Genomic DNA, 230,686 nt, shown 5'->3' with positions numbered 1-230,686 from the left:
GGTTCTAGAAGAGGAAACCATGAGATAATGATGAGAGGAACATTTGCCAATATCCGTCTAAGAAATAAAATAGCTCCAGGCACAGAAGGAGGTTATTCCAGACATATGCCAGATGGAGAAAACGGCACCATGTTTGAAATATCTCAGAAATACATTTCAGAGAATACCCCACTGATTGTAATTGCTGGAAAAGAATATGGTACTGGAAGCTCAAGAGACTGGGCTGCAAAGGGGCCATTCATGCTTGGGATAAAAGCCGTAATTGCAGAGTCTTTTGAAAGAATTCATCGTTCAAATCTCATCGGCATGGGTATCATTCCTCTGCAGTTCATAGAAGGAGAAAATGCAGAAAGTCTTGGTCTTGATGGGACAGAAACTTTTGATATTGAGTTAGAGAATATGACGCCTAAATCAATCGTGACGGTTACTGCCTCCAAAAATGGAAAAAAGAAGCAGTTTAAAGCAATGTCAAGAGTAGATGTTCCTGCAGAATTAGAATACATCAAAAACGGTGGCATTCTCCAGACTGTACTGAGAAAAATGATTTCTGAATAAAATATCTAGGCTGTGTCATAACAGCCTTTTTCTTATTTTTACAATTTTAATTATAAACTTTTAAAGAAACAAATTGATTCAATAGCTATTGATTATATTGAGTGCATATCTCCATAAAACTACAAGTGGTTTGTAGTTAACAAATCTCCAGCTAATTTTCCATGAGCTGCATTGGAAACTAGTATTGAGAAAAACATAGGTTATTTCTTTTTAGATTTAGGAGCTGGAAGTTCAGGGTAAATGGATTCAAGTAGTTCAGTCAAATTATCTTTATCATCAATATTTTCAACATACAACATCTCTTTTGCTCCATCATATGGCAAGACATAGGAAGCTGCAGGCATAAGAAATTTTGCAGACGCAGTGGGTTTTATCAATAATCGATCATCGTATATCCCACCTACAATCTTTCCACGATAGTAAATGATATACTCACCCATCATTGACCGATATGTAATTTCATCTAGTCCTGATAGGCCATTTAATACACGATCGAGATAAGTTTTACTTGACACCATATAGATTCATTGTCTTGAATTGTTCCTGTGATATAGCTTTTTTCAATATCTCTGCAAAGATTCAGAAGATTGATTTTTTTGAGAGGATTGGAGATTCCTTAAATGAATGAAGATTTACTTTAAAAATACGTGTGTCATAAAAAAGCAGATTATAATAAGAAAAAATTAAAAAAAGGATAGGCTCTTAACCAGAGCCATTACCCTTGTGTTTCTCAGATTTTTGAAGTTTCTTTTCCATTCTCTTTGCTAACTCTTCTTCGTGAAGACGCTCTGCTTCGAGATTAAGCTGCTCATATTCCTCATCTGTTTTGAGAGGTACACGCTTTACCAGAAGGCAGGCGATGAGTGTACACAGCACAATCACGGAACATATTACAAAGGCGTAGGAAAGACTTTGCCCATACGAGTATATGATATCAACTGGTAGCGTAGGATATTGTGGGAACGCTCCTGCTAAATCATTAATCTTATCCAATATTCCTGTTGTATGCGGAGCTACAGCAAATACATCTGAGGGAAGATTCTGCTGGAGTTCTATTACAATACGGTTGTTAATCAGTGTTCCAATTATTGCTGCACCTACTGTTCCACCTATGCTTCTGAATAAGCTCATAGTGGAAGTCATCACACCCATATCTCTCTTAGGCGTAATGTTCTGAGCTGCAACGATGAAATTAGACATCACACAACCCATACCAATACCAGCTATGATCAGATATAGTGAAGCTTCCCACTGTGGACTTCCCATTCCAAGAGTGGAGATCATGTAAAGACCTGCTGCCGCAATCGGTGGACCAATTATCAGCCAAGGCATATATCCAGTCTTTTTGAGCAGGAAACCGCTTCCTATAGACGTAATAGACATACCAATTGTAAGCGGAATGAGCGTTGCTCCGCTATTGGTAGCACTTAATCCTACATACTCCTGCAAGTAGATTGCAATGTATGAAAGTATACCGAACAGACCTAAAGCCATGATCAACAGGCCTATGCTTCCAGCTGTAAAAGTACGATTGCGGAACAAATGTAACGGAACTAATGGTTCTTCCACTTTGGTCTCTATGTAAATGAACAGACCTAAGAAGATAATTGCTGCTATGGACATTCCAATTATCTCAAAACTATCCCACGCATAGGTTCCGCCTCCAAAGGTTACTACCATAATTAACAGAGCTAAAAATGCAGATAATGATCCCATTCCAAGATAATCGATCTTTGCATTTGGATCTGCCTCGGCTTTCGGGAACTTGATCAGAGTAAATGCTATAGCTAAGATTCCTATAGGAATATTTACAAAGAACACCCAATGCCAGCTTGCATTATCAACAATCACACCGCCGACAAATGGCCCTATCGCACTTGCAATAGCAAAAATTGCACCGAGAATACCCTGCATTTTTCCTCTTTCTTGAGGAGAGTATAAATCAGCTACAACGGCCATAGCAACTGGGATAAGCATACCGCCACCCAGACCTTGAACTGCACGTCCAACGATAAGCCATTCCATACTTTGTGAGAAACCTGCAAATATTGAACCGCCTAAGAATAAAATCATACCTAGCAAAAATACAGGCTTTCTTCCATAGATATCAGACATTTTACCTGCTATCGGAGTGGTAATAGTTTCAGCAAGTAAATAACCAGTAATTAACCAGGTATATAAATCGGAACCACCAAGATCCTCCAATATGGTTGGAATGCTTGTACCAACTACCGTACCGTCAATACAAGCAAGCAACATACCAAGGATCAAACCGATCATAATCGGCGTTCTTACCTTTCTAACGTCGATTTCTGGTTTACTTGGAGCATTTATAACGTTCGCGTTTTCCATCTCAACACCTCAACCCAACGCGATACGCAACTATCCGCTGGGGTTTTGATTGTAATACACCGGCGGTCATACTGACTGTCGGTCAGTCAATAGAGATTCCTCAAAGACGATGGGGTATAAATAACTACACATCACGATGCAAGATGCAATATCCAACAAAAATAGCGCAATGTGAAATCTTTATCTGCAAACATAGCATTCTCTGCAATTATTGTGGTAGCATGAATACATACATAAAGATGATAGCTGTGGCTATCTCAGCAATGTTCATAGTAAGTCTGCTGCCTGCGATTTGCACATCCCCCGAAAACATTCAAATAAATGATATTCAGAATGAGCAAACTGTTGCAGAAGAAGCTAGAGATTATAGCAAAGTTACCTTTACAGACAGATCTACAATCATATTTTCCAATGCAGGAGATTGTACATATGCTGACAATTTGAAGGGCAGCACCTCGAAAATTGCAATTAGCAATGATCTAAGTCTTTGCACGTCAAATCAAATCGCAGTGATAGATGGAGATTGGATATCTGCACAAAATAAAGAGATTGTCACAAACCAAACACATGATCTGATCTTTCAAGGAACTCCAGTAATTACAGTTGCAAATTCACCGGAACTACTTATAGACTCAAATAAAAATGGTTTTTCAAGCTATGCTGCTGATGCTAAAGTCTATGGAATCTACACAGATCCATCTACAGGAGATCAATATTGCATGAGTGTTGTGTGCGAAGACATTGATGAAGCATTATTACGTGCCTACAATTGGGCAGATAATATGATCTCAGAAAATAGTACAAGTTCCAGTTATGATGATGAAACTAATATATCGTGGAGCGTTAAATATGGATGTGAAACTTTTTATCAATGCATAAATAAAGATAATAAAGATTTTGGATGGGCAAACATACGTACACACCACTACAAATTATTAGATGTTAGTGACGATTATGAGTACTACTATACTCAGTTTAAGCTAGATATTATTCCCAATGAAAACAGGCTCACTGGAAGTCATCCCATAGCCATCGCGGATAGCACAATACGCAGTGATGTTAGAGCTGATCCAACATATGGAGAGTATCAAGAAATGATGCGTTATAGTCCAGTGAGAGACAGTGGAATTTCATCTGCGCATATATATCCGTTATATACAGCAGAGTTTAAACCGGATGCGGGTGTGAGCACAGGTGGAAATGTCAACGATGTATGGAGCTACTCAGTGAGTGATATAGTAGTGCATGATAAATCATTAATAGGGGAAAAATTAGAGATGTGGTACGATATCAATGAAAATGCGGCTGTAGGAAAAACCACATGTGTTATTGAACCAGAACATGTAGTTAGATGCAAAAACATAGATGGTGGTGATGGAAAATATCATGCTACGGATAAATATGAGATAGTATTCATCACGTTTGCATTTTGGCATGATTTTTTTGATACATTTACATTCGATTTAAATACAATTGTACCACCCTCTTTGTATCCAAGTACATAAACATAAACATGCGTATAAGCAATAAGTATGCTTATGCGCATAAATATATTTTCAAAGTCCTAATGACTTGTATACCACATCTAATCCAGGAACACATTGGTAAGATACAGTTTCATCCACACAGACCCATTTGTATTCTGTATGCTCCCAGTCGATTTGGATTGAGCAGTTTTTTTCTTCAAACAAGAAAGGATGAATTGTCCATACGATATCCTTATCCCTAACTTTGAATGGTTCTCCGGCCTTAATAGGCTTAGAAACGATAGTGGTTTCTTCCCTGACTTCTTTTATCGCCGTTTCTAAAGGTGTTTCATCAGCTTCTATAAAACCGCTCACTGCAGACCAATATCCTTGAAAAGTCCCAACTTTAGAAGAGCGTCTCAGAAATAGAATTCTTTCACCGTCTTTAATCACGCAGCTTACAACATTTATCTCTTTAACATCAGGAAGTTCTATCGTCCCTGATGATCCATCGACAATGCATTCGTCTCCTTCCCTGAGAAGAGATAAGTCAATAGAATCAACCATTGGCACTGATGCCATAACAGCACCGGTAGCAACAATCGGTTCAGCAGATTCATTGATAATTGCAGCTGGAAGAGTCCCATGCTCTTTCATATCATAGATTACGTAAGATCCGACTGTGCTTCCTTTACCGCGGGGAAATGCAAATACACGATCTTTAGCGGACTGACCATTAGTTGATGCATCCGCTACCTTTCCATCTGCAGGATTCACGCCTCCCAAAAAGCTTACTGGATTGGGACAAAGCAATATTCTGCCATGAGATTTTCCTTGAGAAATTTTTCTGCCAGTCAAGATCATTGTATCATCTCCAATAGATCATCAGTGTCACGGAAAACTACTTTCTGAGAACACAGTGTGGGAAGATAGTTACAAGCCTTTCCAGAGTCCACGGCAGTGCATTTAAACCGTTCTTCAATGGGAGTTACAATCATGCATGTGTCACATATAACATTACCAAATTTAGAAAGAACATCGAGATCTTTTTTACACTTAGCGGCAGTACATCTGGATGTGCAGAACCATACTTCAGTGTCTCCCTTTTTACTTTTTCCTTTCAGCTTAGATGCCAAAGAGTGAATCTCTTCACAAGATAAATGCGGACAGCCTAGAGCTATCAATTCTGGATCATCGCCGGAGCTCATTTTATCTCGTACAGTCTGCAGATCCTTATCATCAATTGAAATCTTTTCAGTTTCAGATATGTCAGCAGGAACTGGCGTTACGCCATCTACATAGAATAATGCTACAGAGCCTGCAGCTGCCATGGCTGCCGCCAGGGTCTTCAGCTGATCATTAGTAGGTTTAATTCCTTTAAAATAAGGAATTCTGCCTCCACCTAGCTGCCCTACAGCCTGCCCTAAAACAGAATAATTGATATCCGAAGCTTTCACATCGATCAAGATTGAAGGATTGCGGTTCTCGCTTAGATGCAAACCATACTCTGGTGTTTTTCCCAGGATAGCAGCAGCAAGTGCACCGGGGCCCCCTTCCCTGTTTGTTTTAGCACCGATTACAGAATTAACGTAAGAAAGAGCACTTGACTCGGCCCATGAAACATGCTCACCGATTTTAGGGATGTTTATATCCAGATATGGAGTGCAGGAGCAATTAGAAGTTACTCCCAGCTTTTCATAGCAGGATATGATTTTGTGCTGCCTGTCAGCAAAATGTTCCGAAATACCCATTCCTTTCCATTTTTCACGATCCATCCCCGGAGGATTCAGTGTTGTCGGTACACACACTTTAGAATCTTTAGACATCTCCTCCAGAAAAGAAATTCCTCCTTCGCCGATTGTTTTGTATGATACTCCTGAAAGATGGGCTGAGGTTATAGGAATGAGCTTCTCCGCTTTGTATATGTCACCCAGAGCCACCAGCAGCTCCATTGCTTTCTTTTTACCCTCTCCAAACTCACCTGCAAGGATCTGTTCTTCGTCTCTGGTTAAAAACATCTTTATCTTGTATGTATATTTGCATGAAATAGTTTGTGCCAGGTGAATACACACCACTGATTAGTTTTATATAGGTAAATGATGTTTACTGACTGACAGTCAGTCAATTTAGCAGTTGAAGGATTGTTACACATAGGTGAAAAATATGTATGAGCCAGTTACTTATGAGGAGCTGCGCATTGCGATTGAGAGAAAATCAAAGATCGATGCAGAAACCTCTGGGCAGCTAGCAGAAAGAGTATTAAACTACTTTGGATACAACAGTGAAATGATCGACAACGCCCTAACGCCTGAGGATAGGGGAATGTTCTATTTCCTCGAAGAATTTCAGATAATTTCCTCCAGGTATGAAGAAGAAACACTATTCACAGGGAGGCCCTGGAGAGTGTTTTACTGGACGCTTGATAAAGATAAAATCCTAAAAATCATAGGCGCTCCAGTAGAGAAGGCAGATTCGGAATATGGAGTATATGAAGGACTCCCAGATAATGTCTGGGTACGACAATCAGCATAACCCATTAATAAGAAAGATAGATAGTGAATTTACAAAACCTTGGTGATCAAACGACTAAAAAAGAATGTATGTCTGCTGAAAGAAAGGCCGAATTAATAAATGCGGCTGAAGAGTTATTTAATGAGAAAGGTTTCGAAAATACATCTGTAGACGACATAATAAAAAGAGTCGGTGTTGCCAAGGGATTATTTTATTATTATTTTAGTTCAAAAGAAGATTTGATCGATATTTTAACTCAAAGAATGCTGAACGAAATTGAATCTTCCGTTGTGGCAGTTCTGGAGATGAAAAATTTATCAGCGACTGACAGGTTCATAGGATTGCTAAAATCACAAAAAGATGTTTGTTTAAGATCAGAAATAGTAATTAAATATTTTTCAGTTTCAAGAAATAAAAGTTTACACCTTGAGTTAGAGAGATTGGCACATGAGATACTGGTACCAGCTTTCGAAGAAATCATCAAACAAGGAATAGAAGAAGGAACATTTGATACAAAATATCCTTTTGAAACTTCACACATGCTTAACATGATGATCCAATCTGCAATGTATAATATGAGAAATGACCCACGGATTGAGGTCATTGAACGCACATTAGAAGTGGTGCAATATATGACAGAAAAACTATTGGGTATGGATGCTGGGACATTTCAAGCATACAATACTTTTATTAGAACTGCATATCCAGATTTAGATATTATTTTAAGTAAAAAGAAAAAGATGTGAGACGAATCTCACTTATAGAATTCTGCTACAGCTAAGTAGGTCATGTAAACATCAAGTTTAGACACTACTTCAAAAGGAGCATGCATTGACAGAACAGGAACTCCCAAGTCCACAGTATCTACATTATGTGTTGATACGTACTTGGCAACTGTTCCGCCTCCACCAATGTCAATTCTTCCCAGTTCTCCAGTCTGCCATGCGATTCCAGCATTATTCAGAAGAGTTCTGATGAATCCCATCATCTCTGCTGAGGCATCATTTGTATTGTATTTTCCGCCGCCCCCGCCATATTTTTCAACTACAGCTCCGTGATTGATATATGAAGCATTGCGGCGTTCAAAAACCTCGGCAAATGCAGGATCTACCGCAGCACTTACATCACAAGACAGGCACTTCGACTTCTCAAGAATGTGGCGTACTTCTGCTCCATATGATGAGACTAGATCTTCTAAGAAATCTTTGAGGAAATATGAGTTCATACCAGTATTTCCATCAGAGCCTGTTTCCTCTTTGTCTGCAAAGACTGTTACAGTTGTGTGTTCAGGAGCTTTTGTATCTATTTCTGCCATCAGCGCAGTGTATGAACAGACACGGTCATCATGTCCATAGGCTCCGATCATTGCTCTGTCGAAACCTAAGTCCTTGGGTTCAAAAGCAGGCACTGCACACAGCTCTGCAGAATTAAAATCACTCTCAGTTATGCCATATTTCTCAAAGAGAATATTGGCAATATTCAGTTTAACTTTCTCGGAAACTTCTTCATCCTGAAAAGGCTGGCAGCCGATCAGAAGATTTAGAGCTTCTCCAGAGAATGCTTCGGCTACAGGTTTTTTTACCTGGGCTTTGTCAAGGTGCGGGAGAAGATCAGTAACACAGAAAATGGGATCTTCAGGTTCATCACCTATGCGGACTTTTACTGCAGTGCCATCTTTGAGAATTACTGTACCGCGTATTGATAATGGTATTGCAAACCACTGATACTTCTTAATCCCGCCATAGTAGTGAGTCTTGAAGTATGCCATTTCAGTATCCTCAAAAAGAGGGTTTGGTTTAAAATCAAGTCTCGGACTGTCAATATGGCTGACGCCGATTCTCAGACCTTCGGAAATATCTTTTTTTCCTATAGTAACCATGATCAGCGCTTTTCCGCGGTTTGTTTTGTATACTTTGTCTCCTGGAGAATATTTTACTCCACGCTTAAACTCAGTATATCCATTCTGCTTGAGAAGTTCTATAGTATAATCTACAACTTCTCTTTCAGTTTTATTGCGCAGGAATTCTTTATAGCCCTCGCAGAATTTGTTCGCCTTCTCGATTTCTTCTGCCGATCTCTGCCCGATATTTTCCGGTTTCATCAGCAGTTTTTCTGTTAGAAGCTGCCCAGGCGTTTTTTCCGACATATTTATCGTTATACGCATTCCATAGAATATACATTAATGCTTTCCCTCTTTGTAGGATTCTTACGTTTTAGATAAATATGCTACGGTTGAATTATTAGGTCATGAGTCTCTACAAAAAGATTTTGATAGCGACAGATGGAAGCGACTACACCAAGAAGGCAGTAGAGCATGGATTAGAGCTGGCTAAAGCTTTCGGAGCAGAAGTTACAGCTATGAATATCATGGATTTAGGAAGTATAACCAGCAGCTCTCAGGGCTATGGGCTTCCAGACATAAATGCATACATGCAGAAAAGCAGTGATGAGGCTTTGCAGTACGTCTTAGAAAAAGGTAAGGAAATGGGTTTAACTGTAAAATTAGTCTCAAAAATGGGCTCCCCAGCCAATGATATTGTCGAAGCTTCAAAGAATTATGACTTGATTGTAATGGGTACTATCGGCAGAACCGGCGTTTCAAAGCTCCTCTTAGGAAGCGTTGCTGAAAAAGTAGTGAGATTTGCAGAATGTCCTGTGCTCGTTATAAGAAATCACCCACCTAAAAAAGAATAAGACTGCTGCACTCCAGTAATCTGGAGTGTGCATCTCTTTATTCATTATTTTTAACATTTAGAACGGTTGCAATCTGCTCCGGATTCACATGAGGATCTGTTGTAGCATCTAACGAACCATTCAAACTGCGCTTTGCAATTCCAGTAACAGGTCTGAAGTCAAAGACTTTGGATACAGCCTTAGATATGAGCGCTACCAGTGTTCCAGTGAAAACTGCACTTATAACCGTTCCAATACCAATATCTCTGATCGCACCTGCAAAGATTAGAGAAACTGCAATGGCAAATGTCAGACAGGAGACGTCAAATATTGTTTTTATCCGACCCAGCGGAAGATGACGTTCCAGAACGATATTTCTCACAAAGATATCACATGGCATAAGCGGCATCTGGCATTTCATGAAACACGTGATTCCAAATGATATGATGAGCATTGATGCTATCACATAGACTGGCACAAGCCAGGTGTCATCTGGCAGAGAGAAGATTATCGGCTTCACCACATCAAGGAGAATTCCAAAGACTACACCTACTCCTAAAGATACGATGTAACTTAGTTTAACCTTTTTCAATATGATTATTAGAAGCAAAAGCACTCCTATCTGAAAGATTATATTCCAGGTACCAAAAGATAGTGCTGGTGCAGAATAGTATAAAGAAAGCGCAACGGAAGAAATGACTGAAACTCCAAGCCCGCTTTTTAAAAGAAGACAGACAGCTATTGAAGCACAGACAAGTCCTACAATTAGCGCTAATTCGCAAGGAAATAATATTTTTTTCGTTAAGACTCGCCTCGTATGTTTTGATTATCCATTCAAGTATACCATTCGTAAGAGAGTAGATGTATTAAAGATTATTCTTGTTGGCGCCCTATGTCAAGGTGTATATGTGGGTTATAAAACGTTTAGATAGTATATAGCGCAGTTGGATTGCACCTCATAAGACATCCAGCACAACTAGATTCTAGTTATTGGTTTTTCACTCACTTAGAAGCTGCCCAAGTGTCCACATCTGCTACAGTTTTGCAGCTGCTGTCCCTGTTCTGTGCAAGATATACCTGGTACTCAACGATAGACTTTACAAAATCATCTGTAATGCCCATATCAATTATAGACTGAGCGATCATTGCACAGAGGTCAAACTGTTCAGCTCTTCTTAAGATATCTAATAAGATCACAGCTAGATTTTCATCATAACATTCCTGCAGTTGTGCTCGTATTGAAATTACTGCACCCAATCTAGCACCCATGGAACTATTCACATCCCCTAGATCGTCAAATACCCATGCTGCATGCAGAGACTCAATTGCTGATCTGTGAAGATTTCCCATCTTGTGCAGAAGATGAGCTGAAGCCAGGTATTTCCTTGCTGCTTCTGGCAAATCATTGTCATTAATTATGCTTTTATATTCTTCTGTTTCCAAAAGACTCTTATCATCTATAACTGCCTCGGAAATGTCACTGTTGCAGTACCCACAGAAAGAACATTGCTGAATTAAGTAAGGCAATGCAGATCTTAGATTCTCTGCAGGTCTGGTATCAAGATCCATAGGACCAAAAGGTACAGCGTCTATTACTTCCTGAACATCCTCATTTTCATTCCCGCATACTGCACATTTTTTAGGAATAAACGCTACCATCGACATTACTGTTCCATAAACAATACTGGTTAATGATCTTTCCCAAAAATCTAAGCAAGATAGTTACTGATAGAATTTATCAAATCTGACGAAGGGGCGATAATGCAAGTTCTTTGTATTTATTTCCAGACCAAACACACAACGTACACTGTTGGAAATTATAAGTATATATAGGGATGAAACACGTTATAATGCTCATACTACCTCATCAGATACCATTGGAGGAAGATTCATGAGCAAAGAACTGCCCAAAGAGCTGCCGCAATGCCCCGTAGAGATTACACTTTCCCTGATAAGCAATCGCTGGAAAGTCCTTATTTTAAGAGATTTAATGGATGGAGCTAAGCGTTTTGGAGAATTGAGGAAATCACTAGGCAACATAACTCAAAAAGTCCTGACTTCAAATTTAAGAGAGATGGAGGAAGACCACTTGATCATTCGCACAGTATATGCAGAAGTCCCTCCTAGAGTAGATTACCAGCTTACCGACCTTGGATATAGCCTCAAACCGATACTCGAATCGATGAAAAACTGGGGCAGCAGATACAGGGATTCTGCAGAAGAGGAAGTAGAAGGGTATGCTTAACTATGCATGATGAGTTTCATTTGAATGATTAAGTTCTAAAACTTGAGGATCAAATGATTTAGAGTAAATGTTTGCTTAAAGAATAAATGATAGATTTATAAAAAAATAAGATGTGGGAACTAATCCCACACCTCTTAAGCTAAGGGATTTGAGGAGATTGTATCTGGGTTAAGTTTTTTGTTTTTCCATGGAGAGGAATGCACAAATGGTGGCAACTACCATGCAAATGAACATTATCATCCATAGAGTCTGGAATTGTTCTGGTGTTTTATCAGCAACTATGTATCCAGAGATACTTTGAAGAATTGCTCCGCCAAGGAAGGGGAATAAGTTTAAGGCAGCTGTTGAAACTCCTACGATCGATACCGGATAGAGTTCTTTTACTTGAGCATAAGATACTACGAAGAATCCTCCAAAGAATCCGAAACAGAAGTTGATGATACCCTGAGCGACTAATGAATCCAGCTTTCCAGACATCAGCCAGATTACAGCCCAGATTATGGTGTAGACTAAGGTACCAAGGACCAATACTTTCTTTCTAGAGTGCAAAATTTTATCAGAGATAAATCCAGCCAAAGGACATCCTATGATCATACCCACACCGACAAGCGTCAGCAGGATACCCCAAGTTCCTTTGTCCCAGTCATATACATTCGTGTAATATGCACCTGCCTGAAGCCCCTGGTACACCATTATTGATCCGTACATGAAGAAGAACCATATTGCAAGAGTCCAGAATTTTCTTCCACTTCCAAATGTAAGTTTGAGGGATTGGACCATCGGAATCTTTTCAGATGTGGATTCTTCAATTGGTTTTCCAGTCTCTTCCGATTCAATTTCTTCAATGCTTGGAAATCCTTTGTCTTTTGGATGGTCTTTAACAATTACCCAGCACATCAGACCGATTATGAATGTAATAACTGCCAGGATAATGAATACATTCTGCCAGCCGAGTGCTTCAGTCATCAGAACCAATGGTGTTGCAGCTGCGATAGCTCCAACGTTACCTACCATCAACAAAATTCCGCTTAAAGAAGCAAATTCATCTTTTCTAAACCATAAGGCTAATACCCTCATGATTGGGATGTAAATGACTGCTACACCTACACCAATGATGACTCTGCCGGCTATCAGCATTTCATAGCTTGTCGAAAGACCGCATACGAGTGACCCGATTGCCGTTATAATAATGAATACAGTTGCTGATCTTTTTGGCCCCCACTTATCTGTGAAGATACCGCTTGGCAACTGCATAGCAGTGTACGCATAGAAGTACGCCGATGCCAAAAGACCTGTAGCCGCGGCACCAATACCGAATGCCTCCTCAATATCTGGAGCCATTGCAGTGGTTGATACCCTGTGGAAGTACACGAAAAAGTAAGCTACCGCTAAAACTATGAATATAGCCCACCGGTACTTCATCATTTTTGCTTTTAATTCAGGATTTACTGTCATCTAATTCCTCCATCGGGCAAAGACGTCAGAATCAAGCTGCAGGAGGGATATCAACAACTAGCTGCATAATCAAAATCGCGAACATGTTCGCAAAATAATAATACACCTAAATCGATATGGAATTGGTGAGATCATCCAGTACACTAGGTTATTAGTAGATCGAAAAATAAACGGGTGCATACCGGACGGCCACCCTTGTCACAACCTTCTGCCAATTGATATAAATGAAGAAAACTTGAAGGTAGAAATTACACAATGTTCTGCACTCAGCAAAGGTGCTGGCTATTCTATGATCCGCATCACAGATGTAGACGGAAAGCATACGGATGAACTAAAAGAAGGAATGACAAGCAGTTTATATGGAGAATGTGAAATACTAAAAATTTCCCCTAAACAGTACTTAGCAATGGTATCAAATAATAACTGCATGCTTGCCACAATACTCATAGAATCTGGATGTTTTCTTACATCTGCCATACCATTTACAGACGAGATAATCGAGTGGGGAGTGCTCAGTTTAAACAGTACCTATGTAGACAAAATGATAGAACGCATGAAACATGAAGGCTACAAAGTCAAAATGATCTCTACAAACAAGATGAATAAAGAGACCATACTTACTGAAAAACAAGAAGATGCGTTAGTGATGGCATACAAACTTGGGTACTATTCTGTTCCAAGAAAGATAAGTATTGACGAACTTGCCAGTAACCTTAATTGTTCTAAATCAACACTCAGTGTGATGCTGAGAGAAGCAGAGAGGAAGCTAGTGTTCAATTATCTCAGTCTAGGAATGAATACATTTAAAAATAAATAATTAAAAATTATAAAAGATAAGAGTGCGCGCTTAGCGCACAGTTTAAGCCCTGTAGTTTTTGGTAGCGTTGACCATCGCCCAGATATTTTCCTTTTTGATTAATGCAGACATTCCGCATCCTGCAGATATGATGTTAAATCCTGCATCTATGCTGGTCTGAGCAGATTTTATGACAGTTTCTGGTGTACCCTGAAGAAGGTCTCTGACCACACCAACATTCCCTACCAATGCAACTTTATCTCCTACTGCCTTGACAGCATCATATGGATTGGCTTTTTCTTCAATGCTGAGTGCATCAGCACCTGAAGCGGCCATATGTGACAATATCGGCACAGTATCTCCGCAGATGTGAAGAACTTTCATTGTTTCCTTGAGCGGCTTGTATACCCTCTGCAGATTAGGCAGAACGTATGTATCAAACATATCTTCTGAGATCATGTCGTATGATGCGGTTGGTTCGCTCATCTGAATGCTGTCGATTCCAAGTGTTTCAACAAATTCAAGCCACATTTTCACATAGTCGCCTGTAAACTCTGTATACTTCGATACAACATCTGGATCAGTTAATGTCCATAAGATCAGACTTTCTGTTCCTGCTAGGTGACCAGCTATTGTAAAAGGGCCTGTAACACCCAATAATGTCGGAAGATCCACTGTTCTTTCTTTTATGATTATTTCTGCTGCATCAGCCACAGCTTTATTTCTGGCAAGTTTCATCATCTCTTCTGGACCCATCAATTCAAAATTTGGATCCAATTCTCCTTTGAACGGGCTGTTTTTAACCATGGGCGTGCTGTTCTTTTTACCTAGGTCAATGGTGCATCCCAATGCTTCCGCTTCATATGTCAGACAGTAAGGAACTCTTACTGACTCTAATCCAAGGTAGTCATAAACTCCTAATGCGATCTTTGCCATTTTTCTGGCATCGGTGTGCGCATCTGGCCATGCAGCTCCTACGTGATCCATGAGCTCCACGGTTGCAGTGGTTGTCATGCCACAAACAGGCGGTCTGTCTACAGGCTCCCTATGCATGGCTTTAAAGAATCTCTCCCTTGGCGTCATATCATCCATAATATCACTCCCTCGCAGTTCTTCACCTGTCTTTGCCCAAAGATATAATGCATTTTTGATGATTAATCTGTTTACGAACGTGTTCGTAATACATGATTAATTTATCAACAGCAGAATAAAGTCATAATTAATCTTAAACAAATTTTTTATAAAAGAAAGGGCAGCCGTTTTCTGTACGAAAATGGTTGCCCTCAGTAGATCGGTTATTCAGTTGTTAGGGGACTGCGGTCTGTGCAAACAGCAGTAATTTGCTTCCTGATCACTCTATATTGGTTTGGACATCTTGATACAAATTATTGGTGGATAGTTCCCCGTCAATTGCAAACGCTTTCCCTGCTTCATTATCGCCTTGCAAATAATACATAAACCACGCTGTCATATAACCATCAAACTGTTTGTATGAATCCCCGTGGTCTGTATTTGTCTTTCTTGCAATGACTTTATCTATTGTTTCCGGCAGGAGATCATAGTTTTCCTGCAACGACCATAACGGACAAATGCCCTGCGCTATGCCGTTCTTATCGTCAGTTACCTGTTCTTTGCTTGTAGCATTGCCAGCGTCCCAATAACCTGTTCCTGCTGTTAAAAATACTGGTATTTTCACCTTTGAAATATCATATTCCCAGTGGTCACCCATAACCGCTGTATGATAAGACGATGTCGCGCTTGCAGCATACAAAGTTTTTATCATATAGCCATGCTCTTGATTGGTTACCATGTTAAACACTGCTGGTCCACCTTGAGAGTGTCCGCCAATTCCAATATTATCTAAATCTATTTTCTGATAAAAGACGCTACTCTTATTCTCATTTTCTTCAATTAGAAACTTAACGGTTTCTTCCAACGAAGCACCTGTCCTGGTGTTTTTATCATCATTTCCAACTGCAATAAATCCCCACGAGGATAAGTGTTTTAAGAATGACGTATAGGTAGACGAAGTGCTTCCTGTTCCGTTTGCAAATATCACAACAGGATACTTATTATCGTTGCTTTCCAGTTCACTTGGATACCAGATTGCATATTTCACAATTACATCATCGTTTGCGTCATATTCCTTGTAGGATACCTCGCTATCGCCTGAGCCAGTATATATCACTTCAATCTCACCAGTAGTTTCTGTATATTTGCTGTAATTGGTGTCTCTGTCCTTTGCAACAAGCACAAAAACGATGGTACAAACTATAAGCAATATAACAATTACTAGTGTGACCTTTAAAAACATTTTCGCGATTTTTTTCATTTGCTTTACAACCTTTCCGTAATGACAAGCACACACTTTTTCTTTGACATTACATTTCTTATGCCTTATACTATATCAAGTATATATGTCTGTATAATACAACAGTTCAAGAGCACCTGTCGTTAGATTAAGGCCGAAATACATAATATAACTTTGATGAAGAACAGCAATCTCCTCATTGCCGTCCCCGTCAAAGTCACCAACGGCATAATTCAAAATATTTTTTGATTGAAGAGTAGGTACCAGATTAACATCAGCTGCAGTATAGCCTGAAGGAGTGCCGCTTTCTTCATTATAAATAAAAGGATCATCAAAAGTATATTCATTCTGCGAATCATCCGTGGACAATATTATCTCCACAGTTGCAGAATTGTTTGAATCCGAAGTCAATATAGTAGTGCTGGACACTACAATCATCATCAAAACAATGAGCAGTGAGAATGATTTTTACCATTTGTCTCTAAAAAATGATGAATCTAGTCCTTTACCTGCTTTATATCTCAAAATCAAGGTTAAGTGGGGATGTTCAATACTTTTATTTTTTCAAGTGATGATTCTGCATTAGAATTGGCAATTGAAAAAAAGATAAAATAAGTACACTTCCTAGGATCTTGAAAGTGTACGATCCAATGTTTAAAACTCATAGCTGTAGATACACATACTCAGGGATGCATCAATTAAAGGTTGCAGATCCTTTGTTTTTTCACCAATCTTTATGAATCCATTTTCCTCATAGAATGTAGAATTGTATGTAGAATCAGTAAAAACATAGAGTGTGTGAGCTCCCTCAGAAACCAGATAGCTAATGAAAGTCTGCAGCAGATTTTTACCTATATCTAATCCACGAAAATCTGGGTCTACTGCAAAGAAAGCCAGTTCACCGTCAAATATCTGACGGCACTGCGCCAATAATTCTTCACTCAGTTCTTCAAAATCCTTGAATAATTCACAGACTTGCCGTCCAGATTTGGATAGTCTCAACTTAGCAGCATCGCCGACCCATGACAATGCTTCATTAAGCGAAGGTTTCTTTGCAGAACTATTGTTTCTGCCCATGATTGCTCCGACTACAGTACCCTCGCTGACTGCCACTTTAGCGTATGTGTTGTTTTGAAGACAATTTTTCAAATAGAGCTTGGCGAGGTAAGAAGTATCAGTCGGATTATTGAATAGTTTATCGAACCTCCATGTATCGATGATAAGCTTTTCTAATGCAGGATAATCTTCTTCCATTAATTCGCGATATAAAATTTCTGATTGATTTGCCATAATAACGTTTTTAGATAGCTCCAGGCTTTATATGAAGATATCTTGAAAATCATCAAAATATATTACACTGTCAAAAAAATGCAGATTTTCACTGTATAGATTATGCAATGGCTAATCAAATGAATAGATATAAAGCGGGCATGCCGGGATTCGAACCCGGGTCTGAGGCTTTCTCCAGGACAAGTTCCTGCCGGAGGCCTCGGTGATATCCAAGCTACACCACAAGCCCTTTGATTGCAGATATTGATTTGTTAGATAAACCTTCTCAAAATATCAATGCATGTGTTCATACATCTTCTTGACGGTTGAAGGGAGCTCATCGTCCATGACCTGAAGACCTTTTTCTGTTATTCCCCCTTTGGTAGCAACTTTTTCAATCAGGTCATTAAGTGAAAGTTTACCTTCATCCAGTAATAAAGCTGTAGCAATAAGTGTCTCTTTTGCCATTTTTAAAGATTCTTCGGATGAAAAATTTGAAGACTCTGCAAGCATTTCTGCGAATCTGGCAAAAAATGCAGGGGCACAACCAGTTATATTCTCTGCATCAGGAAATTTATCTTCCGGCAGGATCTCTACACTACATACTTTAGAAAACAGTTCCTCAATTATTTTAGATGTAGAGCAGATCTGATTGTGGCACAGAAGTACAATTCCTCTGCCGACCTCTGCAGTCAAAGGAGGCATGGCTTTGGTTACAGGACCAGAGTATATTGATGAGAGATCATTTAATGAGATTCCTCCATTGATTGAAACTAAATGACCCTTGAACGAAGTTAATTGTTTCAAAACATCCAGTGCATCACTGCTTCTTACACAAAGAAAAAGGATATCTGCAGACTGCACTTCATTCATGCTGCCTACTGAGACGCTGTACTCATCCAAAAGAGATTTGAGTTTTTCAGGAGATCGTGTGGAGATTACAATTTCATCAGCCGGGATCCCATGAGAAAGAAATGCCCGTACAAGAGCTCCTCCCATGTTCCCATAGCCGATGAAACCGATCATTCAACCACTAAAATAGAAAAGATAGGTGGAAAAACCACGCATCAGTTTTTGTTTTTGAATTCTGTATATCCACATTTACCGCAGGACACACGATCTTTGTGTTCAGCAAGGAATACACCTGGTCCGCATTTGGGACAGTTACGTTTTACACGTTCCAATTTGTCTCCGTTGACAGAGTAATAGTTTTTCTTTGCTGAAGCTTCTTTTTTAGGTGCTGCGGATTTTTTCTTATCGGCCATTTATATCACACTCACTTTTTCCTCTTCTTTGATGCTCTGACTTTCTTCTCAGCAAGGCCGTTTCTTACGAGAAGATAGTTTCTCTCGTGAGTTTTTGCGATGTCTGCTGAATCGTAGATTTTGGCGTAGCCATCTGTAGAGCACTTTCCATACTCAGAATTCATGCGAGTAACAATTATGTTGTCTTTTGGTGCTGAAAAGTTACTGGCTAATGCCTCCTTGATAGCATCGCGGTTAGGTGTTGATTCTCCAACATGTATCGCCTTGAATTTTACTTCAACACGATGCATGAGCTTATTTTCAGTTTTATCGATTATCTCTAACTTCAATTTAATTCCTCCATGGAATATAGTAAAGATTTTGCTCGGTCTGAAGAGGCTGCATCTACCTTCAGTAATGCCATACCAACACCTGGTACACCATACATCAGGCATGAGCCCGTAGGAGCCGCAGCTGCACAGACCAATGCAGCAAGGTCTTCTTCACCATCGACTCTGATTTTTGTAGGGGCATCTCTGCCAAGAGCTGAACTGATTTCAGTTACAAGCTCTGGAGTTATGTACCCTGCAGGGTTTTTAACAACTACTTCCTCGCCGCACAATAGACTGAGCTTAGAGGAGAGGGGAGAGAAGGGTCTCCGCTCAGTCTTGAGGTCGTAGATGATCAAATCTGGTTTGAAACCGTTGTCTAACAGAGTATATGATACAAAATCACCGACAGACAACAACTTCACACAACCTTCTAATTGAATCTTCAAATCTTCTAATTTTACCAATTCGCCAAAACCTGTACTTAGTTCGTTTCTCATATATTCTGGAAGAGCCCATCCCTTAGCAGGGCACTGTAACTCAGCGCACCTTGAGGGCGAACTTTCCATTGACATTTATTCCCATCCGTTCTGCGATCATTGAATTGGTGTGGTCTAGAATTACCACATATCCCTGCCATTCCTTGGAAGTGGCATTGCCACACAAAGGGCAGTTATCTTCTTCAGTCATATAACTGCAGTGTTTACATGCACGCTGAACCTTCATTCTTCATCACCTGTTGCATCTGGAGTGTTATGGTCTTCTTCCAACCATTCGATCTTTCCGAGTCCAGGCTGCCTCATTGTGAGACCGATTTTTGATTCGCGCGGATTCCTTTCATTTATGCTGAGTGCTACGATTCTTGCACGCACACTGTCTCCGACTTTAAGATCACGTTTGGTATCCTTACCGATGAGTCTACCATTGTCTTGATCTATGTCGATACGATCGTCCATTATCTGACTGACATGCAGTAAGCCGTCTAGAGGGCCAAATCTTACAAATGCACCGAACTTTAAAACTTCTACAACTGTACCTTCGATAACCTCTTGAAGAAGTGGACGAAACATAAGAGCATCATATTTGACATTCTGGTAAACTGCTCCATCTCCGTGGACTATACGTCCTGGACCCACTTGCTCCACGTTGGTAATCAGTATGGTGTACGAGTTACCACTTTCCATACTTCCCTCAAATGTTGCGCGGGTACTCCGATTAACGACCTCGTCGAGGTCTTCTCCCAACATTTCTGGGGGAATCCGTACTACCTTTTCCTTCGTAGTCAGCAAATACATAGCATATCCTCTGAACGATATGGTCGTCATGAATCAACTGTTATTTAAAGACATCTGATTTTAAAAACTTCCATGGCTCAGCTGATAGCTGATGGATGACATAAGAAGTATAAAAATAGATTTTAAGATGGTAAAGCAAGCAGCAAAAACTGAAGATATATAAAAAAAAGGAAGGGGTTTTGAGTCGCGCTTATAACGGGAATGTTCCAGTTACAAACACTACTGCAAAGACCAGCGAGATCGTAGACAGCAGCTTGACTAACACGTGAAGTGATGGTCCGGCTGTATCTTTGAATGGATCTCCTACTGTATCTCCAACGACTGCTGCGGCATGAGCTGGTGAGCCTTTTCCACCATGATGTCCATCTTCGATGAACTTCTTGGCGTTGTCCCAAGCTCCTCCTCCGTTGTTTAAGAGGATAGCCATCAGGATACCGGCAATTGTTGCAACCATCAAGAATGCACCGACTGCCTGAACTGCGATTACTCCACCGTTGTCTGTACCGTAATCATAAGCGTAGAACATTAACAGTCCTAGGATGATTGGTGTCAGTACTGGCAGGATACCAGGCAGAACCATTGTCTTGAGAGCAGCTTTTGTAGAGATATCCACACAGCTTGCGTAATCAGGCTTGGAAGTTCCTTCCATGATACCGGGGTCTTCTTTGAATTGTCTGCGGACCTCGGTAATCATACCCCCTGCAGCTTTTCCTACAGCACGAATAGCTAGTGATGCAAATATGAACACTAACATGGCACCGAGCAGAGCAGCTACAAAGATCTGAGGTTGAGCGATATCTACATGGAATACTTCTTCGAGTGAAGTGTTGAGTCCCATGTCATTTCTGGCAATTACTACTTGTTCGAAGAATGCTGAGAACAAGAGGAATGCAGCCAACGCAGCAGAACCCATTGCATATCCCTTTGTGAGGGCTTTTGTGGTGTTTCCTACTGAGTCGAGTTTATCGGTTCTGTTACGAATTTCTTCAGGCTGATTGGACATTTCTACAATACCACCTGCATTGTCGGTGATAGGTCCGAAAGTATCCATAGCCAAAACAAATGTTGCTGTCACTAGCATACCAATGGTAGCAGCTGCAGTTCCATACAGACCAAATATGAATGACTGATCTGGGTGGCCGAGAAGGGTAGCGGCATCCTGTCCTAATGCATAAGATGCAAGGAGAGAAAGGGCAATCGCAATAATCGGCAGGACGGTTGTTTCTAAACCGATTGAGAAACCAGTAATGATATTTGTAGCCGGTCCGGTTTCAGAAGCATCAGCAATCTCACGGACTGGACGGTAACTTCCAGCTGTGTAATATTGAGTAATATATACGATTGCTATGGAAAGCAGGATACCAATAATGGCGCATACGAAGTACTGCCATGCTCCCAGCATGTAATCGGTAATGAAATACAAACCTACTGCAGAGATTATAGCGGTAATGAAATAACCGCGGTTCAGAGCTTTCATGGGCTCTTCGTTTTCGTTTCTCAGCTTGACTGTAGCGATACCAACTAGAGAAGCCAGCATACCAAATGCACATACGACCAATGGGAAGAATACCCACAGAGGGTCATTTGTGTAAAGATAAATGGCTGAACCCATAATCATTGCACCAATATTTTCAGCAGCCGTGCTTTCGAATAGATCAGCACCACGACCAGCACAATCTCCGACATTGTCTCCTACAAGATCAGCAATTACTGCAGGGTTACGTGGATCATCTTCAGGAATACCAGCTTCGACTTTTCCTACAAGGTCGGCACCGACATCTGCGGCTTTGGTGTAAATACCTCCACCAAGCTGAGCAAACAATGCAGCAAATGAAGCACCGAAAGCATAACCAGCGACTAAGTTAAGTGTGTTGGAAAACCAAAGAGAATTGGATTCAAAGTCAGTGTCGTTGTTAAGTACAAACAGATACAGGAAGAAAATACCTGTAACACCAAGTAAACTTAGAACAACTACAGCAAGACCAGAGACGGCTCCAGCACGGAAAGACGTCAAAAGTGATTCGTTCAATGATCTTCTAGCAGCGCTAGCGGTCCTGATGTTGGAGCTTACAGATACTCTCATTCCTATATAACCAGACAAGGATGAGAAAAATGCTCCAATCAGGAATGCGATGCTGATTCTCCAGTCCAATGCGACTAGAAGCACCGCTACGATAACGCTGATTATGGCGATTGTCTTGTACTGACGGGCCAGATAGGCCATGGCGCCCTCGCGTATGGCATCTCCAATTACTTTCATTTCTGGAGTGCCTGTATCCTTACGCATAACCCATTTGGTAAGGACACCCGCGACGATGAGGCCGATTATACCCGCAATTGGTACAAGATATACCAATGTGTCAATATCAACATTCATAATCAGAACCTTCTTCAGGGGTTTGAGGTCGTATTATAGTTTTTATATATATTGGTTGCTGACAGTAATTTTAGGACATTCAGCAGCAATTTTCTCTAAAATGATACAATCAATGATTAAACAACGAATATCGTAACCAGAATGATTTGGCATTAACATCAATACTAAATTAATATATAAATAATCCAATTAATATACATATTTATATACTATAAAAGCGTAGTGAATGTCTGGATCGCGAGATCTGATGGTATCAGGACCAGGGTGAATATGGAAGAGGCCGTTCTGCTTGTAAATCTAACATACTTACTTTTGATAGCTGGTGTCTGCTCAATAATCTTCTCTAAGCTGAAGATGCCTGCAATCATTGGGTATTTAGCAGCAGGTATAATCCTGGCGAACTACTGGGGTGGAGCTTCAGAATCAACTGAGATCCTCGTTTCAATACTTTCCGATATGGGCCTCGTTCTCCTGATGTTTTTCATCGGGCTTGAATTGAATCTACAAAAACTTAAGAAAAGCGGAATGTTTGTCGTAATGGTTGCTGTAATTCAGCTTCCACTGATGCTTATTGCAGGTTACACTGTCGGAATACTAATGGGCTGGGACATGGTGCAATCTGTATTTCTGGGTGCTGTGATCTCAGGATCCAGTACAGCAGTGATAACTGCCGTACTCAAAGAACAGGAATATATGGACAAAGACGCGGCTGAGACAATCATTTTGATTACAGTCATGGAAGATATCGGCCAGGTTTTGATATTGACTATGGCTGCTCCGCTTCTGGTGGGAGACACCCCTGCGGTAGGGTCCATCATCGGAATGGTCGTTGCCATTGTAGTGTTCATTGCCGCAAGCATAGGAATTGGTCTAATATTCATACCAAAGATATTAGACTGGATAGGAAAAAAGATCTCTTCAGAGGTCCTGCTTATAGTCAGCATAGGCCTGTGTTTTGCAATGGCTCTGCTGTCTACAAAAATAGGACTGTCCATGGCAATCGGTGCATTCATCATGGGCGTCATCGTGTCCCAGTGCAAATTCTCTCATGACATTATGGCAAAAACAGAGCCGATGAAAGAATTGTTCATGGCAATATTCTTCATATCAATCGGACTGGAAATAGTTCCGTCTGAGCTTTTGGATAATATTCCGCTGATACTGATAATCTTCGGAGTGTTTGTAATTGCGAAGATATTAACCGTCCTGCTGGGATATCTTTTAGGAAATAAGACTCTGAGAATCAGCTTCATGTCGGCTGTGAGCCTTGCAGCAATGGGTGAGTTTTCATTTATCATCGCTAAGACTGCACTTGATGCAGGCGTAGTCGGTCAAAACTTCTATTCAGCAGTCATAGGAGCTGCATTAGTATCAATGGTAGTGCTGCCACTGCTTTCTAAAAGTTCATCCAAGATATATGACAAAGTAGCGGCAAAAACACCAGAATCCGTGCACAATGCAGTAATGAAAATGTCCAGTGCCAGGAGTGATGCTTACGATCGAGCAAAGTCGTCTAAACGGTCTGCCATGCTTGTCCGATCCAAGCTGATAATGGTATATATCGATCTCATTGTGATTGCAGTAATCGAAATTGCATTCTACTTCGTTTCACCATACATCTATGAAAATTTAGATCCGATGCTTCCTGGAACGATACATATAGCAAATTCAATTCTAATGGTGATTAACTTCCTGGTACTTCTTCCACCGATAATAAATCTAGTTCACAACTTGAAACTTATAGATGGAGTCATGGTTGAAGGCGGCAACAAACGGCGTCACCGGACTGAGAATCAAGATTCCAACATGTATGAAAAATTTATGAAACTGAGCAGCATTCTGCTAATACTTACAATAGACTTCCTTGTGCTGCTGATAGTACCAAATCCACTGGTACTTTGGGAACAGATTGCTGTGATACTGATATGCCTATCTGTTTTCGTAGCCCTGCTGTTCAGAGGGATTCCAAGAGGAAAATATGCTGCAGCCAATGAAAGGATCTCAAATAAATTCAAGAAAAAGAAGTGATTATTTGAGACCCAGCTCTTTTTCAGTTACATCAATGATGATCTTCTGAGACTGCAGCCTTGCACTCTGTTTGTCATTGGAATCCACAATGTACCATGGAGCATAAGGCTGAGAGGTTCTCGCAATCATTTCATCGATTGCCGCCGTGTATTCATCCCATTTTTCTCTTGCCCGCCAGTCATCATTGGATATTTTCCAGTTCTTTAATGGGTTGTCCACCCGTTCAATAAATCTCTGCAGCTGCTCCTCTTTTGTAATTTCCAGCCACATCTTGATCAGGATGGCATTGTCATCAACCATTGCTTTTTCAAATTCATTTATCTCACGGTAAGCTCTACGCCAATCCTGTTCAGGAGTAATGTTATCCACTCTCTCTACGAGAACTCTTCCATACCAAGAACGGTCAAAAATAGAAATGTGTCCTTTTTCAGGCAGACCAAGATAAAATCTCCAGAGATAGTGGTGAGAGATTTCCACATCATTGGGGGCACCTGTGGGAACAACCTGGTATGTTCTGGGATTCAGAGACTGAGTTATCCTAAGGATGTTTCCTCCTTTCCCAGCAGCATCTCTTCCTTCAAACACTAGTACCAATGGTCTTCTCTGACGATACAGCTCCATCTGAACTTTTTTCAGCTTTTGCTGATACTTTTCCAACTTCGTGTGGTATGTATCAGAGTTTAACTTCGGATATGCTGGCGTGCTCTGAATTGTAGGATATTCTAACTTGCAGTATCCGCCGTCTGATGCCGTACCGTTTGTTTCCAATGCTGACTCCATCCGGCTGGCTACAGTCTTGAGGACCTTCAAGATTGCAAACTCTTCATCTGCAGATTCAACAATCGTCCACGGAGCCAGCGGGGTCTCTGTAGCAGTGATCATTTTATCGATAATCGGTATGTACTGCTTCTGTCTCTTTATCAGTTCCAGATCATCTTTTACAAGGCCACAGACTTCCTCATCGGTAGGAGTTCTATCTTCATCCTGAACATGCAGAAATAGTTTGATTATCATTACTCCGCTGTCAGCAAGCTGCCGTTCAAACGTATTTATCTCTTTTACATCTTTCACAATGACGGTATCCATACCTGCATCCATTGACCTAGCCGCTGATGAAGAGTACCAAGAACGGTCAAAGATTGTTATCCTGCCTTTTGCAGGTGTTTTTACCCAAAACCTCCAAAGAAAAGAATGCTTAGACTCTTCTGGACTTGAAGGTCCAATATTATAATAGTCAAATCCTCGCGGATCCAAAGGAACAAGAAGCTGATTGATTACTTTAGACATCAGAGCTGGTTCCCAACCCTCAAAAAGGATGATCACGGGAATCTGAGCCCGCCTAAGCTTGCGCTGCAGCTCACCAAGCTGTGTTCTGAGATCTGGGAGCTGTTTCGTGAATTCTCCTTTTTTAAGCTTTTTATTTAAATCTAGGTTCTGCAGCATTGTATATGATGATTGCACTCTTCATTAATATCTTTGACTGAAGAATGAATATTGTCAAGAATTAGTAAACAGACACGTGACACGCAATGTTAGAAATAAGGTCCCCATAGCAGGAGATGTGATTCAAAAGTATTACGAATTATGCATTACTTGAGGCAACAACGGGTTATTAAACACTCTAAAAATCAATTGTAAGATTATCTATAGAGAGAATTGTCAAAATAAATTCCGACTAATTCCCACAATGCATCATGATTGATTCGGTCTAATTTGGAGATTTACGGATGCATTTTTGATTCAATGTATAAAATATAATAAAATCAATAGTTTAACGTTAAATTTGAGATACATTTAAATATCTAAACTGGAAAATCATTAAATATGAGTTTTTTCAAGAATTGCTTTCTTAAAGGTTGCTTATAATGTGCGCGCGCGTGCGCGTACGCATAGTCCCTGCCCGACTTTTTAAGTCAAGTTTGCCCCCTTTTCGATCTTCGAGATTTTTCGAAAATTTCGAAAATTTTGATGGGAATTTTCTAAATTTTAAAAGGTATTTTGCCCTATAATCTGCTTCAAAAAATGCCTCGAACATTACCAATACATTCTATGTTCTGATAAAAAACGGATGTGCTATTCTAAAAATAGTTCTCTGAAATTTAAAAAATATGTTGTTGAGGCAACTGCAGAATATAACTGTTAATTATCAAGAGCGTATTACCGTTCTTGTTTAAGGATTTGAATGAAGTGGATAGTCATAGAAGGCACAGACGGTTCCGGAAAGAATACAATTGCCGAATGGATTAGAGATCAATATACATCAAAAGGTAGCACCGTAGCGATGTTTATTCACCCTTCAGAAAGACTTATGGGAAAATGTATGAAATCCTGTCTGCAGGGAAAGGGGGTAAAATATCACCTCTCAGTATTTTTCTTTATATTGGATCTCCTGACATCTCTGTCAAAAATGAAAAGATGCAAAGCAGATGTCATTATTTTCATCAGATATTTCATGAGCGCGGCATACCTGCCACCAAAATTAGTAAAACCCTGCTATAGATTCTTAACAAAGCTGTTTCCAATACCAGATAAGCTGCTGTTTATAGACGTTGACCCAAAAACTGCAATGGACAGGATCCATAAAAGGAATGAAGAGTGGGAAATGTTTGAAACAGAAGAAAGCATTTCGGATATAAGGAAAAAAATGATGTCCATTTCAGAAGGCTGGGACATTGTTGACAACGGTTTAGACATGGAAACCACATATAAACAGCTGGAAAAGCTGATGGACATGTGGGAATTTCAAAGAATTCTAGTGAAGCGATAGGTAACTTTTTAGCAACCCTAGTGCTTGATGGTTTCTGATGAATACAAAAAAGCCTGTAGTTGATATTAAAATCGGCGGGGCAATGACTGTTAACGACCTCATAAGCCAAATGAGCAATTGCGGAGGATTTACAGCAAAGAAACTGTCTGATGCTGTAGATATCACTGAAAGAATGCTTAAAAAGAAAGACTGCACAGTTTTCCTTTCATTCCCTGCCTGCATAATGGCCACCGGAACAAGAGGAGTCATAATTGAGCTGGTAAAGCGCGGTCTTGTTGATGTAATCATTACCACCTGTGGAACACTGGATCACGACTTAGCAAGAACATGGAAAAAATACTATCACGGCGAATTTATCATGGATGATGCTAAACTGTATGATGAGGGAATCAACAGACTGGGAAATGTCTTGGTTCCTAACTCAAGCTACGGGCTCATCCTTGAAAAGAAAATGCAGCCTATGCTGAAGAAGATCCTCAAAGACCGCGATTCTATCTCCACAAGAGAACTGATAGATCAAGTAGGTGCAATGGTCAACGATGAAAGTTCGCTTCTGTACTGGTGTCATAAAAACAATGTACCGATATTCGTACCTGGAATTACTGATGGATCATTCGGAAGCCAAGTTTGGATGTATTGGCAGGAACACCGCAATCTTCACATGGATCTATTCCAGGATGAACAGGATCTTATGGACATGGTATTTGATGCTAAAGAATCTGGAGCCATCATGATAGGTGGAGGAATTTCAAAGCATCATACGATCTGGTGGAATCAATTCAGAGGAGGACTGGATCATGCCGTGTATCTTACCACAGCTGAGGAATATGATGGTTCACTTTCAGGAGCTAGGGTAAGAGAAGCAGTTTCATGGGGAAAAGTCAAAGCCGCAGCAGACTACATGACAGTGGAGGGCGATGCTACCATTACTCTTCCAATCATAGTATCCGCTGTTCTGGAAAGGATGGATTCTGAGTAATCCCTTCTTTCTAAACCTTTTCACAGAATTCTCTTAAATAGGCTGTGCTCTCATAATTCACAGAGTGGATAGATTAATCGTAATCTCCAACAGAGAACCTTATGTCCATGAGTACAATGGAGAGAGCATAGACTGCTCAGTCCCAACCGGGGGAGTTGTCGCTGCTATAGACCCAGTGATGCAGAATGCAAAAGGTACCTGGATTGCCTGGGGAAGCGGAGATGCCGATAAAGACTGCAGTGACACTAAAGGATGCGTTAAAGTTCCACCAGAGGATCCTAAATACACACTTCGCAGGATCTGGCTTACGCAGAAAGAGGTTAATGATTACTATCTAGGATTTAGCAATAGAGTCATCTGGCCAGTTTGTCATTTATTTCAAGAGAATGCCCAGTTTAGAAAAAATTACTGGGAAACTTACAAAAGCGTGAATATGAGATTTGCTGAGGCTGCAGCAGAAGAGCTGGAAAAAGGCGGGAAAGTGTTCATCCAAGATGTGCATTTTTCATTAGTTCCGGATATGCTTCGGAATAAAGTACCCGAAGCTGCAATAGCACTATTTTGGCACATTCCATTCCCGGCAGCTGAGACTTTTTCCTGTATACCCTGGAGAAGTGACATTTTGAAAGGGCTTCTAAGTGCTGACATGATAGGTTTTCACACAAAGGCCCATGCAGATAATTTTATAGCAACAGTGTGCAGAGAATTCCCCCAAGCCAAAGTAAACAACAACATAATCAGCTACAATGGAAGAAGAACAAAAATAGCAGCCATACCCATTGGAATTGATTATACATCATATGCTAAGAATGGCAGCATGCCCAGCATAATAAAAGGTGCAGAAACAACAAGAAAGTCCATCAATGCTGAGCGCATAATTTTAGGAGTAGACCGCTTGGATTACACTAAAGGAATTTTAAACAGATTCCTGGCATTTGAAAGGTATCTAGAGTCAAGCCCGCGTGCAAGAGAAAAAGTATCATTCATACAAATCGCTTCTCCAACCAGAGTCAATATTAACGAATACAGAGAGATGAAAAGAAAAATAGAAGAAAATATAGGCAGGATAAACGGCAGATTTCAGACACCATCTTGGACTCCGATTATTTACATAAACAGGAAAGTCGATGAAGACAAACTGCTGATGCTCTACAGAATAGCTGACGTTGCTATGGTTACGCCTGTAATCGATGGAATGAATTTAGTAGCCAAAGAATACGTTGCAGTGAATGATAAAGGCGTTCTTATTCTCAGTGAATTCGCAGGCGCCAGCGAAGGAATGAAGGATGCAATTGTAGTAAATCCGTATGATATTGAATCAATGGCAAAAGCCATTCAAAAAGCTCTGAAAATGAAACAGAAAGATAAAATCAACCACTGCACCAAACTTAGAAAGGAAGTTAAAGATCATGACATATTCTGGTGGCTGGATGAATTTTTCAGACAATGGGAATCTGATTGCTGAGCTGAGCATATTAGCGAAGTCACCTCAGCTTTTGGTTATGCTCGATTTTGATGGTACAATTTCCCCCATTGTATCGACACCCGAAGAAGCAGAAATAGACAGAGAAATAGAAGAGATTCTGACTGAACTGGAAAAACTTCCATCAACGGATATATGGATAGTCAGCGGAAGAAGCCTGAGTGATTTGAAGAATAAAGTTACTTTCAAAAATTTGATAGGCAGCCACGGCATAGAATGTCCGTTTTTTGATGAGGAGAAAATAGACTGTGATGATCTGATACGATTAAAGAACAATATGGAATGCTTGCTAATGAATTATCGCGGAGTTCACATTGAACAGAAAGCATACTCCGTGAGCGTTCATTACAGAAATGCAGACTCCATTGATGAAGAGACAATCAAGAAGATTGTCAAAGACAACTCTGGGGACTTTAATATAACAGAAGGCAAGAAGGTCATAGAACTGAAAGCAAACGGCAGGAATAAGGGAGACGCCTGCCAAATGCTTCTGGATCATTGTAAATGCAGATCCTCCATCTATGTTGGTGATGACATTACGGATGAAGATGCATTCAGAGCCTTAAAGGAAAAATCTGTGACTGTGAAGATAGGCGAAGGTAAAACCAACGCGAAGTATATGTTAAGAAACATAGACGACCTAAGGCTGCTTTTAAAAAAACTGCTTGATGAAAGACGTTACTTTAATTAGTGTCTTGCTGAAAAGTAATAACTGCTCCATGAAACACAGCAGCCAGAATTCAAAGAAAAAACTCAGCATTCCGCCTTTGGCTTATGCAGCAGCGGCAGTGGCTGCCATTGGCGGTATTTTATTTGGGTTTGATACTGGAATCATTTCTGGTGCAATACTGTTCGTACAACATGATTTTTCTATGACGATTTCTGAAAGATCATGGGCAGTATCCATGGTGCTGGTTGGAGCCATAATCGGATCAGCCTCTGGAGGATATCTGTCAGATAAGCTGGGACGAAGAAAATCTATAATCAGCTCTGCTGCTCTGGTAGTCATAGGAACTATAATTATCACAGCGTCACCAGACGTCTATCTTTTCTTTGCTGGCCGGTTTATTATAGGAACGGGAATAGGAGTGGCTTCATTCATAAGCCCCATGTATATTTCAGAAGTAGCACCTAAAAGCATCAGAGGAGCCATGGTATCGCTTAACCAGCTGATGGTTACTGTTGGGATACTCGTGGCTTACATGGTTTCTCTCTATTTCTCTCCTTCTGGAAACTGGAGAGCTATGTTCTTCGCTGCAGTTATTCCAGCAGTTGCTCTCATAATAGGAATGATTGTTCTTCCCTCTAGTCCCAGATGGCTGGTATTCAAAGGAAATGTTGATAAAGCGATGAATGTAGCTGAAAGGTTTACATACGATAAAGAAAAAGCAGATGATGCAATTCGCCAGATGGAAATTGAGAATAAAGAGCAGAAAAATGCTAAAATTAGTGAATTGTGGTCTCCATCTGTTCGTTATGTAACTATTATCGGCGTAATGATGGCTGTACTGCAGCAGGCTACTGGAATTAATACAGTCATTTACTTCGCACCTACGATTTTTGAGTTCGCAGGATATGCAGATGCTACAGCTTCGATAGCAGCTAGTGTAGGAGTCGGAATAGTAAATGTTATTCTGACTATAGTATCGATATTTCTTGTAGACAGGGTGGGAAGAAGACCGCTGCTGCTAGTGAGCCTGAGCGGAATGATACTGTCGCTTCTTGGTCTGAGCGCAGTATTCAGCATCGGCGCTGCATCTCTGGGTGTTTACACAGCCGTATTTCTCATGACATACATTGCTTCATTTGCCATAGGCCTGGGACCAATATTCTGGCTTCTCATAGCAGAGATTTATCCACTCAGGGTAAGAGGCAAAGCAATGAGCGTAGCTACAGTAGCTAACTGGACCTCTAACTTTGTAATCTCTCTGACATTTCTGGGTCTTGTAAGCCTGCTCGGAACTAACACAGTATTTTTCATGTATGCAATCGTAGGAGTTATCTCACTAATTTTTGTCTTAAAACTTGTACCTGAAACCAAAGGTCTCTCGTTAGAAGAAATCACTAAAAAATGATGTGAACTGATCATAATTTAGATACAGATATTGTTAAACTAAACTGCCGACTACCACACTCATGACGAGAGTTGCCAGCACATGGCCGACAGTCCCTCAATCGTCATGAACAATAAGCAAGAATCGTATGCAATGTTATTGCTAAGCACCTAGTCTTCTTCTATTGCGCTAAGCAATGTATTCAAGTCTACAGAAAGCTGTATCACATCAGACACTTTTTCAATCTTATCAACTGGAATTGAAACACGTGTCTTCCTTACTCTGGGATGTTTTACATCTGCATCAGAAAGAATTGATGAATCAAAGTCTGTCAAGATGCTGCTTACCATCCACTGCTCAGTGTCAACTTCAGCCCCGTACACTTTTCCTACAACCTTTGCGTCAGAGGTCATGACCGGTCTCTTGTTCCCAAAACCAACATTTAGAGTTTTATCAATCTCTATAGTCTGCATAAACTAACAATTTGAATGCTGAGTAAATTAAGCATTTCTGAGATCAGAGCGATTACTCAGCGAAATATCACATAAATTATAGCTGATGCACAAGAAGCTTCCATATCGCAAAGAAAAGGCTTTCAAAATCAATAAATACCTCCTGATTCTAAAGGTCTCTCAATTAGTTATCTCAAAAATGTATGATCTTTTGAGTCGTATATGAATCACTAAAAATATCTATTTTCTTAGATGCTGGCTAAAATAAGATAAATATTTACATAGCTTAATTAATTAATCTTATGTATGATTTGAATAATATATTTATAAAATATATTAGAAACACTTATACGCATTCTTAAAAATGCATCAGAACAGGAGATTGATATCATGGATTCAGCATCTATGAGTAAGAATACCCCGTACATATGGGGCATTATCGGAATTATCGGAGCCTTAATTGGAATAGTCGCTATTGCAGTTAACTGGTTCACAGGCAATGGAACTGATTATACTGGAATCGACCTAATTGACTACGATGGTGATTTTCAGATATACATTCCAGTGATTATTGCAGTTCTGGGAGTACTGTCTTTAATACTATTTGCCGTGGGCATGACTGGTAATGGCTCAAGAAAGAATGTCGGATACATCTCTGCAATCTTTGGCATCATTGCAATCATACTTGCAGTTGTAAGCTACATGTGGGCAGGAGATGAATTTGCAGACCTCAGCTACGGAGTCGGATTTTACCTTGCGGTAATCTCTGGTGTAATAACATTCATATTTGGTATTATCCAGTCAAGACTCTAAACAATTAATGCAGGGCTGTCTGCCCTGCATATTATTTCTGAATTTATCTGATTAATGAATTTAACACGCCATCAAGCAGACGGAGTGTTCCATTCAAACCTAACACAGGCTCATCTCGTATCTCGATCTGCCTGATTCCCGGAGATTCTACTACTATTCCGCTTCTGACAATATCTCTGAAAAGCAGAGATGACAGTGTGTTTCCATCCCCTATGAAAATATCAGCCACAGTGTTAGATACATTTTCTGAAGCAGTGAGACCTTTGTTTGAAAGGTACTCACCAATCACACGGTTCCATTCCTGATCTTCCACATTCACAGCTACCGGCACCATTCCAAGATATTCATACAAAAATCTAAGGATTGGAAATGCAAGAGAACCGTCTGCTGCAATCGAAAATGTCCTGCCTTTCGGCAGAGCTTTTCTTTCATCCATTGCCAAAAGTTCCCTATACACCTTTTTACGTTTAGATCTTATAACTTCAAGTGCGGGAGCAGCATCTTTTCCCAATATGCTGCATATTTCCTTAAGCCAGCTTTCCAAAGCGTCAAAACCTATCGGAACCTCTGGTGATATGAAAGGAATGTTGCAATTTTCTTTATACCAGTTTCCAACCTTGCTGCCAAATTCATCATGAATGATGACATTGAGTTCAGCTTCACCCGATGATAGTATATCATCAACAGACCAGCCGGCGCCTGCTGAAGATATAACTTCAATTCCGCACAAGTTTAACAGCGCAGAAAGATCGTTAATACTGTCTTCCCAGTTCAAATGCCACACAGAAATTCCAAGCAGATTTATGCAGCCTTTTCTTTTTGTACCACTTGGTTTAATTTTTTCCAGAATGGACATTAATCCTTCCTGAAATCCTTCTCCCATTGACCTAGAATATGCGGGAGTCTCTATTTTCACAACCGGAATAGACGTTTCACTAACATTCAAGGACTCGCCAATCAATGATGCACCTGGAGAATTCACTATACCGATGAGACGCGGATTAGAACTGCTTATCTCCTCAAAAAGTCTGTTCAGCCTGTCTTTAGATCCGGTTATGTAATCATAACCTCCAAGATAAGTGCAAGGGATACGAGGCTGGCAGAAATGGAACTCACCAGAAAATACCATGGGGTTAAATGATCCTTTTCTTCTATACACGGATTCAGATACAGAAGACGGGTGAAACTTACACCCGGTAGGGCCATTGAGGATTGTCTCTGCATCTTTCACTCCCTCAAAGGCAAGCAGTATGCCCATTAAACCTTCAGGCTCATCATAATTAATTTCCATCGTTTCTCCACCCTTCTTCAGCTGGTGCTTTCATAAAACTCACCCATGAATCTGCCAGTTCCAATGCCCCAAAGGGCCCGATATCTGGTACCAGCGGAATGTACATCTGCATAATTTCAGAATTTACATCCATCGGATAGGCAGAAATTAACAAATCTGGTTTCTTTAAATTTATGTCGCTGATAAGGTCGTTTATTTCAAATTTTTCAATAATATCAACGAATGGATAATTAGCTTTAATGTCGTAATCCATCGTATAATCAGGTCTGTCGATAACAACCGCTCTTATGATCTTCATTCCGGTTCCTTCAAGCATCTCCAGAATCCAATCAATGTCTTTGTTCATGCTTGCTATGTATACAGTTCTGCCTTGCAGATGATTTTTCAAAAATTCCAGATGTGCATTGTATTCAGAGCAGATGTCCTGAATGATGTGTTCAGCAGTTTCCTCTTTGCTAAAGTATTTTCCCACTTCTCTGATCCATTCTACAGTCGCCCTCAATCCAGGTCTGGCAATATAGCTAGAGAAACTCATACCGTAGTTATCCTCAAGAAACTGTTTCAACATCATAGCAAAACGGTCTGGATTCAGAAGAAGATTGAATTTAGCTTCTGTAAGGTTTTTGAGATTCTCAATATCATCGTTTCCAAGATATTTGCAGTTTATTTTGATTCCTAATTTAGAAAGAATACTCTCTATAAAATCTGAATTTTTTATGCAGTTCGTTGAAATGGTCTTAACGCCTATCAAATTTACAGAGTCTGTCTTACATGATGAAGCATTTACGAAAGCTTTTGTCAGCGCGATAGATGCATCGATTACACCCTGTGTAAAATCACCGTTAACGTTTCCATCTTCAATCAACGGTACAATAGTTGCATCTGGATATTGCGATGATAAATCACTGATTATATTTTCTACGTCGTCACCGATAATTCCAGAAGGACACGATGTTATCACAGCGATGTTTTTCCGGCCACTGTCAAGAACTGATTTTAAAGAAGACCTGAGTTCGTCATTGCCACCGAAGATCATTGTTGATTCGGTCATACCAGTGCATGCAACATTTGGATGCGAAAAACCATGAATCGCTGTACCCTCACAAATGTATGAGCGCTTGACTGCATTGGATGCGAGCTGATATGCAAATTGTGCACAGTTGCGCGGAGAATGCATCAGTGTGGTTAGAGATGTCATAGACATCGTAATCGAAGCTGCACCGGCAAATGCACAGCCATGCAGCACTTCATTTTTCTGCACATTGCGGGATGTATAATACCTGGGTTCAGATATCATATCCGCTTCTCTTAACGGAGAACTATGGCGCATAGTGTTTTTAGAGGTTGCTGCACCCAAGACTGTTTTTTCCAGTTCCGCCTCGTCAAGATATTTTGCAGTGTATTTTTTACCGTCTAAAACCATTTTGGCAAGATCTCTGAATGATTTTACGAGGGGTGAGTCTGGGTAAGCCTCCACTACAGTTTTTCCGAGCTTTTCTGCATCTAAAAATTCTCTTGAACGCTTGAATGATGCTACGATAGGAATAGAAACTGCTTCAGAGAATCTCTTTACCCGCTCATATTCTTCATCATCCCCACGACTGTTGAATATTATGCCTCCAATCCTATCCGGATTGTAATTTGCCGTTCCTTTCAGGATGTTATTTGCGGCATATATTGACATGAACTCCCCGGAAGTCACAATATATACTGTATCTGCATAGCCGTCACGCAGAGGGACGGCGAATCCTCCGCAGACTACATCCCCTAAAACATCGTATATTGTAATGTCAATTGGAATTGAGTTAATATTGAGATCACGAAGCAGCTCAAAGGCTGAGATTATGCCTCTGCCCGCACAGCCTATACCTGGTTCAGGACCTCCTGCTTCTACACATAAACAGCCCTTGTATCCAGTATGAACGATATCTCCCAGAGATCTCTCATCAGGGTATGTATCTCTCAGATACTCAAGTACAGTAATGTCATTAAAACCACTATACAGCAGCCGTGTGGAGTCGTGTTTAGGGTCGCATCCGATCTGCAGGACTTTTGTGCCCATGTCAGAAAGAGCTGCAGTCAGATTAGAAGAAATTGTAGATTTTCCAATTCCCCCTTTGCCATATACTGCAATCCGCTTCATAGTCGATTGGATATATGTGTCAATCTATTTTAAGGGTATGAAGCAGGCGGAGCATGAGATACGGTGCACAAAGTCATCAGATCAAATCAAGTGAAGCCATTACAGCTGCATTTGCTGCAGCACATTCATCAACAGAATAGCTGAGTATGAGAACATCACCTTCAGCCAGGCACAGTGAGCGTTCTATTTTTTTAAGGCTATCTGAGTACTCCTCATCCAAATTACGCCCAGGAGGGATTGTTAGCTTTCCGTCTTTTAATATGAAGGTTATACAGCCGTTAGCACCAGATTTGATGCATATATCCCGCTGCCTGATACCATCCTGAATTTTAGAAGACTGCTTAAAAACTATAATTCCACAGCAACATTGATTCGGGATACCAACATAATCTGATAGATTTGACTCTACAATTTCAATAGGTATACTGTGAAGGAATAATCGTCCATCATCAGAGATGATTATGCCATGACTTTCAATCATGATAAGATTCCACTCTTTCAGTATCTTAAGGACATTGCGCATGCTTCCTTCGCCTATACCTACTTTAGAAGCAAGATTACGACGCCCCAATGATTTATTTTTAGAAAGGTGGTATAGTGTCCAATAAAGATTAGCATCGCTGAATCTGTAGATCGGCCCGTATTTTTTGATATCTAATATTTTCATGTGCGCGCTTCCATCCTGGGACGATTACTGAATAATGCACATTCGACATCCTGAACTACATTGATAGTTATCTCAAATGGAAGATCGCAGGCTATCGACACAGATACCAGATCTAAACCTTCCAGATACATCAAGTATACTTCTGATTCTTTTAGATCAATGTTCAGAAGTTTTGAGATTGATTCCACTTTCTCATGCTTACTGCATTCAGCGTTCATGATCCCAAACAATTCCCTTCTATAGGGAGTCATCAGCCATTTTCTGGAATCATTGCTGAAAACCAACGATGGATTGTTTAGAATAGATGCAGTATTCGGAATATTCCAGTAATAGGATTTGCAAAGCGGGCATTTCTTAGGCGTACCGCTCTTTTTCTTTTCCCAGACATGCCCACATTTCTTACACATGCATCTTGTCGATTTTGTATTCCACCTTGAAGAGTGACAGACTGGACATTTTGTCGGTTCTTTTCCGTTGCTTATCCAGGTGTGGCCACATCTCACACATCGGTTATTAACTGGCATGTCCATATTCCAGCGTGTGCTTCTGCATTTAGGACATCTTTGCGGAGAGGCATTAGAATTTTTAGGTTTCCATGTATGAGAGCAGATTCTGCAGGTCAATACAGTTTCAGAAGAATCCTGCTCAACACTAAGTGTGCTTTCACCGTCAGAAACAAAATTGTCAGTGTGGTCTACACAACTGTATTCCGTCATACTTATCCTAAATCCTCCTCTTGGAACTACATATCCCAAATGACTTAAAGTCAGGTGATTTTAAATTATTGGATGAATAGTCCAAGTATTGAATGTTATAGGTATATATGTATCTTATTTGGAAAATGGTAGTATTATACGTAAGAAATATCACAATAATATGTAATTTCATAGTGAGAAAAGAATGATTGACTCAAGAAGCCAATATACATATATGAAATATCAGGTAGAAAAATTACATGCACGATTAATCCTTATAATACATTAACATGTAATACATAACAATAAATTATACTACATTACAATACAATAATAATACATATGGTCCTGATAAGTTACACTACAAGACACTTTAGGTCCATATATTCAGAATTACAGCAAAATTTCTCCATTTAATAATAATCAAATGGATTCTCAGTGAAAACTGAATCGTCTACGGCAATCCCGGAATCTGCAAATGCATCCATTATACGATCAAAAGACTCTTTCACGCGGTCATACGGAAGGTTGAATTTTACCGCTATCGCTTCTGGACCCATTCCAATAAAATGAATTGAGAGTATTTTAGCATCAGTCTCGCTTAGATTCAGACGCTTTTTGAAATAAGGAATGTATTGTTTATAATCATCCCGATGCTCATATAGATAATCTGCAAGTTCTCTGAATGTGTCATTCATTGTATGGTTGCCGACTGCATCAATAAATTTTTCTGCATTGATGTTAAGCTTCCTGCAGGCCTCATGAAAATACATAGTGGTTACTGGTTCCAGTCCTATCCATAAGTAAATGAAACCAAACCCGTTGCTGGAAGTATATCGAAGAATCTTATTATCACTCGACCAGATATCTAATGTGTGAGAGACAAGTGCTGCATCGTCAGTAATGGTAGTTTTGCACCTCGGACACATGTCTCCGCCTTCCTCATCAGCATTCCACATATATCCACAAAAATGACACTTCAATTCACATGTCTGCTGATCAGATTTACAATACGGGCATACTACAATTTTTTGGTTCGATTTGAGAATATGTGTTTTGCCACAGCTCTTGCATAAAAACACTTTAGGTGCTTCATTCCATTTGGTAGACTTACATTTTGGGCAGATCTTGACATCTTCCAGTCTGCGTCTACCTTTTAGCGTCCATTTATGACCACAGCGTCTGCATTGAAGCGTAGGCCTGGGCACATTCCATAAAGTAGACTGACATTTAGGGCATTTTTTCGGAGTACTGGATTGATTTTTCCAAACATGACCACATCTGCTACATACAAGCCTGTGTGCTTTCGGTTTATTCCATTCAGAAGATCTGCAGAGTGGACATTTTTTAGGAATTTCATCTTTTCGTTGAATCCAGGTGTGATCACATTGATTGCAGTATAAAGAACGCTGCCTAGTACTGATTGTTTGCAACTGTCCGCAGGATGGACATTTTTCATTAATTGAAGTAAGCCGCCATTCATATCCGCAGAATTTACATTTCGTTTCCTTTTTTAGTGGATGGTCCCATCTGGAAGACCTGCATCTCGGACACCTCTTAGGAAGTTTTTCATCCCTTGGATACCATGCATGGCCACAGCTGTAACAATAAAGCATATACGCTTCTGGAGCAGCGGAAGTTTCGCTGATCTCAGATGCTTCGTCAGCCATCAATACTCCTCTACATCAATGTACTTTTTAGGAAGAACATATATCTCTCCGTCTTCATCCAATCCAATCCTTGAATCAACTTCATAAACATCACGGATAAGATCTTCTGTAATTACAACCTTGGGATCACCTATTGTCTGTATTTCCCCTTTTTTCATAATTACACATATATCACAATAACGAGCCATCAGGCTGATATCATGTTCTGCCACAATTACAGTCATATCAGTATGGGACATTTTTTTGAGATATTCCATGACCTGCAGCTTATATTTCATATCTAAGTGGCTGGTCGGTTCATCTACAAGCATTACTTTCGGCTCCTGCACGTATGCTTTAGCAATCATTGCACGCTGCCGTTCTCCCGATGACAGCATAGAAACCTGTTTCTTGCGGAGATGATAAATGCCAAATGTTTTCAGTGCATTTCTGACCACGACTTCATCTTCAGGATTTTCCCACCAGATTCTATTGACGAATGGATACCTTCCCAGCATAACCATGTCTGTAACTGTAAGGCCGAATGTCGGTCCGGATTCAGCAGGTACTGTCGCTACCAGTTTTGATACTTCTGCCGGCTTTTTTCTGCTGATATCTTCCCCATCGATATGAATTGATCCAGAAGACATGTCGTGAATCTTACAGATACATTTCATCATCGTTGATTTGCCGCATCCGTTCGGGCCGATAAGGCCGATCATCAATCCCTTGTCCAATTCCAGATTAATATCCTTAAGAGCCTGAAAATCTCCAAATTTCTTATTCAATCCGCGTATTTCCAGTAAAGGATCAGCCATCGTACTCACGCCCCTTTTTAATGAGCATATATGCAAACACAGGCGTACCGATTATAGCTGTGATGGCACCGACAGGCAATTCCATTGGGATCATTGCCATTCTTGCTACAATATCCGCAAACAGCATCAGCATGGCTCCAATAATTATGCTAGCAGGCATTATCAGACGGTGATCACCGCCTAAAGCCATTCTGCAAGCATGAGGCACCACCAGACCCACGAACCCTATGATTCCGACAAAAGCAACACAGAGTGCAGTAAGAATTGAAGCAAGGATCATCATGCTCCTTTTGAATAATTTTACATTCAATCCTAATTGTTTTGCCTGCTCTTCACCCATCATAAACAAATTGAATTCCCTTGCCCAAAGCATGGACACGAGAGATAAAAGCAGAACAGGAATAAATACCAACCAGGCATTTTCCCAAGTGACCTGCGCGAATGAACCGTAGAGCCACCACATAACGTCACTGAAGTTATCTTTAGCCATTGAGATGAATATTGTCTGTATTGAAGAAAATGCGAATCCTACAATCACACCTGCCAAAATATAATTGGTCGCTGAACCTCCAGAGCATTCTGCTACCAGCATAGTAATGCCGAATGCTATAAGACCTCCGACAATTGCTGCGATGGGAACTAGATACAAATTATCTGCACCCATAAATGGTATGGATGCACCTATTGCCCCTACAGCAACTGCCAGACAGCCCGCTCCAGAAGATACACCAGTGATGTATGGATCAACAAGGGGATTTCTAATGATGGCCTGATACATGCAGCCTGCTATAGACAAACCAGCACCTACTGCGATTGCCGCTAAAGCTCTAGGAAGCCTTGATTCAAAAATATACAGCTCTTCTTCATTCAGATTCACCCCATGTTTTCCAATAGAAGAAACCAAAGATGAAATAGCATCACTTATTGGAATTACTCCTCCAGCGGCGATTGAGATAGAAATGAAGAAGGCAATGACTGCCATGATTATTCCAAATACAGAAATAATTACGAATCTCTTCTTCTTCAAAGCTATGTCACTTTCATCACCAGGATCCATATCATCTTTCATTCTCCCAAAGGCTCTGCTGAAAACTCTGCGGGTCTTGATAATCCATGAATCGGAGTTATCATCCAATTGAGATGATGAAGTGTCTGTCTTACTTCTGCTGTCAGTTGTCATTCAAGCTCCCCTGTATAATATGACGAACAATGCCATGGTCGCAACAATCGCTGCTATCAAAACATACCAAGACCAGTGATGAAATCCAGCGGTCTGTAATGAGTTTATTTCTGATTCCACAGAACTGGGACCTGCCACATCTGACAGACAGTATACAGCCCCGTAGTCATTTCCAACATAGATCTTTCCGTCAATTACTGTTGCCTGCCCCATAGAATATGAATCAGAGGTGCAGGGTTCGAGGAATACTCTCCAGAGAAGAGTACCATCTTCTGCATTTACAGCTGCAAGATGACCCGCTTCTCCATATTTATTCTCAATTCCTCCAGCAGAGTATTCCATAGCATAAAGCACTCCGTCTGCAAGTGTCAGCGGTGCCTTGACGAATTTATTATACTCACACATCCAAACAAGATTGCCGTCCCAGTCAAATTTACAAATTGAGTCTACAATCTCCACTTCAGTACCGTCAGACTTCTTTATCGTAGAATCTCCCGGATTAGACGGGCTCAGATATGTATAGAATCCATCTGATGCTACAACAGGAGCTGTAAAAAGTGCGTTTATTTTCCAGATGTGATCTTCTACGTTGTAACCTTCTCCTGTTTTCGGATCCAATGCTAAGATGTAACCAAGAGATACTGACATTCCTCCATCAGTACATGTCACCAGCAGCATTGTACCTTCCCTGTTTACAGATACGACTGCAGCAGAACCCGGCATGTGTGGTTTAGCGGCATTTATATCTGATACATTTATGACCTGCTTAACCCACATGGCTTTTCCAGTAGCAGCATCCAATGCATGCAGATAACCTCCATAGTTGCCAATGAACAGCATTCTTTTGCCGTCAATCTCAGCAATAGTCGGAGCATGGAAATAGAATGTTCCTTTGGATCCCATATAGCCTGTGGAACTGCTGTAGTCATCTGGAGGATTGTAGCACCAGAGCTCTTTGAATCCTTCATTATAATTAATGCTGTAACAGTAAACTTTACCGTCTGCGGAACCGAAGTATAGAGCTCCAGAATCATAGACTGGCGTTGTAGCCCCAGTCACAAATATCTCTGCATCCCAGAGAATAGTTCCTTCATCATCCATTGGCGGTTTGTAATCGATATATAAAGTGTGGAGCAGAGTTCCATCATACCGATCAAAACAGTAGATGTCTCCGCATGTGGCAGACAGGATCAGCATGTCTCCCACGATTATCGGTGTGGTGACTTCATATCCCGCACCATATTTCCCATGATATTCCCAGACCATATCACCTGTGAATCTGTTGAGGCAATACACCCAGAGGTCTTTGGTATCAGTAGTAGATCCCCAGCTTCCTCCAGTAGTATGATAGAGAAGATCTCCTGCAACTACCAGACCTGAATCCACATATCCAGTATTGTACGTCCTGTGCCATTCTACAGGCAGAGCAGGATTTTCTACACCATATGAATCTGATGTATTATATGACGATGAAGACCCCCCAAATTGGGTCCATACAGATTTGTAATCGGGAGTAGACTGCGGGCAGATTACGTTCTCTGCAGAATCATCTGCATAATATCCAACTGCTGCTATACCTCCAGAATAATGTGAAGCAGTATTGATGCCGGACTCGTATTTCCAGTTACTTCCATCCCAAGAATATATTTTCCAATTAGTATGAACGGTATTCAATCCGCTTATTTCTACAGAAGCTAGTCCATTTATGGAAATATCGGATTTATTAGATATGTCTACATTTAATCCCAGCTCATCGGCAGAACCTGCAATAATGTCTGCATAAGTTCCGCTCTCCTCTGGTTCACACCAATATGTCTGCCCGTTTCCAAGGTCAATGAGAAGAAGATTACTGTCTCCCTCTGCGCTGGATACCGGTAGAGCCGGAAGCAGCATGAGTATGGTCACAGCGGCAATTACTATCCATGATTTATTCATTACAAATCCCTCTGGTGTTTCAAGTACTGCTGATAATCATTGTCAAAATATTTCGGCATCAGATCCAGAGGATCCCTGTTTAGGAACGGTTCAGGATGCAGAATCTTACCTATCAATTCAGCCGCTTCTGCCAATCTTGGACCAGGCCTGGAAAGCAGATCTGCCGCACTTCCTGAGAAGATATACACTTCTCCGTTGCGATATGCTGGTGTTTCTCTCCACATTCTGTCAATGGAATCCATTACCCTTTGGTAGTCTTCATCTGTAGAGATCTGCCTTGAATCTAGGATAATGATGATTACGTCCGGCTGTTTGAGACTGATCTGCTCTTTAGAAACCATGAACCATGAGGAAGCTTGACTCTGGAAGATATTCTTGCCAGAGACTGTAGTTATTAAGTCGTTCATGTAAGTTTCAGATCCAGCTGTCCAAGGAGACGGATCCGCAGACAAAGCTACAAATACCCTTTTATTTGCTTGAACGCCGATTATTCCTTTTACATCATTAATTGTGCCTCTGAGAGAATTTATTATTGAATTAGCATTTTCTTCAATACCCAATGAAGCTGCCACGATCCAGATATTGTCATATAGGGTGTTTATGTCAGTACCGTCATAAAGTACAACACAGTTGATTCCAGACTTGCGTAGCTTATTTGCCATATTCAAATGCTCTCCGACTCCGCCATCGCAGAAAACAATGTCCGGATTCAGTTTGATGATCCATTCATAACTGGGATCGGTGTAACCGCCCACCACAGAAATATCTCCGCTGTCCCTTCCATCCACGATTTCCTGGGGATAATTACTGTACAAGTCAGTTCCTATAATATACTGAGACCCTCCGACTGAAGCGATCATTTCAGTAATTGAAGGTGCCAGCGATACTACTCTTAAATCTTCTCCTGAAGATAGTGACTTTCCATTAAATGCATAACTATAGTAATTAAATCCAGAATAATCAGTTCCTGGAATCAAATCATCTGCACCTGAAGCCCGGGCCCAGCATACAAGATCATAATCTGAAACTTTCACATCTCTGGGAGTTTCTACAAACTTCCATTCACTGGATTCTTGAACATACATTCCCCATTGTTTCCCGTCAAGATTTATCTGCCCGTTTATAGAGTAGACTGTGCCGGCATCCTGATCAAGATAGACTATTTCATACGAATTTATATGACACGCAGCTTCCAGAGCGTCAACACCATCCATATCCTCACTGAATGTCATTTCCGTCCAGTTCACATCCCAGTATCCAAAATCAATCATTACGCCTTCTCTTGTGTCCTGGGCTGCTGTAGTAAGCCCCATTAAAGGGGTTATAGCCAAAATCAAGATTATGCATGCGAATGATGCTAAGAGCTTGATTTTGACTGCTTTCATTTTTTTCACCTCACAGGCCCGCGGGTATGTCTGCCGGAGTTGTTGGTATTGGAATGTTTACGGTTTCCACAGTAGTCGTCTGAAGAATCAGGGCAAAGTAATGATCTTCTGTGATGTCATACTGTCCAATCGACAGTTGATTATAGTTCCATTCACTTGCATCATCCAGAGTTTTTGCATCGTGGTCATACGTGTATTGAGACCAATATGTCCATGTACCATATTCTCCGCCTGATGTGCTGACTCTTTTGTCTTCCCACCCTAGGAATTTATTCAGCCACCCATATGATTCTCTGCGCTCATCATACGAAAGAATCTCTTTTTTCTCTTCATCCGTATAATCACCGTGCAGAAGATAAGTATAGACAGCGTCACTCAAGCATTCTATTACATCCTCTCCGGTGCCTTCAATCCAGAACCCATCTTTGCGTTCCTGCTCCGTAAGAATGTTCAGGATAATGTCGTTAGCATCGTATCCTTCTTTGAACTGAAGGAAGAAATATACTTTGTACTCCACATCAATATCTGGTGCTGTGTAAACTATCTTACCCTGATCATTTTTTGTTTTTTCAGCATAGTGCAGTGCAAGTGATACTCCGTCTGGAAGTTTTATTTTAGAATTGGCTGAAGATGAAAGTACTTCCCATCCATCAGGAGATGCCCATTTGAATATGGCCCAGGTATTTTTATCTGTATTGGCCACACCATCAACAGAAGCTATGCTGCCATTGCTACTGTATTTAATATCACGATTTGGGAATGCTGATGCAAGGAGTGATGCAATGGTATTTCCAAATCCTGTTGATGATTCTTCTGCACCCAGAGAATCAATGTATATTGTAGCATTCACTTCTTTCATACCATCACCGTCAGAGCCACTGCTATCTTGTAAAGCAAAGACTGCAACAGCAACTGCTGCAACAGCAAGGATGATGACTACAATGGCAATTATTGATTTTTTATTCATTTTTTCACCTTAAGTATAATCCGGAAGATCTGAGCCTGACGGTATTCCAAGTACCATATCAATTCCTGAACTTGTTGTGTTTCCCTTGAGCGTAACGTTCAATATTCCATCCGTGATGGTACCACTTACAGTCTTTACAGAATTAGACGAGTTATCATAATAATAAACTGTAGTGGAATTATACGATTTACCAACTGGCAAACCAATTGAAATTGGTAAGTCACCAGATACTCCGTCACCACTTATCGTAATTTGAATGAAATCTAAAGATACACCTGCAGATTGCTTGATTTTAAGGACTGTGGATCCAAATTCATAAGGTACTACAGTGCTTATTTTAACATTACCAGGGAACACACCTGTAGCAGTCACTCCCTTTGAAGTAGAGATTGTTGATGAACTATTTTCTCCCCATTTAGCTTTCAGCGTGATGTCTTTATCCACAGAGTAAGTCATTCCGTCAGTGTATTTTGTGTCTCCAGAGTACCAGCCTAAGAAGGTGTAACCAGATCTGCTCGTAGTTGGCAGTTTGCCGATCTCCATGCCGGTAGTCACCTGCATTTTTGTATCTACCTTTGAACCACCGTTTGAATCAAATGAAATCGTGTGGTTGCCAAGCCATTTGGCTTTCAGCGTGACATCTGACGAGATTTTGGTATGCTGCGGGACATATTCTGTATCTCCTGAGAACCAGCCAGCAAAGGTGTATCCAGCACGTTGAGGTTCGAATACGTACCCCATTACCTCACCTTTTCCAACGTAGATCGGATTTACTGATGAACCGCCGTTTGAATCGAATGATACTTTGACTGTTTGTTCATACTTAGCAATTAATGTAATGTCTTCAGTAACTGCATCTTCCCAGATATTCCAAACTCCAGAAGATTTTGTTTCCCATCTAGTAAATGATTTATCATCTGAAATTTTAAAGAATGGTTCATGTGCAATTGAACCCCTTGGAACTTTGATATCGATTACTTCTGAATCACTGATGACGAAAGAAACTGTGCAGTAAATATCTTGAAGTTCTTTGTAATTATTCACTTTGTTCTTTTCGCTTTCACTCAGAGAAGCATATCTATACTCAATCATGCCGACTTCTTTGAAATTGACGTAATTTCCCTTTGAAATCTGAGTTACTACCCTGTCAATCGCATTCTCCACATCTTCTGCTGTATACTTTGCAGATGATGCGTCCTTCGGCCCATAACAGAACAGAGTGGAATCATTACGTATCAGAAGATATCCATCTGGAGAGATGGTGAAGCTTTGAAAAGCAAACTGCTCTACCGAGGGAGTTAAAGTACCCACAACTTCAAGTTCAGTCTGTCCTTTGGAATCTCTTAGAATCTTTATATCTGCTGAACCAATGAGACCTGTATTGTCTCCGCTTTTTACAGTTCCGTATTCAATGATATAGATGTAAACTGAGTAATTGTTTTCTTCAGTTGCATATGCTGTAGTGATGGAAGCTGAACTCTTTGTTAAAACGCCGTTGCTTCTGTCAGTATATGCTGAAGACATTGTTCCATCAGCAGCGATATTGAGAACAGTAAACGGTTCGTTTGTTCCCATCGTACTTCCTCCGCCACCTATGTATAATCTGTCATTGTAAAAGAGCGGAGTAGCCTGTGTACCGCCGTCTTCAATGTCTGATTTCCATTTTTTTTCAGAAGAAATATTAAGAGTTCCGTTTGAGTTTATTTCATATGAATGAATTACAAGGTTCTTTCCTCTGTTGTCCTCAGATGTAGCATAGGATGAGTCTGAAGTAGCATTTGCAGCCACATATACACGTCCCTTGTACATTGTGAGACCGGAGACACAATATTCATGTGAAATTTTATGAGTGTCTAGCACAGCCCCGGTCTTTGAGTCTAGAACATATATCACCAGACCGCCGATATCATAGCCCTTCTCAGCAATTATGCAGTAATTTCCTGCAAATGCTGGTGTTGCATTATACCATCCGCTTCCTTCCAGGATCCACAGTGGCTGAACTTCTTCATTATTTATGGAAGGATCGACATCCTCCGAGCTGAAACAGGCATAGTCTCCATTATATGTTCCAAAATAAACTGCCCCTTCATGATATACTATTGATCCCTGTACTTCACCCCCGCTGACCGGCTGAGACAGGTAAAGCTGCTTTAAAGAATCAGCATCAAAGACTCTGAGGATTGTATATCCCTCAGATCTGCAGGGTACGAAAATCTTACCGTCTCCATATGCTATTGCCATATTATATACTGAATCAGAGACACATTCTGCCTTGGCGATGACTTTTCCTGTTGCAGTTGTTACACAATACAATGCATCCTCAGAGCCTCGGAAAAAGTACGTTTTATCGCCTATACATATTGCAGATCCAGGCACATCCCATACCATGGATCCTCCGTCTACAATATCGGCAATCTTCCATAACTCTACCAGATCACCAGATTTGACAGGAGTCTTTGAATCAGACACTCCTGGAAGATCGAGGTTTCCAAACCAATAGTTCCAATTGGATGAATTTATCTGTTCCCCGACATACTCATAATTCTTTGACGGGACATACTGCGTACTCCCATTTCTATCATTAGGTTTATCCGCTTCACCGCTGGGCAATACATATACTGCACATACGATAAGAGCTGCAACGACAATAACTGCCACGATTGCCAGAATGCCAGACTTCTTCAACTACATCCCCCAAAGTGATATAGAGACTCAGCAACCCGTACAGCATACAGTATGCCGATTTTCAGAGTTCACTGCATATCTCAACACGTTTTTCCATATCTGACATTTTCATATAAATACCGGAATGACCAAAAATGATTAAAGATGAATCCATCCAATTCAACTTTAAATAAGTTGTACGAGTATAAATTTACAGCATGTCTGATTATTTTACAGCACCGCATTTATTTCTATCTACATACATATTCATATCATTATCGTGACTATTCATCACAATCGATTTTCTCGATCAAAAACACCCCGATCCCTTTGATGTCTTTGTCATAACCGATCTTAGCACGCATATGAAAGATATTTTCAATATTTGCAGTTGTGATGGTATCTTCTGCAGGCCCAGCATCAACAATCTTACCCTCCTTCATGATGATGATTTTATCACAGTATCTAGCAGCCAAAGGCAGATCATGGGTTACAATAACAATCAGAATATTTCTTTCAGAGACGATACTTCTGAGAAGATCCATTAGTTCGAACTGGTGATTTATATCTAAATGGAGAGTTGGCTCATCAAGCAGGAGTATCTCCGGCTCTTGTGCTAACGCCTGAGCAATCATGACTCGCCTCCATTCTCCACCGCTGAGTTCATTTACAGACCGGTCAGCAAACTTAAGAATGCCTGTGGATTTCATTACTTCATATATTTTCTCAATTTCTTCTTCATCATCATCAAACATTCCTGTATGAGAATACCTTCCCATGCGCACAGTTTCCATAACTGAAAATGGAAAAGACATGAATGAGCTCTGCTCCACAGTCGCAATTATCCTAGACCGTTCTGAGTTAGAAAGATTTTGAACATCTGCAGAAGAGCTCTGTGATTCACTATGTTCCAATGCTTCCGGTGAGAAATCTCTGATGACGACTGTGCCGTGTTTCGGCCTGTACTCAGAATTAATACAGTTCAGAAGAGTAGTTTTTCCTGATCCGTTCTGACCCAGTATACCAACTATTTCCCCGTTGGTTATAGAAAATGACACATCATCTAGAACTTTTTTAGAACCATAACTGAATATAACTCCATTCACGTCCAGATGAACCATTTTAAGAACTCCAGATTTCTTTCTTTTTTGTTCTCATGATGTAAATAAAGAACGGCGCCCCTATCAGTGAAGTTATCACTCCGACCGGCAGCTCATGAGGCGGCATGATTGATCTAGCTACAGTATCCACGATTATCATGAACAATGCTCCTCCCAGAATACACATCGGCGCCAGGTACTTATGGTCCGGCCCTCCCAGGGTTCTGAAGATGTGCGGAATGATCAATCCTACAAAACTTATAACGCCGCATATCGACACGGAAGACGCTACGAGTATTGATGATCCGATCAGCAGCATAATTCTGACATTTTTGACATTTACACCGAGAGCACGGGCTTTTCCTTCTCCAGACGAGATGATATTCAATTCTCTTGCATTGATAAGAATTAGAATCATTCCGATGATCGCCGGTATCAAGATAACTTTTACATCAATCCAGTTTGATCCTTCGAAGCTTCCCAACATCCAGAAGACGATGCTGTTCACCGTGTCAGCATCTGAAAAGAATTCGATAGTAGACGTTAGTCCGCTGAACAATGCACTTATTGCCATTCCTGCCAGCAGAAGCATCAACGTGTTGACGCCTCTTTTCTGATAGGCTAAAGCATACACGAGAAACATTGTCAGAGCGGCCATCAAAAATGCGCACAGCGAGGCTCCGTATGCCATTTGAAACATACCATATCCAACGGCAATGTATAAGGCCGCGCCGAATGAAGCGCCTGAGGATATTCCCAATACTGATGGAGACGCCATTGGATTCTTGAAGAGAGCCTGCATGGCCATTCCCGCCACTGAAAGCGAAGCTCCTACCGCGGCGGCGCAGATCAATCTCGGTGTTCTTATATCCCTCACGATCTGATTCTGACTCCAAGAGGCTTTTCCCATCAGAGCATCAATTGCTGTTTTGAAATCAAGATCCACAGAACCGACAAATATGCAGGCTGTGAAACATATGATCAGAAGAATCAAAAGTGCTGCTACCATCAGCTGCAGTTTTCTTTTGTTTGCTTTATGCAGATTAAGCAGCATCTTCAGTTCTTCGTTTGTCATGATATCACAAAATAAAAAAAAGACCTGGATATGAATCCAGATTTAAATTCCGCTTATGCAGGAACCCTCATCTTTTCATCCATTGTTCTTGAGTCGTTAGAATAAAAGATGATCACATCAGGCTGTGAGTTGATAATCTGCTCATCAGACAGTTTTGATTCCATCAGAGTAAGGCTGTCTGCAATATTGTCCATATCTAAGATCTCAGTAAGCAGATTGGTTATCAAGTTCCCGGATCCAGCTGCTTTGCCTGATGCTGTCTCCACATATACAGTGTATTTTTCCTGCAGAGCCATATTTTTTATTTCTGATTTAATAGTATATATGTCAACAAGAGCATCACTGATAAATTCTTCAGTGTAATCTATTCCTAATATGGAACCGATCATCTCTGTGTTGCTCAGCACCATGCTCAAAGAGTTTGAGAGCAGGAAAACAAACTTGACTTTTCCATTGGTGTTATTCTCAATTGAATTGACAGTTTCTTCTGTGATTTTTGCATTGGTGGAACGTATGTTATATTCGGTCATAAAAATTACAATATTCTCATCCTCTGCACACTCATTTGCCAGTTGTTCTGAGTAGGTAACAAGCTTTTCACCCAAATCAAAAATCAATACACTGCTGGGAACTTTTATGTTGAAATCTGATTCCAAAGCTGATTTGCAGTCTGATGATACTCCTACCACAATTTCCCAAAGCCTGGCATCAGCTTTCGGGCTGTTTCCCATATCCTCTTCATAATATGAAAGGAGAATATTGTAAATTGTATCTACATAAGCTGCAGTGTAACAGACCACTTTTTCTGCTGTGCTTTCTATTGAAGTAACTGCATTGGGAGCGGTCTTTCCAGTACTTGAAGAATTATATGTTCTCACCGAGAGGGTTCTGTCATCATTCACTGTCACATATTTTTCATACGGCCAAAGGTCTTCGGACGGTATCGAATTTATATCAATGCTATCAGTAGAAGGAAGATTTCCATAGATTCCTTCATACAAATCATCAAGCATGGTCAGCAAGCTTGGTGTAGAGTTTGAGTAAGCCCCATTGACTTCTAGGACTGTAGGGTCCCAGGAATAGAAACCTCCTTTTTGAGTGTCATCATCGCCGCTGGTAGTAACATAGATGCCTATCCCAGCTACTACTAATATAGCAACGGCTGCAACTGCAATGACTTTGGCATTTACCATGAAATCATAAGAAAGAAGACAATTGAGTATTTAATTTATCGGATGTATCATCCATCAAATTATATGGACATAAATATCATCCAATCAATTGATCTGAAATCGTACGTATAAATGCAGTTGATGTTGTGTAAAATAAAAAATAAAAATGCTCTTTGTGTCTGGCACAAAGAGCGTGTTGGGGTGTTCAGAGTTTATTTTTCTTACGCAGTATCACAAGCGCCACTGCAATAACTGCGATTATTGCAATCACAGCTGCTGCGTAGTATATCGTGTTGCTGCCATCACCTTTCTCATCATCCTTTGGTGGAACTACCGGGTCTGGATCACTGGCGTCTTCCTTGACGAAATAAAGTGAATAATAGTCAGTCTCAAATGTGATTGTGTTTGTTTTTTCATTGTAGACAGAATTCTTTTTCACAATATTTCCCAATTCATCAATATACCAGACAGCGATCTTTGCAGGATCTTCCCCTTCCTTGAGCTCATAAGGCACAGTGATTTTTACAGTTCCTCCGAGTTCATGAATCTCGTTTTCATCAGATTTAGCGGAAAGATTGAAGATCGGAGAATCTCCTACAGCATCCTGCTGCTTGTTGTTGAGTTCTTCTTTATCTGCTTTAGAGATCGCCAATGAAACCTTTTCTCCTTCCACAGATGCTAAGTTCTTAGCAACCTCTGGAGGTATCTCGATTTCTCCCATATCAGTTTTCAGTTTTAGTTTAACTTCTGATTCTGCAATTTTAGATAACGACTCTGCAGGCACTTCAACGGTAGCTGACTCCGCAGTTTGATTTGCTTTGGTTTCAACTTCTAAGACGTGTTCTATGTCTGCATTCTTTTCCGCTGCAACGTCTTTAACTTTTTCAGCCTGTTTGAGAGCAGTTTCAATTACAGAGGAATCCAATTTTGCTACTCCGCCGGTGTTTTCCAGTTTCACCTGTGATGTTGAAGAAGTCTGTACGTTCCCTGCTGAGTCTTTCTTGATTTCAGCAGATGTGGAGACGCCGGTTGTTTTATCTGTCATCTCCAAAGCCGTCGTCTCTTCAAGGTTGTTGCCTTCTGCGTCTTTCACTACCTTCTCGATTTGTTTATCAACAGAACCGTCAGCATCAACAGTTTCATTGCTTTTTTCTTCGATTGTAGATTGAACAGTACCTTCGGAGGTTTTGACAGTCTCTGTTTTTTCAACCGATGTATTCTTAGATCCGTCTTCATTTTCTTTGACAGTTGTTACTTGTGTGATTGAAGACTTAGTGCCATCCTCATTCTGCTTTTCGTATTTTATCGTTGTAGTCTCTGATCCATCAGGATTTTTTGTTGTGGTGACTTCGGCAGACGCTGAAATCCATATTGCGTACAGTGTCTTATCTGAATCTGCTTTAAGAGATGATAAAGCAGATAAGGCAGAGGAGTTTGTATTCCACCCCACAAACCTGTATCCTTCTTTAGTTCCAGCAGATTTTGAAAGATCTACAGAATCGCCTTTCTTCACTTTTTCTGTGAAGTTCTTAACTGAACCTCCGTTTGTGTCATAAGTAATTGTAACCGAATCAGAATCGTGCCGGAGCCCCTCGGGCACGTCTGAAGCTTTTACATTAATGCCGGCTGAGGCTCCATCTACAGAAGTAATCTGTCTTATAAGCGCAAATGTTCCTCCGGCGTCATAATAGCCCAATGAAGAATTATTATAAAACCATGAACCACTGGAAGAAAAGTCTGCCCCAGTCCATTTATACTGTGACCAATACTTCCAATCTCCATTAGACTGTTGTTCATCTTTAAGTCCAAAGAATGTTCCTAACCAACCCCTGAGAGATCCTTTTGTAACTAACATGATGTCTATGCTATTTTCACCACATACATTTTCCAAAGCATTTGCGGCATTTGTTCCATAACCTGCTAACCAGAACCCTTTTTCAGCATCGGATGAAAATTTTGTTCCGCTTGCCGCACTTGAATCTTCTTTAAATTGTATATAGAAATAATACCACTCATTAGAGGTATCAGCCGGTTTATCCTTAACAGTAACAGTACACTCGGCATATGAGCCGTTGGCAGCCAAAACAGTGATCTTCGTTGTACCTATACTTAAACCGGTTATCACTACCTGAGTTTTACCTAATACTTCATTAGTTGTATTGTTACCATTACGAAATGCAACACAGTCTACATTATCGGTTTTCCATATCAAATCAGATGCATTAATTCCAGATAAGCTTGCAGAAAGTGTAACACCCTCCCCATCATTGAATATTGAAATTGTGGTCGCAGATAGTGTTATTCCAGATGATGATTGGGCAGATGTTACGTTAACATTGCATGTATCAGTAAAATTGCCATCTTCTGTTTTAACAGTAATATTTGCAGTTCCTACTTTTATAGCTGATACAACTCCATCTTGAGTTACAGTTGCTATTGATACATTGTCTGATGACCAACTAACACGTTTAACAGTAGCATTTGACGGCTGAATGCTAGCAATTAACTGCTTTGAACTTCCTTCAGCTAGTGATATGCTGCTCTCAGATATGGATATACCGGTGACTTTAACAGTGGCTGCATCAGTTATGTTAAACCTAACTTCTTGATAAGACAGTGGACTCATATTCAAGGAATAGGTCAGATATGCTGTATACTCTCCATTTGGCAAGACTCCAGTATTAAATGAACCATCGAAATTAACACTGCGTAACTGGATATACGAATCCAATATTTTGCTATTTTCTGAATTTTTAATGATAATACCTAATTTAGACCCGTCATCATATCTATTCATTGTTCCATTTATATATATATACCCGTCACCATATGTTATCTCGATATCGTCAGTCAAGTTGTCATTAAGGCCTTGTACTGCAGGAAACACACTGAGAATTAACAGCATGCTCACAGCAAAGATAGATGCAACTTTTAGAGCAGTTTTCATATTACATCACATCATAAGTCCCTAAATATCTGATTCAAACAAACTGCATTGGAATCAAACTCTAACCAACCGTCATAGATCGAAATTGAATAGCTAACTGGTTTGGAAGATGAGCCTAATTCAGATATGTACTCTATCGTATTTGAATTACTAAATTCCAATTCTGCATATGTGTATGCAGTTGTACTATCGTCAAATTTTACGTGCAAACCAATGACTATCGAATCATACCCAGTAAGACCAGGTAATGATTTTTCAATTTCGATTTCTAGCTTGATTGAATTTATATCTTGAGTGTGTAGAGCGTCTATTGGAAATGGATCTAGTGACAATTTAGTGTTAATTAAATTCTTATTGCTAAGAATATCACTACATTTGCATTTTAACAATATACCTCCAGATTCATAATACCAATATGCATCAGAGTCAATATTTGTTGAGGAAAGTATGTAATAGTGATATTTTGTGAAACCACCTAGATCCAATTTAGGCAATGAAAACCATTGGTCACCAATGCAGCATTGTATGGTGTAATTATTACCGTCTTTAGACACAGAACCATCATCTCCAACAGTATAGCCAAGCTTCTTAACTGCCTCAACTGGATTTTGACCTGATGATGATCTCCACATCGAGCCGTTACCTCCGTCATCAACCATGAAGAAATAATCATTCATCTCTGAATTTCCATAGCAGTATATGGTTCCTGAATCATTATACCAGATAAACTGTCCATCCATTCCAATTCTAACAGCTTGAGAACAATATGCAGATCCTATTTTAGGACTTTTATAATATTTATTCGGAGCTGTCTTAATTTGAGAATCTTCAAAGATATATATTGCTTGTTCACCTGCTTCATAGGGTATGAGATAGATGTAAACTTTGCCAGTTTCATTATAGTATGCTGTACTTACTACAATTGAACCGTGACTTTTTACACTGTCTTCTTGATAAATCAGAAAGTTGTTTGTATCCTGTTCAAATGTTGCGTCTTTCCATTGTTCCAACGGTGTATCCAACATTGAATTTACATCATAAACATAAAATTGAGCAGAAGCATTTGAGGAATTTGTTGTACCTGTAACATTTACATATCCTCTACCATCATATACAACAAATGCAGATGCCGTGCCATTAACACCTTTATCGGTGTATATCCATCTTTCAGATTCTTCAACGAATGATCCATCTGAACTTAAGGGGACGCAGTCAATTATTGCACTGCTATTAGATGAAGAGTCAAAAAGATTGTCTCCATAACCTGTAACAAACAGATAATTAGTTCCTTTATAGTTATAACATGTTAACCAACCATCGTCAAGCAGTTTTCCATTTAGTTTATTAAGTGTAGTTGTGCTTCTATCACCTGTCTTTAAATCAACAGATCCTATATATCTACCATCCTCGCTCCCAATAGCTTCTATGAAATAAATATGATCCTGTACAAATACCGGAGTTGATATGGTACCATATATACCATGCCAGTGAGTTTTAACCCCATATTCCCAAAATCCATCTTTGCATAATTTACCAGTGCTCGCTTCAAATTTCCAAAGCGTATTAGTATTATCCAGTCCATAGAAATATTGATCATGATATGAAACACTGGATATATCTACACCAACACACCCAGAATCATGAACATTATAGATTTTATCTAACTTTAAATTATATGCATTGCCTGTAGCATAGTCAAAGATTGTTCCATTTCCATATCCAAGATAATGGTAGTAAGCAGATATTGTTTTAGATTCTGCAGATGTAGATTTTACTTTGCCGTCTCCATAAAGATCGATCATATATAATTTATCATCAACTCTTATGTAGACATTATCGTCTACAATTAATGGTACACTTGGAAATCCTGTCCATACATTCATGCTAGTATCTACATTTTCCAGATGTTCCCATATTTCAGTAAATGTATCTCCAGGTATCGAAGTTTTCAGATCAGTGATATTTATTAGTGAGCTTGATGATGAATAGTATCTGAGTTTTGGCTTTATAATCGAATCACCAGACACAACAAGTGTAAATTCTAAATTGTCAGATGTAGATGTAACTCCATTTACTGCAACATCCCATCCCATCAATTCAAACCCATCGTATGGATCAAAAGAAAATGTAATACTTGTTCCATCTGCCACTATATCACCACTGGTTAGGCTGTTACCTGCATTTTCAACAATAGCCTGTACGTTCCCATGAGATGTATCAAACACAATTTTTGAACCATATTTTAAATTCCATTTTGCATATAGTGTTGTATCTTTCAAGATTGGTGCCTGAAGATACTTTGCTGTATAGTTTTCATCTGTATACCATCCAACAAATGTGTAATTATCACTTAGCGGATTTGGCAGATCACTGGGTAAAATAGTTCGGCCTACGCCCATAGTTTTTTGAGTGTCAGTCAGTTCATCTAACATCATGTCAAATGTTACTGTCACAGTGGTCTCGGGGTTCCGCTCTTTAACGGTAAATGTTACATCACTTAATAATTTATATTCATACAATCCTTGATTAGATGTTACAATTGAATTATCCACAGATACATTTAGATCATTATATGTATAACCTGCAGAAGAGACCAATGAAAACACGATCAGCCCATCATACCGTATGGATTCAATATTTGCACTAAAATCTCCAGACAGATCGTTGAATTTAAAGGATACGTTGTAATTCAGTATGGAATTCAATGTGTTTTTTTGAGTATCGTTTAGAGTGTATTCAAAATTTTTGAATGTTCCATACAGGTGATTTATTAAACTCAAACTCGCCGCATTTTTGCATGAAACTTCAAGTTTATTTATACCATTACAATTATTAAAAACATATCCAGACAGACTCAAAGAATCTGTACAGCTAAGATTTACATCCAGATCATAGTATCCACAATTAGTAAATGAATCTGTTAAATTTAGATTGCTGCATGATATGACTATCGACTCCAGATTTCTACACCCTACGAAAGCACCATTTATGGAGATATCACCTGAAGCAACTAGAGTTATAGAATTCAATGTAGAAAGATTGCTGAATACATTTGAACTAAGGGATAATGATCCCCCATTCCAAGTGATATTTTTCAATGATTTAACATATTCAAATGGATTGCCGCCATCAATTGATATTGTTTGGATGCTGCTTGGAATAGTTAGATCTTCTAAACCTCCTGGAACTACGATAATTTTAGTTTTATCGAGGTTAAACAAAACAATGCCATCAGAACAATAATTCGAATTATTAGTATCTACGCTTATTGATTTTAAATTATTATTATAAAATGCGTCTGAAGAGATAGATGTGATATTTGCTGGAATCTTAATTGATTCACTAGTTGGTAAAACATACACTATTTCCGTACCCTTTGATAATATTCCATCTGAAAAGTCGAATGAAGAATTATATTCATTCACACTAAGTGTATTAAGAAGCGCACAATCCATAAAGATGTTGGAACCTATGGAAGACAAATATTTTGGAATTTCAAAACTGCGAAGGTTGTTACACCCCTTGAATGCATAATCTCCGATACTTGTCAATTTTGATTCTTCATTAAATTTAACAGTGGTCAGCGATAAACATCCTTCAAATGCGTTTGAACCTATTGAGTTAATAGTATTAGGAAATACCAGATCATATACCCCAGTACCCTTAAATGCATTTTTACCAATAGATGTCGGACTCGAACTGTCGCCAAACGTCACTGATGTTAAAGAGATACATCCTGAAAATTCATTATCTTTTATAATTGAAGTAAATCCATCTGAAAATATTATGCTCTGTATTGTTCTGTTGTTCGTTAATCTTCCATTAAAATCTACATTTCCAGACGGAGTTATGATGTTTGTTTTAGAGCTTGGGCAGATTAATAATTTAAGAGTATTATTGCTAGATTTTTCAAATAACAGCCCATCAACGCTTTCATATTTTGTACAGCCGGGTTGCAAATTTATAGATTCGAGTGAACTACAGCCATTAAAGGTGCCTATAGCAATGGCAGACAGTCCCGATGGCAGATTGATATTTTTTAATGAGTTACAACTAGCAAAAGCATTGGCACCCATAGTCAACGCAGAATTCAGGTTGGTAAATGTAACAGAATCTAAAGAGCTACAGTATGCAAATGGATCTCCAATCAGACTCAGGGTTGTCCCATTGAATGTTACAGACTTTAGAGAGTGACATAGGTTAAATGCTTTAGCGTTGATGGTTGATATTGAGGATGGAAGATCAATCGTCGATATGGCAGTATTTGAAAAACAAGACACGGGGATTGTATTGATGCTGACACTCTCATCAAATGTTATTAATGATAAGTTTGTACATCCTGAAAATTCACTATCTGAAAATGAAGCAAGAGTAGAAGGTATTTTAATGGAAGTTATATTTGAATTAGTAAATAGACCATTGAGTGATCTTACATTACTCAATGACGTTATATTGCCATGTGGAACACCAAACGAGTATACTAGATCTAACAGATTACCATCATGACTAACTAAAAAGTCATTTCCATCAATCGTAAGTTTTTCTACTACATCACTCTCGCCAGTAATGTTGAGGGTCATGCTAGAATTACAGTATCTAAACGGATCCGCACCAAATTTCATAATATTTGTGATGTTCATATTTACAATAGACAAAGATGTACAACTTTGGAATACATAATCTCCAATAGTGGTAAGACTACCTGGCAGAGTTACTGTTGTCAACGATGTACAACCATAGAATGCACTATCTCCAATAGTAGTAAGACTACCTGGCAGGTCTATTGTTGTCAACGATGTGCAACTAGAGAATGCACTATCTCCAATAGTAGTAAGAGCTGAGTTTCCCTCAAAATGGATTTCAGTTAAACTGCGGCTAGCGTCATTATTAAATGCATTAGATCCGATCGACATTACACTAGAAGGAATTGTTACAGTTGTTGCTGAGGATCCGGTTCCAACATATTTTATGAGTTTAGATGAATCAGTAGAATCGTAAACAAATCCATCTGCTGAGGTAAGAGTAGCTTGGACCTTTGGGAGTTTAGATCCAAGTTCTTCAACCATCGTATAATTAATATATTCATTTAATGATATATGAATATAAAATTTATTAAAATTATTCTTGGTAGGAACTGTTGGTAATTCAGTATTGCATGCATACATGTGAAGATTAAGGGTATTTGCCACTGTGCCGCTAATTGTGGTCTGTGAAGATAAATAAACATTGACAATGGATGATGGTTTAGAACTAGAAAAAAGGTAAGCATTAAGAGTGATATTACTAGGAAGATAAATTGATTTTAAAGATGTACAGTCATTAAATAAACTCTTTCCAAGAGATAATACTCCACTAGGAATTGTGATAGATTCTAGAGCAGAACAAGATGAAAAACAATAATCTGGAATCGTGGATATTTTAGTTGTATTGAATTCGATTTCTTTGAGAGAAGCCATGTTAGCAAATGCATAATTAGATAGGGTTTTAACATTAGATGGTAAGCATAGTTTCGATATGATAGTACGTTCAAAAGCATAGCCATCGATTTCTAATAAATTAATTCCTAATGATAGCTCATTCAATGAAGTGCAGCCAGAGAATTGTTTTGAAGATAATAAAGAGATATTATTAGATAATAAGATCTTAGACAGTTTGGCATTGTTAGTGAAAACAGAATTATCAATTGAAATTACATTATAAGTAGTAGAATTTAATACAATTGAATCCTCCATGAGAATTACCAAATCATCACTTTCTGAATCTAAACCAGATATGGCTGCCTCACCATTATTCAAAGTGTAAGTTAAAGTATAGGTACAGACAACAGTATTGTTAGTACTTAATCCCACAGAATATGTAATTGATCTTTGATCTTCACCCATAGATTTGGACATTATACTATAATCTGATAGAATATGAGCATTAGCGTCTGTCTCGCCGTCAATTGAATCATTCACTGGTTCAGAATCATCTGACAATACTGTCAGGTCGTCATATGATGCATCTTGATCTGGTACAATGCCGCCTACAGACATTATAAGAAAACAAGACGCAATGAGAATAGAGATAATCTTGATATGCAAAACAACACCCCAAAAAAAATAGAAAGGGGGGCAGATGCCCCATTAATACATTCCAACCTCGGCATAGACCATTGAAAATTCATTTGCCCCAGTTAATGGACTGTATGCACCTAAGACAAAACCGCTGAGTTGTCCAGAACCTTCGCCAGAATAATTACCATCATACTGGCTCCAATATACATATACATCATCAGTCCAGTCAGATGGTGTGTCTAAGCCCTGTGTTTGTACAGTTCCTAGTCCAAAGATTGTATCAATCCAGCTATAGTTATTGTAACCATTCACAGGAATTGTTTCTTCACCAACTACATTATCCAGAGGTGCAACATTCAAAGCATTTTTTAATGCTAAATATGCGTCAGATCCATATCCGGTGATTGTTACTCCACTAGCTAGATTTGTTGCGTTTAATGTTTGTCCATTATCTAGTGTAATAACCCCGTTAATGGTTGGAACTGATGAGTACATATTTTTCAAGTGGAATGTCACCGCAAAGTCTTCTGAATCAACTGCTGTGATATTGCTTTTTGTTTGAGAAGCAGTTATTAATGATGTAGGTACTGATGTTGCATCGGCACCATATTGTAATGCGATGTTTGCAGTTTGCCAGTTTGAAGCGTAATCATCAAAGCATCTGTAGAATCCAATTGCATCATTGCCAATAGTCCATGCTCCATCTACATATACAAATACATTCCATACATTAGTAGAATCCTCTGTTTTTCCGTTGAATGTTGTTATATCTCCATATGTTGCATTAAGACTTGGGTATGCACCAGTTGTTGCACGATCAACCATGCTGTCTCCGGTTTTCCAGAAACTTGTTGCCTGAACAGCCTGAGCTCCGTCATATGCATGTACTACCTCACTTTCCCAGACATTTCCATCATATACAAATATAGTATAAGTTCCGTTCGCAGCACTTGCATCTCCTAAAATAGGAGCGTCTGCATTATCTGATCCTCCGATGAAAGCCAGCGGCGATGCAATCATCACCACGCCCACAATCAGAGCTAATGCAGTTATCATTTTACTATTGTTTGAAATCATATATTTCACCTATGTGAACTTTGCAAACTTTGACATTTGCAATTACCTCACCAGACTTTAGAAGTCTGGATGAGGTTAGCTTCATGTTATGTTGACGTTTTGATCAGAGGTGGAGAGTGAAGGTCTCCACCCTTTTCGTTCGGATGTGTGATTTTTCTACGTCTGTTTCCTCTCACGTTGGAGATTGTATCCAAGATCGGTTAGAGTAGTATTTATAAGCAAATGACCAAAAAGAAAAAAAGATGAATCCACCCAATTAAAATTCATTCTATATTTTGATAAATATTAACTTAGAACGCTGTATATCATTTATCCACATAATCCAAAATTGACAAACATACAGATCTAGTTGGATCAGATATCCCAATTTTTCACATGTCAGCTATATGCTACAGATAGAAGATACTCTTTTAAAACAGTAAGGCATCCCAGGAACGGTGGCGGGGGATCCGGGAATGTCTCAAAAATTCCATTATAATAATACAATACATAATTTTGAGGCGCATAGAGTGTATTTACTCTGCGGAGATTTGAGGCATTTGATACCCTCAGCAGCATTGACAAGAAGGTGCTGAATTGGAACCTACCAAAGTCAAACTGACCGCCTCAATAATCATTGCTGTTCTGATTATTGCCGCTCTGCCGTTTATAGGAACAACATCAATGGCTGAAGATGATAAGGAAGGATTGGTCATTGATTTTGGTTACTGGGACATCACATGGACAGAGACTCCGCTACAGGACGGGATGAACGGAATAGAACTCTTAGAAGAAGTTTGCAGCATCAACAATTATGAGCTCATCCTCAGCAGCGATAGAAGCAAAGTCATTTCAATAAATGGACAGGAATCACTGCCTGACAGGCCTTGGACCCTTTTTTCGCTGCAGGAAAAACAGTGGGTAAAGGTTGAGGCTTCACCATTGGAGGTAAATGTCTCAGACTACACTCTACTGGCATGGGGCAGAGCTTCAGATTCAGAAGATTTGATCCCTGGGGTAGATGCCACAGGCTTTGAGTACTACGGTTACGGAAGAAACGGAGCTTCCACAGTTACAGGAAACCAGCTTAGGATCGTAAGCCTCTCTCCAACAATCACAGAAATGATAGTTGCCGCAGGAGGGGCAGAGCTGCTGGTAGGAACTGATCTGTACAGCAATTATCCTGATGAAATCGTAGAAGGGCAGAACAGCGGAGACATTGAGATCGTCGGCGGTTATACCGATCCGAATTATGAAAAAATAGTCGGCTTGGCACCGGACTTAGTATTCTGCGATAAGGGAGTGGGATCCCATACACACATGGCTGACAAGCTGAGAAAATCCGGCATAAACTGCGTAGTGCTCTATGACACCACAGGCATGGATATGGTCTACAATAATCTGTGGATTGTGTCTTCAGCCTTGGGGTATAATGAAACTGGAAATAAAGTAATCAGCTACATCAACAATACAATAGATACTGTCACAGGCATTGTAGGAAATGAACCTGACAGAAAGACGTTTATCAGTTTGTCAACAAACAACGCTCCCTATACCTCAGGAAAATCAACTTACATTTCTGATATAATCTCGATGGTCGGAGGAAAGAACGTTTTCGATGATCAAAGCCAGACCTGGGTTCAGGTAGGGATCGAGGCAATGCATTCCAAGCAGCCTGAGGTTATAATCCTCATTTCCGAAACATACGTTGGAACGCAGGAAGAGTATGACAAGATAATCAGCGGATTAAATGATATTTGGAAGGATACTCCGGCCTATAAAAATGGAGAGATCTATATTTTCAGCGGTAAAGCAGGAGACCTTCTTTCAAGATCGGGACCGAGGCTTGGAGAAGCTACGGAACTGATAGCAAAGATAATTCATCCAGATCAGTTTATTAAGAAAAACTCACAGGATGTAGTCCCCAAATTCTTCGGCGATGACTACAAACAGTTTTTGAAATATCAATATGAGGTGTTTATTTGAATAGCCGGCGGATTTTGTCGGTTCTGATCGTAGCAGTGATCATATCTGCAGCGATCGTTCCATCGATAGGCAGTGCGAGTGCATCCAGTGAAAACACGCCGCAGATTCTCATAGACTACGGCAACGGTGAGACGCAGTGGATAGATGCAGCATCTGAAGGATCATACTTAGACGTTACAAAAGAATCAGCGTCTGCAGCAGGTATAAGCCTCGAAGCAAATAGTTCTGTAACTAAGATAAATGAGTTTTCAAATACTGTAATTAAAGGCAGTTCAGGAAACAGCATCACTACTTCATGGAAACTTTACGTGTTGGATGAAGCTGGAAACTGGAAATATGATGAAAAGGTAACAGCATCTTCCTCATATGACGGAAAAACTTTCGCCTGGGGATTTTACCCTGATGCGGATGAAGTCATCTGTCCTGTGGTGACACCTCAATATCCTGACGCATGGACAACAATTGGAGGGTCTTCTTCATCAGAAAATGTCTCTGATTCTTATGGTCCTGAAAATCTCACAACTCCCCCCGGATGGTATTTCCCGACAAACAACGGCTTCATTGATTCGGGAATAGTCTGCGCCGGTGATTATCTATACTTCACATCTTCAGGAAGTAAAACTCCGAGTACCAGTCCTGCTCTCCACTGCCTAAACAAAGACAGCGGAGAAGAAATCTGGAAATTTGAATATGACATAGGAAGCGGAGATGAACTTACAACTCCACTGATCACCGGAGATTTGATAATTCTCTGCGCCAGCAATGAAAACATCTACTGTTTAGACAGATTCAACGGTGAATTATATTGGAACGAAGAAATCCCCTTTGAGCCTCCGAGAGATGAGAACGGAGCGATAGACTGGTCTGGAAGAACATTCCGTTCAGGCCCTTCCACCCCGGCTTATGATTCTGGAGCTCTGTACTTCGGTTCCGCAGACGGCAAAGTCTACTGTTATTCCATATCAAAGGAAAAAGCTGAACGCATCTGGATGTACCAGACTAACGGTTCGATCTATTATGTTAAACCGACATTTGCTACCATAAACGGAGAGCGCATCCTATACATTGGGAATTATGAAGGCAATGTGTATGCTATAAACGCCCACACCGGCAGCCTGATCTGGAATGAACAGGTAGTTAATTATCTGCCTGAAGGTAAAATGTATCTCGGATCTGTAGACAGCATATCGATTGCACCTGAAAATATAATCGTGTGCTGCAGCGATGGAAGTATGTCAAAAACAGACGGATACATGCTCATGCTTGACCCGTTGACAGGAGAAGAGATTTGGAAGCATGAATATCTTACAAGCAATCCCGTGATACAGGAAGACGGTTTCATATTTTATCATAATCTCAGCGTTTACAAGCTTGACTGGGAAGGAAATGAGATCTGGAAAAGTAATGATGTAAATTATATTAAGGGAGATATGACAGAGGCTGGCGGAATAATTTATGCAATGGAATTTTCTGCAGGCGGATCTCTGATAACTCTAAACGCAGATTCAGGTAAAATCATACAGAAAATTGTTGTTGAACCATATACCACGACTTCATACTCAATGGTGCAGCCGACAGTTATTGATGGAAAAGTCTACATAGCAAACGATGGAGGATTCGTTTACTGCATTGATGCTTCAGGATCTCCTCCGCCAGCGGCAGATGATGATTCACCGACATATGGGTTTAACCATTGGTCCTGGTATCTCATATTCGCAATTATAGCCGCAATGATCATTCTTTTAGTATATCTGCTAAAATACCACGATGACAGCGGCCTCAGCGAAGTGAAGAGGAAAAAGAGGAGATTCGTATATATCGCGGTTTTCGGCACCGTGATGTCGATCATAGCGTTCTTCATCTCACTTTCAATTTCTTCCGGCGGAATCATGCCGATAAGTGACGCTGCTGTATCCTTGGTATCATCGATACAGAAGACATTGAACGGGGATCCGCTTAACACTATGGAGCTTTATATCTACAATGCCAGACTTCCAAGGGCTATCGGCGCGATAGCTGTCGGAGTAGGATTATCGATAGCCGGATGCATGTATCAGGCAATCATCAGAAATCCTCTTGTCGATCCATATATCACTGGTGTATCCTCTGGAGCAGGATGCATAGCCGTAGCTGCTATGGCATTCAACATCACACTCCCATTCCTCTCACCTGATTCTAATTATATCATACCAGTAGCTGCCATTGCAGGCGGGCTTCTGGCATTTGCAGCCACAATGTTCATCGCAGAGAAGTCAGGAGGAAATTCCGTAAATTACATTTTAGGCGGTGTAATCGTAGGATTCGCATTCTCCTCAATACAAACAATCTTTGTTTCTCTGGCAGGCAACAAGCTTCAGGATGTAATGTACTGGCTGTTCGGAAGTTTTTCAACTGTCAGCTGGGAAAATGCCTGGCTGATTTTTATTCCAGCAATGGGCATTTCATTGATATCCCTGCTGTGGGCCAGAGAGTTTAATCTTGTAGTCTTAGGAGAAGAGCAGGCCAAGCAGATGGGTCTGAATGTAAGAACATTCAACAGAATAATGCTGATTATCGCTTCAGTACTCACTGCCATTTGTGTTGCTTTTGTCGGTATCATTGGATTCGTAGGACTGGTTGTGCCTCATGCCTGCCGCCTGCTGATGGGCGGGGACAATCGTCTTGTCATGCCAGCCAGTATCATCCTTGGCGCCATGCTGATGCTTTCATCAGATATCATAGCAAGAATGGCCCTTATGCCGTTAGAACTGCCTGTCGGTGCTATCACAGCCATAATCGGCACTCCTGTGTTTGCATACATGCTGATTAAGAAAGGAGGGAACTACGATGGATAATGTTCCTCTTTTAGAAGTTAAAAATCTAAAGAAGTGTTACGGTGACTTTGAAGCCCTTAAAGGAGTTAGTTACTCTATAGGCAGTGGGCAGATGGTCGGTCTTATCGGCCCGAATGGCTGCGGCAAGTCCACGATGATGAAGTGCATCTGTAAAATTCATGAACCTACATCTGGAGAAATATTCATTGATGGAGAGAGCACGAAAGGAAAGAAAGCCTCAGCCCTTGCAAAGCTTGTAGCGAATGTGCCTGCAGAGAGCAGAGGAACTTTCGGCATGTCTGTTATGGATTTAGTGATGTTGGGCAGACATCCATATGTTGACAGCATCTGGTGGGAAAGCGATGATGATGAGAATGTCGCAATGGATGCCATGAAACGATTCGGTTTAGACCACCTCAAAGACAAACAGCTTTCGATGCTCAGCAGCGGAGAGTATCAGCGTGCAATGATCGCTAAAGCATATGTTCAATCTCCCCGCCTGATGCTGGTCGATGAACCTACCAGCCACTTAGATATGAAATACAAACTGGAAGTAATGGAATATCTGCAGGCGATGGTAAAAACAGACATGACCATTCTAGTTGCTGAGCACGACATCAGCCTTATGGCCCGTTATTGTGATCTGTGCATAATCATGAAGAAAGGAGAGATCAAAACCATCGGAGATCCTAAGAAAGTGATTACCGAGGAGCTCATAGAGGAAGTATATGAAGTAGATGCAAGGGTCGGTACAGATCCAGATGGTGAGATATACATTCTGCCAAAGAGATTCAGAGCATCTAATGCTAATAAGTTCTAGAGATCATTCATGAGGATATTATGAGACTAGAGGATAAAGTAGTAGTCATAACTGGAGGTGGTACCGGAATTGGACGCGGTACTGCCATTCTTTTTGCCAAGGAAGGCGCGAAAGTAATGATTGCTGGTAGAAGAGAAGAGACTCTCAGAGAAACAGTTGAAATCATCAGATCAAACAATGGATCTGCTGACTATGTTGTTACAGATATTTCCAAATCAGAACAAGTGAAACGTCTATTCGAAACGACTGCGGATAAGTATGGCAAGATAGATATTTTATTCAATAATGCAGCCATATTCACAGGAAACGGCAATGACATTTCAGAATTAAAAGAAGAAGACTGGGATACTCTGATGGATATCAATCTGAAGGCGCAGTTCCTATGTTCAAAGTATGTTATTCCTTACCTGAGAAAAAACAATGGAGGGAGCATCATATTCACATCTTCAATTTCTGCATATATAGCACAGAAAAAACATGTCTTATATAATACAGCTAAAGGCGGGATTGAAATGATGATGAAATGCATGGCACTCGATTTTTCTAAAGAGAATATCCGTGTGAATAGTGTTTGTCCAGCCTGGGTAGAACCAGATATGGAGTTATTTAGAAAGAATCATGGAGACAAAGAAGCTGAAGAGATCGTAAATCTCCACCCCATAGGCAGATTGGGCACTCCGGAAGACGTGGCATATGCTGTTCTATACTTAGCATCGGATGAGTCTTCCTGGGTAACTGGTACATCGCTGATCATTGATGGTGGTTATACACTGCAATGAGTTTTTATTCCCATACATTTTTGGATATGGCAAGAGGCATCCTGACTGTTGCCTTTCTACAATACTAACTAATCAGAAATCATCAAGAAAGAATTTTTACGGCACATTAGAAAAAGATAGAGTATTCCTCAACTTGCACAATGGAATGTACCTCAACTTGCACAATGGAATGTACCTCAACTTGCACAATGGAATGTACCTCAACTTGCACAATGAGCTTTAAATCTTGCAGTTTATCTCTAAATAATGCGGCATCGGGATAGGTTATAATCCGACTTTATATTATAAAAAAATCAGGGACTGCGTCCCTTTTTCTTTTTGAATAAAATTAAAACAGAGACAATGAGTACTATCAATACAGCAATTGCTGCGATTAATATCATCATTGAATTGTTGATACCTGAATTGTCATTAGGCAGAGATCCGTCCCATACTGCAGAGTTGTATGCATCGAAGCCTGACCAAGATGCCGAATTACTCTTTAGATAATGAACTGCAAAGTCTTCGTCTGCATTTTTAAAAGCATTGTCGCCTATTACCGGCATAGGACCTTCAAAGTATGCATCAGACATTGAAGTGCACCCGCGGAAAGAGTCTTCACCAAGATATCTTAAACTTTCTGAAAATACGACATAATCCCAAGAAGTGCATTTTCCAAAAGCCCTGTAACTGATGGATTCGATCTCATCAAAAGATACATACTTTAATGAAGTGCAGTCGTAGAATGCCTCGTTGCCTATTGTTCTTACTTCATCTGCATCAACGAATCTCAGGTTAGTACAGCCATAGAATGCTTCCCTTTCAATCGTCTCGATCTCGTTGAGATCAAGAGACGTTAAACCGCATTTATAAAAGGCTGAACTTCCAACTGCAGTTATTCTGTCAGAAAAATCAATGGATGTTAGAAGTGCACAGTAACCAAACATTCTTTCAGGAATTTCAGTCATGCTCCGGCTTAATTTTGCAGATTTCAGATCATAACAGCAGTAGAATGCTCCTCCCCCTACATAACTCACCGAATCAGGAATGTATGCAGAGACTAATGAGGAATCTCTGAATGCTTCGAATCCTATATATCTTAGAGATTCTGGAAGGTTTACAGATCTTAATGATTTACAGTTTCTGAAAGCCTCATCACCTATCGATTTGAGAGTATTTGAAAAGGTTATAGAATCTAATGCTGAACCTTCATCGTGCTCCCATGAAAACGCCCTGTCTTCAATCCTTTCGATTCCATCAGCAATCGTGACTGTTTTAACATTGCACTTATAGAAAGATTCCGGACCGATTGAGATTACTGGATAGTTCCTACCATTGTTTTCAATAGACGATGGAATGGAGATATTCTCACCGGAAATGTGTCTGAAAATCGTAATTTCATCATTAAGAATATAATAAGAATAACTACCCCCGGTGCTGTCTGTGTATACATAGGGCGACCAGACATCGGTCTTGTAATCATTATATCCATTCCAGACTTCGTTCAGACAATAGATGGTAAATCCGCTGGCAGCATTATCAAACACACCATTTCCCATGTCTGGCATTTCTCCGATAAAATATGCAGCTTTCAGAGATGAACAGCCTGCAAAGGCATAATCCCCGATACTGTCGACTCTTTCTGGAATTATAACTGCTTCCAGCAATGTAGAGTTCTGAAATGCATTAGGGCCTATTGCTTTCACAGGATATCCTTCGATTCCTGTTTGAATCGCCAAGAACTCTTCGCTTCCTTCTGTATATCCTGTAATTGTAGCTCTGTATGTTTCAGCACTTATGCCTTCAGTCTTATATTCATACATGCCACCATCGGGAGCAAAAGATGACGAGGCAGATGAAGACGGCATAACAGCAACAGTGGCCACCGATAGAACTGAAATAAGCATGACAACAATGGCTACCTTAATGATTTTATTTGACGACATCGGAAATCACAGCAGATTTTAGAGACGCATAACAAAGAGCAGTATAATAACATCTGATGATGAAATATACAAATGTAGAATTATATGGAGAACATTATCTGAAGAGTGTATATCAGTGCCATAGAGGTGCTAATTTGAGTTCTGAAACCAAGATAGACAGATCAAGGATTTTCGGAGTCATCGGAATAATTGTGGCACTTGTCGGAATCATTTCAATTGCTCTGGGCTGGATAAGCGCAGACGCTACATTCCTAGGTACAAGCCAGAGTAATGATTGGAGTGGAATTGACATATTCGATTGGGACACCGATGACTTTCAGCAGTACATACCAGTTATAATCGCAGTCGTTTCTGCACTAAGTTTGATCTTCTTTGCCATAGGCATGGTTAAACCTAAGAGCAAGATTGGCTACATTCCAGCAATTCTCGGAATCGTTGTCATAATCCTAGCAATCGTAGAGTACATGTGGATTACTGGAGATGTTGCAAGCATAGTACCAGACTTTGATCTCGGCAGCATTGCTAAGTTAAGCATTAGTGTAGGAGCCGGATTATATCTTGCAATAGCTTCTGGAGTGCTTTCGTTGATCTTTGGAATACTAAGTGAGAAAGCATAAATTAATTAAAAAAAAAGATGACGCGGTCAAGCGTCATCTTTTAAATTATTTATTCTCAGCTTTTATTATCAGTATTCTCAGGTTTGATCTGATTCTTCTTCACTTTAGAGACAATATCAGAAGCATTGGCCATATTGGAATTCCAGCTAGAGATGTCAGATGAAGTGAATATATCTATACTGCCTCCTTGATATTCTCCATCTCCAGAAAGATCTTCCAAAACAGATTCCAGATCTAAATATACATTTTGAAGATCCTGTAAAGTATCTTTATCTGTATTCCACAATCCCCTACTGTTAGCTTCCAAAAGTCTTCTGGCAATTTCCTCAAGCGCATATGGATTGTTATCTTTGAAAAACTGCCTCATTTCTGGGTCTGAAACGAATGTTGCTGTTACTTCATCAAATATCCAGTCGTCTACCTCTTTTGTAGAAGCTTCCCAACCATATAGCCTACTGATCTTTTTCATTATATCTCCAGCACCCTTGTAACCGTGCTGTTTCATTCCTTCAATCCAAGCTGGATTCAAAACTTTTGTTCTCATGACTCGGCGGATTTCGTCAGCTAAGGTGTTTACAGAAATGTCCCTGGGATCTCTGGTATCACCGTAGTATGCTTTTACATCAGTTCCGGAAAGATATCTTGCAGCTACGGTAAGTCCACCTACATTGCTGAAATGACCTCCGCATGCAAGAATATCACCTTCATCTGATGAAACTTTATCAAATGTCACATTTACCCTTGAAAGGCTAGATGCGAACTGTTCAAACATGGGCTTGCCGTTGCGGCTGTTGCCGTAACCATATCCTTTAGCCTTCACAAAAATCTCTGCCAGATCTTTATCTTCTTTCCAAGAACTAGCGAATACAGCCAGATTTACACCTGAGATATATGAGCCTGGAGGCGCTCCAAACATACGTGTTAGAGCATCATCAGCATCCATGCCGCTGGTTATTGACTCTAAAGTGTGCTTTCTTACAAAGTTCTTATCAAGAGGTTCATCTAGCTCAGCCACAGCCCTGACTGCCGAATCGATCAGATCGATGCAGTTCATGAGATTGTCTCTCAAAATACACGAAACGTTTACTGTTATGTCTATTCGTGGCCACTTTAATTCTTCTAAAGGAATTATCTCAATGTCCTTGACACGCCCGTCCAAACCCCACTTTGGTTTTACACCTAACAGATAAAGGAGCTGGGACATCATTTCCCCGCCTGTCGATATTATTTCTCCCATTGTCCAAAAGAAAGCTATGCTTTCTGGAATTTCACCGGATTCATGGAGGTACTTTTCAATTATTCCATCAGCAAGCCTCATCCCAACTTTCCAAGCAGTAGTAGACGGAACACTGAAAGGATCCATAGAGTAAAAGTTTCTTCCTGTAGGGAGGATGTCATACCTTCCACGGGTTATAGGACCTGCGGGCCCCTGAGAAATACGTCTTCCGTTCAGACCCCTCAGAAGCGCATCCATTTCACAAGAATCATTGAGGCGTTCATCAATATCTTTTATCTCATCGATAAATTTGCCAAATGCTGATACTTGAATATTGTTGGCTTTAGTCATTACAGAAGTAACAGCAGATGAGGTATCGAAACCTGCTAAAATCAATTTTACGATATCACGAGTTTTGATGCCGATTTCTTCAATCAAAGCCCCGTTTGAAGTTTGATACTTTTCATTAATTTCTCCTTGGTCAGCATAGAGTATTGATAAATCAAGTCCCATTATATCAGCTACGCAGTCCCTTATAGAATCGTGTTCTTCGCCGTAGCGTACAATGGAGTTTATGACTTCACAACGTTCGTCACCAATTGGAATTCTGCCGAATGTGTGAAGACCTAGATTCATCTGCGAATTACGAATGCGAGACAGAGCATCATGACAGATTTTTACACAGTCTTTTAAAGAGATATCGTCATTAAATTCCAGCTCTTTAAATATATTTGAAGCTAGAGCAATTATCTGTTCCTTTAATTGCTCGCTGTGAACTGGATTCGTACAGGCTGTATTATACTCAGACAATAAATTTTCCAGATCTGAATATTCATCATAAAGTTCCACTCTGGTCATAGTCATCTGCAGATGATCTATAAGTGTGGCATATGACCGTCTTTTTGCTACAATGCCCTCTGGAGGATTGTTTGAATTATAGATGTACAGATGTGGCGATGTGCCAATACATATGTCAGGATAACAAGTTTCGGTCATACCTACACCCTTTCCCGGCGTCCACTCCATACTGCCGTGCGTGCCTGTATGGATAATGACATCAGCACCCCAGATCTCTTCAAAATAATGATAAGTCGCAAGAAACTGGTGAGTTGGAGGACAAAGAGGATCGTGAAGTATTTTACAGACCTCACCATCGCAGCGGGACCCGTAGCATCCGCGCTTAGGCTGCACTGCAACAATTACATTGCCAAAAGAAACGCCGGTAATTACAATTTCATTCTCAAAAACCATGCCCATGCCGGGAGGTTCACCCCAGAAATTTATGACATCGGCCTGCGTTGATTCTGGAAGTGTTTTAAAATAATTATTATACTCTTCAACAGGCATCCTGTGGATTGCACCGCCGCATTTTATTATCTCCTGGATTGTAGTCCATCTGAACTCTGAATAAGCTTTCCTTTCAAGAATTAATTCTATCAGTTCTTTACCATTTTCAGGTGCATCAACTGCATAGCCTTCTTCTTTCATACGCTTTAGTATATCAGAAACACTCTCTAAAGAGTCCAAACCAGCCGCAGCACCGATGTTTGCTTCCACTCCAGCACAGGGAAAATTATTTAAAAAGATTAAAACCTTTTTTTCACTGTTTGATTTACGCTGCAGATTTATCTGTTTTGCCACCCTCTGAGCAATTTTTCTGCTTCTTTCCTCTAAGACTATTCTCAGATCTGAATCGATTGTTGAATATCCCTTGTCTGATCCAATTACTAATGGTTCAATGATCCCTTCAAATTCAGGAAAAACAATCTGCCAGGTTATGTCGCTTGTCAAACCTGGTGAATTCCGCCACTCTTCAACGGACATCCGAGATAATACAACTGGCTGATACACTGGAACATCCAGTAAGGATAATATTTCTTCTCCTCCTATTGATGCCTGAGCATCATCCCCATATGTATTCCCGCCAACGAAGGCAGTGGTAAATTTTACAACAGCATTCACTAAGGGAATGTTATCAAGCATAAAATATTTCTCAGCGGCTTCACTTACACTTAAGGCTCCTTTTGAAATATCTTTAGAAAATGTAGTAAATATTAATATTACATTAATCCCTAAATTCTCTAAATCTCTCAGAAGGTTGCATTCTACAGCACATCCGTCCATAGCCCATACAGGTCTAGAAGCAATAATGCCCACCCAAGGTTGTGTGCGATCCTTTCCATACCACTGCATATAATCGATGGTTCTAGAAAATACAGTTCCTGGGCAGTCTGGATGAATTATACCCTGCCAAGGAAGCTCCACCGGAGGAAGTACTTCAACCTGCATACCACAAAGATTGTTTCCTAAAAAATTGAAAAGTCGGATAAAGTTCTCCTCTCCGCTGTTAGATACATATTGAAAAGCAGTTATAGCAATTTCGTGATCTACAGAAGTTAATGACCAATGGGTAGGGTCAGAACCGAAACACACAATTTTTTTATTATTTTTTATTAAATTTATTCTGTCCTCTAATTTATCCCAGAAATCAGTCGAAGAACGGTACAGCAGAATTATATCAGAATCATTCATTTCTGAAATCAGTTTATCTAAACAGTCATCATCTGATGATAGATCTTTAGAGGAATAATATGTGATATCCATATCTACATGTTTTGATGCCCTCTCCAGGATTGGCCCGTGGCTGTCCCACATTATTGCCATCAATTTAATTTTATTGAAACTCATAATAACTACCTTGCAGTCTACATATCTTTGATTACTGTTCGTATGGACATCTGAAGATTTTCAGCATTGAGGGATTCCAACCTCACATACGCACAGTTAAGAACTCTAGCTAATTGTAAAGCCAGATTAAATTTCATAAAACTTATTTCTGTATCAACAACTACAAACCTAATACCGCAATCCACGAGTGACTCTGCAACAGATATCAATTCCGATCTGGGATCTGGGGATGCATATGATACATTATTCCTGCCGTCTGTCAAGATTACTAAAACAGGCTTTGAATCTGAAGAGATATACGGTTTCAGGATTTCATAGCTTTTTATAAGCCCATGTGTAAGCGGCGTCCTACCTCCTGTAGGGAGTTCGCTAAGCAACTGGTAGGCTTTTGAGACACTTCTGGTAAGTGGAAGGATTTCTTCCGCGGTATCCTTTCTGAATACAACTAATCCAACATCATTGCGTCTCTGATAAGCATCCTTGAGCATTGAGATGATCGCACCCTTTACAGCGATCATTCTGTTATTAGCACCCATGGAGCCGCTACCATCCACTAAAAACAAAATCTTAGTGCTCTGCCTTTTTTCTCTTATTTTTTCCCTAAAGTCACTTTTTTCCAATACAACTGCCAAATCCCGGTGGTCTCTCTGAATCTGATATGGTGCGGCTGCCCGTATCGTAGCACACAGCGCTATATCGAAAATTTTCTCCTTGGGTATCGTATAACCTATACATCTTCCAGTGTGGTCTGATGATATGGTTTTATCCTGTCTACCACTCCGGCCTTTCAAATTGATTTTATTAAGATCAGGAATGTACTCAGTTGGTTTAAATTCGTTACCAATAACAAATACATTCTCAGACGGTTCAGATGTTGGCTGAGACTCAGAATTTTCCAAAGGTTCGTCATTATTTTCAGACTGATTAGTCTCTGAAGAACTTTCTGTATTCTCCTGAGAATTGCTTTCATTCTCCTGAGAATTATTAGATTCCTCATTTTCACTGTCTTGAGTATCCTCTGACATGGGAGGAGGCTCATTATCTGCATCATCAGTTCTTCGATGCTGGAGACAGACTGCAACACTTTTTTTAAGGTCGCTAAGATCTGCACAATCTCTACCAGCAAGAGCCGCAAAACCACATGAAGCATGAATTACAGACAAATCTCCTCTGTGTCCTTTTACACCCAGCTCATTACAGATGTCAGCTATAGCATCAAAATACCCTTCCGGGATAGTTACGTTGCTGCATTCTGAACGGCACTTTATAAGATGAGCGGATAGATCATCATCACAATAAGTATCACAGAAAGTATGAGGAGACTTTTCAAATTCCAGCCTACGCTTCACAATTTCTTTTCTTTGAGTCTCATCCTCTACACGAGGCATAAAAACACAGATATCAAACCTATCCAGAATATGTTCGGACAGCTTACCTTCCTCAGCATCCATTGTAGCAATGACCATGAATTTACAGCTGCGCGTCTGTGATACTCCATCACGTTCCACAAAGTACTTTTCATCCATTGAGCAGTTCAATACCTGATTGACCACATTTTCAGATAAAAGGTGTATATTTTCTATGAGAACAATATTGTTCTCGGCTCGTTCAAGAATACTTTTAGATGATTGCAATTTCCCAGAGCAGATGGTATTTTCAAAATCAATACTCCCGAATATCTGATCCTCTGTGGCATTTATAGGCAGCGAGATTATGTGAATCCCCGGGATGATTCCATCTAGCGATCTGACAATAGTAGTCTTGCCGCTTCCAGCCGGGCCGCAAATCAGAACCGAGTATATTTTATCAGAGACCAAAGCACACTTTAGCGCTTCTTTTACCTCTTCGCATCCGACTACGGCTGAAAACGGATACCGGCAGACTACTGGGTGCTGAAAGTCGAATGTATCCATTTATCCAGCTCCGCAATGTCAAGGTTAGCGTCTTGGAATGGATTCCGTCTCATACGATGAGGTAACACGAGAGTTGATACGGCTGTTACATCTGAAGGCTGCAGTTTATCCCGTTTATTCAATGCAGCATAGGCCATAGCTGCCTTGATTAATGTTAAATCAGTACGATGCCCGTCTACACCCAGATGGATTGAGATTTTCACAGCCATGTCCATTACTGCATCATCAGGATCCAGATCTTTTACAATAGTTCTAGCTTCCAGGATGTTTTCTCTGAGAAGCCGTTGAGCTTCAGAATATTCATTTATAAAGCTCTCTGGATCTTTCTCAAAAGCTATCCGCCGTTTAATCACTTCCTTGCGATTGTTTTCATCGCATTCGCCTTTGACGTCAGCCATGAGGCCGAATCTGTCTAAAAGCTGGGGACGAAGATCCCCCTCTTCCGGATTCATTGTGCCAACTAAAATGAATTTTGAAGGATGAGAATAAGATACTCCCTCTCTTTCAATAAAGTTAGTTCCCATGGCCGCGGCATCCAGAAGCAGATCTACAAGATGATCATCAAGAAGATTTACTTCATCCACATAGAGAATGTTTCCATTGGCTTTTGCCAATATTCCAGGTTCGAATTTTTTTCTTCCTGTTGTAATTGCATGTTCGATATCTAATGTGCCTGCCACGCGATCTTCTGTAGAACTCAGCGGCAGTTCTACAACTTTCATTGGGGATTTGTCTTTAACTAACGAATTAGAAGCATAACGCTCAGCACAATCTGGACAGAGATCATTCCAGTTTCCCCATTCACAGCCGCATGCACATCCCTGAACAACCTCTCGTTCTGGAAGCAGAGCTGCCAGTGCACGGACTGCCGTTGATTTAGCAGTGCCTTTTTCACCCTTAATCAGAACTCCCCCGATAGACGGGTAAATTGTATTCAATATCAGAGCCTCTTTCATACTCTGCTGACCAACAATTGCAGTAAATGGATATGTTAGTTTTTCCTTCATAGTATCACATAATTTAATAAATATCTATAAATCACTAATATCATCGCACGGAGAGATTGGAAGTATATATCGTCCTCCGGTTTTGTTTGTTATTATTTCTGATTCTACACCATATACATCACGTATGGTATCTTCAGTAATCGTTGTCTGCGGTGGACCATATGCATAAATCTCTTTGTCTTTGATCATTAAAACTTTATCAGAATAATTTAAAGCCAGATTGATGTCATGCAATGCAATGATCATGCCGGCATTATGATTATGAACGATGTCATCCATGGCAATCATTGTATTCATCTGATATTTTAGATCTAGAGCGCTGGTCGGTTCATCAAATAAAAAGAAAGACGGACATTGTGCTAAAGAACGGGCCAGATAAACTCTCTGCTTCTGTCCACCCGAAAGCTCTGAAACATTATTGTCAGAAAGGCTTTCAATTTTCATTTTACGCATTGAATCAATGGCAATATCGATATCTTTCTCACGGTAAGACCATGTAACATACGGTCTTCTTCCCAACAGAACTGTATCAATTACCTTAGTAAAAACAGAATTAGGGGAAGACTGCGGCACATATGAGATTAACTTTGCCACATCGGTAAGATCCATATCCATCAGATTCTGACCATCTATCATCAAACGTCCAGATTTTGGAGGCAGAATATTACACATGGTTTTTATTAGAGTGGACTTTCCAGAGCCATTTGGTCCCAACAGTGCCAGTACTTCTCCGCTTTCGGCAACAAAACTGATATCTTTGAGGACCTCATAGGATCCGTAGCCCTGGCATAAAGATTCTACGGAGAACTTCATGACTCATAACCTCCACTCATTTTTTTAACAAGCAGCAGGAAGAAAACTCCCCCTATCGCATACATGATAATTCCCACAGGAAGGTCGTTAGGAGCTAAAATCACCCTGGCAATAGCATCTGAACTTATGAGAATTAAAGCACCTAACAGAGCTGAAGCTGGAATCAGATACCGATTGTCATTGCCGATTATCATTCTGCAGATGTGAGGAGCCATTAAACCTATGAAACCGATAATTCCTGTAAACGCCATACAGGCAGATGTTACCAAAGCAGAGATTATTAGAATCTTAGTTCTTAATTTTTTAACATTTACACCTAAATTTTTTGCTACATCATCACCGCTGGATAGTGTGTTCAGATCTACAGCATATGATTCAAGAAACAATACTCCTACAATTACAATGGGTATCAGGATAATTACTGCACTCCAAGAGGCTCCCCACATACCTCCCAGAAGCCATAGTGTTATGTCCTTAAGGGCTGTTTCATCAGAAGCATATTTGAGATATGACAGAAGTGCTGAAAAGAGATATCCAATCACTACACCGGTAAGAATTAGTGTCGACTGACCGACCATCCTTTTACTGGTCAGCGACAGTAAAATAGCAACGCTGATTAAACCAAAGGCAAAGGCTACAATCACCATAAAGATCCAGCCAATGGTTATGCTTGTTCCCCACAGGTTGATGTATGTATAATATACAGAGCCAAAAATTGTAGGGCCGAGTACAATGGCAACTGCTGCACCGCATGAAGCTGCAGATGATAGACCAAGCGTAAACGGGCACACAAGAGGATTTCTTAAAATGCTCTGCATGGCTGCTCCTGCAACCGCAAGACTGACACCAGCGAGTATACCTACAATTACTCTAGGAGCACGGTAAGTGTAAATTATAGGTGTATAATAGTTAACACTCGGACCATCAATATAATTTGGAAATAAAGAATGTCCAAAGATCTTTAATGTTTCAGAAAACGGTACATATACAGCACCGACTCCCAATACAAATATTGCTACAACTGCAAGCAATACAACTAACAGCAAAATGAAGATTACTTTTTTCCTCTTGGATGATTCAAATTTACCTTTTGTAGAGTCGTCACAATTTGCCCCTTTGAGTAGATTTGTAAGATTTGCTAGACGACTGCTAGATTTGCTGCTGCCGTTCATATTTTCACCAGCAATTAATTAAAAAAATTAAAAAATGGTTATTCATCAAGAATACACCATTTGATTGTTGAATGAAGTATTACCTAGCTGGTTGTACTCATCCACAAGCTCGGATACAGAAATATCTCCATAATTTTCAGGATCCATCAAGGAGATCATAAACAGACCGCCAATAACGGATCTGATTCCACCAATTATGTCATTGGATACCATGTAGACCTTTTCATTTTGTATTGCAGAGATATTTTCCCATCCGCTACGTTCATAAACTGAATTCAGGTAAGGTGCTAATTTTTCTTCACTCCAGTTAGCATTATATGTTACGACTAGTATAATATCGGGATTCAGTTCGATTAACGTAGATCCTTCTGGGTATACGTAGCTGGTTTTCGAGTCTTCGAATATATTTTTACCTTTAACTTCATTAAGGGTTACACCAGGTGTGCTGGTGGGGGCCATGAAGGTCAGCTTAGTGGATGAGTAACTTTCAAGAGCAAATTTTGGAGATACTCCATTGAAACTATCCATTATCTTCAATTTTTCAGAATACCAATCAACTATCCTTTTAGCTTCACTAGTACGTCCAGTGAGTATTCCCAAAGAAGTTATATCATTGACTACTTCAGTCATCTTACTTGCTCCTAGTTCGATAACTGGTATGCCTGTGGCTTTGAGTGCTGTATTATCAGTAGTATTCTGGACAATAATGGCATCAGCATTCAAAGTTAAGACTACGTCTAAACCATCAGTAGTGCTTGTACCGATGTCGGTAGCATTTTGATAATATTGGCTATAATTTGTATCCTTGAGAACTGTACTAGTCGTTCCGACAACCAGATCCGTAGCGCCCATCATGATCAAGGCTTCAGCGATATATTTACTGTACACGACCAAACGACTACAGGTTGAATCGAGAGTGACTGTTTCACCATTGGAATCTGTCAATACTATCTTCCCATCGGTATCATCATCCCCTAAACTGACCCCTACGCCGATACCAATAGCTGCAATAATTAGTATAACAGCTGCAATAATTGTAACTGTCTTCATGTTCTTCATTTCATACCTCTTAAGAAACTTTTAACTTTATTTGGATATATGCGGTCATTTAAGCAATTATTGGATATATCATCCCAGAAAGAGTATTGAAGTATACTATTTAAAGGTATCTAATAGGGAAATATGAGTGATTAAAAAAGAGATTTTTAGTCCCTGGATATATCAAATAAAGATTACAATGACTGGTTTCTAAGTTATCATATGACGATTAAATCATATGATCAAAACGATAGCCATTAGTTATATGAGCTAGAACTACATGCAGATCTTGGTGGATGATATTTCCAACTCTGACATACTACAAGCCGATCACCTTATTAAAAAATTTGACAACTTCACCGCTGTCAATGATGTCAGCATCTCTGTTAAAAAGGGAGAAATCTTCGGATTTCTAGGCCCCAATGGAGCCGGAAAAACTACAACCATACGTATGCTGACTACAATCACTACCCCAACATTCGGAAATATCACCATCGCCGGATACAACATTCAAAAAGATCGTATCAACGCTAGAAAATACCTTGGAATAACACAGCAGCATATCAGCTTGGACAAAGATATCACGGTTCGAGAGAATATAAAACACCATGCTTTGCTGCAAAAAATACCGCGAGCAGAAATTGAAGAACGGATTAAAGAAGTTTCATCACTACTGGGTCTGGAGGAATATATGGACAGGACTATTTCTTCTCTATCAGGAGGGTGGAAAAGAAAAACTGCCATTGTCTGTTCCATAATCCACAGACCCAAAATCCTTTTTTTAGATGAACCCACTGCAGGACTTGACACACGCTCAAGACACATGCTGTGGGACCTCATTAGAATGCTGAACAGCAACGGAACTACAATATTTCTGACAACTCACTACATAGAAGAAGCAGAATCACTCTGCGACAGAGTAGGAATAATGAATTATGGCAGAATAATTGCATTAGGAACACCCAAAGAGCTCTGTCAGAAGATTGGCTCAATGACTGTAGAATTAATAGGTGACGATGGAAAAATATACAATCGATATTTTCCAGATCGATCCAGTGCAAAAGAATTCGTGCAGGCTACAACTGAAAATTATAACATTATACGAAAGACCAATTTAGAGGATGTATTTTTAGAAATAACTGGAGAGGATACTGCAGCAGATAAGCTGGTGAGATGCTGATATTCACCATACTTGACGAATCTGTACGCGTAGCATGGGCGGATCTGTGCTATTTCAAAAAGAATTTCTTAGTAGTGGTAATCTCCTGCCTGATAGGGCCTTTGCTGTATCTTCTGGCATTTGGTTATGGTCTGGGCAGCGGCATGTCAGGTGGAAGCGGAAACTACATAGCATTCATAATTCCAGGTATTGTGTCACTGACGACACTGTCATCCAGTTTCGGTTCGACTTCTTCGAAGATTCTAATTCAAAGGCTGTTTTACATGAGTTTTGATGAACTTGTTCTCTGTCCGATTCATGTTTCTTCGATAGTAATTGGAAAAGCGCTAATGGGGACTTTGAGAAGCGTGCTGAGCTGCATGATTATTCTCATAATAGGAATGATTATCTCACCAGCAGTTTCAATAACGCCACTTGTAATTTTATTCATAATCATATCAAGTTTCACATTCGCTCTGCTGGGAGTTTTAGCCGGCATGCTAGCTAAATCAAATCAGGCATTGAACCTTTTCAACAGCGTTGTTATAATTCCAATGACATTTCTATGCGGGACATTGTTTAATGTTTCATCGCTGCCAAGCATATTCAGTTATATCATCTACGCACTTCCGCTTACTCATTCTACAGAATGCATCAGATCAGCATCTCTGGGCTGGGATGTTCCATATGCTTCGATAGCAATCATGCTGATATACTGTGCTGTATTTTTTATTGCAGACTATCACTTAATTAAAAAAGGAAGTTCCTGACCTCAGCGGTCTGTGATTTCTTCCAGTCTTTCTTCAGTCTGCATATACAGCTGCTTTAATTTCTCCAAGGTATCTTGATCTGCATTCCACATCTCCCGGGATATTGCTTCGTGCAGCCTGTTCAAGATATTCATCAAAGCGTGGGGATTTTCATCCATCATCCACTCCTTCGTGTCATTATCAAATAAAAATTTATCAGCCAGCTGCTCATACATCCAGTCATCAACAATATCTGAAGTTGCGTCCCATGCAAACAAATATTCTGTAACATTCGCCAGCTCTGCAGCTCCACGATAACCGTGCTCTTTCAAGCCTTCAACATATTTGGGATTGAGGATTTTACTTCTGAATACGAATTTACACTCTTCTGCGGCATTTCTAAGTTTCAGGTGCTCAGGATTTGAACCATCCCCCATAACAGAAATTGCATCTGGATTACCATAAGCCCTTACAAAAGAATTCATTCCGCCAAGATATGTGTATACGTCATCGCAGTCAAGCAGATCTATCTCCCGATCGGGCATATTCTTGACTGTAACACCGACTTTGCTGAAGCGTTTGACAAATTGATCCTTCATACTTTCTCCGTGAACTCCTCTTCCATATGCATAGCTCGACCATGAAATGTAAACATCTGCCAGATCTTCCACGGTTTTCCATTCACTGGTTTCTATGGCATGGTTGACACCGGCACCATACGCTCCAGGAGGTGCACCGAATATGCGCATGGAAGACTTCCTGCGGGCTTCATCAACTGTAAGGCCTGCTTTCATTCCTTCAAGGATTTCTTTTCTCAAGTTATCAGCAAGATAATTTTCATCACTTGATTCGTCAAGCCCAGACACAAGTTTAACAGCATCATCAATCATATCGATAAGATTGGGAAATGTATCCCTGAAAAGTCCTGTGATGTTTACAGTCACATCAATTCTAGGACGCTTCAACTCAGACAAAGGAACGACTTCCAGGTCTATCACCTGGCCACCGGCTTTGGACCACACAGGTTTTACACCCATGAGCCAGAGGATATATGCTAAATCATCTCCTCCTGTTTTCATAGTGTCTGTAGCCCAGATGATGAATCCTACCTCCCTCGGGTAGGTTCCTTTTTCTTCCACATACTTGTTGATCATCTGGTCAGCCATTTTCTTTCCTATGACCCATGAAGAAGGATTAGGAACGCTATCAGGATCGATGCCGTAGTAGTTCCTGCCCATCGGCAGTATGCGGGCATTTCCACGTGTAGGAGCTCCAGATGGTCCTGGGAGCACATATTTCCCTTCAAATGCATTCATCATATTGTTGATTTCATCACCCATATTTTTTAGATTAGGTACTAAAAAAGTACAAATGAATGAGACACATTCTATAAGTGAATTTGAAACTGAACTATAACGTCCATTGACATAATCAAGGCATTTAGAATAATTATAATCGAGTGCCCTCATTTCAACCAAGAGAGTCTGGACTTCCGAATCGGCATAATCAATTATTTCGCTGTTAGGTCTTCCGTCCTCACTCAGTTCATTCGGAAAATCTACAGCATGGTTGAGATCATATCCCATAGTGTCACCTACAGCTTCCCTCAGTGGCGAAATTGAACCATTTCTAACTTTCATTATTGAATAAATGTTCTCATCCAGATGACGTCCTTCAGGAATTCGTCCCAGGACATGAAGCCCATCACGGATCAAAGCATCTTTAACTTCTGTAATATATTCATGGAGTTTATCCAGATATGGCTCGAATCCATCTACCCCTGGATCTGCAGATATCCCTAAATCACTAAATAAGTCAAGTTTCTTAGCAGCTTCGTAAATTTCAGAAATTAAAATAGTTCTCCTCTCGCCAGCAGCCATGTTCTTAAACTTAAAGTACTGCTGAAGAGGGACCTCCACCTCTGATAATTCATCATAACTGCCTGCTCTAGCCATAGTGGGATTCATATGCCCGATAACTACAGCTTCAGACCTTCTCTTGGTTTGTATTCCTTCGCCTGGATCATCAATGATATATGGATACACATGAGGAGTGGCATCAAGCACAAAATCAGGATTGCAACTGGAAGACAAACCTACATTCTTGCCGGGAAGCCACTCCAGCGTTCCATGAGTTCCCATATGTACAATTACATTGGCCTTGAATTCATGCTGAATCCATCTGTAATATTCCAGATACTGATGAGGAGACATCAGCAGAGGGTCATGATAAATTCTCTCAATCTGTTCTCCCCATCCCCTTAGAGGCTGGTAGCCAATGAGGATATTTCCTTTGATCAGACCAGGGATTATTATCTTTCCTTTTTCAACAGCAATCTCTCCTGGTGGTTTTCCCCAATGCTCAATTGTTGAATTTTTATCGAACTCAGAAAGTTTATCGAAATGCTGCAGGTAATCCTTTTTATCCACCAGATCCAAAGCTTTTTCGCAGACTACTTCGGAAGGGGTCCATTCCAAATCGTTTGTAACGTTTTCTAATATTTCAGTAATTAATTCTTTTCCCGTTTCTGGAATATTATCTACAGAGTATCCAAGAAGTTTCAGCCTTTTCAGCATTGAACATACGCTTTCAATTACATCAAGACCTGCAGCATTGCCTATCCTTCCAGAATCAGGCCTGGACTGGTACATCAGAATAGCAATTCTTCTTTCAGACGGCGGGATTCTGCTCAGCATGGCCCAATTCTTAGCCAATCTTGCAAGATGATTTATTCTATCCGGCAGAGGGGCGTTTCTGCGGATTTTCCTATATTCTGGAGGCGAGTGGGCAATCGGCACAGTAATTATCTGTCCGTCCACCTCCGGCCAGGCTACAGATGCAGAAATTTCGTTCTTGTCCAACCCAACCGCACTGCTCCCATAATCAGAATATTCAGAGGCAACTATCAGAGCCTGCAGAACTGGAACGTTTGTAAGATGTTTGTAAAAATTTTCCTCATCTGGTGTGCTCATTCCGGTAGTGCTTCTGGAATTAACAAGTTGTGAAAATGACGAACACATCACAACCACATCTACACGAGATTTTTCACCATCCATCAGATACTTCTTGAATATGGTAGAACTACCGTACGTTCCATGAACGCTCATGGATGAAGCTGAAAAGAATACGGGAATTACATTCATTCCTGCATCTTCCAAACCATGGATCATTGCATCAATATGTTCCAGATTATTATATATCCATAAATTACTCGTAAACATGAATCCTGCAGTAGGAAGGTTAGGATCAAGGTTGGAAATATAATCTTCAAAAGAAATGTCCTTTGAGTAATCTGGATGATATATGCCGTCAGTTCTCTGTTTCACAGGTTCAGGGACTGAATCCACCAGACCAAGTTTGTTAGCTAACCAGAGAAGGATTCCTACATCATTTTCTGGCCCCTTGTATAAAGCAAAGGACCTCAAAAGTGAGAATTCATCATCAGACCCTTTGAAAAGGTGGCGGAATAATAGCATTAAGTCTAAACTCCCAGAATAGATGAATACATATCCAGCATAGTTTTTCAGGACCTCTTCATATTTTTCAAACTTCTTAAATCTGAAAATATCCCCCATGCATCTGATGAATACCATATCTGCATCTGCAGTCTCCTTGACAAGGCGGTGGTATACTTCAGGATTGTCATCGATTACGTCACAGTTTTCACAAAAACATTCTACATTGATTCCTTGATCACGAAGTGTTTTTGCGGCTTTCTCCATAACTCTAGCATCGGAACTTTGAACTGAAATGTGAATTAATTTCATAGAGTCACAATCACTTTTTTTCTGTTTAAAAAGGAAATAGAGGAACAACGGACTGCCTATCATCGCTGTAACCACACCTGCCGGTAAACCAGTGGTGCCGATTACCCTTGCCAGGCAGTCAGAAGAGATCAGCATGAGTGCACCCAGGGAAGCAGAACAGGGAATGAGATAACGGTTATTGGAACCAACAAAAATTCTGCCAAGGTGCGGAGCTACCAGACCTACAAATCCAATAGTGCCTGTAAAACAAACTGCTGCAGCAGTTGTAAGTGAGATTACAATTAAACAGAACAGGCGAAGTCTCAAAGGATTTACTCCAAGACTTACGGCACTATTGTCTCCGCTGGATAAAACGTTTAAACTTTTAGAAACTATCATCATTGCAATAAATATTGAAATCGCAGAAACTATCAATATGGGGACACTTTCCCATCCGGCTTTCCCCACGGTTCCTATGGACCATTCGTAGATATCTGAAAGAGCGTCCGGATCTGCAATATATTTTAAGAGTGATGAAGACGCAGAAAATACATACATCACTGCAATACCAATGAGTATCATTGCAGTAGATGTAATTTTTTTAAATGTAGTAATAATAACTATGACCAAAGAGGGGATCATAGCAAAAATGAATGCATTGAGTATCTGAGAGTATGTACCAGCAGCTGGCACTACGCTGATTCCCATAACAAGCCAGACGGTTACACCAAACAGAGCTCCCGATGAAATACCTGTTGTATATGAATCTGCAAGAGGATTTTTCATCATGCTCTGCATCACTGCTCCCCCGATAGCTAAAATAGCTCCAACAGTAAGACCAGCAACAGCACGGGGAAGATTTCTATCCCACACAATAAAATCCTTGAGCTCTGCAACATAGCCCACTGGATCAATTCCCTGAAGATGATTAAAGATTATTTCATATGATTCCAATATGCCAATAGGATATTTTCCAACAGATGTGGAAGCAACTGCCAAGAGTATAGAGGATATCGCGAAGATTATAGTAAAAATTCTTCCGCGGCGTATGTGTCTGTGATATTCATTGACGCAGTGTTTCGATAGTGATCCGAACATTACCACAGACTCCGTTTATTTTTAACAACTAAATACAGAAAAATGGGTGCACCGATAAAAGATATCATTATACCCACGGGAACTGCATTTATATCAGAAACTATGCGTGAGACTATGTCAGCTATTATCAGAAATGTAGCACCAAATGCTGCGGCTGCAGGAATCAAATAACGGTTGTCTGAACCTATGATCAGGCGAACAATGTGAGGAGATATCAAACCAATAAAACCTATAACTCCTGCATAGCTTATCACAGCAGCAGTCATCAAAGAAAGTATCAGTAAACAGACAATTCTCAGAGAATTAGCATCCAAGCCTAAACTTTTAGCACTGTCATCGCCGAGCAGGAGAAGATTTAGTTTTTTAGATACTGCTAGTGCGCAGATTGTTCCAGCAACTGTAATAAGTGTAACTAATAAAAGATCATCCCATGAAAGATCTGCAAGTGATCCGATCTGCCATTGATAGACAGAGGCCAATGTTTCAGAATCTGTAGATATAAGAACAATAGTGTTGAGTGCATTGAATAAATATGAAACCGCTACACCTGCCAATATTAATGTTGCTGGAGAACGGCTTCTTGGAGATAGTAAAATAATTATTGCAACTGGTATCAAAGCAAAAATGAATGCGTTGATTATTACACCATATTGATCCATTTGTGAGCCTGATGTGGCAACAATACCCAAAGCTAATGCGACTGCTACTCCAAAACATGCACCGGATGAGACTCCGGTGGTATATGGATCGGCAAGGGGGTTTTTCATTACACTCTGCATCACTGCTCCCCCTACTGCTAATGCTGCTCCGGCAATTAAGGCGAATATGCTTCGCGGAAGCCTCAGATTCCACACTATTTGATCGTCCATCCATTCTGAAGAGCCTACTGGATAATCTACGCCAATCAAATGATTATACAATATGTGATAGACTTCAGTAAAACTAATGTCTCTTCCACCGATTGTTATGGAAACTCCAATGGCGATAACTGCAGTAATTATACAAAATATGATGAATAAAATTCTCTTGTGTGTATATTTCTTATAGGTATCACTTAGATCTGTGTCTGATATTATTCTGCTGGTATCAGTTTCCAAGATATGCCCTCTCAGAAGTCAACGTAGGATTCTAGATTTTTTTCAGATTTGTCAATATGGCTACCGCAATCTCCCAATAAAGACTCAGAATGGAGCATGGTGTTGTTTTCAATGATGCCATTGACGAAAATTACACCGCGACCAGCAAATAACATAGTAACCACAACTAGCTCAATAATACATTACCCACAATATTACTTGGATATATCATCCACTGCATGATATCATATTCGTTATATATTGATTTCGCGGCTGGATGATAATTTCAATAAGCTGCGATGAACAGAACCAAGGTAAGTTTAAGAGATACAGACCCGATCAGGAGTCTGGTTACAAACATGAGATATTCATATGTAAACAAGGACGATTCCGTAGAGAGTGTAATTAATCATCCTGCCTTCAAAAAGTTTGGCCAGTATTTATTCCCTTTAGAAAAAATCACATTAGATGAAAGTATAAAATTAAACGACATTAATGATCTTTTACCATATCATCACAACATCAATGCAGATACAACTGTAAATTCAATTAATTACATGATAGATAAAATCGAAAATGGCGAGACCATTTTTTATGACTACTATACGAAACTGCAAAAGAAAGAGGATCAAGATAAAGAATCAACAGGACTCTTCTTTTTCAGAGGAAATAAGTGTGCACCTTTTGCAGTTATCTGCGCAGGAGGTGCATTTTCATACATCGGTTCAATTCATGAAGGCTTTCCATATGCAATTGAACTGAATAAATTTGGATATAATGCATTTGTCATACAATACAGGATAGGAAATGGACAGCGCGCTACTGAAGATCTGGCTGCAGCAATAACATATATTTTCAATAATGCAAAAATGCTTCAAGTAGACATTGATAATTATTCATTATGGGGGAGTTCAGCTGGAGCCATAATGGCTGCTAAAATTGGTTCCTATGGGACTGAAAGGTTCGGTGGAGACGTGCTGCCTAAACCAATCGCTGTGATAATGGCATATTCAAGCTATTCCGACTATTCAGAAAATGAGCCGGCTACATTCGCAGTGGTTGGTGAGGAGGATAAAATCGCCAGATCAATGTCTATGGAACACCGCATATTAGAATTAAAAAACAAAGGCGTACCCGCTGAATTTCACAAATACCCTTCAGTAGGACATGGTTTTGGCCTGGGCATCAATACAAGCGCAGAAGGCTGGGTTGAAAAAGCTGTTCGATTCTGGGAAAGCCAGATATATTGTCAGAAAAAGTAAAGGCTTCAAAAAAATAAAAAAAAGCTGGCATATTAGCCAGCAATTAGGCATTATGATTTAATATCATCAATTGTGACCAAGAATGTTCCTTTTGAAACATCATAGTCATCATTGAAAAACTTGTCAATGAATTCTTGATGAACTTTATCACCGTATCCTTCACCAAACAAATCTGGATGTAGTATTTCAGCACAATATGCCAATCTTGCAGGAACGGGCATGTCTCCGCTGATGAGCACACAGTTTCCATTCTTATAAGCTTCAGTCATATCGAAATTAACTGCGCGCTCCCATTCTTTATTAATGTCCACATCTGTTCCGTATCCCATAGTGTTAAACACGATGATATAATCTATTTTATAATTATACAGCCAGTTATCAGTTTCTTTGTTGAAAGAGATTACAGCCGAACCACCGCTATCAACACCATCTAGAGCGTATTTGGATCCAGCGAGCTCTACAAGCTTAGTATAATCTGAAGTTTCCGAACCGACTGCATTGTTGCTTGAAGAAGCAACAGACAAAGGTAGATCTCCAGAGATGCCTGCCAGTTTATCTTCTAAAGTTTCAGTGAATGAGATAAACCAATCTGTAAGTTCAAAACTCCGTTCCTCCGCTCCCATTAAAAAGCCGATCATAAGTGCCGCTGAAGCCCAATCATCAGCTACAACCGAGGCTGCCTTGACTCTGATGACATCGACATTTAAGATATTTTCAAAGTCACTTTCATTCTTGATGTATGAACGGTTATCAGCTGTAAACAGAGCTGTACAATTATTCTCTGTTATCACACTTGAAGCTTTATCCAGATCAATATTTAACGCATTTGATCCTAAGGAGGTCATTCCTGAAAAGTACGGGAATAATGTTGCATCTGGCGGTGAGGATTTCGAATAACTGATTCCCTTTATATTATCCTCTACATCCAGTAATTTATAGAACATAAGCAAGTTAGCTGCTCCAGTACTGATTGCTGAAACTATTGGGAACTTTGTAGAAGCTACATATGTTTCACCATTCAAATGATTTAAATGGTGGACCGTGGTGTCCTCTCTGTTAATTATTTTTCTTATTTGATTGACATCATCTTCATTCACTGCTCCATCACAATTAGCATCAGCGAATGGATAATCCTCAAATAATTTGTTTCCACTGATAATATCTTGTACTATTGATATATCATTTTCATCTATTTTTGCATCATTGTTTGCATTGCCATATACTTCTAACAAAGCATCTAATGATTCAGAAGAGTTGTCATCATCTCCTTTCAAAAAAACATAGCTCAGACTAGCTACTAAAAGAACGATAACAACCGCAATCACTGCAATAATCTTCTTATTCACAATATCACTTGGATGTAACATCCATTTCAAGATTATCAACTATGTATATATTCATTTCGAAATAAAGTAAATACAAGGGATTGTAGTGCATTCATAAGTACATAATTCAAAATGAAATTTTACTAAATTCCAATAACCCAGGCATCAATTAAATTAAAGAATCTCAGAAAGAATGTCAAAAAGGATGAGTATATAATATATCATAACATGGTTGATAATCATGGAGCAGATGAGTGTAGCTGCAGTTCAGATGAATTCCATTGTTGGAGACATAGAACATAACCTAAACTCCATGAAAAAATGGGTAGAGACTGCATCTGAACAAAATATTGACCTCATATGTTTTCCAGAAATGTGCATAACTGGTTACGCCATGCCTCAGAGTATTGAGTTTTCTGAAACCATGTGCGGTGATTCCGTAAGATACATTCTTGAGATGTCTAGAGATTTTAATATAGCAATATCTGCCGGCATATCCGAAAAATATGACGATAGAGCATACATAACTCAATTCATTGCTGAAGATGGTGTTCTCAAAGGGAAATATAGAAAAACGCATTTGGGCGAGAAGGAAAAATTGTATTATGCAGCAGGAAACAGCATAGAAACAATAAAATGCAAAAACGCAAACATTGGCTTTCAAATTTGTTGGGAGTCTCACTTTCCAGAGATCTCATCCGTACTGGCATTGAACAATGCAGACATTATTCTCATGCCTCATTCTTCAGGGTTGCCGCCCAATAGAAGGAAAGATGTCTGGGACAAGTGCCTCAGAGCCCGAGCGTATGACAATACGGTGTATGTAGTAGCATGCAATCAACTTGGAGACAATGGGTTAGGAACTGTTTTCGGCGGAGGATGTACAGCAATAGATCCCCGGGGCGATATACTAGCCGAAGACTATAATTCAAAAGATTCGATGATTGCAGTTAATATCACTCCTGAAATCTTAGACAAGCTAAGGAGAAAAGAATATACATCTATGAAGGATTTGTACTATCTGAACAGAAGACGTCCCGAATTGTATAAAAAGCTCACAGAAAATGAATTTCAATGAATTTTTGACATTCCTTCACACGCATTGATTATCCTATTTATTGACTTGGGATCTGCAAGACTGTAATAGACTTCTTTCCCGATCTTTTCAGAAATGACTATGTTTGAGTCCTTGAGAATTCGTAAACTATGAGACACGTTTGACTGTGGATACCCTGTTGCAAGGCATATCTGAGATACGTTTAGATCTGAAGATCTTAGAGCTAAAACAATATCCATACGCATTTTATCACTGAGAGACTTTAGTATACTGCAAAGATCTTTACATTCATAGTCATTGGATAGCTTTCTGGAAATTTCTGCAAGGTCTGCATCTTTAATCTTATGTATATTAATCAGAGAACGATTCGCAGAAATGTCTGTTTTTTTAGTAAGTATCATGAACTTGGAGATCAGTTTCATTGGGCCGTCATATGCATTTATTGTAAAATCATCATCATCCAGAGATCCTATGTTTATTTCCTTTACACCTAAACTCAATAATGTGGAAACATCCCATGAAGGCCTGCGCATTTTACTAAGCGGGAGATCCCTAGCAATGTCCCGAATTATTTCAAAGTCTACGTTATCAACATTGGTCTTGGCATGAAGGCTATTGTTTTTCCCATTTTTAAGATCCTTGTATAGTTTTTTCTGTTTATAGTCGCTGTCGTATAGATCTAGATAATAGTTGCCGTCAATGATTAACAGATACCCATTTGGTTTTAAAACTCTCAAAAGCTCAGTGTACGCAATTACGGGATTATTCAGGGACCATAAAAGGTCTTTTGATACTACCATATCAAACTCACAATTCCCAAATGGAAGTTTTTGAGCGTCAGATTTTATAAGAATTACCTCAACATTACGATTTTTAGCATTGGATTCCGCATAGTCCAGCATAGCTTCAGACAAATCCACCGCAAAAACTTCATGCCCCATCAAAGCAAAAGAGGTGGCCATCAGACCCGCTCCAGTACCTACATCGAGCACTTTCATCTTTTTGTTGATGTTTACATTTGATTCAAGCATTGATTTTATTGAGCTGAATTCTTCATCCAGTATGTGGTTTGTTGCCAGATTGAACCCATTGGCCCTAGAATCCCAATAACTAATTACTCTGCTCTGCAGATTATTCTGATCTCTATATGTAGGTTTATTGTCAGGCAACATATTTTTCCATCCATAGTGCAGATTAGATAATTAGTTGAGACTATATTTTAAATAACACTATACTTTATTTAATATTCTATTACATATAAATAGGTTGCATAAACATATGAACAAATATACATATGAAAAATGGGCAAAAAAATAGTAACCTTTATATTATTAATTCATTCTTCAACTAATCTGGAATATATATCCAACGTGATATTATGGCATCTCAAAAGTTAGCAGCAGTGGCAATTGCAGCCATTGTTATAATCGCAGGGGTTGCAGCGGTTTTTTACCTATATAATAACAACAGCGCTGACACTCCAGATAATAATTTAAGCAGCAATACTGAAGGCCGTTTGGCGATATTTGGTAATGCCAACAATGATGACTACATTGACGAAAAAGATATAGAATTTGTAAAAGAGATAATTGCAGGTGAAAAGAAAGCCACCTATTTCAGTTGTTACAAAACATACAATGGAAATGCAGTAGAAATGACATTTGCAGATGCAAACTGCGATGGAAAGGTGGACCAAAGCGATGTTGAATGGATCCAAGACATGGTCGACCGCAAGGACGATATGAAAGTATATTTCTATGATGTCGATGGAGTGATTGCTTCGTGCATGTATCCGATAACAAACATGTGTATAGGATACAAAAGCAATTATGAAGCTGTATTAATCTGCGGAGCTGCAGACAGATGTGTGGGTGCATGCGATCAAGTTTCAAACAATGGCACATACGCAAAATGGTATCAAGCATTCAAGGATGCAGCTGCAATCGGAAGCAGATTCTCATTTGACTACGAATCTCTTGTAGATCTCAATGCCGATGCGATTATAACTGGAACAAGAGCATGGTTTGACGCAAACATGGAAACTACCTGTGCACCACTTGGAATGGATATCATACGATTACCGTTCTGGGAAGATGGAATAACAGTTTCTGGAATTATAACATTGGGCTATCTTCTTGACTGCGAAGAAATGGCATACAACTATGCTAAAATTGCAGACAGCGTATTAAATGAGATCAATGATAAGATTAAAGATATTTCTGAAGAAGATAAGCCTGTTGTATTTGCATCATACAATGGAACCAAAATAGCCAAACCTCACAATGGCATATCAGAGACTGTTGAGGCTGCCGGAGGCCGATATGTTACATCCTTGGGATACTCACCAGGAAACATAGACGGAGAAGGAATTTTAACTATCAATCCAGAATACATAGTGTTTGATGTTTACTACGGATTCTTAGAAACATTTGATTCATCTAACCCTGCATCAACACTGGATTATGTATATGACATGGTAAAAAATACAGACAATGCATACTTCAAAACAATAGAAAAACTGAAGCATATTCAAATAAAAATGTATGTGTAATCGGACAGGGAACCTACATGGGGCCAGCAAGCTATATCGGTGTAGCATACATTGCAAATATGATTTATCCAGATCTGTTTGATTTTGATGTAGACAAACTATTCGAAGAGTATGTTAATAATTACCATCCGGATTACACTGCAGAAGAATTTGCTGGAATACAGTACTTTTCGCTAGAGGATGTGGAGAAATACTATTCAAAATGATTGGGTGAATCCCATTCATTTTTTATTTTTTGATTATTTATCCTAAATTGTAATGCACATGAGGATCCGCACATGAACATACAAAAATCAGAAGAGATGAGGGAGGCATATCACAAGTATGTCATCAAAAAAATCGCATTCATAGCTGCATGCGTAGTTGCAATGTTTGCTATTACTGGCTATGCTGCTACAATAGGTTCATACAACCTAACTGCATTAGATGTTTACAAGGATATTTGGTATCATCTGTTTAATCCAGAAATGTGCAATGATACAATAGACTGGATTGTATTTACCGTACGTCTCCCGCGGATAATGACTGGTCTGGTAGCAGGAATGTCCCTTGGAATTGCAGGCGCTGCTATGCAGAGTATGATGAAAAATCCCCTGGCGGATCCATACACAACGGGGATATCATCAGGAGCATCATTCGGAGCCACAATAGCAATTGTCTTAGGAGTTTCGATTATAGGCAGCGGATCATATGGCATGATAATCACTGCATTCATATTCTCATTGATTCCAGCAGCAGTCATTATTCTGATTTCTTCATTCAAAAATACATCTGCCGCCACGATGATACTTGCAGGAATAGCAGTGATGTATCTGTTCAATGCTTGTACGACATTAATAAAACTCGGTGCATCCGATGCAAGTCTTGCAGCAGTGTTTCAGTGGTCTGTAGGAGATTTGAGCGGTTCTACTTGGGAGTCGTTTTACATTATTTCAGCATTCACATTAGCAGGCGGATTTCTGTTAATGGCAATGTCTAAAAAACTGAATATCCTTATAACTGGAGATAAGAATGCAACAACACTGGGTCTGAATGCTCATCGCCTGAGAATAGTGCTGCTGATAGTTATCTCGCTAATGACTGCATCTGTTGTATGCTTTACAGGGATTATTGGTTTTATAGGACTCGTTGCTCCGCATATTGTCAGGATCTTTTTAGGATCAGACAACAGATATCTGATTCCTGCATCTGCGGCTTTCGGGGCAGTGTTGTTGATGGTAGCAGATCTTGTATCAAGAGTCATAATCGCTCCTACGTTCCTTCCAGTAGGTGTTATAACTGCATTCATCGGCTGTCCGTTATTCATATACTTGTTGATAAAACAAAGAAAAAGCATGTGGTGATCATTTGAGAATAGACCTTAGAGATCTAGAATTTGGATATGATTCTAATACGCTGGTACTAAAAAATATATCACATGTGCTCGAAAAACCAGAATTTATCTGCATAATGGGACCAAATGGTGTCGGAAAATCAACTTTGATTCACTGCATAAATAAAATCCTGAAAACTACAAAAGGAACAGTACTGATTGACGATGTAGATATCAAAGATATTAAACTTAAATCATTAGCTAAACGAATGGGCTATGTGCCAAATTCATCTGAAGACTCTTTTCCGTTAACAGTGATTGATACAATATTGATCGGAGCGCAGAGTGATGCTAAATTTGGAGCATCAAATGAAGATCTGGAAAATGTTTACAAAGTTTTAGAATTACTCGATGCTGAAGATCTTGCCATGAGAAATTTTAATGAATTATCCGCTGGTCAGCATCAAAAAGTAATGCTGGCTAGAGGACTTGTCAGGAATCCAGAAGTAGTACTGCTGGATGAGCCTACATCCAATCTCGATATAAAACACCAGCTTGAAGTGACTGAGATATTAAGCAGACTTCCAAAAGAAAAAGGGATGATGATCATCATGATAAGTCATGATATCAACATAACTGCAAAGTTTGCAGACAAGATAATTTTGCTTCATGAAGGGCAGATATACTCTGTTGGCACACCATCAGAAGTTCTTACAAAAGATAACCTGCGGACAGTATACGGTGTTGATGCAGACATAATTGAGATAGATGGAAGACCTCATATAATATTGAATGATTCGATTAAAATAAAAAAGCAGTAAACAGATTACATCACCAGAAAACATATAAAAAAATAAAGATGGATTATAAGGCTTCCTGAAGATCTCCAGATAAATCTGATGATGCTTCAAGACCTGATAACCCTAAGAAATTTGCCGCTCTGAGCTCTGCATTTGCCCGTATGTCATAATAATAAAAGGGATAGTCCTGAGAATGATATACGCCAGAAGGAAACAGCCCGTTATTGGATGAGAATTTTTCGATGTCGGCTGTAGAACATACTAAAACACCGCGCTCAAGATCAATAGTCGCATCTGCAAAATGCTCAGTATACACTCCGTCTATCGATGAGCCCATACTTTCAGAAGCAGGAGCTGTGGTTTCATCCCTAACCCATGAGATGGGATTGATAACATTGGCATTTTCAAGCAATACGGGATTGTCTGCCTGAATTCCTGGAGCTTCTGTGTTATATGAGATAATAACTCCAGTATCCCCTGCGCCTTCAGCAAATCTCAGATGAGGATTATCTGAAAGATATTCATCCGTAACAGAATACCCTATGACATACGCTGCAATCATCCTTTCATACAGATCTGGGTGAGAATCCATGTACTCCGATAAAACAAAGAGCAGCATGTTTGATCCCTGGGAATGTCCAGCAAGAATGAAAGGCCTTCCTTCGTTGTAGTTTTCAAAGTAGTAATCAAGCGCATCAAACAGATCCTGTTTTGGCGCCCCGGAAAGCATTGCATTTTGATCTTCCAGACTCAAAGATAAACATACAGCAGCATCTGCCTGACGATAATAAGGAGCGAATATATTTCCTACAGTCTCAAAAGCTGTAGCCTGTGTTTCAAATACTCGAGAAGCTCCCTCCAGCATCGTTATATTATCTATTCTGCAGATATCCGGCTCGTTTTGATTGATCTTATGCCATGCTGTCGGGTATACGTAAAAAACATCCACTGGCTTGTCTATGCTTTCAGGTAGAGAGAGCCAATGCGATTCGTCTGAGTAATCTATATTGGTTTCCTCTGACTGTGAAAAACCCAAGGATACAACAGATCCTAAAGCTGCCACAACCACGAGTGCTACCAAAATAGAAGAAGCGACTCTTTTCATGATGAGCGGAAAATGCTGTTCATCAATATCATAGTAATTGTATGATTCTGCAAACTCCAGAACTCAGTTGTCTAAATCTAGTTCCTCACCTTTTTTACACATGGAATCGGCAGCCCGAGATTTCTCAAAGCATCAATAGCAGTTTGATTTCCTTTCTCAGCAGCTTTTGTGTATAGAGACTCAGCATAGACACGGTCTTCGTTTATGATCAATGAAGCCAAGAACGTCATCGCTTTTGCATATCCTCCATCTGATGAAGATTTTAAAAATTCTATTGCTTTATCTCTGCTTTGCGGAACTCCATCTCCAGCCAGATACAATTCTGCAAGGTGAAACAACGCCCTGTTGGAACCTGAAGCTTCAAACCACTTTGCAGCTTCTGCAGCATCTTTTTTCACCCCTCGGCCATACATCAGATATTCGCCGTAGTTTGTCTGTCCGCGGCTGTAACCGTTTTCTGCAGACATTTTATACCATTTTGCAGCTTCTTCATCATTCTGAGAAACTCCGTTTCCGTAACTGTAAAGAACTCCAAGATTGCACTGGGCTTTAGCATGTCCAGCTTCAGCTGCACGTTTGTACCACTCTGCAGCAGCAGTCTTGTTTTTACTGCATCCAATACCCAGCGCTAGTGCGTATCCAGAATTCCTCAGACCATGGATATTTCCCGCATTGCCGGCTTCCGTAAACAACTTGAAAGATTCTTTTTTCTGTTCATCAGTTCCTGTGCTGAGGATATTGCCTAAAGCTACCATTGAATCAGTACAGCCTTTGCTGATGCATACCCTGAGTATCTTTTCAGATTCCGATGGATTTTCTTCTTTTAATTTGATTGCTTTGTCGAAAGCATCTTTTACATCTGGATCAGGATTTCTGCACTCTGTAACAATATCCATCATAAATTCCTGAAACATATTTGGATATATAATCCATACACTTCATTCAGATCAATAACTATGATGCTGTTTACAAGGTGTTTTTCAATGAATATGTGCACATCTGTTGTGCTGATATTCTGATAAGTGATTACTCAATTTCAAGTACTAAATTTTTAGAATGAGTACCTAATATGACACTCTTTGGTAACTTTTTTGGCATTGAAAGGTTATTATTGTACCGCCTATGCGACATTAGGCTCATTACCGGCATTCGACAGAATGCCAAAAATCACATGAGGAAGGAATATGAGCGATGATGAAGAATGCGAGCTGGTGTTTTACACTGATGAAGACACCTATGAAAAAGCTGAAAAAATGGCTAAAGAACTGGGATTGAAAACGATTGGCGAATTTGCAGTATATGCCATGCGCTATTATATGGAAAAATCAAAAGAAAGTTAAACAATTTACATAATAACTATCAATAGCCAGCATACAAGAGTAAACTGTTAGATCAAAGATTATGCTGCAGGGAAAACTAGTATGCTAGATAATAAAAAATCAGACAGCTGGTAATTGTAAAATGGTCTGAACCAATAACAAAAATCATAAGATGAAAAGAGCAGGATGATAAAATGGTGCAAGGGAAGGGATTTGAACCCTCGGACCACTAAGGACAAGGCCCTCAACCTTGCGCCGTTGGCCAAGCTTGGCTACCCTTGCACTGCCTTTCTGCATATAGCCATTTCCTTTATGAAGCTTTGCATAGAATTGACTTATTATATTACAAAATCACATCGTGAACGAGACTGAGAATAAACAATAATCTGAGATAAAGTATTGAAAAAGAGTGTTGATTCTTGCCAAATAGGGTTGTTAATAAAAAGAGACTAGATTGTGTAATGAGATTGACTTGCCTATAAATACTAATTATTCATTGGAGATTTTGTCAGGAGGAAGAGGACGGCCGACGGTAGGGCTTAGACCCAGCTGAGGAAATTCTCCTCTCCATGAGAAAAGTGGACCGAATAATAGGTACGGCGAGAGCCGTGGCAAGGGCACAGAAACGACACAGTTCCATTTAAGGATGAACTGCTAGGCAGGGACGTTTGTGGAAATTTGGTGAAACGGCGACCCCCCACTGGAGCAAGTCCAAACAGACCAGGATGACAATCTCAGGACTGGCGGGTAGGATGCGTAGTTGAATGCCGTCTGAAACAGAAAGGAGATTACTACTTCGACCTGACACCTTTTTTATAAATGAATTTTACAGCAGGACGCTTTTTACAGCAATAAGTTATAATTATGATGTCGATTCACGGCTATGAATCAGCAATTCAGCAGGATCACAGAATATGTAGCTGGAGACATTCACTCTGGAGCAGCAGAAATGGCTGTAAAGACTCTTCGCGACATACTGTCAATCGATTCGCTGGACACTGTTTCTCAAGAAGACTGGAAAGAGTTTGCAATTAATCTTCACCATGGAAAGCCGTGCATGGCTCCCATATTCAATATTGCTAATGCAATAATGATCTACGTTCCCGAGGGAAATTCAGCAGTAATTAAGGTTCTGAAAAGGATACTGAGACAGGAAGAAGAAAGCACTGAATCGCTGAGAAAGTCTGCTAGAAACATTTCCGGAGATGTATTTTTAACTACGACATATTCTTCTACAGTCCTGAAGGCGCTGGCTGAAATTTCAAAAACAAGAGATATAAAGGTCATTGCAACGGAGTCTGCACCCGGTAAAGAAGGCCGGCTGTTTGCTAATCTGGTAGGGGAATTTGCAGACTGCAAGCTGATTCATGATTCTACAATATTTTCTGTAGCATCCGAAGCTGACTGCTTCATAAGCGGTGCTGATTCGATAATTCCCAAAGGAGTTGTCAATAAAGTAGGTACAAGAACTGCCGCGGAAGCAGCCAGAGTCTGTGGTCTTGACTCATGTGTTATCTGCAGTTCATTAAAACTGTGTCCAGTTAATCTTTCAGATCTGCATGTCACAAGAAAACTGAACGGGCGCGTTGAAGAATATAACCAGATTTTTGATGTAACTTCACTGAACTTATTCCAGAAAGTCATAACAGATCTGGGAGATTACACGCCTAATGATATTCTTAAAAATATGAGCAGCAACGTCTCCAAAGAGCTTTACGGCAACTAATGGAGTAATTATTGTACTAATATGTACATCATTCATCATTAATGTTATATACTACTACAATATATGCAGGAATATGGCAATTCACAAAGATGATGTGATAAGGCTTGATATTGACGATATTCCAACTAAGTGGTACAACATTGCTGCAGACTTACCCGTACCTCTCCCGCCGCCGTTACATCCTGGCACAATGCAGCCAGCTACGGCAGAAGATCTGTCAGCAATTTTTCCTCCTTCAATTGTCAGGCAGGAAATGTCAACTGACAGATATATCGACATACCTGAAGAGGTAAGAGATGCATATGTTGCATTGAACAGGCCTGCACCACTGTGCAGGGCAAGGAGGCTTGAGCAGTATCTTAAGACTCCAGCAAAGATCTACTTCAAAAGAGAAGATCTGAGTCCGGGCGGATCCCACAAACCGAACAGCGCCATACCGCAGACATACTTCAACATGATCGATGGCACAGAGCACTTGACCACTGAAACAGGAGCCGGACAATGGGGAAGCGCGTTGAGTCTCAGCTGCGCACATTTTGGTTTAGACTGCAAGGTATTCATGGTCAGAGTTTCCTATGATCAAAAGCCGTTCCGCAGACTCATCATGGAAACATATGGCGGAAAAGTCTACGCTTCGCCTTCAAAAGAAACAGAATACGGAAGAAAGCTGCTTGCTGAAGACCCGGACAATCCAGGATCACTTGGTATTGCAATTTCTGAAGCTATTGAAACCTGTGTGCACCAGGAGAACACTAAGTATGCACTCGGAAGTGTAGCAAATCATGTGATGATACATCAGACAATAATCGGAGAAGAGGTAATCAAACAGCTGGAGTTCATTGATGAAGTTCCTGACTACATGATTGCCTGCGCCGGAGGCGGATCAAACCTGGCTGGATTCTCTTTCCCTATGCTGAGGAAGAAGATCAAAGGCGAGATTGATACCGAATTCATTGCCGTTGAACCAAGTTCAGTTCCAAGTCTTACAAAAGGAGAATACAGGTACGACTTCGGTGACACTGCAGGAATGACTCCTCTGTTCAAGATGTATACTCTAGGACATGATTTCATACCTTCATCAATTCACGCCGGCGGACTCCGTTACCACGGTATGGCTCCTGCAGTATCTCTGGCTAAGAATCTGGGATATATAAACGCCGTATCATACGATCAGCACGAAACTTTCAATGCCGCAGTTACATTCGCCAGAACTGAAGGTATCATTCCCGCCCCAGAATCATCCCATGCCATCAAAGCCGCCATGGATAAGGCTCTTGAGGCTAAGAAAACTGGAGAAGAGAAAGTTATCGTATTCAATCTGTCTGGACACGGACTTCTGGACATGGGCGGGTATTCCAAATACCTTCACAATGAGATTTAATCTCATTAAACCCTTTTTTTATTTTCATCATACAAAGCAATTTTGTTTTATAGTACCGATGTTGTGAGAGAATCTCCGTTGGTGCAGCGAATGATAAAAGCCGTAGTTTTCGATCTTGATGGCACATTGATTTACAACCATACCAATTTTATGAAGATGAGAAAATGTGTGGTTGATGAACTGATCAGCGAAGGAATTCCAGAAGAGATCCTGGATGAAGATGACATCATCGTTAACAACATGGCTCAGGCAGAAAAGTATGCCAAAGAAAACGGCATTAATGTTTCTAAACTGTACTCTGCAACAGGCAGGATCATGAGCCAGGTGGAGCTGGAGACTGTTGACCTGACCACGCCGGTTGAAGGCGCGCTTGACACGATAATCAGTCTGCAGAACGAATGTTACAAAACCGGCATACTGACAAGAGGTTCAAGACAGTACGCAGAAAGCGCCCTCAAGGCCGCTAATTTAGACATTGAATTTGATGTGTTCATCTGCAGAGATGATTATCCTGAAGAAGAGGCTAAACCTTCTCCGATCGCTATGCAGAGAGCTGCCGAGAAGATGAGAGTGGAAGTTTCAGAATGTCTTTATCTCGGCGATCATGCTATTGATATGAGATGCGCCACGGCAGCAGGAGCAAAATTCCTGGGCGTTCTCACTGGAGCCTACACGGCAGACGACTGGAAGAAAATTAATGTTGAGTATGTAGAAAACATAACTTCACTGAACAGTCTTCTTTCCCTCGAATAATAAAGCAGAATCCTGATGGACTATCGCCCTGCATTCTTCTTTCATAGTGTCGGTAACAGTAGCCATTTCGCAACTTATGATCTGAGACAAAGAAGAAATAAAAAAACTAAAGGAATTCATAGAGGATAAGCCTGTGAATGTACACAGGATGAGAATTTTGCCGTTGCTCAAGCGGAATATCTGCCTGACAGCCGGATTCTTGCTCAGCTCTTCAGACACGAGATCGGCTTCGGACGGTCTTACCACTATTTCTGCAACAGCGCTGAACTCTCCAAGATTTTCAGGTGCCAAATCAGCTTTGTAGCCTCTGATTATGCCTGCCTGCTCCATATCATTTATTCTGCTGCTTACTGTAGGAACACTCAAACCAGTAATCTCTGAAATCTGACGAAACGAAAGCCTCCCGTTCTCCTGTAGGATATTTAGGATCTCAAAGTCTCGTCCGTCTAATTTCATTGTGTGAGTATTTGCAGTCGGGAGGTTATTAATCTTCTGGAAAAACAGATATAAAATTACCGCAGAAAATTGCGAAAATACAAGATCAGGAGTAACATTTTTACGAATATTTTAAAGATTCAGGCAAAATGTTTAGGCAAGGCTAAAACATTTAATATCTGCACATAAGTCTGTTAAACATGGAGAGTGTTCCTGCCGGAAAAAGCATAATTCTAAAGGTCAAGGGGATGCAGTGTTCCTCCTGCTCTCGGGCAATAGAGACATCGCTGAATTCTTCTAACGGGGTTTATTCATCAGCCGCCAATGCTACGACAGGAAATGTCAGCGTAACGTATGATCCTGCCGTCATCACCGTTAAAGAAATTGTTTCAGCGATCGAAAAGGCAGGATTTTCTGTCGCATTGTCTGCTGTTACATACACAGTCAAAGGAATGACCTGCGCCTCATGCGTTGCCAGCATCGAGAAGTCCCTCAATGCCATAGAAGGCGTGTATTCTGTAAATGTTAACTTGGGCACCTCAAAAGTAGCGGTATCATTCGATGAAGACAGAGTATCGCCTAAAAGAATTGTGGAAACTATCGAAAATGCAGGATTTGAAGTTGCCAGTGAGGTTGAAAAGAAAGGCAGTGAAGACAGGGCGCAGTTGAATACTCTGATATTTGCTGTTGTTTTCAGCGTGCCGGCCATTCTGCTGATGATTGGCTTTGACTATCTGGGTCTGGATGCTCACGGGTATGAAGGCTACATCCTGATGATTCTCACCGCTCCGGTTCAATTCATCGCCGGATACCAGTTCTACAGGGGCACCTATTATTCTCTGAAGAACCGCACTCTGGGAATGGATGTGCTGATTGCAGTCGGCTCTTCTGCCGCATACTTCTATTCTGCAGCCGCAGTTTTACTGCCCGGATACTTCCACGGCCATCTGTACTTTGATGCCTCAGCAATGATCATCACACTCATCCTTTTCGGTAAATATCTGGAGCATATTGCAAAGGGAAGAGCCTCCGATGCAGTGAAGAAACTGATTGAACTCAGGCCTGATACTGCTACAGTCATCCGTGACGGCAGAGAAGTCACGATTTCTCCATCTGAGATGGTTATCGGAGACTTGTTTGTAGTAAAGCCGGGAGAACGCATTGCTGCGGATGGAATCATTGAGGAAGGCGTCTCAGCAGTCGATGAAAGCATGATCACCGGTGAAAGCGTTCCTATTGACAAGAAAAAAGGAAGCGAAGTGATCGGAGGCACGATAAATCAGAACGGCAGGCTGGTGGTCAAGGCTGAAAAAGTCGGCAATGAAACCACGCTTGCGCAGATTATCCGTCTGGTGGAGGATGCCCAGTCATCTAAAGCGCCGATCCAACGTTATGCTGACAAAGTTGCTTCTTATTTCGTTCCAGCGGTCATTTCTATTGCAGTGATTTCCTTTTTAATCTGGTATCTCTGGGGATACGGCCACTATGTCGGCGGAGACGGAACATTCTCATTCTCACTGTCCATTTTGATCGCAGTTCTCGTCATCTCATGCCCATGTGCTTTGGGCTTAGCTACCCCTACGGCAGTAATTGTCGGTTCTGGAAAGGGAGCGGAAAATGGAATATTAATCAAAAGCGGAGCAGCTCTTGAGACTGCCGGCAAAATTAAGACTGTGGTGCTTGACAAAACAGGAACCATCACCGAAGGAAAGCTTTCTGTTACCGAGTCTACCGTGCCTTCAGAACTTATTCCGTACATCATCGCTGCCGAAAGAGGCTCTGAACATCCTCTGAGCAGAGCGGTTACCGCATACGCTGATGAGAACACTCCAATCATGCCTGTTGAATCGTTTGAAGCCGTTCCGGGAAAGGGCGTAAAAGCTCAAGTCGGCGGCAAAAACGTGATTGTCGGGAACAGGTCGCTGATGGATGATTACAATCTGTCATATTCATCAGTCGAAGATGATGTTATCAAGCTGGAAGAACAGGGACAGACTGTTGTCATTGCTGCTGTTGATGATCAAATTGCAGGCATCATCGGCATCGCTGACACGATCAAAGAGACTTCAAAGATGGCTGTGTCTGAAATGAAAAACATAGGCATCGATGTAGTGATGATAACTGGCGACAATAAGAGAGCAGCTGCAGTTACGGCAGAAAAGGTAGGCATCGAGAGATTTGTTGCTGAAGCTCTGCCTTCCACTAAATCCGAACAGATTTCCCTTCTTAAGAAAGAAGGTCCTGTAGCTATGATCGGCGATGGAATAAATGACGCTCCTGCGCTGGCATTAGCAGATGTGGGAATTGCCATCGGCAGCGGAACTGATGTAGCTCTTGAAACAGGGGATATCGTGCTGATCAAGAATGATCTCATTGACGCGGTAGCTTCAATACAACTGTCAAGAAAGACAGTGTCAAAGATCCGCCAGAACCTGTTTTGGGCTTTATGCTACAATACTGCAGCCATACCAATAGCCGCCGGAATTCTATTCCCTGCATTTGGGATACTTCTCAATCCTATCGTTGCAGCTGCAGCAATGTCGGTAAGTTCAATAACAGTAGTGGCAAATGCGGCTCTGCTGAAAAGATACACTCCTGAAATCAAAAGGAAAAAGAATAGTCTTTGAAATTCTTCTGAAACTTACGTATTCGGATACATAAGTTTCAGTTATTCTATTTTTAGTTACTGAAAGCCATATTTTCATTATACTGAAAATACTGTAAAAGGATAACTTTAGATGAGATGATGTAAGGAATAAATAAGCGTTAAATAAAGCTCTGAGGATGTCTCTCTCACCATGATACCGCCATTTCATAAATTTTTCATACCAACTTTAGAGATATTACAAGATGAGGAGATTAGAAGATCTTCTGAAATAGCTGAACTTCTAAAGAAGTCCTACCCGCTTCCTGAAGAAGATTATAAAGAAGTTCTAAAGAGCGGAGAAACACGATATAATAATCGTGTTCACTGGTGTCTGTCTCATCTCAAACATGGCGGCCTGATTGAATCTGTCTCCAGAGGATGTTATGGAATAACAAGTGTTGGATTAGATGAATTAAATGATCATTCTGAACAAAAGGACATGAAATACTTTTTAGAGAAATATCCAGCACTGGATGAGTTTATTCATAGCAAATCAAATGAGAAAAAACAGCCGATGTCTGAGATTACACCAATGGAACTGATAGAATCTGCTGTAGAAGCAAATGAGCAGACGTTGAAATCAGACTTAATGAAAATGATTTACCAAAATGTGAATTGGTCATTCTTTGAACATTTAGTATTAGAGCTGCTGAGTGCAATGGGATATGGTACAGATAGATCTTCACTAAAATGCACAGGTAAACCTGGAGATCAAGGTATTGATGGTGAAATATCTGAAGACGCTTTGGGATTCGACAAGATCTTCATTCAGGCAAAACACTACAGCAAAGATAATAAAGTCACAGACAAAGAAATTAGAAACTTCATTGGATCGATCTCAATAAAAGGTGGAAATAAAGGAGTATTTATCACAACATCTTCATTTACTGATAAGGCAATTGAAGCTGCAAGATCGTGCAATTCCTCAAAAATAATTTTGATTGACGGAGAACTGCTTGCTCAATACATGATAAATAACAATGTGGGAGTTGCAATCAGCAATACATATCATATCAAAAAGGTTGATTTAGACTTTTTCGAAGAGGATTGAATGAAAATCTTTTAAATAAGTAAAAAAATAAAGAAAAGGTTTGCTGACAGTATGTGTTCAGCTTATCAGTTCTGATTCTTTTTGTAGTAATAGTAAGCAGCAGCAATTATGATCAGAATTATGATGATTATAATCCACCACCAGCTGTGACTGCTGCTTGATGAAGACTTTTCCCATACTGCATATACTGAAGTGTCTTCGTTTACTATTGAATCTGCTGTAAATGCTGTTCCTGAAGCATCCTCTTTTGTATTCCATTCTTTGAAATTACTGTCGCTGTCAGAAGATTCAGGATTTACAGGGAACTTGTCTTTCAGTGATGAGTCTTTGTTTACTTCTACTACTTTGTATACATCATTTCCAATGTAGAATGTAACTGTTACCTTCTGCACTACAGGCGGAGTTGATACTTCTTCCCATTGCGCATATAATGTTACATTAGAATTGATTGAGAATCTGTCTCCTGCAGAATATGAAGTTCCTGAACCATCTGCTTTAGTGTTCCAGTTCTTGAATATATGATCTTTATATTCCCATCCCAATGTGTCTACTTGAGGCAGTGTGATATATGTTCCGTATGATCCGGAATATTCTTTATACAAGTTACTGGAATTATTTGACTGCAATTTCAATGAATATGACGGTGGGTAATATGGTTCATTATATCTCCAATGAGCTACAAGATTCATATCTTTAGTTACAGGAGTATTGAAATCCCATATAGACTCATTATAGTACCATCCTAAAAATGAGTATCCAGGCCTTGTAGGATCTGTAGGCTCTTTAATAGGATCGTCAGCTGTTAATACCTGTTGTGGTACGGAACTTCCGCCATTGGAATCAAATGTTATTAATTTTTGATTCTCAGATAGTTCTTTTATTGTAATTGTTAATGAAGTATATGTGTATCCAGAAGATTGTTCACCGAGAATTGGATTATTTTTCATATAAGACATATTGACTGGATTTTTTGTGTATGTGACTTTAACATAATACGTCCCAGGAACGTTTTCAGCTAAATTTAATTCAAAATTACTCTCATTTGGAATTAGTTCAAACGTATTAGTTTTAGCAGATAATTTGTACCATTCATAGGATATTACATAACCACTTACATCTAGCGCATGAGCTTTCAGGCTGCATGTACCATTATATTTTATAATGATAGTTTCTAAGTAGTTATCAGTTTGAGAATCGTCGGCTATTGGTGTTATATATACTGTCGATTTTGGAGGCTGGGTTTCAGAGTGCTCTGGATTCACCTGAACCGGTGTTTTAGATAAGACCGGTAAACCGTTGTTAGAGTTATATATATCTGGAGACCAGTTTGAACCACCAGTATCATTGAGATTGTGATTGTTGTCTCCTAAAAGACCTGTATATTTCATATTCTCAAGTTCTAATGGAGTTCCAGCAGCAGTATTGATGTATTCTGTAGATGAACTAACACATTCAGAAGAATAGTATAGATTTACTGCAGATGAAGTAGCAGGTGTAGCACCATAGCCATAAATTCCTCCAGCATATGTATCGAATTTTACTGAGAGTGAATCGTTACTAGTTGATGTGGATGTGATCATTCCAATATTATAACAATACGTAACATAGTTGCCTGTGTAATCTCCACAAATTCCACCAGAATAAGTGTACACATCAGCGGCGGCTAGATTAGAAGGATTAGCATTGGAAGTAGATGTTGAGTCAATGGCACCAATATTATAGCAGTTATTTATAGTGCCATTTGAACTGCTACCTGCTACACCTCCAGAGTATGCTTTGAACGTTAAATTTGGTTTTGGTTTATTATATCCATCATCATCAAAGTTTTGTGATAATATGATATTTGAAGATATCTTACCTGCATTATAACAACAGCTTAATTTTGAACTAGGCACTGCATAGCCTACAATACCGCCAGCATATACATCAATGCTAAATGATGATATAGCGATGGGTTCATTGGGTGAATTGTATTGTGAAGTCACTGAGCCAGTATTATATGATGAGGATACAGCCCCATAATCAAATCCTACAATTCCGCCTGCACAGATCTTTTTATCACCTGGGTAATTGCTCGTACTACTTGTACTTGCAGGGACAGATGATGATGTGACTTCAACTTCACCAGTATTGTAGCAATAAGATAGTATAGATCCATTATATCCTGCAATACCACCAGTGCAGATATTTATCAAGTTAGATGAATTAGATAAGGAGACTATTTTCCCAGAATTGTAACAATTCATCAAATTGCCACTACTATTGTGTCCTGCAATACCACCAATATGCATTACACTGCCATTGGAAGATTTATCTGAAGACACAAATATATTTCCAAGATTATAACAATTAGAGATCGTTTCATTATTGTATCCAGAAATTCCGCCTACGTATAACGTATTTCCTACATTACCATTCACCGGACCAGCATAGATGTTTCCAGAATAGTAACAATTTATAATTGTTCCTGTTCTAAGATTACATCCAAGGATTCCACCAACATACGCAGTAGCATACTTTGCAATATCCACATCAATATCAAATGAAGATGCACAATTAGTTATTAACAAATCTCCAGAGATATATCCACAGATTCCTCCAGCATACGCATCAGAATGTGAAGACTTTGACGTCAATTTTCCACTGCAAGAGTAATTTTCAATTGAGATCACTCCTTCAATGTATCCACATATTCCACCGATATAAGTAGTGCCGTAAAAAATAGCATATATATCACCGTTAAATGAGTATATTTCACTGATTGAGATTGATCCTTTAGTGTATCCACATATTCCACCCATATACAACTTAGAGGTAGATTCGAATGTACCAATAGATTCAGAATTTATTGATCCATAATTGAAGCATTCTTCAAGATTCCCAACGTTTGAACCTGTAATACCTCCAATGTATGAATATGAGGAAATATTATCACAATTCAATGTTAAGGATATATCTGCAAGATTAATACAGTTTAGGATACTTGCAGAATTATATGAATCTCCAGATATCCCACCTACATATGAACTTGAATTATTTACAGTTACTGATATGTTTCCACTGAAATTACAATTTGATATTGACCCATAGGATTTGGCACCAACTATGCCACCTACACTTACATTATTTGAAGATTCTATATCGATTAATGAATTACATATTGTCAAGTTTTCAATTGCCTTAGTAGTTTTAATAATTCCGAAAAACCCAATGTGATTGGAATTTGATGGAAGGTTATCAGTATTTATATACATTGAAAATAATTTATGATTTTGACCATTGAATGATCCATTAAAGGTATTAGGACCATTAATCCCAATTGGCGTCCAGTAATGTTTTGAAAGATCGATGTCACTGCCAAGCTCGATTGTTTTATTAGTGAAATCATTTCCCTCATTCACAAGTTTAGCAAAACCTGCTAATGCTTCTGCGGTTGAAATTGTAAAAGAAGTGTTAGATGCTACATACCATGTTGTATCGGAAAAATTAATCCAATTTCCTGTCGGATTTGAAGTCGGTTCTGTGCTTTCTTCAGATAGGATAGGCGTGTAGTTTCCTACACCCCCCCCCCGCTCCGGTTTTAGTATCCAAACCAGACGAGGAAGAGTCTCCTGCAGCCACTGTAAACACAGAAGCCACCATTACGAGTACCATAAGTACTGCTAAAATCTTAGTTTTCATAAGAGTCTCCTCTTTTAGTGTAATTTGGAGGATATACCAGAGATATATTTATACGATACTCCTAAAGTATATGCCAGTCAGTAAAAAAATGATAAAATCTAAAAATAGAAAAAGAAAAGAAAAAGGAGTTTAGTCCTTTTCTTGTTTGAGTGGGTCAACTTTGTACTGCTCAAACTTTGCTTTCTCGAGTTCTTCAAGATCGTAAGCTTCAGCTTTCTTCTCAAAGTTCTTGTCTTTTCCCATTATCTTTTTGAAAGCGGATAATGCAGACATGCCGAAGCCAAGCATTTCAGGAGTTACAGAAAGTCCGAACCTTGTCTCCATTCCAAGGAGTTTTCCAGGGTTCATGATTTCTTCTGGATCGATTGCGTTCTTGATTCCGACTTCGATCTTGTATCCCTCGCCACGAACTTGTGATAATGTGGATCCAAAGAAGAGACCAAATCCACCGAGCATACGGCCGCCGTTTGCTTTGGCAAGTTCTCCGCACTGATAGTCGAAGGAAAGTGAAGATACACTCTTGCTCATGGATTCAGAATTATAGACATAGTATGGCATGAACATTACAGTGTTACGGTCTGCCATAATTCCGATGATTGCACCTTCCATTTTCATGGAGTCCATAAGTTCGTAGACATCCTTGGTCATTTTTGCAAATGAGTGGACAGGAACTATAACTTCACCAGGAACTGAACCGAGACCGACTTTGCGGCATCTGAATTCATAGCAGCGCTCTTCCCACTCATGTTCTCCGACTTCAGGAGCTTCTTTCTTACCGCCGTTTCTCTCCATGATTTCATCAAGGACAGTCTCTTCATAATCAACGACGGTTTTGTAACCTTCCAATGCAACCAGAATGATAGAACCGAATTCGTGGTCTACAATACCGGCCCTGTTCTGCATCTTGAAGTGGTTAGCGTCAGAGAAACCAATGTGAAGTACAGTAAGCCTGCTGTGGGAAATCTCACAGAGAGCTCCTTCTGCTTTATCCAGGCTTTCAAATGAGTATGCAATAGGCCTGAGAACTTCTGGTCTTGGTGTAAGCTTGAAAGTAATTTCACAAATGACACCGAGGGTACCTTCTGCTCCCACAAAGAGATGGTTTAAGTTATATCCAGACATGTTGTCGGATACTCTCTCAAATCCTGTTGTAACAATGCTTCCGTCTGGGATTACAACTTTCATGCTTCTGATGTTGTCCCTGGCAGAGCCGTATTTGTAATTTGCAATACCGATTCCAGATGTTGAAGTCCAGCCGCCGATTGTAGCGGACGGGAAACTGCTTGGATATGATCCCAGAAGGAAACCTGCCTCCCAGGCTGCATCATACACTTGTTTCCATGAGCAGCCGGCCTGAGCGGTAATGGTCATGTTTGTTTCGTCAATAGAAACAATTTTACTCATACCTCCCAGCATATCGATGAGAATTCCACCAAAAGCAGGTGTAGATCCAGCTAATCCCCAGGTAGATGCACCGCGAGGAGTGATTGGAACACCTTCTTCAGCAGCAATCTTAACGACTGCAGATACGTCCTCGATAGATTTCGGGCGTACAACTATGTCTGGAATCACTTTAAAAGCTACCTGTGCTTCTTTAGGTAAAGGTGCCATATCATGGCTGTACAGCAATCTTTCCATCTTGCTGATTGTTACGTTGTCCTTCCCTATAGCTTCATTCAATTTTTCAAGTACAGAACTGTTCTCATATGAATCCTCGGTGGCGCTCATTCTTTGCCTCCATGATAAGTAATGCTAAGCAGACATTCATTTAAAATATAAGAAGTCTACCATCAAAAAAGACTGTCTGAATAGACTAAAGATAATTATAAACAGATACACATAATTATATCCTACTATATAAAATTGGGCCCGGGAGTTCCTCCATGACTTTCGATGTTTACCCGACAACCACCCCGCAACGGGTTCATCGAATTTCACTATTGCATCACACGGCCGTCAACACGGATTGTCGGCTGAGCAATAGCGATGTCTGGAACGCTTGATTAAGTCTATGACAGAATCTTACAGTCCAGTGCAAGGGCTCACTTCCCAGGCAATAATATGTTTGGCAGCAGCATATACTTAATGATTTTCCAATCCAGCCATTTCGTACTGGTCAATCGTTCTGCAGGTGAGTACTTCGGATTTGCAGCAGTTCTTAAGATCAATATTCAAAAGTTCATGATACGATGTCTCTGGAATTAAATAAATGTGAGAATAACAGCTGCAGTCAGAGCTCCCAAAACCACGCACTGGATTTTCAGCCCCGGGAATGTCCCTAACAAGGCTGCTGAGAATGCATTCCATTTCTCTGCTGTCTGTCAGGTAGATCACTGCCTTTTTGTCTACAGCATTTTCGATGAGATAATCAATATGCCATCTTTTAGACTGGCAGCCACAGAGATGACGCCGTACTCTGGCAGATACTCCTCCCATCCCGGAGCCTACATATACATATCTGCCTGGAAGAAATGAGTATCTCCCCAGTTTCCCGATCTCAACCTCAGTTTCAAAGGGGATCGTGAAAATGAAGAGATATACTCCTTTGGATTTTGACATTACTTTAGTTTAGCGGCTAAATCTGCTACCCGCTCTCCAAGAGCTTTAGCGGCATTCATAGCTTTCTCTTCCGTTGCTGCAGCTCCCAGCTCTCTCGACATAGATTCAGCAAAAGCATTTGGAGGCAGATACATGCCATAGAGGGTTAAGGCTTCCATCATGGCCACAGCAGTAAAATCATGGCCTGAACGTCCTCCTACAGTGATTACGCCGCCTACTTTGCCAGCCAGCTTGCCGCCTGACTTTAACAGATAGTAATTACGGTCTAAGAACGCTTTAGTCTGCGCATTATACATTCCGAAATATACAGGCGATGCAACTATGATCGCATCAGCGCTTTCCAGAATGGGATAAATCTCCTGCATGTCATCGTTGATTGCGCATTTTCCAGCGGCTCCGCATTTTGGACACGCATTACAGCCTTTGATGTTCTTTCCAGCTAAGCTAATAAAAACAGTCTCAGCACCCTTTGCCTCAGCACCTTTTAATGCTTCGGACACGAGGATTTCTGAATTTCCCCCTTTTCTAGGGCTACAGCTAACACCCACGACTTTCATAACATGTAATTGATTTTACTAGAGAAATAACCTTGCACAAAGAAAAAATGATTAGGAAGACGAAGACTGCCTGTCTTCATCATTCACTTCAGAAGTCGTTTTGATCTTTATGAGTATGCTGCCGCCGAGGCTGGATTCAGAGATCTCGGCTACATCACCAAGGCGGTGGCCGTAAACTTCTATGTCTGCGATCGTATCCTTCCATTCTTCATATGGAATCTTCACCCGCAGACCATCGAGATGCAGTACAACTGGAGCCGGACGCAGACATTCCTTAATCGGTTCAAGTTCATCCAGTCTGCCTTTAATTTCAGCAGGATGAATAAACAACGGATCTTCATCAAGTTCAGCACGCTTGTTGTGGATGATTGTCTCAATTGCTTCGGATGCTTCCTGCAGCTTGAGAATTTCTTCCTCGCGCCTCATTCTTTCAACTTTGCGGCCCACTCCGCAGACTATTGCCTCGCAGGGTAGATCCTGCACCTCCGGACCACAGACGACCGCCACTGGAATCTCCAAGTCCTCAAAGAGTTTCGTTTTATGATTGACGATGCAGTCTTTGAAGTTTCCCAGAACAAACACGGCGGCATCGTACTCTTCAATGATGCGGCGTTCGTCCGCCAGGATCTGCGATGATCTTCTTCCTCTTCCCCTGGCGAGTCCCATTACAACGGTAATTGCTCCCAGCCTTCTCAGCTGCTCCGCAATATCACATGTCGGATGTGGCATGTGATGTCTGCCAAGTGTTGGAGCTACCACAGCTATTTCAGTTCCTGCAAGAGGAACAGATGAAAGTTTTCCTCCCAGTTCAGCGGTTTTTTCCTCGATGACTGCGTGTTCTTCTTCCGGAACAGCCATAGTGACAACAATCTGAACCTGGATCTTCGTTTTCTGAATGACGAAACCGCCTACATCTTCAATCAGCTCATACAGCTCATTGATTCTGTAGACTCCGCCATCATACATGAGAACCTCATACATTTCACTCGGCCTCCGCATTTCTGGTAAGTTCGTGTACTTTGCGGGCAGTCTCAAGCCATGCATCTTCCATATCATGCTCTGTACCGACCACAGTCATGACTTCATCATCCACAATGTTATAGCGGACTTTGAAGCCCTCTGGGAATACACGCCAGATGGCATCGAGAAGCAGTGTTTTCAGCTCCTCTCCGGGATCAAGCTGCATAGACGCGACATCAGAAGCCTGTGCACCATGGATTGTTATCTCAAACCTTGTCAGCTGTTTGACTCTTTCTTTACTGTAAACCTGCCACAGTTTTGTCAGCAGGGCTGGTGCCCATTCTTCATCTGTAATTGTTATCTGCACACCCTGCGGGCTGTCGTCTACCTGAGCCATATCAGAGATATGAATTGCAGATCTAGCTTTTCCCATCTTAAGTGATATTATGAAGTAAGGCTCATCAATCTTAGAGATTATATTGAATGATTTGACTGCCCGGCTTATGCCTAGATCTTTCAATGTCTGACGAAAGATCGTGTCAAAGTTGTTGAATGCAAAATCTTCGCCTTCTGCCATCAGATACCCTCTAAGAAACCAGAAGCAAGAAGCCCTGCACCGGCTGCCCCGATGTACTGGGAATTCGGCGGGATAATCGGATGGCTTCCGACCATATCGCCTACAGCTTTCACAAGGCCGCTGATCAATGATGTTCCTCCCACCTGAATGATGGGCTGCCTTACATCTATTTCCTGCAGCTGCTGTTCGTAAACTTGTTCAGCTACAGAATGGCATGCGGCTGCTGCTACATCTTCTACAGTATTGCCTGCCGCCAGAGAAGTGACTAAGTCCTGAATACCAAAAATAGAGCAATATGAATTCATATTGACTTTTGTCCAGTCGCCTTTATCAGCCAGAGCTCCCAGGTCATTGATGTCTACTTTCAGACGTTTGGACACCATTTCCATGAATCTGCCTGATGCTCCAGCACAGATTCCACCCATGGTAAAGTTATCAGGAATTCCATCCCTTACAGTAATGGCTTTGTTATCCATTCCACCAATGTCGATGATGGTTGCTTCACCTTTCTGATGATCTGCAAGCCATACTGCACCTTTGGAATTGACTGTGAGTTCTTCCTGGATCAGATTTGCATCCAGTTTCCTACCTATAAGGAAACGCCCATAGCCGGTAACGCCTATCCCCTCAAGCTGATCCTGTTTGACTCCAGCTTCATCCATAGCTTTATTGAGGACTTCCATTGCTGTGCCAAAAACTTCTCCGGTAGGCATCCATGCCTTGCCGAGAATTTCATTATCTCTAATGATCATTGCTTTAGTGGTGGATGATCCTGAGTCGATACCGGCTGTCAATCCAACCTGTCTTTCCCTGGCCAGCAGCTCCTTCTTTTCTACAATGGTAACTAGAGCTTCCATTCTTGTCAGGAGCTGGGCTGATTTCATCCTCTCAGTAAATGAATAAGTGACTACCGGCAGCTTGGTATGTTCCTGGATATATTTTCGGACTTCATTTCTTACCAAGGCGCCTTCAGCACATCTGAAACATGATGAAATGAATACAGCGTCCGCATCATAATGGCCGTCTGCCAACGCTTTGGCCCTGGCGATCATTAACTTCAGCTGAGGTGATGCGGGATTGAATCCAAATTCATCCACAGCAGTGGCAATATCATCGTATGCTACATCCGGATACACCATCTTTCCGCCGACTGTCTCAGCAGCATGTTCGATCTCAGACTGTACTCCAGAGTATTCTGTCCCACATGACAGCTGTGCTATTTTAATTGCCATTTAATCCCTCCAGGAATGCTTTGACGCGGGCAACAAGTATCTTAGCCTCATCGTCATCGTTAGGGTAGTGTACTTCCAGCAGTGGAATGTCTTTTTTTCTTACTAAATGATTTAACAATAAGTTTGATCTGTGGCAGCCGACACAGCCGTATGTATAGGGCATATCATGCATGATTATTGCTGCCTCAGCTTTCTCCAGAAGCGGCCCCCAGATGGACATACGCCCGCGGATACCAGACGGAATTTCAATTCCAGCATAATTAAGTCCAACTTTAACATCATCAGGTGTAAGATTCAGCGGCGGAGCTTCAATCTCCGCATTGACTACTCTATCTCTCATTTCAGACATCAGTGACAATGGCTCATGGCCAAAGCGCTCTATCAAATCGTACAGTATCAAGCTGTTTAATGGTACCATGAAGACTTTCATTGGGACACCTCATCTATGATTTCTTTGAAACGTTCTATTGAAATTGGCTGCGGTTTTTTCTTATCGGGTACTGGTTCCCCAGCCTCCATGGCTGTCAGGGCACGGTCCATTTTGGGGAGGTCGCTCCACTCTTTTTCAAGCTGCGGATAACCAGGTCTTGAGCCGTGGTGGGCCCTGCATCTGCGCTCATCTCCGATGGGAAAAGCACGGACTTTTGAAAAAATCCTGTTAGGGTCAAGATTTCTGATATCCTTGAAAGCCTTTCTTACATCTTCCACAGGTCCCTGGATATTAATACCGTAGCATGTTTCCTTGACACCCAGCCCTAGTCCCAGACCGTGAACAAACCGAACCAGCTGGTCTGGTGTGATATCGGATGTCGGAGAGATCATAATCATTCTTGTCTCGGTTTTATAGCTCATAAATCTACACCTCAAACAAACGGACCTGCGGGAGGCTTGTGGGATACGAAGTTAAACTCCTCCTCATCAACCTTCAAGTCCCCGGCTTTGTGTTCTGCCTTTTCATCTCCAGACTCGAATTCTCTGATGTACACCAGATCACCGTCTCTGAGATCTTTAAGGAATGTTTCCAGATCAGACATCATAATGCCGGCGTTATTGGTACCATATTTCTCTTCACCAGTGGGACCAAATTCGCTGCTCGGTTCAAGCCTGATGCCGATTGTTCCCTTTCCAGGTCTGGACATATTTGTGACTCCGATCTCTCCCTTATTGCTCATCCTTTCGAATGTAGCCTCGGGAAGGAGCGTGGATGCCTGAGAAACATTTCCTTCAAATGTAACCATGGGCATTCCAGGGTATGTAAAAAACACCTTGAGAGTACCGACTTTTTTATAATCCAGCCCAGTCAGCCTTCTGATATAATTAGTCGTCTTTGGAGATTCTTTATCATTAAGCTCCCAGACGGCAATGAGTTCCTTCTGCCGCCCGAAAGTTTCTACTTCTTCTGAAATTTCCATAGTAAGCTCAGGTTCTTGTTCCACTACGATTGAATCATCACTTTCCAAGCCGGTTCGTGACTGTGCAATACCAAGATTTTTGAGAAATTCGGCTGCATCCCTCTGTGTCATGCCGATAGTCATTATACGCTGCGGAGTAGACCGTATTGTCACTTTTGAACCCTTGGGAGACAAGCGCAGAAGCTCTGAGCCTGTAGTAATAGTTCCAATCACTGTGTGATTGGGAGATACCTGCCTTTTAGAATTGTAAAAATAAATTCTGCCAGCACCGTTTCCTTCATTGCGGACAGTTACTATGCCTTCATTCCTGACTGCTGTTTCTTCCTTAACCAAGGAGACATTGAGCCTTGATGAATTAGCGGCATATGTCGAAGTTTTATCAGTTATCTCAATCGTTCCATTTTCAGCTACAACCAGAAATTGTTCGCATGATACCGGCGAGTTTTTGTTGAGTTTCACGTGAATATATGTTTCAATAGCCATACCATTTTCTAAAATAATATCGACATCTGAAGTAACAAATGAATTCTTTTCAATGGTATTAACAACGACCGGATTTATAGCCATGATCGAGTCGTCTTCATCGAGACTGTTTAGAATATGTCTGCCTTTAGTAACTTTACCAAAAATTCCATCATTGACACCATACCCAGCGGTATGATTTATTCTTGCAATCATCATGTAAGTGGAACGGTTGTCAAATCCACCCAGCGAAAAAAAGCAGTCATAACGCATATAATCGTGTCTTTCCCTATCCACAGGCAGATCTGAAGGGAATGATCCTACAGCCAGTATCTTATTGGTTCCCCACCTGATGCCGACTCCGACTATGTCATCTTTTAATTTTTTCCACTTCTCTGCAAATATAGTACCGTTCAGGCGGATATTAAACGATCCTTTCTGAGTGACGATTTCATACTCGTCAGTCTCGCTGAGAATTTCTTCTCCAGCTCTCGATACTGCCAATATGGAGCCTTCTGAATAGGGTTCACCATTGAGAATATCGCGGATCCTGCTGCCTTCGGGCACTTCCTTTTTTACTCCGTTCACGCTGACTATCATCTGGTCAGGGAGGTTAACGGTCGAAACTGTAATTAGCCTTTTGCCTGATTTCTAAGAACTTCAAGAGCAAAAACTGATTAGAAACGTACAATTCCTTAATAGCCTTGTTTAACAATGTGGGAGCATGTCTCGCGAGGAGATCCTGAGCAAAGTGAGAGAGAAGCTTCAATCCATTTCAGGAGTGGTTGAAGTCCTGATTATGGATGAAAATGTGAGAAGTGAAGTATTCAGACTAGAAACAATCGCTGACAGCAACGGAGCATGCGGAGGACTTCTGGAATGCACGAATAACGGTGTCTGGGCATCTCTCAAGCGGGATATCACAGTAGTATTGATAGGAGACCAGCATCTGCTGCTTTCTGATGAAGGCCTTGTAGTGATGGTTGATGATTCCGGTACGATTGTAGGGGAATATGTCACACCACTTAGAAAAGAGCAGATTCTGAGAAAAAATCCTGATGCGAGCTTCCTTTCTGATGATTTTGTAATCTATGACGGAGTAAAACTTACCAGCGAAGTGCATTTCGAGATTAACGAAGTTGGATTTGATTACATAGATGATATTGCAGGCATCAAAAACATTACCTCAGGAAGCATATCCACATTGTCTGATGATTATCTAAGAGATATCACAAAACACAGTGATAAAAAATACTGGACTCATCTGGTAGGCTTTGATTTCGCCTGATCACAGATGAGTTCTTACTTTTGATACTATTTCGTCAAGCTTACTCTGAGGACAGGTTGTGCCTCTTACAACACCGCTCACGATATCGACTATTTTTCCTTTAGTATCAATTCTATCTTCCGGAGGCATTACCAGTCTTGTCTGCACTCCGATTGACGCAAAGTCTTCAAAATCAATAGGCGCCTGGCAAACCACAATGGCCGGAATATTTACATTTCTCAGGATAAGCCTGGCCTTATAGATCAGGTGATTCCTGACATTTCCCAGATGGATGATAGCAAGCTTAAACTGCTGGATTCTCTGAACTTCAATAGGATCCAGACCGAAGATAGAACTGGTGGTGACATCAGGGGCATCGGCCGGAACACCAGAGCCGGCATTAACCACAAGCACGCTGGTATCGATACCTTCTTCTCTTAACGCGAATGTGATTTCACAGACCGGTTTTGTAATGTGACGCTTTCCAGGTCCCATTGCTATTGCAACAACATCTCTTCCGCTTTCAGAAATTGTTGCTTTCTGGGCCATCCCGCCGCCTACGCCAAGCCCGCGGGATTCCCTGCATTCAACGAAACTAAGCTTTCTACCAATAGTATCCTTCAATTCTCAGCACCGCCGTTCTCATTCTCCTTCAGCTCGATCTCTTCTAAGTATTCCACGATATCACTAGGAGCACCCATTGCGACGATCTTTCCATCTTTCATGATAGCAGCACGGTCGCAACAGTTCATCACGAAATCCATATCGTGAGAGACTATTAGAAATGTTTCGCCCAGCTCTTTACGTGCTGTGAGAACAGATTTAGCTACAGAATTCTTCGTAATCGGATCCATTGTTCCCGTAGGTTCATCGAGAATGACCAGGCTAGGTTCCCTGATCAGAACCTGTGCGAGGGCAACTCTCTGTTTTTCACCTACGCTGAGGTTGTCAGGATAAGCATATAATATCTTTTCCACATCCGCACGGTCAAATCCAGATCCTAAAAGAACTTGAATTGCCTTCATCTTTGCCAGCTCTGCGGGAAGCTTAATTCCTATGCATACAGTCAGATTCTGAAGGATCGTATCGAATGGATATAGTGAAAATTCCTGATGCAGTATTCCAATGTACTGAGTGGCTCTTCCTTTCCCTGTAGGTCCTGGCTCAGCCATATTTACCCAGTCGTCTCCAATCCTTACTTCCACTTTACCCTCGGAAGGCTCGCGGAGACCGCAGATCATTTTTGAGAGCGTTGTTTTGCCTGCACCGGAAAGACCCACTAAACCTACAATTTCTTTTTCGTTGACTTCCAGGGATACTCCGTCTACAGCTTTTACAACACCTCTAGTGTATGAATAATAGTAACGTTTTACATCACTGATTTTAATGAGCGGCTGTCCGACCTGTACATGACTTTCTTCATGCATTTCGTGTCCACGCATGAATTCTGCTGAAACTTCCTTTGGAGAACCTTCCATTTTAACTTCGCCGTGGTCCAGCCACATAGCGCGGTCTGAGAGAACCTCAATTGCTTTCGGCCAGTGGGAAGTTACCACCATCGTCATGCCTGTATCTTTAACAGCATCAGTCAGAACCTTGTGAACCATGTCTGCAGTAGACGGGTCAAGGGTTCCAGTCGGTTCATCTGCCAGAAACAGTATTGGATCTTTGGCAAGCTGTCTTGCTAAAACGCATCTCTGCTTTTCACCGCCGGACAGGTCACGTGCTATGTGAGTGATACGATGATCTAATCTTACAGATTTTAACAGCTTGAGGGCTTTGTCGACTTTCAGGTTTTCATCCATATCCTGAGGCAGAGCTTCAAAGACATTTTCTATAACAGTCATATCGCCAAAAAGAGAGAATGTTCTCTGGAGCATGATTGCAATACGGCTTCTGAGCTGTTTTTTGATAGGATCGAGATCGTCAGTATTCCAAAAGTCTATGTCCCTGTGTTCTACAGAGCCTCCACATATCGTACATTTTCCAGTGCCGGGAAGTTCTACCCAACCACACTTTTCACAGTAATCAACATGATATACCACGTTTCCAGAATCCGGATGATATTCTGGAGTTCCTCGTAGCATGTTGATCAGTACAGACTTTCCAGCACCGCTTCTCCCAATGAGTCCAAAAACTTCTCCTGTGCTTATTTCTTCATTGATATTTTTTAGCACATATGAACCATTGAATGATTTGCTGATATCTTTTAGAGTTATGAACACATGTGAATCGGACATGATACAGTGAAAAAGAAATTAACGCTATATAGTCTTTGGCTGATTTTACTCACTGGAACAATTGTTAGGACAGCGGTTTTCTGAATATTTTTTACCAATGAGATCTCAATTTAATATTGCTGGACAAAGACTGCTTCCACATATTCTATAAACTTAGAATAAAATTGCAAAAAAATTGCAGACTGACCGACAGAGGAGCGAGAATTTGCATTTAATTTACTCAGAGATGTGTGAAAAACAAAAATATTTTCAAAACACAGATCCGGCAGTTATGCAACATCCCAATCAAATTATGATATTTTAGCGATGTGTCTCATTTTATTAGATGATCATCTATGAATAAACGATTTGGTGTACATATAGATCATAAAAAGGCAAAATATAGCCATCTAGAAACGTTTTCATCCACAAACTTTATTCTATGGTTGTACTATCCATCGCTCAATGGGGCTCAATTATAAGCTTTACACGGGAGCAGGTCCAACCCCCAAATATTCATTATATCACGTATGGAAAACCTATGATACCATCTTCAAAGAAGGCCCTGTCGGAAGAAAGGCCCTTTCACAGATAGTCGGAATCGGAGAAGGAAGCATCAGGACGATCCTCAACAAAATGATTGGAGAAGGTTTTGTAACTGTAGGAAAAAATGGAGTAAGTCTTACAGACCGAGGCATCAGAGAATATCTAGACTGCGGGATGAGCGTTGCGCAGGTTGATTTGAAAGGAGTTACCATTTCCAGCCAGGACTGTGCTGTTCTTGTCAAGGGGATGGCAGCACATATGAGCAATGGCAATGAACAGCGGGATGAAGCTGTGTATTCAGGAGCTGAAGGAGCCACTTCATTTGTTGCTAAAAACGGTAAATTATACTATCCATGCAGCAACATGAGTCCGGACGAAGAAACTACTGCCTGTCTGAAAACTGCATTCAATATCCGTGACGGGGATGTAATCATCATCGGCACTGCGAAAAAGTACCGCCTGGCAGAACAAGGTGCAGTGACTGCTGCACTGGCACTTGAAAATCAGGTTAATCTTTCCTGGGTTGAGAAAAATGTATGGGAATCGTTCGGGCCGGATACTGAGGCAGAGGCTCTTCAGTCGATTGCCCTGGCAGTTCACGAACTGACTGGAAGACTTCCCACAACAATGAGAAGCAAGAACTGCAGCGGTGTCAGATGTGAAGATGGATTGGTCATAGACAATAATTATACTGGACCTGTTTTAGAAGAAGTCCTGGAAACGGCTAAGATAACGCATAAAATCTCACCTTCCGGGCCGTACATGGGGGTTCCTGTTGTTGCTGTGCCTGTTATGAAGAAGAATAAGGCTGTGGCTGTGTTTGGAATTGTAGACATCACAAAAGGCGGCATGTTTGAATTAGTTTCAAAAACACATAAAGGCAGAAGATGAGAAAAATCAGGTAGAAGTAATAAAGCATCATAATGTAATGATGAAAGTATGTCAGACAAAACATGCGTAGAAGTCAATCCCGGCGTATGCAGACTGAATACTAAAATTCAGGCAGTTTATGGTGATGACGGAGTCGTCAGATTCGAGATAGAAAGCGAGTGCCCACATGTTTCCAAAATTGTTGATGTGCTTAACGATGAGGAAATGGGAGCATTTGATGTCATGAAAATGCCTTTTGGAGAGAATCCCATATATGTAGCATGCGGAAAAGTACTGGGCCACGCCGCCTGCATAGTTCCATGTGCATTGATGAAAGCTGCCGAGGTAGCTACTGGAATGGGGCTGAAAAGGGCATCAGAAATAAAATTTGAGGATTGAGAGCTCCTCAGTCCATATTTTTCATATTATCATTATCCAATATTCCCAGCGGAATTAAAATAGTTCAAATAAAATTTCGCATATAGCGTGTAAATATGGGGATCGGAAGAGTAATCGGAACTAACGTAATGGAAACAAGATTCAGGATTGATTTTGAAGAAAACCTGCAGGTGGGAGAACTGCTCGTTGTAGAATCTCAGAACAAGGAAGGAAAGTACCTTGTCAGAGTCATGGACATAGAGCATGCCGCCGACAAAGAAGACAGCAGCTGGATGAGCAGAACAGCCGGCATGATTATGAAAAAGGACAATCCCGACATGTCTCCATATGAGCAGTATCTTTTCTGCATCGGTGTCTCTTCTCCCCTCGGCTACATTGATGAGGCGAGCTTCAAGAAAACCAAGACTCTTCCGACCCATTTCTCTGAAGTACGATACACCCAGGCTGATGATTATGAATTTTTAAAGTCATATCTGGGTGAGATCGAGATAGGAAACTTAAGGTCTGGAGACAAGGTCCTTGATTTCCCGGTCGGAATTTCTGAAAGGGCTATCCCGTACCATGTAGGAATTTTTGCTACCACAGGAATGGGAAAAAGCAATCTGATGAAGAATCTGGCGCTTTCATGCATGAGCAGAGGAAACTGCGGTTTCCTGATTTTTGATCCCCACGGAGAATATTTTGACGGCGGAGAGGTCAGCAAAAAGGGCCTGAAGGATGCTCCCTACAAAGAGTCGTTTGCCGTTTATTCTTCAAGAGATTTGTCGAGCAGCGGAGGATATAGCAAACTTGTCATCTCTTCAGCTGAGATCGAGATCTCCGATCTGGAAGCAATCTATGAGTTCACCGAGGCTCAGAAAGAATGCTTACAAACAGCCCAGTATAAATACAAAGATGACTGGCTGAACAAGCTGGATGAGCTTGAAGTCGATGAGATAGTTGCCAATCTTCCCGGCTATCAAAGCGGCACAATCAGTGTCATTAAGAGAAGACTGAGCAACTTATTCAGGCTGAACCTTGTTTCTAAAGACAAAAATTACAGCGTTACTGCCAGGATTATAAATCAGCTGCATGAAGGAAAGACAATCCTTGTTGATACTTCGAATGCCCATGAGACTGAAGAGCTCCTGATTTCTACGGTAATTTCAAGAGCAGTCTTTGAAAAGAACAAGGCTCTCTACTCAGACGGGGAAGAGTTCAGCAAGCTGCCGAACACCCTGATAGCAATTGAAGAGGCACAGAGAGTTCTGAAAGAAGCAGAGGACAGTGTCTTTGCGCAGATTGCCAGAGAAGGCCGTAAGTTCAAAACCGGCCTCTGTGCAGTGTCTCAGCAGCCCAAGCTGATTGCAAATGAAGTCATTTCTCAATTCAACACATTGTTTATTCTAGGTCTGTCAGACAAAAAGGACAGGGAAATTCTCAAAAACTCTGCCAAGCAGGACATATCACAAGTTGATAATGAAATTCAGATGCTGATGCCCGGCGAGGCGATTGTGGCATCTCCATTCACACCTTTTGCCGTGCCTGTGAAGGTCCACCTTTATGAAGAGAGACTGAAGAACATTAAAGTTCCAGAAAACAACAAACCAAAGGCTGCAGATGAGGGATTTTTCTGAGGTAGTCTGATGAAATTCATACATGTTTCGGACACCCACCTGGGATTCAGCGCATATCGTACTCTCTGTGCAGATCCCGGACCTTACAAAGGACTTAATCAGAGAGAAGTTGACACGTACAGATCATTCGAGAGGTTTGTGGATGATGCGATAGAACTCAGGCCTGATGTGATCCTGCACAGCGGAGATCTGTTTGATTCAATCAGACCATCGAACAGAACCCTCGGGTTTGCCATGGAACAGTTTTTACGTCTTTCCAAAGAAGGCATCCCGATCGTCATAATTGCCGGAAATCACTCCATGCCAAGAATCCGCGAGACCGGCAGTGTTTTCAGGCTGTTTGACCACATAGAGGGAGTGCACTGCATATACCGCGGAGGATATGAAAAAGTCAGAATCGGCGATATGACAATTCATGGTCTGCCTTATGCCGAAGGAGAAGAATATCTTACCAGACTTGATTCTATCAGTCCCGCAGACAGCAGATACAATGTGATGATGCTGCACACCGGTGTAGCCAGTTTAAAAGCATTCCAGAATTCCAGTACAAATGATCAGGTGATAGAGGATTCACATCTGCAGAAAAACATGGATTATGTGGCACTGGGACACTATCACGGATATCAGAAAATTTTAGACAACGCTTATTATTCAGGCTCGACAGAAAGATTTTCATTTTCAGAAGCAAGGCAGGATAAGGGATACTTAGTAATTGATTTAGATAAAGGAACAAAAGAATTTGTTTCACTGCCTGCAAGAAAAATGATTGATCTGCCATATATTGACGCTCTGCATCTGGACGCTGAAAGCCTCATCAACGAGATTGAAAATTCGATACCAGACAACATTGATGGTGCGATTGTGAGAATGACCGTAAACCGTGTTTTGAGCTCTGTCAGAAATTCAATAAATGCCAAAAAGATCAAAGAGCAGTTTTCTACAGCAGCTCATTTCGAACTGAGAATAGTAAGTTCTCAGGACAAAATGTCAGTGCAGTCCACTTCTGCAGTATTCGGCCACATTGAAGATGAGTTCATATCATTCGTGAATGCCAGACCGATTGAGAATATCGACAAGCAGCGCATTAAGGAGCTGGGACTCAGCTATCTGAAAAAGGAGGCGGGACAATCAGACTGATCAGAATTGAACTGACAAACTACCGCCGCTTCAGAGATGTGCGTTTAAACATTCCAGACGGAGTTGTGGGAATCCTCGGAGCCAACGGTGCCGGTAAAAGCACACTTATCGAAGCCATTGCCTGGGCGCTTTACGGAAGCGGGGGCAGAAACAGCGACATCATCAGGGATGGAAAGGACGGTATCAAAAATTATAACGCATCTCCCAAAGAAGAGTGTTCTGTTAAGATAGTATTTGACCTAAATGGAACAAATTACGAACTTGTCAGATCTCTCAAGGGAAAAAACAATACTCCCAATGCATACTTGCTCGCAGACGGAATACAAACAGCAAACTCCGATTCAGCAGTAACTGAAAAAATCGAGAAACTGCTGGGTATGGAAAGCAAGGAATTCTTTATATCGGTATTTTCACGGCAGAAAGACCTGTCTGCACTTTCAGAATTGAATGCATCCAAGAGAAAGGAGCATATCGTAAAACTGCTTGACATCGACATACTGCAGGATGTGGTTAAGAATGTCAGTATTGATCTGAATTTTGAAAAACATATGAAAGACGATCTGGAATCAAATCTGAAAAATCCAGATGGAAAACTGAAAAAGGATTGTCTGATCAAAGATAGAGATTCATTAATCATTTCTAAAAATGAAATAATTAGAGAGCTGTCGGTTCTCAAAGAAAAAGAAACAGAGCTGCAAAATAAGAAGAATGAGGCTTCAGAAGAGCTGGAAAAACTAGATGCAGTGTATAGAAAATACATTGCAGCCAAAAATGCCGCTGATTCAAAGAAAAAAGAGATTGAGATTGAAACTGGCCATCTGCAGTCGCTTGATATGAAAATATCTGATCTCAATAAAAAGTTAGAAAAACTTCCAGAACTGGAATTAAAATACAGATCATATGAAGAGATGAGTCATAAAAAAGAAGTTCTTGATGAAGACAGAATGCTGTTCCAAAGGAGAAACGATATAATTTTAAAATTAGACCGTTTGGATCAGAATATAAAATCACACCAGGCCAAAGAAGCAGAGATTCTTACCGAACTGGAAAAGTACAGCGGAGTTTCATCTGAGATAGATAAGAACACTGAGCAGATTTCAGAAATTGAAGAAAAGATCAATGAGATCAATATTAAGATACATGAAGTGGACGCTGCTCTGAAAGAAAATAACAAGATTGAAAAATCACTCAGCGAAAAGATCTCTGTAATGAGAAAGAGAGGCCCGGACAGCGTGTGTCCTGAATGCGAACGCACTCTGGGAGAGCATCACACCATTCTTATGAATAAGCTGCAGACTGAAATGCAGGAAGTGTCCGAAACTATCAAAACTGCCTCTGAAGAGAAGATGTCCCTTGTAAACTCTGAAAATGAAGAAAAGATTCACCTGACTGCACTGAAGAAAAGAAAAACACATCTTGAAGAAGAACGACAGAAGGGCATTGATCATACTGCAGAACTGAGGTCTGTAAGAAAACAGGTAAAGGATCTTGAAGAAGAAAGAAAAGATGCAGAGAATTCTCTCACATCAATAAAAGATGTGAAATTTGATAGTGAGGAATACCAGAAAATAACTGACGATCTAAAAAGTCTGAAAAAGTCATCTGATGAATACAACGGACTGAAGGGAGAAAGCCGAAACCTGCCGAATTTTATGCAGGAGAAAAAAGATAATGAAGACAGGATTGTCCGTCAGAAAGATGAATTAGCTAGACTTTTAACTGATTTGCAGAACATTGACTACGATGACGAAGCATACCAGAGTGTTAAGTTATCAGTAAAATCTGCTGAAGAAGAATGCTCCGCAATTCAAAAAGAAATCAATGAGAAACAAACACAGTCCGCAGTCATTGATGAAAGAATAGACAACAAGGCTAGAGAAATTAAGGAAGTTGAAAAAACTGAACTCAAGCAGAAAGAATCGTTGAAAAAGATTTCAGAGCTTGCTGCACTTAGAGATATTTTTTCAGATTTAAAAGATAATCTGATGGAAAGAATTATTCCTGCACTTACAGACATTGCATCATCAATGTTTTCAGACATGACTGATGGGCGGTATTTGGGGTTAGAACTGGATGATGAGTATAACATCTCAGTTTATGACGGAGATGCAAAGTATCCGATAAACCGCTTCTCCGGCGGAGAGATGGATTTAGCAAACTTATGTTTGAGACTGGCGATATCCAGGCTGCTTTCTGATAGGTCTGGCAAAGATATTAATTTCCTTGTTCTCGATGAAATTTTCGGCTCTCAGGATCAGAACAGGAAGCGCAACATCATGACTGCTCTTTCAAAGCTTGAAAATCAGTTCAGCCAGATACTGCTGATTACTCACATAGATGATGTAAAAGACCTGATGCGGAATGTTATTTCAGTCTACGATTCCAAAGAAGGGGAAAGTGTTGCAGAGCTCATATCTTTATGAGGTCTTCACCCTTCAGAACTTTTTCCATCTGCTCCAACGCTGACTGTATGCTGCCCCTGCTTTCCAGATAGGCTATTCCATACTTCCTCAGCAGTTCAAGCACAGGCTCTCCGAATTTCTCGGCAATTACTGCATCCATTCCAGCTAACAGCCCTACAGTCTTTTCCAGCTTGGTGAAGTGCTCTTTACCGTAAACAGGAATATCGCTTGGAGACTCCATATCAATCGTAGCACATTCGATGATTTTACCGCTTCCTATCTTATAAGTGTGGAATGCTGAAGCCTGGCCGAAATGCAGGTCAACATTTTCTCCATCGGATGTAGCTACTGCCACATTGTACCATTCCTTGGAGCTTTCTTTATTCATGCAGCTCTTTGAAATGCATGCAAATTCCTGAGATCTATCTTCTCCCAGCAGACCTATTGCATCCGCCCGGCACTGTTTGCAGTGTCTCATCATGCGGATATCTTCCCCGCACTGATCCTGAATGGCTTTCCTTTCGCTCGGAGTCGGCGCTCTCAGGTTCTCAAATTTAGTTCCGGGCACAGGGATCAGAGGGAGAACATTCACAATGTATACTCCCATTTCCTTTGCCTTTTTAGCAATCTCTGGAATGTGCTTATCATTTATTGTAGGAATGAGAACTACGTTCAGCTTAACAGTCATTCCTGCATTCACAGCCTTCTGAATCCCTTCAAGCTGATTTTTCAAGAGGATTTTTGCTGCATCCAGGCCCCTGTACTGCTTACCATCTTTTGTTACAAAATCATAGATCTTAGAACCTATTTCAGGATCCACAGCATTCAGAGTTACGGTGATAAAATTGACGTTGAGAGCTTTCAGTCTCTCCACATTTTCAGGAAGATTGAGCCCGTTGGTGCTGAGACAGAATGTGAGATCTGGATGATCTTTATTGATTAGCTCTAAAGTTCTAAATGTCTCTTCGTTTGCAAGAGGATCTCCGGGTCCAGCTATGCCTAAAACAGACAAGTTAGGTACTTTGTCACGTACGTAAGAGACTTTAGTCGTGGCATCTTCTGGCGATAATACTTCCGAGGTTACTCCCGGCCTGCTTTCATTAGTGCAGTCATATTTCCTGTTGCAGAAGTTACATTGAATGTTACACTTTGGAGCCACAGGTAAATGCATACGAGCGAACTTCTTATGCGCTTCTTCATTGTAGCAGGGATGCTTCGACAACATTTCTTCTATATTCTGACTGCTCATATGATACCTCAGTACTATGAAGGTGATCATAAGATATAAGGAAAATACCTTAAATTCGTATCTTTTACCTCGTCTTAAGACAATCATTAAAAATTAGAGAGCTTGGGCAGGAGAACGGCTTTAAAAGATCCATATTGAATTTTTGGCATGTTGCGTTAGGTTAGAAGACTTTACAAAATATCATCATCTCTTTTTTGTATTCATTATAAAGCTATCACCTTTAGATTACAGAATTTTGATAAAAAAATTAAAAAAATAGAAATGAGTTTACTGACGCTTTCGCGTTCAGTAAGTTTGTTTGATATTCTTATCATCACTGCTTTTTCTTCATGAAGTAATATGCTAAAGCGATAATGATGAGAATGATGATTACTGCTGCAACAGCGTAGTATATCGTGTTATTGCTGCTTTCTTTCTTATCCTCAGGAGTATCTGGAGTTACAGGTTTGTCCTGTTCTTCATATCCAATGACATATTTTGAAAGATGGTCTGTATCAAAGATTACTTTACCGTTCTTGTATTCGCAGTTTATCTTATCTAATGAACCATCTTCTTTGACATAATATACTACAATATTTTTCGGATCCTCGCCTGCTTTTAATGTGTATGGAAGTGAGATTGTTATGGCCTTTCCGTTGAATGATGTTACATTCTCATTTCCTGCTTTGATGCTGATATCATAAACAGGTCTGTCTCCTACAGCTTTCTTCTGTTCTTCTGTCAACTTGTTCTTTGCATCTTCTACTTCAAATGAAACTGACTCTGCTTTTGTGTTTTCAAGTATTGATGAAAGAACTTCTTTTTCGATGATGATGTCTCCATTTGATGTTTCGATCGAGACTGAATCTATATTATTATTGTTTTCAATCTTTTTAGAAATTGTTTCTAAGTCTGTAGTAGAAACAGTAACAGAAGAAACATTTCCAGAGACGTTTTTAGTGTCTAAGATTGTTATTGTATCAGAACCAGATGAAACTGCTTCGTGAACTAACTCATCTGCTTTTTTATCATCGATTACAACATCAACGTTTCCGTTGCTGTCAGGAATGATTGGTTCTTTCGGTGTGTCTGGAGTCACTGGTGGGTTGACTGGTGTACCTCCGCCTCCAGTTGATGAAGATTTCTTGGAAACACCGGAGAAGTCGATGAGATATTTATCGATGTCATTGTCATTCCACTTAATCATGATGTAAGCTTTGTTATCTGTATTGCTGCTTGAATCAAAGTTATAGTAAGTGGAGAAATAGTCACAAGTATCATTTCCTCCAAAGTGTGAATCGAAAGAAGCAGCAATTGAGTCATTCCACTGAAGATTATCTAGAACATAATCTCCCCATCCAGTAATGATTTTAGCAGTGCTGAAGTCAGCACCAGTGGGAGCTTTGAATCCTATGCCTACCCAATATCCTGAAGTACCAGCTCCATTGATATGACTGGGAACGTTTTTAGCAGTTAAGTAGAGAGTCTTGATATCGGTAACTCCTACCTTTACTGAATAGTCTGTAACACCATCAACCTCTTTTCCAGGTTCTGTAGCGTGATCTATGAGAGGTGCTTGTACAAATTCATCTGAAGTGAAAGTCACGTCAAGATTGACTGCATAGCACAGAGGTTTTGCTGCTCCATCACCATCCCAGTCAACAACGACGTATCGTTCAGCATCATCAGTATCGGCATTGAAGTAGAAACAAACGTAATACTTCCCATCGATATTAACCAGTTCTGCATCGTCAGGAAATGACTTCCACTGAAGAGGATGTTCGTTAAATGAATATTTTGCACCTGTGAGAGTAGTGATTTTCTCAGGAACTGGTATAGCAACGCCAACCCAATAGCCAAGAGTATTCTGAGCATTGTAATGCTGCTTAAGATCGTGGGCTGTAACGTTTAGTATAAAGATATTATTGTAGCCTACTTTCATTTCAACCTTGTAATCTTTTGGAGTAATTGGTATGTTATCAGTTCCATCCGCTCCGTGATCGACTAAAGGTGCTGTTTTTACTGACTGCTCCAGGTCTAAATCGATTAGATAGATTATGTATGTGATTGCTGGATTAGCATCAGTTGTATCGGTATCGATAGTGATCTCAATTGAGGAAAGACTACCGATGAAGAATACAACATCCATGTAAGCATCATCTGTGCTGGTCTTACCAGAATCTAACGCCTTCTGTCCAACAGTCTTGCTTGCATCTCCTTTAAGAGTTACTGAAAGATGTTCCAGATTATCATATGTTTTATCGAAAGATATTCTGAAAGGCAGATAGTATCCTGACTGCATTGCTAAGTTACCTGAAGAAAAGCCATCGTAACCAGTTACATATTTCAGAGTTCCTCCCGGATAGAAAGTGTAGCCGCCGTCAGTGGAGTAGAGATTATAAGGTTCAATGAGATCTTTTACAGATACACTATCATTTCCCTTTTTGAAAAGGTTTTGAGGATCAGTGCTAAATGTCGCTTTATCATTTGACGGTAGAATTACATAATCGTTGTTGGTATACGATAAAGATTCATTATTTAATTTATTACCATTTAGCTCTAAAGTGACAGCGTATGTGTTGTTATTACCACCTTGTGCAGTAAGTTTGAGAACGTTTCCGTTATCATAACCACCATTAGAAGTACTGCTGCCAAGATCTGATACAAAATTTACACCAGAATCATAACTTTTAGAAAATGTATTGTTAAAGATTGTTGCCCGATAAGAGTTGTGAATATCGATGCGAACTGCGCGACCACCGGCATACGGATTGTTGGTGTTACCGCTTGAAACGCCATCGTTATCAGCATCCCACTCAGAGATTTTATTGTTAGAGATGTAGAGATTAGGTTCTAATGTTAATTGAGTATAGTTAGGGATCTGAATCTGAATCGCATTGAATTCGACATTAGTGATTTTGTTGTAAATTATGCTTATGTTAGGAGAATCGCAGTTATAAATGTAAATTCCACGTCTGCAGTTAGAAACGTTTTCAGTTTCAGTTTTGATTTCATTACTGCTAATTTTGATTTCATTACTGCTAATGAGGAGATTTCCTCTGCAATCCTTCAAGTAAATAGCGTTTACATCAATTGAAGTGTCTACTGATGCGGTTATGTCTGTAAAGTTACAGTTGGTGATTGTTACATCATTTGCCCCGTACAAGTAAAGACCTTTTCCTTTGAAATCAACACCGTTGACTGTTACATTTATGTCGTGTAATGTTTTTGCATCATTCTGAACGAATGTACCAGTAGTAGTAGTGTTTTGGTCCAGAAGGTGCTTGCCGACATAAATGTCAAAGTTTGCATCATCATTGAAAGTTACATTGTCGATGACGACGTTGATGTCATTGTATGATGTTTTATTTGCCTCATTCTTAGTAACTGCATAACTGTTGTGATCGAGAATAGCAATACCCATTCCCCAAGGGGTAGGCACATCCGATCTAAACTTATTAGCATCGTTCTTGGGAAGTGGAGTTTCAGAATTACCAGTAACACTAATTTTAGCATTGCTGATATATGCATCCCCAGCTCTGATTTCGATACCTGAGAGACCGATGAATTCTCCACCAGTTATGGTTAGTTTTCCAGTACACGGGAAGTATATTGCTGCATAATTCTTGGATTCATATGTTCCGCCGGTGATTGTTACATCAACACCAGGATTCTGACCGTTACCGGAAATTGCTGAATAGCCTGCAGTTATTGTAACTCCTTCCCCAGATGTTACTTTAGAATACTTTGCAGCGTATACACCATAACCTTCTGCGCCACCTTCAGATCCAGTACCTTCAGATCCAATAACAGTGATTTTACATTTGTCTAAGGTAAGTTTAGCAACATTTCCTGATTCTCCAGATACCATGATTGGGAACTTTTCATCCCCTGCTACAGTATGGTTAATATTTCCTATGCTACTGCTGGAATCAGTTATTGTTAGATCTCCGCCAGCCTTCACTTCAATTCGTGAAGTGTCAGTGGTTGTCAGCGTTTTGCCATTGAGATCAAGAGTCAATGCCATACTGATCATAATAATTTTAGAATTCGAGGGTGTAGAAGCAGTGTCATCGCTAGCAGTGGATGCAACTTCCTCACCGGCGGCATTAATGTCCGTGAGAAGTTTGATTATGTATTTTGAACTAGTATCTGAACTAGCTGCTAAGACTGCTTTGGTGATGGTTTTGTATGGTGTTTCAGTGCCGTTTCCACTAGTATCATCACCATTAGTATCATCTACAAGAATTGTTTTAGAACTATTCTCACTCAAAACAATTGAGTCAGAATGATAAGTTTCCTGTACCCCCCCCCCCAGGCAGATCTACCTGAGATAAAGGTACAAGTAGCATCAAGGCCGCAATAAATAGCGCTGATGCTAGTATCAATTTACTTTTTTTATTCATTTGCTCACTCACCTATTTACTTTTAAGGGGGTTTGTTATTCGTTTCCTTTATTCTCAAGGAAACTTGGTCTCTGAACATATTACACATGACCGGAAATTTCAACAGAGCTTCAGCTGACTGATAGCACTGTTAAAAATATCGCGTAGGTCTATATGCTGACGTCCAGACACATAACAATCTTGTATGAATAATAAAACAATATATATTGATGCCACTAGGATTCTACATAGAGATAAGGATAGTCTGGACATGTGTTTGTAATTAATCATAAGATCAATTCTTGGTATGTAATTCAATGCAATACACAAGTATGGTTATTGTAATTTGATTATTTTTAGGCATCATTAGAAGGTTTGGTTTTTGACTGCACTGCTGGATAGATGTCATACTCCTAAGTCAAAGGTTGTCAAATCAAAATAACAAAAACTCTATAGCATTGAATAAGGATACTGGTTCGTGCATCCAGCTGTAATTAAACATTTCATGAGGTACCCGTCTCAGCTAAAAGTTGTCAAACTACTGCTGTCTAACGGCATGTGCATAAAGAACGGCAGAGTGTATAGCGGGGAAGTTGAGATTGCAGACACTGCGATAGCACGTGTCGTAGATGTGGACAGAAGAATTGTAAGAACTGCAATTGAAACAATTGAAAAAGATGATGAGCTCAGCAAGATCTTTTCTTTAATATTGCCTACAACGATGCTGAAAGATGTTGCTTCGGTAATGAACTGGGGCTGCATTGAAATCGTTCCTTCAAACGCTAACGAACCTGGAATTCTAGCCTCTGTGGCATCCATTATCGCAGAAACAGGCATCAGCATAAGGCAATCAATGGTAGATGATCCAGATTTGACTGAGTCACCCAAGCTGTACGTAATTACAGACGAACCTGTGCCATCAAAGATAATACCTACACTCATGGAATGCAAAGGAGTCAAAAGCCTGACGATCCATTAAACTCAGTCAATAAAGGTGCAAAAATGAACAAAGTTAAGATAACGGTTCTAAAAACCACACTGGATAAGGAACTGGCTTCCGAATATGGAGTAGAAGGTCTGACAGAATGCCCGATGATGAAAGTAGGACAGGTTTTTTATGCAGACTACGCAAAACCAGAAGGTTTCTGTGATGAGGCATGGAAAGCAATCTATCAGTATGTCTTTGCTTTGGCGCACGGAGCAGAAAAAGGTCTGTTTTACTATGGCGACTGGATAAAGGTTCCCGGGGTCGCCATCTGCAGCTGTAATGACGGTTTGAGACCTGTGATATTTAAGGTTGAGGCCACTGATGAAAAATCAGAAATCAACTACACGCCGGTAAGATGATCGACAGAAGTAAATGTGGATGCCAGTGATTCATGTGCAAACATGATCCGCTTAATTCACAAAATGATAAGGAACGCATAGTTCAAACTCAAATTCATCAATATTAAGATTCAAATCATCAACACACGTGGTAATCATATGATTCTCTTTACACACATCATCATGTTCGACCGATATTGATACACCAGACAGCATTTGCTCTAGTCAAATCAATTCAAAAGTTTTTTTAGAAGTATGAAAGAAATATTGCCCTGCACCATATGTGTGCAGGGTTTTTACCAAAATCAGTTTTTGCTCATTCCACAGTATGTTCTCAGATCGATGACATCGAGAGGACCTGCGGCAGCACGTTTCATTGCCATCACAGTAGCGCGGGCAGCCTGCACCGTCGTCAGGAATGGAATTTCAAGCTCCACAGCCAAACGACGCATCATATAGCCATCCCTTCTGGCACCAGAACTCTCGGTAGGTGTGTTTATGATCAGCTGGATTTTACCGCTGCGCATCAAGCCAAGAGCATCTGGATCCATATTTTGAGAGATTGTATATGCAGTGGTTGTCTGTATATCGTGCTCCCTGAGGAATGTTGAAGTACCTTTTGTAGCATAAATTTGGAATCCCATATCCACCAATTCTTTAACAATCGGCAGGACATCTGGTTTATCCCTGTCACTGACAGTAACGTAAACTCCGCCGCCTGAAGGTAGATTCATTCCCGATGAGACTAAAGCCTTGTAACAGGATTCGTCAAATGTCGGTGCAATTCCCATCACTTCACCGGTGGATTTCATTTCTGGACCTAGAATTGAGTCGACACCCGGCAGTTTCAAGAAGGGGAAAACAGAAGATTTGACTACTACGTTTTTATGGTCTGCTGAACCAACATACCCGAGCTCTTTCAGAGTACGGCCCAGCATTACCTTGGTAGTGATTTTTGCCAGAGGCACACCGATTGCTTTAGACACCAGCGGTACAGTTCTAGAAGCACGTGGATTGGCTTCAATCATGTAGACTTCACCGTTCTTTACTGCCAACTGCAGATTGAGAAGTCCAATGATATTGAGAGCTTTGGCAACCTTGATCGCAATTTCTTCGATTTTAGCAATGATCTCCGGAGAAATAGTCTGAGGAGGTAAAGACATAGTCGCATCTCCTGAGTGTACTCCGGCTTCCTCGATGTGTTCTAGAATTCCGCCAATGAATATGTCTGTGCCGTCAGAAACCACATCAACATCAATCTCAATAGCATGAGAGAGATACTTGTCCACCAGAATCGGATGAGCTTTGGAAGCCTTCACTGCAGATTCCATGTATGTTCTCAGCTCGCTCTCATTATAGACTATTTCCATTGCCCTGCCGCCGATAACGTATGAAGGCCTTACCAATACAGGATATCCAATATCGGAAGCAAGAGCCTGTACATCTTCAAAGGAATAACCTGTTCCAGATTTAGGCTGCAGAATTCCTAACTTATCCATCAAAGCAGAGAATAGTTTTCTGTCTTCCGCTACATCAACATCACTAGGAGAAGTTCCAAGAATCTTTGTCTTCTTTCCTTTAAGAGCATTCTCCAGGGGCATTGCCAGATTGATAGCAGTCTGACCGCCGAACTGCAGGATAATTCCATCTGCATCTTCATTCTCAATGATATTCAAGACATCTTCCAGTGTTAACGGTTCAAAATATAGACGATCTGAAATATCATAGTCGGTAGAAACTGTTTCAGGATTGTTGTTAACAATAATTGCCTCAACACCCTCTTCCTGAAGAGCCATTACACCATGGACACAGGCATAGTCGAATTCAATACCCTGACCAATTCTAATGGGCCCGGCACCTACGATTATAACCTTCTTGTGATTGCTGGGAACTGCCTCGTTGACAGTTTCATATGTAGAATAAAAATAAGGAGTCTCCGCAGCGAATTCGGCAGCGCAGGTATCTACCATTTTATATGTAGGAACGAGCGATTGCGACTTTCTCATCCTGTTGATTTCTTCTTCAGGCACTGCAGTAAATCCAGCAATAACTTCGTCTGAGAAACCCATCTTCTTCGCACGCTTCAGAAGATCACCGCTCAGACCCTGTTTCAGTTCGTTTTCCATTTCGACAATATTCTTGATTTTATTGACAAAATAGACATCCCATTTTGTAAGATCTGCAATCCTGTTGACATCCATACCGCGGCGCACAGCATCGGCGATGGCCCACAGTCTCTGATCTGTAGCAGTCTTCAGCTCTTCTTCCAACTGTTCATCAGACCAATTGCCAGAATCAAGATATGCCCTGTCGATTTCCAGAGATCTCAAGGCTTTCAGCAGTCCTTCTTCAATAGTTCTTCCGATTGCCATTACTTCCCCGGTGGACTTCATCTGTGTTCCGAGCGTCCTGTCGACTGTACGGAACTTATCAAACGGCCACCGCGGGACTTTGATTACCACATAGTCAATGGACGGCTCAAAGGCAGCGTAAGTTTTCCCCGTAATTCTATTGGGAATTTCATCCAGTGTATAGCCTACTGCAATCTTCGTTGCAACTCTGGCAATTGGATATCCTGTAGCTTTTGATGCAAGCGCAGAAGACCTTGAAACTCTCGGGTTCACTTCAATTACACGATACTCCTTTGTTTCAGGATCAAAGGCAAATTGAATGTTGCAGCCTCCTTCGATCTCAAGAGCCCTGATAATTTTGATAGTGGCGTTTCTAAGACGCTGGTGATCCTCATCGCTTAAAGTCTGCACAGGTGCGACTACGATACTTTCACCAGTATGGATACCCATCGCATCGAAGTTCTCCATGTTGCAGATGATAATACAATTGTCATTTGCATCACGCATTACTTCATACTCAAACTCTTTCCATCCCAGCACACTCTCTTCAATCAACACTTGGTGGATACGCGAATAAATCAAACCGCGGCCGGCAATCGTTTCCAGCTCTTCTTCATTGTGAGCAATTCCACCGCCTGTACCGCCGAGGGTATACGCAGGTCTGATTAGAACAGGATATTTTCCAAGCTCTCTCGCAGCCTCCTTGGCTTCTTCAATGCTGCAGACTGTCTTGCTTTTAGGTATCGGCTCGCCGATTTTGAGCATAACTTCCCTGAACAACTCACGGTCTTCAGACCAGGCAATGGCTTCAGGCTGTGTTCCCAGAAGATGAATGCCAAGCCTCTTTAGTGTACCGTTTTCCGCCAGTTCTGAACAGATGTTCAATGCAGTCTGTCCACCCATTCCTGAAAGGATTCCGTCAACATGCTCTTTTTCTGCAATCTTGGCAACAGTCTCGGCTGAAAGCGGCTCAATGTATACAACATCCGCAGTATCCATATCCGTCTGGATTGTAGCTGGATTGGAATTTACTAAAACTGTAGTATAGCCTTCCTCCCTCAATGAACGGCAGGCCTGTGTTCCCGAAAAGTCAAACTCGGCTGCCTGGCCGATTACAATCGGACCTGAACCGATTACTAAAATTTTCTTAAGATCTGTACGTTTCACCGGGATTCCTCCAGCTTCTTCTTGAATTCGTCAAAGAGAAACATCGTGTCGTGCGGACCTGCAGCGGCCTCAGGATGATACTGTACAGCAAAAACCGGCAGCTCTTTGTGAGTTATGCCCTCGACAGTTCCGTCATTGACGTTTATGTGGTCTGCCACAAAACCGGTTCCTTCCAGAGATTCTTTATCTACTGCATAACCATGGTTTTGAGAAGTGATGTAAACCTTCCCATTGTGCTTTATCGGCTGGTTAGAGCCGCGGTGCCCGAACTTCATCTTGTAGGTAGTGCCTCCAAAGGCTCTAGCTAGAAGCTGTGTTCCATAGCAAATTCCCATTATTGGATAATCTTCCTTGATTGCTTTCACAGTCTGAATGGTCGATTCTTGAATCGCCGGATGGGCTGGATCTCCAGGACCGTTTGACAAAAAGACACCATCAATATCTTCATTTCTGAAAAATGACTTGTCAACGTTATATGGCACCATTATGACTTCAAATCTTTTCTTCAGCTCGGAAAGGATGCTGTTTTTCACACCGCAGTCGATAACTGCTAGTTTTTTGGCGCCTTTGTTTTCATAACGCACGACCTTTTTGGTGCTTACTTCCTCCACCCAGTTTTTGCTTGCATATGCAGGCATCTTACAAACTTCATCTAAAAGCTTCTCAGGGTCATCGTCAAAGGTTATAGCGCCTTTAAGAACTCCGCTGGAGCGGATGTCGAGAATAATAGATCTGGTATCGATCTCGCTGATACCTGGAACCTTATTTTCTTTAAGATACTCGTCCAGGGACTTTCCGCCGTACATTTTGGAAGGATCTTTGCAGGCTTCTCGTACTGCATATCCTGCTACCTGTACAGAGTCCGATTCTGAGTATCTCGGATTAATACCATAATCTCCAATCAATGGGTGGGACATCACAAGTATCTGGCCTTTGTAAGACGGGTCCGTCAAGCTCTCTTGATAGCCGGACATTCCAGTATTGAATACGACCTCTCCAAAGATGGTCTTTTCAAAACCAAAGCCAGTGCCCTCTGCGATTGTCCCGTTTTCAAGGATGAGGAAGCACCGTGCCATCAGAAGACTGGAGTATACTGGTACGATACTTAAGGCTTATCCTTTTAGTATGACACGCATCATCTATTTTGTCGGAATGGAGACATCTAGTTATTAATGATTAAAATGTATTGGCCCACCCAATAGACAGATTGGAGATATCATCAGTATCAATAACCTGCTCTCAGAACGGCGGCGATGGCGTGTATTTGGAAGAGAATGTTCGTCCTCAGATAATGGCAATGATGCGTCCCAAACACGGCGGAGATGTTTGGGGAAAGGGAAATGTTTTGGATTACAGCTCCAATGTTAATCCATTTGGTCATCCAGAAAGATTGAACGAATATATTGAAAAAGCATCTAAAGAGCTTATGAATTATCCTGACGATTCATCTCTGGCTATAAAAGAAGCTATTGCCGAGAGATATGCTGTCGATACAAGTAATATCATTGTCGGGGCTGGCTCTGCAGAAATCATCAGGCTGTTTCCAGAAGTGTTTGTATCTCCCGGAGATAAGGTGCTGATGCCTCATCCAACCTTCTCTGAGTATAGTTTCGGTTGCAGACTGATGGGCGCCAGGATAATAGACGTGCCGCTTCCAGAAGAGAATGAGTTCCGGCCAGATATTGGCAGCATCATAAATTCTCTCGACGAGGTTAAAGCAGTATACCTCTGCAATCCAAATAATCCCACAGGCAAGATCGTCCCCAGAAAAGACGTTTTAGAGCTTGTATCAGAAGCTGAAAGAAAGCATACAATTGTATTTCTGGATGAAACTCTTCTTGAGCTGTCTAAAACAGATAAAGATGTTTCATGTGTGGACACCATAGATTCGTATCAGAATCTGTTCATAATACGCTCATTTACAAAATCATTTGCAATGCCTGGCTTAAGAATAGGATACGGATTTGGAAACAAAGAACTGATCAGGTATATGGATACAGGCCGTTTGACTTGGAATCTGGGAACAATAGAACAGCGCGTTGGCACTATGCTGATGAGAAATGAACAGGCTCATGTAAAAAAAGCCGTAGATATGCTGGAATCAGAGAAAATTAGAATGCATTCGGAAATGAACCGGATATTCCCGTATGCCGTTCCAGACACAGACTCTTATTTCTTCTTCTGCCCGTTATATAAGCTGGGTGTTAAAAGTCCAGAATTTAGAAAGGTCATGCTTGAAAATGGGATTTTAGTAAGAGACTGTTCATCATTCAACAGCCCCTGTGAAAATTACAGCAGATTCTGTGTGAAAACTCCAGCGATGAACGATATATTTTTAAAATCATTGAAAGAAACTGTTGACTTTTTTAGAGGGCGTTGAATTGCTACTCTTAGAAGTTGTATTGCTGATACCAATCGGCGCTCTCTTAGTTGATCTTATTTTTGGAGAGCTGCCGAATAAACTGCATCCTGTTGTCTGGATGGGAAAAGTCATAGGATTCCTTGATGACCATGTACAGAGAAAATCCCAGAGACATGACCGTATCTGCGGAGTTTTCGTTTCGCTTATTCCCATTCTGCTCTTCACGCTAGCATTCATACTGATTTTAGGAGCAATAAGAATTTATGGCGGCGATTACGGATTAATAGTCTGGGAAGTTCTCAGCGCTCTGCTGTTTTCTACGCTTTTCGCTATTAAATCCCTGGGTACCCACACGCTTCCGATCATGAATGATCTTAAGAATAATGACATTGAAGCTGCTAGAAAAAAAGCCTCGATGGTTGTTTCTAGAAATGTAAATGAGCTTGATGAAGCGCATATCATCTCATGCGCCTCAGAAACAGTAGCTGAAAACCTGGTAGATTCCGTAATCTCACCGATGTTCTACTTTGGAATTGCCGGCATTCCAGGAGCGACAATACTAAGAGTCGTCAACACAGAAGATGGAATGATCGGGTATCTCAATGAAAAACACAAAAATGTGGGCATGTTCGCCGCTAAACTTGATGATGCCCTCCATTACATTACTGCTAGACTTTCTGTGCCTTTTATAATGCTGGCTTCAGCACTTTTAGGATATGACTGGAGAAATGCCTGGAAAATTGCCAAAAGAGATCATAAACAGACATCCAGCCCCAATAAAGGATGGCCGATGTCAGCGGTGGCAGGTGCCCTGAGAATAAAAATGGAAAAGGAAGGTTATTATTCACTTGGAGATGGAGAACTGCAGAATGACCCCGAGATAATCGCCAAGACTGTAAAGCTGATGAAAGTTACCTCAATTTTATTTTTCATAATAGTTCTTATTCCATTGTATTTAATAATCGGAACAACTGTGCAGATACTTCTTGAAAACGCATTCTTTGGATTACTCTGAGGGGAAGTCATTTGGTAGATTACACTTTAGAAATTTTAGACTATAAAGACAGCCCGGTTGCAATAGTAAAGCTGCCTTTCAGATACAAGAGCCTATCATCGGCAATAATCGGCGGCGGAGTCAGCGAGACTAATACCGTCTTCATAATGGAAGTTCCAATGGGTTACGATGGAGCATGCCCGGAACGTGATCTTGAGGATGTCCGTAAATATTTTGGACTGCCGGAAGACAGCATAGGTTTGATGACTGCTGCCGACATCCGCAGAGTAATAACTACAGAATCATGCATAGAGGGCAACGTTGAAGCCGCTGCGATCGTAACTGCTGGAACTACAAATGCAGTTACTGCAGGCGAGCGTCTCCCTCAAAGTGTAATTGATACACTTCCCACCCATAAAGCTGGAACAATAAATATCATAGTGATTTTCTCAGAGCCGCTGCAAGACTGCGGCATGGTTAATGCCACAGCCACAATTGCCGAGGCAAAAACGGCAGGCATGAACGATGCAGGTGTTTCCGGGACTGGAACTACCAGCGATGCTCTTGCAATTTTATGTCCTAAAGGTGATGGAGGAAAATATGCAGGCACTGCTTCAGAAACAGGAATGGCCGCCGCCAAAGCTGTGAGGTCTGCTGTTGCTCAGTCAACAAGAAAATGGAATAAACAGTCTTGTAAGGCTAAAACTGCATTCGAAAAACTAGATGAATTGGGGATAGGAGAAGCCCAGATGTGGAAAGCAGCATTAGGGTTGTATTCTCCGGCACCAGGGTGGGATTTGGAAACTGTTCACTCAATGTTCAGAAGACATATCAAAAATCTTGAAAAAGATGTGAATGTGAATGCTATGCTCTATGCCGCAATCAGGCTTGAAGAGCAGGGCAATCGCATGAATCTCCCTGGCTTGGAAGACATATTCCAAGATGACCCGGTACATCTGGTTGCAGATGAACTTTTAGGAATTGCACTGGCCCAATACATAGCTGGAACGAAAGGACTTTTTGAGTATATCAGATATGATAAAAACAAGCCCGGCATATTGGGAATTCTAGGACCATTCCTGGATGATATTGTCGGATCGCTGATCGGATCAATAATGTCTAACATATACACCGAATTGCTGGAGGAAAAAAATGACTGATGAGCCAATGAAAAGAGGCAGCAACAACATATTGAAAACACAGCTGTCCATGTTCAGCATTATACCGATAGATAGCACACAGGAAGATGTGGAAAATTTCTGCAATAAATTTTGGACGATTCCGCTCTTCGGTCTGATCTTTGGAATAATACTTGGATTTATATTTTTGATCTCAAGCTATTTGTTTTCAATGGGTCCTGCTGCAGTTATTACAATTCTCATGGGACACGTGCTCAACAGGTTCCTTCATTTTGACGGCCTGATGGATTTTGGAGACGGCATGGTAGCACATGGCGACAGGGAGAAGAAAATAAAGGCCCTGAAAGACTCCAATGTAGGAGCCGGCGGAGTGGGGATAGGGATTCTGATTGCATTTCTAACGATATCAGCACTCAGTACCTGCGCAGGATTTGGAGGGATCAGTAATCATTGGCAGATTGCAATCTTATTTTTCCCGATAGCTGCAGAGATCCTGGCAAAAAACAGCCTATATATCACAGCAGCCTACGGTACAGCAGCAGGCAGCGGTTTAGGAAATATGTTTGTCAACAGTGCAAACAGAAATGATGTACTGAAGTCTATTCTGATCTCAGCGGTTATCGTAATTCCTCTGGCTGCACTGATGCTGTATGGGCCATTCTTCTCCGTAATAGAAGGCATGCTAGTTGGCGTTTTCATGCTTCTGATAAGTATGGGAGTCGGCTTTGCAGTATGCAACATATCCATGAAATCATTTGGATATGTCAACGGAGATGTGTTGGGAGCCTCAAACGAGTTAGGCAAAGTGGGTTCACTTCTTGGCGCCTTAATCGTGTTGTGCCTTTTATGAAGATAGACGCTTTGATAACGGCTGGAGGCAAAGGCAGCAGAATAAAAGAAATCGGCACTGAAAAGCCGATGATTGACCTTCTCGGCAGGCCGATTATAGATTATGTAATCGATGCCCTGAAGGAATCCAGCCACATCAAAGATGTATATATCTCTGTAAGTCCAAACACACCGCTTACGAAACAGCATCTTAAAAACAAAGATGTGATAATAATTGATACGTCCGGCGAAGAATACTGTGTAGATCTGAATTATTCCATGAGCCAGATGAAAACAGAAGAGGTATTCATTTGTCCGGCTGATATGCCTCTGCTCAGCTCATCGGGGATTGATTTTGTTATCGAAGGATACTACAATTCCGGAGTACACTCATATTCAGTAGCTGCACCATACTCGCTTCTTGTTTCACTGGGCATCAGCCCAACCTACAGCCTGCCGGTGAATGGTGTGAAGTCTGTATTCTGCGGCGTCTCCGTTCTTGACAGGTTAGACATGCTATCCATGAAGAGTCTGTCTGAAGGTTATGTGCTTACAGAAAACATAGAGCTAATTATTAACATAAATACAATAACTGAATTAAAAATAGCTGAGGAGGTTTTAACCTCCTCTAAACGATCATCTTCTGGAAACTAACCTGACGTAATTCTTTTCAATTTCGTCCAGTAAGTTGCGAGCGTTGATTTTTCCATCAGACATCAACATAGCTGCAATTGATGATCCTCCCGCTCCAACACCCTCTTTCACAAGACCTTTTTCATAGACGTTGAGTCCATCGTATTTAGATGTTGAGAAATTAAGATCTGCTGCCAGAACAGGAACTTTTGCAATCTGAGAGACTAAGTCGATAAGATCTGATGATTTGTCTTCTACGATCCATCTTGTTGTTCCCAATGCGATATTGTCTAAGACTGAATCGTCCATGCCTTTGATTACAGAAAGGACTGCAGCCATCTGTGTTCCGCCGGCAAGGAGCACCGGAACAGATTCTGCAGCTCCAACGGCGAGTCCTGCAGCCGCTACGATCATAGGGTCCCCAAGCGCTTCAACGGCCATCATGGGGTCTTTTTTCAGAATTGATTCGCTGAGGCCACAGTTTCTCAAACCTTCCTGAACAATGTTTTCCTTGAGAGCTGCTGGATTGTCGATCATGCTGCTTGAAATCTTTCCTTTCGCATCATACCCCAAAGCTGTGAGCACTCCATAAGCAGTAGTTGTACCTCCGGCTATTGATTCTCCGATAACCAGGTAGTTGCTGATTTTAGCAAGCGCTTTTCCAGCTAAGACGGCTCTGTCAAATGTCCTCTCCGCATTTTTAACAGCTTTTCCTGTCCTTATGTCTTCACCAGGAGATCCATCAAGCTCAAAATAGGGAACATGAGGTTTTACTTTTACACCGGCATTCATTACAAAAATTGGCATCTTTGACATTTTTGTAGCACTCATGGTGATAATTCCGGGAGTTGGTACTCCTGTAGGAGTCACTGGAACTCCCTCGATACACTTACATCTGCCGTAATGAAGCAATTCCATATCTGCAGCCGGAGTAGTGTCTGTGATGTCTGGATTAGCACCTGCGGCTGAGACCCCGGGAATTTTAGCCGTCTCTGTGTTACCGATAACGCAGACATATGTGGGAGTTTTGCCGATCACGCGTTCGATAAATTCCTTGCCTAAATCCTCTTCTGAACAGAGTTTAATATTTTCTGGGATCTTACACGACATATGTGCTCACTTCCATTACGCATTGGATGCGTCTACCCAAATAAACCACACGGGCTATTTAAGAGAGACGGAGGGACAAAACACATGGAGAATAGCTCCATCCAATAAGTCAATCAGTGTGCTGCATTATAGAGCAGAAAAGATTCTCGATTGGATAATGGACAGACGCATTTTCACAAAAATTAATTCCTGATTTCATAGAGCCCGAGATGTTGGAAACCGCAAATGGTACCGGCATCGGCATGTGCTGTCCGTTGAGTGAGGAGGTTCCATGATCTATTATGAGTGCAACTCTGTGCCCCTCCAGAAAGTCTAGGTTATTACAGAAGAATTCGTCAATCTCGGCGAGCATGTTCCTTTTATCACCTGGTTCTGTACGATGAGAGACATCATCAGTTTCATCAACATGCAAGAATACATCATTGTGCTGAAGCATTTCCAGGGACTCGTCCATACCCACCCTGAAATCATCTACGCGCTTGCAGCTTATTCCTAAAAGCCTACCTACGCCGAGGGCAGACGGGCTGCTTGAAAGAATTGTAAGATTTTTAGATTTAGCAAATGCGCTTTTATGGGCAGAATTATTAATTGACCCTCCGCCCCATGGAAGGAATGTGAGTCCGTCCAGTTCCTTTGCGACAGCCTCAATGCATTCACGAAAAGGTTCATAGTCAGGATTCTCAGGCAACGGATAAGGCGGCATGGGGAAATTATAGTATCCATCTTCAATGGTCACAACTCCTCTGCCATCGCTGCCATGGAAGTAAAGATTCGGTGCCAGATCATTCAAAAGGCCTATCGAATCAATCATACACTCCTGCAGCTCGAGATACCTATCTGCACTTACTCTGTATGCCCATTCAAACTTTCCATTTCTGAAACAGGCCGGAGAAAAACGATACGCCACAGAATTTTCTTTCAAAGGTATGTCCATACCGTGTGCTTCTATGAGACCTCTGGGCACATCACATACTTTGCCGGTAAAGAATCCAAGTAAGAATAAATGAGTGTACTTCTGACCTTCTGTCCAGCCAAATAAACCGCTGGAAGCCACGCCGTCCATGAACTTCTTATCTAATGACTCTAGAGGTGTCTTGTAATCGAAAGCAGGTATCTTTTCATCTGCTGCACCATCCAGCATTATTATCAGCGTGTTCACGGTTATCCTCTGCGACAGAATGACATTAAAATATAAATCAATGCCCATTCAGTGACGCAGACGTGCGCAAGAGTATTATATCATATAATAGATACCAGAAGTTGACAGGGATACGAATCGGCGGAAAGAATTGGCTTGGGCTGTTCTTGTCCGCCGAACACCTACATCAGTGCTAGCAAGGGTCGGCAGGGCAGCGTATCCCCTTGTCACAGTTATGAAATACTGCCCTACTGACCCCTAGATACTTTTGAAAATAATGATACGGATTAATCGCACCAATATCAAAAATGATAGCCAGTTCCAAAGCTAATTAAGAATCGTAACCCAAAATGACAGCTCGAGGTACTAAAATGTACATCAGCCTTAATGAGTTCTTGGCATTGGCTAAGAAATATCAAGTTCTAGGTGCGCCTACTCAGGCGCTATTAGATGAGATGAGACGCGGAAACTTCAGAGTCTGCGATGAAGTCAGACTTGGAAATTTACTGGAGTTTCTTAATGACTTAAAGTATGTTCACGGATGCAGTGAAGAAGTTCACAATATGGCCGCTGCTGTTGAAAGAGTACTGATTCAGTCTAGCAGTGAAGATGAGCAGACTGTTGTAGCAGAAAAATGGGTTCCAGAAAGAGGATTTCCAGGTGCAACGCTCTGGATTCAGAGAGAAGACAGTAAGTGGACTGTGTCTCCTGTACCGCGTGAAGGTATCTGCGTTGGAAAGCGTGTCGGAGATTTAGAAACTGGAAAATGGCTGGAAAGGCCTCTTGCGCTTCTTGTTGAGAAGAAGTGATTGGTCAATTCAGTTTCTGAAGCGCTATAGCACACTGCCCCGTGGAGATTCCTCCATCTCCATTTGGCACTCTGCTATGACAGACAAAACGGAATCCCCTTGATTCCACCATATCTTTTACAATTGATGAAATCGGACCATTGTATGAAACTCCCCCAGTGAGTCCAATTGTATTTATCCCGTTCAATTCTCCATTATCTGCTGCAATATCCACCATCGCATCCAGCAGAGCATAGACAAATGAGTATGATAGGTCAGAAGGAGTGCCTACGCTATCGGTCATATCCCTGTAAAGTTCTGAGGTCAATATGACATTATTTTTAACTTTTACATTAAAATTAAATTTATTCGTTCCAGCAGAAAGAGCTCTTTCTAATTTCATCGCTGGTTCTCCATCATATGTACGTTTCTGACAGATTCCAAAGTAACATGACAACGCATCCAAAACTCTTCCAAAACCAGTGGAAGTAGGTGCGGCTGGCATCATTTTACGTAGAACAGCTGCTTCAGTTTCTGAAAAATATGGATTGGATCTGCCAACCATTTCATCAAGAGAAAATACCAGTCTTCTAGGATCATAAACGGCTTTCTCACCTCCAAGCAGAGTTATCGGTTCAAGATGTGCAACTCGATCAAAAGATGAGAAGTCTGCCCTAAGAACTTCTCCGCCCCAAGCTTGCCCGTCCAAACCATAACCGGTACCATCTACCGCGAGAACCATGGCATCTTCAATGCCGTTATCTATCAACAGAGATGCTGCGTGAGCCCAATGGTGTTGTACTTCAATCAATTCAGCGCCGAATTCTTCAGCCATTGACTTTGCCAGAGGGCGGTTGTTGTATGCAGGGTGAAGATCCATTGCGATGATCTGCGGAGATGATCCTAAAAGTTTCATGAAATACCGCGTAGCATTGTCTAAAAATCTGATGACTCCGGGGCGCTCTCCATCTCCTATGTACTGAGTGGTGTACATTCTACCGTCTTTTGCTACCGCACCGCAGAGATTTTCCTGTCCTCCCAGAGCTACCGCTTGACCATTTTTACAATTCAGATATGAAGGTATATGCCCCCTTGACTTTCTGATGTACTGCGGATGGCTGCCGAACATTCTCAGAACCGAGTCGTCGCAACGATTGATGATTCTGCGATTATGCATCAGATATATGTCGGCTCCCAGCTCCAGAGCATCCTCGTCTTTCAGAACCATAGGTTCTCCAGGAGAATTGGCAGAAGTCATAACCAGCGCATCATGGTCAAGGTAATGGAAGAGAATATGATGCATGGCAGAATAAGGAAGAAAAACTCCAATTGTATCTAAACCGGGAGAAATCAGTTCTGTCAGATCGTTTTCTTTCTTTTTAACTAAAACTATAGGCCGGTTGGGAGAGGTTATTTCTTGTTCTTCATAAACTGTAGGCATGCAATAATTTTTGAGAGTGCCCAGATCTTTCATCATCACTGCAAAGGGTTTCTCTGACCTTCTGTACCAGGATCTGAGATGAGTGAGTTCATCAAGATTGGAACAGATGTGCATGCCCCCCCAGCTTTTTACCACACCTATCGAACCCTCGTCTATCCGTCTGGCAAATTCCTCGATAGGATCCTTGTCAAGCCTATTTCCCTTTGAGTCCAAAAGATAATAGCTGGGGCCGCAGGCTGGACACGAGATTGTCTGATGGTGAAATCTTCGGTCGAGAGGACTGGCATATTCTTCAGAACATAACGTATCTGCGGGATATTCATTCATAGACGTGTTGGCCCGGTCATAAGGAAGATCTGAGATTATTGAAAACCTGGCTCCACAATCTGTGCAGTTTGTGAACGGATAAAGATAGCGGCGGTTGAGAGGATCGAACAGGTCGCGTTTGCAGTTATCACATATCGCTGTATCATTGGGAATGCTAGCGCCTTTTCCCCCGCTGGAACTATCTATGATTTTAAAGCCGTCATATTGACAATCTTCTTCCTCCATTTCTATACTGTCAATTTTAGCAAGCGGGGGCAGCTCAGACCTTAATTTGTTTATGAAAACAGTCTCATCGCCGTCTATGACAACGACTACGTTGGAGCCATTGTTCTGCACATAGCCATTAAAGCCTAACTTAACCGCGGATCGATATACAGCAGGACGAAAACCCACACCTTGTACTATGCCACGGAAAATCAGCTTCATTAAACATACAAAGAACTGGGTGCTATTTTACAATTTTCCAGATATAGTCCTGTACCTAAACATCTAAAAGCATTCTTCGCTTTGCAGCTTTTGAGAGTATGGCAGACGGTAATGAAGTCAGAGACGATCGATATTATTCAAAAACTCATGAATGGATTTTGATTGAAGGAGATACTGCAAAAATAGGGATGACTGATTATGCGCAAGAACAGATGTCGGAACTTGTGTATGCCGAGCTGCCTGCAGTAGGAAAGAAGTACCAGCAGGGAGATCTGTTTGGACAAGTAGAAAGCATCAAAACTGTTGCTGCTGTTAACTGTCCTGCAGACTGTGAGGTCATGGAGATTAATTCAGAAATAATGAATGACCCGTTGATCATAAACCAATCTCCATATGATAAAGGCTGGTTTGCAGTTGTGAAAATTGATAAACCGGATCTATCCAACCTTTTGAATCCTGAAGAATATAGGAAGCATATAGGCCTATAAATATAACCAAAACTTAGTATTCATCAGAAAGAAAGGAACATATGGCACTAAATTCTAAAACATGAGAAGATCGCGTTTAGATCGGGTATGAATTGAGACTCTCGGCTTTCTTTCTTACAAATGAACACTTAGAGATAAGATCATAATCCAGTGAGATGAAGGAACTGCTCACATTCATGAGTGCATCTGAGTACGATTTTCCTCCGTTTTTTCTATACTTCGTTGAACAACACAGAACTATGTTCTTTCCTCGGGACACTGAGTACCTAACAGCTGGTTCAAAGTCTGCATCCCCTGCAATAAGAATCATATTGTCCACTTCAACCTCAGGGTCAAGAGTATGTACAATCATATCTACAGCCAGCATGACATCGACACCTTTCTGTCTTGTTACTATTCTGCCTGTCTCGTGGTCAACAAATTCAGTAAGCCTGCCTAGTTTTACTTCAAACTGCGGTGTTTTTCGGATGTCATCAAAAAATCTCATCCGATTAGCATAAGTCTTTCTTCTTTTGGCATTGTCAGTGGGCTTATTTATCGGCGGAGCGTCATACAGATACGCTTTGGACATATCACATGAAATAATGCTGCAGAGTTCACGTGCAAAGGCTGAGTAATCTAAACGGGTCCTGCCAAAATCGTTCTCCAGGGTTTTTGCAAGATAACCATTGTCAATGAGTACGATAGCTTGGCTTTCCATAATCTGCAATAACTCTTGAAAGATATGTATGTTACTAAAACAAAAAACCACAAAAAACCTCTTCATTACAGCATTTTTCTTTTGATTTGCCGTTATGTTTATAATTTTAAACATTAAATTATATCCCGGATAAGTGCGATAGGCGTTCTTAGTTGGGTAAATATTAAAAAATAAACTGAAGGCTGATATACATGAACAATGTAGATGACTGCAACAATTCCACGGCTGATGAAAAAAATGCACGGGAAAAAAACATTTCTGAAATAGGAGCAGGGCTTGTTGAAACTTTCTTAAATATTGGTATGACTGAAGAAGAACTGCGTATCTTTATCTGTAAAGAAAAAGGAATGAGTGATGAGGATATCGCTATCGAACTTAATATTTCGGAGACTAGTGTAAAAAACCGGCTTTATGAAGCGTATCAAGGGTTCCATCTTCACTTTAAGTCTGTAAATACAAGTGAAAAAGAGTTTCTGGTTACTCTGCCTACAACCCTAGTCAAATGGATGGATGAGGAAATAGAAATGAGAGGATATGAATCACGAGATGAACTTATACGCTGGGTGCTTCACCATCATTACAATGAGCTGAGGTATGGAATAAAAATAGAATGCAATGACCCTGACATTACTGACCTATAAAACCTGAAAATAAGCATAATCTGACGTTCCTGAGCGACGTACCAATAACGTCCCCAAAGGCTCAGTCCCAGGAACCTCAGTGTTACATTTCAATATACACATCAATAGTATTTAAGATATTCTGCATTTTACATCACAAGGCATATTTTACTGCAACAGTTATCAGTAATGATGAGCAGTAAACTTGTGAGAGATAAGATACCTGAAATAACAGCAGCACAAGGTAAAGCATATAGATTTAATATAGCCAGCAAAGATGAGATGCTGGACCTTCTTATTCACAAACTGCAGGAAGAAACTTCTGAATTTATTGAGGATAATAACGCTGAAGAACTTGCAGATATTCTGGAAGTTGTACTCAGCCTGGCGTCTGAAATTGGAATTGATGAAAGTGAGCTTCTTGAGATTATGAAGAAAAAAAGAGAAAGGAACGGAGGTTTCAGCAAAGGGATTGTAATGGAATTTACTCCATAATCCTGCTGAGATCGACGTTTTCCTTCACCGCATTAGTTATTTTGAGGATTTTGCTTTCATCTTTAGGAGAAATGTATGCCAGATGTCTATTTACAGTTTCTACAGCACTCATTGTATCCATAGAAGTAAGCAGTACGGTAACCCCCTGCTCATATGCTAAAGACAAAACTGCATTTGACGGCTGGAATCCTCCTGTGAGAACAAGGCATGCTAAATCGGTTGATAGTGCAGCATTCTGGATATCCGCTCTATCTCCCCCGGTTATGAGAGCTTTTGACGGCAGCCTCCTCATCTGAGCAATGGCTGATTCTGAGTTCATAGCACCGATCATTACATTCTCGATTTCTACATCTCTTCCGTTTATCAAAACCTCAGCTGACAGTAAAGAAGCTATCTCTGAGACTCTGAATCTTTTAAGCTCATTCATTGAAGGGACTGCACCCAGAACATTAATGCCGCGGCCCTCTAAAAGATCAATGTACCGCTTGTCATTGATCTGATTCAAGATTACACCTTTGAACAGACCGGGCGTCTGCTTCATGAAGTAATCCAGCATACAAATTTTATCTATCGCGGGAGAAGTTGCAGGAGACACCAGTATAATTTCAGCACCAAGATCTCTGGCTATGGCCATGCCTGAAAGGTTTCCTGTCCATCCAGTAATAATATCTCTTGTGCCTTCAATGATCATGTTACCCTTGGAAACTTTCATGTAAGCTACGTAGACTTCATCAAATGAAGGAGGAGAAAAAACATCGTAAACGAAAGGAGAGAGTTCTTCAGGAGAGTGAGGGATATCAAGCGCTGAAGCCATCAGCAGGGCGTCTCTGTCAACTGCGCTGCCGTTGAATTCCACAGAAGATTCCTTGAATGGTTTGAAATAGCCCACATTTCCCAAGCTTTTCGCTAATCCTAAAGCGATTGCACTTTTACCAGACCTTTCCATAACTGAACCGATGTACAATGGTTTCATTTTTTCTCCCTCCTAATTACAACTAACGCGTCTACGGCACAACAGCCGACTTCTCCAGCCATGACTGGATTCATTTCAAGCTCTGATATTTCAGGAAAATCCACTGAAAGCTGAGATATTTTTAGAATTAAAGACTTTAGAGCTGCGATATCTGCAGACTTTTTACCTCTGGCTCCGGCAAGAATCGGATACGATTTTATTGATTTTATCATCCGATCAGCCATCTCGACGGTGATGGGAACTACCCCTCTGCTCACATCCTTCATGATTTCTACGAAAATTCCACCCAGACCAAAGGTGATTACCGGCCCGAACTGCTTGTCTCGAACCATTCCCACAATCAGTTCTCTCCCGTCAAACATCTCCTCGATTAAAACTCCATCAATTCTTGCGTCTGGAACTGCTGTTTTTATTCTTTCCATCATCAAGGTATAAGCTTCACGAGTCTCCTGTTCATTCTGAAGATTTAGTGAAACTCCGCCCACATCTGTTTTATGCGCAATATCGGGAGATGAGATCTTCATAACAACTGGATATCCTATAGAAGCCGCAACCATCACTGCCTCATCTGCAGAAGACGCCAGCTCTTTTTTAGGAATCTTTATTCCATATGCCTGAAGAATTGATTTTCCTTCGGATTCCGTGAGGGATGTTCTGCCTTCGGCAGAAGCTGCGTTGATTATACCTTGTACATCATCCCTATTTATGATGAATTCATCTGGACAGTTCTCTACAGCTGAACTTTTGATATCAAGATATGCAGCCATTGCACCTAATGCCCTTACTGCTCTTTCCGGAGACGGATATATCGGAATACCAGCGTTTCTAAGAATCAAAGAACCTTTGCTGATTTCTTCCCCTCCAACCATCGCTGCCACAATCGGAATTTTGGCATCTCTGAATTTAGAGACTGCTTCTGCAGCTGAAGGAATATCGATAGTATCGGTAGGTGCCATCATAATCATCAGCATATTCACAGAAGGGTCACCAAGGACAGTATTCAGCGCTGCTGTAAATCGATCCGCAGGAGCATCTCCCAGGATATCAACCGGATTATAGACTCCAGCTGCTTTTGGCAGTTGTTCATGAAGCTTATCAATAGTCTCTTTTGATAATTTTGCCAAAGAAAGCCGATAGTCGGACACTGCGTCAGCGGCCATAACCCCCATTCCTCCGGCATTTGTCACGATGGCGATATTTTTTCCATCTGGAACGGGCATGGAGGAAAATACCTGCAGATAATCAGTCATCTCTTCCAGATTTTGGGCTCTTATTGTACCTGACTGCCTGAGAGCCGCATCATAAACGCTGTCACTTCCAGACATGGCGCCTGTATGTGATGATGCGGCCTTTGCTCCAGAATCAGTTCTTCCGGATTTGAGAACGATTATCGGTTTCTTTTTAGAGGTTTTCAAAGCCTCTTTCATGAACTCTCTGCCCCGGTTCATCCCTTCGATGTACATTCCGATTACTGAAGTGTCATCATCATCCGCAAGATACTGCAGAAGATCGGCTTCATCTATGTCCAGCTTGTTCCCCATTGATAAGAATTTAGAAAATCCAACATCATATTCCCTAGCCCAGTCGAGCATTGCAGAGCATACCGCTCCAGACTGAGAAGTCAATGCAATGTTCCCATTGCTGGGGTATGTTGCTGTGAACGAGGCATTCATATTATTTGCAGTATTCAGCAGACCCAGGCAGTTCGGTCCGAGAACCCTTATGCCATAGTTCTTAGCAATTCTCCCTACCCGGAGCTCAAGTTCTGTTCCCTCAGCACCGGTTTCCTTGAATCCAGCTGAAATTATAACGGCTGCCGGAACACATTTTTTTCCAAGCTCTTCCATCGCAGCAGGCACGGCTGTTGAAGGTATCGTTATAACAGCCATATCGACTTTGTCTTTAATTTCCAGAATTGATTTGAAAAATGTATATCCAAGGGCCTCTCCGCCTTTAGAATTCACTGCATAGATATTCCCAGAATAACCAGATGCAATAAGATTTCTGAGCACCATATTGCCTATCTTTGCGGGATCTGAAGACGCTCCAATAATTGCTATTGATTCAGGATTGAAAAGTTCCTCTGCACCTAGCATCAGACTAGTATAGACATTCTATGAGTTTAACCTTCTGCATGTCCAGAAGAAGGGAGAGTTTAGATAGGAGGTTAGGGATTGATGTCTAAGAACATTCGGTGAACATCCATGTCAAAAAAAGACTTGTTGAAGAAGACTATTAAGCACGTGGACGCGACCAAGTACGATTCCACACCAATTATCGACAGCATGAGAGAAATGTCATTCAGTTCAAGAGACACTGCCAGAGCTGCAGATATTCTCGTGAAAATGCTGAAAAATAAGGATTGTACTGTCATACTCACAATTGCTGGAAGCAGCAGCGCAGCAGGATGCATGCAGATCTATGCTGATATGATAAAATACAACATGGTAGACGCAGTTGTTTCTACCGGCGCTTCAGTAGTCGATATGGATTTTTTTGAAGCTCTGGGATTTAAACATTACCACGGTACACCGTTCATCGATGACAATATGCTGCGTGACAATTATGTTGACCGCATATATGACACGTTTATTGACGAAAAACAGTTGCAGGTCTGTGACAATACAGTTAAAAAGATAGCTGATGGACTTGAACCACGCCCGTATTCATCCCGGGAATTTATTAGAGAAATGGGAAAATATCTGACTAAAAATGCTAAGAAAAAAGATTCATTGGTTCAGCTGGCTTATGAGCATGATGTCCCAGTGTTTTGCCCGGCATTTTCAGACTGCAGCGCGGGTTTCGGACTTGTAATGCATCAACACGAACACCCTGAGAGCCATGTAACCATTGATTCTGTGAAAGATTTCTATGAGCTTACCAAAATTAAAATGGCTGCTAAGACCTCTGGTTTGTTCATGGTCGGCGGAGGAGTTCCTAAGAATTTCGCACAAGATACAGTCGTTTGTGCAGAATGTCTGGGAAAAGAAGTACCAATGCACCAATATGCAGTTCAGATAACCGTTGCCGATGTCCGTGATGGAGCTTGTTCTTCATCTACATTGAAAGAAGCATCATCCTGGGGAAAAGTAAATACAACTTATGAGCAGATGGTATACGCTGAAGCTACAACAGTTGTTCCCCTCATATTCAGCTATGCATACCACAATGTAGATCTCAATGCACGTAAGAAATATGAGTGGACAAAATATCTGGATTCTGAAAAATCAAATATTGTCGCTCCGAAGGCTCCTCAAAAATCAAAGAAGAGCCCTCCTAAAAAAACTGCAGCCAAAAAAACTACTTCGCGATGATTCTGGGTGCCTCGGCATCCCTCATATCTTTTATTCTATGCGGAATCTGCATAATATCCATTAATCTCATGGCATCATAGACACTTCTTGCCGCTGCACTGTTTTCAAAATACACTCTTATCTGTCTGCAAGTTTTCCCTGCATCATCCAATAATCCTTTGAACCATGCCAATTCAGCATCCGTATACTGATAAGAATTATCTCCGGGATATTCAGATCTGCCTTTTCCCCTCAGCCTGATATAGATATTGTCGCCTTTACAGTCCATCGGTAATGAAAACTCATCAGAGATTATGCATCCCACATTGTAATCACTTAAAAGTTCCTGAGAGGATTCCAAAAGACCGTTTTCATCAAACCATGACTGATTTCTAAATTCTACAAGGTAATTGTATTTGGTCGTATCAAGAAGATCTAGAATGCTGCGCATGTTTTCTCTGTTTGAAAGATCGTTTGTATATTCCGCAGGAGTCTGAATTACAGCCGGCCCCAATACCCCGCCTTCATCAAGAGTGTGAAGACACCATTCTTCAAACTGCAGGGCCCTGTCGGCATCTTTGAATATTTTTGACGGCAGAGTTATGGAGTAATCAAATGTCTTGAGAGTTTTTCCTCTGCTTACCCACCCATTGATCAAATATTCATTGGGTTCTCTGTCAAATGTTGTGTTAATCTCCACGGTATCAAAAAACGATGCGTAGTATCTCAACCATTCTTCTTTCTTGCGTGCAACGTCAAGAGGGTAAAAGCGTCCTGCCCAGTCTCCGTATGCCCAACCACTACATCCGATAAGAACAGCCACACTCTAATTTTAATGTCAGGCGGATCAATATAACCTTTTTCCATTTTTAGAACGAAACAGAGTGCAATGATTGGGATGCATGCATCGAAATCATGCGATGCACTTGCAAAAGGATATATACCAAACGATATTTACTTGACCCGGTTAAATATGGCATCTAAAAAGAAAGGACAGGGATTTCAGTCAGCTGCTGGTTTGATCCGCTATTTTGATAACGAAACTTCAAAAGGTCCCGTTCTTAAACCATGGTCTGTCGTAGGTATTATTGCTGTAGTAATAGCAGTAATCTGCATAGCTGGATTCGTTTGGCCAGCAGCATAAGCTGAAGACTCTGTTGTTATAACTGAATGTGTAGATTCACCACACAATCAGTGAGATCATTTTTTATTATCTTTAGAGTAGCCTTCGCGGAATCCATCACTCAGTTCCCTAGCTGCAGTTTTAGCACGGCTGAATATTGAGCCGATTGTATTGCCAGCTTTATGGGCTGAATGTTCCACAACATGCGCTTTATCCATATCTCTCGCTTTATTCTCCACCATATTTCCCATATCTTTAGCACGCTGCATGGTTTTTCCACTCATGTCACGGGCTTTCTGAGTCATATTATGATTACTGTTTGGAGAGTCTGAATCTGAATCCATTATTCTGACTTTATGTGACTGCGATTGATTATTCTTCATTTCGTCTGAATATACACTGTGTTGTTCTCGCGCATCATCTCCTACTGCTCTCATTCCCTGAGGTGTTGGTGCATATGCCTCTCCGATAATGCGATACTTTGGATCGTGATCAGCCGGTGTACGGGAAAGAGTTTCTTCCCTGAGTTGAAGTTCTTCTTCCGAATATTTTCTCAAATCTTCCCTTGAAGAGTTTTTATTGTCCCATGAAGCCATCATAGCTCTCTGATCTTCCCCGTAGCCACGGTATGGATCGGATTTGCTGTTTTGAACGTTGTTTCGGAGTTCCTCTTCCCTGCGGCTCATGAAATCATTCCCAGAAGTATTTCCTCTTTGAATTTCTTGAGTGGCCAGAGTAGCTCTCATGTCTTCTCCACCATTTTTCATACGTTCTACACGTTCTCTAGATTCAAGCTTCATTCTGATTTGCTCTCTGTCATCATTCATAATAGCTCCTCGATGCCAATTAATATGTGGCTACGTTCAAACGGATGATATATGACATTATCCCGATTCTACTGCGGAAGAGCAAAAGAATATTATCAGCTGGAGTGATGCTGTGAATGTGTCTCAGGCATTAATCGAAATGAAGAATGTCTTCGTAAGAAAAGAGGATAAAAACATACTGAATAACATAAATTTAAAGATAGAATGCGGTGAAAGAGTTGCCATCCTGGGACAGAACGGGTCAGGTAAATCTTCTCTAATAAAAACAATGACCGGAGAATATCGCTGCGACAGCGCAAGAAACGGAAACGTAAAAATCTACGGTAAGGAACTTTGGAATATCTTTGATATCAGAAAGGCTTTTGGAATAGTTTCAAACGAGATACAGACGGACTTTAGAAAAGATATGACTGCTGAAGATGCTGTTCTCTCAGGATTCTTTGGATCAATAGGAACCAATCGATCACAGAATATAGATGACAATATGAGAAAGAAAGCAGACTCAGCACTTGAGAGTGTATGTGCTGCTCAGCTGAAAGGAAGGCGGCTCAAGACATTTTCCAGCGGAGAAATGAGACGTATAATTATGGCTAGAGCGCTGGTAAATGATCCTGAAGCCTTGATTTTAGATGAACCCATGAATTCCCTGGATATTGGTGGAAAGTATCTTGTAAGAAGATCGATCGAAGGTTTAGCCGACACTGGACATACCCTGATAATGGTCACGCATGATCCCGCAGATATCGGGCCGGAGTTCAAACGAATAATTATGATAAAAGACGGCGCGATGATAAGAGATGGGGGAGTGAATATTCTTACAAATGAAAATCTCAGTGAACTTTACGGCGTTTCAGTCAGCGTTTACAAAATAAACGAAAGGATCATTGCAGAATATTGAGCATACGAAATGTTTTTGTTCTTGTCATATACTGAAGGCGACCGATGAAAATCGGCATTATCTCGCTGCAGGGAGCTGTCCCTGAACATATATCAATGACATCTCAAGCTCTTAACAGTCTTGGATTAAAGGGTGAAGTTATTGCAGTCCGTCACCCGAAAGAACTGACTGAATCCTCTGCACTGATACTGCCCGGCGGAGAAAGCACTACAATCTCAAAACTTCTCAAAAGATTCGAGTTATATGATCCCCTTATAAAAGCCGCAGATGAAGGGATTCCAATCATGGGAACCTGTGCTGGATGCATCCTAATGGCAAAAGAAGGAGACGATGAAGTAGCAAAAACCAAGACTGAACTCCTGAAGATCATGGATATGAAAGTTAACCGCAATGCCTTCGGCAGACAAAGAGAGAGTTTTGAAGCTGAACTTGATATTCAAGGGTTTAATTCATCATTCCCCGGGATATTTATCCGAGGACCCCTCATTGAAGAAGTCTATGGGAAATGCAAAGCTCTTTCATACTATGAGAATAAAATCGTCATGGCAAAACAAGATAATTTATTAGGGCTGAGTTTTCATCCTGAATTGTCTGGAGACTCAAGAATTCATGAGATGTTTCTCAAGATGATTTGATTAGAGAATGATTCACATAAACCAGAATTAGCACATAGCAAGTTTACATGCACCAACTCATTCAAAGTATAGTCTGAATCAATAGGAATATGCTCAGACACTGAAAGCGTACAGTCACAGAGTTATGTCTTTATTGATTTGATTATACTCTCCAGCTTCGAAAGGTAACCGTTTTCTTCTATAATCGTGCCGGTAACAATAACATCTGCACCTGCATCTTTCACTTCCTTGGCAGCCTCAGCATCGCGGATGCCTCCTCCCACAATCAAAGGCACCGAAATGGACTTTTTTACATATGATATCATATCAGAAGGCACATGCGCAGGAGCCCCGCTGCCTGCCTCAAGATATATCGAGCGCATGCCGAGAAGTTCTCCGGCCATGGCATATGAAGCAGCGAGTTTGGGATCATCACGCGGGATCACATCTGCCTGTCCAACTTCACCGACTTTCATTCCTGGTGCCACGATTATGTATCCCATTGAAAGAGGTTCCAATCCAAGCTTTTTAACAGCTGGTGCACCTGCAACCTGCTCTCTTATGACCCAGTCCAGACTTCTAGAGTTAAGCATGCTCATGAAGTAAATAGCATCGCAGTGAGGAGACATGGCTTCCGCACCGGAAGGAAAATAGATCGATGGGACATCTGAGTTGTCTTTAATTTCTAAAGCAGTCTGATCAAGATTTTCCTGAGTTACACCAGTAGAACCGCCGATCATAATTGCATCAGTCCCAAGAGAACAAGCGTCCCGGGCAATTTTCCCAGCCTGTGCAGGATCCTGAGATGCAGGATCAATAAGAGTCATGTGTAAAGCGCCGGTTTTCAGCTTCTGCAAAAGATAATCTTCAACACTCATAACAACCCACCCAGTAAAAATGCGATCAACGCAACGAACATGCCATATTTTGCAAATTTTTGTCCATTTTTAGGATTCTGATGGAGAACTACGGCAGAATATATGAATATTGCATCTGCGACCAGAACCACCACCAGATATGCTAATCCAAACCTTCCTGTCAAGTATGGTTCGAACGATAATATAACTGCTAAAACAAATAAGATGGAAGATATTACTGAAGCATTCCTCTTCCCAATTTGCTTTGGAAGAGTCGTGCGGTTAAAGTCGGCGTTCATATCCTGCACATCTTTAACAATCTCCCTTCCAAGTGTGGCCAAGAAAGCCATCAGTCCCATAGGAATTGTAACTTCGATGTGTCCTGTGATAGCGCCGCCTAAAAAGAAGAGAGCTGAAGTTAACCAGGCTATGGACAGATTTCCAATGAGGCCGAGTTTTTTTGTTTTCAGCTCGTATGCGATCATTACTGCAGCTGCTACGATTGTAATGATGAAGGGAACCAGCCCTAAGAACACTGAAACTGCACACGCAATGATGAATGTGGCAATTGAGATGTTTTTAGCAGTCTGAGGTTTTATTTTCCCAGATGGAAGGGGACGCTCTGGATGTGCGAGTTTATCCAGATCGCGGTCAAGATAGTCATTGAGAGAGTTTCCACCCATGATGAAGAAAATCACGGTAATGCATCCCAAAACTAACTCAACAGGGTAATCTACAATATCCCTGCCGACGGCGATCAGCACCCCGAGAACTACACCAAATGCGCCCATGATGCAGTTTCCAATACGGAATAGCTGCAGATATCTATTCACGAGGGTCAATCTGCAATTGAGATATAATCTCTTTCATATTCCTCACTCGCTTCGCAATTATTATAAGGACCCCGGTTAGTGAGTGAAAAGATGTCTGCGGATGCAAACGAGGAGATAAAGTGGATTTACTCGCTCGTGGAAAAACATTTCCCGATATACGAATCGAAGGTAGATGCCAATAGCATCACGCTATATGTCAATCCAAAGGACAGAAGTACAGTAAGCGCCGAATTCAGCGAGATTCAGAAAGAGCTTAAAAACAAGGGTTTCATAGCAGCTTTTGATTATACTGGCGGAGAATATATACTGCTGGTTCTCAGAGGACCTGCCCCGCAGCAGAAGTCAAAGAAAAAGACACTGCTGAATAAAGTTCTCCTGGTACTGACATTTATAACTACAACGATAGCAGGAATGGTGCTATGGTCCGGATACGATTCTTCATCAGGCATGTGGACTCTGCAGACAGCTCTGATGGGTGCCGTGACTTTTGCAGTTCCTTTGATGGCAATTCTAGGGATTCATGAATTAGGTCATTATTATGCTGCAAAAAGGCATGGAATTAGTGCATCGCTGCCATACTTCATTCCTTCCATCCCCCCGTTTGGAACATTCGGGGCATTCATATCACTCAGAGAGCCCATGCCGGACAGGAAAACTCTGGTGGATATCGGAGCAGCCGGTCCAATGTGCGGATTCCTAGTTACTATACCAGTAGCGATTCTGGGTCTGTATCTTACAGGGCAAGGCGGAGTTGTGGCTGGAGACATTAGTGCAGGAGCTGCATATGTCACGATTCAGCCGATTTACAATCTCATGGCATATTTCTTCCCATCCGTAGATGGTTTAGTTATGCATCCAACGGCTTTCGCCGCTTGGGTAGGGTTCTTTGTTACTGCCATCAATCTTCTGCCTGTAGGACAGCTGGATGGAGGGCACATTGCCAGAGGACTTTTTGGAGACAAAGCCAAATATCTTGGATATGCGGCATTTCTTGTGCTGTTCATATGTGCACTGCTCTATGACGGTTGGCTCCTGTTCGCTCTGCTGGTAATTCTGCTGGGCATCACACATCCCGCTCCATTAGACAACATGTCTAAGATTGATAATAAGACCAAAGCATTCGGAGCAATAACGCTGCTGCTGATTCTCATAACGTTTGTACCAGAACCGCTGCACGTAGCTGAAGCTGATTATTCATTTAATGTTGAAAATGTGCAGTATCCTGAAAACTCGATAGTATTTGAGCTTGTGAATACAGGAAATACAGGATACGATGTTGAAATATCCCTGTCTGAGAAAGTGGAGTATAAAATATGGGCAGACGGGATCGAAGTTGACGGAAAGCTGCATATTGACAGAGAAAGTTCAAAGGAAATACGGGTAGAAGCATATCCAGACAATCCTGAAATAAAAAAGGTTACAGTCTACCTGCATTCTCCTGGAGATGAAGATATACAAACATTCAATCTCGCTTCCTGAGGATATAATAATGTCTTGTAAGAGATCTGTGCACCCTTTGGAAGTGGCTTTCACATATCTCTAAAGAATATCTACATTCTGGACATTCGCGAGGAAGTACAATTCCACAGAGCTTCCCATCTGAGAGTATGTCAGAGACTGATTTTAAAGCACGATCATACAGAGATGTGAGCTCTTCATTCCTTGTGCTCGTAGAACGACCGTACGGCGGGTCTGTGACGACTGTAGTAATGTTTGAAAACATTTCAGGAACGCTCCCAATGTCTGAGACCTGCACATCAGCATCAAATCCAAAATACTGAAGATTCTCGATACAACCATCTACCATCAATGGATCAATGTCAGAGCCGGCAGCCTTTATACCCATGGAAGCCGCCTCTAGTAAAATCCCACCAGTGCCGCAAAAAGGATCCAACAGGGTCTCTCCTTTTTTTATTCCAGTGAGATTGATGAGTGCCCTGGCATATCTGGGATGGAGAGAAATAGGCGAAAAGAAAGGCCTTTTTGCCACTCTTCTGTCTTCAAAAACAGCTCTGTCTATCTCACGTTCAGAAATATAAAAATGGAGGCCGGATGACAGCAGCACCCTCAACTCTACATCAGGATTTTTTAGATCTACTTTACAGCCTTTTTTCATGCTTGCGCCGATAGCTGCACTTAAAGCTGCAGCATTGACTTCACACATAGACTGCCCGAATTTTTTAGCCCTCACGGCAAAAGTTCCTTCGGGAATCTCCAGCATTGATGCGAATTCTTCTGCATCTTCCAAGCGGCATGATCCAAGATACCTGCCGATGCGCCTAGTCAATGCCACTCTTTCACAAATATTGTTTAAAAATTCAGGCCTGAATGCAATTACTGCATAACCTTCTCCAGAAGTGACTAAGTGTGACTCATCAGTTTCAGATTTACAGAGAGCAACAGCTTCTGCTGCCGGAAAAGTGTCGTGTTCTCCCGATAATTCAAAAAAATAAGGAATGAGGCCTCTATGAGGCTCCATTGGTTTAGTCTCTAACTCCCTCTTCGCTAACAGTTATAACTGCCTCCGCTTCGGGGAGGTTCGGAGAGTCTATCAATCTTGCGATACGTTTTCCGCCTTTGCTCTTACGAAGATATAAACGGTATGTAGCAGCGTGGCCTACAATATGACCTCCGATTGGCCTTGTAGGATCCCCGAAGAACGCGTCCGGCTTTGAAGATACCTGATTTGTTACTGCAATCACTGCGTTATGGAGGTCTGCAAATCTCAGAAGGTCGTGCATATGCTTGTTTAGATTCTGCTGCCTTTCAGCCAGTGATCCGCGTCCCACATATTCTGCACGGAAGTGTGCTGTCAGAGAATCTACAATCAGCAGTTTAACATTCATCTCATGAGCCAGCTCGTTGGCTTTTTCCACCAAAAGCATTTGATGGTGAGAATTGAACGCGCGCGCCACATGTATCTTTTTCAGGACCTCTTCTGGATCCAGATCCAGGGCAACAGCCATCTGAACGATACGCTCCGGCCTGAATGTGTTTTCAGTGTCTATAATGAAAACATCTCCGTTTAATCCGCCTTCTTCAACAGGCCTTGTAGCATTTACAGCCAACTGGAAGCAGATCTGTGTTTTTCCACTTCCGAATTCTCCAAAGAATTCGATGATCGACTGACTTTCAAGCCCTCCGCCCATCAATTCATCAAAGGCCTTGGAACCTGAGCTCAGCCGGTTTATGCCTTTTCTGCGTTCCAGAATGATGTCTCCGGTTTCAAATCCGCCTACATCAGCCATCTGTTTTGCAGATGCAATGATCTTTGTAGCTGTGCTTTCTCCGATCTCCACTAATTCTGCCAGGACCTTTGGGGACTCTACCGCGATAGCCATTAAATCGCTATAGCCGGCGTCACGCAATTTTTCCGCAGTTGCAGGTCCAACTCCAGGCAACTCTTCTATGGTGTTTCCGGTCATTTTATACCTCAAGTTTGTAAGCTCATAGTTAGTTTATAAACTTATTTTGGGGGTAGGTGAAAGTACCCCCCCCCCTACACGATTTAACAAGGACGTGCGAAGATTGAAATTTTCGAAATGTATCCATCTCAAATCTAACTCTTGATGGCACGGGGGACTTGACACGATAGATCTTAAAAATATTAACTATAACAGGATTTTTAAAAGATATGATCTGGATTTAGAATCTCAAGAAGATCCAGAAGAACTTGTATACAGGCTGGTTCCTGAAGAAACCCATCTCAGAAAAGTAAGCGAAGATATCGTGTTCATGCGCTATAAAGACATCTCGGAGGATGTTACTTCTGCCATGGAAGTTTTCAGCCCTGAAGAAGTTATCGAACAGGGCTTGATCAAAGGTATGGAGATTGTCAGCGAACTTTACGGCCGGGGAATATATTACTTCCCACATGTAATGATGGCCGCTGATCTTATGGATCGCGGTCTGAAGATGTGCGAGTCTCATTTAACCAAAGAACGAGAGACTAAAGGTAAAATCGTGATGCATGTGGCTGAGGGAGATCCTCATGATATCGGCAAGAATATTGCTGCTGTACTTTTGAAATCAAATGGATATTCAATAATAGATCTAGGAAGAGATGTACTGATGCAGGATGTCGTTAATGCTGTAGAAAAAGAGAAGCCCGACATAGTCACCGGCACAGCTCTTATGACCACAACCATGTCAGCCTTTCCCAAGATTGCTTCAAAACTTTATGAAAAGGGTATGGAAATACCGTTCATGTGTGCTGGAGGTGCAGTCAACAGGGATTATGTAGAGTCGTTTCCGATGGGGATATACTGCGTCAAAGCTGCTGATGGTCCAGATCTTGCAAACAGAATTGTAACAGAAGGATGGGACTGGAAAAAAATCAGATCCAACTGGGACCGCATAATTACCAAAAACAGCAAAATGAGGGGTGAATGAGATGTCTTTGAAGCGTTACACCCGGATGGAGTATACATCTCCAGACGATATGGTTTTTGGAGAAGCTAAGTATCCAGTATCATATGGGCTGGGACAGGTTATCGGAGCAGGAGTCGTTGTACCAGAGATTAAATTTGCTCCCCGCGTCGGCAGCGAAAAGACCCCAGAGAGCCTGAGAAGAGAGTTTGTTGATTATATCACGAGAGATGTTCTAGACAGAGCTATAACTCTGGGATTTCCAGCAGTGCAATTGGAAAATGAGCATATCTCACACATGACTAATGACGTTGAGCATTATGCAAAACCGATAGTCTCCGGCCAGAAAGAACTGATGCAGAAATATCATGATCAGTATGATATCGCGCTTTCTATCAGGCATACGATTGCAGACCCGAGGATGGCCGAGCTAGGGTTGAGAGAAGAAATGGATCAAAAGCATTCTTACCCTCAGAAAATCATTGATTCATGCCATGTAGCCGCAGAAAATGGTGCGGATCTGCTGTCAATTGAATCCATAGGCGGAAAGGAACTTGCAGATTATTCTCTTTTAAGACAGGATATCAGAGGGTGGCTTTTCGGTATAGGTTACCTTGGTTCAATAGATATGGAATGGCTCTGGCCACAAATCGTTCACATTGCTAAGAAGAATAGGATCAGAGCCGGCGGAGACACATGCTGCGCCGGAGCTAACACGGCGATGTTCCTGGCAGGCGGCTATATGGATAAAGAAATCCCCAGGACATTTTCTGCAGTAACTAGAGCTATTGCCGCTACACGCACTTTAGTAGCGTGGGAAGCCGGTGCTACCGGACCAGACAAAGACTGCGGATACGAAGGCCCGATTGTCAAAGCAATCTCTGGTAAGCCCACATCTCAAGAAGGTAAGAACTCACACTGTGCTCACATGGATTTAATGGGCAATTTAATCGCTCAGGTCTGTGATCTGTGGTCCAATGAGTCTGTAGAATACCACCCTGAATTCGGCGGCTCTTCTGTTCAATGCTGGCTGGGAAATATTGGGTATGAAGCTGCGCTCATGAATACCGCAAAGCAGCTGAAACAAGATCGTCTTCTCCGTGATCTGTATATGGCAACGGACAGATACAGAAGCCCAGAAGCTTTCATCTTAGCATATGATAATGCATACAAGATTGGGCAGGCCATTGTAGAATATGGCAGCGACATATACATGAGAGCTAAGGCTGCTGCGATGACTGCTGCTAAATTGATTGAAGATGAAAGTAAATTCGGAAGACTGAAATTGTCTAAACATGAACAGGATATGCTGAGAAAGATAATTACCGACCTCAGCGCTCTTCCTGACGAAGAGGGGAAATTCGTGGATCAATGTCTTTCGGTTTACAAAGATGTACCTAAATTCAATCCTAAGAACTATGATCTCTACTACTGATGCAGCACGGAGAAACAATCAATGAAGATGCCGGAAAGCATTGAGGAGATCATGTTCGCTCCATGCGGAATGAATTGCAAAGTCTGCTATAAGCACTGCTATCACAAAAAGCCCTGCAATGGTTGTTTGAATAGCGATGCTGAAAAACCGGAACACTGCCGTAAATGCAAGATTAAAGACTGTGTTCAATCCAAAGGGTTAGATTACTGCTATGAGTGTTTAGATTTTCCTTGTAAACAAATAAAATATCTCGAAAAAAGTTATAACACAAGATATCAAGCAAGCCTGATTGAAAATAGCGAGTTTGTACATAAACATAATTTAAAAGAATTCATGGAACAGCAGAAAGAAAATTATACTTGCTCAAAATGCGGCGGCATTATTTCCATTCACGACAAAAAATGCAGCGAGTGTCAGGAAAAAATGAAGAATTGATGTTTTACTTATTTTGGAAGTAAAACTATGAGTCTAGTTTTTAACACATTTTGAATTGAGTCTATATTAAGAAAAATTTTCAAAAATAAAATAAGAAAGAAGTTTACTGACGCTTTCGCGTTCAGTAAGTTAGTTTGGTTTTACACTTATCATCACTTCTTCTTCATGAAGTAATATGCTAAAGCGATGATGATGAGAATAATTATTACTGCTGCGATTATGTAATAAACAGTATTGTCGCTGTTATTGTCATCATTCTTGTCATCAGGGTTGTCTGGAACTATTGGTTCCTGAGCTTCATAGACGATTATGAACTTTGAAAGGTGATTTGTTTCAAACGATACCTGATTGTCTTTATATGAACAGTTCATTTTTTCGATTGAACCGTCATCTTTGAGATAATAAACAATCAAGTTGTTTTGATCTTCTCCCTCTTTGAGTTCATAAGGTATTGATACAGTAATTGATTTACCGTTGAAGCTTGTAACATACTTGTCTCCTAAGCGGAGATTGATGTCATATACAGGGTTGTCTCCTACGACTTTCTTTTGTTCTTCTGTTAATTTGTTCTCTGCATTGTTTACTTCAATGATCAACGTGTCTGCTTCTGAATTATTTTCTAATATTTCTGCAAGAACTTCTTTTTCAATAATTACTTCTCCTTCTGAAGTTGCTATTGAAATTGAATCAATGTTGTTATTGTTTTCAATCTTCTTTGAAATTGTTTCTAAATCTGAAACAGATATTGATACAGATGTTACTGTTCCTTCTACATTGTCTTTATCAACTATGCTAAGCGTGTTTGAGCCTGATGCGACTGTTTCATGAACTAATTCATCTGCTTTCTTGTCATCTACCTTAATTTCTGCGTTTCCGCTGCTGTCAGGTATGATAGGTTCTTCCGGTGTATCAGGAGTTACAGGTGGATTGACGGGGTATCCTCCGCTTCCCCCTATGTATGTCCATTTAGCGTAGAGAGTCATGTCTCCATTTATCGTGGTATCAAAGTCCCATTTATCAGTGAGGGATTCATCAGTATACCATCCTGCGAATGAGTATGATCCCAATCTTGAAGGAGATGTCGGTTCATCAACTATACCATTCTCAGCAACGATTGAGTAAAGTAACTCATTCGTTTCTGATGAGTCTTTGAAGTATCCATCAGTTGGATTGAAGATTGCAATATATTTATCTTCATTATTTGTACCAGTCATAAATAAGTCTGGATTATTCTTTGTATCATTCAATCCTGATAAGACTAAAATGTTGTTTGTGAATTCTGCATCTGCATCAGAGATTTTTATGATGTTATAGTCATCATACAATGTTTCGGCATTATATGTTTTTGTAAATTTATTATCAGAAATAGTAAGTTTTGTGGAGTTGCCTTCATTGACATTAAGCCTTATTGCACGTCCTTTGGAAAAGTCAGAACTACCAGGTTTGTCTTCAACACCATCATTATCAGAATCCCAATTGTTTATTTTATTGTTTGAAATAGTAATTTCTGTAAACTCAATGTTTGAAAGCTGCAGAGCATTGTATGCTGTGCCTGAAATGGAATTATTTTGAATGGTCAAGGATTTACCAGAACCTCCATAGCTTATGAAAATTCCACGTCCATACTGCGGCGATGGGTTGGAATCTGATGAGGATACATTTTCAATAGCATTCTTATCGTCTTCCATTTCACCGCCAATCATTACATCTCCAGTGCAATTCTCTAGATAGATTGCATTGACTTGAGTGGAATCACCATCAACTACTGATTCGGTAATGTCTGTGAATTTACAACCTGTGATTGTTACATTGTTTGCTCCAGATATGGCGAGACCTTTTTCTATGAAATTAACTTTGGAAATAGAAATATTTACAGTATTATTTTGTGCAACAGATAATGAAAGACCCTTAATTGTTGAATTGTTACCAATAATTGAAAAGGATATTTTAATGCCTGGAACAACTAGAGACTCATATTCTGTGTTTGCAGCGATTTCGATGATGTCGTCATTATCTAACAAATACAGAGTATAGGTGAACGTTGATACTGCATTTTTAACCTGTCCGGATTTATCTTTCAAGATAATTGGAGCAGATTTTAGGGACCCATTATCAGCATATAAAAACTGGGCACCATTGACGGAGATATTATTCGAATTGCTATTGTAGCTTATCCAAATAGGAGATTTTTCAACATTAACATTTGTAAATTTTACAGTAGAATCTGCAATAACTGAATTATCATTTGCTCCATTGGAACTGTATAATACTAGATACTCACAGCACTCTCCGCCTGTAATATACTTGTTAGTTACAATGGAGTTATCACTAATATTAATGGTGTTGTTATGTCCTTCAAATACTATCGTTCCAAAATTGTTACTATATCCACCATATTGCATGATCCCGGTAAGCTCAGATTTGGAGATATTCACAGTAGAATTTACACAATCTGGTTTAAGATACAATGCTGCAAATCCAGAGACTTTTGAGTTGTCTATATTTATAGTGAAAGTTCCCATATGTAGATAAATACCATAATATTTTTGAGCAGTAATCGTTGAATTTGAGATATTTAATGTAGCTGGATTGGCAGAATCCTGAGTATTCATATGAATTGCAGATCCATACTTCCCGCCATTTGCAGTTATTGTGGAATCAAAAATATTCGTTGTGGATCCAAGCGATCTTATTGCTACGCCGCGTCCACCATCTTTATCTGCATGAATCGTTGCATTATTGATTGTTAATTTTGCATTCTGATTATTTTCAGATATTAGTACACCAGAACAATAATCTTCATTACTCTGTATGTCAGGAGTTATAATTACATTTTGAATTGTCAGGTTTCCAGCAGCATTGAGTTCGACTACGGCCTGAAAATCATTGGTCGTACTTGTATACCTTAGATTTAAATTTTCAAGAGTTACTGCATCAACCACCATCACAGAGATCTTTCCGATTATTTGTGTTGAATAGCCGTCAGAACTTTCAGCAACTCCTGAGAGTATAATTTTCTTATTTATTGTAAGATTTTCAGTATATGTACCAGCAGCAATAGATATCATATCTCCAGAAGATGCTGCGTCAATAGCTTCTTGTATTGTTTTATATGATTTCTCATTAGTATCATTCGAATCCGAATCTTGATAAGAACCGTTCACGTAAATTATTTTAGAGTCATCATCGCTCAAAACAACTGAGTCTGAAACGTTGTTTTCAGATTCCCCCCCCCCCCCAGACATGTCTGTTTGAGACAATGGAACGAGTAGCATCAAAGCTGCAACAAATACAGCTGAAGCTAGTATTAACTTGACCTTATTTTTCATTTGCTCACCATTAAATTACACAGTGTGGATTCAAAGAAACACTGGCTGGTTTATTTTTCATGGCATTTGTGCGTCTTTAATCTACACTTGTAAATATTACGGATTGGCATGATTAAATGTATATATGCTAATGAGGATGAGATTCTCACATTAAAGAAAAATAGCCTGATTTTGAAAGAATACATCTTATTAATATCAACCATCTTGTCTATATCGTCGTTCGTTGTATCTTCCAAATACTTTTCAAAATACACCTTGGCATTATTTACGAGAATATATACATTGGAAATTTGCAACAATGCCTCTTTTATCTGTGTATCATCCCGAATATCTACACAATAAAACTCAAAACCATCAGGCGGATTTTGAATATCAAATACGACCACATTCATTCCCATAGACTTCAATTTTCTCGCAATAGCAAGCCCCATACCGGAACTCCTTCGGTAACAATCACGGTTTGTTTTTCTTGTTGTTCCAATAGGTTCACTCCGCTTCACTTTCAGTAGAAATTTTAATCACGACAGTCGTTTGATCGGTATTATTCCATATGGAATGAGGTATCATACCGTTTACAAAAAAAGATTCATTTTTTCTGACGATAAACGTCTGCTCCCCAAGTATGATCTTTGCCTCTCCGTCAACAACAATAAAAATATGATTCTCTTTGTGTGTATGGTTTCCCTCCGGCCCGCCACCGTCCTTATCGATATAGGCGATTGCTCCCCATTTGATTTTTCCATTTTCATCAAATAGTTTTTTGGCCGAAAATCCTTTGTGATTAGGCGGTGTAGTAAACTCCTGCGTGTATAATTCCTCCATTTTGCATAATTTTTATTTAAAAAATTAAAATAAAGAGGTTTGGTTAGGCTTATTCAGCACTAACTGAACTTCTCTGCAGATCTTTGATCTGGAAGCATTTCTGAGGGCAGGCGCGCTCACATCTCAGACAGGCAGTTCCATTGCAGCGGTCTGAAAGTACCTGAATTTCATAGCCTTCTGCAGCATCATTTACAGAAATTGCATCTTCTGGACATTCTTTAACGCACTTCTGACAGCCTGTGCATCCGCTGAATGATCTCTTTAAACCGATACCAATTTCACGAAGAACTTTAAGTCCCTTATCTCCCAGATCGGGAATATCTCTCTGCACGACTTTAATGACTTCAGCCGGTTTGATTGTAGTCGGCAGGGGCTGAATGTCTGACAGCTCCAGCATCATGTTGTATGTCTCTATCGGCATACCTTCCTGCCAGTAAGCCAGTTCTTGAATGAACACAGACTCAAAGATCTTGTCGGTAGCAAACATAATATGATTGGCTCTGATCGAATTTGCGAGAGACTGCAGTTTATCAACCATTTCTGGATCTTTGACAATATCTGTAGCCATAGAGAGAGAAGTGTTGCCGAACTGATATATTGTATCAACTGAGGGCGGAAGCAGACCGACTCTCTGAGCCTTCAAAGCATCCACATATGTACCGGATGCCCCGCTCATGAACATTGTGTCAAGCTCATCAAATTTAATTCCAGCAGTCTCAAGCAGAGTGAAATGTCCGGCTCTCATGGCACCGAATGTCTTGGCAGCCTCTAAGAAATCATCCTGTGTGATGATGACCCCGTCCTGAAGGTGCAGGCAGCCGTCAGTCGTGGTGATCTTGGATTTTACAATCTCTCCGTTTTCAAGAGCAGTGGCGATAGCAGCGATCACACCAGTTCCTGTAATTCCTTTTGCCATGCCATGCATAGGACCTTCTTCAATTACGGTTCCGGTATTGATTTCGATAGAGTCTCCTTCTCCTACAAGCATGTCATCTCCAAGAACTTTGCATTTCCAGTAGAATTCAGACTCAACATCGGAAATGGCACCTGGAGAAGCAAGCATACCGGACTTAATCTGCTGCCCTTCTATGGCAGGACCAGCGGCAGCGGAACCTGTGAGAATTTCATCTCCAACCTTCAGAGCCATTTCTGCATTTGTACCATAGTCAGTAACTAGGACATTGTCTTCACGTTCCAGAAGCCCGGTCTTATACATCATGGCAAGAGCATCTGCTCCGATTTCATGCCTGATGGCAGGAGGAATGTATACTGGAACACCTTCACGCAGATTCAAGCCCAAGTCAACAGCAGGTATGACCTTCGCATCTCTTTTCTGAGGTTCTACACCTTTTGATTTGAGCGTGTTCTCTCCGACATATGCAAGATCTCTGACTTCCATATTCTGAAACATAGAAAGCTGAATTGGATTTCCGCAGACAGCTACCCTTTCGACTTTGTTGAGGTCGATATCAAGTTCCTGCATCAGGCGGTTTGCTGTGTCGATCAAAAGTCTGTTTGCTAAATTCTGATCGACTTCGATACAGAAAGTAAGATGATCAACAACATTTGCACCAGGCACGGGGTGACGGACTGTTATTGCCGTAGAATGTATTTTCTTGCTGTCCAAATCCACAGCGTGCATTCTCATACCGCTGGTTCCTACATCTATTGAAACTCCATACATATCATACACCATCAAAGGTTACGTTATGAGCGTGGTTATGCTCATGTTTCTTAAAATTTAATTTGACTGCTTTGTCAATGATTTTCAAGCTATTCATCATAATGTTTTCCAATTCATCATCTGAAACACCCATGGCTGCAGCCATGTATTTTATTTCACCATCAACGACTGGATCGTTTAGTTTATCATCCATATCAATACCCATTGTAGGATCGACCATATTGAGTTTGAGAGTACCGTTGGCAGAGATGAAAAGTTTGACGTGTCCGAGCAGAATGCCTCTTTTTCTGACTATTTCATCGGCAGTAGAAATTACTGCAGCTCTGGCGGCCTCCACCAATTCTTTTTTAGAAACACTGCCGTGAAAGTGAGCTTCCGTACCAAATGAGCCGGCATCAGCTGCTTCTTTGGAGTTTTCCATCATGCCGCCTCCAAGAGTTTAATCAGATTGTCTACTCCATCCCCATTTTTAGCAGAAATGAATACGATCTGGGCTTCCCTGTTTACTTTTTTAACGATTTTTTCTGTTTCTTTGATCGTATCTTCATCGACTGCATCGATCTTATTCACTGCTACGATATCAGCACCTGCAATCTGCCTGCTTACAAACAGCTCTGCTTCCTTAAACAGATTAACGGCCCGGAAAGCATCGATCAGAGAGATGGTAATCATCTTCTCTTCACCGACCATGGCCGTCCTTACCAGCTGCACTATCTTGGTTGGAAAGGCTATTCCCGTAGGTTCGATTATAATCAAGTCTGGATCGTAATCATTTTTAATTTGTTTCAGAGTATGCTGCAGACTGCCTGATAACGAGCAGCAGATGCAACCTTCTGCAAGTTCAACGGACTTCAGCCCGCTGGAATCAATCACTGAGCCGTCAACGCCTACTTCGCCCACTTCATTAACAATAATAGCTACGCGTTTCCCTTTAGCACTAAGTGCTGTACCTAATCTGATCAGCAGAGTTGTTTTTCCGCTGCCTAAAAAACCGGCTATCTGGCAGATTATCATCAATGTTTCACCGTAGTTGGGATTTTTAACATTTTCCCAAATTTGTAGTATTGAAAAACAATAGTGTAAAAAATTTGCACGTTTCATTTATCCATTTAGAGAATGCATATTCAATCATATTTAGGATAAGAGGTATAATGATTAGTAGGATCTTGGAAGCGTTTGACAGTGATGTCCTTGCCTATGGAGATTTTCATAAGGTCTTCTCCAGCCAGTACCCTTGTCCCAGAATTTTCTTTAATATACTTGACCTGCTTATCCACTCCCTCACGCAGAAGTTTCATTCCAAGATGCGTTAGGATAACCATCTCGGGAACGATTTCTCTAGCAAAGACTGCTGCTTCTTCCGTGCACAAATGGAAAGGAACTTTCGCACACAAAGGTCTTGTCAAATTAAGAATGAGAACGCGTGCTCCCCGATGAGCTGCGATCACCTTGTCAGTTATCTCACTGTCGCTGACGTAAGAGATTATGCCGTTGCGTGTATGAATCCTAAATCCTACGCCATAAGGATCTGAATGCTGTGTTGGCGTAGCATCAATTACCATATTACCAATGCGGAAACGGTCGCCGGCAGAGACTGCTGATACTCTGGCGCAGATCGAGCGGTGATAATTAGAAATCGGAGAGTCAAATTCACCTTCACCCAGTATGACACTTTTGCTTCCTATAAGCGCACCTCGTTTAACTATTCCGCCGTGGCTCATTCCCTCTGTTAGAATTTCTGCATCAGAATAATGATCTGGATGACAGTGTGAAAGCAGTATGCCGTCTGTTTTTATGGGATCAATTGAAAGACGTTTCATATTGTACAAGGCTGAAGGACCGGGATCGATGTGCAGCCGAAGAGTATCTGCCAGATAGATGCCGCCGGTTGCCCTGGCTTGGTACATTGTAGCAAAGCGGCCTCCGCCCGTTCCTAAGAACGTTAATCTGGTAGTCTGTAATTCTGGCATGATCTCGGACTTTAAGCTCATTGATGCATTCCGCAGGATTTAATGTGCAGTCATCATTCTTTTCCTGAAATATTCTGAGTACATATCAACCAACTTACTCAGCCGTGTAAAAACGGAGCTGCTTTTCAAGAAAGTAAAGAGATTTGCATAAAATACCCTATTACATGCTAGCATATAGAATTTGGTTACCCGCAGAGTATATATCTTGTTGAATTCAATCAATCGTTGTTATTATGCGCACACTCATTAAAAATGGAAAAATAGTGACTCAGAATTGTAACAGGGAAATTATCGATGGAGACATCCTTATTGAAAACGACCGGATTGTTTCTATCGGCAGATGTGATGAATCAGTTGACAAGATTATTGACGCAGCAGGCGACATAATTCTCCCTGGTTTGATTAACACTCATACTCATGTTTCCATGACTTCTTTGAAAGGCCTGGTGGATGATGTAACTTTCCCGGCTTTTCTGGATAAAGTTTTTCATTTGGATGACATAAGGACACCCAGGGATTTGGAAGCTGGAGCTGCTCAGGGCTGTATCGAAATGATCCACTCAGGCACTACTACATTTTTAGACCTGTATTATTCTGAAGACATAATTGCTAAGGCTGTTGAGAGATCAGGTATAAGAGGGGTTCTAGGATGGGCTGTGTTGGATCAGCAGTTCACGACTCAGAAAGGAGACCCGCTTGACAACTGCAAAAGGTTCTACAATGAATTCAAGAACCACGACAGAATATATCCAGCAGTTGGCCTGCAGGGAGTTTATGTATGCTCAACTGAAACATTCATGAGAGCTAAGGAGTTCGCATTAGAAGAAGATCTAACTCTGACATTTCACTTATCAGAAACTAGAAAGGAAGTGTCAGACTGCAAGAAGAAAGAAGGTTTCAGACCAGGCGACTACCTAGCGAATATTGGATTCTTTAACGATCATTGTGTAGCGGCCCACTCTGCATGGCTGACTATGAACGAAGTAAGAGCTATGGCAGCAGCAGGTGTAAAAGTATCATCCTGTCCAGTTTCTAATATGAAACTCGCTACCGGCGGAGTTGCACCCATACCCGAGATGATTGATGCTGGTATGACTATATCTCTTGGTACTGATGGCTCTACTACAAACAATTCTCTTGATCTGTTTGGAGAGATGAAATTCGTGTCGCTGCTGCAGAAATCTTCCAGATGGGACCCTACAGTCCTTCCTGCTCAACAAGTTCTTGATTTTACCACGATCAATGCGGCTAAGGCTTTGAGAATGGATTCTGAGATAGGATCGATAGAAGCTGGCAAGAAAGCAGATATCATTATTCTGGATGGAAAATCTCCCAACCTGCGTCCCATATTTCCAGAGACGCTGGTTTCTAACATTGTTTACTCATCATACGGCCTCAATGTCAAGACGGTTATATGTGACGGAAAGATCGTGATGGAAGAAAACACCATAAAAACGATGGATGAATGGAAAGAACTCGAAGAAGCTAATGAAGCTGCCCAAGAACTTCATGAGTCCATCTAAACAGATCTGGACAATCTTAAACTAGATTGTCCTCAAACCTTAAAATTACAAGAAAAATCAAATAAGTGACATCTACATGTAGAAGTTGACAGCATTAAAACGTATGAGACTGATTTCTGGAAACTGAGGAGACTGCCTGATGGTATCAAAGTACGACTTTCAATCATACATATATCCAGACAAAGTGAATATTATACTCAATATGCATGGCAGACCTGAGTACTACAATTGCTATGAACTCACAGATGAGGGTATTGGAAAATACATATCAAAACTGAAGTCAATAGCAAACGGAGAAGAGTATGAAAACTGGAATGACAATAAGCTGTCAGAAATGCCTGCCGATAAAGAAGGGTTTTACGCACATCCCTGCTGGGTGCAACGGATCATCAGCTCAATACCATTCGGAAAGATTACATACAAAGCTGGATGGAACGAAATCAGTAGCAAAGAGCTGATAGCTGCGATTGCATCGTTCAGACTCCAGAAGAATGTTTGCGTCAATGAAGAGGGAAATTTTGATATTGAAGGATATGAAAGAAATGTCGACAAAGTTGATTTGGAGGAAGTCATATCTAACATTGAAAAATAGAATTTTTGAAAAATCAATGACATTAATGAATATCTACTGACTTGCAGGGCGCATTCATTCTGCAGTCTGCAATTATTTTATTCAACATATCAGTAGGTTCTCCTAAACGCAGATCGATATAATGCAGAGTGTTTCTTTTTGAATACTGTCTGCTAAGGCGGGTATACATCATCACTGAGAACTTGATCTTCAGATATTCTTTTTTTAGTTTTGGATGAAACTTGTGGGGGGAATAGAATATGCCTAAGTTTTCAGAATTATTGTCTTGCTAGAAATCAATGTTGCATCATATGCGTCCAATCATATACTCCTCCCAATCCCCGATCAGAGCTCAATAAACGCAAAAATCAGCCCATCCAAATGTATTTATATTATGTTAGTGATAATGGTTTGGTTCAACAGACCACGACCCAATATGTTCTGAATGATGTGAGGTGTATAAAGGGCGGAGAGCGGAAGTCTCCACCCTTTTCGTTCGGACGTGTGATTTTTCTAAGTCTGTTTCCTCTCGCATTGAAGATTGCATCCAAGATCGATTAGAGTAGTAGTTATAAGCAAATCATAAACATACAGGAAATAAAAATAATAAAAGATATGAGATGGTGCTCATATCTTGGATTAAGATCTAAGGACTTTAACAGTAACTAGGTTTTGATCCATTGCGCGGGAGTAGCTGATCGAAGAACAGATTCCTTTGACTAGAAGAAGACCTTTTCCATCACCATCATACTTAATTGGATCAAATACTGGACCATCATCTTTGATTGTAATTACGATGTTGTCCTCAGCCTCTTTAATGTTTATATCCAGATAATGATTTTTCGATTCGTTTAATCCATGCTCGATAACATTCAATGTTAACTCTTCGCAGCAAAGTTCAATACGATTCATCACGGAGGCAGAAAGGCCGCTGAAAACAAGGTATGAGTGCAGTTCATCCATCATTGATTTCATATCGCTTCCGTCCCCTTTCATGGAAACATCGAATATGAAAGCACCTTCTGGAGCGGTTTTCTGCAAAGTGAGCGTAGTGAGACCGCGCTTTTTATGAATTACATAAGCGGCTACTGAAGTTCCAGCCAGCACGATTAATTCTCCAATTGCGAATGAAGCCCAGATAAGATCGTTGTTCATAGGGACAAGAATAAGTGCCACCACTACGACCATCAGAGCTTGGGCAGAAGAGACTGCTGATGCTAGTTTCTTGTGGCCCTGTATCTGATAGATTATCATAAGCATATAATTGATACCATACAGCGGCAGGCAGAGGGAGAATATTCTTAATGCCGGTTCTGCAAAGTTCACAAGCTCTGGATCAGTTAATCCAAAGAATGATGCGAATGCTCCTGGAAACAGGAATATGAGCGAGACAAGAACAGCTAGGCAGATTATGAGAATTTTGGTAGCGGCTTTGATAACCAGATTCATACCTCTGTAATCCTCAGAACCCTGCAGGACTCCTCCGATAGGCTGCATAGTCTGAGCAGTTCCGCCGATAAACATTGATGCAATCATCATCAAGTTCAGACAAACTGCCATGACACTTACCCCATCAGCACCTAAATACTGAAGAACGATAGAGTTCATTCCAAAAAGACGGACTGTCATAAGGGCAGACGCAAGAGCCACAGGGGCTCCCATTGCAAATATTGATCCAGCATATTTGATCCCAGAAAATTTGAATCTGAATACCCTTTCTTTTTTTGTGACGTGAATGAGAAGGATACAGACTCCCACCAGATAACCCAAAGAAGTAGCAAGCGCAGAGCTTCCCACTCCCAGATTCATAAATTCTATGAAGACTATATCCAGACCTAGATTCACGATGTTTGCAATTACTAAAGCGGCAGTAGCCAGCTTCGGATTGCTGTCTGTCCTTACAAAAACACATATTCCTGGCAGCAACATGTAAAGTAGACTGCTGATCAATACCACTGATGCGTAATCTTTTACCAGCGGAGCCAAGGATGCATCGGAACAGAGTACAGAGACGATCTCATCAATAAACACTGTTCCAAGAACTGTTATGACTACCCCTACAATTAGGTTAATTACAACAGATGTTGTAAAAATCCTTGAAGCGTCTTCAGTCTTTCCGCGGCCAATGAATATTGCAGCTAGTGTCGCACCTCCGACATTGATCAGAACGGTGATGGCACTCAACAGCTGGATAAGCGGCGAAGTTAAGTTGATAGCTGAAAGGGAGTTCGGACCCAGAAGATTTCCGACTATGACTCCATCTATTACAACCCCAAGGGATAGGGCCATTGAGGCCAGTACGGTGGCTACAAGATATGTGCGGAATGCTTTGTTAACCAGATAGGGGTTGCGTTCCAGCATGAAATCAACGCCTGTCGATAATGGATTTGAGCTTGATACTTACATTGTTGATAATAAATTCATCTGGTGAAAGTATTCTAGCCTCAATCTCCACCAAGCCTGTCGGCACAGTTTTCATAAACGAATCATATCCGCTGTTTAACAAGACTTTTGTAAGCTCTTCTGAAGATATTGAAATGTTTTCCATACAGAAAATCATTTTTTCATTGAGACCTGCCCTCTCCAGAATAAGCTGAAGTCTGCCGCTGTACTTTAGATCATCTGAGAGAATCTTTCCTATTTTTTGGTAGTTGAAGAAAGTTCCTCCCATGCGGATTACATCCCCATATCTGCCAAGAAGTTCAAACCTGGGTTGTTTTCTGCCGCATTGGCATGGTCCTTCAACCCAGCGGCCTGTATCTCCTATTTCATACCTTTCAGTATGGCCGTTTTCTCTTTTGAACCCAGTAAATATGAGTCTACCGACTTCTCCTTCATCAACAGGCTTGTCTTCATCCATCTTAAGAATCTCAAGATGCTGAATGTCGGAGCAGACATGATAAACTCCAGATGGGCAGTAGTCACATGATATACCCATGCTGCCTGTTTCATTTGCTCCATAGAGTACAGGCACTAGCGTCTCAAGGCCAAAGCTTTTCAGATATTCTTTCTGGCCATCAGACATATGTTCTCCAGCAAAGAATATCTTTTTAATTCTCCCGTACTTTTTAAACTTATCAGCATTTTCTTCAAACAATCTGAGAATATAACTTGGTGCTCCAAGAATGGCAGTAGCTTTTCCCTTAATCATGAAGTCTGCAACCATGCCGAAATTGTCTAAACCGCTTATACTCAGATGTGGTGCATTCATTTTATCAAATACGGAAATGAAACAATTCAGCCCTCCATAGAGGTTTCCGCATTTCAGGACATCTGCCAAAACATCTTTCTCAGGATCGAGACCACGAGACAGAAGAGCTTCGATAGATGGTTCTATAATATATTTGTCAAAATCATTTTGTGTGTAACTGCAGTATACAGGCTCTCCGGTGGTTCCGCCACTTTTCATAAGAATTCTGGTACCATTTTCCGGCACTGGTGGATAATCCGCCTTGCCTTGGATCTTCCCATTAAAATGCATCTCTTCTGGTTCCCTTAGCTCGGAAAGGTTCAGGATTCCAGTCAACGGCAGCTCAGTACGCATAGAGACTCTTTTCAAGAATCTCGGCATAGCAAAGACACCGTCATGCGGTTCTCCAGTATAACTCACACTCATAGATCCCACTGGAGTTACACGTGTGACTCCCGCCCGATACAGAAGATCTGTAAGAATAGCCAAATCATTAATGTTACAGGCGAGTCCTGCAGTCTGCAGATATTGCCTCATGCCCCTGAGGCGTTTTATCACCTCATTGTGAGGCATGGGTGAAATCCAGACTGTACGGAAAAGCGGAGACGGCATGAACTTAGGCGTGTAACAAATCAACAGCCTGTATGTATGATCATCTGCCTCGATGATATCTCCACCGTTGAAATAAATATCAGACTTGTGAAGTTCTGTAACAGTGGTTATCTCTGCACACTGTGCAAGATCTGGTGTTTTCTGAGGTATGCCGCAGGAATTCAGCGCTTCGCTGAACATCTTAGCAAATTTATCAACATCAGCGGTATTATCTGTATCAATCAGAACACATTGAGGGCTGGAGCAGGATTGCTGCTCATTGCGACATACACTGTGCACCAGTCCGCTTATGGCTGAATCCATAGAGTCTGGTGTGATATATGCGAAACTTATTTTGTGGCCCCATGTAACAATTGGAATTCCCTTGGGGGTCATTTCTCTGATTGCAGAGACTGCATCTTCTCCTCCCCATACGCTCACACAATCAGCATTAGCAATTATCTCTGAAATGATATCCTTGCGTTTTGAAGATACTCTGAGCATATAGATGAACTTTGAAATGTTGGAGTACTTGCTTAATTCTGAAAAGAACCATGCTGCAAATGAACCTGTGTTGCTGGCTACTTTGATGATATTTATGTTTCCAGTCAGAAGACCTTCCACGGCAGCCATTGGTGCAACGACTATTGAATTTCCAGCGGTAATGTGAACTAGAACGCCCATTGGACTCCAGGCTTCAAAATTCTGAGTCCTGTAATTTATCCTTTTGATTTCAAAAGGCCTGTCGGTGCCAAGCTCTGCACAAAGTTTGGTTGTCAGCGATTTCCGGGAGATGTTATCAGCCAGCTCAGCCAGAAATTCTTTGGGATTTTCACATTCGTCCTCTGCCAGAGCGGCTTTCATTTTTTCATCTTTATATTCCAGCATCACTGCAGACAGCTTTTCACATGCATCAAGAACATCTTCAGTTTTCAAAGATTCCTGAAGTGTGTCGTTGATCTCATCAGGAAGTCTACGAAGATTGTCTAATAATTCTCCATCATCAATTAATGAACCTCTCCATATATGTTTCATCCAATCACTTCCTTAAGAGCTCTGCTGCGGCTATTGCACAGCTGCGGTTTTTAGTCGTTCCTGCTCTTCCCAGAATTTCAAACCACAGGGCGTTTATCCCACACCCGCAACTCTTTCCTTCGTGCAGAACAGCCAAGTCCCCAAGCAGGAGGCTGACTACCGGCACACCAGTGTTTATCGGACTGATAACGTTGAGAAATCCAGGTTTTCCATAAGGAAGAACTTCAAGAGTTCTGACATCTCTGATCAAAACACGGCTGTACGCTGGAATATGAAAATGATGATTGTTGCAGTCCATGTAAGCGACTCCGTGTTCTACAGCACCATAACTTTCATGGCAGCAGGATTCGGGAAGACCCAGTCTTTCCTTAATATATGCACGGAATTCCTGAGGACTCAACTGTTTATCAACAAAGCCTTTCCATCCTCCGCCCATCATGACAAGTGATTTTGGATTGAGCTTTAACGGTGGGTATCCCATATCTTCCATTTTTTCTAATGTAAAATAGAGAAATGCAGGAAATCCAAGAAGTCTTACAGGCAGGCCTTCTTTTTCAAACCTCAGCAGCGCATCTATACAACCGAAAAGGTCGAATTCATGTCCTTTTCCAGTATACTTCAGGGCATACACCAATTCATTTTCTTTTGCATATCTGCGCATCATCTGCCTAGTTCTCAGAGTTCCGACATTCACACCTTCCGCCGGCTCATATGAGTACAGCAAAAAGTTAGTCGGTTCGTCTGTAATCATTCCCAGTTTGTAAGATTCCATATCCGCTGATTTGTCTGAGGCAAAAATAGTCCAATTATCAAAGAACATTTGGCTTTTTTGACCAGTGGTTCCAGAGGATGTTAGTGTAATAGCAATATCCTCGTCTTTTACAGTTTTAATAACATGCGTCTTGTAAAAGTTAGCATGGAGGAAGGGAATCTTGGCGATATCGCTGATATCGTTCAAGCTGTCAACTGAGAAATTATTTTTTTGCATCCAATCTTTGTAAAAGTCATTCTTTTCAATGTGCCATGAAAGACACTGTTTAACGGCTTTGACAAACAGTTCATCATCATATTCATAAGGGTCGCTGGATGCCCAAAGGTCCTGGAGAGCTGAAAGATTTTTACCAGGTACCAAAACATCCGGGTCACTGAGATTTCTAATAAAATATTCCATAGATATCAACCTTCATTGGGATCTAATCCGCGTATATGCTGAAGTAATGTTGTAAACGGCTCAATGGTGCGAAGAGTGTCATAATCAACAATTCCACCTAATAGGCACTGCATCGTCAGATAATCTCCGTTTTGAGAGCATGGGAGAAGTCCTGTACAAAAATAATCAAAGTCTTTAGCCGCTTCATATGCAAAGGGTGCACAGGCGTCTGATAAATTTATGAACAGCTCTACGACAGCACATTTTTCTCGTTTGGTTGCTAAGAGTGAAGTTTTCAAGGCAGAATGTATATCGCTTCCGGCATGTTCAATGAATACTTTCCCGATCTTCAGCCTCTGGTTGATATCGGTAATAACTTCACTCAGCGAACCTTCTGCGGGAACCATGCCGTCTAAGAGCTTTCGTTCTAGGCCTGAAAGGGATATGATCGTCGAGACCATTTCCTTTGCTTCCTCCGGCACATAAATATCATTCAGTTTATTATTAAATATGCGAAAAGCTACGGCCACGTTGACTCCGTCGCCCACATCATCAAAAGTATTTGCCATGTTATAATTGACATAATGCAGAACAAAACCGCAGGCGATGAAGTTTGTTTTATTGCATATTTTCTGTGTATATGGATGATACACAACAGGTTGCGCAGTCAATGCATTGAGTTTAAAATCATTTTCCGCAATTTTGATAATTTCATTGGTGAGTCTACTCATCAGAGAATAATTTCTAAATTTCTTTTTCACCACCCCGATACCCATTTCCGCAATGCCGGGAAAGTGTGGAGAAAACATCAATGCCAGATGTCCGGCGATCTCACCATTGGGAGCAGTAGCAACCAATGAAAAATAATCATTTTTCTGACATGCATCATAATACTGTTCTGGATAGTAAACGAGTTCCGAAGGATATGTGTATCCAAATTCATCATAAACACACTGCGATACCTCTATGGCTTCGCTCTTCCGAAGAGGATGGATATCAAACTCCAGATTCTCCAGATCACAGACCTCTTCCTCAGGTGGTCTTCTAGTATATTCTGGCAGTGCAGTCAAGTGCTTGATTAAATGCTGTTCCCTGCCCCTTTCACCAAGATTCTTGAATACAAGTCCATCTGTCAGACCCCTCATGAGTTTGATTCCTGCCGAAGATGATACGTCATCATCGACATTTTCAAAGTCATAGGGTTTTCCCTGATCATGAATGATGATTTTGAAATCCATTTCAGAAATATCCACAGAGACGTTAAAATATGAGTCCTTTTTATCGGGAAAACCAAAAGTTATGATATTTGACATAGCTTCTTCGAGTGCAATCTCCAGCTTACTGATATCTTTTCTAGAGATCCCGCACAATTCAGCTATATTAGATATTGCTGCCTGAGCAACAGGGATAGAATGCGGATTGGATAAAACCCGCATATTTATGAATTCCATATTACGTATCCACCTTAATCAACTGATCGATTCCAGTTATACTCAAAACATCAGTAACAAGGTCATTTGGATTTGAAATCGCAAATGAGATGTTCCTGCTGTTCAGATCCTTTTGAAGCTTCAGCAGAGATCTGAGACCTGCACTGGAGATGTACTCAAGATTAGAAAAGTCAAGGGTTAATGCTGCAATACCGTTCATATCTCCCCCGGACAATATCGCATCTAATTCTTTTTCAAAATCCAGATGGGTGATTGTATCTAATCTTCCTTCCACAGAAATCAGCAGGTTGTCCCCTTTAGATAACTTCGTTATATTCATGATCGGGCAAGGGAATAACTTTGAAACAATATTAGGCTTACTGTAACTTTTTCGTTATTGTCAATACATTCTTGCCGTTTTCATATGAATAAGATACAGTATCCATGAACTTCTTGACCAAGTATATCCCATATCCGCCTTCAGACCTTTCATACAGGGTCAGGGAAGGATCTGGATCCTTGGATTTCAATGGATCAAATGGAATACCGCTGTCTTCAAATTTCATTCTAAGTTCATCACCGACATCAAATGTTACGCATACAGTTCCTTTGGAATCTGGGTAAGCATAACTGATAATGTTTACGAAGATTTCTTCAATAACCATCATTATTGATGATTTTAATTTTGCATCATCTGTTTTCAAAGAAGGGGAGATTAGTTTCTGGATAATCTCAAGTGATTTTTTTTCAGCAGAAACTGAAAGTTTTGTAGAGGACCCTGTATACTCTAGAGCTACCATAGTAACATCATCATGGGGCTGTTTGGAGTATGCATTTACATCAGAATTTACCAAATCTACCAAGTCCTTCATATTCATCACACCAGGGCTCTTTAACAGATTCAGCAGTCTTTCAGTACCATATTCTTCTCCAGCATCATCCATTGCTTCAGTAACACCATCAGTATAGAGAAAAATAACCGCATCATCGGAGAGTGTTACTTCCAAATCATCATAGGTCGTGGGAACAACTCCCAGCACGGGCTGTTTTTTAACATTCAGATATTCTAAAGATTTGTTCTTTATAAGCGGCGGATTATGGCCGGCATTGGAATATGTAAATGTTCCAGAGTTTAAATCCAATATGCCTATGAATACAGTCACAAACATGCAGCTGTCATTATTTTCCAACAGCTGAATGTTTGATTTGGTCATGGCTTCCGCGGGCGAATTTGTCAGAATTATATTATTTTTAATGATCGAATGCGCATGCATCATGAACAAAGCCGCCGGTATACCCTTTCCAGACACGTCGGCTATAAGTACAGCGATCTTTCCATTTCCAAGTTCAAAGAAATCGTAGAAATCTCCACCGACTTCTTTTGCAGGAATCATGGCGGCTGAAAGGCTTATACCCTTTGTTCCGTTGAACCGCGACTGCGGAAGGATGGAAGTCTGAATTAATTTTGCAGCGTTGAGCTCAGTCTCAGTTTTCATTGATTCTGCGGTAGCTGAAATCTCAGTAAATATAACCCGAAACATTAATGCATACAGAATGGGCAGAGTGATGGATGTAAAAAAGTACTGAAGATTCATCGATTCTCTAACAGTATAGTCCTCGACATACCAAGAACAGTAAGCTATGATGAATATGACATAACTGATTATCGGCACTACTACAAAACGGTTCATTTCCCCATTCGTGTCTGAAATCAGTTTTTTAACTTTATTTTTAATAAATAAGTCATATACAATTAATGTAATTATCAGAAGGACCGTCTGTAGGATGACATATACCGATTTCTCCACTAAAATAGTTCCCTCAGCGGTTAGATTGTTATATGCTAGCATTGCATAGTCGCTGAAGAATGTAGATGCAATCATCGAAATAAGCACTGCAAAAGATGCCGCGAAAACTTTTGCAGAAGTCTTGCCCTCATAACATTTCAGGACCGCAATATATACGAAAAATGTAGAAATCATTATCGCTGAGAGTTCTATCAGCATGTTGGATATGCCTGATAGATCAATCTGGCGTCCAAAAAAATCGATTTCTTGATCTATTGAAAACTGGTGGGCATACAGCCTCAGAAAGATTAGTAATATATACGGAATAATAAACAATACTGCGGATAGGATAAGTGATTTTTTAATCGAATATTTTCTTTTCAGAGTTATATCGACTATCAGCAATGAAAAGATGCCAAACAGCAGTATTGAAAAAGCTTCTAATGCAGCAGAGGCCAGGTTAGTATCCATATATATCACGCATCAGTTTAATATGATTTAGAATTCCCTTACAAATTCCTTAGTTTTACCGCCCCGTTCACTGCGTTTGGGTGGTTCTTCACTGAGTCTGACGACAACCTCATCGAAGCCGTTGTTGAGAAGGTATCCATTAAGTTCTTTGCTGAAATCATTCAAAATTTTCTCTTTATCTGCACCATCAGCAAACTCTGCTCTCAGCTCGAAGCATTTGTCTGAAACGTGAGCCACCTGATATGTGTAGATATCCTTCACTTCCTGAAGTGCATGCGTAATAACAATGCCTGACAGCGTTTTACCGCCAATTGTGATCTCCTCTATGACCCTTCCATTTATTTCCATAATTGGAAAATTCGATCCGCATTCGCATTCCCGAGTAATCTTCACCCTATCACTCATGTAATAACGAATTATCGGCTGCACATAATTAGTGAGATCTGTTATGTATATACCTTCAGACCATTCGCCATCTTTGACTGGATTTCCATCCTTATCAATTGGCTCGATTATCACCCAGTCATCATTGATGTGCAGCCTGCCATGATCGCATGTCATTGCAGCTTCTCCACCTTCAGTGCTGCAGTAGTTATTTAAAACAGCACAGTTGAAAACTTCTTTTACCCGGCGGTAGATTTCTGGAGACAAAACCTCTGCAGAAAAACCAATTGCTTTTGGATGAATGTCCAATTTTCCCTCCTCTGCAGCATTAATTAATGGTCCGATAGTAGAAGGGTATGCAGTTAGAAAATCCGGCTGGAAATCATTAAGCTTCTGTATGATGCGTTCGGTTCCATCCTGCATCGAAATGGCAAGCATATTGTCGCTGTATTCAGGATTTGCAGCCTTTATCTTCAAAAATGAAGAGTAAGACGACACTTTTTGATCTGTAAATATTATAGCTGCGAGTTTGTTATATTTTGGATCAGACAGGTGTTCATCCAGACCTCTAAAGAGCCTGGTCTGCATAAGAGCGCCGTGAATTATATTGTGGCAGGAATCTCTTACCATTGGCATTGGAATTCCCGAAGTTCCAGAAGTCGTAATCGCAGCATATTTCCCAAGATATGGCCCGCGTGATTCGATGGGGCTGTCGACATACTCAAAAACTCCGTCATAGGTGACGTTTGGATCAGTAACCCAATCATCATAACACTTCATCAATTCAGGTTTTGAAACCGGCGGTAGATCCTCGAGCGTGAAGTTATCTTCATCGATTTCAGAATAATGTTTTCTAAAATAAGGAGAATGTTTTTTAGAATATGAGACCAGCATCTTCAGCCGCTCATGGACTACATCTTTTTTCTCGATTTGTAAGAGTTTTTCCCCATCTTTACACAGCTTGACGGCTGTTTCCATTGAGATTTTTTCCATGTTAATCACATAAACTGTTTATTAAAATTACATGAGGAATGAGCGTGTGTTTACTTTATATTTGCTACGTGCGGGAGACAGCACTTAGAATGTGTATTGCTGCGATTAACACTAATTCATTCATAATAAGTTTCAGAATAACCTCTCAGCATCTATCAAGATTTGTTGATGCCTCAACATCTTTAAATACAATGATTTGTTGAGATCTCAACATATCTTTGGAGATGTTGAATGACTCAAAATGTAAGAACATCTGTCAACAGCTCAAATATTGATTCTAAAACCCGAAATATGATCATGCTAGGTCTGGCTTTGGGTATGATTGTTGCCTGTTTGGATGGTACAATTGTATCAACTGCATTGAAGACGATTGCTCAGGATCTTAATGGGATGGATCTATACTCATGGGCTATTACTGCATACATGCTCTGTGAGACTGTCCTTATTCCAATATCTGGAAAGTTGTCAGATATTTATGGAAGGAAGCCTCTTTTATTAGTGGGAATAGGGCTCTTCTTAGCCGGTTCGGTGTTAGCTGGATTATCCACAAATATGGTCGAACTTATTGCATTCCGGGCACTGCAAGGTTTCGGCGGAGGAACATTAATTCCTGTAGCTACTGCAACTGTAGCAGACTTATACCCTCCAGAAAAAAGAGGAAAGGTTCAGGGCATGCTGGGAGCGATTTTTGCAGTGGGCTCTGCAATAGGACCGCTGCTGGGAGGTATTATAACAGACAGCATCGGCTGGCACTGGTGTTTCTTTATTAATGTCCCGATCGGCTTGGTAATGATTGCACTCACAGCTGCGAAATTCCCTTCGATCAACGTTCAGGAAAAACCATACATAGATTACACCGGAATGGGAGTTCTAAGTATATTCATAGCTGATATTCTGCTTCTATTCACGTGGGCAGGGAATGATTTCGCATGGATAAGTGTTGAAACATTGATAATGGTCATAATTGCAGTAGCATTGCTGCATGCATTTGTAAAGATAGAGCATAAGGTAAAAGATCCAGTGATGAACCCGCACATATTCAAAAACAAACTGATCGTCAGCAGCGGTGTGATGGTCTTCATCTTTGGAATGACAATGATGGGCGTTCTTACATTCATCACGATATTCCTGCAGATGATCATGGGTTACACCCCCACTGAATCCGGTTATGTTACCTTGGCACTTGTAGCCGGCATGATGATTACTTCAATCTCCAGCGGTGCTCTGCTTAATCGCACAGGGTACAAGCCATGGCTCATATCTGGACCCATATTTTCATTCATTGGACTGCTTATGATGAGCTTTCTGCATAACGGCAGTGATCTGTGGTTTCTTCTGCTCTCGCTGTTCATCTGCGGATTCGGATTTGGCTGTGTAATGTCTGTGATTATGATCTTGGTGCAGAATAACTCATCAGAAAAAGAGATGGGAATGGTTACATCCACAATTAACTTGTTCAGGAATATTGGAGGTACGATGGCCACTGGATTATTTGCTACAATAATCTCAACTGCATTCATCCAAAAACTGAATGCGATTCCTGGCCTCTCAGATGCAGGATTCCCAATGACCACTTCAATTTTGAATCATCTTGGAGAGATCATGTCAGAATTCGGTCCAGGCTATGTACAGACAATCGTGAGCGACTATGGAGATGCGATCGCACTCACATTCCTTGTAGCAGCAATATTGATCCTGTTCGTAGCAGTAATAGCATCATTCTTGAAGACTAGGCCGATTGTGAGTGTTAAAACGGAAAAGAACCTGGATCAGGTCATTGAAAAAGAGGAATGATAAACCATTTAGTGGTTCCTAGTTTAAAAATAGATCAGGGCGGGAGTCCTGATCTACCATCAAAATAACAGATAAATGAAAAGGTGAAAATCTTGCCAGATGAAAAGATGGTGCCTGAGTGGAAGATGTTTCTTCCATCCTATGTACATACAGTATCTAAGTACATTACACAAAAATCTGCAGAGACGCTTAAGCAGTACAATCTAAAAGCATGCTATTTACCATACCTCGTTACCCTATTTCAAAAAGGAAATGCAACCATGAAAGAGCTGACCGAACAAACCGGTACAGATAAATCCAACACTACGCGGATGATATCGGAACTCAGGGAAAGAGGTATCGTGGCTGATGACCGCAAAAACAAGAACAGCAAAAAATATAACGTGCATTTAACAGAGCAAGGAAGAGAGCTTGTTATAAAATCAAAAAATGAGTTTGAATCATCAATTGATGTTCTATTTTCAGATCTGTCTGCGGAGGAGCTCAGTACATTAATAAAAATTATGAAAAAGACTCAGGATTCCATTAAAGGTAAATGAGTTTAAAAATAAGTGCAGACAGTCTTGGATGTTAGCCAAAACTGTCTTTTAAAAAGTTTAATTCTGCAGATATGGCAGGATCAGATCATACACAGAGCCATATCCAAGGTAGACACATATCCCTTCTGCAATACACACTAAGCCCAATACGAAAAGTAAAGGCCACCAGTTCAGAACCTTACCAAACATTTTGATGATGGATTCAGCAAAGTTGAACAGCATGTAGAAAATGGCACCGATGACGAACGCTAAGATTATCCTTGGCCACCCTTCAGCCAGAAATGACACGTCTATACTGCCTACGGTAGTAAGTGTTCCAAGAGAAATATACACAATAGCCATTACCAAAAGCGCGAATAATGGAGAGATATGGACATTTCGTATTGGTCTTATAATTAATGCAAATCCTGCAATGGCAACAATCAATGCCGTACTCAGAATCCAATCCTTATAATCAACCAATGCAACAATAACCATTAATATTCCAAATATAAACCCCAATGCGGTCAAAGCCTTGTATGAAAAGGATTCTTTTTTCCTAACATACTGAATTGCAATTATGACTGCTAGAAGTCCCCCTAAAATAAGGACAATTTCCAGAATATAATCATTAACCACATTCGAGATGTCGGTCATATCCATATTCCTCGTATGTCCGATATAGATTATAATCTTAGGTATTCCGAGAGTAAGTTATGAGAAGTTCGATTATATGTTATACAAATGCTCTTTAAAATGAAATTTTACAGCAGAGTGAAAAAACCTGAAGAAAAGCGTTAATATTTAGAAAGAATTGATTGAACAACCTATCAAGGAGCGAAGAAGTTTGCAGATTGTAAATGAACCTGAGGTCAGATTTGAAATCCCCGACTGGGATTTGTTGAATGATATGGGAATGATGTCTGCAGATATGCATTTTCATACTCGGCATTCGGACTCCAGGACAGACGTTAAAGAAGCTTTAAAGCTAGCTGGTGAAAGAAAGGTAGGTCTAGCCATAACAGATCACAATCTAATCGGCGGAGTCAAGGAAGCTTTTCACAGCAAATGTTCAACATTCGTGATTCCAGGAATAGAGATAAGCGCGTGGGATGGCCCGCATATCCTCGTATATTTTTACGAAGCTAACGATTTGTATTCGTACTGGGAGAGTAATATCAAACGTAGAATTCAGAGCAATCCCTGCCTAGCAATTCGGATGAACACTCTGGAAATTTTAGACTCCTTGGAAAAAGAAAATTGCGTAATCTCTGCTGCTCATCCAATGGGTTATTTTATGTTTAACAAAGGAATGCAAAAATGCATAAATAGATCATATCTGACAGAAGACACGGCACGCAGAATTGATGCATATGAAGTCATCTGCAGCGGCATGAATCATAAATCTAATTTAGAAGCTCTGCAGTATTCACGAAAATACCATATCGGCTGCACTGGTGGAACCGACGGACACATGCTGTGTGAAGTCGGAAATGTTGTAACCACTTCCAAAGCAGATGGTATTGATGAGTTCTTAGATAATATCAAAAAAGGAAAAAATGAAGTCATTGGAACTGAAAAGAATACCAAAATGAAAATAGCAGCGGGTGCCTCCATGTCGCCTTATTATTTCCAGCATATACCTTCATCGCTGGAAATTCATTATAAACAAAATATGGTAAGGGTAAAACACTACATTGACAGTTTTAAAAAAGAAAATTAGATGGAGAATCATTGAAGACTTTCCATCATTGTTGAAATGCAGGTCTTGAATTTTTCTTTTAGAGTTCTGGACTGATATTGCTCTTCAGTATATAATGTGCAATACTGAAGATCGTCCAAGAATGCTTGTTTCATCTGTTCTCCGATTCTTTCAGAATAGATCATTGCATTGGTCTCAAAGTTTAGCTTGAGACTTCTCTCATCAAGATTTGCAGATCCAATTGAACAAAATTTACCGTCTACAACAAAGGTTTTAGAATGAACGAAACCTCTGTGATATTGGTAGACTTTCACATTGTTTCTCATCATGAGATGAGCATTGTAAAGACTGCTCCAATATACAAAGGCATGATCTACCCTATCTGGAATAATTATCCTGACATCTACACCAGAGAGTGCCGCCAGTTCAAGGGTGTCTTTCAATGTCTGATCGGGAACAAGATATGGAGTATGTATATAGATCGTTTCCTTAGCCAGCATTACCAGTTTAAGATACTCTTTCTGGATTGGATTATTTTTTGTATCTGGCCCTCCAGAAACTAGCTGCATCTTGTCAGAACCGCAGTTTCCACAAGGTGGGAAGTATTTAGCACTGACATCGATATTCTTGCCAGTAGCATATTTCCAGTCCATGAAAAATCTCATATTCATTACAGCAACGGAATTACCAACCACGCGTGTACCGGTATCTCTCCAGAAACCAAATGGACCTTTGCCAAGGTACTCGTCTCCTATATTGTAGCCTCCAACATAGCCGACTTTTCCATCTATGACTGCGATCTTACGATGGTTTCTGTTGTTCTTCCTGGGGCTGAATAAAACAGTCGGCATACTGTGGAACAAAGAGAACTCCCCGCCGGCTTTTTTAAATTCTTTTATCCTTGTCTTCGGACCGCTGTTCATGCCAATTGCGTCGATCATTAATCTCACTTCAACGCCTTCATTCAGCTTTTTGATCAGTAAGTCCATCATCTCATTGACGAGAACGTCATCCCTCACAATATAATACTCAAGATGAATGAATGACTTTGCGTTCCTTAGATCCTCAAATAAATCCTTGAACTTATCATTGCCATCCAGATATATTGTGATATCATTATCATCAATGTAATAACTAGCATTTGCACGCATCATCGCAGCTGCCACGTCGAGGTACTCTTTATCGAGGGGATCTTCGACATACTTTTTTCCTTCATCGATAAGAGAGATAACTTTGTCGTTGAGCTCTCTGATCTCATCTTCAGGCATTCCTTTAACTTCAAACCATTTTTTACGATAGAAAGTCTGACCGAACAGCAGATACAATATGAATCCAGCAAGCGGCATGAATGCTAGCACTGCGATCCATATTAACGCTGATTTTCGGTTTCCTTCTAGGGTAATCAACACAAGAATGAGAAGAATATCCGTGAAGAAAACAATCAGAGCCAAGAGTACGCCGATTGTCATTAAACGGGGACATTATGACTAAACTAATTAAGATTGTTATGAAAAATGGTCCCGACTCCCGGATTTGAACCGGGGACCTGCTGATATCAGCGGCTGAGGAACCGGAAGTACCGGGAACCCACTACAGTCAGCCGCTCTAGCCAGACTGAGCTAAGTCGGGAGTTGGTTCCCCCATCTGTGAATTGATATAAATTCATTTCCATTGGACCAAGATGTTTTGATTGCTATGATATGCAATTTTTAAACAGATGTGGGTGGGTAGAAATTATGTCTAAAAACATCCATGACTGTCCATATCTGGCTCATATCTACCTGAATTTATTATGATTTTGAGATAGGTATTATCTACCTGGATGTGTTGTCTGGTGGCTATGCAAGTACAAAAGAGCATTGTGGCAATCATCATTGTTGCAGTTATAATAGTTGCAGGAGTTGGAGTATATTTCTTTACTTCAGCATCTGACGATGATGAAACCAATACTGTAAACATTGATTTTGCCGGGCAGGAAATAGTACCTGTGAGCAATTTAGATGGAGGCATAGTTGCTGTAGGCCAAGACAGCTTCAGGTGGATGACATACTTTGGATTAGCTGACAAATGTGTTATGGTTGATCAAAATGATATGACTAACTACCTTGGAAAAACATTTATGTATGTTGGCCGCGCACAGGTTGATATTGATGGTGGCGATTCGGCAAAGCTGAGCGATGCTGATGCTGCAAGAAAATATTTTACACATTCCAACTGTGCTATAACTACTGAAGATGTAAAAACAATAATCGAACTTAAACCATCGATCGTTGTAGTTCCTGCTAAATTCTATACAGAATACCGTAATGAAATGGCAGCTATTGAGAGCTCTGGAATCAATACAATTGCAATTGGAGAGATCTATACATTTCTTGATTCAAAAACATTTATGATTACAGATGATCTGGAAAAACAGATAGATGTGCTCTCTAAGGCGCTTGGACAAGAAAAAAGAGGAAAAGAGTTAAAAGAAGCGTTTAAAGAGATTGTGAATGATCTTAAGAGCTTCTCTGGAAAAGTAACAGAAAAGAAAAGCGCCTACATTGGATCAGTATCATACAATGGGGCACATGGCATTAATTCATCTCTTTCATACTATCTGCCTTTTGAACTTGCAAACGTGACCAATATCATTGGCGGCTCTGTAAATTATGAAGGATCTGGAGTCAAAGAATATTCTGCTGCAACAATCAAAAATGGAATTAAAGAAGATACTATTCTTTTTGTAGATGCATCTGGATATTCTTCCAATACAGATAATACATCTCAAGGAATTATAAAGATGTTTGAAGGTCATGATGCATACCTCATTGCACCATACATCTGGACAGGAATTAATTATGAGAGTGTGTTCATCGATGCATATCAAATACTCAGGTATGCTTACGGTGATTCTGTAATTACAGAGTCTCAGATGAATGAAAAGATCAAACATGTGTATGATCTATTCTTTGGAACTCATGAATCAAACCGCAATATCTCAGAATTCAAATCCTATACGGTTGATCTTCCAGAAAATGGAACCAGTATCTTTGAAGATATGAATTCCATGTACCTGGTAGCAAAAAAGAACCCGATATTTGGAGAGATATCAATAGATTCTAGCGGAAAGATGAGCTATTAAAACGCAATTCAATCCCCTCTTCGGAGGGGATTGCCCAACAGGTAATATCATGGAAAAATCAGGAATTGAGAAGTTTAAAGAGCACAATAGGAAGAAATTTCTGGTATTGCTAGTTTTAGCAGCATTAATTGTGATATTATCACTGGTAGTCCTTAAAATAAATTCAGATTTAGATTCATTTTCAGATCTTTTAAATATTTTATTCAATAAAGGTGATCCATCTAACGACGATCTGGACAGTATTCTCGTCTGGGACTTAAGCATACCAAGAGTCATATCAGCCATCTTAGCGGGTTTTGCGCTAGGCATATCTGGAACAGTTATGCAGTGCGTTCTTAAGAACCCACTTGGCTCACCGTATACATTAGGAGTGTCCAATGCGGCTGCGTTTGGAGCATCGATAGGGATAGTTCTCCTAGGTGGAGGGATCATTACCGGCCAGAGTATGGCTACAATTACAATTAATAATCCATACACTGTTGCAATAAGCGCATTCATCTGGTCAATGATCGCAACAGGGGTCATAATTCTTTTAGTCAAAGTTACTAAGGTAAGCCCTGAGACGATGGTTCTCGCAGGAGTTGCCTTAAGCTCCATATTCTCAGCAGGAATAAGTTTCCTTCAATATATGTATAACGAGTATGCTTTATCCACAATTGTTTTCTGGCAATTTGGATCAATGGGTAAAGCCACTTGGGATGAACTGGCATTAATATTTATAATCACATTAGTAATTATAATCTATTTCTTATACAACAGGTTAGACTACAATGCGCTCGATGTTGGAGATGATGTTGCTTTATCATTGGGAGTAAATGTAAATAGACTCAGGCTTGTGTCGCTGTTTGCTGCAGCATTATTAACTGCAATAATTGTATCATTCATGGGCATAGTTGCATTTATCGGACTGCTAGGCCCGCACATAGTAAGGAGGCTCATTGGAAATGATCACCGGTATCTTTTGCTGGGCTCAATGTTCATGGGGGCACTTATCCTCCTGGTTTCGGATTGCATAGGGCAGAATTTGATGGACTTTACGCTGCCTGTCGGAATAATAACATCATTTTTAGGAGGGCCTTTATTCCTATATCTTTTGATAAGAGGATATAGAAAAAAGAAACTCGACATTCGCAAACTAATATCTTCAAGAGGGGGTTCTAAATGAGTCTGCTTGAAGTGAAGTCAGTAAGATTTACATATGATGATGAAAGAGAGATTCTCAAAGATGTGAGTTTTGATGCAGATCACAATAATATCATCTCAATACTAGGACCAAATGGTACTGGTAAAACAACCCTGTTGAAATGCATCTGCAATATCCATAGACCATCATCTGGAAAAATAACAATAGACGGAACTGACATCTTGAGCCTTTCTTCAAGAGAACTGGCTAAAAGAGTAGCATATGTTCCGCAGAAGACATATACCTCAAGGATTACAGTATTTGACTCGATACTTATTGGAAGACGGCCTCATATTGATTGGACTACAACACAGAAAGATGTTGAAATTGCATGGAGCATCATCGAGTCATTAGGACTAAGCGATCTTTCGCTGAAATATGTAGATGAGATCAGCGGAGGAGAATTTCAGAAAGTACAGATAGGCAGAGCCATCACTCAGGAACCTAAGTTATTGATTTTGGATGAACCTTCAAATAATTTAGATATTGCTAATCAGCACATTACAATGAGAATGATCAATCATGTAGTCAGAGAACACGGCCTTTGCACGATAATGACAATGCATGATATCAATCTAGCAACATACTACTCTGATAAGTTTCTGTTTATCAAAGATGGGGAGCTGATTGCATACGGCGGTAAAGAGGTGATTAATCCAGACATCATACAAACTGTATATGGCATAGAGGTTGATGTATTGGATTACAATGGTCAACCCCTGGTTGTTCCGAAGAAGGATCAACCTCAGTATGAAGGACTTGTTTCAGCTGGGATAGGCGGTTACAATGACTAAATTGGCACCATTTCAAGGGGAGAATATGTCCCCTCAGCAAATAATAGAATTCTGGAATGAATATGCAGGTAATTACTCATCGTTCCAACAAGGAGATTTACCTGAAAGAATAATCGAACGTTTGTTTGAAACAGAAATATTAAAACCAGATTACTCTGTTTTGGAAATAGGATCTGGTCCAGGTACATATTCATTAAAACTGGCACCAAGAGTTAGAATTTTAACATGCATGGATTCGTCTGAAAAAATGCTGGACATCTTAGGTAGGTCCATAAAGAATAGCGGATACACCAATATTGAGAGATTCTTAGAGGATTGGAATGGATATGTTCCAAAAAAAGGTTATGACGCCTGCATCGCAACATTGTGTCCAGGTTCTGGTTCAGAAGAATCACTGATGAGAATGGAAAAATCGGCTCGCAGGAGCTGCATCATAGTATCCTGGTATGCAAATCACGGAGACGATTTAAATGAAAAAATCTGGAAAGAACTTGGACGAGACTACTCGTATGATATTAGAAAAAGCACTGGCGTTCAGGATTGGCTCAAAGAAAATGGACGTGAATTCAAAATGGAAATATTGAGCACTCGCATAACCCAAGATATTCCACTAACAGATATTATAACTCGAGAAAAATCTGCATTTAAAGCATATGGACAGCGCGATGTAGAAGAGATTGTCAAAAAGATACTTGAACCATGCACAATGAATGGAATCGTGCACTTTGATCATATAAATGAAATGAAACTAATCTACTGGAAACCTGCAGAGTAAATTGAATAATTCAGAATAAGAAAGTAATGTGGGTGGCCACATTACGAAGTGTTTACCCGATGTAACGAAGATCCTCTGGAGGTGCTTCATCAAGCTGGGGTGTTTCCATTTCTTTAAGTTTAGAGGCAATAGCATCAATTTGCTCTGCCTTACTTTCAAGATCTGTAAAATCAATTTCAACATTCAATAATGATGATAAGATTCTGAGAACTGCTTCGGCTCCTTTTGGATCTACGAAGTAACCAGATGTTTCTCCCATTAGACAGACTGCATCCATGCCGTAAATTTTACCCAGCCCAAGAAGCAATCCGCTTGCACCGACTATTCCAGAACCTGGTTCCCCTTTAGAGAATATTACCCCTTTCTCTTTCATCTCTTCGACTAGCTCTAAAGATGTAGCCGCTCCAAGAACTCTGGGGTCATCTAGGATTTTACCAACACCGTATCCTCCAAGAGTGTATATCCGCTTAACGTTGTATTTCATTGCCATTTGTAGAAGGTAATCGGATATGTCATACTGCCCTTCTGGCGTAAGCCCCTGAAAATCACCCACAACAATTAACAAGTCGGGACGGCTGCCGTCTTCTGATTTTGAATAGTAAACTTCATTGTTTACTAACTTTGCAACACCATCATCATCAAGAACTACTTGTGGAGGAAAATGAACAGAATAAATATCAGCTAATTTTACAGCTTTAAGCTGATCTAATAAATGCTCCGCAGCCAATTTTCCTACATTGCCCACACCGGGTAATCCTTCAACGAGGATTGGATCAGTGAGAGTCGGTTCTTCGTGGATAACTGATTTAATTTTTTCCATAAACACCACACTCTTTTCTCAGTCGTCTGCGGTACTCACCATATCTATCTTCTGGTGAGTATCTAGGAGGTATTGGAACATCTGTTTTCTTCCCGCATCGAGGGCATATATCATAAAGCGTATATTCAGAACAATCCTGACATTTCCTCAATTGCGTCTTCATGTTCCACCAAAAAATTACTTAGCATCACGATGGAATGCAGCTTTTCCTCCAGAAGAGTTAAGCGTGTCCACAACAGTTGCGGTTACAAGTTTCATATCTTCTTCTGCGGTTTTATAATCGACTGCTTCCACAACAACACGATATCTAGGTGCGCCTACGTATTGAATCTTAACCTGCTCCGTAGAGGCTGCAATGCCTGCCATAAGAGCGTCTTTGATGTAATCCACACCATTAGGCAACGGGCAAACCAATTCCAAAGTACCGCTGATCTGAACAAGAGAAGGAGTTACATTTTCTTTAGCAACTTCTATAAATGCATCCGTCCAATCCCCTTCGAATCCTTCTTCAGGTAGGGATTCTGGATGCACTGCAATCTGCTCAAAGGAGCCATACAATGTCCCGAACACTTCAATCAAATCATAACCGAACGTTTCATAACAGAAGTCTTTAGTTTTACCTAGACGCTCGGCAACAATCTCCAGAAGCTTGTCTGCCTTATTTTCATTTTTCCATTGCTGAATTTTCTCTCTTTTCTGATGTTCATTTACAGATTTAAGAGAGAGATCAATATGGCCTTTCGAGGAGTCTACTCCAAGAACTTTACATACTATTTTCTGTCCTTCGCGGACATAATCACGTATATATTTTACCCAGCCAGTAGCGACATCCCTGATGTGAATGAAGCCCTCTTTGTTGTCATACTCATCGAGCGATACGAAAGCACCAAAGTTTTTGACACTTTGAACTGTGCAAACGACTAATTCGCTTTCTTCAGGGAATTCGCTAGTGCGAGCAGCCATTCTTAATCAACTACCTCTATTAATTCTCCGCGCAATTCACCAGCGCCACCCTTTGATTTTACAAGGGTAGAACCGCAAACGTTGCAGCTTACATTCATAGCAGGATTCTTAAAGACAATCTGTTCATTGCTGCAGTCTGCACATCTAACTTTAATGAATTTTCCGGTATGTGTATCAGCCATATCATTCACTCCTGAAGTTCAAACTTCTTTGATCTGAAGCATGGTCTCTGGTGAGCTTTTTTGCAGACCTTACATCTGTAACGCAGGGAGATTCTCTTTGTCGGTTTTTCTCTTCCTTCTGGCTTAGGCCTTGGGAATCCACCGTATCCGGATGTGACCTTTCTGAATCTCCTCTGACCCCATTTTCGCTCACTAGCTTTCTTTTTCTTCACTCTCTCTACTTCGTGGTCGGTATGGACCTTGCAGTTGGGACAGTAGGTTTTAATCGTGTGAGGCATCTTCATGCAAACACCTGTTAATGTAATCTTATGCGACATCCTCACCATAGGTTCTCAGTTAAGAGATGTGAAAGGCTGTCTTTGCAGAGCATAATGTCTGCTTCTTCTATGTGAACATATCCTACTACTTAAGCATTTTTCCAAGTGCTAGATGCTGGGAAAACAGACCACACATGAGAAGAAGACATAGTCCATTAGAATCCATATGCAAGCCAATAGATGATTGTTTGCCACAAAAATGACACTGATCGCAATGAAATACTGTTGTTGCCATGCAAGACATATTTTCAGCACATGACCTTTGCAGATAAGCAGTGCATTTCAAAGCGCTTATGAGTGATCAGATAGATAGGCGGATTTTACAATAGTGTGGACAGTATTTAGTAATAATAAATTCAGACACATTCATCGGATGAAAGACATGTGAATATCATCACGGAGAATAGAAATGTTCATTAAGCGTATATTATCAGATTGTTCTAAGAGCATATAATAAAACAAAATACTGAAATTCTAAAGCACTCGAATTATAATATCAAATAACTTCAGAAAAAAGGCGTCAGAGAACAAACATTAGATCAATATCGAAGATTGCCGCAGAAATATTAAGCAACTTCAAGATAAGCCCTTAGAAAAATATGGACAAAATTGCAATATGATGAACAAAATTGTATAATCTTATATATAATTCAATCTCAATTTTTATAAACAGTTAATTAAACAATTTAGAACATGCCAATGTTTTTAAAATATCCAACTCAAATTTACGTACATAATACCCAATGGTAGCATATTTTACACTTGTAAATGCATAATCCAATAGAAAAGGATATATAATGCAGGATAAATAGTTGAACTAGATAATTTATGAACGAAAGAGGCTTCAGCAAAAAGGATGAGACTCTTGTAAAGCTCCTCATGCGCACAGGTATGGCGAAAAATGTTGCAAAGACACTCGTATTCCTCAACAAAAAAGAAGAGACTACCTCAGTCGAGATAGAGATATCTACCGCATTGAGACAGCCAGAAGTATCCATTGCAATGCAAGAGCTACGCCACAAAAAGTGGGTTGTGAAGAAAGATATTAAGAAAGAAGGTAAGGGGAGACCCGTACACTCCTATAGACTAGCTATTCCATTTGAGAAAATAGTGGAAGTCATAGAGAAGGAAGAACGGGCCAAGATAGATGATATTGAAAGCAATATCCAAGCCCTCAAAAAAGCTACTGACACTCAGTAAGCTTTTTTCTCCAAAACCTTTGTTTCATTCTTTGTCCCTATGACCACGTGTGATGCGAGGTCGAGGAACAATCCATTTTCAACCACCCCTGGAATGGAATTCAGTTTTAACGCTAGATCGTAAGGATCAGAAATTCCTTCGAACTTGCAGTCATAGATCATATTGCCATTATCTGTAATAAATGGTGATTCAGATCCTCTGAGCTGAGCGACACATCCCAGCTTTTCAATTGATTCCTTAGTTTTCTTATGGCTGAATTGTGTTACTTCTACTGGAAGGGATACACGGGTTCCCAGCTGATTGACGATTTTTGATTCGTCAACTATGATTATTTCATTAACGGAGTAGTATGCAACAATCTTCTCTCTGAGCAAAGCGCCTCCCAATCCTTTGATTAGATTAAAATTAGGGTCTACTTCATCAGCACCATCAATTGTCAGATCAATTCTATCTACGCATTCAAGCTCAGTCAACGGGATGTTTAGGGATCTTGCCTGTTTCTCAGTTTCGATAGATGTTGGTATGCCCACGAGATCGTATCCGTTTGATACCAGTTTTCCGATTTCTTCTACAGCAAATTTTGTAGTCGATCCAGTTCCAAGACCGAGGATCATTCCATCTTTTACATATTCTACAGCTTTCCTGGCTGCTTTGATTTTCATTTCACTCATAAAGACCACCAAACGACTTTTTGATCTCTTCGACCAATCTATTGACTACAAACTCATTGATTTCTTTACCAAGTTCACTAGTCGCATCCTGCGCATTTCCTACATATCCCATAGGCATGCACCTTTCTGGGTCAGATACAATAAGATAACCGCAGTCGACATAATCTCCGCGACAGGGTGCTTTCCTAGCCAAATCAGGACAGATATGCATCACTCTTGAAGTTTCAACCATCCCGCCGTGCCCATCTCCTGTTTGATCGATCGGGAATTCATCCACCAGATCATAATCAGACAGCAACATAATTTTTACAGCCCTCTTTTCAGCAACTTCTGCACACCCCTGTCTCAAAGCATTGATGTGTGACGAACCAGCATGGCCGCTTATAATCACAATCTTGTCTGCACCGTTGTCGATTAATGAATTCAATACATCAATGGTAAGGTGCATAGTCGTGAGAAAAGATATAGAAAGCGTTCCAGGCATGTTTTTTGTAGAGGAGTGGTGTGCATATCTTATTGGAGGGGCGACAATGCCTCCAATTAATTTTGCAACTGCGTCTGCAACATATTCCGGCTGAACAGAATCAGTACATAACGGCAGATGTCCTCCGTGCGCCTCTGTTGCTCCAATAGGAAGCAAAACTACAGGCTTTTTAGCCATCACTTCTTTAAACTGTACTGAAGATAGAGAGTCTAAACGCATGAATATCACTTTTTCCTAATGTCAATGAGTTTTGTACCACAAACTGGACATACTCCTTTTTCAAGGGAATCGAGACCAAATTTTTCCTTGAGCTCTTTGTTTTTGGATTCCAGTTGGTCATTGTCTAAATTCCGGTTACATTGAGGGCAATACACAGTTCAAGAACATCTATTCTTGAATATAACTCTATTCAAAACTGTGGAGTCAGTTTCGCAAGTATCATATTATATCAAAATAATGGTGCTGCGTGAATCTAGCAGCTCTCTATTCCGGAGGAAAAGACTCAACTTTTGCAACATACTTAATGGAGCAGCAAGGTCATGAAATTGAGTTTTTGATTAGTATAATTCCAGACAACACATACTCATGGATGTTTCATACTCCAAATCTGAATTTGATTCCAGCCATGGCGGAAGCGATGGATAAAAAATACATAGGCATAGAAAGCCACGGAGAGGAAAAAGAGGAGCTGGAGGCCCTTAGATCAGTTCTGGAAGGTCTTGAAGTCGACGGAATAATTACTGGAGCGATCGCTTCAGACTACCAGTGGGATCGCATAAATCATATTTGTGAGGATCTCAACCTGAAAGTATTTTCCCCCCTGTGGAGAAAAAATCCGTTGGTGGTTATGGAAAATATGATTGAAAGCGGGGTCAGATCAGTGATAGCTACAGTAGCTGCAGAAGGACTGAATGAAAAATGGCTCGGAAGAGAACTAGATCATAAAACTCTGGAAGATCTGAAAATCCTAAATGAAAGATACAAAGTTAGCGTGTCTGGAGAAGGAGGAGAGTATGAATCATTGACACTTGACTCCCCACTTCATAAAAAATCAATGGAAATCAAATCATTTGAGGTTATAGAATCAAGGGATAATTCCAGGATGCACGTAAAAGAAGTAGCATTAATTGATAAGCAGAAGTGATCAGTCCGACATATTCTTACATACAGTTAAAATTTTATCATAGTCTGGTTCCAAAGCAGGGTTGTCTGTTACCCATTTATAAACTAAGATGCCCTCTTTATTTATCACAAATATGGCTCTTTTCGACCTTCCTTCTAGATATCCAATATCTCCTTCCAACACACCATATAATTCAGTTACAGATGCATCAAAATCAGCCAGAAGCGGAAATGGGATCATTATCCTTGATTTCCATCCTGCGTGAGTAAACATGCTGTTGGTTGAGATTCCTAAGATTTGAACGCCAAGATCCTTGAACTGTGGATACATTTCAGTGAGTTTCATAAATTCAACTGTACACATCATTCCAAAGTCAGACTGATAAAAAGCAAGGACCGTTGTGTGTGAAGAGTAAACATCGCTTAGTCGAATTGTGTCTGTACTTGCTTCAGGGAGCTCAAAATCAGGTACCGACTCTCCAACTTCAAGATTCTTCGACATATGGAGTGAATGAACATAGAAGTATTTCTAAATCATCAAAATAAAAAAAACATGGAGGCGTTTGAGAAAGACGGGCATCAATCTCAAACCGCGGGATGACATTAAGCTCGCGAGACTTGCAAAGCAAATCTCACAACCTCCGTATCTAAATCCTAGTGTTCAGTATATAACCGATTTGGGGAGGTAGGTGAAAGTACCTCCTTATTTTTTCTTAATTTTATGACGCACTTTTACTGCCTCTCCACGCCTGCTATCGGCCATTTCCGAGCCCGACATTAGGGATACGCCAGTACCTGCTAATTCTCCATTTCTTCTAATGACAACTTCATCTCCGGGGCGTATGCGCTCGTCTGCAGACACAATACCTACAGAAAAGAGACTGCCAGTAAGGTCAAAATCACCAATTTCGATCACATTGAGATTTAATTGTGAAAGTACCTCCGCACCTTCAAGGGTCAAAGAGATCATTCCGCGCTCGGGAGTGAGCATTCCGAGCTGGACGCCATCTCTCATAATTTTAAGATAGGGATACTTCCCGACCACTGATGCTCCATCCAGCATAGCTCCGCCTTCTTTTCCAAACTGATATCTGCACATTGAACGGACCATCTCTATACGGTCCACAGACCTCGGAACTTTTTCCACTTTCTGACATTCCTCCATCAAAACTTCCCTCAATTTAGAAAGAGCTTCGGGAGATGTGGCGGAATTCCCATCGGAAGTGTCTATGCAGTCTACAACTTCCTGAACAAACTCACTTTCTGATCCAAGATTGCAGACGATTTTTTCAAAGCCGAATGATGCTGCATGCATGACTAAATTCTGAATCATATCTATTTCCTCAAGATCCCAGTTTCCTGTAACAGGTATATCATATTGGGAAGCGGGGTAGAATGTTTCGAATTCTCTAGGAACTGTTCCAAGCGGCGAGGTAATAATCAGTTCCTGGATAGCACAAGAATTTGGAATTGAAAGCAGCACTTCTTCAAACAACCTGTGGCTCTTTGATGTATAATATGGCTTTTTGGCAGAGCAGGGAATCATAAGTAGAATCTTTTTATGTTTCGGAGGCTCCCATCTTTCTATGATCCTTTCCCTGAAACGTCTGACATCCGGTCTCATCAACGAGGATTTAGAATTGCAGTAAAACTCCGATCCTGTGACCGGAGTGTAACGTTCTTGAAAAGAATAGTACTCCAAATCTAGCAGTCTCAGTGAGGCAACAGCCCATGCAGAAGCATTGACTCTTGTTTCTACAAGCTCTCTAAGCCTGCCGGTTCGAATCATATATTTAACGAGGGCAAGCTCATTGGACACCTCAGTCATGTTTCTCTCAAGCAAAGATTCCTGGGAAATACCAAGATCTGAAGCTTTGTAAGTTCCAGAAGGCAGGAGCACAAACCCTTTTGCTGTTGCATAAAGCACCCTAGAATTGTCAAAAAGATCTATTCCACAGTATGCCAATAAAGCCATGTTTGAAGGCTCCATCAGTCCGGGTGCAAAGATGAGTTTGTTGTAACCTATCTTAGACCTTAGTGCAACGATAGAATCAGAAAATGACCTTGCATCCCTTCTCAGCTCAAAAGAGTTGTCGAGTATTGCTACATCACCATCTAAAACCGCTTCATTTTGTGATTTCCTGTCAAAAGGAGCGTGGATATCACTGATGAATTTAGAGAGCTGCGCGCTGCAGCTTGATATTATAAGACCATCGTTCCATGAGGCCCTGAGTTCAGCGTTAGGTGGAGCTGGGAAACTGACAGTATCTGAATACACGATATTTGGAAATTCAATAAACGTTGACTCTGTCATCCATTTTCCTGCTCGCGCCAATCCACTACGGTCAATGACCTCAATCATACCAAGATTATGAGGTTCTAGATTTAAAACAATGCTCGAAAATATATGCGAGAGCTTAATAGGGAGAGAGAATATTCTCAGATGACCAGCATGAGCTTCAAAGGTATGGATATAATTTCTATTTCTGACCTCACAAAAGATCAGATAGAAGAAATACTGAATTTGGCCAACAAGATGATTCCATATGCCAAGGGAGAAAAGACCACTAAGGCATTGGAGGGAAGAATTTTAGCAAATCTTTTCTTTGAACCTTCTACGAGGACTAGGCTATCGTTTGAAAGTGCTATGATCAGACTTGGCGGAAGCAACATAGGAATAACGGATCATCAGAACTCATCAGTAGCCAAAGGTGAGACTCTCGCCGATACTATTCGTACAGTAGAATGCTATGCTGATGCGATAGTATTGAGGCATCCCAAAGAAGGAGCTGCAAGACTTGCTGCGAAGTTCTCTGAAAAACCCGTCATCAATTGTGGTGATGGTCCTGGCCAGCATCCAACTCAAACGTTGGTAGATCTGTTTACAATGAAACAAGAGCAGGGAAGTATGAAAGATAAGAATGTCGTGCTTGTAGGCGATCTTAAATATGGCCGTACTGTACATTCACTCGTTGAAGCCCTGGCACTTTTTGGGGCTAATCTGACATTTGTAGCACCAGATATCCTGCAGATACCCAAGGAAAGTGTCAAACTACTGGAAAAAGCAGGGATATCAATAAACCTAGAAAGAAACCTGGAGAATGTGATTGCGGACGCAGATGTTCTTTATGTCACAAGGATACAAAAAGAAAGGTTTCCAGATCAGAGTGAATATGAGAAAGTTGCCGGCAGCTACAAAGTAGATAACACTGTGCTGAGAGAAGCTAAAAAGAATCTGACGATCATGCATCCTCTTCCAAGGGTGGATGAGATAGCACCGGAAGTTGACTACACGGAGAATGCTAAGTACTTTAAACAAACATTTAATGCCGTTCCTGTACGGATGGCTATCCTTTCACTGATTATAGGGGGACAAGTATGAGAGACTTCAGAGTGACTCCGATCCGTAATGGCACGGTTATTGATCATATTGAATGTGGGCAGGCGCTGAAAGTTCTGCATATAATGGGTGTTGGAGAAGTCAGATCTACAATATCTGTCCTTATGCACGTTCCTTCAAAAAACGGCGGATGGAAAGATGTTGTCAAAGTAGAAGACCGTGAGCTTGATCCAAGAGAAGTTGATAAAATATCATTGCTGGCTCCGAATGCTACAATAAATATAATCAGAGATTTCAATGTAGCAGAAAAATACAAAGTAAAAATGCCAGAAGTTGTAAAAGGCATTGTAAAGTGTGATAATCCCAATTGCATAACTAATGTTCAGAGGGAGCCTGTAGATACTGAATTTATCGTAGAATCCAAAGCCCCGGTCATACTGAGATGTTTGTACTGCGATCGTATCCAGGGAGACTTCACGGAGCGCTTAATCTGATGAGCTCCAAAGTCTATGTAGTTACAGGAATGCCGGGAGCCGGCAAAGAAGAATTTGCACAAACAGCAGTCAGCTTAGGTTACTCCTTGATAAGGATGGGCGATGTCGTACGCAAGGAAGCAGCTAATCAGGGAATAATAATGGATGACCGTGGAGTCGGGGGCTTCGCCTCTGATGAACGGCAGAAGCATGGGGCTGACATCTGGGCTAAACGATGTTTACCATACATTGAACACAATTCAGTGATTGACGGATGCCGCAGCCTTGAGGAGATGAGTTTATTCAAAGAGAAATTTGGAAAAGACTCGATACTTATTGCGATTGAAGCTCCAGCAGCCCTCCGGTTCAAAAGACTTCAGCAACGCGGCAGATCAGATGCCCCCCAGACGGTTGAGGAATTTAAAGAAAGAGATCTGCGTGAAATCGGATGGGGTTTGGCAGAGCTTATAAAATGTGCAGATAACACCCTTGTCAACGATGGTTCCCTCGAATCCTTTTATGAGAAAGTCAAAAAGGAAATCGACTATGATTAAATATAAAGTTGCTCAGTTATGTCAGCAAGACGCTCTTTCAATAATTCCTATTGAGAAAATAGCAGTTGACATGGAAAAAACTACTGAACACCTAATCAAAAATGGATTTTTAACAGAAAACCAAACGGTAATGGTTACTGCTTCGAAGGATAAGGTTATTGTATCAATATATAAAAATGGAAGAATTTTGGTAAGCGGTACTACTTCTAAAGAAGCGGCAGAAAAAATAGGCCGTGAAATTTATGAAATTCAAGAACAAAAAGACGCCTGCACTTCCAAATAATAGAAATAATCACAGCCTGCTTTATATCATATAATAGATTCAGTGATGTGATCACACTAACGAGCATACTTGTGGTCCTGATACTATGCATGGTGCTTTCCGCACTCTCATTATATTTTGGACTCCTCACTAAAAGTGGATCAATAGCCTCATTTTTTATAGGTCTAGCCATAGGCGTACTAGGCGCCCCCAGCTGGTTAATTTTACTCATATTATTTGCATTGCTGGGATTCATAGTCACCAAATTCAGAATGAGCCTTAAACAAGAACTTGGTGTACAAGAAGGAAAGAAAGGAGAAAGAACATATAGGAACGTTATTGCCAATAGCCTAGTGCCTTTGTTAGTCGCCATATGTGCATTTGCTTTCGGCGGTGAATATTATAATTTAATGGCCGTAGCATACATTGCTTCAATTTCAGTAGCTGCTGCAGACACAGTGGCAAGCGAAGTAGGAAGTCTTTCTCCTAAAGTATATATGATTACCACAGGCAAGAAAGTTAAGGCAGGTATAGATGGAGGAATATCCGTAGAAGGAACTATTGCCTGCATAATTGGAGGCATAGCAGCCGCATATCTCGGATGCTCCCTCATATTCTCAGAGCTGTGGGGAACTGAATTTATCATCCTAGGGATAATTGGAATAATCGGTTGCATGATTGACAGCCTAATCGGAGCCACATTGGAAAGGCGCGGTATAGTGGGAAAACTTGGAACCAATGTTATTTCAATGGCCTGCGGAGCAGCCATAGCGATTACCATTTGGGTTTTGTGATTAGAAAGATATAAATACGAAGTCGTCATCGTCTATTTTGGTATGACGGCCAGAGCGGCGGGGATACACCCGGTCCCATCTGAACCCGGAAGTTAAGTCCGCCTGCGTTTCATGTTGTACTGCGGTGCGCGAGCCCGCGGGAACCATGAGACGCTGTCAGCCGCTTTTTATTTCTCTTTATGAGGCTTTACTATCCTGAACATTTAATATCGTGAACGTCATGCATCGTTTTGTTTCAGATGATATTGATAAAGCTAGGCGGTAGCGTAATAACCGATAAAACAAGATATAAAACGCTTCGGACCGATGTCCTTGCAAGGCTTGCTGGTGAGATTAAATCTTCAGGCAAAGATGTTATATTAGTGCATGGAGCCGGTTCATATGGACACATAATCGCTGCTGAAAATGAGCTTCAGAAAGGATACTTAAGAGACTCACAGATTACGGCAGCTTCACAAGTGATGGAAGACGTTAAAAATCTAGACTTAGACGTTACTAAATGTTTTAACGGCGCAGGTATGCCATGTGTATCTCTTCCACCAAGTGCAATTACAAAGCTGCAGTCCGGAAAGTTGAATGAATTGGACTGCGAGGTTTTCAAAGAGTATCTAGACATTGGGATAATGCCTGTCACGTTTGGGGATGTTTGTTTAGACTCTGAAAGAAAATTTGGAATATGCTCCGGTGATCAATTGATGATGCGACTGGCTGAACATTTCAAACCGGAGGTTACAATATTCTGCACAGATGTGGATGGCGTGTATACTTCAGATCCATATTCAAATGATGATGCGGAATTAATCAAAGTTATAACTCAGGATGTTTTGAATAAGCTCCCACGAACTCAGCACTGTGCCGATGTGACAGGAAGTATTTTCAAAAAAATAGAACATATGCTGAATATTGCTGAATACAGCAAAGCAATGGTAATCAATGGTTTGGTGCCAGGACGATTGAAAGCTGCGTTGTGCAATGAAGAGGTAATTGGATCCAGAGTGGAGTGTTGCAATGAAAGGAATTGAAAGCAGAAAGGATGATCATATACGCATTTCTCTCGAGCATGATGTGGCTTCGTCAAAAAATTATTGGGATGATGTTAAATTAGTGCATGAGGCTCTGCCAGAAGTAGACTTTGATGATATTGACTGCTCCACTACATTTCTAGGGTGCAGGCTTTCTTGTCCAATTATAGTTACAGCAATAACTGGAGGGTTTCCTAAAGCAGAGACAATTAACAAAAATCTTGCTATTGCCTGCATGAATCTCGGAATCGGGCTGGGAGTAGGAAGTCAGAGAGCAGCGTTAGAAGGTGGGGATGATCGTAGCTACACGATCATAAAAGAATACGATGTGCCATTAAAGATAGGAAACATCGGAGCTCCACAATTGATTAGGCAAAAAAATAAAAGAGCATTGACAGAAGAAGATGCACAGAAAGCAATCGATATGATTGATGCTGATGTACTTGCAATCCACCTCAATTTCTTACAAGAAATGGCACAACCTGAAGGAGATGTATGCTCTGCGGGATGTTATGACGCCATACGTTCTCTGGCAAGAGATCTGCCAGTGATTATAAAAGAAACTGGTGCAGGGATTTCCCGCGGTACTGCTCTAAGACTAAAAGGCATAGGGGTTAGAGCCCTAGATGTATCAGGAGTAAGTGGAACCAGTTTCTCCAAGGTAGAATCATTTCGCTCAGAGGATCTGGACAAGACGGATAGTGCTGAAATTGGGAGAGTATTTGGAGAATGGGGAATTCCAGCTCCCATATCTGTGATTTCTGCCAATGTCGGACTACCTATAATAGCAAGTGGCGGAATAATGAATGGACTACACGCAGCAACCAGTATAACTATGGGTGCAAAATGTGCAGGCTCCGCTCGCGCAATCCTAAAGTATGCGATGGAATCACCAGAAGCAACGGAAAGGTATCTGCGCATAATGATAAGAGAATTCAAGACGACAATGTTTTTAACTGGGTCTAAAAATTTAAAAGAACTTTCGGAGAAGAGATTCATACTGACTGGTGCCGTCAGAGAATGGGCATCGTATCTGGAGGAATAAAAATGGATGTTTCAAATGAAATAGCTGCCAGAGCTAAGATTATCAATAAACATATAGAGTCATATCTGAGTGATGTAGACAATAAGAAGCTTGGAGAAGCCATGCGCCATTACCCATCTGCTGGGGGAAAACGTATGCGCCCGATTTTAGCCCAAGTTGTTGCTGAGGCCGTTGGAAAAGCCGGAGATAAAGCTATCCCATTCGGGTGCGGCATTGAATTGATTCACAATTTCACATTGGTGCACGACGACGTCATGGATAATGATATGGTCAGAAGAGGGATTCCTGCAGTACACGCACTATTTGATGTCCCAACAGCAATAATTGCAGGAGATGCGTTATTCGCACGTGCATTTGAAGTTATTGCAAACACAGATGTTGATCCTTCAAAATGCCCTACGCTTCTGAAACTGGCTGCGAGGTCAGTATATCTAGTAGCAGAGGGTCAGCAGGACGATATGGATTTTGAGAATATTCCTGCAGAAGAACTTAAAGAAGAAGATTACCTGAAAATGGTCTGGAAAAAGACTGCTGTCCTCTTTGAATGTGCTGCTGAAGGCGGCGCAATAATTGGACAAGGCAGTCAAGAACAAATAGAAAAAATGAGAGAATACGCTCACATGCTGGGTATTGGATTTCAAATCTGGGATGATGTTCTAGCGTTAACAGGAAATGAAAAGAGCCTCGGAAAACCTGTTGGAAATGATATTAGAAACGGAAAGAGAACGATTATCGCACTTCATGCTCTGCATACGCTAGATGCGGACGATCCCAGAAAGAAGACCCTCCTTGCAGCGCTTGGAAACGCAGATGCTACTGAAGAACAGATCAAAGCTGCAATAGATGCAATACAGGACAGCATCGAATATGCAAAAGATGCTTCTGCACAATGCGCTAAGAAAGCTAAAGAATCACTATCCTGCATCAATGATGGTCCTGAGAAAGAGTTCTTGATTGGATTGGTAGACTTCGCAGTAGGAAGAAGTGTCTAAGCGATTCCATCCGGAGTCAGACGAAACTGGGCTGTGATACCTTCTGGAATGCTTCTGTGTTTAATCAACACAGCACGGCGCATACCCAATCCAGCCCGGTCAAACCTAATTATGGACTTGGAATTATGCATTAAAGCATTGCCTCCAAGAGACTCAAACGTGCCAGTTTCCACATCAGTATACACCTGAGATGTGACTAAAACTGGAATCTTTTTTTCTCTGGCGATTGATGATAGTTTTTGAGACTGGCCAACTAATGATTTTCTTTCAGAACGTTCGTCCTCTTTACCAGTGGGACGATATAGAGAAGTTATGGAGTCGACAATTATCATTCCTACGCCAATGTCACTCTGAACCATTTTGACTGCTTTGTCAATAGAGCGTTCCTGACTGTCAAAGTTCACTACATCAAAAACCAAAAGGTTCTGCATCACAAGGTCGAAGTCTTCTCCGGCAATCTGCATAAGCCTATCTATTGAGATTCCCTCGCTGTCGATATAAACTACCTTTTTTCCTTGCTTGATAATTTCTTTGGCTAAAATCAAGCAGACTGTTGTTTTGCCGCTGCCTGCTTCCCCATAAAGCAATGTCATGCTGCTAGACTCAATCCCACCGTCCAGCATTTCGTCAATAGATGTACATCCCAGAGGCAGCCTATCCATAGTTATCAGAAATACCCTCCAATATGATAAATTTTCCATCAGTGAACAGCAGATTAATTATTAACATCGCGTTAACCTCTGCGTGGAAATAATAAGACGTGGCGCAGAAGCAGAGATCGAAAGAGGTCTTTGGATGGGGCGGGATGTGATCATAAAAAACAGAGTGCCCAAGGCATACAGACACCCTTCGCTCGATATATCTTTGAGGACCTCTCGCACACGAAATGAAGCCAGACTGATCAGAGATGCAAGAATACTAGGTGTTCCTACGCCAATAGTATATGAGATTGATGAAGTCGATGCTAAACTTGTAATGGAAGAAATTAAAGGAGAACGTGTAAAAGATGTTCTCGAAACTGCTGATGAGGGAAAATCAGAGAAGATTTGCCGGCAGATTGGTAGAATGATCGCTGCGCTTCATGCTGGAGGAATAGTGCATGGGGATCTCACTACGTCCAATATGATTGTCTGCGATGATGTCGTGTATCTTATCGATTTTTCACTTGGATCCAGAAATGCAAAATTGGAAGAAATGGGCGTGGATCTTCATCTGCTCAAGGAAGCTTTCCAGTCAGCTCATTCAGAAAAGTTGGATCTGTTTGATATTATTCTGAACGAATATTGCATTGGATTTAAAAACAGCAAAGACGTGATGAATAAAATGAAAGAAATAGAAGGCAGAGGCAGGTATACATGAAGCTTCAAGTAATAACTTCAAACTTAGGAAAGCTGAATGAATTTAGAACTGCTCTACCCAATATTGAGATTATACACAACGATGTAGACTGTTATGAGATACAGGCCGATACATTGGAAGAAGTTGTAAACTCGTGCATAGATCAGTTGAGATCAAAAAAGTTAAATGATTTTGTACTGGATGACTCTGGACTGTTCGTTGACGGGTTGGGTGGATTTCCAGGTGTGTATTCTTCATATGTTCTAAGAACCATTGGTAATGAAGGCCTTCTAAAACTCATGGAAAATACATCAGACAGAACTGCCAGATTTAAATCATGTGTTGGGGCATGCATTGGTTCGCATATTATAATAGCAAACGGTGAATGTCAGGGAAAAATAAATTTCTCACAAAAAGGAAATGGCGGTTTCGGTTTTGATCCGATTTTCATCCCGGATGGATATGATACGACGTTTGCAGAGATGACTTTGGAAGAAAAGAATAAAATCTCTCACCGCGGAAATTCCATAAGGTCTTTTGCAGAGCAATTTACAAACATTTTTGAAAGTGACTGACTGCATATTTTATCTATTGCTTGAACACACAATAGATCATTGTGAAACTCACAGGCAGGAGGATAGTGGTAACTGGGTGTTCAGGATTTATTGCTAGTCACCTAGTTGAAAAATTGATTGGAATGGGAAATGAAATCATAGGCATTGATAATCTTTCTGCCGGCAGAAAGGAATTTATGTCTGCCGTGGAAGGAAATGATAAATTTACGTTCATAGAAGGGGATCTGAGAACGCTAGATTTAGATCATGTATTCCAAGACGTAGATGTTGTGTGCCACATGGCTGCAAACCCTGATGTCAGAATCGGTGCTGAGAATACATCTGTGCATTTTGAACAAAATATCGTGGTAACATACAGAATTCTAGAATCCATGAAAAACTGTAGAACTGGCTGTATTTTATTTCCATCCACATCTGCAGTGTACGGAGAAACCACAATAGTCCCGACCAGGGAGGATTATGGGCCTCTTATCCCAATATCTTTGTATGGTGCATCTAAATTATCTTGTGAAGCGTTGATTGATTCGTACTGCAACACATTTGATATAAACGGCATTATCTGGAGATTTGCAAATGTAGTCGGCACGCATTCAACTCACAATGTTCTTCATGATTTTATACGAAAATTGAATGAAGATCCCAGTAAATTAGAGATTTTAGGAACTCCCCCGGGAACATGGAAATCATACATACATGTGAGCGATTGTGTAGATGCGATGATTGCTAGCGCTCAGAAAAATACCGAAGCCGTAGGAATATACAATATCGGATCCAAAGATTCGATTTCCGTGTTGGATATAGCAGATATTACAGTCAAAGAGATGGGGCTTTGCGATGTGAAGTATGTTTGGAGCGGAGGCATAAAGGGCGGCGGATGGAATGGAGACGTCAAAAGAATGCTCCTCTCGATAGACAAGATATCCGATTTAGGGTGGAAACCTAAGATGGGAAGTGCAGAAGCTGTGAGACGAGCCGTTGGAGAAATTATAGCAGAGTAAACGCAAAGTTTATTGATAAGTTCGTTATCTCAAGTCTCAACACAGGGTCTGTGGGGTAGCTTGGTCCATCCTTCGAGCTTTGGGAGTTCGAGACCCCGATTCGAATTCGGGCAGACCCACCATTTTCTAATTTTTAATGACTAGATTAGAGATGTTTCTCTGAAATTCATATGATGCCGAGATGCATTATAAATTCACCAGGTCGTTATTCAACTGAGCTTAAGGCGGTGATATTTCTGAGTTGCAGAATTACCAGCTGCTAAAGCGATAAGTTCTGAGATGTGAAGTACTGGAATACCATTTGGTGCAGTGTCATATTTAAATGTACAAAAAGGACATCCCACAATTACTGCATCTGCATCTTTTATTTCCGTCTGCCTCTCGATCATGAGCTGATTTGAAACTCCTTTTACAGACTTCCCGCAGCAACCAATTTTATTACCAATCGGCGTAGCTCCAGTTGCACGAACGATTTCCTCAAATTCTTTTGAAAAATATTCAAGAGCGCACCCTGGCTCTAAAGCTACTTTCAATGAAACTCCTGGCAGTTCAGAGATCTTGTTTTTATTTTCATACAGCAGTTTTGAAATGTGTCTTGCATTAACTCCAGAATTATTAAGTTCTTCAGCACACCCTGGACAGATTGTTATAATTTCCTTGTTTTTTGCCTGATGTCCCATTTTGAGCTTGTATTCATCCCTTTCAGAGTCTGACAGACTTCTAAACGGAATCGGAAATGTGCAGCATGTAGAGTTAGGAAGTTCCGAATGTTTAATCCCCATGGCATCTATTGCTACGGCAGTTGCATATTTCAAGAATGGAAGTTTGCATTCCACAGTACACCCTGACATTAAATATACATCATCACCCGTTGGAACATAGGGAGCCTCTGTACGAGAAGGGTGATTGCCCACCTGCATGACGTAGCCAGTTTCATAGAATGATTCAGGAATCTTTGCATTTGATGCTCTATTATTCATATACATCATGACTTTGAATGGATTGGTGCTTGAACATACACTAGAACACTTCCCGCACCCAATACAGAGAGTTACATTTCCATCTTCACCATTCATTACACTTTGAGGGCTACATCCACCATGATTGAATGAGGGACAGGCTTCATCACACAAGCCACACCCTACACACTCAGACATTAATGATTGTATAAAATCGGGTAAGTCGGACATATTATCTCGAATGTTAATTCAATATATCCATGTTAGCCAAACAGAATCGATTAAAAAAGACCTGTGTATAACTCTAGGTTACGTCTGGATGAATTATATTATTCTTCATTTAATCAACATGCAACATGATTAGATCTTCAAACAAAGAATTTTTATTTTACAGACTAAAGTGATGTCTAATGAAAATTCAAATGGTGCACTGCATTGTATCAACGGATGAAATTCAAAAGAGAAGGGTAGATGAGAAGAGTGTCCTCCTTTCGGAGGACGGAGAGAATCTAGATGAACTTTTTTTCTCACATTAGTTCTACAATATTATGGTTTTGCCTAATCAATTCATTAAGAATTTTATAAGCTGATGAAACATACAATCGATAATAAAGCAGATAGTGATGATATCATAAACTGCAATGGATAGGTGCATGCGAGAAGATCGCCCATTTTATAAGCTCAGTACGTTTGTTGAAGACCCTCGTGCAAAAATAATCACTGGGCCTAGAAGGCTTAGTAAAACAAAACTGCTAGATGAGATTGAACTTAAAATTAGAGAAATGTGCCCTTCATCCAATATAATAAGGATTAATAACCAAGAATGCACAGAATCCAATTTAAAAGATCAAGATGAAGCTTTAAGAATTATTTATAGCAGGCTTAAAAAAGAGCAGCGAAATTACATATTGATTGATGAAGCAAATACAACCTTCAATTGGGAAGCCATAGCAGAAAAAATAGTTGGTGAAGGAGTGTACGAAATTGAAGTGTATTGCGGGCAGGACCTCTGCCATCAAGTTCCAGCTTGTATTAAATGGATAAACAAAGAGGTTTGAGTAGATAATTAGCATACTTCATCAAATAGATCATTTAACTCCTGGTGATCAGCAGAACTGTCAGTTAACTCAGACAATAGGTTTTGCATGTAGTTGATGTAGCTGATCCATTGCTGATCTGAAATTGTGTTTACAAATTCAATATTAGACATGCAAGAGTTTTCATCATCGAGTCTGAGATTATCTAAGAACGAATCTTCATAAAATGCAACAACCTCAACAATTTTGTCAATTGTCTGATCATGTCTAATTTTTTCTATGGCCGCTTTAAGACTTTCATTTAATTCTCGATAGTCTTCTTGCCTCGTAGTTATCACCTGTTCATTCATACATATGACTTTAGAACCCATAGTAAGTAAAGGTGTGTTCACGAGAATGATGATATTATGATGTCCAAAGCTCACCCTTATAATATCAAGAAGAAGCAGATGATAGGGCATTACACAATTGAGCCATATGTATCCAAATAAACAGTTGTTAAAATTTACATTGACACAGAAGCTGAAAATATTCGATTAATTGACAGTATATCAACGAAGTTAAAGTGTAAAAGAAGAACTAAGTATCATCTGAGACATCTAGGTACGTGAATGACGGAAGGAGAGCACGCATAATTTCATTTGGATTGTCAATTATATTGCTGATTGTTTTTGTGTATTTTACTAAAGAAAATATTATTAAATTCGCGGATCTTGACTATTGGTTAATCTATTTCTCAATATTCCTCATTCTCTCAGTCATAATCTACTCAGTAATCCATGAATCTGGTCATGTCATTTTTGGATGGGCAACGGGATATAAATTAGACGCATTTGCATTGTTTGGATATGTGTTTATAAATTCAGATAACCGATATATTCTAAAAAGAGTGAAAATTCCAGGCACCGCAGGCGCAAATATGATGCATTACGCAAAGGACAAAACAAGTGCTAGTGCTCCATATATGTTATATGTGCTTGGAGGAGTTCTAACAACTGGCGTTGCTACAATCATCTCTGCCATATCTATGAAATTCATCAATAATGTATATGTCGAAATATTTCTGTATACCATGGTTTTCGTAGGGTTGGTTTTTACAGTATACAATGCCATACCAACGAAAGTTAAGGGAATATATAATGATGGCATGATAGTAAAATTGTTCAAAAAGGATGATCGTTCACAAGAAATTTTTAACAAAGCGCAAGATATCAGCTTAATATCATTAAGAGAGTTTTCAATCAAAGATGCACCGGAAGAGCTGTTTGAAATTTCAGAATCATATAAATCTGCACCGTTCGCAAATGAATTGAGAGTCAATAGATCAGAGTATCTTATGTATAATGAAAGGTATCGTGAAGCAGAATTAGAGCTTGAAGATGTCATCCAGAATCTTGACGAATCAGATAAAAATCTGAAAGACATTGCAACATGTTTTCTGCTTCTTGAGTACCTGATCAACAACGCGGATAAGGAAAAAATCGAAAGGGTGTATCAAGACAATAAGAAAGATATAGAGAGTTTAGCAAGATACAACCTCACTGCTAAATATATATCGATAGCATATAAATTAAAGATAGAAGAAGACTGGAATATTGATAAGGAAGTATTGGAATTTTACAAACTCTCTAAAAGACAAGATCTAGGATCCGACTTTGAGCTGGATCTAATGAAAAAACTGCTGAATGAGAATTCAATGTCTTACCTAATTCAAGCAGATTAAGACAATAAGAATTAGAAAGAGTGCAAGCGCCGGGATTCGAACCCGGGCAGTTAGCTTGGAAGGCTAAAATCCTAACCAACTAGATCACGCTTGCGTACTTTCCCCTTATTCTCAGTTCCTTTATAAGACTTTTGTTGCTTAATCGATGAAATCGAAAGATAAAGGCGTCTGAATCAATAAGAATTCTAAAAATATAAAAAATAAGTCTCAAAAAGAGCTTTTGTAAATTAGATCAATGATAGAGAAGGCATTCTGCATTTAATATGATCTCAAATTGGAGATGCGCGAGCATTTTAGGAAGATTCTTTAAGTGTGCACAGCAAATTACACATTTAGTATAACAACGCAATGAAATTGCTGCAAATGTGGCCATTGTGAGTTTTAAAATAGCTTTCTGCGGCACCATATTATTGAAAGTTAGATGGTCTGGACAGGAAACTATTTTGTTTGAAACTAGAGCACTTTAAATAATAAATAAACACGCTAGTTGAAAAATTAAACATGTTTTGGGGGACCCCATCCAGTCCCCCCATGTGCATTACAAGCATCTTTTAAACTTCTTTCCCATCTAAGAAGAATAATCGTATGCGCTGTTTTATTTGCATCCCATCATGCATGTCAGACAAAAGTCAGACAATTTTCCATATTAAATGATCTAGTATTTAAAACATTCCTTGATATTGATCCGTTAAGATAGGAAATATTTGCTGCCCAATAACTCTGCATAGCAAGTGTCAGACCAATTGCAGACATATCGTTTAGTTTGCAAAGCTTTTTGATCTTCCTATATGATACCTTGGCATTCGGTGATTGGATGGGATTCATAGAATCATTAAGAGACAAGGACGCAAAAAATCTCCAAAAAGCTAACAAAGCAATAGAAAGTGCACAGGATGCTTTCAATTCAGGAGATATGAAATGCGTCTCTGAGCAGATTGATATTGCCAAGGAAATATTGCTCAGCAAAGAAGATAATGAATTTGAGAATTACCCAACATTTCCCGAGTACTTACTAAAACTTTCATCGACATTATTGCAGTTAGAACGATATGATGATGTCATTGCAGTATCAGATAGAGCAATAAACGTAAACAGAGAGCTTCTAAAAGCATGGCATAACAAATTTCAGGCACTCTTGCATAAAGAATTATATGAAGAGGCGTTGGAGTCAATAGATCAAGCGATTGAGCTGGATGTATACAATAAGCAGTTAAGATTAGACCATGCGATTGTTCTATCCAAGATGGGAAATAAAGATGAAGCTGTACTTGAAGCAAAACAGCTTATCGAAAGAAACCCAGATTATCTTCCAATATATGATCTCCTCATTGAATTTGATGATCCGACATTGTGGGGTACAAAAAAAGCAGAGATCCTTATGAAGTCCGGACAGAGTGTTGAATCAATTCAGACTCTGGATCAGGTACTGGATCACTCTCCTGGCGACATTCAGGCAATGCTGTTGACAGCCGATGTGATGAGAAAAGAAAGTCAATATGTAGAGGCTTCAAAAGTATATGATGAAGTATTGAACATCAGCCCTGAGTCTGTAGAAGGCAATTTGGGGAAGGCGAGAACTCTCAGAGCTTTTGAATCCATTGAAGATTCTATAGACTACTATCTGCGTGCACTCAGAAATGATCCTGAGAATTTAGAAATTAAACTTGAATTGGCATCTGCTTATGAATTGATTGGAACTGTTGAAAAAGCAGAAGCTCTCAATAGAGAAGTTCTGAAAAAAGATGAAAAATGCATTGAAGCAATGGAAGGAATATATCGCACCACCCTCACTCAAAACAAATGGGAGGATGTAATCGATATTTCATACATGCTGATGCAGTATGACCCCGCTGTAAAATACTGTTATTCAATGATTGATTCATTAGTAAAACTCCAAAGGATGGATGAGGCCCTTGAAAAATCAGAATCTGCTCTGCTTTCATTCCCGGATGATTTTGGATTATTGATAAAACGTAAGAATATTGCTATATCAATTGGAATTAATGAAGAGACAATAAGATACATCGAAGCTGTACTTGAAAAGATGCCAGATGATCTAGAAGCAATGTATGAAACCGGAATGGCATACAACACCATACAGCATTACAGCGATGCGATTAAGATATTGGAAAAAGCTTCAAAGAATTTTCCAGAAGAGCAGAAAGTGCTAGAAGCCTTGAAAGATGCATATAAAGGAGATGGAAGAGATAAGGAAGTTTTAGACATCTCATTAGAAATTCTGAAGATGAATCCAGAAAATATCGGCAGCCTTTTAGATTGTGCTATTGCATATGACAGACTGGGAAAATCTGCAGAATCGATAGAATATTACGAAGACGTATTGAGGAGAGATCCTAAAAATACAATTGCATTTCATAACCTGTGTATCGAGCTATTCTCGGAGAAACTGTTTGCCCGCAGCCTTGAACTTGCATCAGAAGGTACAGAAGTATTTCCAGAAGATGCATCATTCTGGAGAATAAAGGGCGATTCATTGTATGGGCTTTTTAGATTTTCAGAAGCTACAGAAGCCCTTGAAAAAGCCATTGAATTAGATCCAACAAACAAAGATGTATGGTGTGCTCATGCATTATCTTTAGCTTCAGATAATAAGTTTGAAGAAGCATTGGATTCATACGATAAGGCACTTGAGATTTGTCCAAATGACATTTTTATACTATATAACAAAGGAATTGCATATGCCTCAATAGATCAGCATGAAAAAGCCATAGAATGTTTTGACAGATATATCGAAATTGATGACAGCAATCTTCAGGTCTATGCGACAGAAGGCAAGTCATTTGCAAAACTAGGCATGCATGTTGAAGCAGTAAATAGTTTTGACAAAGCCCTCTCTGCAGGATATAGAGATGTGGGAATTATAATTGATAAAAAAGAGTCATTAAAAGAGCTGGACAGACCTGCAGACCTTCTTGCTGCATGCAATCAGATTCTGAAGTTTGATCCTGAGAATAAAACTACACTAATTGACAAGGGAAATGTTCTTTACAAAATGGAAAGGCTGAATGACGCTTTAAAGGTGTACAATAAAGTTCTTGAAATTGATCCTTTTGAAGAAGATACGCTTGAATCCAAAAGAAAGATTTTGGAATCTAAAGAGGATTATTTAGGCATAATTGATGTATGTAGTACATTAATCCAAGTCAACTCAAGCAACATTAATGCATATTTTAATCGTGCTGAAGCACTGCATACATTACACCGCAGAGATGATGCACTGGAAGATTACAACTACATACTAATGATTGAACCAGATAATGCACTAGCTGCAGAGAAAAAGGCGGATATGCACATGGAACTGCAGGACTACCTCTCTGCTGCAAATGCATATGATTACGTATGGAAATTAAAACCAGAAGATCCCACACTAGCTGATAAAAAAGGAAAGGCTCTGCTCCTAAACGGCAATGTGGATGAAGCTCTAAAGGCATTCAATGATGCGATTAAGATAGACTCGAATAATGATGAGTTCTATGTCGACCGTGGACGCACATATGCATATATGGGTGATGTCGACAGAGCTCTGAATGAACTGGATAAAGCTCACAATCTGAACGCCAGTAATGCAGATGCCTGGCGCGTTAAAGGTAATATATATTTCAAACTCAATGATAAAGAGACTTCTGTAAACTGCTATAGGCGCGCAGTTGAATTTGGAAGTACAAGCTCTGAAACATATCAGGCACTAGCGAAGGCAGAGGAATCATTGAATCACCTCGATGAAGCATTAGATGCATATATGATGGCCACTAGAACCGACAAAGAAAATTCTACATTATGGGCACATATAGGTACTGTACAAGCAAAACTGGGAAAACTATCTGAAGCAATATTCAGTTTTGATAAATCACTTTCTATTGATCAACATAACACAACCGCATGGCTGAATAAAGCTGCTGCACTGGGAAAAATGGAAGAGAGCGCAGATGCTCTGCAATGTTATCAGAATATTTTAGATTACGAACCTGAAAATAAATACGCATGGCTTGGACAAGGCCGTATATACCTCCGCAATAATGAATTAGATAAATCAAAGTATGCTTTTGAAAGATCGCTTCGTGTAGATCCAGACTTCAAATTAGCACTAGATGGAAATGCAGAGCTAAATGGACGGATCAAAGAAGAAGAAACCGAAGCGTATGCATCCAAGTTGCTGAGATTCGAGCATAAACGTGCACGGAATATCAGCAGAGATGAAGCGGCTAGAGACGTCGGAATTCCAGAGAGTTTTCTAGATCTTGTCAATGAACGCTTGAAATCCAGAGAAGAAGTAGATATTGCATCGATGTCAAGTGAAGAGTTTGATGCGTATGAGCAGGTGTCTAAAACAATTCTTTTCAGGACTCTCGGCAATCCAGAATATGGTAGAAAAGGACTCTACTTGTCAGAAGTATATACTGCAATGGATGAACCAGATATCACAAAAGCAAAGAGAATTTTATCATACATAAGTCAGGTAAACACAATGAAGTTTCCGACACAAGCTCCAGATAAGGAAACAGAAAGGCTACTCCGTATAGTGTTTACAATGCCTTCTGAATACTACACAACGCTGAAGCTCATGGAAAATTTAGACATTGGAATATACACAGCTAGACAGCTTATGACTATAATTAACTCATCAGATGCTGCATCATACAAAGACAATCAAGAGTATTCAGAAGAGATAGCTGGAACTCATCAACCTAAGAGAGATGTGTCCCTGTTTAAAAAGAAGCAGCCTGAAGAAAGTAAAGCACAAAAGCCTGTGGACAGATCTAAAGCTGTTGATGTATACTACAATACAAAATCTGCTCAGTATCGCGGCAGAAACTGCATATTCCACGATGAACAAGTGGTGGCTGCATGTCCAAAGTGTGGCACCCTGATGTGCATGCAGTGCGCGTCCAATTTTGAATCTTGTCCCCGCTGTCACATACCACTCAATTTCAAAAGCGGTGAAGAAGAGGATCAAGAAGGGTCAGATGTAGTCTTGACTGAAAAACAGATCAAAGCAATGCATCAAAAATGGGCAATGAAGAGAATAGCTGATGCCGAACGCACTCAACTTAAGAAAGATAGCTATCATCAATACCCCAAGACAGACAAAGAAGAGATGTCCACCAGGTTAATGCGCAATGCAGGCATACTTCCAGATGAACAACCAAAAAAGAAGAAAGATTCATCTCAGGAAAATGAAGATGAACAATCTGATGAAAGTTACACAGGAAGAGGGGATTACTACAGGCTGTGAAAATCAGCTATAATCCATTAAAGTTCCATTCTTCATGAACTCTCTCAACACTACTGTAGCATAGCATCCTTTGTTCAATGAGAATGAAAAAAGTGTGCAGTCATCAAGCACACGACTCTCCATATCCGAGATTGTTCCTAAAATTTCTCTTCTGCTTCCCTTAGAGCTGCATTGATGGATAAGCGGGATCATAAAATCAGAAGAAGACAGCTTCTCTTCTTCAATTATCTTTCTTTCGATCTCTCCAGGAGTTCCTTCAGAAAATGTTGAATCAGTACCAAACAATACAGAACTTATGAACGCTTTTCCTTTTTTAACCTGCCTTTCAACAAGATCAATGTTATTCTCAGTAGTCGGTACACCATGATCATGATCGGGCAGACCGCTTCTGTCTACTGGTAGCACAACATCACCAATTACTGGCTTGTTCAAAGGAAGATCCAATCTGATACGCTCGCTTAACATCTTGTTAAAAAGATATGATTGGTATGCATGGATAAACATCATCTGAAGATTGGGTGGAAGGATTTCTATCGAACCTGCATAGTCTCCAGGATTTCTCACAAGGTAGCCGATCATCATACGTTCAAACGTAAGTGTTTTTGGATAGTATTCCAGAGCCCTTTCAAAATCCCCATCCAACTCTAGCTGCGCTCTGGCTTCCCGTGTATCGCCTCCTTCCGAAGGCATAGGATTTGCAACATATGTCATAACAGCCTTTTCCAGATCACCCTTAGCTATCCATTTTCCTACCAGGTGTGTTACTGGCCTGACTGCCCCAAATCTCTGCACACCAAAAAAATTAGGAAATCCTCCCAGTTCTGAAAGCTGAGATTCTGTCTGGGAAATAGAAGCTTGAATTTCATCTTTGCTGAGTGCAGAATTACGGCATTTTATAATGAATTTGTTTCCAATCAAGTCACCGATTGTCAGAGGTTTTTTTGATCTGTATACGTCTGAAATAGATATCTGATGGAGGTTTAAGTTCCTGACATCATCCACAGAAGCTTGAAAAGACATTAATTGAGATGTTATTCCTCTCTTATCTTTAGTACCAGCAAAGCCAATTCTATCTCTGCTGATTCTTAGTGTTTTAGAAAGTTCTCTTACCAAGCGGTTGGTCTCCCAATTTTGAGAAGTTACTTTAGCTATGGAATATGAGCCGCTGTCATCTTCAGCGGGAGGCAGCGATATTTCATCAACTATAAAATCCTCAGGGGTTTGTTTGAGCCTACCTCCGATCCCTGGAGAGTCTGTAAAAAATACTTCGAGGCCTATTTCAGCCTCTGCACCTCTGCATTCTTGCATTTACTTTAGATTCTCCAGCGCTTCTTTATACTCATTTGATAAAGTTTTTGCTGCTCTTTTGAGCGCTGTTTGAGGCTTTCCATTATTGACTTTTATAGACAATACAGGCAGATCCAATTCTGGATGACCTGTGATATGCCTCACTTCATCTACTCCCTCATCTTTGATGAGTTCATTAATTATTGGCTGAACCAATGTCATATCGGCATCTAGGAGTTGGATTCTTATGGAGTCCTTGTCCTTATCGAGGAGCTGAAGTTCCATAAGGTGCTCCATACTTCGCCACTTATATAATCTTTCCTCGTGACATCAGAGAATGACAGATAGATTAATTCGATTGTTTCAGCTGCTTACGGTACATATCTGTTATTTCAGCACTTGTTGTAGCATCTCTTGCTTTCTTATCAATTCTGGTTGTTCCAGTATATCTCGGAAATCTTATTGCAAACCCTGCATCATCTCGAATAGCTCCGCGCTCACAGGTATGGATTGGAGATAGTGTTATTTCCGCACCTCTTACTTCGAGAACAAGATATGGTTCAAACCAGACGTCTGCTTCAAGCTTAGAATTTACTCTTGTAAACTTGGAATCCAGCTTGGTTTTATTGAGCTTTTCTGGAATTGTTGCTAAATCTACATCGCTGAATCCGCTTCCCAGTTTACATACTGTTTCAAAGCTATCACTGTCTGGATTGTATGTTGCCATGAGAAGTGCCCCGTATGTGCCTCCGCGTTTCCCTCTACCATAAAATGCCCCTACTGCCACCAGATCGACAGTATCGTTCATTTCTGATCTGTATTCTTTCTTATATTTTATCCAGAGATAGCCTCTAGCACCTGCTCGATATATCGAATCATTCGCAATTGATTTAGCCATGAGACCCTCGCAGCCATCAGCAAGAGCCTGCATGAAAAATGTCTGTACTTTTTCAGGATCGTCTAGAACTTTAGCTTCTGAAAGTTTTACAGACGGTGTAATTTTTACGCATTTTGATAAAGTTTCTCTGCGTTGGGGAAGCGGTTTCAGAGTAAGATCCTCTCCATCAAAGTACAAGCAATCAAAAAGATGAAACCTTACTGGATAATCCTCAATTGCTTCACTTAGATCATGTTTTCTTCCACGCCTGTGGGATACTTCCTGAAATGGAAGAAATTCTCCAGTGTTTATATCGATTGGAACACATTCTCCTTCCACTATGGCATCAACACCAGTAAAGGCTTCCCTGAGTGCTTTCGCTACATCCGGGAATTGCTCAGTCATATCTTCAAGACGCCGTGAGTAAAGCTTAATCCCGCTGTCTGAAATGTGCGCTTGAATCCTGAGACCATCATATTTGTATTCAAACATAGCTTTGCCATCTAGACGTTCCAAGAGCTCCTCTGGAGAAGATAATCTTTCAGCAAGCATAGCGCGGATAGGGTTGCCCACATGTACTTTCATACCTCTGACGCCATCTATTCCGTTTTGGCATAAAGTTTCACCAACCAGACCTAAATCAGAAGTAATGTTGAAAGCCCTCTCGATATCTGGTTTATCAGCTTTAGTAGCAAATGCAATCGCCAGAGCATCAATCACAGTCTGTGCTGCAATTCCAATTCTCATCCTGCCAGTGGCAAGTCTTGCAATATACTTCGCTTCATTGGGTTTGGCATCATGCAGTATATCTGCCAGTAGCTTCATTTTGAGATCCTGAGATCCATCTCCGTCAGCTCTACAGATTTTCAGAAGAGCCGTATGAACTCTTTCCAATGTCAAATCCTGAGAAAAAAGTGTGGTCTGACTTTTATTAGCAAAAACTAATTCTGTAACTTTTCCAGTGTCGCCTTCTTTATCCCACAGCTCTTTTATCCTAGATCCTTTCTGCCCTGTGGCCATGGATAAAGCTCTTAAATATAATTTATCAGCCATGCCAAGTTTTTCAGGATAGAAGTCGGGAACTATATTGCCCTGAGTCATGTAGACAATGGTACGAATATTCTTACAATCTGAGGATCTGAATAGATTGGCAAGGATGTCTGCCATTTCTAAGCGGGATGCCGTAGATTCTATCGCTTCATAGACCTTTACGAGGTCCCCATACTGCATAAACCCTCCAATGTTGCATATATTAAGAACATAGCGCTGCCTTAATCATAATTGGGATGAGTTTACTATATAGTAGTATCACAAACGGCAGTGATTGTAATAGTTTGTATATCAATTATCATTTTCCAGAATGCGTCCGGTTGTGAGTGTACCAAGTTAATTAATTTCAAATCTCATCTGAATTCCTGTATTTTGTGAGTCCCACTCTTTCTTAAGAGCGTAAAGCCTCTTTTTCATCTCCTGTTCTTTTCTATCACTGGACTTCTGAGAAACTTCATCTTTTGTTCCTGCCGTCATCATTACAATAACTCTGCCATCCCGATTACGTCCAGTTCTTCCGCGTCGCTGTATGCTCCGGATCTCAGAAGGAACTGGCTCATAAAATACAACGAGATCTGTATTGGCCACATCTAAGCCTTCTTCTCCTACAGAAGTAGCAACGAGGACATTTATTTCATCATCTCTAAATCTCTGTAGAACACCCAATTGCTCTTTCTGTTTCAGTCCCTTTTCAGTCCCGCGTCCAGACTGTCCTATAAGTTTAGAGACTCTTACACCATCGATCTTTGAAAGATACTCCATCACCATATCACAGGTGTCTCTATATTGAGTGAAAACAAGAACTTTTGATTCAGGTCTAGAATTGAGCTGTTGGCTTACAACACCCATTATTCGTGAAATTTTAGGGTGCTCCATCTTGGTGTTGGAAACCATGTCCATGACAATACTGAATTCCTCTGAAGATGCTATTGCTTTAGATGCCTTAGAACCTTTGGCATCTTCAGAATCTTCTTTAATCTTTTTGAGATATAAACTCAGAGGCGTTACTCCCTGCGTTTCAATTAATTCAACCGCATGATTGACCTTTACTGCCCTTGCTTGTATTGATAATGCATTGTAAAGCTTCCTGTTCTTTTCACCACGATTCAGTCTGGACTGGACTTCTTTTTGGACGTCCAAAAGATGAGACATTGTGGCGGGTCTTCCGGGAGTCATCAATCCAGTAGTCTTCAATTCTGCAACGTATTTATCATAAAGACTCCTGAGCACATTAGAGATTTCCAAGATTGCATTTGGAAGCTCTACAATTATCCAGTCTACATAATTTTCATGAACGAACTCGGAAACATCCTTATCCAGTTCAGTCTTGATTTCGATTCTTTCAACATGAAGATTTGTACAAACTTCCATGATCTTTTGAGTGTTGGAACCTGGTGAAGCTGTCATCCCCAGAGACAATCCGGTTTTGACTTTAG

General features: G+C 40.6%; 196 protein-coding genes, 5 tRNA genes, 1 rRNA gene, 1 other RNA gene and 2 pseudogenes (2 of these 205 running past the window's edge). 86 read left to right on the top strand and 119 right to left on the bottom strand.

What is annotated here, in order from left to right; genetic code table 11:
* Positions 1 to 555, top strand: partial view of an aconitate hydratase AcnA gene (gene acnA / locus H729_RS03530; protein WP_020448628.1) — the 3' end only. It extends 2,064 nt beyond the left edge of the window; 555 of the gene's 2,619 nt are visible here — the last part of the coding sequence; its start codon lies off the left edge, out of view; the stop codon is at positions 553 to 555.
* Positions 556 to 755: 200 nt separating this feature from the next.
* On the opposite strand, the gene H729_RS03525 is transcribed toward acnA, so the two are convergent.
* The gene (locus H729_RS03525; RefSeq protein ID WP_048133894.1) at positions 756 to 1,073 is read right to left on the bottom strand and encodes a TfoX/Sxy family protein; all 318 of its coding nucleotides are present in this window, start codon (positions 1,071 to 1,073) and stop codon (positions 756 to 758) included.
* A gap of 184 nt (positions 1,074 to 1,257) precedes the next feature.
* Complete coding sequence (locus tag H729_RS03520; protein ID WP_020448626.1) at positions 1,258 to 2,907, bottom strand: MDR family MFS transporter; 1,650 nt, start codon at positions 2,905 to 2,907, stop codon at positions 1,258 to 1,260.
* 509 nt (positions 2,908 to 3,416) lie between these two features.
* Here H729_RS03520 and H729_RS03515 point away from each other — a divergent pair.
* Positions 3,417 to 4,412 carry a hypothetical protein gene (locus H729_RS03515; protein ID WP_147554379.1) on the top strand — a complete coding sequence of 332 codons (996 nt, stop codon included), beginning with the start codon at positions 3,417 to 3,419 and terminating at the stop codon, positions 4,410 to 4,412.
* A 51-nt stretch (positions 4,413 to 4,463) separates the two neighbouring features.
* On the opposite strand, the pseudogene H729_RS10275 reads toward H729_RS03515, so the two are convergent.
* The 3 genes and pseudogenes from H729_RS10275 to H729_RS03505 all read right to left on the bottom strand — a co-directional run.
* Positions 4,464 to 4,826: pseudogene (locus H729_RS10275) on the bottom strand (NUDIX domain-containing protein); the annotation flags it as partial.
* A gap of 27 nt (positions 4,827 to 4,853) precedes the next feature.
* A pseudogene (locus H729_RS10270) lies at positions 4,854 to 5,237 on the bottom strand (aconitase X swivel domain-containing protein); the annotation flags it as partial.
* Positions 5,234 to 6,391, bottom strand: coding sequence for an aconitase X (locus H729_RS03505; protein WP_020448623.1), 1,158 nt, complete (start codon positions 6,389 to 6,391; stop codon positions 5,234 to 5,236). The gene H729_RS03505 and the pseudogene H729_RS10270, both read right to left, overlap by 4 nt.
* A 145-nt stretch (positions 6,392 to 6,536) precedes the next feature.
* Here H729_RS03505 and H729_RS03500 point away from each other — a divergent pair, with 145 nt between their 5' ends.
* Complete coding sequence (locus H729_RS03500; protein WP_020448622.1) at positions 6,537 to 6,905, top strand: DUF6015 family protein; 369 nt, start codon at positions 6,537 to 6,539, stop codon at positions 6,903 to 6,905.
* Positions 6,906 to 6,973: 68 nt separating this feature from the next.
* Positions 6,974 to 7,630 carry a TetR/AcrR family transcriptional regulator gene (locus H729_RS03495; RefSeq protein WP_020448621.1) on the top strand — a complete coding sequence of 219 codons (657 nt, stop codon included), beginning with the start codon at positions 6,974 to 6,976 and terminating at the stop codon, positions 7,628 to 7,630.
* Between the two features lie 8 nt (positions 7,631 to 7,638).
* On the opposite strand, the gene H729_RS03490 is transcribed toward H729_RS03495, so the two are convergent.
* Complete coding sequence (locus H729_RS03490) at positions 7,639 to 9,030, bottom strand: aminopeptidase (RefSeq protein WP_020448620.1); 1,392 nt, start codon at positions 9,028 to 9,030, stop codon at positions 7,639 to 7,641.
* Between the two features lie 101 nt (positions 9,031 to 9,131).
* Between H729_RS03490 and H729_RS03485 the strand changes: the two genes are divergently transcribed.
* Complete coding sequence (locus H729_RS03485; protein ID WP_020448619.1) at positions 9,132 to 9,578, top strand: universal stress protein; 447 nt, start codon at positions 9,132 to 9,134, stop codon at positions 9,576 to 9,578.
* 37 nt (positions 9,579 to 9,615) lie between these two features.
* Here H729_RS03485 and H729_RS03480 read toward each other — a convergent pair whose 3' ends face one another.
* A complete protein-coding gene (locus H729_RS03480; RefSeq protein ID WP_256365365.1) occupies positions 9,616 to 10,350 on the bottom strand; it encodes a DUF6198 family protein in 735 nt (244 codons plus the stop codon).
* A gap of 209 nt (positions 10,351 to 10,559) precedes the next feature.
* Positions 10,560 to 11,222 carry a hypothetical protein gene (locus H729_RS03470; protein WP_020448616.1) on the bottom strand — a complete coding sequence of 221 codons (663 nt, stop codon included), beginning with the start codon at positions 11,220 to 11,222 and terminating at the stop codon, positions 10,560 to 10,562.
* 226 nt (positions 11,223 to 11,448) lie between these two features.
* On the opposite strand from H729_RS03470, the gene H729_RS03465 reads away from it, so the two are divergent.
* Complete coding sequence (locus H729_RS03465) at positions 11,449 to 11,802, top strand: winged helix-turn-helix transcriptional regulator (RefSeq protein ID WP_020448615.1); 354 nt, start codon at positions 11,449 to 11,451, stop codon at positions 11,800 to 11,802.
* 168 nt (positions 11,803 to 11,970) lie between these two features.
* On the opposite strand, the gene H729_RS03460 is transcribed toward H729_RS03465, so the two are convergent.
* Positions 11,971 to 13,257, bottom strand: a complete 1,287-nt coding sequence (locus tag H729_RS03460) for an MFS transporter (protein ID WP_020448614.1) — start codon at positions 13,255 to 13,257, stop codon at positions 11,971 to 11,973.
* A gap of 235 nt (positions 13,258 to 13,492) precedes the next feature.
* On the opposite strand from H729_RS03460, the gene H729_RS03455 reads away from it, so the two are divergent.
* Entirely contained in the window at positions 13,493 to 14,074 is a 582-nt protein-coding gene (locus tag H729_RS03455; protein WP_020448613.1) for a helix-turn-helix domain-containing protein, read from the top strand.
* 42 nt (positions 14,075 to 14,116) lie between these two features.
* Here the strand turns inward: H729_RS03455 and H729_RS03450 are convergent, their stop codons facing one another.
* From H729_RS03450 to H729_RS03395, 12 genes are all read right to left on the bottom strand, one after another.
* Positions 14,117 to 15,145: an MtaA/CmuA family methyltransferase gene (locus tag H729_RS03450; RefSeq protein ID WP_020448612.1), complete on the bottom strand. Its 1,029-nt coding sequence runs from the start codon at positions 15,143 to 15,145 to the stop codon at positions 14,117 to 14,119.
* A gap of 259 nt (positions 15,146 to 15,404) precedes the next feature.
* Positions 15,405 to 16,385 carry an alpha/beta hydrolase gene (locus H729_RS03445; protein WP_020448611.1) on the bottom strand — a complete coding sequence of 327 codons (981 nt, stop codon included), beginning with the start codon at positions 16,383 to 16,385 and terminating at the stop codon, positions 15,405 to 15,407.
* Positions 16,386 to 16,460: 75 nt separating this feature from the next.
* A complete protein-coding gene (locus tag H729_RS03440; RefSeq protein WP_020448610.1) occupies positions 16,461 to 16,805 on the bottom strand; it encodes a hypothetical protein in 345 nt (114 codons plus the stop codon).
* Positions 16,806 to 17,018: 213 nt separating this feature from the next.
* Positions 17,019 to 17,618 carry a GNAT family N-acetyltransferase gene (locus tag H729_RS03435; protein WP_172618653.1) on the bottom strand — a complete coding sequence of 200 codons (600 nt, stop codon included), beginning with the start codon at positions 17,616 to 17,618 and terminating at the stop codon, positions 17,019 to 17,021.
* Positions 17,619 to 17,789: 171 nt separating this feature from the next.
* Positions 17,790 to 17,883: transfer RNA gene (locus H729_RS03430), tRNA-Arg, on the bottom strand.
* A 44-nt stretch (positions 17,884 to 17,927) separates the two neighbouring features.
* Complete coding sequence (locus H729_RS03425) at positions 17,928 to 18,659, bottom strand: pyrroline-5-carboxylate reductase family protein (protein WP_020448608.1); 732 nt, start codon at positions 18,657 to 18,659, stop codon at positions 17,928 to 17,930.
* 41 nt (positions 18,660 to 18,700) lie between these two features.
* Positions 18,701 to 18,898, bottom strand: coding sequence for a 30S ribosomal protein S27ae (locus tag H729_RS03420; protein WP_020448607.1), 198 nt, complete (start codon positions 18,896 to 18,898; stop codon positions 18,701 to 18,703).
* A gap of 11 nt (positions 18,899 to 18,909) precedes the next feature.
* Positions 18,910 to 19,227, bottom strand: coding sequence for a 30S ribosomal protein S24e (locus tag H729_RS03415; RefSeq protein WP_020448606.1), 318 nt, complete (start codon positions 19,225 to 19,227; stop codon positions 18,910 to 18,912).
* Positions 19,224 to 19,775 (bottom strand): GTP-dependent dephospho-CoA kinase family protein, encoded by a 552-nt coding sequence (locus H729_RS03410; RefSeq protein ID WP_048133887.1) that lies wholly within the window; start codon positions 19,773 to 19,775, stop codon positions 19,224 to 19,226. Before H729_RS03410 ends, H729_RS03415 begins: the two co-directional genes overlap by 4 nt.
* On the bottom strand, positions 19,747 to 19,932 hold the full coding sequence (spt4, locus tag H729_RS03405; protein ID WP_020448604.1) for a transcription elongation factor subunit Spt4: 186 nt from the start codon (positions 19,930 to 19,932) through the stop codon (positions 19,747 to 19,749). Before spt4 ends, H729_RS03410 begins: the two co-directional genes overlap by 29 nt.
* Positions 19,929 to 20,501 (bottom strand): DNA-directed RNA polymerase, encoded by a 573-nt coding sequence (locus H729_RS03400; RefSeq protein WP_048133885.1) that lies wholly within the window; start codon positions 20,499 to 20,501, stop codon positions 19,929 to 19,931. Before H729_RS03400 ends, spt4 begins: the two co-directional genes overlap by 4 nt.
* A gap of 190 nt (positions 20,502 to 20,691) precedes the next feature.
* Positions 20,692 to 22,878 (bottom strand): sodium-translocating pyrophosphatase, encoded by a 2,187-nt coding sequence (locus tag H729_RS03395; protein WP_020448602.1) that lies wholly within the window; start codon positions 22,876 to 22,878, stop codon positions 20,692 to 20,694.
* A 222-nt stretch (positions 22,879 to 23,100) separates the two neighbouring features.
* Between H729_RS03395 and H729_RS03390 the strand changes: the two genes are divergently transcribed.
* The gene (locus H729_RS03390) at positions 23,101 to 24,906 is read left to right on the top strand and encodes a cation:proton antiporter (RefSeq protein WP_147554377.1); all 1,806 of its coding nucleotides are present in this window, start codon (positions 23,101 to 23,103) and stop codon (positions 24,904 to 24,906) included.
* Here H729_RS03390 and H729_RS03385 read toward each other — a convergent pair whose 3' ends face one another.
* Positions 24,907 to 26,349: a hypothetical protein gene (locus tag H729_RS03385; protein ID WP_020448600.1), complete on the bottom strand. Its 1,443-nt coding sequence runs from the start codon at positions 26,347 to 26,349 to the stop codon at positions 24,907 to 24,909.
* Between the two features lie 739 nt (positions 26,350 to 27,088).
* Between H729_RS03385 and H729_RS03375 the strand changes: the two genes are divergently transcribed.
* From H729_RS03375 to H729_RS03355, 5 genes are all read left to right on the top strand, one after another.
* Positions 27,089 to 27,673, top strand: a complete 585-nt coding sequence (locus H729_RS03375) for a nucleoside/nucleotide kinase family protein (protein WP_020448598.1) — start codon at positions 27,089 to 27,091, stop codon at positions 27,671 to 27,673.
* 37 nt (positions 27,674 to 27,710) lie between these two features.
* Positions 27,711 to 28,652, top strand: coding sequence for a deoxyhypusine synthase (locus H729_RS03370; RefSeq protein WP_020448597.1), 942 nt, complete (start codon positions 27,711 to 27,713; stop codon positions 28,650 to 28,652).
* Positions 28,653 to 28,716: 64 nt separating this feature from the next.
* Entirely contained in the window at positions 28,717 to 30,117 is a 1,401-nt protein-coding gene (locus tag H729_RS03365) for an alpha,alpha-trehalose-phosphate synthase (UDP-forming) (protein WP_020448596.1), read from the top strand.
* Positions 30,083 to 30,826, top strand: coding sequence for a trehalose-phosphatase (gene otsB, locus H729_RS03360; RefSeq protein ID WP_020448595.1), 744 nt, complete (start codon positions 30,083 to 30,085; stop codon positions 30,824 to 30,826). The genes H729_RS03365 and otsB overlap by 35 nt, the downstream gene beginning before the upstream one ends.
* Positions 30,827 to 30,854: 28 nt before the next feature.
* Positions 30,855 to 32,210, top strand: coding sequence for a sugar porter family MFS transporter (locus H729_RS03355; protein WP_020448594.1), 1,356 nt, complete (start codon positions 30,855 to 30,857; stop codon positions 32,208 to 32,210).
* Between the two features lie 149 nt (positions 32,211 to 32,359).
* On the opposite strand, the gene H729_RS03350 is transcribed toward H729_RS03355, so the two are convergent.
* Positions 32,360 to 32,662 carry a PRC-barrel domain-containing protein gene (locus H729_RS03350; RefSeq protein ID WP_020448593.1) on the bottom strand — a complete coding sequence of 101 codons (303 nt, stop codon included), beginning with the start codon at positions 32,660 to 32,662 and terminating at the stop codon, positions 32,360 to 32,362.
* Between the two features lie 369 nt (positions 32,663 to 33,031).
* Between H729_RS03350 and H729_RS03345 the strand changes: the two genes are divergently transcribed.
* Complete coding sequence (locus H729_RS03345) at positions 33,032 to 33,454, top strand: hypothetical protein (RefSeq protein WP_020448592.1); 423 nt, start codon at positions 33,032 to 33,034, stop codon at positions 33,452 to 33,454.
* A 43-nt stretch (positions 33,455 to 33,497) separates the two neighbouring features.
* On the opposite strand, the gene H729_RS03340 is transcribed toward H729_RS03345, so the two are convergent.
* The 17 genes from H729_RS03340 to H729_RS03255 form a co-directional block, all read right to left on the bottom strand.
* The gene (locus tag H729_RS03340; RefSeq protein WP_020448591.1) at positions 33,498 to 34,745 is read right to left on the bottom strand and encodes a nitrogenase component 1; all 1,248 of its coding nucleotides are present in this window, start codon (positions 34,743 to 34,745) and stop codon (positions 33,498 to 33,500) included.
* Complete coding sequence (locus H729_RS03335; protein WP_020448590.1) at positions 34,735 to 36,888, bottom strand: nitrogenase component 1; 2,154 nt, start codon at positions 36,886 to 36,888, stop codon at positions 34,735 to 34,737. The genes H729_RS03340 and H729_RS03335 overlap by 11 nt, the downstream gene beginning before the upstream one ends.
* 76 nt (positions 36,889 to 36,964) lie before the next feature.
* Positions 36,965 to 37,555, bottom strand: a complete 591-nt coding sequence (locus H729_RS03330) for a DUF4443 domain-containing protein (RefSeq protein WP_020448589.1) — start codon at positions 37,553 to 37,555, stop codon at positions 36,965 to 36,967.
* Entirely contained in the window at positions 37,552 to 38,271 is a 720-nt protein-coding gene (locus H729_RS03325; protein WP_020448588.1) for a hypothetical protein, read from the bottom strand. Before H729_RS03325 ends, H729_RS03330 begins: the two co-directional genes overlap by 4 nt.
* A gap of 392 nt (positions 38,272 to 38,663) precedes the next feature.
* The gene (locus H729_RS09885; protein WP_020448587.1) at positions 38,664 to 39,920 is read right to left on the bottom strand and encodes a P-loop NTPase family protein; all 1,257 of its coding nucleotides are present in this window, start codon (positions 39,918 to 39,920) and stop codon (positions 38,664 to 38,666) included.
* The gene (locus H729_RS03310; RefSeq protein ID WP_020448586.1) at positions 39,920 to 40,717 is read right to left on the bottom strand and encodes an ABC transporter ATP-binding protein; all 798 of its coding nucleotides are present in this window, start codon (positions 40,715 to 40,717) and stop codon (positions 39,920 to 39,922) included. The genes H729_RS09885 and H729_RS03310 overlap by 1 nt, the downstream gene beginning before the upstream one ends.
* Complete coding sequence (locus H729_RS03305) at positions 40,710 to 41,897, bottom strand: FecCD family ABC transporter permease (RefSeq protein WP_020448585.1); 1,188 nt, start codon at positions 41,895 to 41,897, stop codon at positions 40,710 to 40,712. Before H729_RS03305 ends, H729_RS03310 begins: the two co-directional genes overlap by 8 nt.
* Positions 41,898 to 43,832: an outer membrane protein assembly factor BamB family protein gene (locus H729_RS03300; RefSeq protein ID WP_020448584.1), complete on the bottom strand. Its 1,935-nt coding sequence runs from the start codon at positions 43,830 to 43,832 to the stop codon at positions 41,898 to 41,900.
* Positions 43,832 to 45,217 carry an ABC transporter substrate-binding protein gene (locus H729_RS03295; RefSeq protein ID WP_020448583.1) on the bottom strand — a complete coding sequence of 462 codons (1,386 nt, stop codon included), beginning with the start codon at positions 45,215 to 45,217 and terminating at the stop codon, positions 43,832 to 43,834. The genes H729_RS03300 and H729_RS03295 overlap by 1 nt, the downstream gene beginning before the upstream one ends.
* A 10-nt stretch (positions 45,218 to 45,227) precedes the next feature.
* Positions 45,228 to 46,184 carry a hypothetical protein gene (locus H729_RS03290; RefSeq protein ID WP_020448582.1) on the bottom strand — a complete coding sequence of 319 codons (957 nt, stop codon included), beginning with the start codon at positions 46,182 to 46,184 and terminating at the stop codon, positions 45,228 to 45,230.
* 9 nt (positions 46,185 to 46,193) lie between these two features.
* Positions 46,194 to 48,869, bottom strand: coding sequence for an InlB B-repeat-containing protein (locus H729_RS03285; protein ID WP_020448581.1), 2,676 nt, complete (start codon positions 48,867 to 48,869; stop codon positions 46,194 to 46,196).
* Between the two features lie 263 nt (positions 48,870 to 49,132).
* Entirely contained in the window at positions 49,133 to 49,969 is an 837-nt protein-coding gene (locus H729_RS03280) for an ABC transporter ATP-binding protein (RefSeq protein WP_020448580.1), read from the bottom strand.
* A 1-nt stretch (position 49,970) separates the two neighbouring features.
* Entirely contained in the window at positions 49,971 to 51,023 is a 1,053-nt protein-coding gene (locus tag H729_RS03275) for a FecCD family ABC transporter permease (RefSeq protein ID WP_020448579.1), read from the bottom strand.
* 53 nt (positions 51,024 to 51,076) lie between these two features.
* On the bottom strand, positions 51,077 to 52,216 hold the full coding sequence (locus H729_RS03270) for a substrate-binding domain-containing protein (protein WP_020448578.1): 1,140 nt from the start codon (positions 52,214 to 52,216) through the stop codon (positions 51,077 to 51,079).
* 184 nt (positions 52,217 to 52,400) lie between these two features.
* Positions 52,401 to 55,142, bottom strand: coding sequence for an Ig-like domain-containing protein (locus tag H729_RS09425; RefSeq protein WP_020448577.1), 2,742 nt, complete (start codon positions 55,140 to 55,142; stop codon positions 52,401 to 52,403).
* An 11-nt stretch (positions 55,143 to 55,153) separates the two neighbouring features.
* Positions 55,154 to 61,177 carry a leucine-rich repeat protein gene (locus tag H729_RS03260; RefSeq protein WP_020448576.1) on the bottom strand — a complete coding sequence of 2,008 codons (6,024 nt, stop codon included), beginning with the start codon at positions 61,175 to 61,177 and terminating at the stop codon, positions 55,154 to 55,156.
* Positions 61,178 to 61,267: 90 nt separating this feature from the next.
* Positions 61,268 to 62,275: a hypothetical protein gene (locus H729_RS03255; RefSeq protein WP_020448575.1), complete on the bottom strand. Its 1,008-nt coding sequence runs from the start codon at positions 62,273 to 62,275 to the stop codon at positions 61,268 to 61,270.
* Positions 62,276 to 62,851: 576 nt separating this feature from the next.
* On the opposite strand from H729_RS03255, the gene H729_RS03250 reads away from it, so the two are divergent.
* Genes H729_RS03250 through H729_RS03235 form a run of 4 tightly spaced genes read left to right on the top strand, consistent with a single transcriptional unit; the run spans position 62,852 to position 68,652 of the window.
* Positions 62,852 to 64,240: an ABC transporter substrate-binding protein gene (locus H729_RS03250; RefSeq protein WP_020448574.1), complete on the top strand. Its 1,389-nt coding sequence runs from the start codon at positions 62,852 to 62,854 to the stop codon at positions 64,238 to 64,240.
* Positions 64,237 to 67,074 (top strand): iron chelate uptake ABC transporter family permease subunit, encoded by a 2,838-nt coding sequence (locus tag H729_RS09420; RefSeq protein WP_081633100.1) that lies wholly within the window; start codon positions 64,237 to 64,239, stop codon positions 67,072 to 67,074. Before H729_RS03250 ends, H729_RS09420 begins: the two co-directional genes overlap by 4 nt.
* The gene (locus tag H729_RS03240; protein ID WP_020448572.1) at positions 67,067 to 67,873 is read left to right on the top strand and encodes an ABC transporter ATP-binding protein; all 807 of its coding nucleotides are present in this window, start codon (positions 67,067 to 67,069) and stop codon (positions 67,871 to 67,873) included. The genes H729_RS09420 and H729_RS03240 overlap by 8 nt, the downstream gene beginning before the upstream one ends.
* A gap of 20 nt (positions 67,874 to 67,893) precedes the next feature.
* On the top strand, positions 67,894 to 68,652 hold the full coding sequence (locus tag H729_RS03235; RefSeq protein ID WP_020448571.1) for an SDR family NAD(P)-dependent oxidoreductase: 759 nt from the start codon (positions 67,894 to 67,896) through the stop codon (positions 68,650 to 68,652).
* 293 nt (positions 68,653 to 68,945) lie between these two features.
* Here H729_RS03235 and H729_RS03230 read toward each other — a convergent pair whose 3' ends face one another.
* Complete coding sequence (locus tag H729_RS03230; protein ID WP_081633099.1) at positions 68,946 to 70,577, bottom strand: leucine-rich repeat domain-containing protein; 1,632 nt, start codon at positions 70,575 to 70,577, stop codon at positions 68,946 to 68,948.
* Between the two features lie 134 nt (positions 70,578 to 70,711).
* On the opposite strand from H729_RS03230, the gene H729_RS03225 reads away from it, so the two are divergent.
* On the top strand, positions 70,712 to 71,194 hold the full coding sequence (locus H729_RS03225) for a hypothetical protein (RefSeq protein WP_147554376.1): 483 nt from the start codon (positions 70,712 to 70,714) through the stop codon (positions 71,192 to 71,194).
* Positions 71,195 to 71,249: 55 nt separating this feature from the next.
* Here H729_RS03225 and cobN (H729_RS03220) read toward each other — a convergent pair whose 3' ends face one another.
* From cobN (H729_RS03220) to H729_RS03195, 6 genes are read right to left on the bottom strand one after another with little or no spacing between them, the layout of a single operon-like run.
* Entirely contained in the window at positions 71,250 to 75,098 is a 3,849-nt protein-coding gene (gene cobN / locus H729_RS03220; protein WP_052312414.1) for a cobaltochelatase subunit CobN, read from the bottom strand.
* Between the two features lie 17 nt (positions 75,099 to 75,115).
* On the bottom strand, positions 75,116 to 77,011 hold the full coding sequence (locus H729_RS03215) for a VWA domain-containing protein (protein ID WP_020448567.1): 1,896 nt from the start codon (positions 77,009 to 77,011) through the stop codon (positions 75,116 to 75,118).
* Complete coding sequence (locus H729_RS03210) at positions 76,981 to 78,018, bottom strand: ATP-binding protein (protein ID WP_020448566.1); 1,038 nt, start codon at positions 78,016 to 78,018, stop codon at positions 76,981 to 76,983. The genes H729_RS03215 and H729_RS03210 overlap by 31 nt, the downstream gene beginning before the upstream one ends.
* A 24-nt stretch (positions 78,019 to 78,042) precedes the next feature.
* On the bottom strand, positions 78,043 to 78,831 hold the full coding sequence (locus H729_RS03205) for an ABC transporter ATP-binding protein (protein ID WP_020448565.1): 789 nt from the start codon (positions 78,829 to 78,831) through the stop codon (positions 78,043 to 78,045).
* Positions 78,828 to 80,003, bottom strand: coding sequence for a FecCD family ABC transporter permease (locus H729_RS03200; protein ID WP_020448564.1), 1,176 nt, complete (start codon positions 80,001 to 80,003; stop codon positions 78,828 to 78,830). The genes H729_RS03205 and H729_RS03200 overlap by 4 nt, the downstream gene beginning before the upstream one ends.
* A 45-nt stretch (positions 80,004 to 80,048) precedes the next feature.
* Positions 80,049 to 81,062, bottom strand: a complete 1,014-nt coding sequence (locus tag H729_RS03195; protein WP_020448563.1) for an ABC transporter substrate-binding protein — start codon at positions 81,060 to 81,062, stop codon at positions 80,049 to 80,051.
* Positions 81,063 to 81,333: 271 nt separating this feature from the next.
* Between H729_RS03195 and H729_RS03190 the strand changes: the two genes are divergently transcribed.
* Positions 81,334 to 82,221 (top strand): ABC transporter ATP-binding protein, encoded by an 888-nt coding sequence (locus H729_RS03190; protein ID WP_020448562.1) that lies wholly within the window; start codon positions 81,334 to 81,336, stop codon positions 82,219 to 82,221.
* Complete coding sequence (locus H729_RS03185) at positions 82,215 to 82,970, top strand: ABC transporter permease (protein WP_020448561.1); 756 nt, start codon at positions 82,215 to 82,217, stop codon at positions 82,968 to 82,970. The genes H729_RS03190 and H729_RS03185 overlap by 7 nt, the downstream gene beginning before the upstream one ends.
* A gap of 2 nt (positions 82,971 to 82,972) precedes the next feature.
* Here the strand turns inward: H729_RS03185 and cobN (H729_RS03180) are convergent, their stop codons facing one another.
* A complete protein-coding gene (gene cobN / locus H729_RS03180) occupies positions 82,973 to 87,793 on the bottom strand; it encodes a cobaltochelatase subunit CobN (protein ID WP_020448560.1) in 4,821 nt (1,606 codons plus the stop codon).
* Positions 87,793 to 88,890 (bottom strand): FecCD family ABC transporter permease, encoded by a 1,098-nt coding sequence (locus H729_RS03175; protein WP_020448559.1) that lies wholly within the window; start codon positions 88,888 to 88,890, stop codon positions 87,793 to 87,795. The genes cobN (H729_RS03180) and H729_RS03175 overlap by 1 nt, the downstream gene beginning before the upstream one ends.
* 278 nt (positions 88,891 to 89,168) lie before the next feature.
* On the opposite strand from H729_RS03175, the gene H729_RS03170 reads away from it, so the two are divergent.
* Positions 89,169 to 90,131, top strand: coding sequence for an alpha/beta hydrolase (locus H729_RS03170; RefSeq protein WP_020448558.1), 963 nt, complete (start codon positions 89,169 to 89,171; stop codon positions 90,129 to 90,131).
* Positions 90,132 to 90,181: 50 nt separating this feature from the next.
* On the opposite strand, the gene H729_RS03165 is transcribed toward H729_RS03170, so the two are convergent.
* Positions 90,182 to 91,477, bottom strand: coding sequence for a hypothetical protein (locus H729_RS03165; RefSeq protein ID WP_147554375.1), 1,296 nt, complete (start codon positions 91,475 to 91,477; stop codon positions 90,182 to 90,184).
* 220 nt (positions 91,478 to 91,697) lie between these two features.
* Between H729_RS03165 and H729_RS03160 the strand changes: the two genes are divergently transcribed.
* The gene (locus H729_RS03160) at positions 91,698 to 92,534 is read left to right on the top strand and encodes a nitrilase-related carbon-nitrogen hydrolase (RefSeq protein ID WP_020448556.1); all 837 of its coding nucleotides are present in this window, start codon (positions 91,698 to 91,700) and stop codon (positions 92,532 to 92,534) included.
* Here H729_RS03160 and H729_RS09415 read toward each other — a convergent pair.
* Positions 92,528 to 93,685 carry a metalloregulator ArsR/SmtB family transcription factor gene (locus H729_RS09415; RefSeq protein ID WP_020448555.1) on the bottom strand — a complete coding sequence of 386 codons (1,158 nt, stop codon included), beginning with the start codon at positions 93,683 to 93,685 and terminating at the stop codon, positions 92,528 to 92,530. The genes H729_RS03160 and H729_RS09415 overlap by 7 nt on opposite strands.
* Positions 93,686 to 93,891: 206 nt before the next feature.
* Here H729_RS09415 and H729_RS03150 point away from each other — a divergent pair, with 206 nt between their 5' ends.
* The 4 genes from H729_RS03150 (at position 93,892) to H729_RS03135 (ending at position 97,197) form a co-directional block, all read left to right on the top strand.
* Positions 93,892 to 95,064, top strand: a complete 1,173-nt coding sequence (locus H729_RS03150; RefSeq protein ID WP_020448554.1) for an ABC transporter substrate-binding protein — start codon at positions 93,892 to 93,894, stop codon at positions 95,062 to 95,064.
* Between the two features lie 17 nt (positions 95,065 to 95,081).
* On the top strand, positions 95,082 to 95,270 hold the full coding sequence (locus H729_RS03145) for a hypothetical protein (protein ID WP_020448553.1): 189 nt from the start codon (positions 95,082 to 95,084) through the stop codon (positions 95,268 to 95,270).
* A 72-nt stretch (positions 95,271 to 95,342) separates the two neighbouring features.
* The gene (locus tag H729_RS03140) at positions 95,343 to 96,407 is read left to right on the top strand and encodes a FecCD family ABC transporter permease (protein ID WP_020448552.1); all 1,065 of its coding nucleotides are present in this window, start codon (positions 95,343 to 95,345) and stop codon (positions 96,405 to 96,407) included.
* 4 nt (positions 96,408 to 96,411) lie between these two features.
* Positions 96,412 to 97,197 (top strand): ABC transporter ATP-binding protein, encoded by a 786-nt coding sequence (locus H729_RS03135; RefSeq protein ID WP_020448551.1) that lies wholly within the window; start codon positions 96,412 to 96,414, stop codon positions 97,195 to 97,197.
* Between the two features lie 43 nt (positions 97,198 to 97,240).
* Here the strand turns inward: H729_RS03135 and H729_RS03130 are convergent, their stop codons facing one another.
* Together H729_RS03130 and H729_RS03125 are read right to left on the bottom strand one after the other, a co-directional pair.
* Entirely contained in the window at positions 97,241 to 98,281 is a 1,041-nt protein-coding gene (locus tag H729_RS03130) for a DUF3089 domain-containing protein (RefSeq protein WP_020448550.1), read from the bottom strand.
* A 77-nt stretch (positions 98,282 to 98,358) separates the two neighbouring features.
* Positions 98,359 to 99,180, bottom strand: coding sequence for a tetratricopeptide repeat protein (locus H729_RS03125; RefSeq protein WP_048133871.1), 822 nt, complete (start codon positions 99,178 to 99,180; stop codon positions 98,359 to 98,361).
* A gap of 285 nt (positions 99,181 to 99,465) precedes the next feature.
* On the opposite strand from H729_RS03125, the gene H729_RS09950 reads away from it, so the two are divergent.
* On the top strand, positions 99,466 to 99,621 hold the full coding sequence (locus tag H729_RS09950; RefSeq protein WP_172618652.1) for a hypothetical protein: 156 nt from the start codon (positions 99,466 to 99,468) through the stop codon (positions 99,619 to 99,621).
* Between the two features lie 174 nt (positions 99,622 to 99,795).
* Here the strand turns inward: H729_RS09950 and H729_RS03120 are convergent.
* Positions 99,796 to 99,882: transfer RNA gene (locus H729_RS03120), tRNA-Leu, on the bottom strand.
* Positions 99,883 to 100,110: 228 nt separating this feature from the next.
* Here H729_RS03120 and rnpB point away from each other — a divergent pair.
* From rnpB to H729_RS03105, 4 genes are all read left to right on the top strand, one after another.
* Positions 100,111 to 100,403: RNase P RNA component (gene rnpB / locus H729_RS09590), an RNA gene on the top strand.
* A gap of 80 nt (positions 100,404 to 100,483) precedes the next feature.
* Positions 100,484 to 101,326 (top strand): initiation factor 2B-like protein, encoded by an 843-nt coding sequence (locus H729_RS03115; protein ID WP_020448548.1) that lies wholly within the window; start codon positions 100,484 to 100,486, stop codon positions 101,324 to 101,326.
* A 73-nt stretch (positions 101,327 to 101,399) separates the two neighbouring features.
* The gene (locus tag H729_RS03110; protein ID WP_020448547.1) at positions 101,400 to 102,707 is read left to right on the top strand and encodes a TrpB-like pyridoxal phosphate-dependent enzyme; all 1,308 of its coding nucleotides are present in this window, start codon (positions 101,400 to 101,402) and stop codon (positions 102,705 to 102,707) included.
* A gap of 90 nt (positions 102,708 to 102,797) precedes the next feature.
* On the top strand, positions 102,798 to 103,460 hold the full coding sequence (locus tag H729_RS03105; RefSeq protein ID WP_020448546.1) for an HAD family hydrolase: 663 nt from the start codon (positions 102,798 to 102,800) through the stop codon (positions 103,458 to 103,460).
* Here the strand turns inward: H729_RS03105 and H729_RS09410 are convergent.
* On the bottom strand, positions 103,431 to 103,916 hold the full coding sequence (locus tag H729_RS09410) for an Lrp/AsnC family transcriptional regulator (RefSeq protein WP_020448545.1): 486 nt from the start codon (positions 103,914 to 103,916) through the stop codon (positions 103,431 to 103,433). The genes H729_RS03105 and H729_RS09410 overlap by 30 nt on opposite strands.
* A gap of 179 nt (positions 103,917 to 104,095) precedes the next feature.
* On the opposite strand from H729_RS09410, the gene H729_RS03095 reads away from it, so the two are divergent.
* Together H729_RS03095 and H729_RS03090 are read left to right on the top strand one after the other, a co-directional pair.
* The gene (locus H729_RS03095; protein ID WP_020448544.1) at positions 104,096 to 106,522 is read left to right on the top strand and encodes a heavy metal translocating P-type ATPase; all 2,427 of its coding nucleotides are present in this window, start codon (positions 104,096 to 104,098) and stop codon (positions 106,520 to 106,522) included.
* Between the two features lie 171 nt (positions 106,523 to 106,693).
* Positions 106,694 to 107,593: a restriction endonuclease gene (locus tag H729_RS03090; protein ID WP_020448543.1), complete on the top strand. Its 900-nt coding sequence runs from the start codon at positions 106,694 to 106,696 to the stop codon at positions 107,591 to 107,593.
* A gap of 65 nt (positions 107,594 to 107,658) precedes the next feature.
* On the opposite strand, the gene H729_RS03085 is transcribed toward H729_RS03090, so the two are convergent.
* From H729_RS03085 to mmp3, 11 genes are all read right to left on the bottom strand, one after another.
* Positions 107,659 to 110,994 (bottom strand): InlB B-repeat-containing protein, encoded by a 3,336-nt coding sequence (locus H729_RS03085; RefSeq protein ID WP_020448542.1) that lies wholly within the window; start codon positions 110,992 to 110,994, stop codon positions 107,659 to 107,661.
* A gap of 130 nt (positions 110,995 to 111,124) precedes the next feature.
* On the bottom strand, positions 111,125 to 111,274 hold the full coding sequence (locus tag H729_RS09945) for a hypothetical protein (protein WP_172618651.1): 150 nt from the start codon (positions 111,272 to 111,274) through the stop codon (positions 111,125 to 111,127).
* Between the two features lie 129 nt (positions 111,275 to 111,403).
* Complete coding sequence (locus H729_RS03080) at positions 111,404 to 113,002, bottom strand: FAD-binding oxidoreductase (RefSeq protein WP_020448541.1); 1,599 nt, start codon at positions 113,000 to 113,002, stop codon at positions 111,404 to 111,406.
* Positions 113,003 to 113,356: 354 nt separating this feature from the next.
* Complete coding sequence (locus H729_RS03075; RefSeq protein ID WP_020448540.1) at positions 113,357 to 113,833, bottom strand: GIY-YIG nuclease family protein; 477 nt, start codon at positions 113,831 to 113,833, stop codon at positions 113,357 to 113,359.
* A complete protein-coding gene (locus H729_RS03070) occupies positions 113,833 to 114,390 on the bottom strand; it encodes a flavodoxin family protein (RefSeq protein ID WP_048133867.1) in 558 nt (185 codons plus the stop codon). The genes H729_RS03075 and H729_RS03070 overlap by 1 nt, the downstream gene beginning before the upstream one ends.
* 51 nt (positions 114,391 to 114,441) lie before the next feature.
* Positions 114,442 to 115,371 carry a methanogenesis marker 7 protein gene (locus tag H729_RS03065; RefSeq protein ID WP_020448538.1) on the bottom strand — a complete coding sequence of 310 codons (930 nt, stop codon included), beginning with the start codon at positions 115,369 to 115,371 and terminating at the stop codon, positions 114,442 to 114,444.
* Between the two features lies 1 nt (position 115,372).
* Entirely contained in the window at positions 115,373 to 115,927 is a 555-nt protein-coding gene (locus H729_RS03060) for a methanogenesis marker 17 protein (RefSeq protein WP_020448537.1), read from the bottom strand.
* Entirely contained in the window at positions 115,927 to 117,159 is a 1,233-nt protein-coding gene (locus tag H729_RS03055) for a methanogenesis marker 15 protein (protein ID WP_020448536.1), read from the bottom strand. The genes H729_RS03060 and H729_RS03055 overlap by 1 nt, the downstream gene beginning before the upstream one ends.
* Positions 117,149 to 117,589 (bottom strand): methanogenesis marker 5 protein, encoded by a 441-nt coding sequence (locus H729_RS03050; RefSeq protein ID WP_020448535.1) that lies wholly within the window; start codon positions 117,587 to 117,589, stop codon positions 117,149 to 117,151. The genes H729_RS03055 and H729_RS03050 overlap by 11 nt, the downstream gene beginning before the upstream one ends.
* Positions 117,586 to 118,011: a methanogenesis marker 6 protein gene (locus H729_RS03045; protein WP_020448534.1), complete on the bottom strand. Its 426-nt coding sequence runs from the start codon at positions 118,009 to 118,011 to the stop codon at positions 117,586 to 117,588. The genes H729_RS03050 and H729_RS03045 overlap by 4 nt, the downstream gene beginning before the upstream one ends.
* 11 nt (positions 118,012 to 118,022) lie before the next feature.
* The gene (mmp3, locus tag H729_RS03040; RefSeq protein ID WP_102030399.1) at positions 118,023 to 119,633 is read right to left on the bottom strand and encodes a methyl-coenzyme M reductase-associated protein Mmp3; all 1,611 of its coding nucleotides are present in this window, start codon (positions 119,631 to 119,633) and stop codon (positions 118,023 to 118,025) included.
* A gap of 124 nt (positions 119,634 to 119,757) precedes the next feature.
* Here mmp3 and H729_RS03035 point away from each other — a divergent pair, with 124 nt between their 5' ends.
* Positions 119,758 to 120,321, top strand: a complete 564-nt coding sequence (locus H729_RS03035; RefSeq protein ID WP_020448532.1) for a hypothetical protein — start codon at positions 119,758 to 119,760, stop codon at positions 120,319 to 120,321.
* Here H729_RS03035 and mcrC read toward each other — a convergent pair whose 3' ends face one another.
* Together mcrC and atwA are read right to left on the bottom strand one after the other, a co-directional pair.
* On the bottom strand, positions 120,322 to 120,924 hold the full coding sequence (gene mcrC, locus H729_RS03030; RefSeq protein ID WP_020448531.1) for a methyl-coenzyme M reductase I operon protein C: 603 nt from the start codon (positions 120,922 to 120,924) through the stop codon (positions 120,322 to 120,324).
* A complete protein-coding gene (gene atwA, locus H729_RS03025; protein ID WP_020448530.1) occupies positions 120,921 to 122,540 on the bottom strand; it encodes a methyl coenzyme M reductase system, component A2 in 1,620 nt (539 codons plus the stop codon). The genes mcrC and atwA overlap by 4 nt, the downstream gene beginning before the upstream one ends.
* Positions 122,541 to 122,984: 444 nt before the next feature.
* On the opposite strand from atwA, the gene H729_RS09880 reads away from it, so the two are divergent.
* The 5 genes from H729_RS09880 to H729_RS03000 all read left to right on the top strand — a co-directional run bounded on the left by H729_RS09880 (position 122,985) and on the right by H729_RS03000 (position 129,510).
* Entirely contained in the window at positions 122,985 to 123,956 is a 972-nt protein-coding gene (locus H729_RS09880) for a DUF2111 domain-containing protein (protein ID WP_020448529.1), read from the top strand.
* A gap of 48 nt (positions 123,957 to 124,004) precedes the next feature.
* Positions 124,005 to 124,334 carry a DUF6951 family protein gene (locus H729_RS03015; RefSeq protein WP_020448528.1) on the top strand — a complete coding sequence of 110 codons (330 nt, stop codon included), beginning with the start codon at positions 124,005 to 124,007 and terminating at the stop codon, positions 124,332 to 124,334.
* 95 nt (positions 124,335 to 124,429) lie between these two features.
* Positions 124,430 to 125,950 carry an ATP-binding protein gene (locus tag H729_RS03010; protein ID WP_020448527.1) on the top strand — a complete coding sequence of 507 codons (1,521 nt, stop codon included), beginning with the start codon at positions 124,430 to 124,432 and terminating at the stop codon, positions 125,948 to 125,950.
* A 9-nt stretch (positions 125,951 to 125,959) separates the two neighbouring features.
* A complete protein-coding gene (locus tag H729_RS03005; RefSeq protein WP_020448526.1) occupies positions 125,960 to 127,087 on the top strand; it encodes a metallophosphoesterase family protein in 1,128 nt (375 codons plus the stop codon).
* Positions 127,078 to 129,510 carry an AAA family ATPase gene (locus H729_RS03000; protein WP_081633098.1) on the top strand — a complete coding sequence of 811 codons (2,433 nt, stop codon included), beginning with the start codon at positions 127,078 to 127,080 and terminating at the stop codon, positions 129,508 to 129,510. Before H729_RS03005 ends, H729_RS03000 begins: the two co-directional genes overlap by 10 nt.
* On the opposite strand, the gene nifB is transcribed toward H729_RS03000, so the two are convergent.
* Entirely contained in the window at positions 129,497 to 130,738 is a 1,242-nt protein-coding gene (nifB, locus tag H729_RS02995; protein ID WP_020448524.1) for a nitrogenase cofactor biosynthesis protein NifB, read from the bottom strand. The genes H729_RS03000 and nifB overlap by 14 nt on opposite strands.
* 313 nt (positions 130,739 to 131,051) lie before the next feature.
* Positions 131,052 to 134,990, bottom strand: coding sequence for a right-handed parallel beta-helix repeat-containing protein (locus H729_RS02990; protein ID WP_020448523.1), 3,939 nt, complete (start codon positions 134,988 to 134,990; stop codon positions 131,052 to 131,054).
* 590 nt (positions 134,991 to 135,580) lie between these two features.
* Between H729_RS02990 and H729_RS02985 the strand changes: the two genes are divergently transcribed.
* Both H729_RS02985 and H729_RS02980 read left to right on the top strand, forming a co-directional pair.
* A complete protein-coding gene (locus tag H729_RS02985) occupies positions 135,581 to 136,081 on the top strand; it encodes a hypothetical protein (RefSeq protein WP_020448522.1) in 501 nt (166 codons plus the stop codon).
* A gap of 23 nt (positions 136,082 to 136,104) precedes the next feature.
* Positions 136,105 to 136,449: a TIGR04076 family protein gene (locus tag H729_RS02980; RefSeq protein ID WP_020448521.1), complete on the top strand. Its 345-nt coding sequence runs from the start codon at positions 136,105 to 136,107 to the stop codon at positions 136,447 to 136,449.
* A gap of 284 nt (positions 136,450 to 136,733) precedes the next feature.
* Here the strand turns inward: H729_RS02980 and carB are convergent, their stop codons facing one another.
* Together carB and carA are read right to left on the bottom strand one after the other, a co-directional pair.
* Entirely contained in the window at positions 136,734 to 139,946 is a 3,213-nt protein-coding gene (carB, locus tag H729_RS02975; RefSeq protein WP_020448520.1) for a carbamoyl-phosphate synthase large subunit, read from the bottom strand.
* A complete protein-coding gene (gene carA / locus H729_RS02970) occupies positions 139,943 to 141,022 on the bottom strand; it encodes a glutamine-hydrolyzing carbamoyl-phosphate synthase small subunit (RefSeq protein WP_020448519.1) in 1,080 nt (359 codons plus the stop codon). Before carA ends, carB begins: the two co-directional genes overlap by 4 nt.
* 131 nt (positions 141,023 to 141,153) lie before the next feature.
* Here carA and H729_RS02965 point away from each other — a divergent pair, with 131 nt between their 5' ends.
* From H729_RS02965 to H729_RS02945, 5 genes are read left to right on the top strand one after another with little or no spacing between them, the layout of a single operon-like run.
* A complete protein-coding gene (locus H729_RS02965; protein WP_147554374.1) occupies positions 141,154 to 142,326 on the top strand; it encodes a pyridoxal phosphate-dependent aminotransferase in 1,173 nt (390 codons plus the stop codon).
* Positions 142,304 to 143,323, top strand: coding sequence for a cobalamin biosynthesis protein (locus H729_RS02960; RefSeq protein WP_052312413.1), 1,020 nt, complete (start codon positions 142,304 to 142,306; stop codon positions 143,321 to 143,323). Before H729_RS02965 ends, H729_RS02960 begins: the two co-directional genes overlap by 23 nt.
* Positions 143,324 to 143,334: 11 nt before the next feature.
* Positions 143,335 to 144,462: a phosphatidylglycerophosphatase A gene (locus tag H729_RS09405; protein ID WP_020448516.1), complete on the top strand. Its 1,128-nt coding sequence runs from the start codon at positions 143,335 to 143,337 to the stop codon at positions 144,460 to 144,462.
* A complete protein-coding gene (gene cobS, locus H729_RS09400; RefSeq protein ID WP_020448515.1) occupies positions 144,455 to 145,291 on the top strand; it encodes an adenosylcobinamide-GDP ribazoletransferase in 837 nt (278 codons plus the stop codon). Before H729_RS09405 ends, cobS begins: the two co-directional genes overlap by 8 nt.
* Entirely contained in the window at positions 145,288 to 145,923 is a 636-nt protein-coding gene (locus H729_RS02945) for a GTP--adenosylcobinamide-phosphate guanylyltransferase (RefSeq protein WP_020448514.1), read from the top strand. Before cobS ends, H729_RS02945 begins: the two co-directional genes overlap by 4 nt.
* Here the strand turns inward: H729_RS02945 and cobT are convergent.
* A complete protein-coding gene (cobT, locus tag H729_RS02940) occupies positions 145,906 to 147,012 on the bottom strand; it encodes a nicotinate mononucleotide-dependent phosphoribosyltransferase CobT (protein ID WP_020448513.1) in 1,107 nt (368 codons plus the stop codon). The genes H729_RS02945 and cobT overlap by 18 nt on opposite strands.
* Positions 147,013 to 147,121: 109 nt before the next feature.
* On the bottom strand, positions 147,122 to 148,219 hold the full coding sequence (locus tag H729_RS02935; protein WP_048133862.1) for an alkaline phosphatase family protein: 1,098 nt from the start codon (positions 148,217 to 148,219) through the stop codon (positions 147,122 to 147,124).
* 281 nt (positions 148,220 to 148,500) lie between these two features.
* On the opposite strand from H729_RS02935, the gene H729_RS02930 reads away from it, so the two are divergent.
* Positions 148,501 to 148,959, top strand: coding sequence for a hypothetical protein (locus H729_RS02930; RefSeq protein ID WP_147554373.1), 459 nt, complete (start codon positions 148,501 to 148,503; stop codon positions 148,957 to 148,959).
* Between the two features lie 4 nt (positions 148,960 to 148,963).
* Here H729_RS02930 and hypF read toward each other — a convergent pair whose 3' ends face one another.
* Complete coding sequence (gene hypF / locus H729_RS02925) at positions 148,964 to 151,132, bottom strand: carbamoyltransferase HypF (protein WP_048133860.1); 2,169 nt, start codon at positions 151,130 to 151,132, stop codon at positions 148,964 to 148,966.
* Positions 151,133 to 151,230: 98 nt separating this feature from the next.
* On the opposite strand from hypF, the gene H729_RS02920 reads away from it, so the two are divergent.
* Positions 151,231 to 151,620, top strand: a complete 390-nt coding sequence (locus tag H729_RS02920; protein WP_020448509.1) for a glycine cleavage system protein H — start codon at positions 151,231 to 151,233, stop codon at positions 151,618 to 151,620.
* Positions 151,621 to 151,696: 76 nt separating this feature from the next.
* Here the strand turns inward: H729_RS02920 and H729_RS02915 are convergent, their stop codons facing one another.
* The gene (locus H729_RS02915) at positions 151,697 to 152,320 is read right to left on the bottom strand and encodes an NYN domain-containing protein (RefSeq protein WP_020448508.1); all 624 of its coding nucleotides are present in this window, start codon (positions 152,318 to 152,320) and stop codon (positions 151,697 to 151,699) included.
* A 191-nt stretch (positions 152,321 to 152,511) separates the two neighbouring features.
* Between H729_RS02915 and H729_RS02910 the strand changes: the two genes are divergently transcribed.
* Both H729_RS02910 and H729_RS02905 read left to right on the top strand, forming a co-directional pair.
* Complete coding sequence (locus tag H729_RS02910; RefSeq protein WP_020448507.1) at positions 152,512 to 152,961, top strand: LuxR C-terminal-related transcriptional regulator; 450 nt, start codon at positions 152,512 to 152,514, stop codon at positions 152,959 to 152,961.
* A 171-nt stretch (positions 152,962 to 153,132) separates the two neighbouring features.
* Positions 153,133 to 153,435 (top strand): nucleoside triphosphate pyrophosphohydrolase, encoded by a 303-nt coding sequence (locus H729_RS02905; protein ID WP_197736784.1) that lies wholly within the window; start codon positions 153,133 to 153,135, stop codon positions 153,433 to 153,435.
* Here the strand turns inward: H729_RS02905 and H729_RS02900 are convergent.
* Entirely contained in the window at positions 153,425 to 154,408 is a 984-nt protein-coding gene (locus H729_RS02900; protein WP_020448505.1) for a DRTGG domain-containing protein, read from the bottom strand. The genes H729_RS02905 and H729_RS02900 overlap by 11 nt on opposite strands.
* Positions 154,405 to 156,504: an acetate--CoA ligase alpha subunit gene (gene acs / locus H729_RS02895; RefSeq protein WP_020448504.1), complete on the bottom strand. Its 2,100-nt coding sequence runs from the start codon at positions 156,502 to 156,504 to the stop codon at positions 154,405 to 154,407. The genes H729_RS02900 and acs overlap by 4 nt, the downstream gene beginning before the upstream one ends.
* Positions 156,505 to 156,612: 108 nt before the next feature.
* On the opposite strand from acs, the gene H729_RS02890 reads away from it, so the two are divergent.
* Positions 156,613 to 157,722 carry a 1,9-bis(guanidino)-5-aza-nonane synthase gene (locus H729_RS02890; protein ID WP_020448503.1) on the top strand — a complete coding sequence of 370 codons (1,110 nt, stop codon included), beginning with the start codon at positions 156,613 to 156,615 and terminating at the stop codon, positions 157,720 to 157,722.
* Here the strand turns inward: H729_RS02890 and H729_RS02885 are convergent.
* On the bottom strand, positions 157,709 to 158,524 hold the full coding sequence (locus H729_RS02885; RefSeq protein ID WP_020448502.1) for a DUF72 domain-containing protein: 816 nt from the start codon (positions 158,522 to 158,524) through the stop codon (positions 157,709 to 157,711). The two genes, H729_RS02890 and H729_RS02885, sit on opposite strands and share 14 nt — an antisense overlap.
* 150 nt (positions 158,525 to 158,674) lie before the next feature.
* On the opposite strand from H729_RS02885, the gene H729_RS02880 reads away from it, so the two are divergent.
* On the top strand, positions 158,675 to 158,845 hold the full coding sequence (locus H729_RS02880; protein ID WP_048134292.1) for a preprotein translocase subunit Sec61beta: 171 nt from the start codon (positions 158,675 to 158,677) through the stop codon (positions 158,843 to 158,845).
* Positions 158,846 to 158,901: 56 nt separating this feature from the next.
* Here H729_RS02880 and H729_RS02875 read toward each other — a convergent pair whose 3' ends face one another.
* Entirely contained in the window at positions 158,902 to 159,651 is a 750-nt protein-coding gene (locus tag H729_RS02875; protein WP_020448500.1) for a hypothetical protein, read from the bottom strand.
* A gap of 118 nt (positions 159,652 to 159,769) precedes the next feature.
* Between H729_RS02875 and H729_RS02870 the strand changes: the two genes are divergently transcribed.
* Entirely contained in the window at positions 159,770 to 160,549 is a 780-nt protein-coding gene (locus H729_RS02870; RefSeq protein WP_147554372.1) for an ABC transporter ATP-binding protein, read from the top strand.
* A gap of 44 nt (positions 160,550 to 160,593) precedes the next feature.
* Complete coding sequence (pdxT, locus tag H729_RS02865; protein WP_020448498.1) at positions 160,594 to 161,184, top strand: pyridoxal 5'-phosphate synthase glutaminase subunit PdxT; 591 nt, start codon at positions 160,594 to 160,596, stop codon at positions 161,182 to 161,184.
* A gap of 122 nt (positions 161,185 to 161,306) precedes the next feature.
* On the opposite strand, the gene H729_RS02860 is transcribed toward pdxT, so the two are convergent.
* Entirely contained in the window at positions 161,307 to 162,041 is a 735-nt protein-coding gene (locus tag H729_RS02860; protein WP_020448497.1) for a phosphoglycerol geranylgeranyltransferase, read from the bottom strand.
* The gene (locus tag H729_RS02855) at positions 162,038 to 162,853 is read right to left on the bottom strand and encodes a UbiA family prenyltransferase (RefSeq protein WP_020448496.1); all 816 of its coding nucleotides are present in this window, start codon (positions 162,851 to 162,853) and stop codon (positions 162,038 to 162,040) included. Before H729_RS02855 ends, H729_RS02860 begins: the two co-directional genes overlap by 4 nt.
* A 90-nt stretch (positions 162,854 to 162,943) precedes the next feature.
* Between H729_RS02855 and H729_RS02850 the strand changes: the two genes are divergently transcribed.
* Positions 162,944 to 164,332 (top strand): site-2 protease family protein, encoded by a 1,389-nt coding sequence (locus H729_RS02850; RefSeq protein WP_020448495.1) that lies wholly within the window; start codon positions 162,944 to 162,946, stop codon positions 164,330 to 164,332.
* Here H729_RS02850 and H729_RS02845 read toward each other — a convergent pair.
* Together H729_RS02845 and radA are read right to left on the bottom strand one after the other, a co-directional pair.
* On the bottom strand, positions 164,316 to 165,332 hold the full coding sequence (locus H729_RS02845; RefSeq protein WP_020448494.1) for an RsmD family RNA methyltransferase: 1,017 nt from the start codon (positions 165,330 to 165,332) through the stop codon (positions 164,316 to 164,318). The two genes, H729_RS02850 and H729_RS02845, sit on opposite strands and share 17 nt — an antisense overlap.
* 4 nt (positions 165,333 to 165,336) lie before the next feature.
* Positions 165,337 to 166,278, bottom strand: a complete 942-nt coding sequence (radA, locus tag H729_RS02840; protein WP_020448493.1) for a DNA repair and recombination protein RadA — start codon at positions 166,276 to 166,278, stop codon at positions 165,337 to 165,339.
* Positions 166,279 to 166,444: 166 nt separating this feature from the next.
* Here radA and H729_RS02835 point away from each other — a divergent pair, with 166 nt between their 5' ends.
* Genes H729_RS02835 through H729_RS02825 form a run of 3 tightly spaced genes read left to right on the top strand, consistent with a single transcriptional unit; the run spans position 166,445 to position 169,091 of the window.
* Positions 166,445 to 167,245: a methanol--corrinoid methyltransferase gene (locus H729_RS02835; RefSeq protein WP_048133854.1), complete on the top strand. Its 801-nt coding sequence runs from the start codon at positions 166,445 to 166,447 to the stop codon at positions 167,243 to 167,245.
* Between the two features lies 1 nt (position 167,246).
* A complete protein-coding gene (mtaB, locus tag H729_RS02830; RefSeq protein WP_020448491.1) occupies positions 167,247 to 168,656 on the top strand; it encodes a methanol--corrinoid protein co-methyltransferase MtaB in 1,410 nt (469 codons plus the stop codon).
* A gap of 21 nt (positions 168,657 to 168,677) precedes the next feature.
* Positions 168,678 to 169,091 carry a DUF3795 domain-containing protein gene (locus tag H729_RS02825; protein WP_020448490.1) on the top strand — a complete coding sequence of 138 codons (414 nt, stop codon included), beginning with the start codon at positions 168,678 to 168,680 and terminating at the stop codon, positions 169,089 to 169,091.
* A gap of 152 nt (positions 169,092 to 169,243) precedes the next feature.
* Here the strand turns inward: H729_RS02825 and H729_RS02820 are convergent, their stop codons facing one another.
* The 7 genes from H729_RS02820 to H729_RS02790 all read right to left on the bottom strand — a co-directional run bounded on the left by H729_RS02820 (position 169,244) and on the right by H729_RS02790 (position 176,917).
* Positions 169,244 to 172,420 (bottom strand): InlB B-repeat-containing protein, encoded by a 3,177-nt coding sequence (locus H729_RS02820; RefSeq protein ID WP_020448489.1) that lies wholly within the window; start codon positions 172,418 to 172,420, stop codon positions 169,244 to 169,246.
* Positions 172,421 to 172,470: 50 nt separating this feature from the next.
* The gene (locus H729_RS02815; protein WP_020448488.1) at positions 172,471 to 172,851 is read right to left on the bottom strand and encodes an SDR family NAD(P)-dependent oxidoreductase; all 381 of its coding nucleotides are present in this window, start codon (positions 172,849 to 172,851) and stop codon (positions 172,471 to 172,473) included.
* 55 nt (positions 172,852 to 172,906) lie between these two features.
* The gene (locus tag H729_RS02810) at positions 172,907 to 173,242 is read right to left on the bottom strand and encodes a cupin domain-containing protein (protein ID WP_020448487.1); all 336 of its coding nucleotides are present in this window, start codon (positions 173,240 to 173,242) and stop codon (positions 172,907 to 172,909) included.
* A gap of 49 nt (positions 173,243 to 173,291) precedes the next feature.
* Complete coding sequence (locus H729_RS02805) at positions 173,292 to 174,938, bottom strand: methylamine methyltransferase corrinoid protein reductive activase (protein WP_236608649.1); 1,647 nt, start codon at positions 174,936 to 174,938, stop codon at positions 173,292 to 173,294.
* Complete coding sequence (locus tag H729_RS02800; protein ID WP_048133852.1) at positions 174,928 to 175,350, bottom strand: hypothetical protein; 423 nt, start codon at positions 175,348 to 175,350, stop codon at positions 174,928 to 174,930. Before H729_RS02800 ends, H729_RS02805 begins: the two co-directional genes overlap by 11 nt.
* A complete protein-coding gene (locus H729_RS02795; protein WP_020448484.1) occupies positions 175,347 to 175,940 on the bottom strand; it encodes a GTP-binding protein in 594 nt (197 codons plus the stop codon). Before H729_RS02795 ends, H729_RS02800 begins: the two co-directional genes overlap by 4 nt.
* Positions 175,941 to 176,050: 110 nt before the next feature.
* Positions 176,051 to 176,917 carry an MBL fold metallo-hydrolase gene (locus tag H729_RS02790; protein WP_020448483.1) on the bottom strand — a complete coding sequence of 289 codons (867 nt, stop codon included), beginning with the start codon at positions 176,915 to 176,917 and terminating at the stop codon, positions 176,051 to 176,053.
* 212 nt (positions 176,918 to 177,129) lie between these two features.
* Here H729_RS02790 and H729_RS02785 point away from each other — a divergent pair, with 212 nt between their 5' ends.
* Positions 177,130 to 178,419, top strand: a complete 1,290-nt coding sequence (locus H729_RS02785) for an amidohydrolase family protein (RefSeq protein WP_020448482.1) — start codon at positions 177,130 to 177,132, stop codon at positions 178,417 to 178,419.
* A gap of 139 nt (positions 178,420 to 178,558) precedes the next feature.
* A complete protein-coding gene (locus tag H729_RS02780) occupies positions 178,559 to 179,011 on the top strand; it encodes a hypothetical protein (protein ID WP_020448481.1) in 453 nt (150 codons plus the stop codon).
* 22 nt (positions 179,012 to 179,033) lie between these two features.
* On the opposite strand, the gene H729_RS09940 is transcribed toward H729_RS02780, so the two are convergent.
* From H729_RS09940 to H729_RS02745, 8 genes are all read right to left on the bottom strand, one after another.
* Positions 179,034 to 179,183: a hypothetical protein gene (locus H729_RS09940; RefSeq protein WP_172618650.1), complete on the bottom strand. Its 150-nt coding sequence runs from the start codon at positions 179,181 to 179,183 to the stop codon at positions 179,034 to 179,036.
* Between the two features lie 446 nt (positions 179,184 to 179,629).
* Positions 179,630 to 181,351 (bottom strand): MATE family efflux transporter, encoded by a 1,722-nt coding sequence (locus H729_RS02775; RefSeq protein ID WP_020448480.1) that lies wholly within the window; start codon positions 181,349 to 181,351, stop codon positions 179,630 to 179,632.
* Between the two features lie 4 nt (positions 181,352 to 181,355).
* A complete protein-coding gene (locus H729_RS02770) occupies positions 181,356 to 183,806 on the bottom strand; it encodes an aldehyde dehydrogenase family protein (protein WP_020448479.1) in 2,451 nt (816 codons plus the stop codon).
* A gap of 4 nt (positions 183,807 to 183,810) precedes the next feature.
* The gene (locus H729_RS02765) at positions 183,811 to 184,977 is read right to left on the bottom strand and encodes a LuxE/PaaK family acyltransferase (protein ID WP_020448478.1); all 1,167 of its coding nucleotides are present in this window, start codon (positions 184,975 to 184,977) and stop codon (positions 183,811 to 183,813) included.
* 5 nt (positions 184,978 to 184,982) lie between these two features.
* Positions 184,983 to 186,407: an ATP-binding protein gene (locus tag H729_RS02760; RefSeq protein WP_020448477.1), complete on the bottom strand. Its 1,425-nt coding sequence runs from the start codon at positions 186,405 to 186,407 to the stop codon at positions 184,983 to 184,985.
* A 1-nt stretch (position 186,408) separates the two neighbouring features.
* Positions 186,409 to 186,726 (bottom strand): STAS domain-containing protein, encoded by a 318-nt coding sequence (locus H729_RS02755; protein WP_048133850.1) that lies wholly within the window; start codon positions 186,724 to 186,726, stop codon positions 186,409 to 186,411.
* Between the two features lie 37 nt (positions 186,727 to 186,763).
* Positions 186,764 to 188,644 (bottom strand): ATP-binding SpoIIE family protein phosphatase, encoded by a 1,881-nt coding sequence (locus H729_RS09395; protein WP_020448475.1) that lies wholly within the window; start codon positions 188,642 to 188,644, stop codon positions 186,764 to 186,766.
* A gap of 27 nt (positions 188,645 to 188,671) precedes the next feature.
* Positions 188,672 to 190,021, bottom strand: coding sequence for a phenylacetate--CoA ligase family protein (locus H729_RS02745; protein WP_020448474.1), 1,350 nt, complete (start codon positions 190,019 to 190,021; stop codon positions 188,672 to 188,674).
* Between the two features lie 231 nt (positions 190,022 to 190,252).
* Here H729_RS02745 and H729_RS02740 point away from each other — a divergent pair, with 231 nt between their 5' ends.
* A complete protein-coding gene (locus H729_RS02740) occupies positions 190,253 to 191,815 on the top strand; it encodes an MDR family MFS transporter (RefSeq protein WP_020448473.1) in 1,563 nt (520 codons plus the stop codon).
* 92 nt (positions 191,816 to 191,907) lie between these two features.
* Positions 191,908 to 192,354, top strand: coding sequence for a MarR family winged helix-turn-helix transcriptional regulator (locus H729_RS02735; RefSeq protein WP_020448472.1), 447 nt, complete (start codon positions 191,908 to 191,910; stop codon positions 192,352 to 192,354).
* Between the two features lie 57 nt (positions 192,355 to 192,411).
* On the opposite strand, the gene H729_RS02730 is transcribed toward H729_RS02735, so the two are convergent.
* On the bottom strand, positions 192,412 to 192,990 hold the full coding sequence (locus tag H729_RS02730; RefSeq protein ID WP_147554371.1) for a hypothetical protein: 579 nt from the start codon (positions 192,988 to 192,990) through the stop codon (positions 192,412 to 192,414).
* A gap of 190 nt (positions 192,991 to 193,180) precedes the next feature.
* Here H729_RS02730 and H729_RS02725 point away from each other — a divergent pair, with 190 nt between their 5' ends.
* A complete protein-coding gene (locus H729_RS02725) occupies positions 193,181 to 194,056 on the top strand; it encodes a PHP-associated domain-containing protein (protein ID WP_020448470.1) in 876 nt (291 codons plus the stop codon).
* 8 nt (positions 194,057 to 194,064) lie between these two features.
* Here H729_RS02725 and cls read toward each other — a convergent pair whose 3' ends face one another.
* Together cls and H729_RS02715 are read right to left on the bottom strand one after the other, a co-directional pair.
* Positions 194,065 to 195,504: a cardiolipin synthase gene (cls, locus tag H729_RS02720; RefSeq protein WP_020448469.1), complete on the bottom strand. Its 1,440-nt coding sequence runs from the start codon at positions 195,502 to 195,504 to the stop codon at positions 194,065 to 194,067.
* Positions 195,505 to 195,550: 46 nt separating this feature from the next.
* Positions 195,551 to 195,664, bottom strand: a tRNA-Tyr gene (locus tag H729_RS02715).
* A gap of 211 nt (positions 195,665 to 195,875) precedes the next feature.
* Here H729_RS02715 and H729_RS02710 point away from each other — a divergent pair.
* From H729_RS02710 to H729_RS02695, 4 genes are read left to right on the top strand one after another with little or no spacing between them, the layout of a single operon-like run.
* Positions 195,876 to 197,159, top strand: coding sequence for an ABC transporter substrate-binding protein (locus tag H729_RS02710; protein ID WP_020448468.1), 1,284 nt, complete (start codon positions 195,876 to 195,878; stop codon positions 197,157 to 197,159).
* Positions 197,160 to 197,208: 49 nt separating this feature from the next.
* Positions 197,209 to 198,324 carry a FecCD family ABC transporter permease gene (locus H729_RS02705; RefSeq protein WP_020448467.1) on the top strand — a complete coding sequence of 372 codons (1,116 nt, stop codon included), beginning with the start codon at positions 197,209 to 197,211 and terminating at the stop codon, positions 198,322 to 198,324.
* Positions 198,321 to 199,136, top strand: coding sequence for an ABC transporter ATP-binding protein (locus H729_RS02700; RefSeq protein ID WP_020448466.1), 816 nt, complete (start codon positions 198,321 to 198,323; stop codon positions 199,134 to 199,136). Before H729_RS02705 ends, H729_RS02700 begins: the two co-directional genes overlap by 4 nt.
* A 25-nt stretch (positions 199,137 to 199,161) precedes the next feature.
* Positions 199,162 to 199,911, top strand: coding sequence for a class I SAM-dependent methyltransferase (locus H729_RS02695; RefSeq protein WP_172618649.1), 750 nt, complete (start codon positions 199,162 to 199,164; stop codon positions 199,909 to 199,911).
* A 52-nt stretch (positions 199,912 to 199,963) separates the two neighbouring features.
* Here H729_RS02695 and H729_RS02690 read toward each other — a convergent pair whose 3' ends face one another.
* Genes H729_RS02690 through H729_RS02675 form a run of 5 tightly spaced genes read right to left on the bottom strand, consistent with a single transcriptional unit; the run spans position 199,964 to position 202,160 of the window.
* Positions 199,964 to 200,731 carry a proteasome assembly chaperone family protein gene (locus tag H729_RS02690; RefSeq protein ID WP_020448464.1) on the bottom strand — a complete coding sequence of 256 codons (768 nt, stop codon included), beginning with the start codon at positions 200,729 to 200,731 and terminating at the stop codon, positions 199,964 to 199,966.
* Positions 200,718 to 200,894 (bottom strand): RNA-protein complex protein Nop10, encoded by a 177-nt coding sequence (locus tag H729_RS09635; RefSeq protein WP_081633094.1) that lies wholly within the window; start codon positions 200,892 to 200,894, stop codon positions 200,718 to 200,720. The genes H729_RS02690 and H729_RS09635 overlap by 14 nt, the downstream gene beginning before the upstream one ends.
* 14 nt (positions 200,895 to 200,908) lie before the next feature.
* Entirely contained in the window at positions 200,909 to 201,694 is a 786-nt protein-coding gene (locus H729_RS02685; protein WP_020448462.1) for a translation initiation factor IF-2 subunit alpha, read from the bottom strand.
* A gap of 2 nt (positions 201,695 to 201,696) precedes the next feature.
* On the bottom strand, positions 201,697 to 201,876 hold the full coding sequence (locus tag H729_RS02680) for a 30S ribosomal protein S27e (RefSeq protein WP_020448461.1): 180 nt from the start codon (positions 201,874 to 201,876) through the stop codon (positions 201,697 to 201,699).
* Between the two features lie 5 nt (positions 201,877 to 201,881).
* Positions 201,882 to 202,160, bottom strand: a complete 279-nt coding sequence (locus H729_RS02675; RefSeq protein WP_020448460.1) for a 50S ribosomal protein L44e — start codon at positions 202,158 to 202,160, stop codon at positions 201,882 to 201,884.
* Between the two features lie 861 nt (positions 202,161 to 203,021).
* On the opposite strand from H729_RS02675, the gene H729_RS02670 reads away from it, so the two are divergent.
* Positions 203,022 to 203,393, top strand: a complete 372-nt coding sequence (locus tag H729_RS02670) for a TrmB family transcriptional regulator (RefSeq protein WP_020448459.1) — start codon at positions 203,022 to 203,024, stop codon at positions 203,391 to 203,393.
* On the opposite strand, the gene rpiA is transcribed toward H729_RS02670, so the two are convergent.
* A complete protein-coding gene (rpiA, locus tag H729_RS02665) occupies positions 203,387 to 204,064 on the bottom strand; it encodes a ribose-5-phosphate isomerase RpiA (protein ID WP_020448458.1) in 678 nt (225 codons plus the stop codon). The two genes, H729_RS02670 and rpiA, sit on opposite strands and share 7 nt — an antisense overlap.
* On the bottom strand, positions 204,057 to 204,767 hold the full coding sequence (locus H729_RS02660) for a creatininase family protein (RefSeq protein ID WP_020448457.1): 711 nt from the start codon (positions 204,765 to 204,767) through the stop codon (positions 204,057 to 204,059). The genes rpiA and H729_RS02660 overlap by 8 nt, the downstream gene beginning before the upstream one ends.
* Positions 204,768 to 205,014: 247 nt before the next feature.
* Here H729_RS02660 and H729_RS02655 point away from each other — a divergent pair, with 247 nt between their 5' ends.
* Positions 205,015 to 205,692 carry a diphthine--ammonia ligase gene (locus tag H729_RS02655; protein ID WP_020448456.1) on the top strand — a complete coding sequence of 226 codons (678 nt, stop codon included), beginning with the start codon at positions 205,015 to 205,017 and terminating at the stop codon, positions 205,690 to 205,692.
* Here H729_RS02655 and H729_RS02650 read toward each other — a convergent pair whose 3' ends face one another.
* Complete coding sequence (locus H729_RS02650; RefSeq protein WP_020448455.1) at positions 205,693 to 206,172, bottom strand: redoxin domain-containing protein; 480 nt, start codon at positions 206,170 to 206,172, stop codon at positions 205,693 to 205,695. It lies immediately after the preceding gene.
* Between the two features lie 201 nt (positions 206,173 to 206,373).
* Positions 206,374 to 208,032, bottom strand: a complete 1,659-nt coding sequence (locus H729_RS02645) for a DUF5591 domain-containing protein (RefSeq protein ID WP_081633093.1) — start codon at positions 208,030 to 208,032, stop codon at positions 206,374 to 206,376.
* Between the two features lie 90 nt (positions 208,033 to 208,122).
* On the opposite strand from H729_RS02645, the gene pyrB reads away from it, so the two are divergent.
* From pyrB to H729_RS02600, 9 genes are all read left to right on the top strand, one after another.
* A complete protein-coding gene (pyrB, locus tag H729_RS02640; protein WP_048134273.1) occupies positions 208,123 to 209,052 on the top strand; it encodes an aspartate carbamoyltransferase in 930 nt (309 codons plus the stop codon).
* Positions 209,049 to 209,504, top strand: a complete 456-nt coding sequence (pyrI, locus tag H729_RS02635) for an aspartate carbamoyltransferase regulatory subunit (protein ID WP_020448452.1) — start codon at positions 209,049 to 209,051, stop codon at positions 209,502 to 209,504. The genes pyrB and pyrI overlap by 4 nt, the downstream gene beginning before the upstream one ends.
* Positions 209,504 to 210,037: an AAA family ATPase gene (locus tag H729_RS02630; RefSeq protein ID WP_020448451.1), complete on the top strand. Its 534-nt coding sequence runs from the start codon at positions 209,504 to 209,506 to the stop codon at positions 210,035 to 210,037. The genes pyrI and H729_RS02630 overlap by 1 nt, the downstream gene beginning before the upstream one ends.
* Positions 210,030 to 210,320, top strand: coding sequence for a hypothetical protein (locus H729_RS02625; RefSeq protein WP_020448450.1), 291 nt, complete (start codon positions 210,030 to 210,032; stop codon positions 210,318 to 210,320). Before H729_RS02630 ends, H729_RS02625 begins: the two co-directional genes overlap by 8 nt.
* Before the next feature lie 89 nt (positions 210,321 to 210,409).
* Positions 210,410 to 211,093, top strand: a complete 684-nt coding sequence (locus H729_RS02620) for a DUF92 domain-containing protein (protein ID WP_020448449.1) — start codon at positions 210,410 to 210,412, stop codon at positions 211,091 to 211,093.
* A gap of 41 nt (positions 211,094 to 211,134) precedes the next feature.
* A 5S ribosomal RNA gene (gene rrf / locus H729_RS02615) occupies positions 211,135 to 211,255 on the top strand.
* Positions 211,256 to 211,332: 77 nt separating this feature from the next.
* A complete protein-coding gene (locus H729_RS02610; RefSeq protein WP_048133846.1) occupies positions 211,333 to 212,115 on the top strand; it encodes an isopentenyl phosphate kinase in 783 nt (260 codons plus the stop codon).
* Positions 212,102 to 213,160, top strand: a complete 1,059-nt coding sequence (gene fni, locus H729_RS02605) for a type 2 isopentenyl-diphosphate Delta-isomerase (RefSeq protein WP_020448447.1) — start codon at positions 212,102 to 212,104, stop codon at positions 213,158 to 213,160. Before H729_RS02610 ends, fni begins: the two co-directional genes overlap by 14 nt.
* Positions 213,161 to 213,162: 2 nt before the next feature.
* The gene (locus H729_RS02600; RefSeq protein ID WP_048134271.1) at positions 213,163 to 214,152 is read left to right on the top strand and encodes a polyprenyl synthetase family protein; all 990 of its coding nucleotides are present in this window, start codon (positions 213,163 to 213,165) and stop codon (positions 214,150 to 214,152) included.
* Here H729_RS02600 and radB read toward each other — a convergent pair.
* Entirely contained in the window at positions 214,149 to 214,814 is a 666-nt protein-coding gene (gene radB, locus H729_RS02595; RefSeq protein WP_020448445.1) for a DNA repair and recombination protein RadB, read from the bottom strand. The two genes, H729_RS02600 and radB, sit on opposite strands and share 4 nt — an antisense overlap.
* Positions 214,815 to 214,896: 82 nt before the next feature.
* Here radB and H729_RS02590 point away from each other — a divergent pair, with 82 nt between their 5' ends.
* The 4 genes from H729_RS02590 (at position 214,897) to H729_RS02575 (ending at position 217,185) form a co-directional block, all read left to right on the top strand.
* Entirely contained in the window at positions 214,897 to 215,511 is a 615-nt protein-coding gene (locus tag H729_RS02590; RefSeq protein ID WP_048133844.1) for a KEOPS complex kinase/ATPase Bud32, read from the top strand.
* A complete protein-coding gene (gene rdgB, locus H729_RS02585; protein ID WP_020448443.1) occupies positions 215,508 to 216,065 on the top strand; it encodes an RdgB/HAM1 family non-canonical purine NTP pyrophosphatase in 558 nt (185 codons plus the stop codon). The genes H729_RS02590 and rdgB overlap by 4 nt, the downstream gene beginning before the upstream one ends.
* 41 nt (positions 216,066 to 216,106) lie before the next feature.
* Positions 216,107 to 217,063: an NAD-dependent epimerase/dehydratase family protein gene (locus tag H729_RS02580; RefSeq protein WP_048133842.1), complete on the top strand. Its 957-nt coding sequence runs from the start codon at positions 216,107 to 216,109 to the stop codon at positions 217,061 to 217,063.
* A gap of 44 nt (positions 217,064 to 217,107) precedes the next feature.
* Positions 217,108 to 217,185, top strand: a tRNA-Pro gene (locus H729_RS02575).
* A gap of 87 nt (positions 217,186 to 217,272) precedes the next feature.
* On the opposite strand, the gene H729_RS02570 is transcribed toward H729_RS02575, so the two are convergent.
* Positions 217,273 to 218,253 carry a heterodisulfide reductase-related iron-sulfur binding cluster gene (locus H729_RS02570; protein ID WP_048133840.1) on the bottom strand — a complete coding sequence of 327 codons (981 nt, stop codon included), beginning with the start codon at positions 218,251 to 218,253 and terminating at the stop codon, positions 217,273 to 217,275.
* A 422-nt stretch (positions 218,254 to 218,675) separates the two neighbouring features.
* On the opposite strand from H729_RS02570, the gene H729_RS02565 reads away from it, so the two are divergent.
* Positions 218,676 to 219,080, top strand: coding sequence for an AAA family ATPase (locus H729_RS02565; protein ID WP_020448440.1), 405 nt, complete (start codon positions 218,676 to 218,678; stop codon positions 219,078 to 219,080).
* 8 nt (positions 219,081 to 219,088) lie between these two features.
* Here the strand turns inward: H729_RS02565 and H729_RS02560 are convergent, their stop codons facing one another.
* Positions 219,089 to 219,409 carry a hypothetical protein gene (locus H729_RS02560; RefSeq protein ID WP_147554369.1) on the bottom strand — a complete coding sequence of 107 codons (321 nt, stop codon included), beginning with the start codon at positions 219,407 to 219,409 and terminating at the stop codon, positions 219,089 to 219,091.
* 257 nt (positions 219,410 to 219,666) lie between these two features.
* Between H729_RS02560 and H729_RS02555 the strand changes: the two genes are divergently transcribed.
* Positions 219,667 to 220,782: a DNA topoisomerase VI subunit B family protein gene (locus H729_RS02555; RefSeq protein ID WP_020448438.1), complete on the top strand. Its 1,116-nt coding sequence runs from the start codon at positions 219,667 to 219,669 to the stop codon at positions 220,780 to 220,782.
* 21 nt (positions 220,783 to 220,803) lie between these two features.
* Here H729_RS02555 and H729_RS02550 read toward each other — a convergent pair.
* Positions 220,804 to 220,876 (bottom strand) — tRNA-Gly (locus H729_RS02550).
* Positions 220,877 to 221,596: 720 nt separating this feature from the next.
* Here H729_RS02550 and H729_RS02540 point away from each other — a divergent pair.
* Positions 221,597 to 226,036 carry a tetratricopeptide repeat protein gene (locus tag H729_RS02540; RefSeq protein ID WP_020448437.1) on the top strand — a complete coding sequence of 1,480 codons (4,440 nt, stop codon included), beginning with the start codon at positions 221,597 to 221,599 and terminating at the stop codon, positions 226,034 to 226,036.
* A gap of 3 nt (positions 226,037 to 226,039) precedes the next feature.
* Here H729_RS02540 and truD read toward each other — a convergent pair whose 3' ends face one another.
* The 4 genes from truD to H729_RS02520 form a co-directional block, all read right to left on the bottom strand.
* On the bottom strand, positions 226,040 to 227,344 hold the full coding sequence (truD, locus tag H729_RS02535; protein WP_020448436.1) for a tRNA pseudouridine(13) synthase TruD: 1,305 nt from the start codon (positions 227,342 to 227,344) through the stop codon (positions 226,040 to 226,042).
* A complete protein-coding gene (locus H729_RS02530; RefSeq protein ID WP_020448435.1) occupies positions 227,345 to 227,608 on the bottom strand; it encodes an RpoL/Rpb11 RNA polymerase subunit family protein in 264 nt (87 codons plus the stop codon). It abuts the gene before it with no gap.
* 64 nt (positions 227,609 to 227,672) lie between these two features.
* A complete protein-coding gene (locus H729_RS02525) occupies positions 227,673 to 229,430 on the bottom strand; it encodes an ATP-dependent DNA ligase (RefSeq protein WP_020448434.1) in 1,758 nt (585 codons plus the stop codon).
* Between the two features lie 156 nt (positions 229,431 to 229,586).
* Positions 229,587 to 230,686 carry the 3' portion of a helicase-related protein gene (locus tag H729_RS02520; protein WP_020448433.1) on the bottom strand. It continues 475 nt past the right edge of the window, so the window shows 1,100 of its 1,575 coding nt (coding positions 476-1,575); its start codon lies beyond the right edge, outside the window; the stop codon is at positions 229,587 to 229,589.

Source organism: Candidatus Methanomassiliicoccus intestinalis Issoire-Mx1 (genome assembly GCF_000404225.1).
GTDB lineage: Archaea > Thermoplasmatota > Thermoplasmata > Methanomassiliicoccales > Methanomassiliicoccaceae > Methanomassiliicoccus_A > Methanomassiliicoccus_A intestinalis.
The sequence above is the reverse complement of the archived record's forward strand: the minus strand, read 5'-3'. Positions and strand labels throughout refer to the sequence as shown.

Coding starts and splice junctions, on each gene's coding strand:
- rpiA (WP_020448458.1), bottom strand. CDS start 204,064: ATGAGTGAAATGAAAATCAAAGCAGCCAGGAAAGCTGTAGAATATGTA.
- H729_RS03330 (WP_020448589.1), bottom strand. CDS start 37,555: ATGAAAATATTAGATATCAAAAAATACGGGCCGATCTACAGATTCAGC.
- H729_RS02820 (WP_020448489.1), bottom strand. CDS start 172,420: ATGAAAAATAAGGTCAAGTTAATACTAGCTTCAGCTGTATTTGTTGCA.
- H729_RS02980 (WP_020448521.1), top strand. CDS start 136,105: ATGAACAAAGTTAAGATAACGGTTCTAAAAACCACACTGGATAAGGAA.
- H729_RS03500 (WP_020448622.1), top strand. CDS start 6,537: ATGTATGAGCCAGTTACTTATGAGGAGCTGCGCATTGCGATTGAGAGA.
- H729_RS03295 (WP_020448583.1), bottom strand. CDS start 45,217: ATGAAAGCAGTCAAAATCAAGCTCTTAGCATCATTCGCATGCATAATC.
- H729_RS03240 (WP_020448572.1), top strand. CDS start 67,067: ATGGATAATGTTCCTCTTTTAGAAGTTAAAAATCTAAAGAAGTGTTAC.
- H729_RS03275 (WP_020448579.1), bottom strand. CDS start 51,023: ATGACAAACGAAGAACTGAAGATGCTGCTTAATCTGCATAAAGCAAAC.
- H729_RS03465 (WP_020448615.1), top strand. CDS start 11,449: ATGAGCAAAGAACTGCCCAAAGAGCTGCCGCAATGCCCCGTAGAGATT.
- H729_RS03440 (WP_020448610.1), bottom strand. CDS start 16,805: ATGATGATTGTAGTGTCCAGCACTACTATATTGACTTCGGATTCAAAC.
- H729_RS03420 (WP_020448607.1), bottom strand. CDS start 18,898: ATGGCCGATAAGAAAAAATCCGCAGCACCTAAAAAAGAAGCTTCAGCA.
- cobS (WP_020448515.1), top strand. CDS start 144,455: ATGACTGATGAGCCAATGAAAAGAGGCAGCAACAACATATTGAAAACA.
- otsB (WP_020448595.1), top strand. CDS start 30,083: ATGAATTTTTCAGACAATGGGAATCTGATTGCTGAGCTGAGCATATTA.
- H729_RS02650 (WP_020448455.1), bottom strand. CDS start 206,172: ATGTCGAAGAATCTTGAAGTTGGAGAGTCGGTACCTGATTTTGAGCTC.
- acs (WP_020448504.1), bottom strand. CDS start 156,504: ATGCTAGGTGCAGAGGAACTTTTCAATCCTGAATCAATAGCAATTATT.
- H729_RS02930 (WP_147554373.1), top strand. CDS start 148,501: ATGACAGCTCGAGGTACTAAAATGTACATCAGCCTTAATGAGTTCTTG.
- H729_RS03495 (WP_020448621.1), top strand. CDS start 6,974: ATGTCTGCTGAAAGAAAGGCCGAATTAATAAATGCGGCTGAAGAGTTA.
- H729_RS03350 (WP_020448593.1), bottom strand. CDS start 32,662: ATGCAGACTATAGAGATTGATAAAACTCTAAATGTTGGTTTTGGGAAC.
- H729_RS03505 (WP_020448623.1), bottom strand. CDS start 6,391: ATGTTTTTAACCAGAGACGAAGAACAGATCCTTGCAGGTGAGTTTGGA.
- H729_RS03260 (WP_020448576.1), bottom strand. CDS start 61,177: ATGTCTGTAGGCGGCATTGTACCAGATCAAGATGCATCATATGACGAC.
- spt4 (WP_020448604.1), bottom strand. CDS start 19,932: ATGAAGGTTCAGCGTGCATGTAAACACTGCAGTTATATGACTGAAGAA.
- H729_RS02540 (WP_020448437.1), top strand. CDS start 221,597: ATGGGATTCATAGAATCATTAAGAGACAAGGACGCAAAAAATCTCCAA.
- H729_RS02775 (WP_020448480.1), bottom strand. CDS start 181,351: ATGCTGGAACGCAACCCCTATCTGGTTAACAAAGCATTCCGCACATAT.
- H729_RS02565 (WP_020448440.1), top strand. CDS start 218,676: ATGCGAGAAGATCGCCCATTTTATAAGCTCAGTACGTTTGTTGAAGAC.
- H729_RS02780 (WP_020448481.1), top strand. CDS start 178,559: ATGGTATCAAAGTACGACTTTCAATCATACATATATCCAGACAAAGTG.
- pyrB (WP_048134273.1), top strand. CDS start 208,123: ATGAGCTTCAAAGGTATGGATATAATTTCTATTTCTGACCTCACAAAA.
- H729_RS02815 (WP_020448488.1), bottom strand. CDS start 172,851: ATGGGGCTTGCTATTGCGAGAAAATTGAAGTCTATGGGAATGAATGTG.
- H729_RS02530 (WP_020448435.1), bottom strand. CDS start 227,608: ATGGAACTTCAGCTCCTCGATAAGGACAAGGACTCCATAAGAATCCAA.
- H729_RS09880 (WP_020448529.1), top strand. CDS start 122,985: ATGGGGCTCAATTATAAGCTTTACACGGGAGCAGGTCCAACCCCCAAA.
- H729_RS03270 (WP_020448578.1), bottom strand. CDS start 52,216: ATGGTAAATGCCAAAGTCATTGCAGTTGCAGCCGTTGCTATATTAGTA.
- H729_RS03300 (WP_020448584.1), bottom strand. CDS start 43,832: ATGAATAAATCATGGATAGTAATTGCCGCTGTGACCATACTCATGCTG.
- H729_RS02880 (WP_048134292.1), top strand. CDS start 158,675: ATGGCATCTAAAAAGAAAGGACAGGGATTTCAGTCAGCTGCTGGTTTG.
- cobN (WP_052312414.1), bottom strand. CDS start 75,098: ATGAGTTTCAATAAAATTAAATTGATGGCAATAATGTGGGACAGCCAC.
- cobT (WP_020448513.1), bottom strand. CDS start 147,012: ATGTCGTGTAAGATCCCAGAAAATATTAAACTCTGTTCAGAAGAGGAT.
- H729_RS02800 (WP_048133852.1), bottom strand. CDS start 175,350: ATGATGGAAAACTCCAAAGAAGCAGCTGATGCCGGCTCATTTGGTACG.
- H729_RS02730 (WP_147554371.1), bottom strand. CDS start 192,990: ATGACCGACATCTCGAATGTGGTTAATGATTATATTCTGGAAATTGTC.
- H729_RS03075 (WP_020448540.1), bottom strand. CDS start 113,833: ATGTCAAAATCCAAAGGAGTATATCTCTTCATTTTCACGATCCCCTTT.
- H729_RS03470 (WP_020448616.1), bottom strand. CDS start 11,222: ATGTCGATGGTAGCGTTTATTCCTAAAAAATGTGCAGTATGCGGGAAT.
- H729_RS02705 (WP_020448467.1), top strand. CDS start 197,209: ATGGAAAAATCAGGAATTGAGAAGTTTAAAGAGCACAATAGGAAGAAA.
- H729_RS02765 (WP_020448478.1), bottom strand. CDS start 184,977: ATGGAATATTTTATTAGAAATCTCAGTGACCCGGATGTTTTGGTACCT.
- H729_RS09885 (WP_020448587.1), bottom strand. CDS start 39,920: ATGGCTGACGAAGCATCTGAGATCAGCGAAACTTCCGCTGCTCCAGAA.
- H729_RS03160 (WP_020448556.1), top strand. CDS start 91,698: ATGGAGCAGATGAGTGTAGCTGCAGTTCAGATGAATTCCATTGTTGGA.
- H729_RS03060 (WP_020448537.1), bottom strand. CDS start 115,927: ATGGCAGAAGGCGAAGATTTTGCATTCAACAACTTTGACACGATCTTT.
- pyrI (WP_020448452.1), top strand. CDS start 209,049: ATGAGAGACTTCAGAGTGACTCCGATCCGTAATGGCACGGTTATTGAT.
- H729_RS02915 (WP_020448508.1), bottom strand. CDS start 152,320: ATGGAAAGCCAAGCTATCGTACTCATTGACAATGGTTATCTTGCAAAA.
- H729_RS03090 (WP_020448543.1), top strand. CDS start 106,694: ATGATACCGCCATTTCATAAATTTTTCATACCAACTTTAGAGATATTA.
- H729_RS03095 (WP_020448544.1), top strand. CDS start 104,096: ATGGAGAGTGTTCCTGCCGGAAAAAGCATAATTCTAAAGGTCAAGGGG.
- H729_RS03370 (WP_020448597.1), top strand. CDS start 27,711: ATGAATACAAAAAAGCCTGTAGTTGATATTAAAATCGGCGGGGCAATG.
- H729_RS09945 (WP_172618651.1), bottom strand. CDS start 111,274: ATGAAAACTAAGATTTTAGCAGTACTTATGGTACTCGTAATGGTGGCT.
- H729_RS03045 (WP_020448534.1), bottom strand. CDS start 118,011: ATGAGCTATAAAACCGAGACAAGAATGATTATGATCTCTCCGACATCC.
- H729_RS02670 (WP_020448459.1), top strand. CDS start 203,022: ATGAACGAAAGAGGCTTCAGCAAAAAGGATGAGACTCTTGTAAAGCTC.
- H729_RS02695 (WP_172618649.1), top strand. CDS start 199,162: ATGTCCCCTCAGCAAATAATAGAATTCTGGAATGAATATGCAGGTAAT.
- H729_RS02700 (WP_020448466.1), top strand. CDS start 198,321: ATGAGTCTGCTTGAAGTGAAGTCAGTAAGATTTACATATGATGATGAA.
- radB (WP_020448445.1), bottom strand. CDS start 214,814: ATGGATAGGCTGCCTCTGGGATGTACATCTATTGACGAAATGCTGGAC.
- H729_RS03435 (WP_172618653.1), bottom strand. CDS start 17,618: ATGGAAGAAGATTATCCTGCATTAGAAAAGCTTATCATCGATACATGG.
- H729_RS03035 (WP_020448532.1), top strand. CDS start 119,758: ATGTCTCGCGAGGAGATCCTGAGCAAAGTGAGAGAGAAGCTTCAATCC.
- H729_RS02825 (WP_020448490.1), top strand. CDS start 168,678: ATGAAGATGCCGGAAAGCATTGAGGAGATCATGTTCGCTCCATGCGGA.
- H729_RS03340 (WP_020448591.1), bottom strand. CDS start 34,745: ATGGAAATTAATTATGATGAGCCTGAAGGTTTAATGGGCATACTGCTT.
- H729_RS03525 (WP_048133894.1), bottom strand. CDS start 1,073: ATGGTGTCAAGTAAAACTTATCTCGATCGTGTATTAAATGGCCTATCA.
- H729_RS03205 (WP_020448565.1), bottom strand. CDS start 78,831: ATGAAGTTCTCCGTAGAATCTTTATGCCAGGGCTACGGATCCTATGAG.
- H729_RS03230 (WP_081633099.1), bottom strand. CDS start 70,577: ATGTCGTCAAATAAAATCATTAAGGTAGCCATTGTTGTCATGCTTATT.
- H729_RS03280 (WP_020448580.1), bottom strand. CDS start 49,969: ATGGTTCATCTGGACGTGAATGGAGTTATATTCAGTTATGGTTCTAAA.
- mtaB (WP_020448491.1), top strand. CDS start 167,247: ATGTCTTTGAAGCGTTACACCCGGATGGAGTATACATCTCCAGACGAT.
- H729_RS02875 (WP_020448500.1), bottom strand. CDS start 159,651: ATGAATGATGACAGAGAGCAAATCAGAATGAAGCTTGAATCTAGAGAA.
- H729_RS02850 (WP_020448495.1), top strand. CDS start 162,944: ATGTCTGCGGATGCAAACGAGGAGATAAAGTGGATTTACTCGCTCGTG.
- H729_RS09940 (WP_172618650.1), bottom strand. CDS start 179,183: ATGATGTATACCCGCCTTAGCAGACAGTATTCAAAAAGAAACACTCTG.
- H729_RS02660 (WP_020448457.1), bottom strand. CDS start 204,767: ATGCGTTTAGACTCTCTATCTTCAGTACAGTTTAAAGAAGTGATGGCT.
- H729_RS03325 (WP_020448588.1), bottom strand. CDS start 38,271: ATGACGGAATACAGTTGTGTAGACCACACTGACAATTTTGTTTCTGAC.
- H729_RS03070 (WP_048133867.1), bottom strand. CDS start 114,390: ATGAAAGTCGTGGGTGTTAGCTGTAGCCCTAGAAAAGGGGGAAATTCA.
- H729_RS02570 (WP_048133840.1), bottom strand. CDS start 218,253: ATGTCCGACTTACCCGATTTTATACAATCATTAATGTCTGAGTGTGTA.
- H729_RS02890 (WP_020448503.1), top strand. CDS start 156,613: ATGTCAAAAAAAGACTTGTTGAAGAAGACTATTAAGCACGTGGACGCG.
- H729_RS03355 (WP_020448594.1), top strand. CDS start 30,855: ATGAAACACAGCAGCCAGAATTCAAAGAAAAAACTCAGCATTCCGCCT.
- H729_RS03235 (WP_020448571.1), top strand. CDS start 67,894: ATGAGACTAGAGGATAAAGTAGTAGTCATAACTGGAGGTGGTACCGGA.
- H729_RS03115 (WP_020448548.1), top strand. CDS start 100,484: ATGAATCAGCAATTCAGCAGGATCACAGAATATGTAGCTGGAGACATT.
- cobN (WP_020448560.1), bottom strand. CDS start 87,793: ATGTTCGGATCACTATCGAAACACTGCGTCAATGAATATCACAGACAC.
- H729_RS03425 (WP_020448608.1), bottom strand. CDS start 18,659: ATGATCGGTTTCATCGGCTATGGGAACATGGGAGGAGCTCTTGTACGG.
- H729_RS03400 (WP_048133885.1), bottom strand. CDS start 20,501: ATGTATTTGCTGACTACGAAGGAAAAGGTAGTACGGATTCCCCCAGAA.
- H729_RS03335 (WP_020448590.1), bottom strand. CDS start 36,888: ATGAAGCGGATTGCAGTATATGGCAAAGGGGGAATTGGAAAATCTACA.
- H729_RS02920 (WP_020448509.1), top strand. CDS start 151,231: ATGGCAGACGGTAATGAAGTCAGAGACGATCGATATTATTCAAAAACT.
- H729_RS02805 (WP_236608649.1), bottom strand. CDS start 174,938: ATGGTGTATGATATGTATGGAGTTTCAATAGATGTAGGAACCAGCGGT.
- H729_RS02905 (WP_197736784.1), top strand. CDS start 153,133: ATGAGCAGTAAACTTGTGAGAGATAAGATACCTGAAATAACAGCAGCA.
- pdxT (WP_020448498.1), top strand. CDS start 160,594: ATGAAAATCGGCATTATCTCGCTGCAGGGAGCTGTCCCTGAACATATA.
- H729_RS03125 (WP_048133871.1), bottom strand. CDS start 99,180: ATGATGGATATTGTTACAGAGTGCAGAAATCCTGATCCAGATGTAAAA.
- H729_RS03005 (WP_020448526.1), top strand. CDS start 125,960: ATGAAATTCATACATGTTTCGGACACCCACCTGGGATTCAGCGCATAT.
- H729_RS03200 (WP_020448564.1), bottom strand. CDS start 80,003: ATGAACGGCAGCAGCAAATCTAGCAGTCGTCTAGCAAATCTTACAAAT.
- H729_RS03290 (WP_020448582.1), bottom strand. CDS start 46,184: ATGAATAAAAAATCAATAATTGCCATTGTAGTCATCATCCTTGCTGTT.
- H729_RS03395 (WP_020448602.1), bottom strand. CDS start 22,878: ATGAATGTTGATATTGACACATTGGTATATCTTGTACCAATTGCGGGT.
- H729_RS03055 (WP_020448536.1), bottom strand. CDS start 117,159: ATGGCAATTAAAATAGCACAGCTGTCATGTGGGACAGAATACTCTGGA.
- H729_RS03150 (WP_020448554.1), top strand. CDS start 93,892: ATGGCATCTCAAAAGTTAGCAGCAGTGGCAATTGCAGCCATTGTTATA.
- H729_RS03460 (WP_020448614.1), bottom strand. CDS start 13,257: ATGACAGTAAATCCTGAATTAAAAGCAAAAATGATGAAGTACCGGTGG.
- H729_RS03305 (WP_020448585.1), bottom strand. CDS start 41,897: ATGACAACTGACAGCAGAAGTAAGACAGACACTTCATCATCTCAATTG.
- H729_RS02760 (WP_020448477.1), bottom strand. CDS start 186,407: ATGGAATTCATAAATATGCGGGTTTTATCCAATCCGCATTCTATCCCT.
- H729_RS03105 (WP_020448546.1), top strand. CDS start 102,798: ATGATAAAAGCCGTAGTTTTCGATCTTGATGGCACATTGATTTACAAC.
- H729_RS03065 (WP_020448538.1), bottom strand. CDS start 115,371: ATGTATGAGGTTCTCATGTATGATGGCGGAGTCTACAGAATCAATGAG.
- H729_RS02630 (WP_020448451.1), top strand. CDS start 209,504: ATGAGCTCCAAAGTCTATGTAGTTACAGGAATGCCGGGAGCCGGCAAA.
- H729_RS03050 (WP_020448535.1), bottom strand. CDS start 117,589: ATGAAAGTCTTCATGGTACCATTAAACAGCTTGATACTGTACGATTTG.
- H729_RS02910 (WP_020448507.1), top strand. CDS start 152,512: ATGAACAATGTAGATGACTGCAACAATTCCACGGCTGATGAAAAAAAT.
- H729_RS03140 (WP_020448552.1), top strand. CDS start 95,343: ATGAACATACAAAAATCAGAAGAGATGAGGGAGGCATATCACAAGTAT.
- H729_RS03010 (WP_020448527.1), top strand. CDS start 124,430: ATGGGGATCGGAAGAGTAATCGGAACTAACGTAATGGAAACAAGATTC.
- H729_RS02785 (WP_020448482.1), top strand. CDS start 177,130: ATGCGCACACTCATTAAAAATGGAAAAATAGTGACTCAGAATTGTAAC.
- H729_RS02770 (WP_020448479.1), bottom strand. CDS start 183,806: ATGAAACATATATGGAGAGGTTCATTAATTGATGATGGAGAATTATTA.
- H729_RS09635 (WP_081633094.1), bottom strand. CDS start 200,894: ATGAAGACGCAATTGAGGAAATGTCAGGATTGTTCTGAATATACGCTT.
- H729_RS03110 (WP_020448547.1), top strand. CDS start 101,400: ATGGCAATTCACAAAGATGATGTGATAAGGCTTGATATTGACGATATT.
- H729_RS02685 (WP_020448462.1), bottom strand. CDS start 201,694: ATGGCTGCTCGCACTAGCGAATTCCCTGAAGAAAGCGAATTAGTCGTT.
- H729_RS02740 (WP_020448473.1), top strand. CDS start 190,253: ATGACTCAAAATGTAAGAACATCTGTCAACAGCTCAAATATTGATTCT.
- H729_RS03195 (WP_020448563.1), bottom strand. CDS start 81,062: ATGAAGAACATGAAGACAGTTACAATTATTGCAGCTGTTATACTAATT.
- H729_RS02680 (WP_020448461.1), bottom strand. CDS start 201,876: ATGGCTGATACACATACCGGAAAATTCATTAAAGTTAGATGTGCAGAC.
- H729_RS09395 (WP_020448475.1), bottom strand. CDS start 188,644: ATGGATACTAACCTGGCCTCTGCTGCATTAGAAGCTTTTTCAATACTG.
- hypF (WP_048133860.1), bottom strand. CDS start 151,132: ATGAAGCTGATTTTCCGTGGCATAGTACAAGGTGTGGGTTTTCGTCCT.
- H729_RS03130 (WP_020448550.1), bottom strand. CDS start 98,281: ATGAAAAGAGTCGCTTCTTCTATTTTGGTAGCACTCGTGGTTGTGGCA.
- H729_RS03215 (WP_020448567.1), bottom strand. CDS start 77,011: ATGGATACATTCGACTTTCAGCACCCAGTAGTCTGCCGGTATCCGTTT.
- H729_RS02810 (WP_020448487.1), bottom strand. CDS start 173,242: ATGGAGGAATTATACACGCAGGAGTTTACTACACCGCCTAATCACAAA.
- H729_RS03310 (WP_020448586.1), bottom strand. CDS start 40,717: ATGGCTGATCCTTTACTGGAAATACGCGGATTGAATAAGAAATTTGGA.
- H729_RS09415 (WP_020448555.1), bottom strand. CDS start 93,685: ATGTTGCCTGACAATAAACCTACATATAGAGATCAGAATAATCTGCAG.
- H729_RS02645 (WP_081633093.1), bottom strand. CDS start 208,032: ATGATTGAGGTCATTGACCGTAGTGGATTGGCGCGAGCAGGAAAATGG.
- H729_RS02860 (WP_020448497.1), bottom strand. CDS start 162,041: ATGAGTGTTGAAGATTATCTTTTGCAGAAGCTGAAAACCGGCGCTTTA.
- H729_RS09410 (WP_020448545.1), bottom strand. CDS start 103,916: ATGAAATTAGACGGACGAGACTTTGAGATCCTAAATATCCTACAGGAG.
- truD (WP_020448436.1), bottom strand. CDS start 227,344: ATGCAAGAATGCAGAGGTGCAGAGGCTGAAATAGGCCTCGAAGTATTT.
- radA (WP_020448493.1), bottom strand. CDS start 166,278: ATGACCGGAAACACCATAGAAGAGTTGCCTGGAGTTGGACCTGCAACT.
- rdgB (WP_020448443.1), top strand. CDS start 215,508: ATGAAGCTTCAAGTAATAACTTCAAACTTAGGAAAGCTGAATGAATTT.
- H729_RS03345 (WP_020448592.1), top strand. CDS start 33,032: ATGGATTCAGCATCTATGAGTAAGAATACCCCGTACATATGGGGCATT.
- H729_RS02710 (WP_020448468.1), top strand. CDS start 195,876: ATGCAAGTACAAAAGAGCATTGTGGCAATCATCATTGTTGCAGTTATA.
- H729_RS03375 (WP_020448598.1), top strand. CDS start 27,089: ATGAAGTGGATAGTCATAGAAGGCACAGACGGTTCCGGAAAGAATACA.
- H729_RS02900 (WP_020448505.1), bottom strand. CDS start 154,408: ATGAAACCATTGTACATCGGTTCAGTTATGGAAAGGTCTGGTAAAAGT.
- H729_RS03445 (WP_020448611.1), bottom strand. CDS start 16,385: ATGAAAAAAATCGCGAAAATGTTTTTAAAGGTCACACTAGTAATTGTT.
- H729_RS03520 (WP_020448626.1), bottom strand. CDS start 2,907: ATGGAAAACGCGAACGTTATAAATGCTCCAAGTAAACCAGAAATCGAC.
- H729_RS02610 (WP_048133846.1), top strand. CDS start 211,333: ATGATATTGATAAAGCTAGGCGGTAGCGTAATAACCGATAAAACAAGA.
- H729_RS03450 (WP_020448612.1), bottom strand. CDS start 15,145: ATGGATGATATGACGCCAAGGGAGAGATTCTTTAAAGCCATGCATAGG.
- H729_RS09425 (WP_020448577.1), bottom strand. CDS start 55,142: ATGAAAACTGCTCTAAAAGTTGCATCTATCTTTGCTGTGAGCATGCTG.
- mmp3 (WP_102030399.1), bottom strand. CDS start 119,633: ATGATAGTCAGCGTGAACGGAGTAAAAAAGGAAGTGCCCGAAGGCAGC.
- H729_RS02620 (WP_020448449.1), top strand. CDS start 210,410: ATGGTGCTTTCCGCACTCTCATTATATTTTGGACTCCTCACTAAAAGT.
- H729_RS03485 (WP_020448619.1), top strand. CDS start 9,132: ATGAGTCTCTACAAAAAGATTTTGATAGCGACAGATGGAAGCGACTAC.
- H729_RS09950 (WP_172618652.1), top strand. CDS start 99,466: ATGAGCGATGATGAAGAATGCGAGCTGGTGTTTTACACTGATGAAGAC.
- H729_RS02690 (WP_020448464.1), bottom strand. CDS start 200,731: ATGGAAAAAATTAAATCAGTTATCCACGAAGAACCGACTCTCACTGAT.
- H729_RS03145 (WP_020448553.1), top strand. CDS start 95,082: ATGGGGCCAGCAAGCTATATCGGTGTAGCATACATTGCAAATATGATT.
- fni (WP_020448447.1), top strand. CDS start 212,102: ATGAAAGGAATTGAAAGCAGAAAGGATGATCATATACGCATTTCTCTC.
- H729_RS03255 (WP_020448575.1), bottom strand. CDS start 62,275: ATGATTTCAAACAATAGTAAAATGATAACTGCATTAGCTCTGATTGTG.
- H729_RS03170 (WP_020448558.1), top strand. CDS start 89,169: ATGAACAGAACCAAGGTAAGTTTAAGAGATACAGACCCGATCAGGAGT.
- H729_RS02625 (WP_020448450.1), top strand. CDS start 210,030: ATGATTAAATATAAAGTTGCTCAGTTATGTCAGCAAGACGCTCTTTCA.
- nifB (WP_020448524.1), bottom strand. CDS start 130,738: ATGAGCAGTCAGAATATAGAAGAAATGTTGTCGAAGCATCCCTGCTAC.
- cls (WP_020448469.1), bottom strand. CDS start 195,504: ATGACAATCGGCGTACTCTTGGCTCTGATTGTTTTCTTCACGGATATT.
- H729_RS02845 (WP_020448494.1), bottom strand. CDS start 165,332: ATGGAGCCTCATAGAGGCCTCATTCCTTATTTTTTTGAATTATCGGGA.
- H729_RS02560 (WP_147554369.1), bottom strand. CDS start 219,409: ATGAATGAACAGGTGATAACTACGAGGCAAGAAGACTATCGAGAATTA.
- H729_RS02935 (WP_048133862.1), bottom strand. CDS start 148,219: ATGGGCATTGATTTATATTTTAATGTCATTCTGTCGCAGAGGATAACC.
- H729_RS03015 (WP_020448528.1), top strand. CDS start 124,005: ATGTCAGACAAAACATGCGTAGAAGTCAATCCCGGCGTATGCAGACTG.
- H729_RS03410 (WP_048133887.1), bottom strand. CDS start 19,775: ATGGAAAGTTCGCCCTCAAGGTGCGCTGAGTTACAGTGCCCTGCTAAG.
- carA (WP_020448519.1), bottom strand. CDS start 141,022: ATGGCACGGTGCTTCCTCATCCTTGAAAACGGGACAATCGCAGAGGGC.
- H729_RS02795 (WP_020448484.1), bottom strand. CDS start 175,940: ATGATAATCTGCCAGATAGCCGGTTTTTTAGGCAGCGGAAAAACAACT.
- H729_RS03210 (WP_020448566.1), bottom strand. CDS start 78,018: ATGAAGGAAAAACTAACATATCCATTTACTGCAATTGTTGGTCAGCAG.
- H729_RS02675 (WP_020448460.1), bottom strand. CDS start 202,160: ATGAAGATGCCTCACACGATTAAAACCTACTGTCCCAACTGCAAGGTC.
- H729_RS02600 (WP_048134271.1), top strand. CDS start 213,163: ATGGATGTTTCAAATGAAATAGCTGCCAGAGCTAAGATTATCAATAAA.
- H729_RS02790 (WP_020448483.1), bottom strand. CDS start 176,917: ATGAGCTTAAAGTCCGAGATCATGCCAGAATTACAGACTACCAGATTA.
- H729_RS02755 (WP_048133850.1), bottom strand. CDS start 186,726: ATGAATATAACGAAGTTATCTAAAGGGGACAACCTGCTGATTTCTGTG.
- H729_RS02745 (WP_020448474.1), bottom strand. CDS start 190,021: ATGGAAAAAATCTCAATGGAAACAGCCGTCAAGCTGTGTAAAGATGGG.
- atwA (WP_020448530.1), bottom strand. CDS start 122,540: ATGTCCGATTCACATGTGTTCATAACTCTAAAAGATATCAGCAAATCA.
- H729_RS03490 (WP_020448620.1), bottom strand. CDS start 9,030: ATGTCGGAAAAAACGCCTGGGCAGCTTCTAACAGAAAAACTGCTGATG.
- H729_RS03385 (WP_020448600.1), bottom strand. CDS start 26,349: ATGCTGCAGAACCTAGATTTAAATAAAAAGCTTAAAAAAGGAGAATTC.
- H729_RS02525 (WP_020448434.1), bottom strand. CDS start 229,430: ATGCAGTATGGGGACCTCGTAAAGGTCTATGAAGCGATAGAATCTACG.
- H729_RS03080 (WP_020448541.1), bottom strand. CDS start 113,002: ATGAGCGCCACCGAGGATTCATATGAGAACAGTTCTGTACTTGAAAAA.
- H729_RS02945 (WP_020448514.1), top strand. CDS start 145,288: ATGAAGATAGACGCTTTGATAACGGCTGGAGGCAAAGGCAGCAGAATA.
- H729_RS03185 (WP_020448561.1), top strand. CDS start 82,215: ATGCTGATATTCACCATACTTGACGAATCTGTACGCGTAGCATGGGCG.